Source organism: Pseudomonas sp. S3_A09, from assembly GCF_054668065.1.
In genome coordinates this window covers 5417672-5648357 of record NZ_CP162752.1, presented here as the reverse complement: position 1 = coordinate 5648357, position 230686 = coordinate 5417672, and the positions used below count along the sequence as shown (strand labels likewise).

Annotated in this window: 183 protein-coding genes, 1 tRNA gene and 10 pseudogenes (2 of these 194 cut by a window edge); 93 read left to right on the top strand and 101 right to left on the bottom strand. The window is 58.5% G+C overall.

The genetic code is table 11. The features are described from left to right. The 4 genes and pseudogenes from AB4N92_RS26210 to AB4N92_RS26195 all read right to left on the bottom strand — a co-directional run. A protein-coding gene (locus tag AB4N92_RS26210) for a transporter substrate-binding domain-containing protein (RefSeq protein WP_101220338.1) crosses the window boundary here: on the bottom strand, positions 1-356 show its 5' portion. It extends 427 nt beyond the left edge of the window; the window shows 356 of its 783 coding nt (coding positions 1-356); the start codon lies at positions 354-356; its stop codon lies beyond the left edge, outside the window. Between the two features lie 543 nt (positions 357-899). Next, positions 900-1831: pseudogene (locus tag AB4N92_RS26205) on the bottom strand (AEC family transporter). Next, positions 1828-2994 carry a pyridoxal phosphate-dependent aminotransferase gene (locus AB4N92_RS26200; protein ID WP_137211962.1) on the bottom strand — a complete coding sequence of 389 codons (1167 nt, stop codon included), beginning with the start codon at positions 2992-2994 and terminating at the stop codon, positions 1828-1830. The pseudogene AB4N92_RS26205 and the gene AB4N92_RS26200 overlap by 4 nt, the downstream one beginning before the upstream one ends. Positions 2995-3088: 94 nt before the next feature. Then, complete coding sequence (locus tag AB4N92_RS26195; protein ID WP_122461172.1) at positions 3089-3973, bottom strand: LysR family transcriptional regulator; 885 nt, start codon at positions 3971-3973, stop codon at positions 3089-3091. Positions 3974-4149: 176 nt separating this feature from the next. Between AB4N92_RS26195 and AB4N92_RS26190 the strand changes: the two genes are divergently transcribed. From AB4N92_RS26190 to AB4N92_RS26180, 3 genes are all read left to right on the top strand, one after another. Continuing rightward, on the top strand, positions 4150-4539 hold the full coding sequence (locus AB4N92_RS26190) for a DUF2946 domain-containing protein (RefSeq protein WP_122461174.1): 390 nt from the start codon (positions 4150-4152) through the stop codon (positions 4537-4539). A gap of 109 nt (positions 4540-4648) precedes the next feature. Continuing rightward, a complete protein-coding gene (locus AB4N92_RS26185; RefSeq protein ID WP_122461176.1) occupies positions 4649-6730 on the top strand; it encodes a TonB-dependent receptor in 2082 nt (693 codons plus the stop codon). Between the two features lie 665 nt (positions 6731-7395). Next, entirely contained in the window at positions 7396-8334 is a 939-nt protein-coding gene (locus tag AB4N92_RS26180) for a GlxA family transcriptional regulator (RefSeq protein ID WP_224265958.1), read from the top strand. Between the two features lie 93 nt (positions 8335-8427). On the opposite strand, the gene AB4N92_RS26175 is transcribed toward AB4N92_RS26180, so the two are convergent. Beyond that, positions 8428-9411, bottom strand: coding sequence for a GlxA family transcriptional regulator (locus AB4N92_RS26175; protein WP_137211961.1), 984 nt, complete (start codon positions 9409-9411; stop codon positions 8428-8430). A gap of 132 nt (positions 9412-9543) precedes the next feature. Here AB4N92_RS26175 and AB4N92_RS26170 point away from each other — a divergent pair, with 132 nt between their 5' ends. Both AB4N92_RS26170 and AB4N92_RS26165 read left to right on the top strand, forming a co-directional pair. Further along, positions 9544-10434, top strand: coding sequence for an MBL fold metallo-hydrolase (locus tag AB4N92_RS26170; protein WP_012723712.1), 891 nt, complete (start codon positions 9544-9546; stop codon positions 10432-10434). A gap of 100 nt (positions 10435-10534) precedes the next feature. Further along, positions 10535-11077, top strand: a complete 543-nt coding sequence (locus tag AB4N92_RS26165; RefSeq protein ID WP_043205215.1) for a cysteine hydrolase family protein — start codon at positions 10535-10537, stop codon at positions 11075-11077. A 150-nt stretch (positions 11078-11227) separates the two neighbouring features. On the opposite strand, the gene AB4N92_RS26160 is transcribed toward AB4N92_RS26165, so the two are convergent. Beyond that, a complete protein-coding gene (locus AB4N92_RS26160; RefSeq protein ID WP_052308660.1) occupies positions 11228-11464 on the bottom strand; it encodes an IclR family transcriptional regulator domain-containing protein in 237 nt (78 codons plus the stop codon). A gap of 55 nt (positions 11465-11519) precedes the next feature. After that, a complete protein-coding gene (locus AB4N92_RS26155) occupies positions 11520-11846 on the bottom strand; it encodes an IclR family transcriptional regulator domain-containing protein (RefSeq protein WP_370636183.1) in 327 nt (108 codons plus the stop codon). Between the two features lie 182 nt (positions 11847-12028). Between AB4N92_RS26155 and AB4N92_RS26150 the strand changes: the two genes are divergently transcribed. Together AB4N92_RS26150 and AB4N92_RS26145 are read left to right on the top strand one after the other, a co-directional pair. Next, entirely contained in the window at positions 12029-12574 is a 546-nt protein-coding gene (locus tag AB4N92_RS26150; protein WP_460128665.1) for an FUSC family protein, read from the top strand. Positions 12575-12595: 21 nt separating this feature from the next. Next, positions 12596-12937 (top strand): carboxymuconolactone decarboxylase family protein, encoded by a 342-nt coding sequence (locus AB4N92_RS26145; protein WP_043205211.1) that lies wholly within the window; start codon positions 12596-12598, stop codon positions 12935-12937. Positions 12938-13336: 399 nt separating this feature from the next. On the opposite strand, the gene AB4N92_RS26140 is transcribed toward AB4N92_RS26145, so the two are convergent. Beyond that, positions 13337-13609, bottom strand: a complete 273-nt coding sequence (locus tag AB4N92_RS26140; RefSeq protein WP_460128662.1) for a DUF1652 domain-containing protein — start codon at positions 13607-13609, stop codon at positions 13337-13339. Positions 13610-13662: 53 nt separating this feature from the next. Then, entirely contained in the window at positions 13663-14976 is a 1314-nt protein-coding gene (locus tag AB4N92_RS26135; protein ID WP_012723707.1) for a methyl-accepting chemotaxis protein, read from the bottom strand. Positions 14977-15288: 312 nt separating this feature from the next. Between AB4N92_RS26135 and AB4N92_RS26130 the strand changes: the two genes are divergently transcribed. Next, the gene (locus tag AB4N92_RS26130; protein ID WP_460128659.1) at positions 15289-16263 is read left to right on the top strand and encodes a helix-turn-helix domain-containing protein; all 975 of its coding nucleotides are present in this window, start codon (positions 15289-15291) and stop codon (positions 16261-16263) included. Between the two features lie 173 nt (positions 16264-16436). On the opposite strand, the pseudogene AB4N92_RS26125 reads toward AB4N92_RS26130, so the two are convergent. From AB4N92_RS26125 to AB4N92_RS26115, 3 genes and pseudogenes are all read right to left on the bottom strand, one after another. After that, a pseudogene (locus AB4N92_RS26125) lies at positions 16437-17033 on the bottom strand (methyl-accepting chemotaxis protein); the annotation flags it as partial. Between the two features lie 306 nt (positions 17034-17339). Further along, positions 17340-18065 (bottom strand): annotated as a pseudogene (locus AB4N92_RS26120) (MCP four helix bundle domain-containing protein); the annotation flags it as partial. Positions 18066-18209: 144 nt separating this feature from the next. Beyond that, positions 18210-18668 carry a hypothetical protein gene (locus tag AB4N92_RS26115; protein ID WP_137201177.1) on the bottom strand — a complete coding sequence of 153 codons (459 nt, stop codon included), beginning with the start codon at positions 18666-18668 and terminating at the stop codon, positions 18210-18212. Positions 18669-18997: 329 nt separating this feature from the next. Between AB4N92_RS26115 and AB4N92_RS26110 the strand changes: the two genes are divergently transcribed. After that, on the top strand, positions 18998-19960 hold the full coding sequence (locus tag AB4N92_RS26110) for a GlxA family transcriptional regulator (RefSeq protein WP_012723703.1): 963 nt from the start codon (positions 18998-19000) through the stop codon (positions 19958-19960). 116 nt (positions 19961-20076) lie between these two features. Here the strand turns inward: AB4N92_RS26110 and AB4N92_RS26105 are convergent, their stop codons facing one another. Both AB4N92_RS26105 and AB4N92_RS26100 read right to left on the bottom strand, forming a co-directional pair. Beyond that, positions 20077-20442 carry a histone-like nucleoid-structuring protein, MvaT/MvaU family gene (locus tag AB4N92_RS26105; RefSeq protein WP_012723702.1) on the bottom strand — a complete coding sequence of 122 codons (366 nt, stop codon included), beginning with the start codon at positions 20440-20442 and terminating at the stop codon, positions 20077-20079. 171 nt (positions 20443-20613) lie between these two features. Next, positions 20614-21039, bottom strand: a pseudogene (locus tag AB4N92_RS26100) (methyl-accepting chemotaxis protein); the annotation flags it as partial. Position 21040: 1 nt separating this feature from the next. Here AB4N92_RS26100 and AB4N92_RS26095 point away from each other — a divergent pair. From AB4N92_RS26095 to AB4N92_RS26075, 5 genes and pseudogenes are all read left to right on the top strand, one after another. Next, positions 21041-21186, top strand: a pseudogene (locus AB4N92_RS26095) (potassium transporter TrkH); the annotation flags it as partial. Between the two features lie 136 nt (positions 21187-21322). Continuing rightward, positions 21323-22645: a chloride channel protein gene (locus tag AB4N92_RS26090; RefSeq protein WP_003191437.1), complete on the top strand. Its 1323-nt coding sequence runs from the start codon at positions 21323-21325 to the stop codon at positions 22643-22645. Between the two features lie 408 nt (positions 22646-23053). Continuing rightward, positions 23054-23890 carry an isocitrate lyase/PEP mutase family protein gene (locus AB4N92_RS26085; RefSeq protein ID WP_003191438.1) on the top strand — a complete coding sequence of 279 codons (837 nt, stop codon included), beginning with the start codon at positions 23054-23056 and terminating at the stop codon, positions 23888-23890. 84 nt (positions 23891-23974) lie between these two features. Beyond that, complete coding sequence (locus AB4N92_RS26080; RefSeq protein WP_012723700.1) at positions 23975-25066, top strand: bifunctional transcriptional activator/DNA repair enzyme AdaA; 1092 nt, start codon at positions 23975-23977, stop codon at positions 25064-25066. Between the two features lie 253 nt (positions 25067-25319). Beyond that, positions 25320-26459: a hypothetical protein gene (locus AB4N92_RS26075; protein ID WP_460128654.1), complete on the top strand. Its 1140-nt coding sequence runs from the start codon at positions 25320-25322 to the stop codon at positions 26457-26459. Positions 26460-26827: 368 nt separating this feature from the next. Here the strand turns inward: AB4N92_RS26075 and AB4N92_RS26070 are convergent, their stop codons facing one another. From AB4N92_RS26070 to AB4N92_RS26015, 12 genes and pseudogenes are all read right to left on the bottom strand, one after another. Further along, positions 26828-28744, bottom strand: a complete 1917-nt coding sequence (locus AB4N92_RS26070) for a methyl-accepting chemotaxis protein (protein WP_056859360.1) — start codon at positions 28742-28744, stop codon at positions 26828-26830. Between the two features lie 337 nt (positions 28745-29081). Next, a pseudogene (locus AB4N92_RS26065) lies at positions 29082-29455 on the bottom strand (histone-like nucleoid-structuring protein, MvaT/MvaU family). 225 nt (positions 29456-29680) lie between these two features. Next, entirely contained in the window at positions 29681-30898 is a 1218-nt protein-coding gene (locus AB4N92_RS26060; protein WP_056859365.1) for a DUF1444 family protein, read from the bottom strand. 745 nt (positions 30899-31643) lie between these two features. Then, a complete protein-coding gene (locus AB4N92_RS26055; RefSeq protein WP_065945812.1) occupies positions 31644-31943 on the bottom strand; it encodes a hypothetical protein in 300 nt (99 codons plus the stop codon). A 323-nt stretch (positions 31944-32266) separates the two neighbouring features. Beyond that, complete coding sequence (locus AB4N92_RS26050; protein ID WP_060549405.1) at positions 32267-32635, bottom strand: hypothetical protein; 369 nt, start codon at positions 32633-32635, stop codon at positions 32267-32269. A gap of 198 nt (positions 32636-32833) precedes the next feature. Beyond that, positions 32834-33220, bottom strand: coding sequence for a hypothetical protein (locus AB4N92_RS26045; protein ID WP_060549406.1), 387 nt, complete (start codon positions 33218-33220; stop codon positions 32834-32836). A gap of 304 nt (positions 33221-33524) precedes the next feature. Continuing rightward, the gene (locus AB4N92_RS26040; RefSeq protein ID WP_083207112.1) at positions 33525-33908 is read right to left on the bottom strand and encodes a hypothetical protein; all 384 of its coding nucleotides are present in this window, start codon (positions 33906-33908) and stop codon (positions 33525-33527) included. Between the two features lie 966 nt (positions 33909-34874). Further along, positions 34875-35246 carry a DUF1203 domain-containing protein gene (locus AB4N92_RS26035; RefSeq protein ID WP_225927072.1) on the bottom strand — a complete coding sequence of 124 codons (372 nt, stop codon included), beginning with the start codon at positions 35244-35246 and terminating at the stop codon, positions 34875-34877. Between the two features lie 494 nt (positions 35247-35740). Next, positions 35741-36361 (bottom strand): hypothetical protein, encoded by a 621-nt coding sequence (locus AB4N92_RS26030; RefSeq protein ID WP_048402005.1) that lies wholly within the window; start codon positions 36359-36361, stop codon positions 35741-35743. A gap of 201 nt (positions 36362-36562) precedes the next feature. After that, a complete protein-coding gene (locus tag AB4N92_RS26025) occupies positions 36563-36943 on the bottom strand; it encodes a hypothetical protein (protein ID WP_060550533.1) in 381 nt (126 codons plus the stop codon). A 110-nt stretch (positions 36944-37053) separates the two neighbouring features. Beyond that, complete coding sequence (locus tag AB4N92_RS26020) at positions 37054-37470, bottom strand: hypothetical protein (RefSeq protein ID WP_060550532.1); 417 nt, start codon at positions 37468-37470, stop codon at positions 37054-37056. Between the two features lie 831 nt (positions 37471-38301). Next, positions 38302-38673, bottom strand: a complete 372-nt coding sequence (locus AB4N92_RS26015) for a nuclear transport factor 2 family protein (RefSeq protein ID WP_060549421.1) — start codon at positions 38671-38673, stop codon at positions 38302-38304. Between the two features lie 194 nt (positions 38674-38867). Here AB4N92_RS26015 and AB4N92_RS26010 point away from each other — a divergent pair, with 194 nt between their 5' ends. Both AB4N92_RS26010 and AB4N92_RS26005 read left to right on the top strand, forming a co-directional pair. Continuing rightward, positions 38868-39212: a hypothetical protein gene (locus AB4N92_RS26010; RefSeq protein ID WP_060549422.1), complete on the top strand. Its 345-nt coding sequence runs from the start codon at positions 38868-38870 to the stop codon at positions 39210-39212. Positions 39213-39360: 148 nt separating this feature from the next. Further along, complete coding sequence (locus tag AB4N92_RS26005) at positions 39361-39711, top strand: DUF7079 family protein (protein WP_073637113.1); 351 nt, start codon at positions 39361-39363, stop codon at positions 39709-39711. 61 nt (positions 39712-39772) lie between these two features. Here the strand turns inward: AB4N92_RS26005 and AB4N92_RS26000 are convergent, their stop codons facing one another. Then, entirely contained in the window at positions 39773-40216 is a 444-nt protein-coding gene (locus AB4N92_RS26000; protein ID WP_060549423.1) for a GNAT family N-acetyltransferase, read from the bottom strand. Between the two features lie 545 nt (positions 40217-40761). Between AB4N92_RS26000 and AB4N92_RS25995 the strand changes: the two genes are divergently transcribed. After that, complete coding sequence (locus tag AB4N92_RS25995; protein ID WP_060549424.1) at positions 40762-41097, top strand: hypothetical protein; 336 nt, start codon at positions 40762-40764, stop codon at positions 41095-41097. Between the two features lie 98 nt (positions 41098-41195). On the opposite strand, the gene AB4N92_RS25990 is transcribed toward AB4N92_RS25995, so the two are convergent. Together AB4N92_RS25990 and AB4N92_RS25985 are read right to left on the bottom strand one after the other, a co-directional pair. Continuing rightward, complete coding sequence (locus AB4N92_RS25990) at positions 41196-41855, bottom strand: hypothetical protein (RefSeq protein ID WP_460128645.1); 660 nt, start codon at positions 41853-41855, stop codon at positions 41196-41198. A 256-nt stretch (positions 41856-42111) separates the two neighbouring features. Next, positions 42112-42822, bottom strand: coding sequence for an SOS response-associated peptidase family protein (locus AB4N92_RS25985; RefSeq protein ID WP_137211955.1), 711 nt, complete (start codon positions 42820-42822; stop codon positions 42112-42114). Positions 42823-42921: 99 nt separating this feature from the next. Between AB4N92_RS25985 and AB4N92_RS25980 the strand changes: the two genes are divergently transcribed. From AB4N92_RS25980 to AB4N92_RS25960, 5 genes are all read left to right on the top strand, one after another. After that, positions 42922-43353 carry a LexA family protein gene (locus tag AB4N92_RS25980; RefSeq protein WP_137201163.1) on the top strand — a complete coding sequence of 144 codons (432 nt, stop codon included), beginning with the start codon at positions 42922-42924 and terminating at the stop codon, positions 43351-43353. Continuing rightward, positions 43340-44620, top strand: coding sequence for a translesion error-prone DNA polymerase V subunit UmuC (gene umuC / locus AB4N92_RS25975; protein ID WP_137211954.1), 1281 nt, complete (start codon positions 43340-43342; stop codon positions 44618-44620). Before AB4N92_RS25980 ends, umuC begins: the two co-directional genes overlap by 14 nt. Before the next feature lie 364 nt (positions 44621-44984). Next, the gene (locus AB4N92_RS25970) at positions 44985-47423 is read left to right on the top strand and encodes a tellurite resistance TerB family protein (RefSeq protein WP_460128640.1); all 2439 of its coding nucleotides are present in this window, start codon (positions 44985-44987) and stop codon (positions 47421-47423) included. Beyond that, positions 47420-48715 (top strand): ATP-binding protein, encoded by a 1296-nt coding sequence (locus AB4N92_RS25965; RefSeq protein ID WP_137201156.1) that lies wholly within the window; start codon positions 47420-47422, stop codon positions 48713-48715. Before AB4N92_RS25970 ends, AB4N92_RS25965 begins: the two co-directional genes overlap by 4 nt. Beyond that, positions 48690-50978: a DEAD/DEAH box helicase gene (locus tag AB4N92_RS25960; RefSeq protein WP_137201154.1), complete on the top strand. Its 2289-nt coding sequence runs from the start codon at positions 48690-48692 to the stop codon at positions 50976-50978. Before AB4N92_RS25965 ends, AB4N92_RS25960 begins: the two co-directional genes overlap by 26 nt. A gap of 1115 nt (positions 50979-52093) precedes the next feature. Here AB4N92_RS25960 and AB4N92_RS25955 read toward each other — a convergent pair. Both AB4N92_RS25955 and AB4N92_RS25950 read right to left on the bottom strand, forming a co-directional pair. Further along, a complete protein-coding gene (locus AB4N92_RS25955; protein ID WP_137201150.1) occupies positions 52094-52489 on the bottom strand; it encodes a DUF6957 family protein in 396 nt (131 codons plus the stop codon). A gap of 21 nt (positions 52490-52510) precedes the next feature. Continuing rightward, positions 52511-53113, bottom strand: a complete 603-nt coding sequence (locus AB4N92_RS25950) for a hypothetical protein (protein WP_242001061.1) — start codon at positions 53111-53113, stop codon at positions 52511-52513. Positions 53114-53144: 31 nt separating this feature from the next. Between AB4N92_RS25950 and AB4N92_RS25945 the strand changes: the two genes are divergently transcribed. Further along, positions 53145-53624: an XRE family transcriptional regulator gene (locus AB4N92_RS25945; RefSeq protein ID WP_137211952.1), complete on the top strand. Its 480-nt coding sequence runs from the start codon at positions 53145-53147 to the stop codon at positions 53622-53624. A 1033-nt stretch (positions 53625-54657) separates the two neighbouring features. Here AB4N92_RS25945 and AB4N92_RS25940 read toward each other — a convergent pair. The 6 genes from AB4N92_RS25940 to AB4N92_RS25915 all read right to left on the bottom strand — a co-directional run bounded on the left by AB4N92_RS25940 (position 54658) and on the right by AB4N92_RS25915 (position 62759). Continuing rightward, on the bottom strand, positions 54658-55680 hold the full coding sequence (locus AB4N92_RS25940) for a hypothetical protein (protein ID WP_137211951.1): 1023 nt from the start codon (positions 55678-55680) through the stop codon (positions 54658-54660). 87 nt (positions 55681-55767) lie between these two features. Further along, positions 55768-56640: a hypothetical protein gene (locus AB4N92_RS25935; RefSeq protein ID WP_137211950.1), complete on the bottom strand. Its 873-nt coding sequence runs from the start codon at positions 56638-56640 to the stop codon at positions 55768-55770. Beyond that, the gene (locus AB4N92_RS25930) at positions 56624-57400 is read right to left on the bottom strand and encodes a TniB family NTP-binding protein (RefSeq protein ID WP_241866075.1); all 777 of its coding nucleotides are present in this window, start codon (positions 57398-57400) and stop codon (positions 56624-56626) included. The genes AB4N92_RS25935 and AB4N92_RS25930 overlap by 17 nt, the downstream gene beginning before the upstream one ends. Positions 57401-57637: 237 nt before the next feature. Next, positions 57638-59413 (bottom strand): Mu transposase C-terminal domain-containing protein, encoded by a 1776-nt coding sequence (locus AB4N92_RS25925; protein WP_137211949.1) that lies wholly within the window; start codon positions 59411-59413, stop codon positions 57638-57640. Between the two features lie 927 nt (positions 59414-60340). Further along, positions 60341-62629, bottom strand: a complete 2289-nt coding sequence (locus AB4N92_RS25920) for a hypothetical protein (protein WP_236298096.1) — start codon at positions 62627-62629, stop codon at positions 60341-60343. 55 nt (positions 62630-62684) lie between these two features. After that, positions 62685-62759 (bottom strand) — tRNA-Lys (locus AB4N92_RS25915). Between the two features lie 245 nt (positions 62760-63004). Between AB4N92_RS25915 and AB4N92_RS25910 the strand changes: the two genes are divergently transcribed. After that, positions 63005-63874, top strand: coding sequence for an isocitrate lyase/PEP mutase family protein (locus AB4N92_RS25910; RefSeq protein ID WP_010210455.1), 870 nt, complete (start codon positions 63005-63007; stop codon positions 63872-63874). Positions 63875-64231: 357 nt separating this feature from the next. Further along, on the top strand, positions 64232-65554 hold the full coding sequence (locus AB4N92_RS25905) for an OprD family porin (RefSeq protein WP_236267139.1): 1323 nt from the start codon (positions 64232-64234) through the stop codon (positions 65552-65554). Between the two features lie 109 nt (positions 65555-65663). Here AB4N92_RS25905 and AB4N92_RS25900 read toward each other — a convergent pair. From AB4N92_RS25900 to AB4N92_RS25890, 3 genes and pseudogenes are all read right to left on the bottom strand, one after another. Then, a pseudogene (locus AB4N92_RS25900) lies at positions 65664-66140 on the bottom strand (methyl-accepting chemotaxis protein); the annotation flags it as partial. A 159-nt stretch (positions 66141-66299) separates the two neighbouring features. Further along, positions 66300-66929, bottom strand: a pseudogene (locus AB4N92_RS25895) (PAS domain-containing protein); the annotation flags it as partial. Between the two features lie 204 nt (positions 66930-67133). Continuing rightward, complete coding sequence (locus AB4N92_RS25890; RefSeq protein WP_010210461.1) at positions 67134-67622, bottom strand: winged helix-turn-helix transcriptional regulator; 489 nt, start codon at positions 67620-67622, stop codon at positions 67134-67136. 108 nt (positions 67623-67730) lie between these two features. Here AB4N92_RS25890 and fabF point away from each other — a divergent pair, with 108 nt between their 5' ends. The 3 genes from fabF (at position 67731) to AB4N92_RS25875 (ending at position 71495) form a co-directional block, all read left to right on the top strand. After that, positions 67731-68999: a beta-ketoacyl-ACP synthase II gene (fabF, locus tag AB4N92_RS25885; protein WP_042572409.1), complete on the top strand. Its 1269-nt coding sequence runs from the start codon at positions 67731-67733 to the stop codon at positions 68997-68999. A 65-nt stretch (positions 69000-69064) separates the two neighbouring features. Then, positions 69065-69445, top strand: a complete 381-nt coding sequence (locus tag AB4N92_RS25880) for a RidA family protein (protein ID WP_045792111.1) — start codon at positions 69065-69067, stop codon at positions 69443-69445. Positions 69446-69515: 70 nt separating this feature from the next. Further along, entirely contained in the window at positions 69516-71495 is a 1980-nt protein-coding gene (locus AB4N92_RS25875) for a peptidase U32 family protein (RefSeq protein ID WP_021493154.1), read from the top strand. On the opposite strand, the gene AB4N92_RS25870 is transcribed toward AB4N92_RS25875, so the two are convergent. Beyond that, positions 71473-72375, bottom strand: coding sequence for a DMT family transporter (locus AB4N92_RS25870; protein WP_010210466.1), 903 nt, complete (start codon positions 72373-72375; stop codon positions 71473-71475). The genes AB4N92_RS25875 and AB4N92_RS25870 overlap by 23 nt on opposite strands. A 109-nt stretch (positions 72376-72484) precedes the next feature. Between AB4N92_RS25870 and AB4N92_RS25865 the strand changes: the two genes are divergently transcribed. Next, on the top strand, positions 72485-72928 hold the full coding sequence (locus tag AB4N92_RS25865) for an Lrp/AsnC family transcriptional regulator (protein WP_010210467.1): 444 nt from the start codon (positions 72485-72487) through the stop codon (positions 72926-72928). A 10-nt stretch (positions 72929-72938) separates the two neighbouring features. Here AB4N92_RS25865 and xylB read toward each other — a convergent pair whose 3' ends face one another. From xylB to AB4N92_RS25835, 6 genes are all read right to left on the bottom strand, one after another. Next, on the bottom strand, positions 72939-74429 hold the full coding sequence (gene xylB, locus AB4N92_RS25860; RefSeq protein ID WP_236267137.1) for a xylulokinase: 1491 nt from the start codon (positions 74427-74429) through the stop codon (positions 72939-72941). Between the two features lie 7 nt (positions 74430-74436). After that, positions 74437-75438: a LacI family DNA-binding transcriptional regulator gene (locus AB4N92_RS25855; RefSeq protein ID WP_021493156.1), complete on the bottom strand. Its 1002-nt coding sequence runs from the start codon at positions 75436-75438 to the stop codon at positions 74437-74439. 22 nt (positions 75439-75460) lie between these two features. Next, positions 75461-76393: an ABC transporter substrate-binding protein gene (locus AB4N92_RS25850; RefSeq protein ID WP_010210471.1), complete on the bottom strand. Its 933-nt coding sequence runs from the start codon at positions 76391-76393 to the stop codon at positions 75461-75463. A gap of 30 nt (positions 76394-76423) precedes the next feature. After that, positions 76424-77401 (bottom strand): ABC transporter permease subunit, encoded by a 978-nt coding sequence (locus AB4N92_RS25845; RefSeq protein WP_154846800.1) that lies wholly within the window; start codon positions 77399-77401, stop codon positions 76424-76426. Then, entirely contained in the window at positions 77394-78926 is a 1533-nt protein-coding gene (locus tag AB4N92_RS25840; RefSeq protein WP_010210473.1) for a sugar ABC transporter ATP-binding protein, read from the bottom strand. The genes AB4N92_RS25845 and AB4N92_RS25840 overlap by 8 nt, the downstream gene beginning before the upstream one ends. Before the next feature lie 164 nt (positions 78927-79090). Continuing rightward, positions 79091-79633, bottom strand: a complete 543-nt coding sequence (locus AB4N92_RS25835; RefSeq protein ID WP_021493159.1) for a cytochrome b — start codon at positions 79631-79633, stop codon at positions 79091-79093. A gap of 181 nt (positions 79634-79814) precedes the next feature. Here AB4N92_RS25835 and AB4N92_RS25830 point away from each other — a divergent pair, with 181 nt between their 5' ends. From AB4N92_RS25830 to AB4N92_RS25800, 7 genes are read left to right on the top strand one after another with little or no spacing between them, the layout of a single operon-like run. Then, positions 79815-80489 carry a thermostable hemolysin gene (locus AB4N92_RS25830; protein WP_021493160.1) on the top strand — a complete coding sequence of 225 codons (675 nt, stop codon included), beginning with the start codon at positions 79815-79817 and terminating at the stop codon, positions 80487-80489. Next, on the top strand, positions 80479-81957 hold the full coding sequence (locus tag AB4N92_RS25825) for an AMP-binding protein (RefSeq protein ID WP_183701574.1): 1479 nt from the start codon (positions 80479-80481) through the stop codon (positions 81955-81957). Before AB4N92_RS25830 ends, AB4N92_RS25825 begins: the two co-directional genes overlap by 11 nt. Beyond that, positions 81954-82628, top strand: a complete 675-nt coding sequence (locus tag AB4N92_RS25820) for a TenA family transcriptional regulator (protein ID WP_069673063.1) — start codon at positions 81954-81956, stop codon at positions 82626-82628. The genes AB4N92_RS25825 and AB4N92_RS25820 overlap by 4 nt, the downstream gene beginning before the upstream one ends. Beyond that, positions 82615-83424 carry an SDR family oxidoreductase gene (locus AB4N92_RS25815; RefSeq protein ID WP_021493163.1) on the top strand — a complete coding sequence of 270 codons (810 nt, stop codon included), beginning with the start codon at positions 82615-82617 and terminating at the stop codon, positions 83422-83424. Before AB4N92_RS25820 ends, AB4N92_RS25815 begins: the two co-directional genes overlap by 14 nt. After that, positions 83421-84065 carry a tetratricopeptide repeat protein gene (locus AB4N92_RS25810; RefSeq protein WP_236267136.1) on the top strand — a complete coding sequence of 215 codons (645 nt, stop codon included), beginning with the start codon at positions 83421-83423 and terminating at the stop codon, positions 84063-84065. Before AB4N92_RS25815 ends, AB4N92_RS25810 begins: the two co-directional genes overlap by 4 nt. 12 nt (positions 84066-84077) lie before the next feature. After that, on the top strand, positions 84078-84740 hold the full coding sequence (locus tag AB4N92_RS25805; RefSeq protein ID WP_010210483.1) for a response regulator: 663 nt from the start codon (positions 84078-84080) through the stop codon (positions 84738-84740). Beyond that, on the top strand, positions 84737-86101 hold the full coding sequence (locus AB4N92_RS25800; protein WP_236267135.1) for a sensor histidine kinase: 1365 nt from the start codon (positions 84737-84739) through the stop codon (positions 86099-86101). The genes AB4N92_RS25805 and AB4N92_RS25800 overlap by 4 nt, the downstream gene beginning before the upstream one ends. A 200-nt stretch (positions 86102-86301) precedes the next feature. On the opposite strand, the gene AB4N92_RS25795 is transcribed toward AB4N92_RS25800, so the two are convergent. Next, complete coding sequence (locus AB4N92_RS25795; RefSeq protein WP_010210486.1) at positions 86302-87102, bottom strand: alpha/beta fold hydrolase; 801 nt, start codon at positions 87100-87102, stop codon at positions 86302-86304. 143 nt (positions 87103-87245) lie between these two features. On the opposite strand from AB4N92_RS25795, the gene AB4N92_RS25790 reads away from it, so the two are divergent. Further along, complete coding sequence (locus AB4N92_RS25790) at positions 87246-88103, top strand: AraC family transcriptional regulator (RefSeq protein WP_010210488.1); 858 nt, start codon at positions 87246-87248, stop codon at positions 88101-88103. Here AB4N92_RS25790 and AB4N92_RS25785 read toward each other — a convergent pair. Next, positions 88065-89063 (bottom strand): M14 family metallopeptidase, encoded by a 999-nt coding sequence (locus AB4N92_RS25785; RefSeq protein WP_460128625.1) that lies wholly within the window; start codon positions 89061-89063, stop codon positions 88065-88067. The two genes, AB4N92_RS25790 and AB4N92_RS25785, sit on opposite strands and share 39 nt — an antisense overlap. A gap of 90 nt (positions 89064-89153) precedes the next feature. On the opposite strand from AB4N92_RS25785, the pseudogene AB4N92_RS25780 reads away from it, so the two are divergent. Then, a pseudogene (locus AB4N92_RS25780) lies at positions 89154-89693 on the top strand (TetR/AcrR family transcriptional regulator); the annotation flags it as partial. On the opposite strand, the gene AB4N92_RS25775 reads toward AB4N92_RS25780, so the two are convergent. From AB4N92_RS25775 to AB4N92_RS25755, 5 genes are read right to left on the bottom strand one after another with little or no spacing between them, the layout of a single operon-like run. After that, the gene (locus AB4N92_RS25775; RefSeq protein ID WP_106119234.1) at positions 89649-90647 is read right to left on the bottom strand and encodes a DMT family transporter; all 999 of its coding nucleotides are present in this window, start codon (positions 90645-90647) and stop codon (positions 89649-89651) included. The pseudogene AB4N92_RS25780 and the gene AB4N92_RS25775 overlap by 45 nt on opposite strands. Continuing rightward, positions 90644-91342: an ABC transporter permease gene (locus tag AB4N92_RS25770; protein ID WP_010210492.1), complete on the bottom strand. Its 699-nt coding sequence runs from the start codon at positions 91340-91342 to the stop codon at positions 90644-90646. Before AB4N92_RS25770 ends, AB4N92_RS25775 begins: the two co-directional genes overlap by 4 nt. Positions 91343-91349: 7 nt before the next feature. After that, positions 91350-92054 (bottom strand): ABC transporter permease, encoded by a 705-nt coding sequence (locus AB4N92_RS25765; protein ID WP_010210493.1) that lies wholly within the window; start codon positions 92052-92054, stop codon positions 91350-91352. Between the two features lie 2 nt (positions 92055-92056). Continuing rightward, entirely contained in the window at positions 92057-92911 is an 855-nt protein-coding gene (locus tag AB4N92_RS25760; protein WP_047542028.1) for a transporter substrate-binding domain-containing protein, read from the bottom strand. 25 nt (positions 92912-92936) lie between these two features. Next, complete coding sequence (locus AB4N92_RS25755) at positions 92937-94931, bottom strand: aminotransferase class I/II-fold pyridoxal phosphate-dependent enzyme (RefSeq protein WP_329605867.1); 1995 nt, start codon at positions 94929-94931, stop codon at positions 92937-92939. A 333-nt stretch (positions 94932-95264) separates the two neighbouring features. Here AB4N92_RS25755 and AB4N92_RS25750 point away from each other — a divergent pair, with 333 nt between their 5' ends. Next, entirely contained in the window at positions 95265-96617 is a 1353-nt protein-coding gene (locus AB4N92_RS25750) for a cation:proton antiporter (protein ID WP_045792119.1), read from the top strand. Here AB4N92_RS25750 and AB4N92_RS25745 read toward each other — a convergent pair. The 3 genes from AB4N92_RS25745 to AB4N92_RS25735 form a co-directional block, all read right to left on the bottom strand. Beyond that, positions 96608-96742 (bottom strand): hypothetical protein, encoded by a 135-nt coding sequence (locus AB4N92_RS25745; RefSeq protein ID WP_010210499.1) that lies wholly within the window; start codon positions 96740-96742, stop codon positions 96608-96610. The genes AB4N92_RS25750 and AB4N92_RS25745 overlap by 10 nt on opposite strands. A gap of 11 nt (positions 96743-96753) precedes the next feature. Further along, on the bottom strand, positions 96754-96915 hold the full coding sequence (locus AB4N92_RS25740) for a hypothetical protein (RefSeq protein ID WP_010210501.1): 162 nt from the start codon (positions 96913-96915) through the stop codon (positions 96754-96756). A 69-nt stretch (positions 96916-96984) separates the two neighbouring features. Further along, complete coding sequence (locus AB4N92_RS25735; RefSeq protein WP_010210502.1) at positions 96985-97530, bottom strand: hypothetical protein; 546 nt, start codon at positions 97528-97530, stop codon at positions 96985-96987. A gap of 351 nt (positions 97531-97881) precedes the next feature. Here AB4N92_RS25735 and AB4N92_RS25730 point away from each other — a divergent pair, with 351 nt between their 5' ends. From AB4N92_RS25730 to AB4N92_RS25720, 3 genes are all read left to right on the top strand, one after another. Then, positions 97882-99291 (top strand): circularly permuted type 2 ATP-grasp protein, encoded by a 1410-nt coding sequence (locus AB4N92_RS25730; protein ID WP_010210503.1) that lies wholly within the window; start codon positions 97882-97884, stop codon positions 99289-99291. A 2-nt stretch (positions 99292-99293) separates the two neighbouring features. Further along, entirely contained in the window at positions 99294-100244 is a 951-nt protein-coding gene (locus AB4N92_RS25725) for an alpha-E domain-containing protein (RefSeq protein WP_010210504.1), read from the top strand. Positions 100245-100351: 107 nt separating this feature from the next. Beyond that, positions 100352-100780, top strand: coding sequence for a nuclear transport factor 2 family protein (locus AB4N92_RS25720; protein WP_021493172.1), 429 nt, complete (start codon positions 100352-100354; stop codon positions 100778-100780). A 118-nt stretch (positions 100781-100898) separates the two neighbouring features. On the opposite strand, the gene AB4N92_RS25715 is transcribed toward AB4N92_RS25720, so the two are convergent. From AB4N92_RS25715 to AB4N92_RS25705, 3 genes are all read right to left on the bottom strand, one after another. Continuing rightward, a complete protein-coding gene (locus tag AB4N92_RS25715; RefSeq protein ID WP_010210508.1) occupies positions 100899-101831 on the bottom strand; it encodes an alpha/beta fold hydrolase in 933 nt (310 codons plus the stop codon). A gap of 80 nt (positions 101832-101911) precedes the next feature. Continuing rightward, positions 101912-104167 (bottom strand): ATP-dependent DNA helicase, encoded by a 2256-nt coding sequence (locus tag AB4N92_RS25710; protein ID WP_010210510.1) that lies wholly within the window; start codon positions 104165-104167, stop codon positions 101912-101914. Then, entirely contained in the window at positions 104164-105810 is a 1647-nt protein-coding gene (locus AB4N92_RS25705) for a VRR-NUC domain-containing protein (RefSeq protein WP_236267134.1), read from the bottom strand. The genes AB4N92_RS25710 and AB4N92_RS25705 overlap by 4 nt, the downstream gene beginning before the upstream one ends. A 186-nt stretch (positions 105811-105996) precedes the next feature. On the opposite strand from AB4N92_RS25705, the gene AB4N92_RS25700 reads away from it, so the two are divergent. Beyond that, positions 105997-106221 carry a YgdI/YgdR family lipoprotein gene (locus AB4N92_RS25700; protein WP_010210513.1) on the top strand — a complete coding sequence of 75 codons (225 nt, stop codon included), beginning with the start codon at positions 105997-105999 and terminating at the stop codon, positions 106219-106221. Positions 106222-106261: 40 nt separating this feature from the next. On the opposite strand, the gene AB4N92_RS25695 is transcribed toward AB4N92_RS25700, so the two are convergent. The 10 genes from AB4N92_RS25695 to AB4N92_RS25650 form a co-directional block, all read right to left on the bottom strand. Beyond that, positions 106262-107674 carry a polyurethane esterase gene (locus AB4N92_RS25695; RefSeq protein ID WP_021493175.1) on the bottom strand — a complete coding sequence of 471 codons (1413 nt, stop codon included), beginning with the start codon at positions 107672-107674 and terminating at the stop codon, positions 106262-106264. Positions 107675-107723: 49 nt separating this feature from the next. Beyond that, positions 107724-110834, bottom strand: coding sequence for an autotransporter serine protease (locus AB4N92_RS25690; protein ID WP_236267133.1), 3111 nt, complete (start codon positions 110832-110834; stop codon positions 107724-107726). Between the two features lie 43 nt (positions 110835-110877). After that, positions 110878-113835 (bottom strand): autotransporter serine peptidase EprS, encoded by a 2958-nt coding sequence (gene eprS / locus AB4N92_RS25685; RefSeq protein ID WP_236267132.1) that lies wholly within the window; start codon positions 113833-113835, stop codon positions 110878-110880. 30 nt (positions 113836-113865) lie between these two features. Next, positions 113866-115200 (bottom strand): TolC family outer membrane protein, encoded by a 1335-nt coding sequence (locus AB4N92_RS25680; RefSeq protein ID WP_021493178.1) that lies wholly within the window; start codon positions 115198-115200, stop codon positions 113866-113868. 2 nt (positions 115201-115202) lie between these two features. After that, positions 115203-116504, bottom strand: coding sequence for an HlyD family type I secretion periplasmic adaptor subunit (locus AB4N92_RS25675; protein WP_236267131.1), 1302 nt, complete (start codon positions 116502-116504; stop codon positions 115203-115205). Next, on the bottom strand, positions 116501-118252 hold the full coding sequence (locus AB4N92_RS25670) for a type I secretion system permease/ATPase (protein ID WP_236267130.1): 1752 nt from the start codon (positions 118250-118252) through the stop codon (positions 116501-116503). Before AB4N92_RS25670 ends, AB4N92_RS25675 begins: the two co-directional genes overlap by 4 nt. 103 nt (positions 118253-118355) lie before the next feature. After that, positions 118356-118724, bottom strand: coding sequence for an AprI/Inh family metalloprotease inhibitor (locus AB4N92_RS25665; RefSeq protein ID WP_010210526.1), 369 nt, complete (start codon positions 118722-118724; stop codon positions 118356-118358). A 49-nt stretch (positions 118725-118773) separates the two neighbouring features. Further along, on the bottom strand, positions 118774-120207 hold the full coding sequence (locus AB4N92_RS25660) for a serralysin family metalloprotease (RefSeq protein ID WP_010210527.1): 1434 nt from the start codon (positions 120205-120207) through the stop codon (positions 118774-118776). Between the two features lie 366 nt (positions 120208-120573). Continuing rightward, positions 120574-121677: a DmpA family aminopeptidase gene (locus AB4N92_RS25655; RefSeq protein WP_042571158.1), complete on the bottom strand. Its 1104-nt coding sequence runs from the start codon at positions 121675-121677 to the stop codon at positions 120574-120576. Positions 121678-121686: 9 nt separating this feature from the next. Beyond that, positions 121687-123051 carry an APC family permease gene (locus AB4N92_RS25650; protein WP_038850497.1) on the bottom strand — a complete coding sequence of 455 codons (1365 nt, stop codon included), beginning with the start codon at positions 123049-123051 and terminating at the stop codon, positions 121687-121689. A gap of 200 nt (positions 123052-123251) precedes the next feature. Between AB4N92_RS25650 and AB4N92_RS25645 the strand changes: the two genes are divergently transcribed. After that, entirely contained in the window at positions 123252-124037 is a 786-nt protein-coding gene (locus tag AB4N92_RS25645) for a helix-turn-helix transcriptional regulator (RefSeq protein WP_010210532.1), read from the top strand. A gap of 131 nt (positions 124038-124168) precedes the next feature. On the opposite strand, the gene AB4N92_RS25640 is transcribed toward AB4N92_RS25645, so the two are convergent. The 4 genes from AB4N92_RS25640 to AB4N92_RS25625 are packed head-to-tail and all read right to left on the bottom strand — an operon-like array spanning position 124169 to position 127942. Continuing rightward, positions 124169-125248, bottom strand: a complete 1080-nt coding sequence (locus AB4N92_RS25640) for a polyamine ABC transporter substrate-binding protein (protein WP_010210533.1) — start codon at positions 125246-125248, stop codon at positions 124169-124171. A 60-nt stretch (positions 125249-125308) separates the two neighbouring features. After that, positions 125309-125650, bottom strand: coding sequence for a cupin domain-containing protein (locus tag AB4N92_RS25635; RefSeq protein ID WP_010210534.1), 342 nt, complete (start codon positions 125648-125650; stop codon positions 125309-125311). 26 nt (positions 125651-125676) lie between these two features. Beyond that, positions 125677-127083 carry an NAD(P)/FAD-dependent oxidoreductase gene (locus AB4N92_RS25630; RefSeq protein WP_044287171.1) on the bottom strand — a complete coding sequence of 469 codons (1407 nt, stop codon included), beginning with the start codon at positions 127081-127083 and terminating at the stop codon, positions 125677-125679. A 49-nt stretch (positions 127084-127132) separates the two neighbouring features. After that, the gene (locus tag AB4N92_RS25625) at positions 127133-127942 is read right to left on the bottom strand and encodes a helix-turn-helix transcriptional regulator (protein WP_010210536.1); all 810 of its coding nucleotides are present in this window, start codon (positions 127940-127942) and stop codon (positions 127133-127135) included. Between the two features lie 257 nt (positions 127943-128199). Here AB4N92_RS25625 and AB4N92_RS25620 point away from each other — a divergent pair, with 257 nt between their 5' ends. Further along, entirely contained in the window at positions 128200-128472 is a 273-nt protein-coding gene (locus tag AB4N92_RS25620; RefSeq protein WP_010210537.1) for a DUF1652 domain-containing protein, read from the top strand. A 37-nt stretch (positions 128473-128509) separates the two neighbouring features. On the opposite strand, the gene AB4N92_RS25615 is transcribed toward AB4N92_RS25620, so the two are convergent. After that, positions 128510-130957, bottom strand: coding sequence for a UvrD-helicase domain-containing protein (locus AB4N92_RS25615; RefSeq protein WP_460128604.1), 2448 nt, complete (start codon positions 130955-130957; stop codon positions 128510-128512). A gap of 218 nt (positions 130958-131175) precedes the next feature. On the opposite strand from AB4N92_RS25615, the gene AB4N92_RS25610 reads away from it, so the two are divergent. Then, the gene (locus AB4N92_RS25610; RefSeq protein ID WP_187516780.1) at positions 131176-131871 is read left to right on the top strand and encodes a pirin family protein; all 696 of its coding nucleotides are present in this window, start codon (positions 131176-131178) and stop codon (positions 131869-131871) included. A gap of 64 nt (positions 131872-131935) precedes the next feature. Here AB4N92_RS25610 and pgm read toward each other — a convergent pair whose 3' ends face one another. From pgm to AB4N92_RS25590, 4 genes are all read right to left on the bottom strand, one after another. After that, the gene (gene pgm / locus AB4N92_RS25605; protein WP_042571162.1) at positions 131936-133579 is read right to left on the bottom strand and encodes a phosphoglucomutase (alpha-D-glucose-1,6-bisphosphate-dependent); all 1644 of its coding nucleotides are present in this window, start codon (positions 133577-133579) and stop codon (positions 131936-131938) included. Positions 133580-133686: 107 nt separating this feature from the next. Then, on the bottom strand, positions 133687-135093 hold the full coding sequence (locus tag AB4N92_RS25600; protein ID WP_010210543.1) for an aminotransferase-like domain-containing protein: 1407 nt from the start codon (positions 135091-135093) through the stop codon (positions 133687-133689). After that, positions 135090-136499 (bottom strand): hypothetical protein, encoded by a 1410-nt coding sequence (locus AB4N92_RS25595; RefSeq protein ID WP_236267127.1) that lies wholly within the window; start codon positions 136497-136499, stop codon positions 135090-135092. The genes AB4N92_RS25600 and AB4N92_RS25595 overlap by 4 nt, the downstream gene beginning before the upstream one ends. 707 nt (positions 136500-137206) lie before the next feature. After that, positions 137207-138229 carry a zinc-dependent alcohol dehydrogenase family protein gene (locus AB4N92_RS25590; RefSeq protein WP_010210545.1) on the bottom strand — a complete coding sequence of 341 codons (1023 nt, stop codon included), beginning with the start codon at positions 138227-138229 and terminating at the stop codon, positions 137207-137209. Positions 138230-138476: 247 nt separating this feature from the next. On the opposite strand from AB4N92_RS25590, the gene AB4N92_RS25585 reads away from it, so the two are divergent. After that, on the top strand, positions 138477-139391 hold the full coding sequence (locus AB4N92_RS25585) for a LysR family transcriptional regulator (RefSeq protein WP_010210548.1): 915 nt from the start codon (positions 138477-138479) through the stop codon (positions 139389-139391). 831 nt (positions 139392-140222) lie between these two features. Here the strand turns inward: AB4N92_RS25585 and AB4N92_RS25580 are convergent. From AB4N92_RS25580 to galB, 3 genes are read right to left on the bottom strand one after another with little or no spacing between them, the layout of a single operon-like run. After that, entirely contained in the window at positions 140223-141311 is a 1089-nt protein-coding gene (locus tag AB4N92_RS25580) for a 4-oxalomesaconate tautomerase (protein ID WP_176332034.1), read from the bottom strand. 2 nt (positions 141312-141313) lie between these two features. Beyond that, positions 141314-142030 (bottom strand): 4-carboxy-4-hydroxy-2-oxoadipate aldolase/oxaloacetate decarboxylase, encoded by a 717-nt coding sequence (locus AB4N92_RS25575; protein ID WP_041064221.1) that lies wholly within the window; start codon positions 142028-142030, stop codon positions 141314-141316. Then, complete coding sequence (gene galB / locus AB4N92_RS25570) at positions 142027-142761, bottom strand: 4-oxalmesaconate hydratase (protein WP_041064224.1); 735 nt, start codon at positions 142759-142761, stop codon at positions 142027-142029. The genes AB4N92_RS25575 and galB overlap by 4 nt, the downstream gene beginning before the upstream one ends. Positions 142762-142916: 155 nt before the next feature. Between galB and AB4N92_RS25565 the strand changes: the two genes are divergently transcribed. Then, the gene (locus AB4N92_RS25565; protein WP_041064227.1) at positions 142917-144152 is read left to right on the top strand and encodes a LysR family transcriptional regulator; all 1236 of its coding nucleotides are present in this window, start codon (positions 142917-142919) and stop codon (positions 144150-144152) included. Here the strand turns inward: AB4N92_RS25565 and AB4N92_RS25560 are convergent. From AB4N92_RS25560 to AB4N92_RS25535, 6 genes are all read right to left on the bottom strand, one after another. Then, positions 144127-145374, bottom strand: coding sequence for an OprD family porin (locus tag AB4N92_RS25560; RefSeq protein ID WP_236267126.1), 1248 nt, complete (start codon positions 145372-145374; stop codon positions 144127-144129). The genes AB4N92_RS25565 and AB4N92_RS25560 overlap by 26 nt on opposite strands. 123 nt (positions 145375-145497) lie before the next feature. Next, positions 145498-146760 (bottom strand): gallate dioxygenase, encoded by a 1263-nt coding sequence (locus AB4N92_RS25555; RefSeq protein WP_101270051.1) that lies wholly within the window; start codon positions 146758-146760, stop codon positions 145498-145500. Positions 146761-146783: 23 nt separating this feature from the next. Further along, positions 146784-148121 (bottom strand): MFS transporter, encoded by a 1338-nt coding sequence (locus AB4N92_RS25550; protein WP_101270049.1) that lies wholly within the window; start codon positions 148119-148121, stop codon positions 146784-146786. Positions 148122-148401: 280 nt separating this feature from the next. Beyond that, positions 148402-149682, bottom strand: a complete 1281-nt coding sequence (locus AB4N92_RS25545; RefSeq protein WP_041064242.1) for an ABC transporter substrate-binding protein — start codon at positions 149680-149682, stop codon at positions 148402-148404. 58 nt (positions 149683-149740) lie between these two features. Next, positions 149741-151009, bottom strand: a complete 1269-nt coding sequence (locus AB4N92_RS25540; protein ID WP_098479582.1) for a DUF1479 domain-containing protein — start codon at positions 151007-151009, stop codon at positions 149741-149743. A 148-nt stretch (positions 151010-151157) separates the two neighbouring features. Beyond that, complete coding sequence (locus AB4N92_RS25535) at positions 151158-152030, bottom strand: helix-turn-helix domain-containing protein (RefSeq protein WP_176332036.1); 873 nt, start codon at positions 152028-152030, stop codon at positions 151158-151160. A gap of 1131 nt (positions 152031-153161) precedes the next feature. Between AB4N92_RS25535 and AB4N92_RS25530 the strand changes: the two genes are divergently transcribed. The 8 genes from AB4N92_RS25530 (at position 153162) to AB4N92_RS25495 (ending at position 160429) form a co-directional block, all read left to right on the top strand. After that, complete coding sequence (locus tag AB4N92_RS25530) at positions 153162-154151, top strand: aldo/keto reductase (protein WP_101270036.1); 990 nt, start codon at positions 153162-153164, stop codon at positions 154149-154151. After that, positions 154148-154738 carry a flavodoxin gene (locus tag AB4N92_RS25525; protein WP_101270033.1) on the top strand — a complete coding sequence of 197 codons (591 nt, stop codon included), beginning with the start codon at positions 154148-154150 and terminating at the stop codon, positions 154736-154738. Before AB4N92_RS25530 ends, AB4N92_RS25525 begins: the two co-directional genes overlap by 4 nt. A 24-nt stretch (positions 154739-154762) precedes the next feature. Continuing rightward, the gene (locus AB4N92_RS25520; protein WP_101270030.1) at positions 154763-155755 is read left to right on the top strand and encodes an aldo/keto reductase; all 993 of its coding nucleotides are present in this window, start codon (positions 154763-154765) and stop codon (positions 155753-155755) included. Positions 155756-155815: 60 nt separating this feature from the next. Next, positions 155816-156283: a (R)-mandelonitrile lyase gene (locus tag AB4N92_RS25515; protein ID WP_101270027.1), complete on the top strand. Its 468-nt coding sequence runs from the start codon at positions 155816-155818 to the stop codon at positions 156281-156283. 231 nt (positions 156284-156514) lie between these two features. Continuing rightward, the gene (locus AB4N92_RS25510; protein WP_413469069.1) at positions 156515-157288 is read left to right on the top strand and encodes a carboxymuconolactone decarboxylase family protein; all 774 of its coding nucleotides are present in this window, start codon (positions 156515-156517) and stop codon (positions 157286-157288) included. A 121-nt stretch (positions 157289-157409) separates the two neighbouring features. After that, the gene (locus tag AB4N92_RS25505; protein WP_176332055.1) at positions 157410-158354 is read left to right on the top strand and encodes an alpha/beta hydrolase; all 945 of its coding nucleotides are present in this window, start codon (positions 157410-157412) and stop codon (positions 158352-158354) included. A gap of 47 nt (positions 158355-158401) precedes the next feature. Then, positions 158402-159454 (top strand): alpha/beta hydrolase, encoded by a 1053-nt coding sequence (locus AB4N92_RS25500; protein WP_236267666.1) that lies wholly within the window; start codon positions 158402-158404, stop codon positions 159452-159454. Positions 159455-159535: 81 nt separating this feature from the next. Further along, positions 159536-160429, top strand: a complete 894-nt coding sequence (locus tag AB4N92_RS25495; protein WP_236267665.1) for a LysR family transcriptional regulator — start codon at positions 159536-159538, stop codon at positions 160427-160429. A 293-nt stretch (positions 160430-160722) separates the two neighbouring features. Here AB4N92_RS25495 and AB4N92_RS25490 read toward each other — a convergent pair whose 3' ends face one another. Next, positions 160723-161178, bottom strand: coding sequence for an Lrp/AsnC family transcriptional regulator (locus tag AB4N92_RS25490; protein ID WP_176332040.1), 456 nt, complete (start codon positions 161176-161178; stop codon positions 160723-160725). Between the two features lie 133 nt (positions 161179-161311). On the opposite strand from AB4N92_RS25490, the gene AB4N92_RS25485 reads away from it, so the two are divergent. From AB4N92_RS25485 to AB4N92_RS25475, 3 genes are read left to right on the top strand one after another with little or no spacing between them, the layout of a single operon-like run. Further along, positions 161312-161932, top strand: coding sequence for a LysE family translocator (locus tag AB4N92_RS25485; protein ID WP_268934644.1), 621 nt, complete (start codon positions 161312-161314; stop codon positions 161930-161932). Between the two features lie 14 nt (positions 161933-161946). Beyond that, on the top strand, positions 161947-162780 hold the full coding sequence (panB, locus tag AB4N92_RS25480; RefSeq protein WP_098479585.1) for a 3-methyl-2-oxobutanoate hydroxymethyltransferase: 834 nt from the start codon (positions 161947-161949) through the stop codon (positions 162778-162780). 16 nt (positions 162781-162796) lie between these two features. After that, positions 162797-163252: a MaoC family dehydratase gene (locus tag AB4N92_RS25475; RefSeq protein WP_041064257.1), complete on the top strand. Its 456-nt coding sequence runs from the start codon at positions 162797-162799 to the stop codon at positions 163250-163252. A gap of 1028 nt (positions 163253-164280) precedes the next feature. Here AB4N92_RS25475 and AB4N92_RS25470 read toward each other — a convergent pair. Then, positions 164281-164565, bottom strand: a complete 285-nt coding sequence (locus AB4N92_RS25470; RefSeq protein WP_146136242.1) for a hypothetical protein — start codon at positions 164563-164565, stop codon at positions 164281-164283. Between the two features lie 60 nt (positions 164566-164625). Between AB4N92_RS25470 and AB4N92_RS25465 the strand changes: the two genes are divergently transcribed. From AB4N92_RS25465 to AB4N92_RS25455, 3 genes are all read left to right on the top strand, one after another. Then, positions 164626-165459 carry an oxidoreductase gene (locus AB4N92_RS25465; protein ID WP_021492022.1) on the top strand — a complete coding sequence of 278 codons (834 nt, stop codon included), beginning with the start codon at positions 164626-164628 and terminating at the stop codon, positions 165457-165459. 26 nt (positions 165460-165485) lie between these two features. Next, on the top strand, positions 165486-166427 hold the full coding sequence (locus AB4N92_RS25460) for an AraC family transcriptional regulator (RefSeq protein ID WP_047543811.1): 942 nt from the start codon (positions 165486-165488) through the stop codon (positions 166425-166427). A gap of 409 nt (positions 166428-166836) precedes the next feature. Next, entirely contained in the window at positions 166837-167319 is a 483-nt protein-coding gene (locus AB4N92_RS25455) for a GNAT family N-acetyltransferase (RefSeq protein WP_021492020.1), read from the top strand. A gap of 280 nt (positions 167320-167599) precedes the next feature. Here AB4N92_RS25455 and AB4N92_RS25450 read toward each other — a convergent pair whose 3' ends face one another. The 5 genes from AB4N92_RS25450 to AB4N92_RS25430 form a co-directional block, all read right to left on the bottom strand. Then, positions 167600-167983 carry a tautomerase family protein gene (locus AB4N92_RS25450; RefSeq protein WP_010210555.1) on the bottom strand — a complete coding sequence of 128 codons (384 nt, stop codon included), beginning with the start codon at positions 167981-167983 and terminating at the stop codon, positions 167600-167602. A 61-nt stretch (positions 167984-168044) separates the two neighbouring features. Continuing rightward, positions 168045-168875: a phytanoyl-CoA dioxygenase family protein gene (locus tag AB4N92_RS25445; RefSeq protein WP_021492017.1), complete on the bottom strand. Its 831-nt coding sequence runs from the start codon at positions 168873-168875 to the stop codon at positions 168045-168047. A gap of 39 nt (positions 168876-168914) precedes the next feature. Next, positions 168915-170294 carry an MFS transporter gene (locus tag AB4N92_RS25440; protein WP_021492016.1) on the bottom strand — a complete coding sequence of 460 codons (1380 nt, stop codon included), beginning with the start codon at positions 170292-170294 and terminating at the stop codon, positions 168915-168917. Positions 170295-170304: 10 nt separating this feature from the next. Then, entirely contained in the window at positions 170305-171462 is a 1158-nt protein-coding gene (locus tag AB4N92_RS25435; RefSeq protein ID WP_236267301.1) for a hypothetical protein, read from the bottom strand. A gap of 20 nt (positions 171463-171482) precedes the next feature. Further along, positions 171483-172469 (bottom strand): aldo/keto reductase, encoded by a 987-nt coding sequence (locus AB4N92_RS25430; RefSeq protein WP_010210562.1) that lies wholly within the window; start codon positions 172467-172469, stop codon positions 171483-171485. Positions 172470-172783: 314 nt separating this feature from the next. On the opposite strand from AB4N92_RS25430, the gene AB4N92_RS25425 reads away from it, so the two are divergent. The 8 genes from AB4N92_RS25425 to AB4N92_RS25390 all read left to right on the top strand — a co-directional run bounded on the left by AB4N92_RS25425 (position 172784) and on the right by AB4N92_RS25390 (position 180804). Further along, on the top strand, positions 172784-174439 hold the full coding sequence (locus AB4N92_RS25425) for a GH3 family acyl-acid amido synthetase (protein WP_021492014.1): 1656 nt from the start codon (positions 172784-172786) through the stop codon (positions 174437-174439). A 15-nt stretch (positions 174440-174454) separates the two neighbouring features. After that, positions 174455-175333, top strand: a complete 879-nt coding sequence (locus tag AB4N92_RS25420) for an alpha/beta hydrolase (protein ID WP_021492013.1) — start codon at positions 174455-174457, stop codon at positions 175331-175333. Continuing rightward, positions 175320-176513 (top strand): enolase C-terminal domain-like protein, encoded by a 1194-nt coding sequence (locus AB4N92_RS25415; protein WP_044287164.1) that lies wholly within the window; start codon positions 175320-175322, stop codon positions 176511-176513. Before AB4N92_RS25420 ends, AB4N92_RS25415 begins: the two co-directional genes overlap by 14 nt. Next, positions 176510-178231 carry a thiamine pyrophosphate-binding protein gene (locus AB4N92_RS25410; RefSeq protein WP_460128582.1) on the top strand — a complete coding sequence of 574 codons (1722 nt, stop codon included), beginning with the start codon at positions 176510-176512 and terminating at the stop codon, positions 178229-178231. Before AB4N92_RS25415 ends, AB4N92_RS25410 begins: the two co-directional genes overlap by 4 nt. Positions 178232-178240: 9 nt before the next feature. Further along, positions 178241-179113, top strand: a complete 873-nt coding sequence (locus tag AB4N92_RS25405; RefSeq protein WP_042571169.1) for a sugar transporter — start codon at positions 178241-178243, stop codon at positions 179111-179113. Beyond that, positions 179106-179426, top strand: a complete 321-nt coding sequence (locus AB4N92_RS25400) for a Dabb family protein (protein WP_010210569.1) — start codon at positions 179106-179108, stop codon at positions 179424-179426. Before AB4N92_RS25405 ends, AB4N92_RS25400 begins: the two co-directional genes overlap by 8 nt. Then, the gene (locus tag AB4N92_RS25395) at positions 179413-180123 is read left to right on the top strand and encodes an SDR family oxidoreductase (RefSeq protein WP_021492009.1); all 711 of its coding nucleotides are present in this window, start codon (positions 179413-179415) and stop codon (positions 180121-180123) included. Before AB4N92_RS25400 ends, AB4N92_RS25395 begins: the two co-directional genes overlap by 14 nt. 108 nt (positions 180124-180231) lie before the next feature. Continuing rightward, a complete protein-coding gene (locus tag AB4N92_RS25390) occupies positions 180232-180804 on the top strand; it encodes a TetR/AcrR family transcriptional regulator (RefSeq protein WP_010210571.1) in 573 nt (190 codons plus the stop codon). Between the two features lie 127 nt (positions 180805-180931). On the opposite strand, the gene AB4N92_RS25385 is transcribed toward AB4N92_RS25390, so the two are convergent. Further along, on the bottom strand, positions 180932-181822 hold the full coding sequence (locus AB4N92_RS25385; RefSeq protein WP_010210572.1) for a helix-turn-helix domain-containing protein: 891 nt from the start codon (positions 181820-181822) through the stop codon (positions 180932-180934). Between the two features lie 330 nt (positions 181823-182152). Between AB4N92_RS25385 and AB4N92_RS25380 the strand changes: the two genes are divergently transcribed. Beyond that, the gene (locus AB4N92_RS25380; protein ID WP_010210573.1) at positions 182153-184207 is read left to right on the top strand and encodes a TonB-dependent receptor; all 2055 of its coding nucleotides are present in this window, start codon (positions 182153-182155) and stop codon (positions 184205-184207) included. A gap of 124 nt (positions 184208-184331) precedes the next feature. Here AB4N92_RS25380 and AB4N92_RS25375 read toward each other — a convergent pair whose 3' ends face one another. The 3 genes from AB4N92_RS25375 to AB4N92_RS25365 are packed head-to-tail and all read right to left on the bottom strand — an operon-like array spanning position 184332 to position 190447. Continuing rightward, positions 184332-186479 (bottom strand): TonB-dependent receptor, encoded by a 2148-nt coding sequence (locus AB4N92_RS25375; protein WP_236267305.1) that lies wholly within the window; start codon positions 186477-186479, stop codon positions 184332-184334. A 33-nt stretch (positions 186480-186512) separates the two neighbouring features. Further along, positions 186513-189566 carry a hypothetical protein gene (locus tag AB4N92_RS25370; RefSeq protein ID WP_236267308.1) on the bottom strand — a complete coding sequence of 1018 codons (3054 nt, stop codon included), beginning with the start codon at positions 189564-189566 and terminating at the stop codon, positions 186513-186515. Then, a complete protein-coding gene (locus AB4N92_RS25365; RefSeq protein ID WP_198832047.1) occupies positions 189563-190447 on the bottom strand; it encodes an ABC transporter ATP-binding protein in 885 nt (294 codons plus the stop codon). The genes AB4N92_RS25370 and AB4N92_RS25365 overlap by 4 nt, the downstream gene beginning before the upstream one ends. Positions 190448-190742: 295 nt before the next feature. On the opposite strand from AB4N92_RS25365, the gene AB4N92_RS25360 reads away from it, so the two are divergent. From AB4N92_RS25360 to AB4N92_RS25275, 18 genes and pseudogenes are all read left to right on the top strand, one after another. Then, the gene (locus AB4N92_RS25360; RefSeq protein WP_236267310.1) at positions 190743-197162 is read left to right on the top strand and encodes a non-ribosomal peptide synthetase; all 6420 of its coding nucleotides are present in this window, start codon (positions 190743-190745) and stop codon (positions 197160-197162) included. 38 nt (positions 197163-197200) lie between these two features. Then, positions 197201-202656 (top strand): annotated as a pseudogene (locus AB4N92_RS25355) (non-ribosomal peptide synthetase). After that, positions 202653-204386, top strand: coding sequence for an ABC transporter ATP-binding protein (locus AB4N92_RS25350; RefSeq protein WP_010210581.1), 1734 nt, complete (start codon positions 202653-202655; stop codon positions 204384-204386). Before AB4N92_RS25355 ends, AB4N92_RS25350 begins: the two are co-directional and overlap by 4 nt. After that, entirely contained in the window at positions 204383-206128 is a 1746-nt protein-coding gene (locus AB4N92_RS25345; RefSeq protein ID WP_021492003.1) for an ABC transporter ATP-binding protein, read from the top strand. Before AB4N92_RS25350 ends, AB4N92_RS25345 begins: the two co-directional genes overlap by 4 nt. Continuing rightward, a complete protein-coding gene (locus AB4N92_RS25340) occupies positions 206122-207225 on the top strand; it encodes a saccharopine dehydrogenase NADP-binding domain-containing protein (protein ID WP_010210583.1) in 1104 nt (367 codons plus the stop codon). The genes AB4N92_RS25345 and AB4N92_RS25340 overlap by 7 nt, the downstream gene beginning before the upstream one ends. Continuing rightward, entirely contained in the window at positions 207222-208256 is a 1035-nt protein-coding gene (locus tag AB4N92_RS25335; protein WP_010210584.1) for a class I SAM-dependent methyltransferase, read from the top strand. The genes AB4N92_RS25340 and AB4N92_RS25335 overlap by 4 nt, the downstream gene beginning before the upstream one ends. Beyond that, complete coding sequence (locus tag AB4N92_RS25330; RefSeq protein WP_044287151.1) at positions 208253-209923, top strand: class I SAM-dependent methyltransferase; 1671 nt, start codon at positions 208253-208255, stop codon at positions 209921-209923. Before AB4N92_RS25335 ends, AB4N92_RS25330 begins: the two co-directional genes overlap by 4 nt. Continuing rightward, the gene (locus tag AB4N92_RS25325; protein WP_236267313.1) at positions 209920-211098 is read left to right on the top strand and encodes a cytochrome P450; all 1179 of its coding nucleotides are present in this window, start codon (positions 209920-209922) and stop codon (positions 211096-211098) included. Before AB4N92_RS25330 ends, AB4N92_RS25325 begins: the two co-directional genes overlap by 4 nt. Continuing rightward, positions 211095-212240: a Gfo/Idh/MocA family oxidoreductase gene (locus tag AB4N92_RS25320; protein WP_010210589.1), complete on the top strand. Its 1146-nt coding sequence runs from the start codon at positions 211095-211097 to the stop codon at positions 212238-212240. The genes AB4N92_RS25325 and AB4N92_RS25320 overlap by 4 nt, the downstream gene beginning before the upstream one ends. Then, complete coding sequence (locus tag AB4N92_RS25315) at positions 212237-212956, top strand: VOC family protein (protein WP_031290816.1); 720 nt, start codon at positions 212237-212239, stop codon at positions 212954-212956. Before AB4N92_RS25320 ends, AB4N92_RS25315 begins: the two co-directional genes overlap by 4 nt. Continuing rightward, entirely contained in the window at positions 212949-214547 is a 1599-nt protein-coding gene (locus AB4N92_RS25310; protein ID WP_044287149.1) for a (2,3-dihydroxybenzoyl)adenylate synthase, read from the top strand. The genes AB4N92_RS25315 and AB4N92_RS25310 overlap by 8 nt, the downstream gene beginning before the upstream one ends. Beyond that, positions 214544-215302, top strand: coding sequence for a thioesterase II family protein (locus AB4N92_RS25305; RefSeq protein ID WP_010210593.1), 759 nt, complete (start codon positions 214544-214546; stop codon positions 215300-215302). The genes AB4N92_RS25310 and AB4N92_RS25305 overlap by 4 nt, the downstream gene beginning before the upstream one ends. Beyond that, positions 215299-215607: an isochorismate lyase gene (locus AB4N92_RS25300; protein WP_010210594.1), complete on the top strand. Its 309-nt coding sequence runs from the start codon at positions 215299-215301 to the stop codon at positions 215605-215607. The genes AB4N92_RS25305 and AB4N92_RS25300 overlap by 4 nt, the downstream gene beginning before the upstream one ends. Beyond that, positions 215604-216971 carry an isochorismate synthase gene (locus AB4N92_RS25295; protein WP_010210595.1) on the top strand — a complete coding sequence of 456 codons (1368 nt, stop codon included), beginning with the start codon at positions 215604-215606 and terminating at the stop codon, positions 216969-216971. Before AB4N92_RS25300 ends, AB4N92_RS25295 begins: the two co-directional genes overlap by 4 nt. Positions 216972-217421: 450 nt before the next feature. Further along, positions 217422-218663: a multidrug efflux RND transporter periplasmic adaptor subunit MexE gene (mexE, locus tag AB4N92_RS25290; RefSeq protein WP_045792196.1), complete on the top strand. Its 1242-nt coding sequence runs from the start codon at positions 217422-217424 to the stop codon at positions 218661-218663. A 15-nt stretch (positions 218664-218678) separates the two neighbouring features. Next, positions 218679-221858, top strand: coding sequence for an efflux RND transporter permease subunit (locus tag AB4N92_RS25285; RefSeq protein ID WP_010210597.1), 3180 nt, complete (start codon positions 218679-218681; stop codon positions 221856-221858). Beyond that, positions 221855-223270, top strand: a complete 1416-nt coding sequence (locus tag AB4N92_RS25280; protein ID WP_038453228.1) for an efflux transporter outer membrane subunit — start codon at positions 221855-221857, stop codon at positions 223268-223270. The genes AB4N92_RS25285 and AB4N92_RS25280 overlap by 4 nt, the downstream gene beginning before the upstream one ends. A 196-nt stretch (positions 223271-223466) precedes the next feature. Next, a complete protein-coding gene (locus AB4N92_RS25275) occupies positions 223467-224690 on the top strand; it encodes a hypothetical protein (RefSeq protein WP_021491993.1) in 1224 nt (407 codons plus the stop codon). A gap of 5 nt (positions 224691-224695) precedes the next feature. Here AB4N92_RS25275 and AB4N92_RS25270 read toward each other — a convergent pair whose 3' ends face one another. After that, complete coding sequence (locus AB4N92_RS25270) at positions 224696-225742, bottom strand: AraC family transcriptional regulator (protein WP_045792197.1); 1047 nt, start codon at positions 225740-225742, stop codon at positions 224696-224698. Between the two features lie 167 nt (positions 225743-225909). Here AB4N92_RS25270 and efeU point away from each other — a divergent pair, with 167 nt between their 5' ends. Genes efeU through efeO (AB4N92_RS25250) form a run of 4 tightly spaced genes read left to right on the top strand, consistent with a single transcriptional unit; the run spans position 225910 to position 230121 of the window. Beyond that, the gene (gene efeU, locus AB4N92_RS25265; RefSeq protein WP_010210603.1) at positions 225910-226743 is read left to right on the top strand and encodes an iron uptake transporter permease EfeU; all 834 of its coding nucleotides are present in this window, start codon (positions 225910-225912) and stop codon (positions 226741-226743) included. Positions 226744-226753: 10 nt separating this feature from the next. Further along, positions 226754-227956 carry an iron uptake system protein EfeO gene (efeO, locus tag AB4N92_RS25260; RefSeq protein WP_044287144.1) on the top strand — a complete coding sequence of 401 codons (1203 nt, stop codon included), beginning with the start codon at positions 226754-226756 and terminating at the stop codon, positions 227954-227956. Between the two features lie 14 nt (positions 227957-227970). Continuing rightward, entirely contained in the window at positions 227971-229275 is a 1305-nt protein-coding gene (gene efeB / locus AB4N92_RS25255) for an iron uptake transporter deferrochelatase/peroxidase subunit (protein ID WP_236267297.1), read from the top strand. Between the two features lie 27 nt (positions 229276-229302). Beyond that, positions 229303-230121 carry an iron uptake system protein EfeO gene (efeO, locus tag AB4N92_RS25250; protein ID WP_010210607.1) on the top strand — a complete coding sequence of 273 codons (819 nt, stop codon included), beginning with the start codon at positions 229303-229305 and terminating at the stop codon, positions 230119-230121. A 62-nt stretch (positions 230122-230183) separates the two neighbouring features. On the opposite strand, the gene pssA is transcribed toward efeO (AB4N92_RS25250), so the two are convergent. Further along, positions 230184-230686, bottom strand: the end of a protein-coding gene (gene pssA, locus AB4N92_RS25245; RefSeq protein WP_021491988.1) for a CDP-diacylglycerol--serine O-phosphatidyltransferase. It continues 841 nt past the right edge of the window; the window shows 503 of its 1344 coding nt (coding positions 842-1344); its start codon lies off the right edge, out of view; it ends in the stop codon at positions 230184-230186.

Sequence of the window (230686 nt, the reverse complement as noted above, 5' to 3'; positions counted from 1 at the left end):
TTAAAGACGAAGGATGTTGGCACCGAGAACAATTCGTTGGAGAAATCGATGACTTTTTCCCGCGAAGAAGTCACGGTCATGGCAGAAATCACGCCGTCGAATTTATTGGCCCTGAGGCCAGGAATCATCCCGTCGAAATCACTTTCTACCCATTTGCACTTGACCTTCAGTTCAGCGCAAATCGCGTTACCCAGATCAATATCAAAGCCCACAAGGCTGCCGTCGGCGGCCTTGGATTCGAAGGGTGCATAGGATGGGTCGACTCCAAAGCGCAACTCCTTGTACTCCTTGGCAACGGCAATACCAGCCGCCGCGCACAGAGCCAATACTGATAAGGTCAAAATAGATTTTTTCATTGTTTTTATTCCTAATAACCAACAGAAGCGCTTGGGGCGCACGAGTACAGTTATGGAGCGCGTGTGGCATTACGCTGAACACACAGCCCCCAGGTTGCGGACAAACGTGTCGAGACACATGGTCGACTCTAGCGCGCAAATACATACTTGTACAGACAGGCCTAGGCAATCAGTCATCCTTTGATCTGATCGATTCCTTTCTGGGGATTTAGAAGACGCTAGAATTGCCTGTAAATAGGGGTTATCGGAGGTTTTTTCTCTAGAGGTCAGGAGGACAGTCAACCTCTTTAATCTCGATATGCGCCATGTGGCTGAGTTCGGGAGATGGCGTAGGCGGTTGGAGGCGGATCAGCATCGACCTATCGCGGACATGATCCTGAAGCCCCCTCGGCGACCCGGATGACTCCAAGCTCGAGATAGAATCTGAATTCGTACTACTGCCACAATCTCGGCGTAATAGAAGAAAAAAACGGATACGGCTCAAAAGTGGTGCGCGAAACATCCCGCATCAGGACGGCATCGTTGAACGCTTTTCGTAAATGCCTAGAAGTCAATCCATTGGGTCATTACCACTATGACAATGGGAAGAGCGACGCCTGCGAGAAGGGTTTGGCAAGCAATGATCCCAGCCATAAGCGGCGCATCTCCACCCAACTGTCGCGCCATGATGTATGAGGATGAGGCAGTGGGCAGTGCTTGGAACAGGAGTGCTGCAACGGCAGCCTTTCCTTCAAGCCCGAACAGATGACAAGCCCAAAGCGTAACCAGTGGCATGATTAAAAACTTGACCAGCGACGAGTAGCCCACCGGGCGAAGCCATTGCCTCATGCTCCCGAATTCAAGCGCGGCACCCACGCAGAGCAGACCGAGCGGTAGTGACGCTTGCCCCAAGGCCTTAAGCATCGGCTCAATACCAACTGGTAGTCCCAAGCCCAAACCCTGTAACAATCCGCCTGCGCAGCAAGCTAATACAAGGGGGTTCAGTGCCAATTGCTTGAGGACTTTGCTCAAAGGCATCCTGCCGCCTGATCCGTACTTCGCGAATACCAGCACGCACAGGATGTTCACTGTTGGCACTATCGCCGCGTTCGCGACGGCGGCCAGGGCTATGCCTTGCACTCCAAACAATCCCGCCGCTGCAGAAACGCCGACGTAATTGTTGAAGCGTATGCCACCCTGAAAAACAGAAGTAAATGCGGCATTGTCCTGAGTGATTAGTGCTCTTGCGCCCAACAGCATCAGCGATACCACAACAGTCGACAACACGAGCACCGAGACCATGCTTTGAAAGGGCACCCCATCAAGCTTGGCGGTCGCGAGTCCGTGAAAAAAAGAGAAGGAAGCAGTACGTAATATGCCAAGCGCTCTGCCTGCGCCCAAAAGTCATCCGCCAGAAATTGATGACGTTTGAGCCATACGCCCAGCACGATCAATAATGCGATGGGCAACAAGGCCGTCAACAAAGAGAGGGTCATACACTTGCCTTAATTTTCTGCACTAACCGTTCACATCCTGCAATCAGGATTGACTCATCAGTGGCGAATGAAAGCCTGAGATGCCCAGGCATCCCGAAAGCGCTACCGGGAACGGTGGCTACTCCTTCTTCGAGCATGGTGAGCGCGAAAGCCTGATCATCCTTGATCGTTTTGATACGAGGCAGCAGGTAAAACGCACCCTCCGGACAAGCGATATCAATCGCTTCGCAGGCCCTCAACACGTGTAGAGCAGCATCACGCCGCTGTCGATAAATTGCATTTCGCTCGCCCACCAACGCTTGAGGCCCAGTCAATGCGGAAACCGCCGCCAACTGGCTCAGGGTGCTGGTCTGAGTACAGTTCTGTGATTGAACCGAGCTGATCGTCGTGATCAATGACGTTGGCCCACACCCCCACCCCACTCGCCAGCCGGTCATTGCGTAAACTTTAGATACGCCATCCACGATCAGGATACGGTCTCTCAAATCAGGCGCCACCGCCGCCAACGTTTGGTAGGGATCATCCGTGTAACGAATTTCTGAATAAATGTCATCTGATAGCACCATCACCCCTGGATATCGACGCAGCACTTCGGCGATGGCCAACAGTTGCTCACGTGAGTAGAGCGCTCCTGACGGGTTGCCCGGCGCATTCAAGACGAGCCACTTGGGCGACGTTGCCCGGCTAAGCGCTGCATCCAAATGCTCTGCAGTGAGGCGAAAACCTTGTTCTCTTGTAGTCGAAACAATCAGCGGTCGCGCGCCGCACATCTTGATCATGGCGGGATAACTCGCCCAATAGGGCGCGGGCACGATCACCTCGTCGCCACTTTTGAGGGTCGCTTGAAAAGCGTTGTAGATGATTTGTTTGGCGCCACAGCCGACGGCCACTTGATCATCGGCGTAATCGAGGTTTCGAATTTCTTTCATGCGCATTCGGATCGCGCGACGAAGTGGTTCAATACCGTTAGACGGTGAGTAGGTCAGGCGACCGCTGAGCGCAGCGTGCGCAGCTTCAAGAACGTGTGGCGGCGCGTTGAAGTCTGGCTCGCCCAATGTCAGGTCGATGACATCCCTGCCCTGCGCTCGCATCAACGCCGCTCGCTTTGCCATGATCAGGATAGGAGACTGCAGGATATTGTCTGCGGTAGGTGGAGTGCTCATGTCGCCCTCAAGAATGCGTCTGGATGGGCACCACGATAAGAAGTCGGACTCTAAAATAAAAACGATTTAAAATTCAGCAAACAACAAGTATCACTCATGGGTCGGTGTGCGGAGAATAAGCTTTCACGGCGTTCGCCAGGGCTGAAGCCAATCGCCTAAGCGGACGCTCTTCGCGCTCCAGTAATACAACGCGCCTGGTTTTTTGAGGCGTGCCGAACGGCTCAAAGGCGAGTGTGGTCAGGCTTTCGACTTGTTGCTGAGCGAGAGGAATGATGGATACTCCAAGTCCGCTTGAAACCATCTGGATAATCGCATCTTGGCTATCAAGCTCCATGCTGGTCTGCACCCGCATCCGCATAGTGCGAAGCTCCCGCTCAATGGTTCGACCCGCCCAGGCACGACGATCAAAGCGAATAAACGGCTGACTTTTGAGAAGAAGCTGCAAGTCCTCATGCGCGAGTGACACAGGCGCGATGATCCAGAAACCTTCCTCGTAAAGCACCGTGCTCACCAGGCCATAAGGGTGTGGTTTCACCGGCTCTGTGGTGATCGCAACATCTAGTTCGCCCGCTTCTACGCGCGTGGCCAACTCAGCAGACATGCCCGACGCAACAGTGATGCGCAGGTGCGGATGCAGGGCGCGCAATGCAGACAGTGCGAGGGGCAAAACGCCTGCCAGTGCTGTTTGGATGGCGCCGATTCTAAGCCTGCCCCGTAACTCGCTGTCGCCGCCAAGCTCAGAGGAGATGCCGTCATACAAGGCTAGAATTTCTCTCGCGCGCTCCACGGCGATATGGCCCGCATCCGTCAGTACCGGCAACCGTCGTGAACGGTCAAACAGGAGCGCGTTGAAATCCTCCTCCAACGACCGAACATGAAGGCTGACCGCTGACTGGGTGAGATGAACGGCGTCCGCTGCTCTGACGAAAGAACCGTGTTGGGCAATAGCAAGCAGTGTTCGAAGTGCGCGTAGAGACATAGCCATCATCCAACAAGTTGATGAGCGAGCTTACCAGTTGGTGCAGGCGTCTTGTTTGGACGCAGAGATCTTCCCTGCGATCCAATATGACCTGTGGCGAAATAGCGCACCCAGGAAAAATTTACTTCACTCTTTAAAGCGGGCTAAATAGTTGCCCCTTCGCGGCGATTTCATTTATGAGCTCGTTGAAACGTATCCGTCCCTGGATTGCCTGTCTGGCTGTCCTGCTCAATCTGTTCGCTATGCCGATGAGTCGTGCGATACAGGCACCAGACGTGCGCCTGATGCTTTGGGGTGGTTTTTGTTCAGGTGGGAACTTGAGCGCCCTTCCTGCAGACCTCGGCAAAGTAATTGATGCCCTGCAGCTGCCGCAATCGAAACCTGTCATGCAGCACGGCGACTGCTGTTGTGGTCATGCGGGACTTGCAGCGTTACCGTCCAACTACTACCGGCACTACCTACCGCCGTACACCCCCAATACCGCCCTCGAAAATCCTGAGTTGCCCACGCTACATCCGAGAGTTCGTTGGCCAAGCCTAAGTCCACGCGCATCCCCTTTCGCCTGATCACAACACCGCTGACCTCATGCGGTGCTGCTCTCTTTAAATCCTTCTAGCGGCCTGCGATGGACGCTGAACGCCCTTAAAGTTTCTTGATCATCAGGAAGTGCGTGCTATGCCTGCTTCAACCACTTTGCGCCCTGCAAAGGCATTGTCTGTGTCCCGCCCCCTTTGGCCCCTGCTTTCAATAGGCGTGCTCGCGTTGAGCCCGCTGTCAGTGGCATTAGCTGAAGCCAGCAGAATCGAAAATTCAACCCTGACCCTAGGTGCGGTCAGCATTCAGGGCTCGGCAAGCGGCCCTTTGAGTACCAGCAACGTTCTCAGCTCGGTGGATATTCTCGGAGGAGACATCCTCGAAAAAATGCCAGTAAATTACAGCTGGGAACTGTTCAGTCGCGCACCGGGTGTCATGCTCACTGAATTCAACCAAGGCACGACCTCAGGGAAAATTTCCTTCCGTGGCTTTAACGGTGAAGGCGAAGTGAATGCCGTAAAGCTTTTGATCGACGGCATTCCGAGCAACAGCAACGACGGCAATATGCCGTTCATGGACATGATTTTCCCCATGGAGCTGGACAGCATTGAGGTGGTGCGTGGCACCAGCGATGCGCGTTATGGTCTGAACAACATTGCCGGCAACGTCAACATGCTCACCCGCACAGGTGGCGACTACAACAAGGCGCGGCTGCGTTATGGAAGCTTCAATACCCAAGAAGCACAGCTGGCCAAGGGAATTGAGAGCAGCAACTGGACTCAGAATTACTTTTTCGCCTATCAAAAATCTGATGGCTACCGGGATCATGCCGAAGCCGACAAGTTTTCAATGTCTGGCAAATGGTTCTACACGCCGGACGATGACAGCTACCGTATCGGCCTTATTGCTCGTCACTACGAAACTGAAGCTCAGGAGCCAGGTTATCTAAGAGAAGACGATGCACGTCATCACCCGGAAATGACCAACAGCTTCAACGCTACTGACAAGGGTACGCGTCGCATGAACCAAGTCAGTCTGCATTTTGATACAGACCTGGCTGATAACCTCGCTTGGTCAGCGAAGACCTACGTCAACACCTTCGATGACAGGCGTTGGACGCAATACTGGAGCACCAGCGCTCAACAGGAACGCGACGCTTACGAGACGCAATATGGCGCGCTAACCTCCGTGACCTGGCGACCGCAAGTCAGCTGGCTTTACGACTTCGCCTTGGAAGGAGGCGCAGACGTACAGCAGCAGCAAAATAAAAGTGAGCGCTATCGCACTAGAGACCGCACACGTCTAGCTACCACCCGCGACCAACAGTTCGACTTCGACACCTACGGCGCTTATGTCCAGGCAGAGATCAAACCTTTCGAGTCTCTGAAGATCGTACCCGCCTACAGGGTCGACAAGATCCAGGGCGACTTCACTAATGAAATGACCGGCACAGATTACGACATCAACGACTACGGGCTGATCAAGCAGCCGAAGATCAGCGTTGTCTATTCTCCCTGGGACGTTGCCAGCTTCTATGCGAACTGGGGACGTACCTTTCAAGTGGGCACCGGGGCGGCGGCTTACAAGATACCTCCCCGGGATACCGATCTGGCACCCTCGATCAACGAGGGCTGGGAAACCGGAATCAAGTTCACGCCGGATGACTGGGTAGACGGGCGCGTTGCTTATTGGCAGCAAGAGGCCTCGGGGGAAGTTAGTCGAAGGCTGAACGACCCAAGCGGCGAATCCGATAATGTTGGTGAAACACGGCGCTGGGGTTACGACTTGCAGATGAACCTGTATCCGAACGAACGCACCAATATCTGGATGGCCTACTCTTGGCAATATTCGAAAATACTCCAGCCGAGTGCCACGTTGCCTAACAGCAAAGGTCAGGAAATCGACCACATCCCGCATCACCTCTACAACGCGGGAATCAGCTACGACGCGACACCAGCATTACATCTGACGGCCTGGATGAACGGCCAGACCAATTACTACCTAGAACGGGAGAATAAAAAAGGGACGTATGGCGGTTACGTGCTGATGAACCTCGGCGCAACATACAAAGTGACACGATCAGTTAGTGTCGACTTACAGCTGAAAAACCTTACAAATCGTTATTATGAATATGCTTGGTATGACCCGGACGGTGCCCAGGCATCCCTACATTCCCCGGGTGATGGCCGTGCGCTTTACACCGGAGTGACTTTGGACTTCTGAGGAGGAATTCTGTTGAGGCCTATTAGGCCTCATCAGCTCCAAGGAATGCGCGTCTTCCTCACCGCAATCCGATTAACTAAGAGAAAGCTGGTTGGTAACTAATCGCCTGAGAAATCTATATGTATTAGGCTCATTCACTGTCGCATTCGAATACAATCTTACGCGATCTAGAAGCCAACAGCTTAATCAGTTCTTGCAGTTGACATGATCGAAAATGAGCATGCATAGATTGTTCGTCGCGCCAAAAAAATTCGATTATCCAACTATTCGATTCGGCGACCTTCCTCAACTCACATCCTGCAACACCTGAAGAACCAATCTCCAACAGCCCAAGAATATTACAAATCTTATCTGCAAATTCATCATCCATGTTCACTTCGAACCCCATAGCGCTCTTCATAAGCCCCGACATAAAACCAATCTCCAAATCGAAAAAATAATTAGGCCGTGCGAATTACCAATACATCGCACAAGGATGTTCAAGTTACTAAATTTATCCCTAGGTGAGATTGGGCTATGCTGCAGCGTTCTAGGTTAAAGTTACGATAGACGAAAATAAGTTAAAAACATGACAAAAAATTGATGATTTCTGCCAAAATCACCAGAACCCACAAGGTGCTCTCCCGGAAGGTGTAACACAAATGCTTGTAAGATCTGTTCAGTTCATGACTTATCCCGAAGTTAGCCTTCTCGACTTAGCAGGCCCTTTGGATGTTTTTATTGCGGCTAACCACTTTGCAGACCCGGATCATCCCCCCTACTCCTTATCGATCCTTTCTTTAAGTGGAACCACTGAGATTTTCTCTAATTTCTCATTAAACGCTGCGGTTTTGGGAGCGGAAACACCGGGAGCGCACACGCTGATCGTCCCAGGCGGGCCTGGCATCCACAAATTTTGTGATCATCCAAAGTTTTTTACACATTTTGTAAGACATGCTGAAAATGCAAAGCGTCTAGTTTCCGTTTGCACGGGGGTATTTGCGCTAGCGAGAGCTGGAAAACTAAACGGGCGACACGTTACTACTCATTGGTCTGCCTATGACAAATTGGAAACAGACTTTCCATTTGTAAACGTAAGGCGCGGCCCTATATTTATTAATGACGGGGACTTATGGACTTCAGCGGGTGTTACTTCCGGGATCGATTTGGCGTTATCAATGGTTGAAGCCGACTTGGGGCATTCTGCTGCACTCGAAGTAGCACGACATCTGGTTGTTTTTTTAAAACGGCCAGGAGATCAAGATCAGTTCAGCTCATCTTTGACGTTACAGTCAAAAAGCAGTCAATTCTCAGATCTTCACGCTTGGCTAAATAGCAATCTTAATAGCGATTTATCGATATCTTCACTAGCAAATTTTATGAACATGAGTGAAAGAACTTTTGCACGTAAATATAGTGAAGTCACAGGTAGCACGCCGAGTAAAATGGTCGAGCAGATTCGCCTAGAAACGGCTTGCCACTTACTTGTGACGTCAAACTCGCCACTCAAAGCAATCGCCAATAAGTGTGGGCTAGGTGACGAGTCAACGTTTATTCGTAACTTTACAAAAAAATACTCCGTCACGCCCAAGGAATATCGAGAGCGGTTTAAGCCGCTTCTCTGAAAGGTTTTTCACATTAAGCGGCGGACTGAATACTATACTAACTTAGTATTTATATATTAAGCGTAATATCGAGCTTGATTCTTGGAAAAACATCTAGTTCGCTATTTTTTTCTTCCAATTTTTTTCACGGAAAAACATTCGCCGATACTCAGAAGGCGACGTGCCGAGGTGCACAGCGAATTGCTGCCTCAACGATAAAGGCGTTCCAAATCCTGCCTCACCGGCTACACATTCGATAGGCAGGTCAGTCGTTTCTAACAGCTCCTGCGCTCTGACAACGCGTTGAGCATTCAACCACTTTGAGACGGTACTGCCAGTCGATTCCCTGAATCGACGAGTGAAGGTGCGCCTACTCATTTTCGCCATGTCCGCCATTACGTCGAGCGACAGATCACTGGCCAAATTCATACGAGCCCATACCAGCACATCAGACAAGTGAGTCTCGCTGGATAGCTGCGGCACAGGATGCTCAACGTATTGAGCTTGGCCGCCCTGCCTGTGCGGCGGTGTCACCAGCATTTTTGCGGTTCGATTCGCTACATCGGCGCCGAGCCGCTGCCGTACCAAGTGAAGGCAACAATCTATTGCCGCAACGGTTCCTGCAGAGGTAATGATGTTGCCATCACTTACATAGAGCACTTCAGGCCTGAAACGAACTTCTGGGAACCGTCGCCCAAACTCGTCTCTGACTGCCCAGTGAGTGGTTGCTTCTTTGCCATCAAGAAGCCCGGCCTCGCCGAGCACGAATGCTCCCAGACATAACCCGACGATGAGCTTTTCCTGGAAATTTGCACGTTGTAAGGCTTGCACAAGCTTTGCAGACGCTGCGACCGAATGATCACCCCACGCCGGAATGACAATTACGTCGGATGCCTCCATCAGTTCCAGGCCATGATCGACCGCTAAGCCTATGCCTTGGTCGCTTATCACCATTCCCGGAGCCTCTGCACAGTAACTGACCTCGTAATGAGGTTCACCGGGTGCAGATTGAGCTGTTCCAAGCACCATTCCAGGGACGGAAAGATGAAACAGGCTGACTCCGTCAAAAGCCAGAACAGCAACGCGTGTGGATTGCATCAGTCAGCCTCACATTCGAGAACAGCGCAGGTTTATGGCCTGATTATATCGCAATCTGTCATTCAGGCCACTGTTGAGTCCCAGAGTATTGGGCAAGAATGGAGTCACTGATGCAATAACAGGATTAACGAGATGAACTTTAAAACACTTCCAATCGCCCTCGGCCTTACCTGCACTGCCGCAACCTCTTCGGCATTTGCGAGCTCCGACACTCCCAATTCCCCGGACGCGGCCCATAAAGTCGACTTACAGCAAGTTCGCAACGCAACGGTAAAAATCTCCTACGGCGGCACGACCTTTCTGATCGACCCGATGCTGTCCAAAAAGGGTACCTACCCAGGATTTGAAAATACCTACCGTAGTGACCTGCGCAATCCCTTGGTTGATCTGACTGAGTCGCCCGAAAAAGTGATCTCTGGTGTAGACGCCGTCATCGTCACTCATACGCATCTTGACCACTGGGACGATGCCGCACAGAAAGCGCTGCCTAAAGACATCCCGCTGTTTACGCAGCACGAGGAGGATGCGAAGTTGATCCGCTCCCAAGGCTTCAAAAATGTGCGCGTACTGACTGACGAAGCTGAATTCGGCGGCGTCAAAATCACCAAGACCGGTGGTCAGCATGGCACCGACGAAATGTATGCAGTACCCGCTTTAGCGAAGCCTCTTGGCGAAGCAATGGGCGTTGTTTTTCAAGCTCCAGGCTACAAGACCCTTTACCTGGCCGGTGACACTGTCTGGCGTAAAGAGGTCGACCAGACCATTGAGAAATATCATCCCGAAGTCATCGTACTGAATGCCGGGAAAGCAATGATGACCGGCTATAAGGGATCGATCATCATGGGCGAGGAAGACGTTCTACGCGCCTCAAAGGCTGCGAAGGACGCGAAAATCGTCGCAGTGCACCTGGACGCAATTAACCACATGTCTCTGACTCGTGACGAGCTACGCACATACGTCAAAAAGCAAGGTATCGAGAGCCGGGTCGATATTCCGGAAGATGGCGCTTCACTGGAGTTCTGACTCAAACCTTTTGGGTTCGGAATAAGGCAGGTGCTCTACCTGCCGATCTGAGCCTTCGTCACCCATTCCCTATGCTCGGATAATTGACCGGAGATCGTTCATGAAACGTGGCCTTGTAGTAGTTGATCTGCAAAACGAATACCTGCCCACTGGCAAGCTGCCTTTGACCGGCATCGACACCGCTGTCGAGAATGCTATCCGAGTGATCAGCCACTTCCGTGATAAGGGGTTTCCTGTTTTCCACATACGACATGAGTCCGCTGAAGGCGCTCCGATCTTTGCGAAGGGATCCAAGGGTGCGGAAATTCAACCAGATGTAGCTCCACAAGGTAATGAACCTGTAGTCGTAAAAAAACACATCAACGCCTTCAGAGAAACCGATCTGAAACAGCAGTTGGAAGCCGCTGATGTCCAGGAAGTCGTAGTCATAGGCGCGATGAGCCACATGTGCATCGACGCAGTAGTTCGTGCGGCGGTGGACATGGGCTATCCGGTTACTGTGCTGCACGATGCCTGCGCGACCTTGGATCTCAAATTTGGTGGTGTAAACGTTCCAGCCGCTCATGCACATGCAACGATGATGGCAGCCTTTGAGTTCGGCTACGCCACCGTCAAATCGGTGGACGAGTACCTGTCGGCCTAACCGCGCGACGACTTGACTTTGCGGGGCCCCATGGGGCCCTTGCTTTCATCATCAACGCACTAGCAATTTGATGGCGCCGGCAACGAGTTAAGCATTCATCGCCTTAGATTCAGACGGACTATACCTTGTCAGGATCGTCCCGCTTGTGCGCTAGCCGACTATACCGATCTCTTTGAACACTCCAGCCTTGCAAGGCAATAACTCCTCAATGTAGGTATCGCGAGCCCTTTCGAAACGAAATGTAGGGATTGGCATTGAGATTGCAAAACGGCCTAACACTGTATCCAGCGCGACAGCTGTCGTGGTGATGCCCTCGATGAGTTCACCGTGATCGCTTGAAATCCCGGTTTTGCGAATATTGTCCAACTGTTTCAGCAGCGTCAACAATACTGCCGTCTCCTGCTTCGTAGCGATTTCAGCTGCAAACAGAGCCTTAACGTCCTCATTTTTTGTCTAGAGCCAAGAGCGCCCGTCCAACAGATGTCCCATACAACGGGGTATCCAATTGGCCAAGACGTGGCACCACCTGTAACTCACGATCAGCAACAACACGGTCTCCAACGATCAGTTGGATGCCGGCAGGCCTCGAAAATACAACCGTCTCTTGAACCACCTCGCTCAGCTTATGCAGCCAAGGGCGAACGACAGTCATGCGGTCGACATGGGCATTCGCGACAAGCCTTAACAAACCCGCCCCGAGACTGATTCCTCCGGCTCCTTCACTCCGAATCATTCCCTGCTCTTCCAGCGCTCCTACGATGCGCTGCACCGTTGAGCGAGGCAGATCTACCGCCTGGGCTCACTTGTTTTCCTAAGCGCTATCGGGGTATGGACTCTGTCAGGAGAACAAGCCGCACTCATCATGATGATCGTGCTACCTGTCTTGCTCTCCCAGGCATTCTCCTCACACCCAGTGCCACGCGTGGCAACCGCCAAGTTACTGGGGGAGCCTTGATCGCCATCCCTGTCGCTATCCTGTTTGTACTCAGTTCGCTTGCGCAGGGTTCGGGCGATTTCGAGATGTTGATCCTGGTGCTTTCTGCGCCTCTTTTTCTGGGGCTGATGAGCATGTCGTCACCGACACTCGCCCCCTACGGGCTTGGTTTCTGCCTCACCTTGGCTGTGCTTGTTCAGCCGAGCAACTACATGACATTTGCAGTCGATCAATGCCTGTCCACGGGACTGGGAATCGCAGCGGGCCTCGGCTTGCTGTACGCAGGGTTTGATCTGTTAGGGCCGCCCAAGGCCACATGGCTGCAGCGACGAATTATCAGAGCACTTAATTCCGACTTGGAAAAAATGCGGAAAAAGCGATTGTCAGTCAACTGGCTTACACAACGTGCGGCTGAGCGTCTGGCCTTTCTCGCTGCATACGAGCCGCCATCGCCGGTCGGTAGGAAGCTGACACAGCGTGGGCTTAAAGTATTTGAGTCTGGCCACCGCATGACCGTGAACTCAATCAAGCAGCACCAAGCATCAAATTCCACGCTCCAATAATGAATTTAAAGGTATACAAAAATGCACAACCATCAGGCTGATGCTAACTTCGTGCGAGATCTCCAAGAGGCTGCCCCCGAAATGGTCGCGGCATTTTTCAACTTTGACAAAGCTGTATTCAACAAGGATGTCGGTAGCCTGAATTTAGCCACGCGGGAATTAATCGCTGTTGGCGTAGCAGTGACTACACAGTGTTCTTCTTGCATTACCGACCATGCGAAGCGAGCCATCAGCGCGGGGGCGTCGAAGCAAGATGTAGCCGAGGCGATCATGGTAGCGACAGCGCTTCGAGCGGGTGGAGGGATTACCCATGGATGGCAAGCGATGAAAGCTGCCCATCAAAGTGATGAGTCACGACGCTAAAGCAGTATTCGTCTGGGTACGTTTCAAAAAAACGCTATCGGATCGAAGCTGCGCATCGCGGCAATCCGATCTTTGCACAGAAATAAAACGTGATGTGGACTTGCTTGGCGTGCCCGACCCTTCGAGTCTGGAAAAACATATGTGAGGCATTCAATCAGTCCATTAATGCAAGTTAGAGCTTACCAAACGAGGTCATTCTCATCTAATCACTTCACTCGAAAGTAATGGGTGCCAAACACACGGTGGGCACGCATAAGTATAGCACGGGATGTCTCCCACCCGACTTTATCGCCTTTTACCAAACAATTTCGGTCGCTCCGGGTAAATCGGTATGAATATTTTACCGTGAGCAGAATGAAGGCACACGAGCGGAAAGAATGTCGGGGTATGGAAAAAGACTTATCTCCTACCGATCTGAGAGAACGAACGTCGGCAAGCGTCGATCTCAAAGCTCAGCTCTTCGATCAGCGACGAAAGTGCGGACCTGGACGCAAGGATATCACCACGGACAGCGGTAACAAGAAGATCCACACGACCAGAACAAGGTTCGTAAAGTTTGATAGTAAGGGTGCCATCTGCGCTCAATGTACAATCGCACGAAAGTGGTCGAAAAGCCGACTCAAGAGCCTTTCGCAACTGAAGCGCAGAAATTCCTGCTAGTATTTTTGACACCCGGAGACGCCCTATCAGAGGGTCTACTAAACTCAACCTATAATAGATTGCTTTCAGTCACATTTAGAAGCAAACATGCTCACCGCCTCAACCGCATCGCTTGTTCCCCTTTGGATTTGGGATATAACCTCTCCCGCTTGATCAGCCAGCATCACGCCGCGCTGTGCACGATCGCGCGTAGAAACCATGCTCGCCACCGCGTCGCGTGTCTCAGTAAGAATTCTACCGATCATTTCTGCAATTTCCGCTGTAGAGCGGCTTGTACGTCCCGCCAGCTGTCTGACTTCATCCGCCACTACCGCAAATCCACGACCTTGGTCACCGGCACGTGCTGCCTCGATTGCAGCATTCAGCGCAAGTAGGTTGGTCTGTTCAGCGATACCCCGTATAGTGTTGACGATAGCAGTTATTTGCTCCGATCTATCCCCCAACTCTCCAACCAATCGCGCAGATATTCCAATGCTCTCAGCTATTGAGCGCATCTCAATCGCTGTCTCGTGAATGACCTGCGCTCCTTGTTTTGCAACTCGCTCAGTTTCAGCGGAAATATGGTACGCACGTGATGCACCTTGGGCATCTTCGCCAATTTTCTCAATGCGAGCTGTAATGTCGCTAGCAAATTTTATAATCTTGATTAACTTCCCATCACGATCGTAAACAGGATTATAACTTGCCTCTAGCCAGACCGTTTTGCCGCTCTTGGCTATTCTTTTGAATTGGCCGCTAAAAAAATCGCCCGCATTCAGGCGTCGCCAAAAATCAATGTATCCTTCTGTGCGCGTCAACTCCGGCTCACAAAACAAACTATGATGCTTCCCTTTTAATCCGGACACATCATAACCCACAACATTTAAAAAGTTCTGATTTGCACATATTATATTTCCACATGTGTCAAATTCAATAATTGCCATCGCCCTGTCAATCGCATTCAATTTCGCGCGCAATTCTGAATCTCGAGCGACTTGCTCCGTTACATCAAAGGCGAATTTTATTATTTTTTCGACTTTCCCAGATGCGCCCAACAGTGGGCTATAAGTGGCTTCAATCCAAATAACTTCACCATTCTTCGTAATCCGAGGGAAGGTGCCAGACAATGACTCTCCTAACTGCAGCCTCTGCCAAAAAGAAGGATATTCAGGGCTTCGGCCAAAGCTCGCCAGGCAAAAGTCTTTGTGCGTTTTGCACAAAATCTCGTCAGCATGATAACCAAACAAGCGCAAAAAATTATTATTCGCACTTGCCACATTTCCCTCTGCATTAAACTCAATGATAGCCGTTGACCGATCAAGAGCCACAAACAATTCGTTAAGCTCGCTGCTTTTAGCTTCCAAATCGGATAGTTTTCTTTTCAGTGCTTTATTAAACATGATCAGCCCTTAGTAAATGATAACGAAATGAATAGTTATTGCGCAAAACCTAATGGATAACTCTCTACCCCTCAAGCTCAATCCACACCTAATTGTCAACTAGCCATTGGGCTAAAAATAGAGGGCTACCGTCAACTCGCGACCAGGATAAATATGACTTTTTATAAACACCAGCAACAAAAAAAAATAATTCTGCGCTTTTCTTTAGTATTGCGCTTTTCTTTGATTATCAATTCAAATGCAATAAAAACGGAATTGAATGCAGGGCGGGGCAAAAGCTATAATAGAATTTTCTGTGACCACGAATGAATGATGGATATCTACGGCGCTAACAAACTACATTTTCATGACATAGGGGATGCGTCAGAGCACTTCCAAAGCTACGATAATTTCATGTCGATAACTCCGGGTTTGAACGGGACGCTAGACTATGAAAAAAGGTTTTGTGTTATGGGCACGTCATTCGTAAGTCTTTCTTATAGCCAGTCTGGATGGGGATATAGAACGTCGAACGAACTGGATGGTTTCTCTATTACAGTTCCACATTCTGGCTTTATGCAATGGCGCAACCATAATGGAATACACAGGGTCGAGCGAGGAGCTCTCGTAATCGCTGACCAGAGAGAAATATTTCTCGCGAATTATGCCGAGGGAATAAACTACACAACGATATATATTTCCAACGCTGACATGGCAAAACAACTTACCTTGATCTTAGGCTACTCCCCTAAATCGAGAATTTTTTTCAACCAAAGAACAAGCGAACGATGGCAGATTAATTCTATCCAGAGACTCGTAGAAACCATTTTAGATTTTTCGGAAAAATCACCAATATTTGTAAAAAGAGTTGCTGACAGCCTAAAAGAAAGCTTGATAGGTTTTTTTCTCTGCAACTTTCGTAACAATTACACTTTGAGTATCCTGGGCCCCAAAAGATCCATCACGCTTACGCCTCACTTAATCAACATGGCTGCAGAATACATGGCATCCAGTGTAGACCCACACTTAACCGTGTGCGAAGTCGCCACCCATGCAGGCCTTAGCGTTCGCTCTCTGCAAATGGGGTTTAAGAAATTTAAGAACACTACGCCTATCGTCTTTTTGCGAGAGCAGAGACTGGAAAAAGCGAGGCGTATGTTAAACATGGAGGATAACTCCCTCACTCCAAAAGAAATTGCATACGCGTGTGGCTTCACCAATTATCAATCCTTTTGCAAATACTACAGTCTTAAATATTTCATTCATCCTTCGTTCATAGGACAGCCCTCTCTTCGTAAGAAATCGTGACACACACGGGTTTATTAGGTGCAAGTAAGTTGAGAGAGGTGATTGGTGGCGGCTGGAAGATCAGCGAGCACGCAGCGGCGGCTCCTGGGCTTTGCTGCGGGCTCACCTAGGGTACCGCGCCTGGTACGCATTCCAATAAAGCAGCTCTTAAAGTATTTTCAAATGCACCAATATCAAACTTTAAACTTTTGAACGAGATGGTTCAAGTTAACCGCTAGCCGACTGAGTTCATTGCTGGCCTTAATTGTTTGATTTGCACCCTCGCTGCTTTGGATCGCTAAAGATCTAATGCTCAACAAGCTCCTGTCAACGTCTCTAGCGACGTGTGCTTGTTGCTCCGATGCGACTGCGATCTGTAGGTTACGCTCGTTGATTTGAAGAACGGAATCCGTGATCTGCCGCAATGATTGACCCGCCCCCTCAGCTGTCCTTTTAGTATTATAAACTTCTTCAGTGCTTCGACGTATTGACTCGACTGTTGTTGAGGATCCACTCTGAATTGCTGTTATCATTTTCTCTATTTCCAAGGTGGAAATTTGAGTTCGATGCGCGAGCGCTCTCACTTCATCAGCAACAACAGCGAACCCCCTCCCTTGTTCGCCTGCGCGTGCGGCTTCAATTGCGGCGTTTAAAGCCAACAGGTTGGTTTGCTCCGCTATACTTCTGATTACGCCTACGACTTGGCTTATATCTTCCGCCTGTCCCGCCAATTCTGTCACCTGAGAGGCGGAGCTTTCCACGAGCTCTGTCAAAGTCTCTACGGCAGACAAAGTTTCGGAAACACGGAGATTACCGAGCTTAGCCGCCTCACTAGACTCCTGGGCTGCTTGGGAGGTAGAGGTTGCGTTACGAGCAACTTCTTCAACTGCGGAAGTCATTTCTGTTACAGCAGTGGCAGCTTGTTCAATTTCGCTATTCTGTTGCTGAAGATGCCGATCCGCAGCCTCAGTTATGGAGGTCATTTCGACTGCAGCTGAACTCAGCTGGATGGACGCTTCAGAAATTTCTAAAACTGTGTCCTGGAGATTCTTAGACATAAGATTGAGGGCAACCATTAGCCTAGAAACCTCATCTGTGCCCGTAATTTCAAGACGCCGCGTAAGATCCCCCGACGCAATTTCCTCAGCAAGCCTGAGCGAGTCCCCCACAGGCTTTACTATACTGCGCGTCAATGCTATAGCTAAAACAATAGTAAGCAAAAGAGAAACGACAACAATAGTAACAAGTACATTCACGCTTTCATTATAAACAACGTCCGCCTCGACCCCCAAAGCTTTTGCTTGTTCGGCATTTAACTGCCTAATAACATTAAGTTTTTCCTGAAATGAGCTGGCATTATCCGCTTGGGTAGAATTAGCAAATATCAAGGCCTGCTCATGCTCAGACAAGTCAAGCTTTGACAATTGCGCAAGCCCTGCAATATAAATCTTCATTGCTTGATCTGCAGCCTCGAATTGCTCCCGATCCTTCTCACCAGCGATGAGGTTCTTACGATAGTAATCGCTACGCTCTTCTAATATTTGCACCGAATGTTGGACTTTAGCTTCGGCGGCGCTTTTCCCCGCCACATTTGTTGAGTTAGCAAGCATCCTGATGCTTTCTAGCCGGGCGTTAAGCAAGGAGATTTGGATATCATCGATAGTCTGCGTACTCGGCAAAGCATTTTCTGCTAACTGTTGTCCGGCGGCCCTTAAGTGAGATAGCTGCACGTAAGCGAAAACACCTAAGAAAATGAGAATGGCAGTGATACTTCCGAAACATAAAGTAGCTTTAGTTGAAATACCTAAATTCTTGAAATTCATAGCGACTCCGACAGTCGTCTTTCATCACAAGCTAGCTAGCCTGGACAAGTATTTTAATAGAAATAATGCATATTATTGCGCTAGGCAATAACCTTAACTAATTTTACTGCGATACGGAAGTAGCTCGCATGCTAGTGCGCTTCGTCACGATTCGTCGACAAGACTAATTTCCGCATTAAATAATTCATCATCAAGCTTCTTCAAGGTTCGGACACTTTTAATCAACACTTTCTTATAGTCACGAAATGCCTCCCAAAGCGGATCATCCGGGTCATCCGGAATCTCCATTTCGAGATTGGCTGTAAGTGAATTGAGATAACTAAGGCTTTCGCCGATGTTACGCTTAATAGACGTTTTCAATGCTTCAAGTGAAAAATTCAGTTTCTTCAACTCTCTAGCAAGCATATAGGAAGGCAACGAGGTAGTTTTATTGGTATCACTTACGTCGAGTTGCGCAGCTTTTTCCACCTCAAGATTAGCGAGCAAAAAGGTATGCTCAAGCGCCCGCACTGAAAAAACAATCCCACCTACATCTTCTACCATCTGCATGGTAAGTTCTTCGCATTTTTGTGTTGCTTCTATATATTTTTTTAATTTAGGCATTATAGGAAACCAGCAGAGTTCGTTGACTATCATGAAATTATTATTTTCTTGTCTTCCATGACGACGAGCGCGCTGAAGCTGAACCAAAATTTTATGGCTAACTATCCCTCGCTTTGAAGATGTATTTACGCGCAATCCAGATCATATGCGTGTCTAAAACCGATAACACTGTTAAAAGAATCCGTTTTTGCAATCTAACGTTGGCTCAAGGAAGGTGGCGATGTGATCATAATACGCTATCATTTCGTCCGAAAAAAATGACAACAGGTTGACGATTCACGCCAAAAATGGATTCATGCGCACTACATAGGTGCGCAGGAATCCGCTGAATGCTAACTAAAACGATTCAGTTCATCGCTTTTGCCCAAGCTAATTTGATCGACCTGGCCGGCCCTCTAGAAGTATTTTCAACAGCCAACTATTTTTCAGATCCGAAAGCTCCGCCCTACCATCTATCGATGGTTTCGCTTGATAGCGTAGCCGCTTTGCTTCCTGATACCTATATCCACACCGCCCTTCTAGATGAGAGCTCACTAGCCCCACATACGCTAATCGTTCCTGGTGGGTTAGGCATATACGAATTCTGTAAACATCCCCAATTTAGCGCTGTATTTAAGGCTCACGTTGAGAAAGTGACGCGTCTGGTCTCCGTTTGTACAGGAGTGTTTGGACTAGGCGCAGCCGGAGCGCTCTCAGGCTGCAAAGTTACAACCCACTGGTCTGCGTATGATGAACTTGAGAAAACTCATCCAGATGTTTTACTTCGTCGTGGGCCTATATTTGTCAACGATGGACGCATTTGGACGTCAGCTGGTGTCACCTCAGGTATTGACTTAGCCTTAGCACTTGTTGAAGCTGATTTAGGGCACGCTTTAGCTTTGAAAGTCGCGAAGCACTTAGTCGTATTCTTAAAGAGGCCTGGTGACCAGAGTCAGTTTAGCTCTAGCTTAGATTTGCAAACCAGAAGTTGCACTTTTTCTGATCTGCATGCATGGGTAAATGAAAACCTTGTAGAAGACTTGTCTATCGCGGCGCTTGCCAAGCGAATGCATATGAGCGAGCGTACCTTCATAAGAAGGTACAGGACAACAACAGGGCAGACCCCGAGCAAGATGGTCGAAAAACTAAGAGTTGATGCCGTACGTCACTTGCTGGTGAGCACCGAGTGCCCTCTCAAGGAAATCGCACACTTGACGGGACTGGGACATGAGGCAAGTTTGATAAGGAAATTTTGGAAGTTTTTTGGCGTAACTCCAAGTGAGTATCGCCAAAGATTTAAGTCAACCATATGAATGTACGGTCTGACCATCAGACTGCTGATATTACTCGTCAACGAGCGTTATAGCTGATCCCGCACAGTAAAATTGTGAGCAAGAAGGCCCCATAAGGGCCTCCTTGCAGAAGGTGATTACTTGCTCAGCCAAGACTCAACTGTCGCGGCGCCGTGCTTGGATTTCCAATCTTTAAGCGTTTTGTGGTTACCACCCTTGGTTTCGACGACTTCACCAGTGTGAGGGTTTTTATAAACCTTCAACTGGCGAGGCTTGCGACTGCCCACTTTGGACTCGGCTACTGGAGCCCGTTGACCGGCTTGCGGATCAAGCAGGTTGATCACGTCCTTGAGGCTGTAGCCGTATTTTGCGAGCAAATCGCGCAGCTTCGTTTCGAATTCGATTTCTTTCTTGAGGCCTGCATCCCCCTTGAGGGCTTCGAGAGCTTGGAGCTGTTCGGCGAGGTGTTTTTCTAGCTGGCGGAATTCTGCGAGTTTGGACATGGGAGTTTCCTGAGTAATTAGTATTGTCACGTTACGAGAGAATAGACACTCGCAGGAAGGAGAAGACTCAACTCTTAGACCCCTATAAAATGCTGGGTGTTAACGCGCTATCGGTAGGAGCGTAAGCAAAAGCTGGAGGGAGGCAACAAGTTGAGCTCCCCTTCTGTCGCGTTACAGCTTGAAACGCGAAACGACAGTACGCAGTTGCCCAGCCAGCAGCGAGAGTTCTTCCGCAGTCACAGCGTTGTCCTCTATCCCCTCCATCAATGCAAGGCTACCGTTACGAATCTCGGTCACATTGCGATTTATATCCTCCGAGACGGCGTGCTGCTGAACCGCCGCGCTGGCTATCTGGGTGTTCATTCCTACGATTTGCTCAACGCCGTCATTGATTGCATCCAGGCTGGTAGAGGCCTGATCAGCGGATTCGATGCACTCCTGCGCGCGCAGTTTTCCCGTTTTCATTTGCTCGACGGCGTCGCCTGTTGCCAGTTGCAGCTCTTGGATAATCCGGCGGATCTCTTCAGTGGAGTTTTGTGTGCGCGAGGCCAGAGTTCTGACCTCGTCGGCGACCACCGCGAATCCTCGACCCTGCTCAGGCTTAGGCACAATCATCGGCCCCCTGGTAACTTCTCGTCATTACCTGACGCTGCAAAATGGTTGCTTACCATTGGCATGCTGCTGGGACGGCTGGAGATACTCACCGTCCTGGTACTCGTAAAACCGGTTTTTTGGAGGTATTAGTCCTATCAATGAATAGGTGAATACCCATGGGCGCGAAAAAAATCCTGTCGAGCGACTCCGCCAAAGCTGTTTGGAACGAGCTGCTTATTTGGTTAGTCTTGCGGTCAATACAGCGACTTCAAGAGGAGCTCCTCGGGTGATCAAGCCGATAATGCTGTTACGCCGAGGCTTCGCCTCCATACGCTGGCGCACCAGGGTATCGCTATGGATTGCAGCAACCATTGCTGGGCTGCTGGTGGTGGCTTTCGCTAGGCTGGCAGACATGGCCTTGGCGCAGTTTGCTCAACAGACCGCTGAGCGAGCGTGGCTTCCGCTTGTTTACACCCCAATGATCGGCATGCTCGTAGTCTGGCTGACAACGCGCTTTTTTGTGGGCGCCCAAGGTAGCGGAATTCCTCAGGTAATCGCAGCAACACGACTTGCGCGTCAAGGTAAGCCCATTAACAGACTGGTTTCATTGCGCATTGCTTTCGCCAAGATAAGCCTTGGAACTCTGGCGCTGACGGGCGGCTTTTCGGCGGGGCGTGAAGGCCCCTCAGTGCAAGTTGCCGCATCCATCATGCAATTCTTTCACCGCTTCCTGCCCAATGCGCGAATCGTGCGCAGCGAGGATCTCATTCTGGCGGGAGGTGCAGCGGGTATTGCGGCAGCATTCAACACGCCCTTGGCAGGGATCGCATTCGCGGTAGAAGAACTTGGACGCAAGCTGGAGACCCGTACCAGCGGGGTTCTTCTCAGCACCATTATCCTCTCTGGGATGGTTGCCATTGCCTTGCAGGGAAACTACAACTATTTCGGTCACTTCGGCATTCAGGACATAAACCTCGACATTGTCGTCCCGGCATTAGTCATAGGAATTGGATGCGGGCTATTGGGTGGTTTGTTTAGTCGAATGTTGTTATGGCCGCAGCGGCATCCACACTTCATCATCTGGCAATGGCGGCGCCTGCACCCGGTGTGGTTTGCCGGCATCTGTGGATTGGTCGTCGCCATCTTAGGTTGGTTGAGCGGCGGAATGTCGTTCGGTAGTGGGTACGGCATTACTTCTCAGGTCATCGCATCCGATGTAGTCCTGCCATGGCACGCCCCCATTACTCGCTTCTTAGCGACCGTAGTGACCTACTTCTCTGGTATTCCAGGAGGTATTTTCGCCCCCTCGCTCGCTGTAGGGGCCGCAGTCGGCGCCAATACCGCAGAGCTATTCCATCTGGCCGCGCAGCCCACTATTGCACTCTGCATGGTCGGATTTCTGGCTGCCGTTACTCAGTCGCCAATCACCTCCGCAATCATTGTGATGGAGATGATTAATAGCCACAGCATGGTGATCAGTCTCATGGCGGTAGCCCTGATCGCCAAGGCTGTCAGTTCAAGAATGGGCCCTGAGTTGTATCAGCAGTTGGCGCGAGGCTTTCTCGAGAGTGCAGAACCTGCCACTAAGCCAAAGATTCCTACTCGATAAGCCTACCGCGTGGTCGTTCTAGCCAGTGAGCTCAGTTTATCCTTCTCATGCTGCAGCGCTAACGTGTCCTCTGCACGAGTGATAAGAAGATCCACGTGCCTGCCGCATGCATCCTTAAAGATCGCTGGGTTTATTCCAGCGAGACTGATGCACCTGCATCGCTTTGCCTTTCAGTGCAGCGTTGGCGATGGAAGAAGATCGTAATCATCTATCCGATCCCTGCAATGACTGGATGTGTACGGCAACGTCTTTCAGCAGGCTTTTGAGTAGGTATTCACCCATTCCTAGCCCGCAGAAACTATATTCGCTAGCTCTTAAATCACTGTCGATTTCTCGGTGGAGACGTCTGTGTAGTCAGCTTACGATAGCGCGATCTGCATCAGTCTTCTCTCTCCGGGGCACCACTGAATGACGCCACTAAGTGCGGTTTTCCGCAACCTTCACCAAGATAATTTGTTGGTACTCGCCAACGTGAGCGATGCTGGCAGCGCACGTATTGTCGAGAGCGTAGGGAGTAAGGCAGTCGCGACCAGCAGCGCCGCCGTTGCTTGGGCGCATGGATACCAGGATGGCAATCAACTTCCCCTAAAACTGCTGACTACTACAGTTGAGTCAATGGTTCGAGTGCTTACAGTCCCCCTCACGGTCGATGTCGAAGGGGGCTATTCCGACGACCTTGAGTCGGTTGCTAAAGTTATTGACTGCGTAGTTAGGGCTGGAGCCGTTGGAATCAACATTGAGGACGGAACAGGCAGCACTGATCTGATTTTGCGAAAAATCGAAGTGGCAAAGAAGGTAGCAAACAAGCATGGAATAGACTTGTTCGTGAACGTACGAACTGACGTTTATCTGAGATGTTTGGTAGAGCCAGCGCGACAATTGCCAGAGACCCTCTTCCGTGCATCGCTGTTCGAGCAAGCAGGTGCAGACGGCATCTTTGCGGCTGGAATGGTTGAGGAAAACGACATTGCTACACTGTGCGAGGCAACGCGGCTACCCGTCAACCTGCTTGCCTGGAACGGCCAACCCGGCATGGATGAATTAACGAGTCTAGGCGTCAAACGGCTAAGCGCTGGTTCCAGCATTGCTGAATTCTTATGCGGCGCCAACAAGGCGTTCGCCAAGAGCTTCCTGCGAACGGGAAAGCTTTTCGAGTATCCATTGGACGCATATACCTACAGCGACCTGAATAACCTTATGGCAGCAAAAAAACACCTAAGCGAAAAGTTATCTTCGCCCTATTAATCTGTGATCCGCATGAAAATCGCCGCTGTTTTCCGCACCTCGAAAGCGATTTTCACACCCATTCGAAGACGAGGCTACGCTCTAATGAGATCTTACAATCACGCTCTTCCGCCCAGAAGCGAGATGGTAAATGCGATGCTATGCAGCGACACCGCCTATGAAGGCGTTTTTTTCACTGCTGTCAAAACTACAGGTATTTTTTGCCGCCCTACATGTGGTGCACGTAAGCCAAAGCCCGAGAATGTAGAGTTCTTTTCGCAGGCCAACGAAGCGATGGCTGCAGGTTATCGGCCTTGCTTACGATGCAAGCCATTAGATCTCGCGGCTTCCGCGCCAGATTGGGTCAAGGGGCTACTGGCCTCTGTATCTGCATCACCTGACGCTCGCTGGAGTGATGCTGAACTAACTACGCGTGGTATCGATCCGTTACGCTTACGCAGGTGGTTCAAACAAAATTTTGGCATGACTTTTCATGCATGGATGCGCTCTAGAAGGCTCGGTGTCGCCCTAGGCCGGATTTCTTCGGGCGAAACCCTGGATAACACAGCATTTGACTTAGGATACGAGTCATTGAGTGGCTTTAGGGATGCTTTCAAAAAAACATTTCAAATGCCCCCCGGTAAGGCAACTGAAACGTCCCTCCTGCTTTATCGCCATCTGACTACACCATTGGGCCCAATGATTGCCATGGCAGAGGAACGAGGTTTGGTACTCCTCGAATTTCTTGACCGTCCAGCGCTAACCGCTGAATTAAACGAACTGCGTGGGCGTCATGGGTATTCAATTGCGCCTGGCGAGCATCTCCACATCAAGCAAATCGAAGTGCAACTAAAACTTTATTTTGAGGGAAAGCTAAAGAAATTTTCAGTACCGCTCCATATGCCAGGCAGTTCTTTTGACAGGCTTGTGTGGGCAGAGCTTTTAAAAATCGACTATGGAACCATTTCAACCTACGGTGCCATCGCTGGGGCCATCGGTAAGCCAGGTGCAAGCCAAGCAGTGGGCAATGCAAATGGACACAATCGCTTATCCATTATCGTTCCCTGTCACCGTGTCATAGCGACGAATGGAGCACTCGCCGGATATGGCGGAGGACAGCCCCGAAAAGAATTTTTACTGCGTTTGGAGAAGACTGCTTTGCAGATAACTCAACAGGACGAATTCCTGTTGGATTAGCTGCTAATCGGAACATATGCAGACACAACTAAAGAGTTCCGGAAACAGCCCCTCCGAACTCCAGAACTAATGGCGTAAGTCCCCACGTGTCAGCAGGTTAATTCCACATCACCTATTTCCCAACGGTGCTGGATTGAGTGATACGCGATGAGACATCCCGGGCTAACCACAAGACGTGTTGGACAGAACCTTACGATCAGCTATTGTCGCACCAGTTTAAGCTTGGCTTCTAACGTATCAGCGAGCGTTCTAAATGCAATCAATACTACGCTTCAGGACTATCACGTTTGGTCTGATGCTTTTTGCAAGCCAACCCCGTGCAGACTCACTGGTAAGCGAAGAACAACTCTTACTGCCCATCCAGGTTGACTCACATATTGAGAAAATCGAAGCATTAATCGTTCGTCCCGTAAAGGAGGGTAAGTACCCCATTGCACTGATTGTTAACGGCTCGGCGGCAACATCTCCGTCCGCCGCACATGCCGATTGGCTTGCTCATATCGCTCACGACTTTGCGCACCGTGGCTGGCTTGCCGCATCTATTGTATGGCCCGGCTATGGTCGTTCGACCGGAAACTTCATGAATGAAGGGGGAACTTGCACCAATCCCAACGTGGCACGATTTCTCGATGCGCATGGCAGAGAGCTTGGCGCCGCATTGGCGGCTGTGCGTGAGCGTCCAGATGTAGATCCATCCTTGGCAGTAGGTGTTGGTATCTCTATCGGCGGAGCGTCAATGCTAGACCTCGCGGCTCAACCAAGTCACCCATTGACGGCGGTAGTTAACATCTCTGGCGGCGTTTACCACTACACAAATGTGGGCTCTGCGGACTCTAATTGCTCGTTATATCAAACTGATCTTGTGCGAAACCTCACGAAATTTGGCAAAGGCAACCCAACGCCAACGCTCTGGATTTACGCCGAGAATGATCCGTATTTCAGCCCAGATCTTGTAGGTCGGATGATCGCGGGCTACCGCTCGGCGGGAGGTAATGCTGAACTGGCGCTGCTACCCCCATTCGGTAGGGATGGGCACTCGCTCTACAAACAAGAGGCCAATACCCTTTTAAAGCCTCATATCGAAGATTTTCTCAGGAGCAACCGGCTTCCTGCCATGGACGACAGCGCATTAATGCTGCTGCTTTCGAAGCTGGCGCCCGAAGACCGTGCGAGCGCTGAGGCTTATCTTCAGAGCGTTACCGAGAAAGCCATGGCCATGTCCAAGGAAAGTAGCAGCATTTACTGGTACTACGGCGCGCGCTCACTCAAGACAGCACGAAAGCAGGCGCTTAGCAATTGTCGCAAGGCAACTGGCAAGCCCTGCCAGCTCGTTGCGCAAAATATGGAGTTGATTGATGGCTGGCAAGATGTGGTTTCCCCATCGGAGAAATGACGAGCTGCTTGGCGTATCGACCATATCGCACTGAGTAACCAACGCAAGCGGAGCGCGCAGGCTGGCACAGCCGAAGGCGTGAAGGATGGACGCCCGCAGGGCCGAGATACGGCGGGACGCGGGAGCTCGGTTCGTAAGCGTCTGCCAAAGTCACCTTGTATGACTCAGAACGGTATAAGCAGTCCTTCAGAAAGCCGTAGGACGGCTGATAATCCATGGCCTGACCTCATCCGGCGTCATGAAAAGCCTCGTTTATCGCGTTGAGCAAAGTAGCCCTTATAGGCGCGTCACCCTCTCACCTACCAATCCTCAAATACCCGAAAGTCATTCTCTCGGGCATTTGAGCATCCGGTAAAAAAACTTGTAACTCAGTTCACCTTGAACCGTTCCACCAGCCCCTGCTGTTGCTCGGCCAAGCGGGCTAACTCGCGGCTGGTGACGGCGGTTTGTTCAGCACCGGCGCTGACCTGGATAACCAGAGTGTTGATGTCGTTTACGTTGCGGTGGATCTCCTCGGCAACCTGACTCTGTTGTTCTGCCGCCGAGGCGACCTGTATGTTGCTGTCGCTGATGGTCGCGATGCCCTCGGCTATTTCTTCTAGCAACTCCCCTGCGCGCACTACGTTGCTCGCGCCTTCTTGAGCCTTCCCTAGAGTTTCCTGCATGGAAGTGGCGGCACGGTCGGAGCCGGATTGCAGATTGGCGATCATCTTCTGGATACTGACGGTGGAATCCTGAGTCTTTTTGGCCAGATTCCGCACCTCATCGGCGACCACGGCAAATCCACGACCCTGCTCACCGGCACGGGCAGCCTCAATGGCAGCGTTCAAAGCTAGCAGATTGGTTTGCTCTGCTACACCACGAATCACATCCAAAACCGAGGAGATGGAATAGCTTTCACCCTTGAGCTCCTCAATGATTCGGGATGTTTGTTCGGCCTGAACCTCAAGCCCTTTGATCAAGCTGATGGTGTTCTCGATTTCAGCCTTGCCCTGCATAGTGCTGGCATTAACGCGCTGCGACATCTCTGCGGCGTCGGTAGTGCTGCGCGCCACGTCTTTGACCGTGGCGCTCATCTCGCTGATGGCAGTGACCACCTGATCGGTGCCTTGACGCTGCTGGACGACGTTATTGCTAGTTTGCAGGGCCACAGCCGAAGACTGCTCGGCGGCGGTCGCGACCTGCGCCGTGGCACTCCCGATCTCACGGATCACTTCACCGATCTGTATGGCCATGTTATCCAGGTTACGCGAGATCTCGCCAAACTCGTCTCTGCCGGTGTAACGGGTTCTGGCAGTTAGGTCACGCGTGGATAGCGAAATAAGGGTGCGGTTCACGTCGACCACAGCGATTTTGATATTGCGAATAATCACCGAAGCGAGCCACAGCACCGCAATCAACATCAGAATGACGGTGGCTATTGCGACATACAGACTGCGCTGGGCATCGGTACGCGCGACATTGGCTAGGCTCACGACCGTCTGGCCCAGTTCAGCCTCGACCTGAGCCATCATGTCGATACGGCTGGTGGAAAGGTTGAACCAGTCTTCGGGTTTGATATTAAGCGGATCGCCTAGAGGCGTATCAAATCCGAGTTTTTGCAGGCGAGCTACATCGACGGATGCGGGCTGTTGTAGAACCGCATCCAGCTTATTTTTGAACACGGCAGGAGCCCAGCGTTGAAAGGCCTCGAAATAGCCGGAGAACTCGCCCATGTTGCGGCTGAAACGTGACAACAGCGGCGCATCAAAACGGTTTTGGTTGAATGCCAGGCCAAGCAGTACACGCTCTCGACCAGAGCGCTCTTTCATGTCTACGAACTGATTGAGTGAACTCAGCCCACGCAGGATTTCCGGATCCTCAATGCTGGTTTCCAGTGAGTAAGAGAAGCCGATCAAATTTTTGATAAGATCGGTGAATCGGGTGCCGGACTCGCCGTTATTGATTGCGAGCGTGTCCACCTGCTGACGCAGTCCGGCCAAACCATCAATTGCGCGCAGCATCTTGTCAGGCGCGATAAGACCCTCGGTCGATTGCGCATGCATCGCGCTCACCGCACGGTCGGTTTCTTGGCGTAAGACTTTCAACTTGTCCTGCATCGTCTTACCACCGCTGCCCAGAAACACGCCGCTTGCGCCGCGCTCACGCTGGATAGTGGTTACTACGTCACTGAGTTTCTGCGCGGTGCCGGTAGCGGTGACCGCTCGGTTCATCTCGCTCAGTGTCTCTCGTTTGTCAGCTACAAAAATCCCGGCGAAGACCAGAAAGCCCAACAGGGGAAACATCAAAATAAGCAGTAGCTTTGTACTCAAAGGAGCATTTCTAAGCATGGCAGGCCTCAGGGCTTGAAGATGTTGTTTAAAGCTATCCAAGGCGAACGTTCTATGAAGTCGACGTCTGATAGAGCCCAGGATGGTTCAGTAGTAGCCTGCCGTAGCCAGTTTTTTCTCCGTTCGGAATGTTTCGGCTGAAACCAGCAAAGCTTTACCTGTACCCGTGTATCGATAGGGGCCTAGGTACCGAGTAGGTGGGATCTTTAGCTAGTACGAAGCGTTGACATGGCAAAGCGGACTGCGAAAAAAAAGGCCCTCATTGAGGGCCTTTGCGTCTGCTAACTGTAATTCACTTCGAAAGCCAAGACTCTACGACATCCGAACCATGCTCATTTTTCCAGGCTTTAAGCAGCTTGTGATTACCACCTTTGGTCTCAACGATCTCGCCCGAATGCGGGTTTTTGTAAACTTTCAACGAACGTGCCTTCCGAGTACCCTTCTCTGCAGGCGCAGACAACGGAGCCGATTTGCCACGCTTAGCAGCCGTAGGATCAAGCAGATTGATTACGTCACGCAGGCTGTAGCCGTACTCAGCCAGCAGACCGCGTAGTTTGCTCTAAACTGCATCTCGGCCTGCAAGCCAGAATCGGATTTCATCGACTCAAGCGCAGCCAGTTGAGCAGCCAGATCTTGTTCGAGTTTGCGAAACTCGGTTCGCCACAGCCTGCCCGCGCACAGCGGCTCGCCAACTGAAGTAAGTCAGTCAGATCTTGCGGCCCGACTCAGTAGCGCTAGAGAAGCCACCAACCCCACATCGGTAAACTCCCAAATTTTCCCACCAGGATAAGCAATCAAAATGGGGAGTGTATCGTAATGATAAATTGCGACTGCTGCTTTGCCAGCTCAGCGATACCTCCATTGCAGTGCGCCAGAGTAGTAGAGCACTGATCACAAGGTAGTCAGGCGATTAAGCTGCTCAACCGAAGGAAATCCCAGTGTCCGATAGCGACGTGGATAGCCCGCTTCTGTAGCCAGCAGATCGCCAAGCTCGGATTCAAGTTCACTCCAGGAGACGGTTTTGACTGTCGCTTCCCCACCCTCAACAGGTTCAACCAACGCGACGCGATCTGTCTTGGGCAACAGCGTCAGCACACCTTTTGTCCAGGCGCTCATCGATACCGTCTGGTTTGGTTGGTCAGCCATTTGGAAGAGGTTGTAGGAGGCGACGAAGATGTCGATGCCCTTTTCCAGATTGAGCTTGTCGAGCAACTCTTTCTGATTGGCATAATTACTCTGCAGCAGCAAATGCTCCAGTGTAACCAACCGACTGCTGACCCCTTCATCATCACAGTTAAACGGTATGATATCGCGACCTTCGTAGGTGTAAATATCGGTAGAGACAGCACGCCCCCTTTCAAGAGCCTGGAAAGCAAGCTCTACCATCTGACGAATTCCCTGTTCGTCCTTGTCTCCAGTGACCATCAGGACGTCTCGACTGGGCACCATGAACACTGGCCGACCTTTAACTGGCACGCGCTGAAGGACATCTGGCAACAACACCCTGCTGGTGTCGTACCCATCCGCCCACTCCCCAGCGTATAGGCCTGGAATAATCTCCCCGAAGGCTTCGTTTGTCGTATCACGCAGGTTCTCGATGGAGATCTTTACCGCCTCTTCCATCGTCACACCCCAATGTGCTTCGGGGCCATTGGTAAGGGTGGCAGTGGACTCGGGCGAATCGACAGCAAGCAGAATAACGCAGTCTCGGCCCAAAGGCTGTGAAACATAATCGTACTGCTTGTCGCCATTTTTACGGGCGTGTTCCAGTCGAATTTCTTCAAGCATGGCAAGGTTGCGAATCACCGGACGCAGCTGTGCTTTGACATTATCAAACACAGTCTCGGTTTTTCTACCCGCCTCTAACAGCGTCGATACGTATCCGGTCAGAACGGCGGATTTCTGTGCTTTGTCTGCATTTTGATAGTCGCGAAAGGCATTATGGAGATTGAAGTACGATCCATCCCCATGGCGGATGCGGAACTCGTTCTTCTCAAAATTCAGATTCTCGCTGAATCCAGCTTTACGAGTCGAATCCATAAATTTTTTGGCAAATGCTTCATCAGTTAGCGGTCGATTGAAAAATTTGTCGAGCAGGGAAAAAAGCATGTACAGAATCCTTTTTGTCAGCAGGCAATTGTAAACAGCGGGAATTGGGCAGGCTTAAACTTGTTCAGCGCTTGGGACGGCTGCTCTCCATATCGACAGCTATCAGACGAAATTGACGTTACGTAGCGGAAAACGAGCAGCGCCAATCATGTGCCTGATTGTAGTGGATGCCCTCGCTCATCATTTCGTGTGTGAAGACGTGTTCGCCACGCCATAGGCATAGCTGGATATGCGTCCCGCCCAACCATATCTCATTGATTGATCTAAGGTCGGTGGTAGCCAGTTGATCGACGGTGATTGTCTTATCCATTGCGCTGCACCTTAACCATGAGTAGATACAGGTAGACTTACCGGCATAGCGGGTCGTTCCACGCGTTGGCAGTTCAACCGGGCTAATGGTGGTTAAGCACGTCCCGGTCAGAACTGGGACAATTGACGATTGAAGGCGGACAATACGAGCCGACAAGGGCAATCACATTGCCGATCCTGCTGTTTCACACGCAAATGGCCGCGCCTAGATCAACCTTGATCTCCCCTCCTCCGGCCGATACTGCCTGCTCAACAGACGGCGTGCAGACTACGGGACGACCCCCAGCTATCGTCCCATTGCAGCACATCGCGATCAGCGGCAGTTGGCAAGAACCGGCTGTTGACTGACTTTGCGACCCGACATCACGATGTCGAACGGTGAGGCTGAATAACACTATTTCTTTTTTCAAACGGCCGAGTTGCCCGCTTGAAGTAATCAGAGTTCTGGGCCGCTGAATTTTCCTGATGCAATACACTCTAGAAAAATTCTTTGTTCTGGTTTAAGAAGTTTGCGTGGCGTATAGCCGTGCTCATCAGGCTCCCATAGCCACCTCGTCAAAGCTCGGCTCGCAGACTCCTTGACAGCTTGACGCTCTGCGTCAGTGAAATTATGTTCCATCTCATGAGACATAGACTCAATTTCTTTTACTACCCAATCTTCGTCAAACCCTAAATCATCGCTTGAAAAATTCAGCGTCCAAAGATAGTTCAAAGCTATGTCCGCGAGATTATTCATAAACGTTCCTAATGGTCTATTCAGGGGACAGTTTTGGCCGACCTGGATGAGCTAATCGAATAATTTTAAGCCACTGTATAGGTAGCCTCGCTGACTCGAACAAATGCGCAAAAAAATTCGCAGCTACATTACTCGATTCGCACGAAACGTGTCGATGGGAGAGGGTTGAAGGCTCGTCTCCAACACTTTCGTCATACGGTAGACTCTATTTCATCGTTGCTGACCGGCAATTACTTTTGGCCGACCTCTGCCGGATGCGAAGCGCTGCAATGGGTCGAAAGTGGTCGTCGACAGCTTTTCGTTGCTCACACCGCACAACGCTTTCACAAGAAATCACTAACCTGGAACGGTTTATCAATCGCGAAAATCGATTCATAGACCGCGTCGTCAAGTTCATTACGGGCAAGGAACACGCTAGCACTATATGCGCGGGCCTTGCAAAACCAAGCAAAAGATCCGTCGTCGTCGCGCTCCAGCAGATAGAAGTATTGTTCCTCCATTTGAGCGCATATAGTCTCAAGTCGGGCCCGACCTCCACACGACAACAGTTCAGCGACCTCGTTAGAGTCACCCCCTACTTCATCAACCGCCCAGAGAACTATACAATTAGCCACCCGCGTTTTCTCGTCTGGTTCTAGAGCATCGAAAGCACGGTGTACGTCAGGATAGCTTGATACCAAGCGGTCAGTCATGGGGCTTAAATCCTCAGAGCGAGCTTGCCGATGACACCTGAATTGCCACCTAAAAGAACGCCGTAGTACGTCGGTGAAACTTCGTTGAAATCTCTTCAGGTCGAAAGCAACGTCTCGCTACTGGCTGCAATCGGCCAAAAGCGGAATTCGATCCACTACCGTCCAGCACAAAAGCGAAAACCTCTCGTTCTGTGAAAGCTAGCCTGCAAGGGTACGCATTATTTCCTCGACCACCGGCTTCGTGTATTTCTCACTGGTGTCAGTCTCCGGTGGGTCGTTACTGCGGAACCATTCACCTTGATCGAATGCTTGGTAAAGCGAGAAAGCGGGCTGAGGCATGTCGTTAGTCATGCCTAATTCAACCACGGCATTTATGATCCCGTTCATAACGCCGTCGCAATAGTCATAGAGCAGAGATCCTTGTAGATAGCCTTCCGCAACCGCGACGGACAGTTCGTTCAGCACATCATGCAGTGCAACGTCGAACCTTTCGCAAATGGGAACAAGATCACTCAGCGTCAAACCGTCTGATTCCGCTTTCACCGACAGTTCCTTGAGTTCGATCTTCGGCAAGACCATGATCATGAGCCTCTTCCCCGGTTAAGTGCGAAGGTAGCGCTTACAGATTGGCCGCACAGCGCTGCCACAGGTCAATTCCATGCTGCAATACGGGTTCATCGTCGGTCAACTTCAGCAACACGCAATGTCAGCTTTTGGCCGTTTTCTGCCTGAGGTGATTGGCTGAAACGGCCAGAGCCGGTCGACATGCGCTGGCTTTTTTGCCGCATTCTGGCTCTGGTGTAAGCCAGATTAGCGTAGCTATTGCCCTTACCTTTCACCTATCGAAGGCAAGAAATCTGGTCATTGCTATCTAAGTAATACATCCCTTCTAGGAACCAACCATCGGCGTGAGCCCGAGCAACGATTCAGACTTAAATGTGATGGGGAAAGAAATCCGTTTCGCTTCATCTGAGGCTTCATCCCAGGAGGGTTTAACAATTCCTCCCCAGAACGAGACAGCTGTGCCGTCATTGAGGAACAGCGTGGGTTGTCGATGGCCAATATGTTCAACCAGACTCCAGTGCACGTACCCCAGATAACGAGTGCCATCGGCATCGCAAAATTCGGCTCGCACGATCATCGCCAAGCCTACTTCCTCAACACAAGGTCGGACTGTGCATTCATCCTCAACGGACTCGTCCATCGGAAAGCACCATACCCCAACATCGTGCAGATCGTTTTCTGTCAGTTCCCAAATCTGCTTGTCGCGCACCTCACGCCTCCTTGTACGTTGATTAAGATCCTGCACAGAGCAGGGTGCCAGCTTTGTCCTTCAACAAGCTAAATAGGTCAGGGCTGTTGTTTTAGTCTAAGCGTTCGGCTTGAAGCGGGCGCTAGGGCTACAACTGATTGTGCCGTTTTGACCGTACGTACTTAGCCGAAAGGTTGCTGAACGTCCGCCATGGGTCGAAAGTCGTCAATCGCGAAGCGCAGCTATTGGCCGGGAGCTGCGGTACGCAACTGAAAGCTTCCGGCCCAAAAAAGCGGCTCCGAATCGCCGAATGAAGGCTAAGAAACCTGATCACCTATCACTATGATGGGTGCTCCGAAGGCTACATCAGATAGCCGAGTAGCCTCAGCTAATGCCCGTAAAGGGGCAGGCAAATCGAAAAGTGTCAGTGGATTCAGTGGGCGGCATTGCAGCTCATACCCCCTCAAGGCCTGGCGTGAATCGCGATGAACGTCTGACCAGTCGTACGCGAAGAACCCACGTTTGGCAAATTCAACGAAAGCGTTTACGCCAGCCCTGGCAGTGACCCGATCTACATCGGACACCTCCGGCAATGAAAGGACAAATTCTTCGGAGTTTTCGACGGAGGGCATTGCGGAATCAGGAACCGGCCCCGGCCCCCCCGTAGTGAAGAGCGCAACCTGCCCGACGGCGTCGGTGGCGACCCATCCAACATCAAAGCCCTGGAGAACGAAGGGAGCCACCATTTGCACCTACTTTATAAAAAGGGACGAGTTGATTTCCTAACTCTACTTGCCAGCCCAGAGTGTGTAAAAGCGCGTCGGCAAACTCTTAAAGCGGGAAGAAATTCGACGAGTTCATTGCCCCAGCTTTAAACATCCGGTTCTGGCCGATTACTGCCCGCTACGACAGGCAGAAATCGGCCAATAGCGGAAAGTTGGTGACCAGAAAAGTCGAAAGAGGAACGAGCCACCGAGACTGCGGCGACTACGCCCTATCTATTCGTCCGGAGTAGCAACCCTGCTTGGCATTGTGAACGTGAATGTAACTAACCCCTGGATCAGCAAACATCCGAGTAACAACAGGTTCTATCGCTATTCCATCTACGACGTCGGCATTGAGCATCATCCCATCATCAGTGAATGCACGAAGTGATAGCAGACGGATTCGCATAGACTCGGGTATCTGATCGACTGCGTCATAAGCTTGCGTAGCCCACTCCCTTATGAAGATCGCATGTGAGGCACGGTATGGCGTCTCGGCTGGCTGAGAGAGATGGTTGAGTAAAAGCACACTCTGACCTAGCTCTGCATCCTTTATTTCGATACGGTCAGGAAAGCCTGGGTTGCTGTCGACCATGTAACGCTTTATCCCGAGAGATGCTAGCTCTTGGTCGGGCAATCCAAACAGTGACTGGAATGGCTCGGGGGAAAGGCCAGTTATACGAAACGCCATGGTTAAACTCCTATTAGTTGGAGTCGTATCAGGCTGGAATTCGTCCAGCACTTACTATCCGTTTCTTGCTGCCTTATTCAAGCTGACCGAGACCGACTGCTTAGGGTCGAAAGCGCGCAGTCGTATGCAAACGCAGACATGCCCTTTCGAGCAGTCAAATTGAGTTGAACAGACCGAGATATGAAATGGTTGCGGTGCTCTCCGGTAAGCGCACCAGCGGCTCTACATCGGTAGTGGTCGAACGTCGGTCGCCCCAGATGGCATTCGAAACCAGCCTCTTCAAGGGCGGCTTTCGCGAGCCGAGCCGCCGGGGGGGCTCGGCCCTTCGGGCATTCATCCTTCACACCTACGGGCTTAGGCATGCGCGCACCGCTTGCGATGGAACGCGCCAGTCATCGTTAATCTGTAACCTGCGGGCAAGGGTTAAAAACCTCGGTTACGTCGAGTGTTGTATGCCACGGGATGGCAGTGCCTGACACCATTCCGCCTACGGTTTGCTTTCGACCCGACTTGCGCACATATCCGCCATCCGTCCCAGTGAAGACGTGCTGCCCTGGCTTCGTCAGATAATCAAAGAAACTGACTTTCACAGGCACGTTCATTTGCCCACCCGGCGTAATGACGGCGAGCATGATCGCTCGGTCTTTGGTGAATACAACGAACGGTTCGACTCCAGTGCGACCACCAACTGTCTTCACGCACTGCACTTGTTCTGGGAGGATGCGTGCGGTTTCAGTGTAGGTGTGGTTGTTGTAGAGGCTGAGGATCAGGCCTTTGCTGGTCAACACTCCCAGGCCCTGAGTGGCCCTGCAGCTGCCTTCGCTTCCATATGGGAACAAGCACCAGTTAGTTTCCGATACGGCTTGAATATCCGATGGTGCAATTTTCAGATCGCGCTGGATTTGGGCTTTTGATTCCGGCGTGTCGTAAGGGATCATGACGCATCCGCCGACTGTCACTGCTGCGATGAGGCCTATGGCCGCAGCTACGTTTTGAACTGATGATTTGAAGGTGTTCATTGTTCGCTCTCCTTGCTGTATTACCACCACTGGAAGGCTGTGGCGATTTTGGTAGCGAACCTTACGGCATGGGCGGCAAGCAGTCATCCTCGTGCTGATAGCTGGATCGGTAGATGACTTGACTGGACGCTTACCTATTTCTGACCGATTGCTGCACCCTGGCAGAATCGTACGCAATACCTTGCTTAAACAGCCAGCAACTCAACGCTCGAGCCTGTCGTCACTCTCCTCCGACATTTTGGTATTCGCTTTCATAGCAGATAGCGTCGGCTTGGCAGCAGCGATGACAAGGCGCCATTGAGGGAGCGCAATTGCCGCATCGTCGTGCTCTATCGGGTTAGGTGTCGCTTCGCAAAAATCCTCAATGGCGGCACTCACGTTTAGCAAAAATTCGCTCTCGGCTGGGGTGAAACCTTGAGTGGTGAAATACCCCTTGGAAGACAAAGGTGGCACCCAGTCCTCCCATGAATTGATTAGCTCATTCATACCGAACCGAGGTGGCTCGTTTTCGCATTCAATCAGCCACTCTAGTAGCTCGACAATTCGATTTCGTATTCGTGGGTAGACGAGCTGTCTGGTCATAATTTCACGCCTAGTTGAATCGTCACTTTGCCCAAAATGAGGACAAATTTTAGCCTTACTGCAGTGCCCGCCCCTGGTCGAAAACATGCCTAACCTATGAGGCCGTCAGCTCAGTTGAACAAGCCGAGATATGTGATGGTTGCAGTGCTCTCCGGCAAGCGCACCAGCGTTTCTACTTGGGTAGAAGTCGAACGACGGTCACCCCAGATGGCATTCGACCCCACCAGAATAAAATGGGTAAATTCTGTTGCCTTGGAGCTGAACAGCGCTCTCTCAGAGGGGCTGCGGATTTGCGCTATGACGTCTTCTGTGGTGCCGATAAGCTCAACGAAGTCTGAATCCATATAGAACCCAAGTTCTTCCGCTAGTCGCCAGGTTGGATTGCGCTCTTCCCATGAAACGTACTCGGCTTCGCTCGCGCTTTCAGGGGGCTCCGGCTCCCACTGTTCACACACGAATTTCTTCGCCTCAGCTTCAGTGGCGAAGTTGGCGCCAAAAAGATGAAAGGGCCAGCAGCCATCACGCATGACACGATCTCAGTTGTTGATGAGTCCTCAGGATCGTACCTGATTAAAGGTGTAGGAGCAGCTTGTCAGGGACAACTGACGGGGACATACGCGCACAATTCCACCTCATTGCTGTGACAAGCTCAAAGCTGCCAGTCCGTCCAAGCTGGATGTACGCCGTCCTTCAAGCGTCCAGGATTAGTGAGCCGACGCGTAGGGTGATACCGCTGTAAATGTCCGGCTAACACCTTGCGTAGTCGAACGGAGGCAAGCTCGGCATCCTTCATCCCAATAACGACTACCGTCTCTGAGAGGACATTTTGGCAATATCAATCTATTACGCTGCTCGGCTGAAAGCTCCGCTCAGCTCGAACGAGATCGCAGCTATTCAGAAGGTTGTTCGACGGTACTGTGTAAACGATCAAATAGAACGATTCCTCTCCCTTGGCGTGGGCCTTAATTGGGAGTCATTTGACTATTCAACAAATCTGGAACCGAGTCGTTTTCTAAAGAAGGGTCTAGTGCTCTCGGGCTCCACTAAGCTCCTTGATAACCAACAAAATGCATCATGGGTTGGCGTACAACATTGGTGTCAGTGCTTATCGGAGATTCGTATCTCGGTGCCTGGTTGCGAATGGAATGTTGCAGTCGAAGATCATGAAATGCAGTGGGATGCAGCGCTCAACTTGTATGACCCCACCCTGTAAAGCGGGGGCTCAAGCACACGTCCTAATCACCGTTGGAAGGTCAGGGGCCGGCGAACATACCTTCCGAGTCTGGTCGATGCGGATATTTGTGTCCGCGTTGACGGTCATTATCGCTGTGTGACGCACCGCCTCATGCTCATCGGCGCTAGTACCAACATCTAGTCGGAGACCTCGTACCTTGGTGAAACACCATGTGCCAACCATTTTCGTAGGTTTTCCAAATGGAGCTACGCAGTGATAAAGATTCGTCGCCATTAGCTTTTTGGTGACGGCATAGGTACGTTGCTAACACGACACCATCTGCAAGCACACGCAGACTGAAATCCACGATTGTTCTTTTAACAAAAATCTGTGATGTGAGTGCAGCGATGACCTCCGCTTTCGTCCAGCTTTTGCCGACAGCTCCAAACTCAACGAAGTCGTCGGAAAGCAGCTGTTTAAGCAGCCCGTCATTCTTTCTCGTTTCTGGCTCTAGCAACAGCCGCTCAAGCGCTAAAATTTCTAGACGGATACCCATTTCCCTCACCTACCAGTGTCGTTTACACGCGTTTCACAGCGGAACAATAGATCGCATAAGCTAGATCTGTAACCATTGATTCGGCAGCAACTGCCTGATGTCCTTCGCCTGTACCAACGAGAATTACCAAAGGGCACCCTCATTAGCTATATTGCGGCATCAGATTGAGAGCTTAAAAAGGAAAAATTTTGGATATGCCTAAGGTCAAGGCTGAACTGGAGGCGGTGCTTCAGGACTTCGGGGCTCGTCCCTATGGTTTTTTTTCCATTCTGGGCGATTCAGACAACCCGAACCTCAATCTGCGCAAGCAGAACACTGGCTGGGAATTCATAAAATCCGAGCGCTGGCACAGCCTTGATCTGTCCAGCTACATACTATGGAGTATTTCTGACAACGGAGATCTGCTTTGGTGGAATGGTGAGCAGACAATCGCGATGAATCCGAGGGACGGTACTTACCTGTCCGAGCCTGTCAGCCCGCTGGGATTCATTCGGCTTGTGGGGCTGAACAAGGTCGGAAGATTGTTCCCGAACTTTTGAATGGTCACATCCTTGCCGAACGCGGTCGCCTGCGAGTAGGCGATTGCTTTGGGTCGAAAACGGCCTTTCTTGGCGGAGAATATCTGTCTGAACGCTTTATGCTACTATTTCCTCTGGCCGCTGGGTGCCGTCCAAGCTTCGGGTATGCATGGAAAACGTCGACGCAAACCGCCTGAAGATTTGGCAGGCACTTTCAGAGTTCTTTCTCGATACTGAGATCACTGACTCGACTTTTGACTATGTCGCTCGTGTAGTCCTAGAAACAGGTTATTCGCCCCGAGAAATTCACAGCATCCTTTGGGCTGAAGTTTTCCCTGTACTTGAGGGAAACCTTAAATCCATTGCAGGTGAATGGGCGGGATGGACAGATGAGTGGCTGTTAGAGCATCTTTCAGTAAGTGAGGTCTCTACGAACAAATTGGGTGACAGCGGCATTATTAAAGAGATCACAAGATGCTGGGGGCAAGTTGCAACCCGGCTTCCGCCTGTATATGCCTGAACTCAACACCATCATATGCCCCGGATGGCTACCGGCTTCTGGGGCGTCACTGACGTGACCATCAAGCGTGGCGCTCATACCTGAGGTATCCATGTGCCTCCGTCCCGGTGTGCAGAAAACCCGCTTTCTGGTACATAAATTTCGCAGGGTTTTCAGGCCGTACACTTAAACGCAATTGAGTGAATCCCTGTGCTGCCGCGTCCAGCGCATACGCCTCCAGAAGCGCCATTCCTACGCCGCTACGTCTATGCTCTGCCACTACGTGAATAGTGCTAAGTTCTGCGTGGTTTTGATACGGGGCCCACAGCGAGTATCCAGCGAAGTCATCGCCCATGAGAGCAATTGTAAGCCGTTCAAAATTTTCCACCCAGCGCGTCAGGTGTCGCTCCAATTGCAACCGCCAGGTAATTTCATGCTCTGGCTCCCAACACCGAATATAGCTTTCCTCTCCTCGGTAGATCGCTGGGATATCAGTCACGCATGCTTGCCTTAGTCGTATTGCCATTCCATTAGCCCCTGGTTGAACGAGACCGCATGATATGGCGCACTTGGCCTTTCGCAAAGCTCGCGAACCACTCCGCTGAGCGACTGCTGCCCATTACAATGAGGCGCGCAGGTTACATCCGCAGTGACGGCTTCGATCTCTGTGCACTGGACACTAGGCATGAACCGAAGGCATGTGCGTCGGCACGTCGAGGCCACAAAACATCGCCCGATAAGGAGGGATCGGCATTGGAATCCTTAATAGATCCTTGATGCGATAGAGATCACCTCGCCCACCTTCAAAGCCGTGTTGGACATAAATCCCCCGAGCGTCATAACTCTCGGCAGCCAGTATAGCCACGGTTCTACTGCAGTAGATGCAGCGAGCGATGGTACTGACCGCCTGATAACCTTAAAACTCGACAAAAGCTTGCACGCCCATCACCACGCTGAGACGTTGTAAGCACGTAACGCGAATTCACAGCAGTCAAACACGTTTCCGACACGCTGGAGCAGCCATGCTAGTAGAATTCGTCAAGCTGATTACCGTCCCCTTTGAGATGTTCTATGAACTCTGATTTAACTGAAGAAGAAATGCGTCGTGCCCTTTTCGGTACGCCTCAGCCCGAAGAGCAGATATCTGCTCCTCTAGTAAATGAGCGTGTGGAAGAAGTTGTGCTCGCGAAACCCGTTGTCGCTCCAACAGCCAAGAAGAAGGTCGCGAAAGCATTCACCCCCAGGCTGAGGGTCACGTTACGTGTCGGAAACGACTTTGAGGGGAAAATGATCGAGTTGATTCACGAGGCCGATACGTTGAGCTCTTTGCTTGCTGAGCAGGAGGCTGTGAAGGCTGCGAGGAAGAAGTACAAGTACGTGGAAGTGGTATCGGTTAAATCGATGTAGTAAAGGGTAGCTGGGCTGATGAGTTATCACGTCGTTCACTTAGGAAGATATTTATCTCTCACGAACAAGCCCCCTCTTCACTCCGCTCTCTATCTGTATCAACTCGACGGCGTTGTCGACGAACAGCCCGTCACTTGTGGGTAAGTCTGGCAAACCAGCATGATTTTGTTTTTGGGCTCAAAGCCATGATCAATCATGCAATGCTGCACTTCTGCAGTGCGCCCGATGCTTGCGACGTCCAGATTCGACCCAAGTGGCTTCGCATAGCCGCACGCATACATCACCGGCAAGGCTTCACTATCATTTGCTACCTGGACTGAGAAATGGAGTGATGCTCCCGCTTTACGCCATGAGACCTGCATACGTTCATCCCGGCCTGAATTTGGTTTTATTGGGTGGAAGGCCTCGTCCTCTACAAACGGCAACGCTTCGAGCTGCGACAAACTGAGCGGACGGCCCTGCCTTTCCTCGACGCAGGCAGGCATGTTCTTCATTATTTCACAGTATTCAAAGCCGTCTTTACGGGTAAAACCGAGACGTTGCATGCACTGAAAGTGAATTATCTCTTCGTTTATTGGGAAACGGTTTAGTGGCCCTGCCACAGGGTCACCACATTCTGCCATTGCGGCTTTAACGCCCTCGACGGAGGTAGAAGCGCGTTTCCATTGGGTGAAAGACGCTGGTGGCGGGCAGCCGGTGAGTAAAAATACCGATGAGATCATGACTGGGATGGTAATGATCTGAGATTTGCTGAACATATTTTGTCCTTAATTTATGTCAGGCCACCCGAATGGTGTCCAACTCTTCGGGGCGAATAATTCCACCATATGACTCCCACGGTACGAGCCGCTACCTGGGCGGTCGCAGGTATGCCGGGTGTAAAAACTGGTGGTTGATCTAAGCGATGTCCGTTCTTGATTAAAGCTGACAAGAACTACCCATGGGCAGGCAGGACAACGCTCCAGTTGCCGTCCATCAACATCTACAGCCAATGGGATGTACGACTCAGGTTGATCATTCATCGACGTCTGACGCCCCTGCGAGCGGCTCGACTAATTCTGGGCCCTGATTACGAACACTACCCACAGCCTTGCTCACCTTATACCAATGAAAATCGGTAGCAGGCCGGCAGTGTTCCATCGCGATTTCCCGCGCGCGTTCAGGGGAAGTATCTGAGGCGATCCATTCGCGGGCGTGCTCAGGAGCCAAAACCAGCGGTTTCCGATCATGGATATCTACCATCCCTTGATCACTGGAGGCGGTGATGATGACGAAGCCGTCGCAAGGATCTGGCTCCAGGCCCTGGTGAACCTCAGCTAAACCAGCTAAGAACATCGGAGCCTGCTCTTTCAGGGTTATGAAGTAAGGCTGCTTCTTCTTTGGATCAGCCGGATCTTTGACCCACTCAAACCACCCGTTTGCCGGTGCAAGGACGCGACCGTTTGGCCAGAGATGACTGAAGAATTTCCCGCTCATGACTGTTTCAACCCTGGCGTTTATCGGATCAGGGCGCTTTCCTTTCGCCCAAAATGGCGACCATCCCCATTTCACCTTATCAATGCTCAGCTTTTCATCTACGGGCCGAATAATTTCCACGCGGGTTGAGGGTGCGACGTTGTATCGCTCCACTGGCCAAAGATCGTAGCCGTTGATCACAAGCTGCTCTGGCGCGAGCTCCTTCAGATAATGATCCATCGATTCGTAGATCGAGTAGCGTCCGCACATGCTGTCACCCGTCGAATAGTGATGCTTATGAGATTGACCGCAAGCGAAGCAAATCGTTAACTGTATATACGTACAGTCTAAAACTTTAAGGCTTGCATCATGAGCATCACCATCCTCGGCCCACTCGCTACTGGCGGTAAGAAGCTGCCCCTTTATTCATCCAAGGTGCCAGCGGGCTTCCCCTCCCCTGCGGCTGATCACATCGAAAAGCACATCTCCCTTGATGAGCTGTTCGATATTCGAGCCCCGCACGTGTACCTGGTGAGAATCGATGGGGATAGCATGCAGGGCGCAGGAATCTATTCAGGGGATCTGGTGGTCGTTGATCGGAGCATCGATGCGGTCAGCGGCGACATAGTCATCGCAGCGCTGAACTCGGAGCCATTCTGCAAGCGCCTGCTTCTGCGTGAGAACGCCGTGATGCTTGTATCGGAGAATCCAAAATATCCGGCAAGGCATGTCATGGAGGGCGATGAGCTGGTGATCTGGGGTGTGGTGAAATACAGCGTGCGCGATCATGACAACACGTGAACCTGTATTTGCCCTGATTGACTGCAACTCGTTCTATGCGAGCTGCGAGCGAGTGTTCAGACCCGACCTAGCCAAGACACCCATCGTGGTGCTGTCCAACAACGACGGCTGTGTGATTGCGCGCAGCTACGACGCCAAACCTTTTGCGAAAATGGGCCAGCCATACTTCCAGATCAAAGACCATCTACGCCGGCATGGAATCGTGGCCTTCAGCAGTAATTACGCGCTCTATGGCGACATGAGTGAGCGCGTCATGACGATCATCGAATCGATGGTGCCAGCGTTAGAGGTTTACAGCATTGATGAGGCGTTCGCCGATCTCACGGGCCTCCCAGGTGATGTGTCTGCTTTTGGACGGCACGTGCGCACCACCCTGCTCAAGCGCACGGGAATTCCAGTCGGGGTGGGTATTGCCCGCACCAAGACCCTAGCGAAGCTCGCAAATCATACCGCCAAGCGCCTGTTAGATATCACCGGTGGTGTGGTCGATCTCTGCGATCCGTTCAAACGCGACTGGACGCTGCGCAACACCGATGTCGGCGAAGTCTGGGGCATTGGCAAGCGCATGAAGGCCCACCTGGAAACGATGGGCATCAAGACCGCAATGGACTTGGCGAAGGCCGACCCGTCGATGCTTCGCCAGAAATTCAGCCTCGTGATCGAAAAGACGGCACGGGAGCTCGCTGGCACCCCATGTCTGGAACTGGGCGAAGCTGACCCACCCAAGCAAGAGATTTGCTGTAGCAGGATGTTCGGCAGCAGGCTGATGCAGATCGAGCCGATCAAGGAGGCCGTCGCCACCTACACGCAACGCGCGGCGGAAAAGCTCAGAGCGCAAAACTCGCTGTGCAAGAAGATCCGCGTGAGTATCAGGACGGGCATGTTCAATCCCGAAGAAGCGAAGTACGCGAACGGCGCACTCGTCGAACTCCCTTACCCGACAAACGACGTTCGACTCATGACCAAGGCTGCGACCGAAGCCGTCAATCGCCTCTTCCAACCGGGCTTTAAATACAGCAAGGCAGAGGTTTTGCTGATGGATTTGCGACAGCCTGGCGAATTCACTGATGACCTGTTTGCGCAGTCCCAGCCCGTGATGGCGGACAAGGTCATGAGCGTCCTGGATGAGATCAATGGCCGGTGGGGAAAGGGAGTCGTCCGGTTGGCTAGCGTGCCTGCGGCGCCTGAATGGGCGATGCGTCGAGACCTAATGAGCCAAAGCTACACGACGAAGGTAGATCAGTTGTGGACGGTCAAGGCTAGGTAGCAGGCTGGCAAAAGCTTACGCTCATATGCACAGCGGGATATCGTGACCGCTGCTTACAGTTATGAGCAGCCGTTGCGGGCAGCCCCAAGAACGGAAACAGTCAGCCGCAAATTGAAAGCATCGCTCGTTGGAGAAGCTAGTCGGAATATCAGCACGGAGAGCTTCTAGCTAAACCCAATGAGATGAAAAGGTCTTGGTGGATCTCGGACTGGCAGTCTTTGCCCCATCATGAGAGGCAGAAAACGCCCGTAGCCCGAGGAATTCAACCTCCGTCGGCGCGATCTGACAGCGTATGCCACGCTTGGCGCCAATCGAAAAAATGCAGATACTGCCAATAAGCCAGCCGAACCTCATGGAGCACTTGATGGCACGGAAGCAAAAAAGCAGCCTTGGCATTTCGACCGTCGTGACCTTGATACTGATATTGGTCGTGGCCATCGCAGCTGCTCCATCTAATCTGCGGTTCACGGTTGCTTTTTTGGTCGGGATCGCTGGCATCATCTGGCTGATCAAGAAGTCTTCCGTAGAGTCACTGAAGCGCCCTACTCGCTTGAAAACGAATATCCTTGCCGACTCAATAGGTCAGACCGCCTCCTTGTCAAATCACGAGCAAAAATCTGAAATCAGCCTTGATGTGATCAGCGGACACTGCTCTGACTCAGATTTCCATACGATCAGGGCTGGCTCGCCTGAGCAGCAATTCACGATCCCCAAGCCTAAAAATCTATCCTCGAAAGCGCGATGGATTGGAAATGACGAAACCATCAATGTCGGTGGTAAGGCTCTGACGGTTCGCATGGTCTATTTTGCTGAGAAAACAGATCGCACATTCAACCATGAGCCCTCGCTGATTGACGGGCAACTGCCCGTGCAAATTACGCACGTGGATCTTACTGAAAAGCTCACCGGCTACTGGCCGAGTTACAGCGGAATTTCTCCTGCAGCACGACGTGGGTACCTGCAATGGCTGTCCGAGGGCCTCTGTGCCCCCAGTGTGGATATAGGGTATGTCTTCATCTTCTTTTACGGCCTCGAGCGTCGGGTAATCGTTGATTCAATTACAGATGAGGCCGCGCGCTCGGAACTGCCGACCATCGCTGATGAGATTGGGCGTCTCAAAAACCTCTACGGGGACAACTCATCGTTTCGAAACTACGCGTCGAATCTGCTCAACCACATACAGCTCATGGATGTGGAACCGCAGATGTACTTGAATGCACCGCCTCGATTTGAGTCGAATGGCTTTGAACTGCCGATTGCGCTACGACTGGCATTAGGCCAAATGGCTCTGGACAAACATCCCTTGAACGCGGCGTGGGCAATGGCATGGGTACATTCAGACCCTAACATCAGCCGCCGCACTGCCGTGAGCAGATGCGCGGATCAGTTTGCTTCACTGTTCGCGGCCCAATATTCCGCCCGCTATCCGAACGGCCTTGTGCTTACCCAAAATAAGACTCTACTAAAGATCGCCTATCGTTCCGCCTCTTCCCGCTTAAGCGCTCCCGAAATTGCGTTGGGTGATATACCGGATGTTTCCGCTACGTCAGCAACGCGCAACAAGCTGCAAGCTATAGTGGATGAATGCACGATAGTGCTCGACCCATACAGCAGATACCTGGGTCGAAACCCTGAGGGAGCCTCAAATCTGGAGGGTATTCTGCAACTGCCGGTTGCCCTATGGCCGGCAGCGGCGAAGGATGTAATCGCTGAATTGCAACTCCAAGTCGGTGATGAGCAGTTGGTCATGACTTTCGGGGATCTGGCAGGGCGCTTTGGATCTTCAGGAGCTTTGCCTCGCGGAACAACCGTAGCCTTGGCAAGAGCCCTCGAATCTTTGAATATCGGCTTTGAGCCAGATGTACTATCCGGTAGCCGTACTCCCAAAAATTCGGACACGATCGTTTTGTTCGCGACGGGTGACGATGATGGAAGCCTGCGGACAACTTCGGACTATCACGCTGCTGTGGTAACACTGGATTTGGCAAGCGCTGTTGCGGCCATAGATGGTGAAAGCTCAAGCGATGAGATGACCCAGCTAGGGCGGCATATCGATTCCTGGAGTCATCTTTGCGTATCTCATCGGAAACGGCTCAAAGCCCACCTGCAAATCCAAACTCTGCAGCCGCCTACTCTGGCGAGTCTAAAGAAAAAGTTAAGCCCTCTGAATGCCGATGCCAAACGCACCATAGCTGGATTCCTCGTTCATCTCGCTCAAGCTGACGGACACGTTTCGCCTCAGGAAGTCAGGCTGCTGGAACGTGTATATAAAACACTTGAGCTGGATCCACAGATGCTTTACGGGGACTTACACGGCGCGGCCATCAACCCTCCTAGGGACTTGTCCTCTACGCCCGCACTTGGTGCCGAATCTAGTCCTAACCAGGCCGGTGGTACGCCAAGCATTAATGACGCTTCCCGAGGCTTCAATTTGGACATGGACAAAATTGCGCAGCTTCAACGCGAAACGGCAGCGGTGTCAGCACTGCTGGCAGAGGTGTTCAATGATGAGTCTCCTGAACCACCTATCGTAAAAGTGAGTATCCGGGATCAGCCAACTGATCATGCGGCTACGGTACATGGGCTCGACACAGAACACTCAGCGTTTCTACGAATGATCGTGTCACGCCGACAATGGAGCCGCCAAGAGCTGGAAGATGTTGCCACAGATATGGAGCTCATGCTCGACGGCGCGCTTGAGCACATCAACGACATGGCGTTTGAGCGGTTCGACATGCCCGTCTCTGAGGGGGATGACCCCATCGAGATCAACCCGGATATCCTGGAAGAGTTAGCCCTATGAGCGCGATACGCCCAAAGGATCGCGATGCGGTCATTCAGTCGTTGCGAGCCGGTGTAGTCCCTCGTGCGGGCCAGCATCTTATCCAGGTGGGTCGAGCGGGTGAGCTCGACGCCCTTCTCAAAGATATAGATCGACTCGCTGACGGCGGCTCCGCCTTCAGGATCGTTGTAGGCGAATATGGGGCTGGGAAAACCTTTTTCCTCAACCTTGTGCGGGGCATTGCGATGGAGCGAAAGCTGGTCACGATGCACGCCGATTTAAACCCAGACCGCCGGCTGCATGCCTCAGGCGGACAAGCACGCTCCCTCTATGCAGAGCTTGCTAAAAACACGTCCACCCGGACGAAACCGGATGGTGGCGCGCTGCAGGGTATCGTTGAAAAATTCATTTCTCAGGCAAAATCGGAAGCGAAAACTCGGGCCGTCGAGAGTGAAGTCGTCATTCAGGAATTCTTGGCCGATCTCACTGAGATGGTGAACGGCTACGACTTTGCTGACGTCATTGCCAAGTATTGCCAAGGGTTTGAACAAGGCAACGAGCAGCTCAAGGCGGACGCCATCCGATGGCTTCGAGGCGAGTTCACTACCAGGACAGATGCACGTGCGGCGCTCGGTGTCCGAACCATCATTGATGACGCATCGGTCTACGATCAGTTGAAGTTGCTGTCGCGGTTTGTACGCCTGGCGGGGTTTAGCGGCCTCATGATTTGCCTGGACGAGCTCGTGAATCTATACAAGCTCGCTAACACTCAAGCACGCAACGCCAACTACGAGCAGATCTTGCGGATTCTGAATGACTCCTTGCAAGGCTCGACCGAGGGCCTTGGTTTTGTCCTAGGCGGTACGCCTGAGTTTCTGATGGACACCCGGCGCGGACTGTACAGCTACCCCGCGTTGCAATCTCGGCTTGCCGAAAACACATTTGCCAAATCTGGATTGATCGACCTGTCGGGGCCGGTCATCCGCTTAAGCAGCCTGACTCCAGAAGACTTCTACGTACTGCTTCAAAAGCTGCGTAACGTTTATGCCTACGGTGACCCGGGCAAATACCTGATGCCTGATGAGGCAATCCCTGCGTTCATGGCGCACTGTAACCAACGGTTGGGTGAAGCCTACTTCCGCACTCCACGCACAACCATCACGGCCTTCATCAATCTGCTCGCAGTGCTGGAGCAGAACCCTGGAGCGGACTGGCGTGCATTGGTAGGCGCCGTTCAGGTTGCCCAGGATGATGGTGGCAAGCATGATTTAAGCATCGAGGCGGACGATGAGCTCACAAGTTTCAAACTCTGAATCCTCGTCTTTCGAGCGCCTGCACCCCGACGTTCAGCAGTGGGTCTGGGCCCAGGGATGGACAGCATTGAGGGACGCTCAGGAATGGGCAATTTCCGCGCTGGTCGATGCTGATCGGGATGTGATTATCGCCGCCTCAACAGCTGCCGGGAAAACTGAGGCCGCATTCCTGCCTATCCTCACTAACCTGATGGAGCACCAAGACCCAGCTGGGGCCGTCCTCTATATCAGCCCACTAAAGGCACTCATCAACGATCAATGGGATAGGCTTGGCCAACTCTGCGAGCAACTGGATCTTCCCGTCGTCGCCTGGCACGGGGATGTGTCTGCCAGCAAAAAACACAAGTTTCTCAAGTCTCCTAAGGGTGTGTTGCTGATCACCCCAGAGTCGCTAGAGGCGCTGTTCGTCAACAGAGGTTCAAGCCTGATGGGGCTGTTCCAGTACCTGCGTTACATCGTCATCGACGAGCTGCATGCCTTCATTGGCAGCGAGCGTGGCAAGCAGCTCCAGTCATTAATGCAGCGAGTCGAGCTTGTAGCCGGAAAAACCCTGCCGAGAGTCGGCTTGTCCGCCACGCTGGGAGACATGTCGCTGGCGAGCGAGTTTCTCAGGCCCGGGCATCCAGAACGGGTGCAGGTGATTGAGTCGAAATCATCTGGCCAGAATCTTCAGGTGCAAGTGCGCGGCTATATGATGCCGCCGATGCAAAAGTTGCGTGCTGTCGAAGTACCAAATCACGACCCTGACCAGAACCCTGACGAAGAAGAGAAAGAAGACGAGTCCGGCTCCAGGCATGCCATCGCCGCACACATGTACAAGGTGCTGCGCGGCAGTAACAACTTGGTTTTCCCAAACAGTCGGCAGGAGGTGGAGTGGTACGCAGACCGCCTGCGTCGCCTGTGTGAAGTCAGCGGTATGCCCAACGAATTCCTGCCTCATCACGGCAGCCTTTCGAAAGACCTTCGAGAAGACACGGAGCGTGCGCTCAAAGCAGGCACACCGCCAGCAACCGCCGTGTGCACCACCACCCTGGAGCTTGGCATAGACATCGGCAACATCAAGACAGTTGTCCAGATAGGTTCGCCTCCATCGGTTGCAAGCCTGCGCCAACGCCTGGGAAGGTCAGGCCGCCGCAACGACGAACCTGCCACGCTCCGAGCCTACTGTCAGGAACGAGAGCTAACTGACCAATCGCTGTTGTCAGACCTGCTACGCCAGAACCTCGTCCAAACCATCGCGATGATCAGGTTGCTGATTGGCAACTGGTTCGAGCCACCTAGGGCTGAGGGTTTACACGCTTCAACTCTGGTGCAACAGATTCTGTCAGTGATTGCACAGCAAGGAGGCGCCAGCGCTGCTCAACTGTGGGGTGGTCTTGTTGGAAGCGGGACATTCAAAAGTATTTCCAAGACTGATTTCTTCTCCCTACTGAAAGGTCTCGGCGAGAAGAAATTGATTGTGCAAGACAGCTCAGGTTTGTTGCTTCCAGGGGAACTCGGGGAACGGCTGATCAACCACTACGAGTTCTACAGTGCTTTCACCAGCGACGAAGAGTTCAGACTGGTACGAGAAGGTAAGCCGCTTGGATCAATACCGGTAAGCCGACCTTTGATGAAGGGCCAGCGGATTATCTTTGGTGGTCGCCGCTGGCGGGTACTGGATGTTGATATCGAAAAAAAGGTGATTGTGGTCACTGCCGCGAAGGGTGGCCAGCCACCCCAGTTCGACGGAATGGGCGCTATGGTGCACGACCAGGTCAGAGGGGAAATGCGCGCGGTGCTAACCGAAACAGCCCCCTGCCCGTTCATTGATAGCAAAGCGCAGGAATTGCTCAGAGAAGCCCGAAAGTCATTCTCATCACTCGGACTGGCAGACAACTTCACCTATGGGTCTGACTCGAAAACTCATCTAGTGACTTGGCGTGGTGACCAAACCAATGACGCTCTGGTACTCATGTTCAATCATGTAGGAATGAGTTGTGAGAGCTCAGGCCTTGCGTTGTCCATCGGAGGGTCACAAAAAAATGTCGCTGACGCCCTCGCTAAGATCGCTGAGCTAGACCCTGACGACATCGAAGCCTTACTAGAAGGAGTCGAGAATCTCATCAGGGAAAAATGGGATTGGACGCTCCCCCGCTCACTACTCATGAAATCCTATGCGTCATCTCAGTTGAATTTCAAAGGAGCGGTGGAGTTTGCAAAGTTCTTCACTACTCGGTGGCTACCCAGTGGAGGCGCCTTTGAAAGCACTACCGTCCATTGACACTGAGTTCACGTAGCCGAGTTCGTGTCCGCGCGTGAATTCAGAATACTGTCGTCAGCAAGGGCGAAACCTGTCGATCAGGCCAATGAGGTTCAGCCGTCTGATCAAAATGCACTCCGCGTCATGGAGCATTGACCGGAGCGTGGCTCATCTACCCGCAAGCGGAGCGCGTAGGCCTTCGGCCGAAGACGTGAGGATGGAAGCCCGGCAGGGCCGAGACGCGTAGTGGCTCGGTTTACAACAGCCGTCCGCGAAAGCGGCACGCCACGCCAGTTATATCAGTCGGATCCTTCGGCTTTATTCAGTACTGCTACCGTCGTGGGTCGAACACAGCGTGCTAACCCACTGCCCTCCGACAAGGCTGCCAGGAGCACCGCACCTCTCACAAGTTTTCAGCAAAAGCCCCGCTGCCAAATCAACTGCTCCACGGCAGTACGCATCACCACCAGCAAAAAGAAATGAAGCTCGCCAAATTTAGATTTGATTTGGGCGACAGTCACCGGCGTGACGTCAGGATGCCGCGTTAGATGCGACTACAAGGTAACGCAAAAAACCAAGAGAAGACCGCCCCAACCTGGATCACAGTAGATCTCATCGACTCTAGGATCCGAGAAAAGCTGCGGATAACGCGCTCTGAACTCTTCAATCTTGATTTCGGGTAGAGCCTTTTCGTTTGGAGGAATATCGCTCATGTCGGACTCAGCAAGGTAGCTATGATAGCGGTTCTGCCGTTTGCAAATAACTGAGCAGACTCTCGCTCCCACCATCTCGGCGGAATGTGACAAGCACATACCTGCTGCCCGCCTCATCTGATAAGACCCAATAACCCCCTTCCTTCTGAGCCATCACCACAACACCGGTTTGGATAACCCGGCCGTCTTCTAACCTTCCGTGAGGGTCGTCCCCTTGATGTCCGAATACGACTCCAACACATGTCCGAGACTTGATGAACGCTTCAGTGAGGTATGCAGTAACCGGTTCAGCGAAGCCTTGGGAAATGGCTCCGGCTATGCACTGGAGATCAAAGTCAGAATGCTGTTTGCTGTGAAAATCTACATCGATGGAGCCGGGCATTAAGTGTCCTTACCAGATGGACTGACCACTGCTATACGCGATCAGAAAAAAGAGAAAATCGTTTTGAGGCTCGCCGTTTGGCGTCGACCGGGGCCGACCAACACATACACGGTGCTCTTCGTCTCAGCCAGGATGCTGCCGTCGAACGATGTGCACATACTCGACCGCACCCAATCACCAGGCTGAAAGCGACCACGGCTATCTTCTATGACTCGATGGGCAAAGACCACCAATGGAAGATGCCCGGCGGTCTGAATCTTGGCCAGATCATCAGCGGATACGTCTGCTTGGAAAAGAGTCCATTGCTCGACCACGCAATAAGCTTTCATGGGAAAGCGCTCGGACACAAGTGCACAAGCCTCGTTCAGGCTCAGCGATACACCGTCTATAAAAGTATGGTCATCATTCAACAACTCGTTACCATCCGCGGTAGCCATTTCCGCTGCTCCTTTGACCAGTCAGTGCACGCCTTGCCCAGCGCTGCGATCGTAAAGGATTCGCATATTGGTCAATGTCGCCACATCCAGGCCGGAACGATACGAGTCGTGGTAAATCGAGCCACCCTCAACCGTCACTACACAGACGGCGTCACCATCTGAATCTTGCCCCAGGGCCAAGCTCTCTACCTTCTCCATCCGCCAAGCGTCGCCACCATTCATGTTGGCTGGGGTGACAATCTGAATCTCTTTGACGAAGACTTCATCGTCTTGTGACTGGAGCACTTGCAGAAGCTTGGGCTCGTCATTCACCATCAACTCAAACTCTTGTGCCCTGCCCTTCACGATCATTTTTACAGTGAGGTGGAACCAGTGCTTCCTGAGCATCCTGGAAACTGCATGCCAGTGCGCAAGGCCCTCCCCGAAAACTCCTGGGACGCCTGCCAAATCATTATCGTCTGTTCTAAACATCGGGTTCTCGTTGAATCCATCGCGACGGCGATGCTTTGAGGTTTGAGGGCAAGGGTCAGTGCGCCACGGCTCAATATCGCGGGATAGCTGGCGCTGAAGCTGGTCGTAATTGGCGAATAATACACTAAATTGACGTTTATTCGCACTGGTCAATTGTGGCTATATCCTGACTTTTGGGCAAGTCATGGAATTGAGAACCGCATTTGCAGGAGTGCTTCGTGCGCTCCGCGTAATACGACGTGCAAAGTACGCCGACGTCTCGGATGCCACCCACCGGCGAAAGGTAAGTGCGCTAGAAAATGCCCAGACGAGCATCACCCTTGAGCAATTTGCAGATCTGGCGGAGTCGCTTGGGATCAGTCCGGTGGCGATGCTTAGCTTGTGCATTGCTCACCAAGAGGGAAAGCAGCCTCTTGAAGTAATGCGTGAAGCTGAGGTCGAGGTATCAGATTTTCACGCTGGTGGAGGAATGGAAGCGCTCAGCGAGCAATTTGATGGGAATGGCTCGCTTATAAAGCGGGGTCGGGGTAAGCCGTTGAATGCTGAGAATGAGAGAGCCGTGCTAGATCTTAAGGCGGTCGGCGCGACTCAGCAGCAGGCAGCAGCACAGTTGGGATTAGCATTGTCGTCTGTACGAGAGTACTGGAAAAAAAACAGGGAATGATCCAGTTTGCACTGGAACCGATCAAATGCGTCTACGCATAAATATGCCTAATTTTTTCTTTGCTACGAGCGACTTTTTTGTAAACGCTCGGTGAACCCAAACCAAGGCACTCACCTGAACCATGAGCCTGTGCTCCCCATTCTATTTCTGAAGTCAGATCTGATTATGCGACTAGACGCGAGAGTCGAGAAAGGTGTGGCCCTGCCAACAGCATCGGCAAATCAGAAACCCGTCGCCGGCCTCGCCTCACTGGTCGAGTTCAATGTGTGCATGGCACCGCCACGCGTCGGACAGGAACACAGTGTCAACACTCCCAGACTAAATTCCTGAGCGAGCCGTCCATTTTCGCAAGGTGGATTACGGGGCTATTCCGATGCAACGAATCAGTGCGCAGCAGGTTTAATGCTCCAACGTCCGAGCCGTCCGCTGTGCCTAAGTCGCGGCCTTGATTCATGATGCCGGCGGTTTGCGCGCGAAAACTCATATTTGATTTGACGTCGTAGATATTGAACGAAGACTTTTTATTGTCGATGAGCAACAGATAAATCAGCCCTGGGTGGTGCAAAATCCATTAGCGTATTCAACCGAGCGGTTGATTCTTTGGAGTAGAAGATTGTTGGAAGTCCGTATGGGACTATAGAGATGACCGAGGTGACTGGCATTTAAATCGTAGAAACTTTTCATGAGGCGATTGACTAAGAGGCCCAATTTAGCGGATGGAAATTTCCGGATGACGCGAAGAGGGCCAAAACTGTCGAAATCCCCCCTGGCAAGTCTTGGTGACGCCAAAACCGACGCCGTGTGCCTATTCAAATCACATTGATCTGCTTGCCACAACCAGAAACCGTAAGGATTCAATGTATTGATCAAGGATGGCTTAGATATATCATCACACCCTTCCTTGAATTGGAGAGAGTAAGTTAGGATCTCCAAGGTAATCAAGTCCACATGTAAGACAACAACAAAGTGATGATACGAAAAGGTACCAGGGCGATGCACTAGACATCCCGGCACCCAAGTGAGTGTACTGATCTTACGCATCGTAACGAATCCGAATCAATTTAGGGATCTCCATCGATCTTAAGTTTAGGTATGACGTTTCATAAAGCTTAAGTTCAGAAAAAAGCAAGCTCAGAACTCCTGATGTCTTGTCGAGTATTAACCATATCGCGTCAGTGCTCCAAGGCGAAAAATAACCTTCATGAAGAGTCTTCCGCGCTTGTTCACTGGTAATCCAGCCCAAAATAATAGCGCTAAAATAAAGAGCGTACAGCCGAGCCAAGGAAGTGCTTCGATAGATTTCCTGGTAGAAATCGCCGTGAACCCCCAGGCCCGCATACGGGTCGCTGCCACCCCAATGATGAAATGCGATTTTGGGATAGCCGTGATGGAGCGCAGGACTCATCATGGCCCTCATTAATGTCACCATGAACATCTGAACATTGAAACTCTGTCCAGATTTGGACGCGAGTCTAGTCAGTTTGTGCAAGCGCTGTTGTGCTTTTAGCGCCAGACTATTCCTCATCCTCCAGACGTCACAGATGGCATCGCAGTTTTCCTTAAACTTAGGGTCATCCCAGTAGGACACAAATGCCTGAATTGTGTAATCGTCATGATTTATAAAAAAAATCGAAGAGTCGTGCAGTGGAATATGATGTAAATCACAGAATGGCTTGGTTAGGTAGCACCACTGAACCTTACTGATCGGAGTGCCTACCTGTTCGAAGGACGCCATAAAGCATTGCGAACAAAACGCCCTTCTGAACTGGGCCGGTATGGTCGGTCGACTGAATTCAGGAAATCGCTTACTTAACCAATCCTGAGAGATATTGAATGTTTTTTTGAATAACTCAACATAAACATTTTCATTCAATAGATCACGATCTTCAAACCGTTCAGCCCAGAGTTCCATTGAGTCGCGATTTTTGATCTCGCCTTCCGGCGAACTGAATCGCACATGGGAGATAATAGGTATTTGAGAGTTCACTCTCCACATCCATGAAGATAGCGTTTCGTCTGCTAGGGGTTCCGGCACTACGGGCTTTGTCGATTTCACTGGTGCTATTCCTTTGTTGGAAGGTAAATATTTGGCGACGCTGTCATTTGCATAGCGTAATTTGGCGAACTCTGTGCTCGAGGTATGTCAGCCGAACGCTTCATATTCAACGGCATGACGAAGGTCTGACACATGATAAAGCGACCCAGAAGTGGTTGGTTTTTTTGTAAAATCAGACATCTTCTCGTTGAAACTGCTGGACGCCTTCAAAAGTTCTGAGCAATAAATGGTTTCACACGCATAAATAATGCGGTCGATAGGCATATCTTGCTCACGTTTGAAGAGTTGAGACATGCAGGGAAATTGAACGCAAGTATCGAATTGCCCATTGCACCAGTCGTAAAATCTTTGAACAACGTCTTTTACATCGGCTGCCGATATTATTCCAGACACTGGAACAACCATGCTTTTGACGCGCCTTACCCGGCAGTAATCACCGAGCAGCCTCTTGTTCCTCGTAGACATAATAATCTTGAATTCACTTGGACACCGTGCAAGCTGTTGGAGCTGGTCAAAGAGAACCTCATGCGTATCGTTTTGGTTAGAAATGATATCCAAATCGTCGAAAATAATAATTTTTCGCGCGGCCCGACGGAATTGCATCAAGCTGTTCGGTACGTATGTGTGGCTCCGGAAATTGCTATATGGAAAAAGAGCGTGAAGTACTTGGCCAATCATGTTTAGCCGTTTTGAATAAAGACGCGGCGTCACAAAAATAACCTGGCTACGGTATTTCGAAGCGAACTCTTCAAGTATTGAGCTGATTCCTACCCCTGCCGCCCCCCGCAACATCAGAAAAATGGCTTCATCGGAATTGGCTACTCTGTCCAAAGCCTCGATAACCTCTCTGCGTTCAGGCCAGAGATACTGGAAGCCGTGGAGGCCTTCCAGTACTGCGCGGGCGATCTGGCGTTTTTTTAAAAGTGACAGATCATGCTTCATCTTATGCAGACTGCTCATCTTCTTCCGGGGGCATCTCTGCGCCACGAAGTGCATAGTTAAAATTCGCCATGATCTCATCGATGTTATCAAGGTGAAGGTGGTTGATGTGTTCGGTACCATCAATGATGCTGGCCATCGCCGATGCCTGCAGAATTTTCACGACGTTGTCGGTGATACCCTGCCCTTTTTTCATGATTTTCAGGAAGAGCACTTGATCTTGGAAGTTGGTTTTTTTCTTCAGTGGCAAATGGTGGATATAGCTGGACACAAAGTTGCGAAACTCTGGGCCATTTTCCCACCCATTGAGGGCCACCACGGGATATCGACGTTCAAGCTGAGGATCCTGCCGAAGTACACGCGCTGCATCTGGAACCCCGAACGCAAACACTGAGAGGCCGTAGGTGGAGCCAGACAAATTCTTCAGAAGCGAAAGATTGATGCGCTGCTGAAGCTCGGTTAATGTTAGTGCATCATGAATTTCATCAATAACGATAGCGCGAATATTTTCAGTCCTGATGATGTATTGAAGTTCAGGAGTAATGTTATGGCCTTGCCGCGCCCTTCGCCCTACCCCCAAACCAAGTTCGCCCAGGATAAGATCCTTTAGTGAGTAGCCATTAGGGCTTTGGTGCATGGTCACGAAGATCATTTTGTTTTCGTTCGTCGCATTCCGGGCCTTCATCTCACCAATCAAGGCAGTTTTGCCTCCTCCTCCAGGAGATGTAACGAGCATACTGGGTGCGTTGATCTTGTTCCGCATCTTCATTGCCATTTCCATCCTTAGTATGATTTTCTGAGCGTTAGGATGGTGCACCCAGAAATCGTTGGAACAGGTGATAAGACGAACATCGTCTGACTCATTGAAGTGAATTTGAGACGCAGGGTGTACGTGCGAGTAATCTGTCATGGGAGTTCACAAAAGTGTGAGCGCATGAATGCCTTCAGGCTGATGTCTAAATAAGAGACAACAAAGACAAGCCCATGCGCTCAGGTTAAGTACAATATAGGCGTTTAATTAGTTGCTATCGTAAAAAGTCGGAGGCTGGTTGTAGTCAACATCTTCGGTCTTTTTGAAGAAACCGCCAATATCAAAAATATTCGACTTCTTAGATGACTTGCCGGTTTGATTTGCCTTGCCGGTAGTGCTGGGTGTGTTCGGCGCAACACGGCTCAGTGTGCTGTCACCTTCTGATTTTTTGCCGTGTAAACCTGCTTGTTTTTTATAGTCAGTTTTTCCTTTTACCGTTTTCCTCCTGCGCTTTTCCTGAGTAGTTAATTTTACTTCCTTATTTTTTTGCTTGGTAATTTCACCATAAGACTGCGCTCCTTCCTTCGTCATGGTGCCATCTCGATCTCCCTTTTGCTGGCGCTGCCAACGGTATGTCTCATAGTCCGAACTCCTACAGAAACTATTGCGCACACAAGGAATCCTCTCGAAAATCTCGCCAAGTTTTACGTAAATGAAACTCAAATCGTGTGGATCATACTTAACTGTCACCTCGTCGCGAACCATGTCCTTAAGTAAGCGACCGTAATAAAATCTGCGAAAAATCTCAATACCTCCCGGCACGACTTTCTTATTAGAGACTTCTGGGTAAAACCGGTATTTGAAGTCTTCATACTGGGACGTTTCCAAAACCCGACTGTTCGGTTTTTTAGAAAAGTGACCCTCCCATGCTTGCGCGGGAGTCTTATTTAGCTCCGAGTGTTTCGTCTGATGGTAGGCGTGTAGGGCATAGGCCAGCATACGGCGCAGCCCAGTTAGCCCTATTGCAGACTTCTTGTTACTTTTCAGATGCTTACCCTGCTGAGCATTGGAGCCTGTGGTGCCTGGCAGCGGATGGATCGTGTGGATCATCAACTTTCCAATCAGACTTTCAATATGGCCACCTTGGTGTTTTTCGGGAATATCTCGATGCTCAACGTCAATGCCAAAGTCCTTGGCGTTTAGGACGAATACGTCAGATATGAACTCCTTTGCATTATCAGTGTGGATGACTTCCGCCAATCCGTAGTAGGGAAGCAAGTGTTCTGGGAGTCCTAGGCTTTTCAGAAACTCCGCTTTGGGCAAGGCGCAGTTTTCCATAAGCATTGCAACAGATACAGCGCTTGGCGGAAGTAATGAGACGTAAAAACCAAGTATCACACGTGTATGCAAATCAACCGCTATACTTATGTAAGGACGTCCCAAGACGACATTTCTGTCTTCCTCATCCACTACCATAAGATCGACAACAGTGTGGTCGATCTGAACCCACTCCAACGGTCTCTTAGTAGCTTTATAACCGGGCTTTGCCCCATACCTTTGCTTGTTTTGGTCTCCTGTGTGAGTCATCTCGTAAAGAAGCGACTCTGTTTTGGCCTTTATCCAAGTCGAGACGGTATGGTAACTCGGCCTAAGCGTCCGCCGATTATCGGCTTGGGTTTGACAATGTTTCCATACCGCAGCGATGGTCTTGTGGCTAGGGTAATGTTCCTCGAACATCTCCTCTATTAACTTCAGTGTCTCAGGATCTGTCACTGTCAGGCCTGGCTTTCTCCCTGTCACATTCGATACCAGTGCCCTGTAACTTTTAGCTCCCGTCATGTATTTAAGTAGCTTGTAAAAGCGAGACTTCTTGATGCAAAGAATCTCCATAGCTACATCAGCACTAATTGTTCCTGTCAAATAGTCCTTGAGAATTTCGTATCGCCTAACCGCCTCCTCATGCCGTCTTATTTCGGCGATAGTACTGGTTGAATCTAGCTTCAGATTATAAGTTCCCAAAATATGTCCAGGAAGATCTGTCAATTACCATTCCTCTAATATGTGGTCAGATCTATGGTTTCTATTTTTTTTACGAGATATTCGCCAAACCTTAGATCGACCACTTTCGATTTTTTAAAGAGCGGGTTGTAACCGTCCAACTATTGGATGGCGAGCAGTAAACCCAAATCCATTTTGAAGGTCAAGAGCGCCTCTTGGCACTGTCAATACATGTAAACTAAATTTTTTCCCAAGCTTCACTTGGCACACTAAATCGCTGGAAGCCCCAAGTACCGGGCGCTCTAGAATTTTCGAATATTTTTTATTCCTAAAAAACACCCATAACTTTATGGTTATATTGGCAGCCGATTAGGACTTCCAGTTAGTCATTTGAACTCAATGATGTTATTTAACGTCAAGACCTATCGAAAATTCAGATGCAAAAAACTTTGAAATGCTAAAAAAAGCTAACTGCTAAATATTTATAGATATATTGCCACTTTCCCCTTGTTTCTTTTGGAGAACGGGGACGGATAATATATGAGTATTGACAGAAATCTTGGCAACCAAGTGCTCTGAGTGGCGCATGCGGAGACACAGGAGAGGTGGAGGCAGGGGTTAGCTAGATTTTTTGCAGGACGCTTAGAGTGGTTTGAATTAATGAGTGGCAACTCACGAATTGGGCCTAAATAAACAAGCGGAAAATCATGATTTATTTTGTTTCTTGAATGGAAAAACCGTGATGGATTCCACTCATTTCTTTAAGAGGAGGGTTTGGAGTAGGAATTGCTGCGTTTTAAGGGTTTTCCACTCAAATCACGATTGGCGCAGCTCTTCTCGTTGGACGTCCTTCCTGACTTCGGTCCTGATGTATGCATGAAAGTTTTGCCCCGTCTGTACAAGAACTCCAGCCAGATATACAGATATCGCTTTTGAGGCGTTCAAGCACGCCTCATCGATACAGCCGAGCGGTTAACTGATGTCATTCGTTTGCGATGGTAACAACCAATGTCGTTCGGTGGTCCATCCGAGAAAAACCTGAGCACCCTCACTTTTCCGGCGGTTCAGGGTCAACGGGAGCCTGGAAGCTGCTACACGCAACCCCATAATTGCCGGTAGAAATCTCTCTCGGAATGCAATGGGTTGAGCCGTGAAATGAGCTTCGATGCTATCGATTGCGCAACGCCTCTCGGCGTCATCCTGCATGGATAAATAAAACACCATCTGGCGCCAGGCATAAGCGGTATTTTTGAGCATCACCAAGCTAGAGTGATAGAACTTGATTTTCATCTGCTGCCGCATGCATATCCATTGGAAGCACTCCTGAGCAAGTGAGCCCAAGCGATGATGTAGCAGCGCTTTCAAACCGAGATCACCAAACAGAAGCGAAAGGTTTTGCGTTGTCAAAATCTGTTGTTGCTCGATGATCCTGCCGTTGGTTGCTGAATGCCATCCACCCGAGGGTGCATTAGCCCGCTGTGCGCACAGCTTCGCCAATGCATCACTGGTATCCAAGTCACGCTGGAAATAGTTTCTGCTCTTTGATTTCGGCTTATCGGGAAGGATCGCCAGTTGGTTCGTGTCGATGTCGTAATAATGGGCGTAAAGGGTGCCATCTATCAACGAGGCCGCTCGCCTGGCTGCTTCCACGAATTTATTCGAAAAGGTTCCCATGAAAATGTCTGCCGCGACCTCCTCCACAAAAGGAAGATCCAGCTTCGCCGTGACAGCAAGCGAACCAAACTCCTGAAGTAGCTTGTTCGGAAGGATTGCCTGAGGGAAAGCAGCGAGAGTTGTTGCCGAGGATTCGATCAAGGCTTGTCTGGCTCCCTCAACGGCGACAGTGTGTGCCTCTCGTTCACCTTCAACGGCCGCCACCCAAGGCAACTCACTGATTTTGACTTGGCTCTGTAGGTTGAGCAGTAGCAATGAACGGCGTCGCCGAAAAGCACGAGACGTTGCGATAGACAACGTGCGCAGTGTCGTATCGCGAAATCCAGCACTGCAGATTTCGGCCGTCATCGCTGGCAGTACTCGCGCCACGGTATCCCCAGATGTGATCAATCCCTTGTCAATCAACTGACTGATGGTTCCCTTTCGACAGCGCTCGAGGCGTCGGCGAACTGCTGGTGGAATGGCGACACCGGTTTTCAGCGAATATGCCTTCGCCTCCTCATTGGTAATCGGTTCCAACAGGGACGAAAAATCAGAGATGCCTTCCGAGCTCGTATAGCTGGTCAGACGCTCAGAAACCGCCTTCGCGATCAGATGATGCTCGGGCGCGGCCACCTGATGGCGCTGTATGGCTCGGCTCTGTAGATGATTTTCGGATTCGGGATGACCATGTTTGCACACGAAATCATTGACGATCCGCCGAATACGTCCGACTTGACGCCCTGTCAGCGAGATTGGGTCACGGGAGCAGAGCCTTAGCAACGCGTACAACTCCCCTACCCGGCCCCTGAAAGGTTCAACGTTGAGGATGTCATTGCTACCGGATGCATCGAACTGACTACTTAGCGCATTCGCCTGCTCAAGCCAGCCTTCAGGATATTGCCGACAAGGCCAATCATCCTGGTACGTTAAGAGGAAGAGCGAGATAGCTGCATCGTAGAAAGGCAACCGAGTCACGACCACATGTTTTTGCACCGCCAGACGCTGCTGCGCAGGGAGTTTTGAAAGCAGCTTTTTGATATCGCCGACATCGAAGATCTGCACTTCCACCGCCGCGAGCGGTAGCCCGTCAGAAGCCATTGGAAAGAAACGCAGTTGCTCAAAAAAAGATGCGATCGACTCAATCAGTCTGCGTGCCTCCTCCGTGCGCTGCTGTCCCAACAGCCAAGCCACGTACAGTAGCGCTGCCTCTTCTGGTACATCGATCCGATAGTCGCTGTTCACCAGTTGCTTTTGCAGGGCTTCGATTCCCTCATCCGTAAGGTGCCAGGTGTTGAGATCAAGTCGTTCAAAACCAGGGCGGATGCCTGGGATTGAGGCGGCCAGCCGCCGTTCGTACTCGGTCAGTGCACCACCGGCCAGATACTGTCCAGTGGCAAGACCACCCGTGACTACCTCCAGTGTGACCCATTCAGGCACATCCACGAGTGGTATACGCGAGCCATACAGCGCGGTGCCCTGCACCATGTGTTCGACCACCTGCTGCCAGCGCTCAATCCGTTCACGCGCTTTCTCAGTGTCTAGACCCGATGAGGTCAATGCTCGAGATAACTGAAAGACCGCATAACCGGCGTTTATGCCGGCCATTGCATCCGATTCCCTATCGTGCCTGGACATATGTCCTTCTGACCCTGCGATGTAGTGGGTCCGGGGGCTGGATTCGAACCAGCGCCCACCCGGTTAAGAGCCGAGTGTTCTACCGCTGAACTACCCCGGAACAGAGCGCACATTGTCTACTCGCAACGAAACGAATGTGAAGACTGAAAACGTTGCCGCTCGTGACGCATACAAAGATTACTCCCGTTCGAAAATATTGGTGTAACTTCTCCCCAACCGTAAACCCGCACTCCATACCCTCCAATGCTGAAACGTCATCATCCCGCGCGCTCCTGCATGTTAATCTCGCACCACCACGAATAGACATTGATCGTCACAAGACGATGACCAGAACCAGGAAAGCCCATGCCAAAGATTTCTCACTCAGCCCTGCGCCGCAAATTCCGTGAATTGCTTGCCACCCCAACCTGCGTTGAAACCGCTTCCGTCTTTGACCCGATGTCGGCGCGGATCGCCGCGGACCTGGGTTTTGAAGTCGGCATCCTCGGTGGCTCCGTTGCGTCGTTGCAGGTATTGGCCGCGCCCGATTTTGCGCTGATCACCCTGAGTGAGTTCGTTGAGCAAGCCACCCGTATCGGCCGTGTCGCCCAACTGCCTTTCATTGCCGATGCCGACCACGGTTACGGTAACGCGCTGAACGTGATGCGCACCGTCGAAGAACTTGAGCGTGCCGGTGTGGCCGCGTTGACGATTGAAGACACGTTGCTGCCTGCGCAATTCGGCCGCAAGTCGACTGACCTGATCTCTATTGAAGAAGGCATCGGCAAGGTCCGCGCCGCGCTGGAAGCCCGTGTTGATCCGCAGTTGTCGATCATTGCCCGGACCAATGCCGGCGTGTTGCCGACCGAAGCTGTGATCGAGCGCACCCTGGCGTATCAGCAAGCCGGCGCCGATGGAATTTGCATGGTCGGTGTGGCGGATTTCGAGCATTTGGAGAAGATCGCGGAGAACCTGACGGTGCCGCTGATGCTGGTGACTTATGGCAATCCCAAGCTCAATGATGCCAAGCGCCTGGCGAGCCTCGGCGTACGCGTGGTGGTTGCCGGTCACGGTGCTTACTTTGCGGCGATCAAGGCGACTTACGACAGCCTGCGAGCCCAGCGCCAGTTGACCCACAGCACCGATAACCTCAGTGCCACCGAGCTGACGCACACCTATACCTTGCCGGAAAGCTACGTGGCATGGGCTGAAGAATTCATGGATGTAAAAGAGTAAAGCGCCCCGCTCCGCTTTCCTTATACAAACCAGTTCCAATCAGCCGCCCACGCAAAAAAATCCGCCGCAGACTCTGCGGCGGCAACCAAAGGATTTTGTCGAAGCAGAGCGGCTAAGACAGCCCCCACGCTACACCCGCAGGCGATTAAAAAGAGTGAAGTTTAATTAATCGAGTTTCATCCGGTCCCCCGCTGCAGGCCGCGCAGACTGTGCTTAGAATCAAGCTCGGCAGCCACGCCGAACACAATAAAAAACCCTAACAGCTCACCTGCAAACATCTGCCCATACACCTTTATGCGCCAGCCAATAAGTGCAGTGTTTCTGCGCGTGCGCTCATTATTCCGGGGAAGTCACAACATGATTAAACAGTCGAGCCTGTTAGCACTGGCGGTGTGTGCCGGTATCAGTCAGATGGCGTTTGCCGAATCGGTCACCGACCAGGCGGACTCCAAGGGGTTTATCGAGGGCAGCAGCGTCACCGGGTTGTTGCGCAACTACTACATGAATCGCAATCGCGAAGGCGGACGGGCCGATAACATCGACTGGACCCAGGGCGCGATGCTCAACTACGCCTCGGGTTTCACCCAGGGCACCATCGGCTTCAGCGTTGACGCCTACGCCTATGGCGGGTTGAAACTTGACGCCACCCACGCGGACGCCGGCACCGGCAACCTGCCGACCGACCGGCATGGCGACCCCGAAGACGCCTACGGCTCCGTGGGCGCGGCGGTGAAGATCAAAGTCTCCAAGACCCAGCTCAAATTCGGCGACATGCAGCCCACCGCCCCGGTCTTCGCCACCGGCGGCACGCGCCTGTTGCCGCAGACCGCTACCGGTTTCGACCTGACCAGCAGCGAAATCGCCGGGCTGGACCTGGAAGCCGGGCACTTCACCAGCACCAACAGTGGCATGACCAGCAACCATGATCACGATATCTACGCGACCTACGCCAATATCGCGGCCAACAGTGCAAGTTTCGTCGGGGGCAAGTACACCTTCAGCCCATCCCTCAGCGCAACGGTGTATGCCGGTGAGTTGGAAGACATCTGGCGCCAGTACTATACCAACCTCAACTACGTGATCCCGTTGGCCCATGACCAGTCACTCGCGCTGGACGGCAACCTCTACCGCACCCTCGACACCGGCAGCGCCAAGGCCGGGGCGATCAACAACACCACCTACTCGTTGGCGGCGGCGTACTCGTTCCTGCAGGCGCATACGCTGACGCTGTCGTTCCAGAAAGTGCATGGCGACACACCGTTTGACTACATCGGCACCGGCAACAACGGCGCGGGCGAAGGCGGCGACTCGGTCTACCTGGCCAACTCGGTGCAATGGGGGGACTTCAACGGGCCGGGCGAACAGTCCTGGGGGATCCGTTATGACCTGAACATGGCCAGTTATGGCGTGCCGGGACTGAGTTTCATGGGGCGCTATATCAACGGTTCGGATATCAATGGCACCCACACGCCGGATCACAGCGCCTATGCGGGCGACTACGGTGACGACGGCGCGCACCACGAAACGGATCTTGAGGCCAAGTACGTGATCCAGAGTGGTCCGGCGAAAAACCTGTCGTTGCGCGTGCGTGATGCGATCGTGGCAGCAAACGCCGACCAGCGCGATGGCGACCTGAACGAGCTGCGGCTGATCGTCGACTATCCGTTTACCCTGCTATAGGTAGGCACGCGCTTGCTCGCGAATAACCTCAAGGATAACGCGTACATCCTGAATCTACGCGTTGCCCGGGCGTTTTTCGCGAGCATGCTCGCGCCTCCCATTGGGGGCGTTAACCTACCCAACCCACTGCGGTCTTGGGAATGACTTCCGACTCATCCAGCTTCGACGCGAACATGCTCACCGCCTCCACGGCGTCACTGGTGCTGGTGCGAATCTGCAGGATCACCGAACCCGCCTGATCAGCCAGGCTGACGCCGCGTTGCGCGCCTTCCTGGGTGGCGTTCATGCTGGTCACTGCGTCACGGGTTTCCGAGAGGATCATGCCGATCATTTCGGCAATTTCCGCCGTCGAGCGGCTGGTCCGCCCGGCCAGTTGCCGGACTTCATCGGCCACCACCGCAAAGCCTCGCCCCTGATCCCCCGCGCGCGCCGCCTCGATCGCCGCATTGAGGGCCAACAAGTTGGTCTGGTCGGCGATCCCGCGAATGGTGTTGACGATGGCAGTGATCTGTTCGGAACGATCGCCCAGTTGCCCCACCAGCCGCGCAGACGCGCCGATGTTGTCGGCGATGCGGCGCATTTCGCTGGCAGTCTCCTGGATCACCTGGGTGCCATGTTCGGCAAAGCGCTCGGTCTCGGAGGAGATATGGTAAGCCCGCGACGCACCTCGGGAGTCTTCTTCGAACTTTTCCACGCGCTCGGTGATGTCGCTGGCGAACTTGACGATCTTGGTCAGCTTGCCGTCGCCGTCATATACCGGGTTGTAGCTGGCTTCCAGCCATACCACACGCCCCTGCTTGCCCAGGCGTTTGAATTGACCAGCGAAGAATTCGCCGCTGTTCAAGCGACGCCAGAAGTCAGTGTATTCATGGCTATTGATCAGCGCCTGTTCGCAAAACAGCCGGTGATGTTTGCCTTTGATTTCCGCCAAGGTGTAACCCATCACATTGAGGAAATTCACGTTGGCGTCCAGCACTTGGCCATTCAAATCGAATTCAATCACCGCCATTGCCCGGTCCAGCGCCGTGAGTTTGCTGCGGGTGGCCGCTTCTTGCTCGACCTTGCTGGTCACGTCCAGCGCGTACTTGACCACTTTTAACACCTGGCCGCGCTCATCCAGCACCGGGTTGTAACTGGCTTCCAACCAGATGGTGTTGCCGTTGCTATCCACACGTTTGAAGGTACCCGAGACAAACTTGCCCGCCTTCAAATCACTCCAGAACTGGCTGTAGGCCGGGCTGCTGGTCAGTGCTGGCGGGCAAAAGTCACGGTGGGATTTACCCGTCAACTGACTGGCGTTGTAGCCCAGGGTCTTGAGGAAGTTGTCGTTGGCCCGCAGCACCCTGCCGTTCAGGTCGAATTCGACCACGGCCATGGAGCGTTCCAGTGCGGCGATCAGTCCTTTGAACTCGGTGACTTCGGCCGTCCTGGCCGACAGTGCTGTCTTGAGTGCTGTGTTGAACATGGACTTACCCTCAACCGTGCGGAGAACCCTGTGTCTCTACTTGCTATCGGCTCGGAAATCCGCGACTTTACGCGCGCTGGAGGGATTATTTTCTGGCGTCAACTACTCGTTTGATCAGCGCTTTGCATCAAGCAAGGCCAGGCGTTCGCGCATGCCCGAACTCGCCGCCGGGCCGGCCTGCAACATGCACTGGTCAAGTGGTACCTGCTGCCCATCCGCACGGGCCAACATTGGCTGTACTGGCGTGCCCGTCGCACGCTCCACCAACTCCACGCTGGTGCCCTCCTCGGCGTAATGCCGGTTACCCCAGGCTACCAGCGACATCAGCACCATGCGGAAATCCTCGCCCTTGGCCGTCGGCACATATTCATAGCGCGGCGGCCGCTCACTGTAGGCCTGGCGCTCCAGCATGCCGGCCTCCACCAGGGCGTTCAGGCGGCGCGTAAGCATATTGGGCGCGATGCCCAGGCTGCGGGAAAACTCATCGAAACGGCGCAGGCCCTGCAGTGCGTCGCGCATGATCAGGATGCTCCACCACTCCCCTACCCGCTCAAGGCTGCGGGCGATGGGACATTCGTCGCGGGTAAGGGACTTGCGTTGCATGGGGGGATTCCTTTGAGCGGTGCCTATTTGCGTGACGCCATGTTACTTTCATGATGATAGTGACGTCCATAGGGTCTGTTCCCTCAACGCAACCGGAGTCGATTGATCATGAATAAACGCATCGTTGTGACAGGCATGGGCGCGCTGACGCCGCTCGGTGCTGACGTGGAGTCAACCTGGCAACGCCTGCTGGCCGGGCAGTCGGGCATTCGCCGGCTACCGGAAGAACTGATCGGAGACCTGGCCGTGAGCATCGGTGGCCAGGTACAAAGCGTGCAGCAGGATCCAGAAGCCGGCTTCGACCCCGATCGACTGCTGGCGCCCAAGGAACAGCGCAAGATGGACCGCTTTATCCTGTTCGCCCTGGCGGCGGCGGATGAAGCCTTGAAGCAGGCCGGATGGGCGCCAGTGACGCCCGAAGCGCAGGAACGTACTGCCACCATCATCGCTTCGGGTGTCGGCGGCTTCCCGGCAATTGCCGATGCGGTACGCACCACCGATAGCAAAGGCCCACGGCGGTTGTCGCCGTTCACCATCCCCTCCTTCCTGAGCAACATGGCCGCCGGGCATGTGTCGATCAACTATGGGTTGAAAGGCCCGCTGGGCGCACCGGTGACCGCCTGTGCGGCAGGTGTGCAGGCGATTGGCGACGCGGCACGGATGATTCGTGCCGGTGAAGTCGATGTGGCGGTATGTGGCGGCGCCGAAGCGGCCATTCATCGGGTCAGCCTGGCTGGCTTTGCGGCGGCACGGGCATTGTCCAGCGACTTCAATGAAACACCCGAGCTGGCTTCGCGGCCATTCGACCAGGCACGTGACGGTTTTGTCATGGGCGAAGGCGCCGGCATCCTCGTCATTGAGGAACTCGAACACGCCCTGGCACGTGGCGCACAGCCGATTGCGGAATTGGTGGGCTACGGCACCAGTGCCGACGCCTATCACATGACGGCCGGCCCGGAAGATGGCGACGGTGCGCGACGCGCCATGCTGCAGGCCTTGCGCCAGGCTGGAATCGATGCGACCCAGGTGCAGTACTTGAATGCTCACGCCACCTCCACTCCGGTGGGCGACAAAGGCGAACTGGCGGCGATCAACACGGTGTTCGGCGCCAAAGGCAGTCCGGCCATCAGCTCGACCAAATCCGCCACCGGTCACCTGTTGGGGGCTGCGGGCGGAATTGAAGCCATTTTCACCGTGCTCGCCCTGCGCGACCAGGTTGCCCCGGTCACCCTCAACCTGCAAAACCCCGACCCACTTGCGGATGGCCTGGATATGGTGCGCGGTGCAGCCCGCCCCATGCCGATCGAATACGCGCTGTCCAACGGCTTCGGCTTCGGCGGCGTGAATGCCAGCGTGTTGTTCCGCCGCTGGGCGTAGTTTGCCCCTGTCGTCAATTTCGGGGACCATGGGCGCCTTTCTGAACCTGCCAACCAGAGGCGCCCATGGCCAACCACGACCTGCACTACACCCCGGACCCCGATGCCGACTCGATTTCCTCCGACGTGATCGGCTTCAATGGCATCCTGGTGTCCACCCAGATCCCGACCCATGCCGATGGCAGCCTGGAGCTGGGCGATATCACCCAGCAAAGCGAATGCACCCTGCAAGCCTTGAAAGTCGCCCTGGAAAAGGCCGGCAGCTCGATGGACCGGGTGATGCACCTGACCATTTATCTGACGGATATGGCCGATCGCGCGGCCTTCAACGAGGTCTACAAACGCTTCTTTGCCAAGCCCTGGCCCGTGCGCGCGGCCGTTGGCGTTGCCGCTTTGGCCGTAGACGGCATGCGCGTGGAAGTGACTGCGATGGCCGCTCAGGCCTGAGTGGGTGCCGGTCAGGCATTTCACAGCTACAATGCCCGCCTCAACCGTGACAAGCCTGACTAAAAAAACTATGTCCTTGCCCAAGCATCACCTGGAATTGCTCAGCCCTGCCCGCGATGTCGCCATCGCGCGCGAGGCGATCCTGCATGGCGCCGACGCCGTGTACATTGGCGGCCCGAGCTTCGGCGCGCGCCATAACGCCTGTAACGACGTGAGCGATATCGCGTCCCTGGTAGAATTCGCGCGCCGGTACCACGCACGCGTGTTCACCACGATCAACACCATCTTGCATGACAACGAACTGGAACCGGCGCGCAAGCTGATCCATCAGCTCTACGACGCCGGCGTCGATGCGTTGATCGTGCAAGACCTTGGCGTGATGGAGCTGGATATTCCGCCCATCGAGCTGCACGCCAGTACCCAGACCGACATTCGCACCCTGGGCCGCGCCAAGTTTCTCGACCAGGCCGGTTTCTCGCAGTTGGTCTTGGCCCGTGAGCTGAACCTGCAGGAAATCCGCGCCATCGCCGACGAAACCGATGCCGCCATCGAGTTTTTCATCCACGGCGCCTTGTGCGTGGCGTTCTCCGGTCAGTGCAACATCTCCCACGCGCAGAATGGCCGTAGTGCCAACCGTGGGGATTGCTCCCAGGCTTGCCGTTTGCCGTATACCTTGAAAGATGATCAGGGCCGTGTCGTGGCCTTTGAAAAGCACCTGCTGTCGATGAAAGACAACAACCAGAGCGCCAACCTGCGCGCCTTGGTCGAAGCCGGCGTGCGCTCGTTCAAGATCGAAGGTCGCTATAAAGACATGGGCTATGTGAAGAACATCACCGCCTACTACCGCCAGCGCCTCGACGAGATCCTTGAAGACCGCCCGGACCTGGCTCGCGCTTCCAGCGGCCGTACCGCGCACTTCTTCCTGCCCGATCCGGAAAAGACCTTTCACCGTGGCAGCACCGACTATTTCGTCACTGACCGCAAGATCGACATCGGCGCCTTCGACACCCCGACGTTCACCGGCCTGCCGGTGGGTGTGGTGGAAAAAGCCGGCAAGCGTGACCTGCAAGTGGTCACCCATGAGCCGCTGTCCAATGGCGACGGCCTCAACGTGCTGGTCAAGCGTGAAGTGGTGGGTTTCCGCGCCAACATCGCCGAGCCTAAGGGCGAGTTCGAGGAAGACGGCGAGAAACGCTATCGCTACCGCGTCGAACCGAATGAAATGCCGGCCGGCCTGCATCAACTGCGCCCGAATCATCCGCTGAACCGCAACCTCGACCACAACTGGCAACAGGCGCTGTTGAAGACCTCGTCCGAACGCCGCATCGGCCTGACGTGGGTGGCTCGCCTGCGTGAAGAGCAGCTGGACGTGACTGCCACCAGTGAAGAAGGCATCAGCGCCAGCGTCACCCTGCCCGGCCCGTTCGGCGTGGCCAACAAGCCGGAGCAGGCGCTGGATACCTTGCGCGACCTGCTCGGCCAACTGGGCACCACCGAATACCACGCGACCGATATCCAGCTGGATGCGCCGCAAGCGTTCTTCATCCCCAACTCACAGCTCAAAGCCTTGCGCCGCGAAGTGATCGAAGCGCTGACCGCTGCCCGTGTGGCCGCACATCCACGCGGTGGACGCAAAGCCGAAACCACCCCGCCGCCGGTCTACCCGGATGCGCACCTGTCGTTCCTGGCCAACGTCTACAACCAGAAAGCCCGCGACTTCTACCACCGTCACGGGGTGAAGCTGATCGACGCCGCGTTCGAAGCCCATGAGGAAACCGGCGAAGTACCGGTGATGATCACCAAGCACTGCCTGCGCTTCTCGTTCAACCTGTGCCCTAAACAGGCGAAGGGTGTCACGGGCGTGAAGACCAAGGTCGCGCCGATGCAGTTGATCCACGGCGATGAAGTGCTGACCCTGAAGTTCGACTGCAAACCGTGCGAGATGCACGTGGTGGGCAAGATCAAGGGGCATATCCTGGGCTTGCCGCAACCGGGCAGCGCGGTGGAGCACTTCAACCCGGAAAACATCATTTTCCAGGGTACGCACTGACCGTCTGCGAGCGGGGCCACCACCAGCCCCGCTGCAACCCCGCAGCCGCCAGCAGAATCGCCGCCACACCCAACCATTGCAGCCAGCCCAGGCGATGCCCGAAGGCGATCCAATCGACGAAGATCGCCGCAATCGGGTAGATGAACGACAGCGCACCGGTAATTGCCGTGGGCAGTTTCTGGATCGCGCCGTACAGCAGCACGTACATCAAACCGGTGTGCACCACGCCGAGTGTCACCAATGCCGCCCAGGCGTTGGTAGTGGCTGGCAAACTGTTCCAAGGCACCATTGGCGCGAGCAGCAGCGCGCCGGTGGTCACCTGGATCAACGCCATCAAATGCGGTGGCACTTCTTTCAAACGCTTGATGATCAGCGCCGCAATGGCATAGAGAAACGCCGCACCCAGCGCCAAGGCGATGCCGGCCAGGTAATCGTCGCCGGTCTGTTGGTCGCCATGGGCGGTGACAATCGCCAGCATCCCCAAAAACGCAATACTCAGCCACGCCAGTTTCTGCACGGTGATCTTTTCTCCGAGGAACACTGCCGCCAGCATCACCAACATGAACGGCTGGACGTTGTACACCGCTGTGCTGATGGCAATGGAGGCACGGGAATAGGATTCGAACAGCAGCAACCAATTGCCAACAATCGCCACGCCACTGAGCATCGCCAGGCCGAGCTTGGCCCCGTTCAGCAGGTCCAGGCGCAAATAACCCAGCAGCGCGCACACCAGCAAGAGCGTCAGCCCACCGATCACGCAGCGCCAGAACACCACTTCGATCACCGACACGCCAGAGACCAGTACAAACCAGCCAATGGTGCCCGAGATGAGCATGGCGGCGATCATTTCCCACGAACCACGACGGATGGATGTGTCCATGATTGAAGCTCCTCAAGTGAGGCTCAATTATGGCAATCTGTTCGGGAGCGGCTCCAGCGCCTAAAAAAGGCCAAACCACTGGATTGCCTTTACTTATTAGGTGGAAACCATGATTGACACCATCGACCAGCAACTCATCGCCGCTTTGATGGACGACTCACGCCTGTCCCTCAAGACCCTGGCCGGCATTACCGGGCTGTCCTCGCCGAGTGTCAGCGAACGCCTGCGCCGTCTTGAAGAGCGCGGCGTGCTGACCCACTACACCGTCGACATCGACCCCAAGCACTTCGGCTACCTGCTGCAAGCCATCGTGCGCATCCGCCCCCTGCCCGGCAAACTGCATGAGGTGGAACGGCAGATCCAGGCGATCCCCGAATTCACCGAGTGCGACAAAGTGACCGGCGATGATTGCTTCATCGCACGGCTGCATGTGCGCACCATGGATCATCTGGACAACCTGCTCGACAAGCTGAATGCCTATGCCGAAACCAACACCGCGATCGTCAAGAAAACCCCGGTGAAACGGCGTTTGCCGCCGCTGTCGGATGAGTGATCGTGAGTCATCAGCGCGATGCCTGACACGGCTGCGTGGCCTGTTCGTGCAGTGCTTTTGCCGCTCCCAGTAAACCCTGAAACAGGCGATAACGCGCTGCCAGTACTGCCTGCTGTGCGGGATCCGGCCTATACCGGGCCTTCACCGGCATTCCCGCTTGCAACAACGCGTCCCCTTCCCCGATCGACAGGAAGCCCAGTTTCGCCGCCCCGATGCAGGCGCTCAATTCACTGCCGTGCAACGTGTATATCTCCCGCTGGAGGATGTTGGCCAGCAACTGCGCCCAGTATTCGCTTCGCGCCCCGCCGCCCACCAAGGCGCAGGCATCAACGTTGGCACCGGCCGATTGCACGGCGCGCAGCGCATCCAGCAAACCGAAACCCACCCCTTCCATCACCGCATAACCGAGCATAGCGGGTGTGCAGTCATGGCCCAGGCCCATGAATCCGCCGCGCAGCAGCGGATCGTTGTGCGGCGTGCGTTCGCCGGCGAGGTACGGCAGAAACAACGGGGTACTGAGGGGCACTGCCTGCTTAATCGGCAATTGCGCCTGCACCTGGTCCAACAAGGTCTGTTCATCCGGCATCCCCGTCAGCCGCGTGACCCAACGCAGGCAACTGGCCCCGGCCAGCATGGCGCCCATGGTGTACCAGCGGTTCGGCAGTGCATGGCAGAAGCTGTGTACCGCGCTGGCCGGGTTGCCGGCAGCGTGGTCGGTGATGGCGACGATGGCCGCGCTGGTGCCGAGGGTGATAAAGGCGTCCCCTGCCTTGATCGCACCGATACCGACAGCCGCGACCGGGTTGTCACCGCCGCCGCCGGCAATCACGACGGAGGAAGACAAACCCAGCCCGTCCACCGTCAACACCGCGCTCGCGGCACCGCCCTCGACCAACCTGGGCATCTGCGCAGGCGACAGCCCCGTCGCGCGCAACATCGGGACGAACCACTCACGCCGTGCCACATCCAGCCACAATGTGCCGGCGGCATCCGACATCTCGCTGATGCGCTCGCCACTCAAACGCAAGCGCAGGTAATCCTTGGGTGACAGCACACAATCGATCGCCTTGAACACCTGCGGCTCATGCTGTTTCAGCCACAACAGTTTCGGCGCTGTCAGCCCCGCCATGGGCAGGCTGCCGGTGACGTCGGCAAACGCCGTTCCCAACCGTTCAGCCTCGGCGACCGCACGCGAGTCATCCCACAGGATCGCCGGATACAACACGCGATTATCCGCCCCCAGCAACACCGCGCCATGCATCTGCCCAGACAGGCCGATACAGGCCACACGTGCAAATGCCTCATGCGTGCGCAACTGGGCCAGCGCCTGCAAACAGGCCTGCCACCAATCCTGCGGGTCTTGCTCGGACCAGCCGCTATGACGCCGCGACACGCTCAGGCGCACGCCGGCATGGGCCAGGACTGCACCGTCGAGGTCCATGAGGATCGCTTTGAGTTCCGAGGTGCCGAGGTCGATGCCGAGGGAAACAGGGTTGCTCATACGGAGGTCATTCCAATCCAATACAGCCACATGAATTACGCACTTGCAGGGTCGGCGTGAGGCGCACGCTGTGGGGCGGCGCGTCAGGCGAGGCCATGCGTTGCAACAACAGGTGCACGGCCTGGGCGCCGAGTGCCTGGACCGGCTGCGCAATCAGGGTCAGGCGTGGCTCGAAAAAGTCCGCCCAGTCAAAATCATCGAAACCGACCAGGGCCATCTGCCCCGGCACGGTAATCTGCGCGTCACGCAGGGCCTGCATGGCGCCGAGGGTCATCAGGTTATTACCGGCCATAATCGCCGTAGGTGGTGCTGCCAGCCCCAGCAACTGCACCGTTGCCTTGCGCGCCGGTTCAGTGTTGGAGCCGCCGTTGACCAGCAGTTGCGGATCAAACGCCAGCCCCGCCGCGAGCAATGCCGCGCGATAACCCGCGACGCGCTCGTCCGTGGTACTGAACCCCTCCCGCCCGGCGATAAAACCAATCCGCCGGTGCCCATGGGCGATCAGGTGCTGGATAAGGGCCTGGGTCGGCTGGGCGTTGTCCACCCCGATCTGGTCAAATTGATCGCTCATCATGCGGTCAACCAGCACTGCTGGAATCTCGTTGGCCCGCAGGTACTCCAGCGCCTTGGAGCCATTGGAGGGCGCCAGCACAATCCCATCCACCCGCCGATGATGCAGCGCCGTGACCACCCGCAATTCCTGCTCCGGATCATCATGGGTGTCGACAAACAACATCATGTAGCCGTGCTTGGCGCACTCGGTTTCAATCGCGTGCACCGTTTCGCTGAAGTAGTGGTTGGACAACGCCGAGATCGCCACACCCATGGTATTGGTGCTTGACCGGGCCAGCGAGCGCGCCAGCGTGTTGGGGATGTAGCCCAACGCCTGGATCGCCTGCTGCACCGCCAGCACGGTGGCCGGGCTGACCTTGCGGGTGCCGTTCAACACGTGCGACACCGTCGATGTCGACACCCCGGCCCGGCTTGCCACGTCATCCATGGTGACCACGGCGTTGTTCCTTCTCAATGGATCAATGTTTACTCGACCAACCGCTGTACGTACCGATGTTGTCGCGGGTGATCAGTTTGGGCGTGAGCAGGGTAACCGCTTCGGCCGGGGCTTTGTCGTTGAGAATGTCATTGCCCACGTTTACCGCGGTCTGCGCCATGGCCCATGGGTCCTGGCTGGAAGACGCCTGTATCTGGGAGTCGGTCTTCAGCGCATTCTCGATATCCGGCGCGCCATCCACCGAGGTGATGATGAGGCCGCTGCGCTTGAGCTGCTTGGCCGCCAGGTCGCTGCCGACGGCTTGCGGGTCGTTGATCGCGAACAAGCCGTCGATTTTCGGGAAGCGCGTGAGATAACCCTGCATCACGTTCAAGCCACCTTCGCGGGAGCCTTTGCCGTCCTGATCATCGGACAGCACCTTGATGTCGGGCGCAGCAGCGAGTGCGGCCTTGCAACCTTTGACGCGGTCGGTCACGGCGGTCACTTGCGGGCCGTTCTGGATGATCACGTTGCCCTTGCCGGAGAGCTTGTCCACCAGGTACTGGCAGGCCAGCTTGCCGGCTTCGACGTTGTCGGTCTGCACGGTGGCGTTGACGCCCTTGGCGTCCACATCCACAGCGACCACGACGATCCCGGCATCGCGGGCTTTCTTGATCGCCGAGGCCATGGCAGACGGGTCGACGGCGTTGATCAGGATCAGGTCGACCTTGGACGAAATGAAGTTATCGATCTGCGAAAACTGCTTGCTCAGGTCATAGTCAGCCGACACCGAGGTGACCTTGACATTGGGGTTCAGCTCCTTGGCCCGCGCCGTGGCGCCATCGGCCAGGGTCACGAAGTACGGGTTGCCCAGGGAACCCATGCTGATGCCGAGGGCTTTCAACTCACGGGCTTCGACGGCTTGGGACATCAGGGCAGCCAAGGCAATGACGGGAAACATGCGTTTAAGGTTCATGCGGGTCTCTCTTGTGATTGTTGTATGAAATCAGGTCCGCGCACCGGACTGGCGATAACGATCCAGCGCCACCGCGCCGATGATCACAATGCCCTTGATGATGTATTGCCAGATATCCGACACGCCCAGCAGCACCAGCCCATTGGTGAGCACGGCAATGATCAGCGCACCGATCAGTGTGCCGCCGATGGTGCCGACGCCGCCGGTGAAGCTGGTGCCACCGAGGATCACCGCCGCAATCGCATCCAGCTCGTAGGATTGCCCCAGTTGCAGGCCATTGGCAGCGAATAGACGCGAAGCGCTCATCACCGCGCCCAGCCCGGCCAGTGCGCCGGACATGGCGTAGACGAACAGCAGCACCTTCCACACCTTGATCCCCGACAACCGCGCCGCTTCCGGGTTGCCGCCGACCGAGTAGATCTGCACGCCCATCACGGTGCGGCGCAGGATGAACCACGACAGCGCCACCACGGCCACGGCGATGATCACCAACCAGGGCACGCCGAGTAACGAGTCATTACCGATGAAGGCAAATGGCAGGTCCGGGTTGAACACGGTTTTGTCGTCCGCCAAAAGCCGCGCCAGCCCGCGCATGGCCGTCAGTGCGCCAAGGGTGACGATAAACGGCGGCAGGCGCATAAAAGCGATCAACCCGCCATTGACCAGCCCGAGCAACAGCCCGAAGCCGATACCCGCGGCAATCCCGAACATGCCGAACTGCGGCGACATCGACGCCTGCAAAGCCACCACCGCCGAGGCCGCCAGGATCGCGCCCACTGACAAGTCGATACCGGCGGTGAGGATCACAAACGTCATGCCCGCCGCCAGCACCACGTTCACCGACGCCTGTTGGGAGATGATCGACAGGTTCTGCATCGTCAGGAAGTTCTCGCTGGCCAGGGCAAAGCCCACCAACAGCAAGATCAGCACGGGCAACATGCCTACCGTGCGCATCAGCTCGCGTGCGCGTTCCGCTGTGTTTGTCGTTGCGATATTCAACTCAGCCATGGGCAACCACCTGATCGCCACCGGTGGCGAGGTCAATAATGCGTTCTTGGGAAATAGCCTGGCCGGAGGCACCGCCGACTTCAGCGACGAGCTGGCCTTCGCGCATGATCAACACGCGGTCGCAGGTGCCGATGATTTCCGGCAACTCGCTGGAAATCACCACGATGCCGATGCCGGCCTGGGCCAATTGATTGATGATGCGGTAGATCTCGGACTTGGAGCCGATGTCGACGCCGCGTGTGGGCTCGTCGAGGATCAGCACGTGGGGTTTGACCTCCAGCAGCCGTGCCAGAAGCACCTTCTGCTGATTGCCGCCGGACAAGGCGCCAGCATTGACCTTGCCTGACGCCACGCGAATCGACAGCGACTTGATCGCATCATTGGATCGCTGCAACGCATGGTCGCGGTCCAGCACTCCGCCGGCATGGGCATCCGGCACACAGGCGCAGACGTTGATGTTGTCCGCCACGCTCATGTCGAGGAACAGGCCCTGAGCCTTGCGGTCTTCGGTGAGGTAGACGACGCCTGCGCGAATCGCATCCGCCGGGGTGCGCAGTGGGGTAACGGCCTTGCCGACCACTTCCAGGGTGCCCGAGGTGCGTGGGTCGGCCGCAAAGATCAGCCGCGCCAGCTCGGTGCGCCCTGCCCCGACCAGCCCGGCAATGCCCAGTACTTCACCGGCATGCAGGTCGAAACTGCAGTGGCGCACGCGCTTGCCGTCGGCCATGTCGCGCACCCGCATCACCACGTTGCCGGGGTTATATGCGGCGTGTTCCTTCTTGTAAAACCCTGACAGGTCGCGGCCCACCATCATTTTCACCAACGCTTCGGCGGACAGTGCATCGCGGGTCAACTCGCCGATGTAGTGGCCGTCACGCAGCACCGAGACGCGGTCCGATAACGCGTAGATTTCGGCCATGCGGTGGCTGATGTAGATGATCGCCAAGCCCTGGCTGCGCAGTTGCTTGATCAGCGCGAACAAGCGGTCGGTCTCGCGGGATGACAAGGGCGTGGTGGGTTCGTCCATCACCAGGATCTTGGCGTGGGCATGCAGGGCGCGGGCGATTTCCACCAACTGACGCTCGGCGATCGACAGGCTGCTGACTCGCGTGGCCGGGGTGAACTCGGCGCCCAGGCGCTGCAGCACTTCGATGCAACCGGCCTCCATGCCCTTACGATCGATGGTCCAGCCGCGCCGCAATTCGCGGCCCAGGTAAATGTTCTCGGCCACGCTCAGGTTGGGGCACAGGCTCAATTCCTGATAGATCACGGCGATGCCAAGGGCTTTGGCGGTGGCGGGGTCGAAGGTGGGGATGAGCTGACCGGCAATGCGGATTTCACCGCCTGGGTCGGCTTGGTAGGCACCGGAGAGAATCTTCATCAGCGTCGACTTGCCGGCGCCGTTCTCCCCCATCAACGCGTGGATTTCGCCGGGGTAGACCTTCAGGCCGACCGTCTTGAGCACGCGCAAACCATTGAAGGTTTTGCTGATGCCCTGCATCTCAAGCAAGGGTTCAAGGCTCATGGATGAGCTCCTGGATTTTTTTATTTTTGTATTCGAGCCCCTTGGATCAGAGCCGATTGCCACCGACTCTAATCAGATACATTTACTTACGCAAGCGCTTGCGTGAGCCGTTTATCGCAAGATGAAACGTTTCATCAGGCACGTTATTCGCGATTTGTGTGGTTCTAGCGTTTTGGCAACATGCGCATCAGGGTGTTGTCTCGCACCCAGTAATGATGGAAAAGCCCAGCCACCGCATGCAGGCCGATCAACCAATAACCGGCACTGCCCAGCCATTCGTGCCAATGCTTGAATTGCTTGGCCAGGACCGGGTCTGGCGCTACCAGCGAGGGCAAGGCAAATTCAAAATACGGCACGGGCTTGCCGCCGGCGTTGAGCATCAACCAGGCCAATATCGGCGTGATGATCATCAGGCCGTACAACGCCAGGTGCATAAGGTGCGACACGCCGGTCTGCCAGGCCGGCGGGCGCGGCACGATCGGTGGCCGAGGTGCCAGGCGCCCGAGCAAGCGCAACCACACCAGCAGGAAAATCCCGCTGCCGAACAGTGCGTGGCCACCAAGGAGCAGGCTTTTGAGCGCATGGCCGCGGGGCAACAGGCCTTTGAGTTCGATGCAGCCATAGACGCCAACAAACAGCGCCAGCATCAGCCAATGCAGGGTCATCGATAACCGTGTATAGCGCTGTGTGGTCTGGGTTTCGCTCATGAAAAAGACACCTTGTGGGGAAGGGATGGCCGAACGTGGCTTGGAAGAGTCGACGCCACCCTCCCCGAGGAGTCTTAAGGCAGTCTGAAGATCGCCAAATCGATCATTTTCGCCACCTTCAGACTTCGTTAAGAAATGCCTTCGATACTGCCCCCAACTTCACTTGGGAGGCGTACCGCCAATGCCCGATATCGATTGGAACATTCCCTTGCCCCTGCTATTCGGCCAGGCAAACAGTGCACCGCTGCGCCTCTGCCGCGCCCTGCCCCAAGACCCTCAGCGACCTGCCTTCGAGGCATTTATCCAACAGCGTTTCCGCGTCGCACACGGCGCTGACATTCGCCACTTCATGCCGCAGTTGTTTGGCGTGAGCCACGCCAACGATGAGCTCTGCGCGGTCGCCGGCGTCCGCCTGGCGAGCGCCGAGCCGTTGTTCCTGGAACGCTACCTCGACCATCCGATCGACCCGCTGATCAGTGCCGCCGCCGAACAACCGGTGGAGCGCAGCGTCATCGCCGAAGTCGGCAACCTTGCGGCCAGCGACACCGGCAGTGCGCGCTTGAGCATCATCGCCATTACCTGGCTGCTGGCCATGGGAGGGCTGGAGTGGGTGGCGTTCACCGGCAACATCGGTCTGGTCAACAGCTTCCACCGCCTCGGCTTGAAGCCCGTCACTCTCTGCGCGGCCGACCCGCAGCGCCTGGGCGATGAGCGCCAGCACTGGGGCAGCTACTACGAGAGCCAGCCTTGGGTGCATGTCGGCAATATCCGCGCCGGGTTCATTCATTTGCGCAACATGGGCCTGTTCTCACGCCTGGGGTTGCCTACGAACGAGGACGCCAGCAATGTCGCCTGAAACCCGTCGTTTCCACGCCATGCTGCGCGGCCATGCCGAACGCAACGATGGTGCTATCGCCCTGTGGGGTGACAGTTGGAAAATGGACTACACCTCCCTGTTCGCCGAAGTCGCTTATCGCCAGGAGCGCCTGCGCGACGAAGGCGTCAAGGTGGTGGCCCTGGCCCTGGACAATGGCGTCGACGCGATGCTGTGGGACCTGGCAGTGCTGTTCGAAGGCTTGACCTGCCTGACACTGCCTCCGTTCTTCAGCCCGGCCCAGCGCGCCCATTGCCTGGAACAGAGTCACGCCGAACGGGTGATCGCCGAGCCTCACCTGGCGGCAGAACTGCAGGCTGGCGGTTACCGCCAAGCCGGCGAGTTCTGGTGCCGCACCTTTGAAGGCCGGCCAGCGATGCCGTCAAATACCGCCAAGCTGACGTTCACGTCCGGCACCACCGGGGCCCCCAAAGGTGTCTGCCTGAGCGCCGACAGCTTGCTGCGGGTTACCCGCGAGTTACATCAGGCCAGCCATTCCAGGGACCCGCGGCACCACCTGGCGTTGTTGCCCATCGCGATATTGCTGGAAAACCTCGGCTGCTACGCCGCCTTGTATGCCGGCGCCACTTTGAGCTTGCCCAGCCAGAAAAGCCTGGGCATCCAGGGCGCCAGCGCAGTGGACGCCGCCCAATTGCTCGGTTGCCTGGCAACGCGCCAGCCCCACAGCCTGATCCTGGTGCCGCAATTGTTGTTGATGCTGGTAATCGCCGCCGAGCAAAAGGCGTTCAACCCCCAGAGCCTGCGATTTGCTGCCGTCGGCGGCGCGCGCGTATCCAAGGCCTTGCTGCAACGTGCACAGCAATTGGGCATGACGGTTTACGAGGGTTACGGGCTGTCGGAGTGCGCGTCTGTGGTGTGCCTCAATCATCCTGAGGCACACCGTCCGGGCAGTGTCGGTCGACCGCTGCCCCACGTTGAAATCCGCCTGGCCGAAGACGGCGAAGTGCTGGTCAAGGGACCGATGCTGCTCGGTTACCTGGACCAGCCCGACCTGCACGCGCCATGGTGGCCCACCGGCGACCTGGGTGACGTTGATGAAGACGGTTTTCTCTACCTCAAGGGCCGCAAGAAGCATCAGTTCGTCACCAGTTACGGGCGCAATGTCAACCCCGACTGGGTCGAGGCCGAGTTGACCCAGGGCGGCATCATCGCCCAGGCATTCGTCTATGGCGAAGCCCTGCCGGAGAACCACGCCCTGCTCTGGCCCCTGCGTGCCGACTGCAGCGACGCCCAACTGGCCGCCGCCGTGGCCGAGGCCAACACCGGCCTGCCCGACTACGCCCAGGTGCATCGCTGGACGCGCCTGGCAGAACCGTTTACCACCGCCAACGGCCTGCTTACGGCCAATGGTCGACCAAAGCGCGACGCCATCGTCGCCCGTTATCAATCCGATCTCACCCCCGAACTGAATGAGGAATCCTCATCGTGAATTTTTTCGACACCCTGCAAGACGCCACCCAACACGAACGCCAGGCCCTGTTCAATTTGCCGATCATCCGGGACGCCCTGGAAGGCAAGGTCAGCCTGGAAAGCTATCGTGCGTTCCTGGCCCAGGCCTACTATCACGTCCGCCACACGGTGCCATTGATGATGGCCTGCGGTGCGCGCCTGCCGTCACGCCTGGAATGGCTGCGCAAGGCCGTCTGCGAGTACATCGAGGACGAATATGGCCACGAACACTGGGTGCTCAATGACATCGCCGCCTGCGGTGGAGACAAAGACGCGGTGCGCGATGGACGCCCAGGTTTGCCTATCGAGCTGATGGTCAGCTACCTCTATGACCTGATCGCCCGTGACAACCCGGTCGGCCTGTTTGGCATGGTCAATGTGCTGGAAGGCACCAGCATCGCCCTGGCTACCCATGCGGCCGGTAGCATCCGTGAGCGCCTGCAGCTGCCGGCCACCGCGTTCAGCTACCTGAGCTCTCACGGTTCCCTGGACATCGGTCACATGGAAACCTACCGCCGCTTGATGAACAACCTGGAAGACCCCGACGACCAGGCCGCGGTGATCCGTGCATCAAAGGTGGTGTACGCCCTTTACACCGACATGTTCCGCACCCTGCCGCGTATCGGGGAGACTCCCCATGCGCCTGTCTGATGCTCGCGTGGTGCTGACCGGCGCCAGCGGTGGCATCGGCCTGGCCATCGCCTCTGCCCTGTGCGCCAGTGGTGCGCAGGTGCTCGCCGTAGCCCGCCACCGCATGCCGCTGGAGGGCTTGCTTGAGCGCTATCCGCAGCAACTGTGCTGGGTCAGTGCCGACCTGACCTTCCTCACCGACCGCCGTAAAGTACTGGCCGCCGCCGAGGCCATCGGTGGCGTCAACCTGTTGATCAACGCAGCCGGCATCAACCACTTTGCCATGTTGGAACAGTTAGACGACAACGAGATCAACAGCATGCTGGCGCTCAACATCACCGCGCCAATCTGCCTGACCAAGCTGCTGCTGCCGCTGCTCAAGCAGGCACCGACCGCCATGGTGGTGAATGTCGGCTCAACGTATGGCTCTATCGGTTACCCCGGCTATGCGACCTACTGCGCCACCAAGTTTGCCTTGCGCGGGTTTTCCGAAGCCCTGCGCCGGGAACTGGCCGACACGCGTGTCGGCGTACTGTACGTAGCGCCGCGCGCGACCCGGACCCAGATGAACAGCCCGGCGGCGCAGGCCTTGAACGATGCACTCAAGTCTAACGTCGACGACCCGAACACCGTGGCGTCCGCGGTGATCCAGGCGATCGCCAACGAACGCCGCGACCTTTACCTGGGCTGGCCAGAACGCTTCTTCGTGCGCCTCAACAGCCTGTTGCCGAACCTGGTCGACCGCGGCTTGCGCAAACAACTGCCGCTGGTCCGCCGCTTGAGCGTTAAACCCGTGAATAAGGATCTGAACCCATGAAACAATTGTTCGCCGCGCTGTTGCTCAGCGCCTTGAGCCCCTTCACCTGGGCGTTGGACTCCATCGACCAGCAGCGCCTGAATGACATCCAGACGCGCTGGGCCCATATCCAATACAACCTGCCGGAGGAGCAGCGTACCCAAGCGTTCGAACGACTGGCCGCCCAGGCGACAGCGTTCACACAGGATCGCCCTCAGGTCGCCGAAGCGTGGATCTGGTCGGGGATTGTCACCAGCAGTTGGGCCGGCGCTCAGGGCGGGCTCGGCGCGTTGAGCAAGGTCAAAGTGGCCAAGGCCGACCTGGAAACCGCCCTCACCCTTGACCCCAAGGCCCTGCAAGGTTCGGCTTACACCAGCCTGGCGGCACTGTACGACCGGGTACCTGGCTGGCCGATCGGTTTCGGCGATGCCGACAAAGCTGAGCAGTTGCTCAAACAGGCCTTGCAACTTAACCCGGCGGGCATTGATAGTCTTTACTTCTGGGGTGACCACCTCTACCGGCAAAAACGTTATGGCGAAGCCCGTGATGCCTTGCAAAAAGCCCTGCTGGCCGCGCCACGGCCCGGTCGGGAAACCGCCGATGCCGGGCGGCGCAAGGAAATCGAAAGCCTGCTGGCCGACACCCATAAAAAACTCAACTGACAAGGGGTCTGCGTGCGTCTATTACTGATCGAGGATGACGTGGCGCTGGGGGAAGGTATTCACCAGGCGCTGGCTCGCGAAGGGTACACCGTCGATTGGCTGCAAGACGGCAGCAGTGCCCTGCACGCGCTGCTCAGCGAAACCTTTGACGCCGTGGTGCTGGACCTTGGCCTGCCACGCATGGACGGGCTGGAAGTGCTGCGTCGCCTGCGCGACAGTGGCGCCACGGTGCCCGTGTTGATCCTCACGGCACGCGATGCCACCGAGGACCGCATCGCCGGGCTCGATGCCGGCGCCGATGACTACCTGATCAAACCCTTCGACCTGGCCGAACTCAAGGCGCGCTTGCGCGCCTTGCTGCGCCGCAGCGCCGGCCGTGCACGGGTGGTGATCGAACACGCAGGCATCTGCCTTGACCCGAGCACGCAGCACGTCAGTTACCATGGCCAACCCGTGCTGCTGACTCCCAAGGAATATCAACTACTGCACGAATTGCTGTCACCGCCCGGCCGCGTCATGACCCGTGACCAATTGATGCAGTTGCTCTACGGCTGGAACGAAGAAGCCGAAAGCAACACGCTGGAAGTGCATATCCATCACCTGCGCAAGAAGTTCACCAGCGATCTGATCCGTACCATTCGAGGCGTTGGCTACCTGGTGGAGGAGCGCCGATGACCTCGATCCGGCGGCGCACCCTGACGCTGATCATCGGCCTGTTGCTCACCGGTTTGCTGGTGATCAGCGTGCTGAACCTGCATGACAGTAATCACGAAATTGCCGAAGTCTACGATGCACAACTGGCGCAGAATGCGCGCCTGCTCCAAGGTGTCATGAGCCTGCCACTGGCAAGCAAAGACCAGGCCGACCTGTATCGCGCCTTTAACAAAGCCTTGGGCGAGGCCATTCCCAAGGTGGATGGGCACCCTTACGAAAGCAAGATCGCCTTCCAGGTGTGGAGCCCAAAAGGCGAACTGCTGGTATTTACCGCCAGCGCGCCATCATTCGCCGTGCCCCCGGCGCAACCGGGGTACAGCAATATCGACGACCTGAACGGCCGGGAATGGCGCGGTTTCGTGCTCAAGGACAAGGACAATGGCCTGCGCATCTGGGTGGGTGAGCGTGACGACGTGCGCTCCGACCTGGTGCAACGCATCGTGCGGCATACTTTATGGCCCAATGTGTTGGGTAGCCTGATCCTGGCAGCAATGGTCTGGCTGGCCATCGGCTGGGGTCTCAAGCCGCTGGCCGATATGGCCGCCACGTTGCGGGCGCGGCACTCAGGCTCACTGGAACCGATGCAATTGACGCCCTTGCCCACCGAGCTGGAGCCGATGCAGGCGGCATTGAACCGGATGCTCGCGCAGATCCAGGAGATGCTCGGCCGTGAGCGGCGCTTTATCGCCGACGCTGCCCACGAGATGCGCACGCCCCTGGCGGTATTGCGCGTGCACGCGCAAAACCTGCTGGAGGCCGGCACCGAAGCCGAACGACGCGAATCACTGGCCTTTCTGATCACAGGCGTCGACCGCACCAGCCGCCTGGTCAGCCAATTGCTGACCATGGCGCGCCTGGAACCCAGCGCCGGGCAACTAACACTTCAGACGATCGACCTCGCGACAACCGTGCGTGAAACGCTGATCCAGCTGACACCCTGGCTGCTGAGCAAAGGCCTGGAACTGGTGTTCAATGCCGACGATGCCCCGTACCGTGTGACGACCGATCCTGGCGCGATCAACATTGCCCTGACCAACCTGGTGACCAACGCGGCGAATTTCTCTCCAGAACATGGGGTCATCACCGTGAAGCTGAGCCAGGACGCCAAACGCTTCGTACTGACCGTGGACGACCAGGGGCCGGGCATCGACGAGAGTCAGCGCGAACGTCTCTTCGAGCTGTTCTACAGCCGGGGCAATCCCGAAGGCGCTGGCTTGGGCCTGACGATTGTGCACACCATCGCTCAGCACTTGAGCGGCCGGGTACACCTGGAAAACCTGGCGTCCGGTGGCCTGAGAGCGACACTGGAGATACCTAGGTGAAGTCTGCGCCGGCGGGCACTTTGGAGCGCCTGTTGCTGGAGCGCTTAGAGAACCCTTGAGGTCTCCTGCAATCGGAAAGCCGATCTCGATCAAATGTGGGAACTGGCTTGCCTGCGATGGCATCACCTGGCTATGCCTGATGTGCCGAGTACCTGCATCGCCGGCGAGCCAGCTCCTATCGTCGAGTGGTATCAGCGCTGTTATTGCGCGTTAGCCTTCGCCGCATCGTTGATGATCGCCACCACCCGCGCCGGGTTCGACACCATCACCACGTGAGAAGCCCCCTTCACATCCACGGTTTCCTTCGAACCGGCACGGTCGGCCATGAATTTAAGCGCGGCCTCGGGAATATTTTTGTCAGCTGAGCCGTATATGAAATAGGACGGCACGCTTTTCCAGGCTGGATCACCCGACGGCTCCTTCAGCGCGGCTTCGGTGATCGGACGTTGCCCGGCTGCCATCAACTGGGCTTCCTTGGGTGCCACGTCGGCGGCGAACTGGCTGTTGAACTTGTCCTGCTGGATATACAGGTCGGTCACGCCGTCCTTGGAGACCACCGGTTTGTCGAGGGTCGGACCCAGGGTGCCGCCAGGGTAGCGGCCGGACAGTTCGAACGCGGTCTCGCCTTTTTCCGGGGCGAAAGCGGCCACATACACCAGCGCCTTGACCTTGTCGCTGCCATGCACGGCGTTGGTAATGACCGAGCCACCGTAGGAGTGGCCGACCAGGATCACCGGCCCCGGGGTATGTGCGACGATGTCGGCGACGTAGTCCGAGTCGGTCTTGACGCTGCGCAGCGGGTTGGCCACGGCGACCACCGGGTAGCCTTCGGCCTTGAGTCCGGCGATCACGCCGTTCCAGCTGGAGGCGTCGGCGAACGCGCCATGCACCAATACCACGGTGGCTTTCTGTGGTGCGGCAAAGCTGGCGGTGGCGGCACCGAAGGCCAATGCACCAGTGATCAGGGCGGCGGCGACGCGGGAGAACTTGAAGGTTTTCATAGACGTTTGCTCCGTTAGGGTAGGCGCTCAAGGCGTTGAACGTGAGGCCATGATGCCGAAGCGCTTTTTACAAATGGAGGCTAATAGTCGACGATATAGCGCAGATCGTCTAAAACTATTATTTATTTGCTATCAGGTGAGTCATGGATCGCTTGTCCACACTGCTGGTGCACTTCGGCATCGGTGCCGATACCTTTCACAGCGGGCCCCTGCACGGCGCCCTCGACACCCGCGATCTGCAGCAGCGCGGCCGGGTTTACTTGCTCAAGGAAGGCCAGGCCAGCCTGGAAATGCCCGACGGCACCCTGCGTATTCCCGAGCCCAGCCTGGTGCTGGTGCCGCGCCCCCTGCCCCATCGGTTGGTCGCGGCAAAAGCCGAGCGCGCCCAGGTGGTGGCGGCTTCGCTGCGCTTTGATGGGGGGATCGATAACCCATTGTCCGTGGCGCTGACCGACACCATCGTGATGCCGCTGCAGCAGATCCCAATGATCGCCGGCACGCTGGACTGGCTGTTCGACGAAGCTTTTGCCGAACATTGCGGTCGCGAGGCGGTGATGAACCGGCTGTTTGAGCTGATGGTGATTCAGTTCCTGCGCCACATGATGGCCTATCACAGCATGACCACCGGCATGATGTCTGGCTTGGCTGACTTGCGCCTGGCGCGGGCCATGACCTTATTGCACAACAACCCCGAACGCCCATGGACCGTGCAGGAAATGGCCGTTGAGTCGAACATGTCCCGTGCCAGTTTCGCCGCGCATTTCCATAAAGTGGTCGGCCAGACTCCAGCCGACTATGTGCTGAGCTGGCGCGTGAGCCTGGCACAGAAACGCCTGCGTGAAGGTCGCCCCATCGCCCTGATCGCCGATGAAGTCGGTTATGAAAGCCCCTCGGCGCTGGCCCGTGCGTTTCGCCGCAAGATCGGCACCAGCCCGCGGGAGTGGCTGCAGTTGCAGGCGCCGCTACGGGTCGAGCACGCCGCCGCTGTAGCTGGCGGATAACCGTGTGCCAGTGAACTTGGCGACCACCGCGCCCTGGGCCACCAAGCGCTCGCGGTGCGCGGTGACCATGCGTCCGGCCTGGGCAGCGTGCAAGATCACTTCGGAGGTCGGATCACCGGGGCGGCCGATGATGCGCGCGAAACGCTGGCCTTCGTCCACGTAGTCGCCCAGGCTTTTCTCGAACACCAATACTCCGGCGCAGGGGGCGAGGATGGTTTCCATACAGCCCATGTCGACCACGTCGCCTGGCCATTCGGCGATGCTCGCCACCTCGTCGATCACGCCGTGGACGCACAACCACGCCCACAAGCCATCGGCATCCTGTTGCGCCAGGGCGTCGCTGACGTCTGCCTGCCCGCGCAGCTCAATGGTGGCGGCCAGTTGCGGCGATGCGTGATTGATGATGGTTTCTTCAAAGGAGCCATCGCCGCCTTCATCCCAGACAATCACCAGCTCCACCTGCAACGCTGCTGCCAGCGCCAGGCCTTGGTCGGGCCAGAAACGGCGATGGATGTAGAGGTATGGCAACGCCTCGTCATCGGTGTGCAGGTCCAGCACCAGGTCAGCCTCGGCAGCCAACTGCACCAGGCGTTTCTGCCATTGCGCCAGGTTGCTTGCCGGGCGCTCCATGGCCAGGGAATGGTCGAAGGCACGGTTGAAATTCTGCCCGGTGGCTTCGTGGAAACGTCCGAGCAAGCGACCCTGGCGAAACTGGCCGATGCCGAAGGGATTGGCTTGGGCCACCACGGTAACAGTCCCCTTGAGTCGCCCCTGATCGGCACATGCCTGCAAGCGCGGCAGCAATTGATGCAATACCAGCATCCCGGCGATTTCGTCGGCATGCACGCCCGCCTGCAGGTGCACCTTCGGCCCACTGCCGTCGCCGTCAAAACGCCAGGCCCCGATATTCAGCACATTGCCGGCGTCGCCGGTTTCCTGCCACGAAAGGTCTTTCGCCATGCCTTGCCTTCCTCTAATCAATTAATCGGTAGAGATTGAACACACGTTCAACTAATCTGAGCGCTGTGCTGTTTCATCCAAGGCCTGCCCATGACCTCCGACCTGCCCAAACTGCGCCGCGCCGACCCCGACGAACGCCGGGACCTGCTGATTGCCGCCACCCTTACCTGCCTGGCCCGTGATGGGCATGCCGGGATTTCCGTGCGCCGAATCGCCTCCGAGGCCGGGGTGTCAGTGGGGTTGCTCAACCACCATTTCGGCAGCATTGACGCGCTGATCGCCGAGACCTACCACAAGCTGGCCAACGAGCTGACCAGCGCCCTCTGGGCACACGTGGAACAGGCCGAAGGCGCTGCGGCACGCCTGGACGCGTTTCTCAGTGCCTCATTCTCGCCCAGGGTCATGGACCCCGATCTGCTCGGCGTGTGGGTGGTGTTCTGGAGCCTGATCCGCCACTCGCCCCACGTGAACCAGTCCCACGAAAACAGCTATCACGCCTACCTGGCATTGATCCGACAACTGCTGGACGACTTGGCCAACAGCGAAAACCTGGTAATCCACGACAGTCACCTGGCCGCCATCGGCTTATCGGCGATGCTCGACGGACTCTGGCTCGAGGGGTGCCTCAACCCCGGCACCTTCAGCCCCGCCAACGGGCTGCACATCTGCCGCTGCTGGGTACAGGGGTTGCGTCACGGCGCATTCGGCGCCGACCACGTCCTGTGACACCGGGTGCCGAGCGCTGAGCATGGCCAGGGTGCCGCTGATGGCAATCAACACCGCGCCGATGATCAGCGAGCCATCCATCAGCGTGCCCCACACCAGGCTCGAGAGAATGAACGCCCAGATCAGCCCGGTGTACTCGAACGGCGCGAGTAACGTCGCCGTGGCGCGGCGGAAGCTGGCAAACAGCAGGAACTGTCCGATACCGCCCACCAAACCCGCCGCCAACATGCCCAGCCAGGCCGGTGCAGGGGCCGGTGTGTGGGTCCACGGCAAGGTCACGCCCATGCACACGACAAACACCACGTTGGTGATCAACATCTGCTCCAGCACCGTGCTGCTCGGGTCGACCTGGCGCAACTGGATATAGGTAAACGCCCAGCACAACGCCGCCCCCAAGGTCAGGGCGATGGGCCACGGGTCGAGCATATGGGTGGGACGGCACGCGATGATCACCCCGACAAACCCGATGATCAACGCGATCCACTGTCCACGGCTGGCGCGCTCCTTGAGGATCAGCGCTGCCAGCAGCGTGACCATGATCGGCGCGGAGAAATACAGGGTGGTCATTTCCGCCAGGCTCAGGTCCTTGGCGGCGGTGTAGTAGAGCAACCACGCCAGCAACGACAACAGACCGCGAATGATCAGCAAGCGGCGGCTGACCGATGCCCAGGCCCGCCGCAACAAGCCCATGCGCCCAGCCACCAGACACACGATCACCACCACCAGGCTGCGCCAGAACAGAATGGTGAACACCGAATAATCCGCCACCAGCCACTTGACCACCGCGTCCTGCAACGCCAGGAACAAGTAGGCCAGCGAACACAGGGCAATCCCTTGCAACCCGCGGTCCTGTGTCATCCGGCCGACCTGCGCAGCGGCGTGCCGCGCCGTTCGGCAATGGCGTAGACGCCTTCGATGAGGAAGGTCAGACACAGGTAGACCGCCGCCACCAGCAACAGCGGCTGATAGATCTGCAAGGTCTGTGCGCGTACCACGTTGGCCGCACCCAACAGGTCGACCACGGCAATGGTCGAGGCCAGCGCGGTGGATTTGAGCAACATCACCGTCTCCCCCGCCAGCGTCGGCAACAACAGGCGCATCGCCCGTGGCAGCCGCACCCGCAACAAGGCTTGGCGCGGCGTCATGCCGAATGCTGACGCGGCTTCCATTTCGCCCTTGGGCACTGCCAACAGGCCACCGCGAATCACTTCGCCGACATAGGCGCCGACTGACAACACCAGCGCAAACACGATGTACCAGTAACCGTCACGCAGGTAGGGCCAGAGAAAACTGCCACGAATCATCGGAAACTGCGCGAACAGGCTGCCCAGCCCGTAGTAGAAAATGTAGATCTGAATCAGCAGCGGCGTGCCACGCAACACGCTGGTGTAGGCCTGCGCGCCACGGGCCAGCCATTTGCGTCGCGACAACCGCGCCAACGCCACCAGCACCGCCAGGGCAAAACCCAGCAGCGCCGAAATCACCAGCAGCGACAAGGTGGTCTGCAAGCCTTTGGCGATCAGCCCCGCGTAGTAACTTATCCAATCAGGCATGGGCCGCTCACTCGACAACCGGCATCCAGCGACGGATTCGTCGCTCCAGGCGCCCGGACAGGTAGTTGGAAGCCAGCGTCACCAGGTAATACAAGGCGGCGGCCGTGAGGTAGAACAGCAGGTATTGACGGGTCGAGCCCGCCGCCTGCTTGGCGGTGTACAGCAACTCGTTGGTGCCGACCACGCTGATCAAGGCGCTGTCCTTGATCAGGTTGATCCACAGGTTGGACATGCCGGCCAGGGCGAACGGCGCCATGATCGGCAAGGTCACCCGGCGGAACAGGCCAAACCCGCTCAAGCCAAACGCCCGTGCCGCTTCGATCTGGCCGTGGGGAATCGCCAGGATTGCCGCGCGGAAGATCTCCGAAGCATAGGCGCCTTGCACCAGGCCCAACACCAGAATCGCCACCAGCGGTCCGCTGATGTTCATCTGCGCGAAGCCCATCCACAGCATCAGGGCGTTGAGGCCCATGGAGCCGGCGTAATACAGCAACAGGATCAACAGCAGCTCCGGCACTGCGCGAAACACCGTGGTGTAGCCGCGCATCAACAGCGCGATGGGCCGCGGCGCACTGAGCTTGAGGCAAGCCACCACCAGGCCGATCAACACGCCCACCGCAAACGAGCCGGCGGAGATCTGCAGGGTCATCCATAACCCTTTGAGCAACGCATTGCCCCACCCTTGTTCGTCGAAGCTGAGAAGGTCGAACATGGTTATTCGGTCTTCTGGGCGATTTGCGGGTAGGGGCTGTCACAGGTCTTGCTCACAAACGCCGGGGTATCGGTGCGCTTGCACGGGCTGACCGACAGGCCGAAATAGTGCTGCGACAGGTCGTCGTAGTCCTTGCTCACCAGCAACTCGCCGATGGCCTTGTCCAGCCGGGCCTTGAGCGCGGTGTCTTCCTTGCGCAGGCCGGCGCCGACCCCACGGCCGATGATCGGGTCGTAGGGCACGCTGGCGATATGGGCCAGGCCACTGGCTTCCGGGGTCTTGACCATCATCGCGATGGCGGTGTCGTCGGCCATCATGTAGTCGATACGCCCGGCGATCAGGTCGGCGTTGGCCGATTCCTGGGTGTCGTAGTACTTCAGGTCAGCGATGTTTTCGTAGTACTTCTTCAGGTAGTTGGCGCTGACGGTGGAGATCTGCACGCCGATCAACTTGCCCTTGAGGCCCGCCGGGGAGATCTCGACTTCGCTGCCTTTTGGCCCGGCCACGCCTAACAGGGAATCGTAGTAAGCACGGCTGAAAGCAATCTGTTTTTCACGCTCATCGGTCACCGACATCGACGAGAAAATCACGTCGATCTTCTTCGCCAGCAACGAGGGAATGATGCCGTCCCACGCCACTTCCTTGATCTGGCATTCGGCTTTCATGCCTTCGCAGAGCTTGTGGATCAGGTCCACCTCAAAGCCGGACCACTGGCCATTGCCGCCTTTCACAGTAAACGGCGGATAAGGTTCTGCGGCAACCGCGAACACGATGGGTGTCTCCGCCGCCCAGCTGAAACCGGCGGCCAACATCAACACTGCACTGCCCAACCACGTTGCCATTCGCTTGGATTTCATGATGTTGCCCCGTCTTGTTATGGAGTTAGCGAGTTTGATGCGCGTTGACGAACTGTCGGCAACGTTCACTGCGTGGATCGATAAACACCGCATCCGGCGAGCCGGTTTCTTCGATCATGCCTTGGTGCAGAAACGCCACTTTTGACGACACATCCCGGGCGAAGGCCATTTCATGGGTGACCAGGATCATGGTGCGGCCTTCCTCGGCCAGGGAGCGGATCACCCGCAGCACTTCGCCCACCAATTCCGGGTCGAGGGCCGAGGTGGGTTCGTCAAACAGCATGACTTTGGGGCGCATGGCCAACGCGCGGGCAATCGCCACCCGCTGCTGCTGGCCGCCGGACAGGAACGCCGGGTATTCGTTGCGTTTGGCCGCGAGGCCGACACGTTCGAGCAAGGCTTCGGCGCGTTCGATGGCCTCGGCGCGGCTTTCGCGCAGGACCTGGGTGGGAGCTTCGATGAGGTTTTCCAGCACGGTGCGGTGCGGCCACAGGTTGAAGTTCTGGAACACCATGCCCAGGGTCGAGCGGATACGCACCAGTTGCCTGGCATCCGCGACCAGGGGCGCGCCGGGACGGCCGTAGTTGAGCTTGATGCTTTCGCCGTCCACATGGATGCTGCCCTGGTCCGGCACTTCGAGCATGTTGATGCAGCGCAGCAGGGTGCTTTTGCCGGAGCCGCTGGCGCCGATCAGCGAGATCACGTCGCCTTCGTGGGCCGTCAGGGAAATACCCTTGAGCACTTCGATATTGCCGAAGCGCTTGTGCAGGTCGATGACCTCGATCATCTTTTTGGCTTCGGCCGCTGGCACCCCTTCGATCCTGGGCACTGCCGCAATACGCGGTTCACCGGCGAGCTTGGCGACAAAGTGCGCGATGCGTTGGCAGGCTTCAGACAGGCGCTCCTCGCCCAAGGTGAAAGACAAGCGAACGAAACCCTGGGCCGGCGCCCCAAACGCGGCGGCGTCGAGTACCGAAACGCCGGCTTCACGAAACAGGCGCCAGGCAAAGTCAAGGGAGCCCAGGCCGGTGCCGCGCACATCCACCAGCACAAACATCCCGGCTTGCGGCGCCTGTACCTTGATGCCAGGGCATGCACTGAGCCCCGCCATCACCAAGTCGCGACGGCGCCGATAAATCTCGCGCATGCCCTGAGTCACGTCGTCATGGGCCAGCACCGCGGCGGTGGCGGCTTCCATCACGAAACCCGGCAGTCCGTAGAGCATGCTGAGCACCAAGGTTTCGGCGTGTGCGACCATCTGCGGCGTGGCGATGATCCAGCCGATACGCCAGCCGGTCATGGCATGGGACTTGGACAAACTGCCAATCACCACGCAACGCTCGGCCATGCCCGGCAGCGCAGCGAGGCTGTGGTACTCACCGTCGAACACCAGGCTTTCATAGACCTCATCCACCACCACCCACAGGTCGCGGGCAATCGCCAGGTCGGCAATGGCTTGCAGCTCTTGCAGGTTGAGCACCACGCCGGTCGGGTTGTTCGGGTTGGAGAAGAAAATCGCCCGCGTACGCGGTGTGATGGCTGCGCCGAGCAACTGGGCATCGAGGCGAAAACCGGATTCCGGGGAACAGGGCACGCGCACCAACGTCGCGCCGCTGGCCTTCAGCGTGGCCTCGTAGGTGACGTACATCGGGTCGAGCACCAGCACTTCATCACCGGCCTGCAACAGACACAGAGAGGTCACGAACAAGGCGTTCTGCGCACCCGCCACGGTGATCACGTTCTCGGCGCTCAACGCACGTGCCAGCGTTTTACTGTAGCGCGCGGCAATGGCCTCGCGCAGTGCCGGGCGACCGGGGATTTCGGTGTAATGGGTGTCACCGTCGCGCAAGGCACTCACGGCGGCGTCGGTGATGAACGATGGCGTGGCGAAATCCGGGTCGCCGACGCTGAGGATGATGATGTCTTCCCCCTGGCTGGCCGCCTGGAACGCGGCGTGGTGGATGTCCCAGGCGGCTACGCCCTGCCCTGCAATTCGTTCGACGAAGGGGGAAAACCGCATGCCAGAGCCTCTTGTTCAAGAAGAAACAGCGCGAACCCGTCCGGTGACAAACGGGTGGATGCGGTCAACATAGTTCAAACTGAACAGTCGTTCAATGGGTAAGTTTGCGACCGTGTCGTTTATGGTCCAAAGAGGTCGTTGTGGTGATTTTTATCGATTGGCAGCGGTGACAGTCCTGCAATTCGCCGGCTGAGCCGAAGTTCAGCTCGCTCAACGTGACGTGGGTGGAGAGCAGCATGAATTCCCATCGGTTCGCAATTGACCCAATCACATTGAACCGGTGACCCGCCACAGTCCTCCAAGCTGAATAGACCACGGCCCGGTACACCTTCGATGACTTTTATTCTATGGATGGCCGTACTGGGCGCCGTATTGCTCACCCTCGCCCTCACCTCTTCCTATCTGCGCTGGATGCCGGTCACCACCTCGGCAGTGTGTCTGCTGCTGGGTGTGGGGATTGGCCCCCTGGGTGTTGACCTGCTGCACCTGGATATCAAGCACTCGGCACGCTGGATGGAGCACCTCACGGAAGTCGCGGTGCTGTTTTCGCTGTTTGTCAGCGGCCTGAAACTGCGCCTGCCGCTCAAGCACCGTACCTGGCGCATCGCGTTTGGCATGGCCGGGCCGGTGATGTTGCTGACCATCCTGGGGATCAGCCTCGCGCTGCACTACCTGTTTACGCTGTCGTGGGGCGTGTCGCTGCTGGTGGGCGCGATACTGGCGCCAACGGATCCGGTGCTGGCAGGCCTGGTGCAGGTCAATAACGCTCAGGATTACGACGCGCTGCGCTTCGGACTGTCCGGCGAAGCGGGCTTGAACGATGGCACCGCCTTCCCCTTTGTGATTTTTGCCCTGCTGTTCATGCAACACGGCGGGTTTGACGGCGATTGGCTGGGCGGTTGGGTGTTGAAGAATTTGCTGTGGGCAGTGCCGGCCGGTTTGTTGATCGGCTACTGGATGGGCCGGGGCATTGGCCGCGTGACGTTGTGGCTGCGCATCACCAACAGTGACAGCACGCTCTCGCCCAATGATTACCTGACCCTCGCTCTGATTGCGCTGGCCTATGTGGTCGCCGAGGCGGTGGGCGGTTATGGCTTTCTGTCCGTGTTTGCGGCGGGCCTTGGTTTGCGCCAGGCGGAATTCCGCTCCACCGGAAACTCACAAACGCCTTCGGAGCATCTGGCATTGCCAGTGGTGGGCCATTTGGAAGTCGAGCCAGACCGGGCGTTGCAAGGGGATGTGAGCGAACTGAAGGACACCCAGATCGCCGCCGGCGTCATGATGGGCGACATGCTCTCATTCGGCAGCCTGGTGGAACGCTCGATGGAGGTGTTCCTGGTGACCGTGTTGGGGATTGTGCTGATAAGCCATTGGGATTGGCGGGCATTACCGATGGCGGCGCTGTTGTTTTGCGTGATTCGGCCGATCAGTGTGCTGGCGATGCCTTGGGGGCGTCTGATTGATCGTCAACAACGCGGCCTGATGGGCTGGTTCGGTATTCGCGGAATCGGCAGCATTTACTACCTGTTTTACGCGCTCAATCATGGCCTGATCGGCACCAGCAGCGCGGTGGCGGTGAACCTCACCTTATCGGTGATCGCCCTGAGCATCGTCGTTCATGGCCTCAGTACCCAACCGATGCTGGTGTGGTATGAACGACGTGCCCGGGTGAATACTCAGTCCTGACGCTCGGTATTACCCACATCCGCCGCGTCATCCAGATCGTTGAGCGGCACCTCTGCATCATCCATCAACGAACCCGGGTCTTCATTGCCGGGGTCGTTGAGTTCATCGTCGAGTTCTTTGGACATGACCGTCTCCTCTAACCACCTTGGGTGTCGATATCGGCATCGGTTTCAGGCTTGGGCTCAGGCTTGGGCTTGAAGTCTGGACTGTAGTCGTTTTCCTTGGCCTTGGGGTCTTTCGCCGGAACCGGGTCTTTGGGCGCATCCGCACCGGTGGCGGGTTGTTTGTCTGTGCTCATGGTTACCTCTCGGAAAATATCGCCTGGGTAGAGTTAAGGTCATGCCCGGTGCGATGAAGTTCCATCGGCTTACGACCCTGGATTGTCGACCTGGATGTAAAACGCGTAAGCGGCGAGCATTACCCAGAACACCATGAACAACCAAGGTGCGCGCATGGAGAACAGCAGCGACTTGCGATACCCCTTGTGGGACGACTCCATCTCGGAAAACAGCGGCGACTCGTCATACGCCATGCCCATCACCGGCTCGCTGCGCAACAGCTCGCTTTGCTTGAAGTGCCAGTGATCGATGATGTCATACGCCGCACGGATCCCAGGCCATGCGTTGAGGGAACTGAGGATGCCCAACACTGCGAGAAAGATCGGCACCACCAAGGTGAACAGCTTGCCCCATTCGGGGTTGAGGTTCCCCATGCCCGACACAAAGGCAATCACCAGGAACGACTGCGCGGTGAGATAAGCGTCAGTACGGTTGGCGAGGATGGAGGTTTCGTATTGGATTTCGCGCCGATAGAAGTCGAGGCGGTCCTTGGGCGAGCCGAAAATCTTGGCGTTGTGTTCACTGTGATCGATCAGGCTCGATTCCGGAGTGTCCGGTGAGATGATTCTGGGCACATCGATGCTCCATGCGGGTTCGTGCCCTGTTAGAAGAATCAGGTACGGATGAAGTTCAAGTTTGTTCACGCACCAAATCGGAACAGAGCGTGCACCATGAATGGGAGCACTGGCCTGTGGGAATCGCCCCATACCCAACAAATCGAGGGTTTCCGGCATTCCGGCACAGGCATTGCTTTATCCATTCATCTGCCCGGATACAGGAGCATTGGTTACCCCCCGACCCAGAGCCGACCCCATAAGAAAGTAAGGACCAGGCCCATTGGCACCCATCGCCACGGGCTCATAAAAAATGCGTTTTTTGAAACGGCAGTGCCCCCCCTGCTTCCTCGGCACTGACAAGGTACTGGAATGGCTCGATCTTTCTTTGATGAAATGAATGACGCAAACGGCGTGTGCCGTGCGCATTACCAGGATTTCTCCCGCTGGCTGGCGAACACGCCGCCGGAGCTGCTGGCCCAGCGTCGCCGTGAAGCCGACTTGCTGTTCCACCGCGCCGGTATCACCTTCACCTTGTATGGCGACGAGCAAGACACCGAGCGCCTGATTCCCTTCGACATCATCCCCCGCAGCATCCCCGCCAGTGAGTGGAGCGTGATCGAACGCGGCTGTATCCAGCGCGTCAATGCACTGAACATGTTTCTTGCCGACATCTACCATGACCAGCGCATCATCAAAGCCGGGATCATTCCGGCGGACCAGGTGCTGGGCAACGAGGGTTACCAGAAGGCCATGGTCGGCCTGGACCTGCACCGAGACATCTATTCGCACATTTCCGGCGTGGACCTGGTGCGCGATGGCGACGGCACCTATTACGTGCTTGAAGACAACCTGCGCACCCCCAGCGGCGTGAGCTACATGCTCGAAGACCGCAAGATGATGATGCGCCTGTTCCCCGAAGTGTTCGCCAAGCAGCGCATCGCGCCGGTGGACCACTACCCCAACCTGCTGCTCAAGACCCTGAAGAGCTCAAGCCGCCTGGACAACCCCAACGTGGTGGTGCTGACGCCGGGTCGCTTCAACAGTGCGTTTTTCGAGCATGCGTTCCTGGCCCGTGAAATGGGCGTTGAGCTGGTAGAGGGCGCGGACCTGTTTGTGCAGGACCTCAAGGTGTTTATGCGCACCACCGACGGCCCCAAACCGGTGGATGTGATTTACCGGCGTATCGACGACGCCTTCCTCGACCCCAAGGCGTTCAACCCCGAGTCGATGCTTGGCGTGCCCGGCCTGGTCGCCGCTTATTGCGCCGGCAACGTGGTGCTGGCCAACGCCATCGGCACCGGCGTGGCCGACGACAAATCAATCTACCCCTACGTGCCGGAAATGATCCGTTTCTACCTGGATGAAGAGCCGGTGTTACAGAACGTACCGACCTTCCAGTGCCGCAAGCCCGACGAACTGTCCCACGTCCTGGCCAACCTGCCGCAACTGGTGGTCAAGGAAACCCAGGGCTCCGGCGGCTACGGCATGCTGGTAGGGCCGGCGTCCAGCGCGGCCGAGATCGAGGATTTTCGCCAACGCATCAAGGCCAGGCCCCATGCCTACATCGCCCAGCCGACCCTGAGCCTGTCCACCTGCCCCACGTTTGTCGAAAACGGCATCGCCCCACGGCATATCGACCTGCGGCCCTTTGTGCTCTCGGGCAAGGAAACCCGCCTGGTGCCGGGCGGCCTCACCCGCGTGGCGCTGAAGGAAGGCTCATTGATCGTCAACTCGTCGCAAGGCGGCGGAACCAAGGACACCTGGGTGGTGGAGGGCTGAGTATGTTGAGTAGAACCGCCGCAGATCTGTACTGGATGTCCCGCTACCTGGAACGTGCCGAGAACCTGGCACGCATGCTGGAAGTCAGTTATTCGCTGTCATTGATGCCCCAGGCCGGGCGCAGTGACGGACTGGATGAATTGGCCATGTCGTTGCTCAGCAGCGGCACCCTGGACAGTTACCTGGAACGCCATAAACAGCTGGACGCCGAGCGTATGCTGCACTTTTTCGCCCTCGACGAAGAAAACCCCGCCAGCATCTACAACTGCCTACGTGCCGCCCGTGGCAATGCCCACGCGGTACGCGGGCGCATCACTGCCGATATGTGGGAAAACCTCAACGCCACCTGGCTGGAAATGCGCAGCATCGCCGCCGGCGGCCTGGCGCGACATGGCATCAGCCACTTCTGTGATTGGGTCAAGCAGCGCTCGCACCTGTTCCGGGGGGCTACCTCCGGGACGATCATGCGCAACGACGCCTATCGGTTTATCCGCCTGGGCACCTTTGTCGAGCGCGCCGATAACACCCTGCGCCTGCTGGATGCGCGCTACGAGATGTTTGGCGAGGAGTCGGAAGAAGTCAGCGACTTGTCGGCACGCGGTTACTACCAGTGGAGTGCCCTGCTCCGCGCGTTGTCGTCGTTCGAGGCCTACACCGAGCTGTACCCGAACGCACTGAATGCCCGTTCCGTGTCCGAGTTGCTGCTGTTGCGCAGTGATGTGCCGCGTTCGTTGCATGCCTGCATCGAGGAACTGAGCCATATTCTGGCAGACCTGCCCGGCAGTTATGGGCGCACGGCGCAGCGGCTGGCGGCGGAGTTCGAGGCGCGGCTGAGGTATACCGGGATTGATGAGATTCTTGAAGAGGGATTGCACAGCCGTCTGACGGACTTTATCGACACCGTGCGCGAGTTGGCGCGGGCGATTCAAAGTTCCTATCTGGAAATGGTCTGAGTGCATTTCGGGCACTTAACTGTCAGTTAGGGTGATTGACCCTGCTTGGATACCGCTCTTATGTTGGGCAGGTGAACGCCTTCCCATCATAAGAACAGGTACAGCGCATGTCCGAACTCAACCTCACCCCTACCGCCGCCAAAACCCTGCAACGCTGGCACGCCATGTTGGCCAATCGTGACCTCAAGGCCCTGCCCGACCTGCTGGCGCCCGACGCTGTTTTCCGCTCGCCCATGGCCCATACGCCGTACCCTGGCGCGCCGGTCGTCTCGATGATCCTCAATACGGTGATCAACGTGTTCGAGGACTTCACCTATCACCGCGAACTCGCCACCGGCGATGGCTTGAGTGTCGTGCTGGAATTCAGCGCGCGCGTGGGCGACAAGCAACTCAAGGGCATCGACCTGATCCGTTTCAACGAACAAGGGCAGATCATCGAGTTTGAAGTGATGATCCGCCCGTTGAGCGGGCTGCAAGCCCTGGGTGAGGAAATGGGCCGGCGCCTGGCGCCTTACCTGGCCAAGGCCAAGGGCTGATTAGCGACGTCGGTGCCAACGGTGCTGGCGGACGTGAGCCTGCGCCTCGTGCACCGCACCCTGCAATTGCATGGGCGCAGCATCCGCTTGGTGGATCAACCGGGTCGAGGCGCGACCTTTAGATTTTCCCTAGAAACCCGAGCATTAGCGCGTTGACCTGTCGGGCTTGTTCGTTCTGGATCCAGTGACCACAGTTCGCCAGTACGTGCTGCTCAAGCTGTGGCACTGAATCCGGCATGCGCTTGAGCGTGTGGGCTTCGAAGACCCCCACCGGATCGCGGTCGCCGATCAGAAACAGCGTGGGTTGCAGTACTTGCTGTCCCGCCAGGAACTCAGTGCGTTGCCAGTTGCGTTCGAAATTGCGATACCAATTCAGCGGGCCGCGGAAACCGTGGTCTGCGAAGGTGCTCACATAAACGTCCAGATCCGCCTGGGAGCACCAGTGTGGTAATGGACCGGGCGCCGGAACGCCTTCAAGCAAGGTGGCGCTGGCCGGTTTCTGTTGCAAAAACACATCCTGGTCCTGCATGAACAGGCGCAGTGTGCGTTCGATATCGGCGTCCAACTCCTGCTCGGCAACGCCCGGTGTCTGGAAATACAGGATGTAGTTGAAACGGTCGGCGTACAACTCGCGCATGATCTCGATCACTGGCCGCCGTGCACGTCCGGCGAATGGCACGGACAGCGTGATCAAGCGTGTGACACGCTCAGGCTCAAGCAGCGCCAGGTGCCAGGCCACCACGGCGCCCCAGTCATGGCCGACCATCACCACCTGGGTATGGCCGAAGTGGTCCATGGCCTGCTGGATATCGCCGCATAGCGTCAACAGGTCATAGTCGGTTATTTCAGGCGGTGAACAGGTGCGGCCATAACCGCGCATTTCCGGGGCAAACACCCGATAACCCGCCGCTGCCAGTACGGGAATCTGTTCGCGCCAGGAGTGCCAGCACTCCGGGAAACCGTGAAGCAGCCAGACCGGTACGCCCTGTTCGGGCCCCGCAATATGAACACTTAACTCAATACCGTTGACGCTGATGAGGTGCTGGCTCATGGGCATGACCTGTTTGACGGTTTTGCCCAGCGTGGACCCTTGCTGTTCAAGCCGCCAGCATCATTGACGCCAGGAATGAGTCAAGCCACCGTCCACCAGCGCGGCAACAATTGACGTACCCGTGCCTCGCCAAACCGGTCATCGATCAGCATCACCACGCCCTGATCCTGTTGGCTGCGAATCACCCGGCCTGCGGCCTGCACGACTTTCTGGATACCAGGGTACAGGTAGGTGTAGTCGTAACCCGCGCCGAAGATCGCGCCCATGCGCAGCTTCATCTGTTCGTTGACCGGGTTTAGCTGGGGTAAGCCGAGGGTGGCAATGAATGCGCCGATCAGGCGGGCACCGGGTAGGTCGATGCCTTCGCCGAATGCACCGCCCAATACCGCGAAACCGATGCCCTGACTGTGCTCGGTGAATTGGTCGAGAAAGGCCTGGCGCTCGGCTTCGGCCATGCCGCGAGACTGTTGCCACAGCGTGATCGTTGGGTGCTTCTCGGCCAGTAACTGCGCCACTTGTTGCAGATAATCGAAACTGCTGAAGAATGCCAGGTAATTGCCAGGTTGCTGGGTGTACTGGCGAGCGATCAGCTCGACGATAGGTTCCAACGAGGCGTGGCGATGGACGAAACGGGTGGATATTTCATCAACGATGCGCACGTGTAATTGCTCGGCCTTGAACGGCGATTCCACATCGATCCATGCCGTATCCGCCGGCAAGCCGAGCAAGTCCGCGTAGTAATGTCGGGGGCTCAGGGTCGCGGAAAACAGCACGCTGCTGCGGGCTGCCGTCAACCGTGGGCGGATGAACTCGGCGGGCACCACGTTGCGCAGGCACAGGGTCGAGCTGCTGCGCTTGCCGTTGAGCTGGCGCTTGCTGATGTCGAAAATGAAGTGTTCGTTGAACAGCTCGGCGACCTTGCCGAACTGCAGCACCTCGAAATAGAAGCGTTGCAGGTCGCCGCTGAGGGATTCGGGGTGATCGTTGAAGTATTCACCCATGGCGCTGGCGCACAGGCTCAGGGCCTGCAACAGCTTCTCGGGGCGGGCGGTGTAGGCCTGGTACGGCGCGAGTTGGTCCTTGTGCAATGCGTTCCACGCGCGGTTAAGCCGCTGCAAGGGTTGCTTCAAGGGCTCGGGGGCGGTCTCGCGCAGTGTCTTGAGGTGGTACTGGTCGAGACTGGCGCTGTACATCGAGCGAGCCCGCTCGACCAGATTGTGCGCCTCGTCCACCAGCACGGCTGCGCGCCATTGGTTGAGCTGGGCCAGGCCGAACAGCATGGCGCCAAAATCGAAGTAGTAGTTGTAGTCGGCGACCACCAGGTCGGCCCAGCGTGCCATTTCCTGGCTCAGGTAATACGGGCAGACATCATGGGCCAACGCCACGTCGCGCAGGTTGCGCTGGTCCAGCAGGCGCACCTTGGCGGCGGCGATGCGCGCGGCGGGCAGACGGTCGTAGAAGCCCTTGGCCAGCGGGCAGGCGTCACCGTGACACGCTTTGTCCAGGTGCTCGCAGGCTTTGTCCCGCGCCACCAGTTCCAGCACTCGCAGTGGCTGGTCAGGACTGCTGGCATGCAGCACCTGGGCGGCATCCAGGGCGAGCTTGCGGCCGGGGGTCTTGGCGGTGAGGAAGAACAGCTTGTCCAGTCGCTGAGGCGCCAACGCCTTGAGCAAGGGGAAAATCGTACCGATGGTCTTGCCAATGCCGGTCGGTGCCTGGGCCATCAGACAACGGCCGGTACTGACCGCCTTGTACACCGACTCGGCAAGCGAACGCTGCCCAGGACGGAAACCGGCATGGGGAAACGCCAGGGTTTGCGCGGCGCTGTTGCGCGCTTCGCGGTGTGCCATTTCCTGCTGGGCCCAACCGAGGAACAGCGCGCATTGCTGGTTGAAGAAGGGTTCCAGCTCGGCGGCTTGAAAGCGTTGGTTGAGCACCGTCTCGCCTTCACCGACGATGTCGAAGTACACCAGCGCCAGGTTGATGTGCGAGAGGTTGAGTTTCTGGCACATCAACCAGCCATACACTTTGACCTGAGCCCAGTGTAATTGACGATGGTTGGCGGGCTGGGCATCGAGGTCACCGCGATAGGTCTTCACTTCTTCCAGACGGTTGGCGTCCGGGTCGTAGCCGTCCGCCCTGCCCCGCACCTTGAGTTGTTGGTACTCGCCTTCTAGCGCCACTTCATTCTGGTAGTGCGCGCTGCGCCGCGAAGCGACGGTGCGGTGGCCGATGATGCCTTCCTGAGCACTGGGCGACGGTGTGAAGCGCAGGTCGAGGTCACCGACCTTGGCCGTGAACTCGCACAGTGCGCGCACGGCAACGCTGTAGCTCAAGCCGACTCTGCCCAGCGCACATAGCAGACCGTTACCGGCATCTGGTATTCGCTGCAGAACTCCAGCCAGCGCAACTGGTTATCCTGCAGGCGATCGCCAGGTCCCTTGACCTCGATCATGCGGTAGGTTTTTTGCGTCGGCCAGAACTGGATCAGGTCCGGCATGCCGGCGCGGTTGGCGCGAATGTCCAGTAACAGCCGTTCGAACCAGTAGCGCAGGTGTTCGGCGGGCAGGCAGGCTAGGGCCTGTTCCAGCAGGTCTTCGCTCAGCAGGTTCCAGAACACGAAGGGCGACTGGATCCCCCATTTGTCGCTGTAACGCTGGCGAATCGTGGTTTTGTAGCGTTCGTCCTGCAACTGCTCGAAACACGCAGCGAACAGCGGTGCACGGCGCGGGCGGAAGTCCTCGCTGTGCAGGTCCGCCGGGCCACGTTGAAACGGATGGAAGAATGAGCCCGGCAGCGGCGCAAAGATTACGTCCCAGCACAGCAGGCCGAACAGTGAATTGATCAGCCCGTTTTCAACGTAGTGCACCGGCCCATCAGGCTCGCTGAGGTGCGCCTGCACGCAGTACTCCACCGACATCAGCGGCTCGGGTAGCGCAAGGGCCAGGTCCAGGCGCGTGACCGCACGAGGCTGCGCTTTGGGCAAGGCCGGCTTACCCAGTTTGCGGCGCAGCCGTGGCACCACACGCAATAAGTGCTGCTGCTCGGCGGCGCTTTCCGGAGCCTGTTGAGCGGCGTTCGCCAAGGACATGGCTTGGCCGTAGTCCTCCTGGCGCTCCAGCACCCGTATCAACCTGGAGCGGGCACCGGGATAGGCGCACGTGCGATAGATCTGTTCCGCCAATGCCAGTTCAGCAATGCGCTCGCACTGTTGACCGATCTGGAACAACAATTTGGCCCGCCGCTTTTCCAGCCAAGGATTGTCGGTACTCAAGGTTGCGATCTGCGCCAGTACCTGCTCCAGCGTTTCACCGGCCTCAAAAGCCTGCTGGCATTGGTGCAGGAACAGAAAACCATGCACATCGTCACGGCTGCGCAGGCCGCGGGATTCTGCGCAGAATTCGACTTTTTCGTAGGTGTAGATGCCCAGGTCTGCCAGCACGAATTCCGACCAGTCCTGATGCAGGTTGCCGAAGAACATCAGGCGCAGGCGGTCGCACAGCTCCATGATCGAGAGGCTGTACAGCGTGTCGGCAAGCTCCGGACACCAGCCAGCAAAACTGCGGCGGTCGGTAAAGTGTGCCGACAGCCCTTGCAGCCAATCGGACTTCCTGCCTTTGGGCTGGTCGATCCAGGGCTTGAACGCGCCGAGGATTTCGCCCTTTTGCAGCAAGGCAAACAGCTCTTCAAAGGCCAGTAAGAACTGAGTGTCGACCCAGCCCAATTCAAGCAACGGCGCAGCAGCGGTGTGGGTGCAGCCGATCTCCACGTAGTTGAGTTTGCCCGCCCGGAAATGCACGCCCTTGCGCATCACCATGCGCACCAAAAGCGCCTGGGATGGCTGCGGCAACCTGTCAAATTGCTGAATGAAATGCTGTTCGTCCGCATCGAGCAGATCCGCATAACGTAGCCCCAGCCAATGCAGGACCTGGCGGAAGTTATGCAGGTAATAGAGCGGGTCTTCGAGGGGATTGGCCATGGTACGCAGCGATCAAATACTGGTTATGCATACAGAGTGCCGTCGCAAAGACCAGGTTGCAATCGCTAATAGATAAATGGCGGCTGCAACTTTTTGCATAAAAGTGATCAGATGGTGAAGTCGATGGCGTAACATTTGTTGCCCGCGGCCTCTGGCGCGGGACTTTTAAGGGTTAAGGTAAGGGTTATGAACATGAAGAATTTGGGTCTGCCGCTGGTTGCACTCACTTTTCTGGTATTGGCCGGTTGCGCGACGCAAACCGTAGTGACGCTGCAAAATGGCACGCAGTATTTGACCAAGGACACCCCGAAAACCCAGACCGCCGATGGCTTCTACGAGTTCACCGACATCGCCGGCAAGCGTGTACGGGTCAAGGCTGCCGATGTGGCCACCGTGCGTAAGGAAGGCTGATCGAATAGGTCAGTGGGGGCCGGGCCCCCACTGACCCTCTTCAACCGATGGCAACGCCCTCCCCCGACCACCCGTTGACCCCCACCAATGTCACCGAATCTGCGCCGAAGCTGATCACTGTGTCCCCTCCCTGCTCACGGTATTGAGCACTCCCCTCTACCTCCTTGAATACCAGTTGATCGCTTGGCTGATAGCCGATGATCCGGTCCTGGCCAAACTGACCGCTGAACAAAAAGGTGTTGTGCCCGCTGTTGTCACGAATCGTGTCATTGCCTTTGCCGCCTTCGATAAAGTCCGCACCCTTGCCGCCCTGGATCAGGTCGTGGCCGTCGCTGCCGATGATGAAGGTATTGCCCTTATGCGGCTCGGCATTGCGGTTGAGGTCCTGCACCCAGGTAGTGGCCCGTGCCGGGTCGGACAGGTTGGCGACGATCACGGTGGAGTCGCGGGTCATTTGCTCATAGAACCCGGAGTCAAGCACGCGACTCAGGCCATCGCCGTACCCGGTAGGCAGGTGCGAAACCCAAGTCGGCAAATTGACAATGGAAAACGGCAGCACATTCCACAGCGTCGAGGCGTAGTGGTCGTTGAAACTGACAATATTGTCGGTGGTGGAGTCATGGGGGGTGTCGTGCACACCCAGGGAAGACAGGGTGAAGGATGAGCCATCCAGCGCACGGAACACCGGGTCATTCTCGTAGCCGATGTTGAGCACCTTGTCGCTGGCACTCTGGGTCGGCGAGGCGTAGGCCACGTAGTTCGCGTCCTTGTAGAACCCCGACCACTTGCTGTTGCTCAGGTCGGCCATGCTGTTGACTGCCAGCCCGCCCAGGCTGTGGCCGCTGACCACCACATCGTGACCGCTCAAGCCATGGGCGCTGGCGTAGTCGGCCACATTCTTGAGCAAACCGCCGAAGGCTTCCCCGGCGTAATTCTTCGCGTAATCCTTGGGGCCCAGGGCGGCCAGCAGGTCGCTGACCAGGTCACCGATGGAATCGCTGATCAAGGTTTCCCGAGGCCCCGAAGTGCCGCGAAAACCAATGCCGATTTCCAGCAGTTTTCCGGCGTCATCGTACTTGCCCAGCACCTCGACCTGGGCCGTGGTGTAGCCCGTCTTCTCGCCAAAGAAGGTGCCTCGCGCATCGACGTTGCCACTGTAACCCAGGGTGCTGGCGCTGATGGGCGTCCAACCGGCCTTGTGTACCGCGTCCAGCGCGGCTTTTTCGGAGTCCGGGTTCCAGGGGATGCCGGGGATTACGCCCTGGGAGTCCGTGCTGCCCAACAGCGCCCCGACCAACGTAGCTGGCAAGCCCAGCCCCAGGCCGTTGTGCTGGTACCCCACGGCAAAGCCGTTATCCAGGTTGTGATAGGAATACAACGTGATCGCCATGGCATCGGCGAACAATGCTTTTGAGCCCTCGGTCCCGAGGTTTTTATAATCAAAGATACCCATGGTGCCGCCTCTCTTGTTGTTGAATGTCGAGAAAGCCAAGTAGCAATCATCAGAACGCCCAATCGAGGCTCAAGCCCACCCCATGGACTTTGTCCTTGCTGGACAGCAGGCCGTTGTAGTCGAAGTTCACCCGCGCTTCCTTGCTTAACGCCAGACTCACCCGTGCACCGACCAACGCGGCATCACGCGCCATCGGCGCACTTTCGACGGCAAACGAAGGTCCGCCCGAGGCGAAGGCCAGGTGCTGCTCCGAGTCAGTGCTGCTCAGGGTGTGCTGCCAGCCCAAGGTGCCGGACACCTCCAACTGCTGGTGGTCATTCACATTGAAGGTTTTCAGGGCGCGCATACCCAGGGTGCTCAGCACCAGGTCGCGGGTATCGTCGCGACTTTCAAGCGCCGCAGCGTCACCTTTTTCGGTGAAACCATCGCTGTCCAAGTGCACATAGGCCAGGTTGGCGAATGGCTCCAGCGCTAACGGTTGCACGTTGATGCGATAGGCCGCCTCGGTGAACACCTGGGTGCTGCGTGCATCAACCTTGGCTTTCTGCTTGCCGGAGACGTCGCCGTATTGCAGGTCGCGCTTCACGTCTGCGCGGTGCCAGCTGTAGGTGGCACCCCCGCTCAAGCGCCAGGCGCCGATCTCATGCCCGGCATAGGCGCCGAAGTGGTAGCTGTCGACCGACGCACGTGAATGCGTGCCGCTGCCCATGTTCAGTGAGGTATCGCTGTAGCCCGCGACCAGGCCGATGCGCGTGGACTCGTCGAGTGCACCGTCCACCCCGGCGAGCATGCCGCCGATGGAGGTCGTATAGCCGGCAGTGTCGCTGCGGCTGTCGGTCTTGCCCCAGGCGCCCAAGGCCTTCACCCACACGTTGCCACGGGTGTCGACGGTCTCGCTGGTCGCACCCATCTCTCCATTGCGCAGGCGCTCGCCGACGGCTTCGCGTACATAGCGGCTGTCATTGACCAGGGCGGTTTCCAGTGCCGGGTAGATCTCCCCCGACAGTTGCTGGAAAGCACCTTGCGCCGAAGCAGCATCCGGCGCCAGCAGCAGGCTCTCATACACGGCATTGCCCGCGCCCAACTGCTCGGCGGAGGCGGCCACGGCTCGCTGGTTGTCCGTGGCCCCCACGCTGGCAAAACTGTTGGCGTTACGCGCCACGTCCAGTTGCACGCCGTTGGCCGCATAGTTCAGATTGCCGCCAAGGAACAGGTAGTTGGGCAGCACCGCGCCAAAGCTGCCGCTAACTCCGCCGGCGGCTTGCAGGATGTTGTACTGGCGCCCGATCAGGCTTTGCGCCTGTGCGCCACTGAGCAGCGTCGGGCTGTTTTCCAGCGCGAGCGTCACCGTGCCGCCGTTCAACGTGGCGGTGCCTCCCGCCACAATACGATCGCTGTTGGTGGGCGACAGCTCCACGGCGTAGGTCGACCCGGCCTCAAACGTCACATCCCCCGCCACGTTCAAGGTGCCGATGGAGTTGCCCGGCGCTACCGTGCCGCCGGCTTTCGCCAGCAGTGAACCGATGCGCCCTGAGCCTGCGACCACGCCACTTTGGCTCACGGTCACCGGCGAGGTGACCGAACCATTGATCGCCAGCAGGCCCTGGTTGACCAACGTCGGGCCGCTGTAGGTATTGGTGCCGGTGAGTATCAGCGTGCCAATGCCCTGTTTGGTCAGGCCGCCGTGCCCGGCGATGTCATTGCTCCACAGGTCCAGCCCGCAATGCACATCGTTGCAGGTGCGCTGAGTCGGCTTGCTGGCATCGACAATCGCGCCTACGCCCGGCAAATCCGCGACAAACTGCCCGCTGCCATAGGCGCCGTCGATGCGGAACTCGGCCGGGATGTCCTCGGCCGTGACAAACATCCCCGGGCCATTGATCGCCTTGCCCAGGTTGATCATGCCCCAGCCGTACAGCGAGTCGATGCCCGGTGCGCCGAGATCGGTGGCGGTAGTCTTGAGCAGCGTCGAAATCTGGTCGCCGCTCATGTACGGGAAACGCTCCATCAGCACGGCCGCGCTGCCGGCTACATGGGGCGCCGCCATGGACGTGCCGTTGAAGTTGGCGTAATCGGTGGTGAGATTGTCCAGGTTGGTGCCGTTGATGACGGAACTGTAGATCTTGGTACCGGGGGCCGACACGCAAAAGCTCGCCGCATAACCGCAACGTGAAGAGAACGTACTGATCACATACGGATCGGCGCTCGCGGTGTCCGGGTTCTGTTGCAAGGCCGCGACGGACAGCCAGTTGGGTGCAATCTCCGGCACAAAGTACGCCAGCCCCGAAATCGCGTCCGGGTTATTGCGGTTGTAGTCGTTACCGGCGGCGAAGATCGTCAGCACGCCGCTGCGGGCCGCGTCGATCGCGCCCTGGTAGGCGCCACCGGCGATCGTTCCGAGGATCGGCCGGATGTTATTGAACTGCGCCTGCGCTTCATTGACCGTGAAATTCGGGAAAGCCGGGTCGCGCCCGCCCTTGGCGTACTGGTCACCGATGCCGATGCCCCAGCTGTTGTTGATGATCCGCGCGCCGCTGGCGACCAAGGCGTCCCAGCCGGCCTTGTACACCGCGCCATCGTTGCCGAGGATGATGCCGTCTTCCGGACCTGGGTCACCGTTCTCGGCGCTGATGATTTGCGCATCAAAGGCCACGCCGTGCATCGGCCCGCCATCGCGGTTACCCGCGGCGATTCCGCCGACGTGGGTTCCGTGGTTGCCGAGCTTGCCATTGGAACCGAGGGACGGTGTGCCGTCATAACGAAACGCATCGCCGGCCTTCACCGGAATGTACGGGTCGGTGTATTGGCGAATTCCCTCGGTGACAATCGTCACCACCTTGCCGGGGCTGGCGAACTCCGGATGCTGGGCATACACCGGCTGATCGAAGATCCCCAGCTTGACGCCTTTGCCGGTGTAGCCGGCGGCATACGCGGTATCCGCATGCACAGCGCCCAGGCCCCAGTCGGCCTTGAACTCATTGCTGCGCCAGCTGGCGGCATCGCCCAGCTTGCCGGTTTCCACATAGGGTGCGGCCTGGGCGGTACCCAGGCTTGCCAGGCAACACAGTAACGCACCGTATGGCACGCTGCGGTTGGCCTTGAGCGGATAGCCCAGGGCGGTGCGGATGGCGGTAGTTAACCCTGACTTGCGTGTATTCACGGTGACCTTCCTTAGTTTTCTTATTGCACGTGTGTAAATCGCTTCAGAATTGCCAGTTGAGGCTCAGCCCCACACCCTGGGTTTTCTCCCGGCCACCCAATTGGCCGTTGTAATCGAGGTTGACCCGCGTGACCGGGCTCAGCGCCAAGCTGGCCTGCACGCCCACCAGCGCGGCGTCGCGCAGCAAGGGCGAACTGCGCACGGCGAATGAAGGCCCGCCGGCAACAAACGCCAGGTGTTCTTCGGATTCAATGGCGGTGAGGCTGTGCTGCCACCCCAGCGAGCCAGAAAGCTGCAGCTGTTGGTGATCATTGAGGGCAACGGTTTTCAGTGCGCGCATGCCAAGCGTGCTGAGCACGGCGTCCCGGCGATCGCTGCCACGCTCCAGCGCCGCAGCAGCGCCTTTTTCATGGAACGCCTCACTGTCCAGGTGCACATATGCCAGGTTGGCGAACGGCTCCAGTGCCAAGGGTTGCAGGTGTATCCGGTAGGCCGCTTCGGTAAAGAGTTGCGCCGTGTGCGCATCCAGCTTGGCGTTCTGTTTACCGCTGACAGCGCCGTAGTGCAGATCACGCTTTACGTCACCGCGATGCCAGCTGTAGGCGCCACCGGCACTGACGCGCCAATCGCCCAGCTCGCGCCCGGCATACGCGCCGAGGTGATAACTGTCGATGGACGCCGAGGAGTGTGTACCGCTGCCCATGTTCAATGAGCTATCGCTGTAACCGGCGACCAGCCCCACGCGAGTCTGCTCGTCCAGCGCACCCTCCACGCCGCCCAGCAAACCACCGAGGGACGTGGTTGAACCCGCCGTCTCACTGCGGCTGTCGGCCTTGCCCCAGGCGCCAAGTGCCTTGAGCCACAGGTTGCTTTCAGCGTTGACCGGCACATGGCGCAAACGCTCGCCCACGGCGTCACGTAGCGACTGGCTGTCGTTGATCAGCATGGCGCCAATCGCCGGGTAGATCTCCCCGGACAGTTGCTGCAAGCCTTGTTGCGCGACCGCAATGGAATCCGACTGCAGCACGCTTTCATATACGGGGTTGCCCGCGCCCAATTGCTCGGCGGCAGCGGCTACGTTGCGTTGGTTGCGGGTCGCCGCCACGCTGGCGAAGGTGGCGTCATTGCGGACCACGTCCAACTGCACGCCGTCGGTGGCGTAAGCGAGGGTGCCCCCGAGGAACAGATAGTCGGGCAACACCTGGCCAAATTGGCCCTGGATACCCCCCACCGCCTGCAGGATGGTGTACTGGCGGCCGATCAGGCTTTGCGCCTGCGCGCCGCTAAGCAGGGTCGGGCTATTTTCCAAAGCCAGGGTGACGTTGCCGCCGCCCAGGATTGCCCTGCCGCCGGCGACGATACGGTCGCTGTCGGTGGGCGTGAGTTCCACCGCATAGGTCGAACCTGCCCCCAGGTTCACGTCACCCGCCACCTGCAAGGTGCCCACGGAGTTGCCCGGTGCTACGCGGCCACCCGGGTGAACCGACAGCGCGGCAATCCGCCCGGAGCCGCCCAGTGTGCCGCTGTCGTTGACCGTCACCGCAGAGGTCAGCGAGCCGTTGACTGCCAGCAACCCGCCGTTGACGGTGGTCGCCCCGCGATAGGTGCTGTCGCCGCTGAGTACCAGCGTACCCGCGCCGGACTTGATCAGGCTGCCTTCATAGATGCGCGTCGCGGCCGCTTGATCGCGTGCCGTGCCGACAGCGTAGTCCGTTTGGTCCTGCTGGCTGGCATTGGCGCCCACGCCGTTTTGCCAGCCCTTGTCGATCAGGGTCTGCTGCCAAGCGCTGTGCTCGGTGGCGTCCTCGGCCTGGCGCCGCAGCAAGGCCTGGTCGGAGATGCCGTTGCTCCATACATCGCCCTGCCCGGCCGCGAGGCTCACGTTCATAGGCCCGAGTAACTGCCCCGGGCCGTGCATCGCCCGTCCCAGGTCCGGCACACCCCAACCTACGGTGGTCGTGGGCGCCTGGGTGAGGGAACCATCGAGCTGCGTGGCGGTGGTCAACAACACCTGCAACGCCTGCTCGTTGGTCATATAGGGGTAGCGCTCCATCACCAGCGCCAACGCGCCGGTAGCATGGGGCGCCGACATCGAAGTGCCGGATTTGACGCCATAACCGCCGTCGGGGATGGTGCTGTTGATCAACGCACCGGGGGTGGAAATGCACCAGTATTTGGCAATGCCACACTGGTTGTATTTCTGGTTGTTGGCCTTGTCCAGGCCCGACACCGCCAGCCAGTGTCCTTCCAATTCCGGCTGGAAATACGGAAACGCCGAGCGCACGCTGGCGTTCGCGTAACCACTGTTGCCGGCGCTGAAGACGTTGATGACACCGGCTTTGGCCACGTCCGCCGCCGCATCCAGCCAGGTGCCCTGGTTGTAGTGCTGGGCGTAGGCCGCATGCAGGTCAGCGAGGGTGCGGTAACTGACATCCTTGGGTTGGCTGCCCCAGCTGTTGTTGATTGCCCGCACACCGGAATCCACCAGGGCGCTGTACACCGCCTTGAAGTATTTGGGATCGGGCGTCGGGCCAAACAGGAAGCTGTCGTTGGCGTTGGTATTGCCCACGTAGAGTTGTGCGTTGTACGCCACGCCGTGCATGCCCACGCCGTCGCGGGCTGCGCCCATCGTGCCGGTGACATGGGTACCGTGAAAATCATTGTTAGGGTTAAGCGCACCGGTGGTGCTGAAGGCGCTGCCATCGACGTAACTGCCGCTGGCGCTGACGGCGTGATAACGATCCCTGGAGGCCTCCGGATGGTTGGGATCGAAGCCTGAGTCCAGTGCGCCGATCTTTACCCCGCTGCCGGTAATGCCGGCAGCGTAGGCTTCATCCGCCTTCATGCGTCCCAACCCCCAGTCGCTCTGGAACTCGCTGGAACGCCAACTGGCGGCGTTCCCTGGCTGGCCGTTCTCGGTGTAGGCCGCTTGCGCCGCAACGGACAACAGCAGCAAGGAGGTGGCGGTAAACGGTTTGAAACGCGGCGAATCGGTGATCATAGAAACCATCCTTATTGTTGTTATAGAGGCCTACTTCATGGGGCCGAAGGCCTCATCGACTTTTGCCAGGTCGGTGTCCCGCAGGTTGCCGGCGTAGTAATGCAATTTGGTCCAGGCCATCAGGTAGTCATACCGTGCCTGTGCCAGGTCGCGGCGGGTGCTGTAGAGCTGCTGCTCGGCGTTCAACGCATCCAGGTTGACCCGCTCGCCGCCGAGGATGCTTTGCTGGGTCGACACCACCAGCGCTTCGGCGGACACCAATGCCTTCTGATACGCACGCAACTTGCTCACCCCCGACAGGCAGGCGCTGAACTGCCGACGCAGTTCGATCAGGGTTTCGCGGGTCTTGCCCTCCAGTTCGTACTCGGCCTGCTCCATGGCGCGGCTGGCCTGGCGCGTGGACGCGGAGATACCGCCACCGGCATACAGCGGCAAGCTGACTTCGACGCCGATGGTGTTGGTGTCATAGCGCTGGTTGTAGGTGTTGCCGCTGTCGGACTCCTGTTGTCGCGAGCTGGCATAGGCCGTGACCTTGGGCAAATGCCCGGCGCGATTGCGCTCCACTTCATAACGCGCCACTTCCAGAGCCTGGCGCTGGGAGGCCAGCGTGGGGTTGTTGCTGATCGCCAGCTCATGCCAGGTGTCATAGTTGGCCGGCGTCAGGGTGAACGCGGCAAACCCCTGGTTCAGCGGGGCCAGGTCATGGATGTTGACGCTCTGCACGCCGATCAAGGCGCCCAGTTCCCGCAGGGACGCATCCTGTTCGTCCAAGGCTTGGATCTCTTCGGCGGTGGCCAATTCGTAGCGTGATTCGGCTTCCAGAATGTCCGTGCGAGTCCCCTCGCCTTGCTGGAACAAATGCTGGTTCTGCTGGAATTGCTGTTCGAACGCCTTCTTCTTGGCACGCGCGATGTCGATCTGGTCCTGGGCGAACAACGCCTGGGTGTAATACGTCAGCACCCGCACCAACAGCGCCTGGCTCTTGTCGCGAAAGCTTTCATCGGCGAACAATGCCTGGGCCACGCCCTTGCGGTAATTGGCGTAGGCCTCGTAGTCGAACAGCGGCTGTTGCAGGCTGAAGGTAGAGCCGTAGCTGTTGTAGTTGCGGTCGTCGTGGTAATTGCCACCTCGCCCGTCCGGCAAGGTCGCTTGGGAATTGTTGCGGCCCTTGTTGTAGTTGTACGAGAGCCTCGGCAATAGCCCGGCGCGGCCGATGGCGCGGTTTTCCAGACCGGCGTCGCGCTCCTTGATGGCGCCAAGGAACACGGGATCGTTACGCAAGGCCTGCTCATAGACATCGAACGGGCCCATGGCGGCCTGGGCACTCGCGCTGGTCAACAGCAAGGCGATAAACATGTGCTTCATGTCTACTCCTCGGTCAACGCGGAGCCGGCACGGTCGAGCAGCGGCTTGAACAGGTAATTGAGCAACGAGCGCTCGCCGGTGCGCACGAACATCTCGGCGGGCATGCCCGGCTTGATCACCAGACCGTGGAGTTTTTCCAAGGCTGCTTCGCTGACCGTGGTGCGCAGCACGTAATAGGGCGCACCGGTTTTTTCGTCGAGCATCTGGTCAGCGGAAATCAGGCTGACCTCCCCCGGCACACGCGGTGTGCGGCTCTGGTTGAAGGCGGTGAACAGGATGTCGACCGGCAGGTGGGTGCCAACCTTGTCGACCAAATGCACCGGCAAGTGCCCTTCCACCTCCAGGCGCGTGTCCTGGGGCACGATTTCCAGCAGGGTTTCACCGGCACGCACCACGGCGCCTTCGGTGTGCACGCTGAGATTGACCGCGATGCCATCTGCCGGCGCGTTGATTTCGCTGTGCTGCAGGTCGAACCCCGCCGAGGTAAGTTGCTGCTCCAGGGTCAGGCTACGCAGTTGCGAATCGGCCAACTGGCTGCGCACCTCCTTTTGGTATTCCTCACTGTGCTGCTGCAGTTTCAACCGCGATTCGAGAATGCCCTGCTCTACCCGGCCACTTTCGCCGGTGTTCTGCGCCAGGTCCTGTTGCACCTGAGACAACTGCCGCTGGTAGTCCATCAGCCGATTGCGCGGGATGTAGCCATTGTCGGCCAAGGGTTGCAGATTGCTCAGTTGATCGCGCAGGGATTGGGCCTGGGCGGTCAGGTCGCTGCGGGCACGGCGCATGCCGTTCAACTGCGCGGTGGCGCCGTCGATATTGGCGCGGATACCGGCCTGCTCCCGGGCAAAGGCTTCGCGACGGCTGCTGAACAATTGGCGCTGACCTTCCAGCACCAGCGACAGGGCGGGGTCGGGATTGGCGCTCAGTTCAGGCGGAAAGAGGATGCTGGCCCGGTTGTCGCGCTCGCTCTGCCAGCGTGCCACGCTGGCCCAGGCCATGCGGTACTGGGCTTGCAGGGACTGCACGTCGGCCTGGTGCTGAGTCTGGTCGAGACGAAACAGCGGCTGGCCTTGCTTCACCCGTTCGCCCTCCTTCACCAAAATCCGGCTGACCACGCCGGGGCTCAGGGTTTGCACCGCCTTGCGCTTGCCCGATACCACTACGGTGCCCTGCACCGGAATCCCCTGGTCCAACGGCGCCAGGCTGGCCCACAGGAAAAAACCGCCAGCCCCGACCACCGTCAGCAGCCAGCCCATACGCGCGAAGAAGTTCGCGTCGCGTTGTTCAAAAGTGATGCTGCTCATGCGCCTGGATTCCTTCCGGCCTGGTACTGACGACTGAAACTCACGCCCGGTTTCTCTCTAGGCGGCTCCTGCTGGCCGGACAGCGCCCGCAGCACTTCCTGACTCGGCCCGAATGCCTGCAAATGCCCCTCGCTGAGCACCAGCAGCTTGTCGGCCTGGGCCAGCGCGGACGAGCGATGGGTGACCAGCACCACGCTGCTGCCCTGGGCTTTCATCTGCACAATGGCGCTGGCCAGGGCCGCTTCGCCGACGGTATCGAGGTTGGAGTTGGGCTCGTCCAGCACGATCAGCCGCGGCCCGCCGTACAGGGCGCGCGCTAACGCCACCCGTTGTTTCTGACCGCCCGACAGGCCGCCGCCGTTGTCGCCCAGCACCGTGTCGTAGCCTTGAGGTAAACGCAGGATCAGTTCATGCACGCCGGCCTGCTGCGCGGCACGTACCACGGATTCAGGATCAGCCTGGCGAAAACGCGCGATGTTGTCGGCAATGCTGCCGCTGAACAGTTCGATGTCCTGGGGCAGGTAGCCGATGTGGGGGCCCAGGTCGTCGCGGTCCCAGCGGTGAATGTCCGCACCATCCAGGCGCACGGTGCCCGCCAGGGTCGGCCATACCCCCACCAGCACACGGGCCAGGGTCGACTTGCCGGAGCCCGATGCCCCCAGAACGCCGAGCACTTCACCGGCGACCAGGTTGAAACTGACTTGATGCAAGGTCGCCACACGCCGCCCGGGTGGGCCCGCGCTGACCTGTTCGAAACTGACCTGGCCTTTGGGCGCAGGCAGCTTCATCTGCTCCACTTCCGGCGGAAATTCGCGCAACAAATCATCCAGCCGCTGGTAGGCCAGCTTGGCCGAACTCCATTGCTTCCACACCGCAATCAACTGGTCGATGGGGCTGAGCACTCGCCCCATCAGAATGGAACCGGCGATCATCATCCCGGCGGTCATATCGCCCCTGATCACCAGCAACGCCCCCAAGCCCAGCACCAGCGATTGCAGGCACAGGCGCAGGGATTTGCTCAGCGAGGTCACGACTGAGCCGGTATCACTGGCTTGGTTCTGCAAGCCGAGAAACTGCGAATGCACTGCAAACCAACGTTGGCGCAGCGCACCGAGCATGCCCATGGCCTGGATGGTTTCGGCATTGTGCAAGTGGCTGGTGGCCAATTGCGTGGATTGCTGGGAATAACCACTGGCCTCGCCCAACGGCTTTTGGGTCAGGTATTCATTCAGGCACGCCAGGCCGATCAACAGCACTGCGCCCGCGGTGGCCAGCACGCCCAGCCATACGTTGAACAGGAAGATCACCAACAGGTAGAGGGGAAACCACGGCGCATCGAAAAACGCGAACAGCGCCGGTCCCGTGATGAATTGGCGGATATGGGTCAAATCGCCAAGGGATTGCCCGGCATGTCCCTGCCCACGTTGCAGGTTGCGCTCAAACGCGGCCTTGTACACACGCAGGTTGAAACGCCGCTCCAACTGGCTGCCGATACGGATCACGATAAAACTGCGGATCGCCTCAAGCGTGCCAATAAACGCAAAGAACCCCACGACCATCAGTGTCAACATCACCAGGGTGGTTTCATTCTGGGAGGACAGCACGCGGTCATACACTTGCAGCATATAAATCGACGGCACCAGCATCAGCAGGTTAATCAATGCCGTGAAACAGCCAACACTGATCAAAATACGTTTGTATTCACCCAGCGCCTTGAATAACGGCGCGACGGCATGGGACTTCGCCATGTTTTCTGATCTTCCCTGAAACAAATTGCGCGCAATAGTTGCCCCAACCCCAACTAACGGAGCGGCCAACTAATATATTCAAGTTATAAGCTTATAACGGCAACTAAGGTGCGCGTTGCAATACAACTTCAAGACCGGTGGGTGTGCGACCGGTATATTCACCCTCTTTCTGCCGATTGAGGTGAGTAATGCCGCTGCCTTCGGCGTTCATCAGCCAGATGCCATCCGGCGTCGGCGACCAGGTCAAGGGTTTATCACCGAGCCACTGCGCCACACAGGCCACATCGCCAGCCAAGGCATTCGCTTGCTCCAGCAGGTCCAGCGCACACACCTGATCGTGTTGATGCAATTGCCAGTGGCCCGCCAATTGGGCGGTGGTGGGTAATACAAGACTGCTCGCCATTGCGTGGGCTCCTGCCGACACGAACATCACCTGCAATACGCCGGTGATCATTTTGAAAAAACGCTGCATGTTCACGCTCCATCGGTAAAGCGCGGCGCCGAAGCGCCGCGCCCGTGCATCACGCCACGATGTCGCTGACCGCAGCCTGGCCGACGGTGGTGACGAGGAAGTCCGCCACGCCGTGACCGGAGAAGTCCACTGCCAAGGTGCCCAGGTTGGTGCCTGCGGCGTAGGTCAGCACAGCGTCGCCGGCATGCCCGGTGAAGGCATTGACGAAGGTCAGGCCTGCGCCCTTGGTGATGCCGGACAGGTCGATCTTGTCGGAACCGGAGGCAAAGTCAAAGATCTTGTCCGCCGCCCCAGGCTTGGAGTCGGAACTGGCACCGAACACAAAGGTGTCACTGCCCGCGCCGCCCCACAGCTGGTCCGCTCCGCCGCCGCCGTAGATGAGGTCGTTGCCGGCCCCGCCTTTGATCACGTTGGCCGCGTTGTTACCAATGATCAAGTCATTGCCGGCGCCGCCGAAAGCGTTCTCGATGGTCACGCCCTTGGCGATGGACACGTTGCCCACCAGGCCGCCCACGTCGGAGAACGACGCTTCATTGAGGTTGATCTTCTGGTTCTGGGTGAAGCCGGAGAAGTCCAGGGTGTCGTTGCCGCCACCGTCCCACACCGAGAACACCAGCTTGTCGGCGTTTGACGTTGCGCTAAGGAAATCACGCCCGGTGTTGGAGTTGAACCCGTAGGTGGTGTCGCTGGCACGGGTGCTGTAGTTGGCGCCGTAGAGCTTCTGGATCGCCGCAATGTCGTCGATCAGCGGGCCGGAAGCGTAAGCTTCGACGCCGCCTTTGCTGAAGTTCTGATTGGTATTGCTCTCGCTCCAGTAGCTCATCAGGCTGTAGCCACGCGTGTCCTGTCCATAGGTCGCGTCGTTGTAGGTCGGGTTGCCATTCCCGGCGTTGTAGTCGCCAGGGTGAGCCAGGCCCAGGGTGTGGCCGATTTCGTGGGTGAGGGTCTGCCGGCCGTAGTTGTTCAGGTCCGGGGTCTTGTTCGGCGTGTAGCTGTTGTTGGTCAGGTACCACGACGTGCCATCGTAGCCTGCGCCGGTGCCGGGCAGGTAGGCGAAGGCCGCTGCGCCGTCCTGGCCGCTGCTGTAGTTGCCGAAGGTCATGTGCCCGTCACCGCCGGTGGCTTTCTCGGTGAAGGTGACCTTGGCTACGTCCGCCCAGGATTGCATGGCCAGTACGGCCTGTGCTTTCTGCTGTGCGTTGAACTGGCTGAAGCCCGAGATGCCATGTTTGTTCATGGTGCTCGAAGAGGCCGAGGTCAGGAAGGTGTAGGTCAGGTCGATCTTGCCGTTGCCGTCAAAGTCCCGGTACGCGGCGCCGTCGCGCAGCAGCTGGGTGGCTGCCTGATCAACGGTGTAGGAGGGTTTGCCATTGACCGTGAGGTTGCCGCCACGGTCGTACAGATGGCTGAAGCTATCGATTTGCGAGTAAGCGGTGCTGGCTTGCGCCGCCGATACGATAGCCTTGTCTTTTACTTTTGACATAAACGTACTTCCTTGTGTGCAAGTGCATCAGTCTTTTTTCGATAGGAACCTCGCGGGCGAGATCGTCCTATCACTCGCCTCTTTTGAAGGCGTAAGAAAACTGACACAACTTGAAATCTTTCGTCTACATCTTTTCCAGCGGCAAAACCTGACTCATCATCAACCCAAATAAAGTTCCGCGCCGTGTTTGCTGGGTTAACTTGGTTTTGCCCGCCGAAAACCCACCTCCACTTATTTAAATATTAAATAGCACTAACGCCGCTCAACTAGAGCGGCGCTGTTAATTGTGGATCCAATATATTGGCAGGGTGTCATTGGCAACATTAAACAGCCACTACTTGAATTAATAACTTAAGGTGCCCCCGATTACCGGGACACACTCCACCCCGTCTTGTGCAAGGCCTCCAACAGCGTTTCACCCTCCAGTCCGGGCACCAGGACACCTTGATCGGTGAGCATGTCCTCTCCGGCCAAGATCGCATTGATGATGGCCTCTTCCACCGCCTCCGCCGCAGCGCTGAACAGCGGCGAAATATGGTCGTTATTGACCATCTGCAACGCGCTGCTGAAAGGCAGGCCCTTGCGCCCGTAATCCGCCGCCGGCAAATCGCGGTTACCGGTGGCAAAGGCCAGGAACAGATCGCCGCTGGAATCCTCGGTACCGCCGCCGGTACGTGCAATGCCGATGGACGCGCGTTGCGCCAGGCGCTGGCATTGGTGCGGCAACAACGGCGCGTCGGTAGCAAGGATCACCACGATCGAGCCCATGCCTGGCGTACCCCGTTCGGCAAAGGGCGACGCAATCTCCATCAACCGGCGCCCCACCGGGTAGCCATCCACCCGCAGTTCCTGGCGCTTGCCATGGTTGGCCTGCACCAGCACGCCGACGGTCCAACCGCCCTGCTCTGCCGGCAAGCATCGCGAAGCCGTGCCAATGCCGCCTTTGAACTCATGGCAGATCATGCCGGTTCCGCCGCCGACTGCGCCTTCCTGCACCGGACCGGTTTCGGCGTTGTCCACGGCTTCACGCACATGCTCGGGGCCGACGTGCTGACCCCAGATATCATTGAGCAGACCGTCATAGGTTTCCATCACCACCGGCATGCACCAGTACACCGCCGGGTCCGCCACGCGTTCGCGCTCCAGGGCGATCAGGCTGTCACGCACAACGCCAATGCTGTGGGTGTTGGTGATGGCCAGCGGCGTGGTCAACAGCCCTGCTTCGTTGATCCACTCAAGGCCGGTGGCATCACCATTGCCATTGAGCACGTGATAGCCGGCAAAGCACGGTTGCTGGCGCGCCTCGCCAGCGCGCGGTTGGATCACACTGACGCCGGTACGCACGTGCTTGCCGTCGACAAGCGTCTTGATCGTGCTGTGGCCGACCCGGATTCCCGGCACATCGGTGATGGCGTTCCACTCACCGGGCGTACCCAGTCCCAACGTGATGCCCAATTGACGTGCGCGCATAACCACTCCTTACAATTTCTGGAAGACCGGACTCAACCGGCCACTGATGCAATACAGAATCACCGACAGGGCCAGCAAGCCGATAATGATCATGATGTCGCGGATCGAGGCCGCCGCCACCAAGGTGACCAATAGATAGCCCGCGCCCAGTACCGCGACCAACGCCGGCAGGGGCCACAGCGGCATGCGATAGGGATGCTCGCGATCACGCAGCAGCACCCGGCTCATCAACGCACTCAACGCCACCACCAGGTACACCAGCATGATCAGCAAGACGCTGAACGAGGTCAGGTCGGCCAGGTTGGAGCTGAAACTGAGCAGCGCCGAAGGAATCGCCAGGAACAGCGTAGCCAACCACGGCGAATCCCAGCGCGGGTGAATGCGCGTGAACAGTTTGTTGATGCTCGGCGTCCACAGCGCATCGCGGCCGCTGCTGAACACTACGCGGCCGATCTGGATCACGATGGCGACGATGGCATTGAACACCGACAGGAAGATCCCGGCGCTGACCAACCGCGAGAGGGTTTCATTGCCGTGGCTGGTCAACAGATAGCCGATAGGGTCCGGGCTGCTGATCATTTCACTGAGCGACGGCGCGCCGATCAACAACGCGGTGATGGGCACCAGTTCGATGATCACCACCAGCCCCAGGGACCACAGCACCGCCTTGTGCACGCCTTTGCCGCCGCACTTCATGTCCTCGGCAAGCAACACCGCCGGACCATAGCCATTGTAGGAAAACAGACCGATGCCCACCGCGCCGATCACCAGGGCCCAGGGCGCCAGGTGCAGCACGCCGTTTTCGACGATCTGCGGCTGGAACAGCACGCTGGCCGGTTGCACCGGGTTGCCGAAACCGATCACCACGATCACCAGCAGCGCCGCCACTTCAAGCAGCAGGCAGGTGCCGGTGATCCAGGCATTCAGCTTGATATTGAGGATGCCCAGGGCGTAGCTGCACACCACGATCACCAGCGCCACGGTTTGCGAGTCAAACTTCGTGCCCAGCGCGTTGTTCAGGTAAGTCGCGGCTCCCGTGGCGAGTACCGGCGGGATAAACAGCAACATCACCAGCACGGTCAGGAACGTCGCATAACCCGCCATGCCACCAAACACGCGCTTGGCGTACACATACTCGCCCCCGGCGCTGTTGTGTGCACGGCCCAGCTCGGCGTAGCAAAAGGCAAACATCAAGGCAAGCAGACCGGCCATCACGAACGCCAGGAACACCCCGCTACCCGCCTGCTGGATGGCAAAGGGCGCAATCACAAACACGGAACTGGCCGGCGTCACCGCCGATACGGTAATGGCGACTACATCGAAGACACTCAAGGTGGGTTTCAGCACGCCATCGGGCGTGGGGGAAGTGCTCATATCGTTATCCTCTGTCGTTGTTCTTGGTGTGAGGCAGAAACGAAAAGTCTGATGAGTCACGGGCTATGTTTCCCGCTGAATGATGGCGACGATAAACGCGACGTTCATATCAGCCAATTCCCCTATTGGCGTACTCCCCTTGACGACACCCGGCAAAAGCCGAACCCTTGGCCGATCTTTTGTGGGTGGGAGCCTGTCACATGAGCCTGTTTCGCGAAGTCGGCATGCACGCCGGCCTGGGCCGCACCGTCGCGCACATCGGCACCGAGCGCTTCTGGAAACAGCTGGTGTTGTTGCTGCACCAGTGCCTGCCCTTCGATAACGCCCTGGCGATCTTCTACCCATTGGAGGGGCCGCCCCAGGCCCTCGAAGAATACGACGCCCAGCCCAGCAGCAAACCAGCGTCGATGCTGGTGTACCTCAATGGCTTGTATTTGCTCGACCCCTTTTTCCAGGCCTGCCGTGAAGGGTATGCCAGCGGTGTGTATCGCCTGGAGGAAGTGGCGCCGGACCATTTCCGCCAGAGTGAATACTTCCTCAATTACTTCCACGACAACGTGCTGGAAGACGAGGTGCAGTTCATTCTGCAATTGCCGGGTGCGGGGACCTTATCGCTGTCGCTGGGCATGCAGCGACGCTTCAGCCTTGAAGAGACCGGGCTGATGACCACCGTGGCGGCCTGGGTACTGCCGTTGATGCAGCAGCACTGGCAGCAAAGCACCCAGCGAGCGCCGGCGATGGACAGCCAGATCAGGGATGCATTGAGTCAGTTTGGCTGCGGCGTGCTATCGGAGCGCGAATTGGAAATCGCCCGCCTGGTGCTGCGCGGGTTCTCGTCCAAGGCCATGGCTGAGCGCCTGAACATCTCGCCGGATACGGTGAAGGTGCACCGTCGGCATTTGTACGCGAAGCTGGATATCTCATCACAGCCGGAGCTGTTTTCGTTGTTTATCCAGTCGTTGGGGCATGACCTGGAAAACCCCTGAGCCCGAGGTTGTACTCGGTTTAAATGTGGAAGCGGGCTTGCCCGCGAATGCAGTACACCAGTCGCCAGATCTATTGACTGACATTCCGTATTCGCGGGCAAGCCCGCTCCCACAGGGGGCGTGCGTCGCACTTACTTACCGGTGCGAATGGTGTTCCATACCCGCGTGCGTACCCGGTCGATATTCAGCGGCATGGCTTCCAGCGCGAACAGCTTGCCCATCATCTCGGGGCTCGGGTAGATCTTGGTGTCGGCCTTGATCGCCGGGTCCACCAGGCTGTCGGCGGCCTGGTTGCCGTTGGCGTAATGCACGTAGTTGGTGATGCTGGCCATCACTTGCGGGCGCAACAGGTAGTTCATGAACGCATAGCCGGCTGCCTCGTTGGGCGCATCGGCGGGCATGGCGACCATGTCGAACCAGATCGCGGCGCCTTCCTTGGGAATGTTGTAGCCGATGTTCACGCCGTTCTTGGCTTCTTTGGCACGGCTTTCAGCCTGCAGGATGTCGCCGGAGAACCCAACCGCCACGCAGATATCGCCGTTTGCCAGGTCCGCGGTGTATTTCGAGGAATGGAAGTACGCCACATAAGGCCTGACTTTCATCAGTAGGTCTTCCGCTTTCTTGTAGTCCTCGGGCTTCTTGCTGTGGTGCGGCAAGCCCAGGTAGTTGAGCGCGGCCGGCAGCAGCTCCGGGCCGTTATCCAGAATCGCAACCCCGCATTTCTGCAGCTTGGCCATGTTCTCCGGCTTGAAGATCAAGTCCCAGGAATCGACCGGCGCGTTGTCACCCAAGACCGCCTTGACCTTATCGATGTTGTAGCCGATGCCGGTGCTGCCCCATAGGTACGGGAAGCCGTGGGCATTGCCTGGATCGTTGTTTTCCAGGGCCTTGAGCAGCACCGGGTTGAGGTTCTTCCAGTTGGGCAACTGGCTCTTGTCGAGCTTCTTCAACGCGCCGCCCTGGATCTGCCGGGCCATGAAATGGTTGGACGGGAACACCACGTCGTAGCCGGATTTACCGGTCATCAACTTGCCGTCCAGGGTTTCATTGCTGTCGTACACATCGTAGGTGAAACCGATGCCGGTTTCTTTCTGGAAGTTCTTGGTGGTGTCCGGCGCAATGTAGTCCGACCAGTTGTAGATTTTCACCGTCTCGGCGGCCTGGCCGATAGAGGCCACCAACATCAAGGGCAACAGGGCAATGGCTTTCATGGTTCGATTTCCTGGCGGTTTTAGGGCTGTTTTTATGGCAGGCGATCAAGGATCAAAGCGTTACAGAATCAACACGTAGGTCTTGCGCACGGTCTCCTGGATATCCCAGATACCGGTGCTGTTGGCCGGCAACATCAGTGCATCACCGGCTTCTATGTGGACGACTTCACCGTTGTCAGGGGTAAAGGTGCAGCGGCCCTGGATAAAGTGACAAAACTCCTGGGATTTGATCTGTCGACGCCAGACGCCTGGGGTGCATTCCCAGATGCCGGTCTCGACACCGTCGTTGCGCTCGACGCTCAGGGTCGAGGCCACGGCGATGGGCTCACCCAGGGGCACGGCGACGGGCGACGAGTCCGGCAGGTGGGCGTTCAGCGTGTCTTTGAATTGAGTGATGCTCATGGGTTTTCCCGTGTAAGTGAAACGACTTAGTGCATGAAACCTTCCATGAACCCGGCCACGCCGGTCGCCAGCTTGCGGCGCCAAGGGGCGGTATTGGGGTTGGCCAACACCTGGTCTTCATGGACGAAACTGCGAATGATCGCGTTGTAGCCCAACCAGCGGCAGGGTTCGGGTTCCCAGGGCTTGAGTGCGTCCAGGCCACGTTCGCGGATCACCCAGGGTTGATGGATCAGCGCAGTGTCGCGGCCCAGGATCAGGTCGGCCAGGGTGCGGCCACCCAGGTTGGTGGCGCCGACGCCCTCGCCGCCATACCCGCCCGAGAGCGCGATGCCGGTTTTGTGGTCGCACAGCATGTGCGGTCGGAAATTGCGCGACATGCCCAGGTTGCCGCCCCAGGAATGGGTAATGTTCACGTGCTTGAGCTGTGGGAAAAGCTCACCGAACAGGTAGCGACGCAACTCGACCTCGCTGTCAGTCAGATCGAAGTCGTGGCGCAGCTTCCCGGCAAACTGGTAACCGCCACGGGCGCCGAACACCAGGCGGTTGTCCGCCGTACGCTGGCCATAGGTAACCTGGCGGCTGCTTTCGCCAAAGGCTTGGCCATGGCTCAGGCCGATTGCCTCCCAGGTACTGGCCGGCAACGGCTCGGTGGCGACGATCAAGCTTTGCACCGGCAGTTGGTAACGGCCCAAAAGCGGCAAGGTGTTGGCATAGCCCTCCACTGCCGGCACCACCCAGGCAGCACGAACACTGGCCTTGGCCGTGCGCACACTGCCCGACTGCCAGTGCGTGGCCGGGCTGTTTTCGTAGATCGTCACGCCCATGCGCTCGACCACCCGCGCCAGCCCGCGCACCAGCTTGGCGGGGTTGATAGTCGCTACGTGCGGCGCATAGATACCGCCATAAGGCTTGGCGATGCGAATCTGTTCGGCCAGTTGTGGCGGACTGAGCCAGCGATAGTCGGCTTCGGTCAGGCCCTGGGCGTAGAGCTTGTCCAAGTAGCGACGCAGGCTGACTTCCTGCTCAGGGTAACGCGCGGCGCAGTAAAGGGCGCCGCCCTTGCGGTAGTCGCAGTCGATGCCTTCACGCGCCAGCACCTGGGCCACTTCATCGGGGATGGCATGCAGCAGGTCAAACGAGGCGCGGCGTTGTTCTGGCCTCAGGCCGGCCAACAGGCGGTCTTCACCCAGCACGTTACCCATCAACCAGCCACCGTTACGTCCGGAGGCACCAAAGCCTGCGGTCTGGGCTTCGATTATCGCGATGTTCAGTTCGGGCGCCTGGCGTTTCAGGTAGTACGCGGTCCACAGCCCGGTATAGCCGGCGCCGATAATGGCCACGTTGACGTCCAGGTCATGTTCCAGCGACGGCCGCGCGTGCAGCGGCTCGTCCAACTGGTCCATCCATAAGCTGATGTTGCGCCATGCCGGCATGCCGGGATCCCCTACCTCGTTTCGATAGGTTGGATCCTAGAGCGCGGTGTCAGGGGCTGTCTTGCGCGCGTGCACGCAGGGAAATTTGTTTGACGTAGGCCTTGGGCGACTGGCCAGTGTGCTGGCGGAACGCGCTGTAGAACGCCGACAGCGAGTTGAAACCCGCGGCGAATGCCAGGTCGTCGACCTTTATCGGCGGGACGGCCTTGTCCAGCGCCGCCAGCAAGTGCTGGAGCCTAGCCTGGTTGACGTAGCGATAGAAGCTTTGCCCCAGCACCTGGTTCAGCAGGTAGGAAATCTGATTGCGGCTGTAGCCACATTCCTTTGAAACCCGCTGCAGGTCCAGTTCCGGGTCCAGGTAGGGTTGTTTGTGCTGGAAGTACTGCTGCAGGTCATTGGCCATGTGCCCCAACTGCTGGGGCGACAAGCCCAGGCGGCTGACCGAAGGCCGCGCGGCCTGGGCGGGCTGCTCATGCACCAGGGACGCGTATTCATTGACCCGCCAGATCAGCCCGTCACGTACCGTGATGGCTTCGCTGGTGCGGAATGACACCAGCCCGTGGCCGCCACGCAAGGTGATGCGGTACTGGATGAACGCGGTGTCGCCATCGGCGCGGATGCGATCACTGTGCTCGATCGCTTCGTCGGCCTCGCGCGGCATGCTGGCTTGCAGGTATTCACGCAACTCGGCGTAACCGACGACACGGTTCTGGAAAAAGTCGTGGTACTGGATGTCCGGATGGTAGTAGGACATTACGCCCTCCAGGTCCCGATGGCGCCAACACAGGTGGTGGCGTAGCACCAGCTCGCGTGTGGCGTGGGATTGCTGGGAATCATCGTCTGGAGCGATGTCAGGCATGGAGGGCTCTGCGGCGGGTAAACCGTGAAGATTGCCGAATTTTGCCGGAGTCTTCAATGGCCAGTGGGCTCTTCTGACTAATGGCCTATTGCCCAACCTCAAGCAGGACATGACCTGTATCAACCTAACGCAAAACAACCGCCAGACGGGGCCGAAAAAGTCACCTTGCGATTGCGAGCGGATGCTATTTTGAATGCTTGAACGCCATGACCAGTGAAGGTCATGGCCCCCCTGCCACGAGCTAAAGGAAGCGCTCTATGAACAAGGTGGGCAACATGAACAAAGTGACGTTCCCCAACGCCTGCCAGTTGATGCGCTGGCATTTCCATCCAATGGGCTTTGAGGGCAGCATGGACGCGCCCGGCAGCATGATCGTTCGATTGTTCAACCGCGCCAGCGGCGAGACGCTGATCGCCATCGCCGGCATCCCCTGCGCCACAGTAATGAATGCCGCCGATGTGGAACGCATCATCGAAGCGGTGGAGGATGAGCTGGAGTCGTTTGTGCCGCCGCAATCCCTGCGGGCCTGATTCGCAAGCCCGCTCACAGGCTAGCTGCGGTGCACCCTCAGTTGCGTTGATCATCGAAGAAGGCTTTTTTGCCATCCACCCGCTCCGACGCCTTGGGCACATTCACTGCCTGGCCTTCGGGCTTTTCCACGTACCAATAGCAATGGCTCACGGCGCGGGTGATGCCCACATAGGCCAGGCGCAGCACTTCGTCCTTTTGCGCATTGTCAAAGGGCTCGCTGTCGCCAGCATTGCCCAGGCCCGCCATCCGGTATACCTGGTTTTTATACGGCGAGCTGGTGACATGCTGGCAATCCCCAAGCATAAACACCGCGTCCGCCTGCAGGCCCTTCGCACTGTGATAGGTCAATTGCTTCAGCCTGCGTGCCTGGGGCGGCAAGCTAGAATCCACATTAACTACAGAGCTAATATGCTCTTGAATCAATGACTTATCGCTACTTTTTCGATAAAGCATCAAGATCGAATCGCCCTTCTGGTAATGCTCCGACAGCTGCCGACCCAATGCCGCGTCGTCCCGTTCCAGCACCTTGACCGGTACCAAGGCCTGGGGCGCGCCACTGGCCTTGGCTTTCTTGCCAGGAATCGCCGGTGCGGCGCGCACGATGTGCTCGGCCGCATCAATGATGTGTTGGTGACTGCGGTAGTTCTCGCCCAGCATCACGCGGGTAGTAGACGGCGATGGGAACTCCTTGTCGAAGGCCATGAAGTACTTGGGCGAACTGCCCCGCCAGCCATAGATCGACTGCCAGTCATCCCCTACACACAGCAACGATGAGCGCTGGGCGCCGCGCCCGATATGCATCGCAGGGCCACGGCTGCGGATCTCGCGCAGGCTGGCGCGGATCCACGAGACAATCTGCGGCGAAACGTCCTGGAACTCGTCGATCATCAGGTGCGACAGCGGCCGCAGCAGCGGATCACTGAGCAGCTTGAGGTTTTCCGGGGTGTTTTCGCCGAACAGCGAGAACATCCGGTTATAGGTCATGATCGGTGGCGATTGGTCCAGCAGGTGATCTTCCAAGGCCTTCCAGAAGATGCTCAAGGCTTCAAAGAAGAAGCGGTCCGGGTCATCCTTGGCAAAGCTCATCTGCCCGACAGCAGTGGGTACGTCCAGGCCGAGGTTCTCGATAAATCCGGCGGCCGCGACGAAACTGTCCAGCAGCGGCGCTGACGCCAACTCGCCTTTGACCTTGTAATCAAAGCCGGGGCCGGCCGTGGCGTCACCGGCCACACTGCTCAGCAGACGCTTTGATGATTCATAACTATCCAGCCATATCAATGGCTTATGACAGAAAGCTTGAAACAACGTGCGCTTTACCGCCCACTCTGCACGCACCGAAAGCTTTGAGTGAGGTCGGCTGGTCTGCGGGTTTTCCCGTGAATCGAAGCCCAGCACCACCCAGGCATCCAGCTCAGGGATATAGCCATGGCAGTGGAATTGCGCGCCGTTGATTTCTATGGTCTGGCGGTTGGGTTCAATGCCCTTGATCGGCCACGCACCTGCACGGAACCACAGGTCCTCAATCACATCGCAGAGTTCTTCATCGCGCTTGGCGGCCAGCTCAGTGACAGCCACGCGTTTTTGCACATCCGGGTGATCGCGCTCCAACGCCTTTAGCTGCAGGCCGTGGCGCGCCAGCGGCGCAATCAGCTCACGGAACCGTGGGTGTTCCCTGTGCAGCCGGTGATAGCAGGCATTCATCTGCTGGCGTTGGGCTTCGTTGATACGCAGGTCGAAGGGGTTGCTGTCGGCGTCTTCAAAACCCGAGTTCAGGTTTTCGAAGGCTTGCAGGCGCTCAAAGCCCGGGAGACTGCGCACCATGGGCAGAATGCGCGAGTGAAAGGTACGCACCACGGCTTGGGCTTCTTTCACACCCAGGGGTTGGCCCCACAGGTTGAGAATTTCCATGAGTTTGTTGATGAAGTCCTTGCGCGATTCACGGGTGAAGGTCACCACCGTCATCGAGCTCAGCTCAAAGCCCAGGTAATGGGTGAGCAGCAAAATGCGCAACACCAGCGACGTGGATTTGCCGGCACCGGCCCCGGCGATCACTGAGGTTGAAGGCGTTTCGCTGAAAATCATCTTCCATTGCGCCGCGCTGGGCTGGGCATGAGCCGGCAGCAATCGCGCAACGTCGGCCTTCATGCGTTTCTTCAGCTCGGCGGTAAGCGGCAGGCGCCAATCATCGAACAGACTGTCATCCACGCCCGGCGCTCGGTGTTCATCCGGGCGGAAGTCACGAATCAATAGCACCTGACGACCTTCCTCGATGCCCTCGGCCTTACCTTCGCGGTAGCCATACTCCACGCCCGCCTCATGCCCGCTGCGAAAACCGTCGGCCTGCCCGTGCAGCCAGGAGAACCGGTGCTGGGCGCGCAGACGCGTCAGACCATGGCCAAACAGGCGTGCAGCCAAGCGTTTGAATAGCGGCATTTCAGCCAAAGGGCGCAGTTCGGGAGGAAGATCAGGCTTTTGTTGCGACACGCGGACTCCTGCGATGAGCTGGGTTCAGACAAATGCGCCATGGTCGCCGGAATCGACGCCGAGTTCCAGCCAATTGCTTTGCAGTCATGCAGTTAGGCGATGAACTGAAAGTCAAAACCCCAGCGACCAATCTAATTAGCCGATAGGAATAAGGCAGTTTTTACGCTTTTTATCGATTATGAGCTGCAGGATCATAGGGCCATTCACAGGAGATGATCATGCTTGAACTTCGACCTTTCAAATCCCTGGGCGGCGCCCACCACGGATGGCTTGACGCTCATCACCACTTCTCGTTTGCCGAGTACCACGACCCCGAGCGCATGCACTGGGGCAACCTGCGGGTATGGAACGATGACATTATCGCGCCGGGCACTGGCTTCGCGCAGCATCCGCACCGCGACATGGAAATCATCACCTACGTGCGTGAAGGCGCGATCAGCCATGCCGACAACCTCGGCAACAAGGGTCGCACCGAAGCCGGTGATGTACAGGTGATGAGCGCAGGCACCGGGATCGCCCACAGCGAGTACAACCTGGAAGACACGCCGACCCAGATTTTCCAGATCTGGATCATTCCGAACGAGGCCGGCTTACCGCCGTCTTGGGGTGCCAAGCCGTTTCCCAAGGGTGAACGCGAGGGCTTTGTGACGCTGGCCAGTGGCAAGGCCGGGGACAGCGAGAGCTTGCGCATTCGTGCGGATGCACGGCTGGTGGCGGCGAACCTGAGGGCTGGAGAAACTGTCGAATACCGGCTGGACAACGGGCGTCGGGCGTATCTGGTGCCGGCGACCGGACTCATTGAAGTCAATGGCTTGCGTGCACAAGCTCGAGATGGTGTGGCGGTTGAAGACGAGCAGGTGTTGCGAGTGACAGCGGTTGAAGACAGCGAAATTGTCTTGGTCGACCTCGCCTGACCCTGTTGGAGCTGGGGAACGTCGAGTGCTTGCCGACGTCCCCCAAGTTCCTACACAGGATCAGTTATTGGCTGATAGCACCGTCTACCAACACCTGCGCCTCTTCCACCAATTGCTTGAGGTGATCCTCACCGATAAAGCTCTCGGCGTAGATCTTGTAGATATCCTCGGTGCCGGATGGGCGCGCGGCGAACCAGCCGTTTTCGGTCATCACCTTCAACCCGCCGATCGCTTGGTCATTGCCCGGCGCATGGCTGAGGATCTGCTGGATGCTCTCCCCGGCCAATTCGGTAGACGTGACCTGGTCCGGCGACAACTTGCCCAGCAGGGCTTTCTGCGCGGGAGTAGCCTTGGCATCCACACGAATCGCGAACGGTTCGCCCAGGGCGTCCGTCAGGCCGCGGTAGATCTGGCTCGGGTCCTGGCCTTTGCGCGAGGTCATTTCCGCGGCCAACAGCGCCGGGATCAAGCCGTCTTTGTCCGTGCTCCAGACCGTGCCGTCCTTGCGCAGGAACGAAGCACCGGCGCTTTCTTCGCCACCAAAGCCCAACGAACCGTCGAACAGGCCATCGGCAAACCACTTGAAGCCTACTGGCACTTCGTACAAACGACGGCCAATGCGGGCGGCAACGCGATCGATCAAGCCGCTGCTGACGACAGTCTTGCCCACGGCGGCGTCCGCGCGCCAGTCAGGACGGTTCTGGAACAGATAGTCGATGGACACCGCCAGGTAATTGTTCGGCGCCAACAGGCCGCCGGACGGGGTGACGATGCCGTGGCGATCGTGGTCCGGGTCGCAGGCGAAGGCAACGTCGAAACGCTCCTTGAGACCAATCAGGCCTTGCATGGCGTAGCTGGAGGACGGGTCCATGCGGATCTGGCCGTCCCAGTCAACACACATGAACCGGAAAGTCGCGTCGACCTCGGTATTCACCACCTCCAGGTTCAGCCGGTAGTGTTCGGCAATCGCCGACCAGTAGCGCACCCCTGCTCCGCCCAGCGGATCCACGCCCAGGCGCAGGTCGGCGCTACGAATGGCGTCCATGTCGATCACATTGACCAGATCAGCCACATAGGTGTTGAGGTAGTCATGACGATGGGTGGTGTCAGCCTTGAGGGCCTGGGCGTGGGTGATGCGTTTGACCCCGGCCAGTTTGTTGGCCAGCAACTCATTGGCCTTGGCTTCGATCCACTTGGTGACGTGGGTGTCGGCCGGGCCACCATTGGGCGGGTTGTACTTGTATCCGCCACTCTGCGGCGGGTTGTGCGACGGCGTGATGACGATGCCGTCGGCCAGGCCGCTGGTGCGGCCACGGTTGTAGCAGATGATCGCGTGGGAAATCGCCGGCGTCGGCGTGTACTCATCGCCCTCAGCCAGCATCACGTGCACGCCATTGGCGGCCAGCACTTCCAGCGCGCTGGCACCGGCAGGTGTCGACAGTGCGTGGGTGTCCAGCCCCACAAACAGCGGGCCGTTGATGCCTTGGGCTTCGCGGTACAGGCAGATAGCCTGGCTGATGGCGAGTACATGCCATTCGTTGAAGCTCAGTTCAAACGAGTTGCCACGGTGGCCGGAGGTACCGAACGCCACGCGTTGGGTGGAGATTGCTGCATCAGGCTGGCCAGTGTAGTAGGCCGTGACCAGTCGCGGGATATCCACCAGCAACTGGGCTGGCGCCGGCTTGCCCGCAAAAGGACTGATTGTCATGCATAAACCTCGGAAAGAAGGATTCGGGAAAAAAACGGCAGTTTACTGAGTGTTGGACTGCTTCGCGACGTTATCGATCCTACAACAGTCAAAGAAACTTCACGCAATCATCCCATCTGTGCCTGACGCAATGCTTCGCTTAGCGCCGCCAGGACGACATTCAGGTCCGGTTGCCCCTGAAAGGTGTGGCTCAGGCGCAAATGCTGCTGATGCAGGCCATTGACACTGAACAGTTCGCCGGGGGCAATCACCACTTGCTGGGAAAGCAGGCGCTGGAATACCTGGCGCATATCGACGGTTCTTATGGAGCGCAACCAGAACGCTGCGCCGGCAGCTGGCGCACGGTAGGTCATTTGGTCGCTCAGGTCCCGGTCCAGGCGCTCGCACATTTCGTCCGCCTGCAGGCGTAACTGCAGGCGCAGCCCACGCAGGTGCTGGTCGATCCGCCCGCTGTGATAAAGGCGCGCAATGGCGCGCTGACGGATCGGTGATAAACGAAAGGAGCGCAGCAGGAAATGGCGCTGCAATTCGTTGTTCATACGCCGAGACAGCAGATAGCCATAGGGCGCTTCCGAACCCAACACTTTCTCGAAGGAGGAAAACACCATCAATCGTTCAGGGTTCACCAGCTCGCGTAGTGCAGCCTGCGGCTCGTCGAAACCCAACTCGCCAAAGGTGTCGTTTTCCAGCAGCCAGCAACCGTATTGATCGAGCAATTGTGCAAGGGCCAGGCGATCTTGGGGTGGCATGGAAACCCCGGCCGGCAAGCTGACTCTTGATGACAGCAACACCAGACGCACCGACTCAGCGCTTAACAAGTGATCAAGGTTCACCAGATCCAGTCGCCCGTCCGGTGTCCAGGGCAGCTCGATAACACGCACCCCGGCATCCTGGAGCAGGCGCAGGACCAACCAATCGCAAGGCGATTCCACAATCACCGGCGCCCCCCTCAGGCCCAATACTTCGATGAGGATGTCCAATACACCGCGCAGGTCGGGACCGATGTAGACATCATCGGCCTGCCAGCAGCGGGTGGGCGACGACGTATAGCGCGCCGCCAACGCTGCGCGCAGCTCCCAGACACCGCAAGGCTGGGACCAGGGTTGCAAATACCGCGGATATTGGCGGACGAGTTCGCGCTCCAGACGCAACAGCGTGCCATCCAGCGAGGCCAGCAGCGCGGGTTCATCTCCGCTGAGCACCACCATGCCAGGGCGCCGCGCCGCTGCGTAGAGCCGATCAAGCGGATCACCGCTGGTGCCCGCCAGCGGATTTGCCGAGAGTGGCCAGGCGTAATAACCCGATTTAGCCACCGAATAAACCCTGCCCTCTTTTTCAAGCAACGAGTAGGCATACTGGACCGTCGAGATCGACACGTTCAAGCGTCCCGCCAATTGCCGCAGGGATGGCAGTTTTACTCGTGTATCGGTACTGACTTCGTTGATCAGGTTGATCATGTAGCGATAGACCGCCTGATACGCGAAATCCGCCTGTCGTTCGCCGCGCAGCGTCATCGCCCGGACGATTGACAGGCCTGCGCGCTGCCCTCTGCCATGGTGTCAGCACTGCGCAGTTTGCCACTTGAGTAGCCCAGCGCACGCTTGCGATAGAGGTGTTGCAACAAAGGCATCGGTAAACCGCTGGTATCGGTGACCCACTGTTGCAGCATGTCGGCAGACGGTTTGCCCTGCAGGGCTTTGTGCAGTTCAGGCAAGGCCACCAGCATGCCCGGATGGCATTGTCGCAAATAGCCTTCCAGCCGTTCACCATGATGGACAAAAGGTGAAAACAACAGGCAAATCAATTGCGTCTCGTCCAAGCCAAAGAACTGTTGAGCGTAGGTGCTCGACAGGCTGCGCCCTTCACTGCTCCTCACCTGCGCGAGCAACGCCTCGGGCATATGGCGTGCGGCCTGCCGGATAAACTCTTGCACGCCCTCTTGATAATCCAGGTCCCGTAGACATTGGGCCTGCAACCCACGCAGGTGCGCCATCAGCAGGGGATTGGAATAGGAAGGATGGCTGAAGTGAAAACCCTGCGGGTCAGGCGTGAAGGCCATGAACTCGTTGAGCATGGGCGAAGATGGCAGGTCGACGTCGTCCAGCAAATCGGCAACACCAATGTAAGCCAAGTGACGATGGCCGTTCTTGCTGGGGTCGTCACTCACCCCATAGTGCTCTCCGTAGACGTCACCGTAATAAGCGGTACTCCATTCGTCCATGCGCGCGAACAGCCCGGTGAGCGACGACGGCCAAGTGTCCGAGATCGCGATACCCGCGCCGCGTGCTGTGTTCTTGAGCCAGGCAAGAAGCTGGCTTTGTTTACGCGGGGAATCGCCACTGACCAGTGCATGGACCCCGCCATCCCAGGCAGTGACGCGTTGGTAGAAATCCCCAAGCGCCAAGTAGGTATCACTGCTTAATGTGGCACGGCAGTCACCGGCGCTCAGGTGGCCGATCATCAACATGTTGCGCTGGCTGATTTCTCGCCCAATCGTAGACGCAGGTCGCAAATGGTTGAAGGGTGTCACTTCCTGGTTGTCTACCATCAGCAGCTCAACCCTTGGATCATCATGCAGAAACAGGCGCCCATAGCCCTGATTGAGGTCGTCGAGCATGCCCTGGGTCATTCCCGCATGCCGCAATGTCGCGACCCGCAAGCGAAAGGTTCGCGGGGCTCGGCCGGCGATGGTCAATTGGGCAGCTCGCAGCAAGGCCAATGTGTAGCTACTCACTTTGCCGCCGCCATGGACCACCAGCACTTTGTAACCCCCCACTTGCTCCATGCCGCCTGCCGCCACCACGATTCGCTGGACCAATAACTGGAGTGCCGTTCGCTCTGCACGAGAAAAGTGCCCGATCAAGCGTTGTAGAACTTGCTGATAAACATACGTCATAGCTTGTTCGTGAATAGTGCTCATCATTCTATTACCTGAGTTTGGATATCAGTTTCAAGCAACTGCTGACAGTATTTGCTCGACCTATTACGCGTGTAAGAAATTCGCGCGCAGCCCTGTGCGCTAATGACTAGACACTAGCACCACGCAACAAAATGACATCAGCTCCATCGTAATTAGGATCGCCCCCTGGAAAGGCTTAAAAGCCCCGTACTTACTGACTCTCGGCAAACTGGATCGCGACCCTAGGATGTTTCCGACAAACTCTTACACATATCTGAGCAACCAGTTAAGGAAGCGTCTTACAAATAACTGCGACCAACTTTCCAACTTATTGTATTGAGGTTTTACATGGGAAAATGTATTCCCCTGGCGTCCTGCGCTTGCCGCGAGATCAGTTTCAACTACTCGCAATAGCGGTATCGGATATTCAATCATTGCTCAGTCCTTGAGATGAAAGTGAAGGCGCAATTATCAGTGCTGGAATAATGATTAATAGATACAGAACCCTGCCGAAAAGCAGTGCAGATGAATAACTACCGGCCTACAAATCACGCGCACACAAAGACGCCGCACTGGATTTCAGGGCGGCGTGAGTGAAAAGGTCAGATTTCAGGGGTTAAAGTACCCGTCTTGCAGCTGAAGGGTAACACCGCTGCAGCCCTGTCAAATGGCGCTTTTGCCCCATGCGACAGGTGTAAGAAATACTGTTTTGAGAATCTTCCTACAGGCTAAACAGCCTCAACCTGCAACGCAACGCGCTCGCGGCACGGGCACTCGTCCATGTAGCGATGCGCTTCCACGAACTGATTGAACGGAAACACGGTGGTTTTCAACGGTACCAGCACACGGTCGGCAGTCAGTTGGTTGATGTCCCTCAGCGCTCGCTGCAAGGCGACCTGGTCCTGGATGATGCCCAGTTCAGGCTTGCCGGTGAAATTGCCGATACAGTGCACAAAGAACTGAATGTTCTTCTGGAACGCTGCACAGGCCGGGAACGGTGTCTGGTTGCCGCCCTGCAAGCCATACAGCACCAGACTGCCACGCGGTGCGAGCACATCGCCCAGCAACGACATCTGCGGGCCGCCCAAACCGTCAAACACCACGTCAACACCACGGTTGTCGGTGAACTTGTTGATCTGCATCAGCAAGTCCTGCTCTTCGGTGACGATGACTTTCTCCGCACCGAGGGACAGCAGGTATTCACGCTCATCACTGTCTTTGGTGGCGGCAATCACCCGTATGCCCAGCGCTTTGCCCAGTTGCACAAAGGACGGCCCGGCGCAGTGACTGGCGTCCGTCACCAGGGCAAATTGCCCAGGCTTGACCCGCGCCAGATCCACGTACGCGAAGTAGGCAATCAATAGCGGCGTGTAGTGCACGCTCGCCTCGATAGGGCTCAAGACATCCGGATACCGGGTCAAGGCCGAACGGGGCAGGACGATCTGCTCGCCATACACCGGGTAATCATTGGGGCTCTCGGCCGGAAAACTGGCCACCTTATCGCCCACAGCCAAATCATCCACGCCATCGCCTACAGCGACCACGACACCGGCCATCTCATGACCAAGGCCGGACGGCAGGCGTGCATGGGAAGACGCCAGGTTCTGGCGCCACAGGATGTCATACCAGCTGATGCCAATCGCTTCGACACGCACCTGCACTTCGCCCGGTGCGGGCTGCGCGGCTGCATGCTCTTCGCATTTGAGCACCTCGGCCGGACCAAACTTGTGAAAACGGATCGTGCGGGACATCGCAAACCTCGTCAAAGTAACCTCTAATGCCATGAACTCTATCTGGGCTTTCCGGGTAAGGCCACCGGTCGCCATTAATAGTCGACATGTCTGTCATTGATTCCGCATGTGAGGGATAGACCTCAGCTATCGTAGGAAAACTCAATTATCCTGTGCAGAGTACCAGCCTTTCCCCGTAAGATTCATGCCGGCCATTGTTTACATATGGCCGCTCTCGTCAAGTTTGCTGACTCTTCCAGGACACAAGATGAACCGTAACGACCTGCGTCGTGTCGACCTTAACCTCTTGATCGTATTCGAAACCTTGATGCATGAGCGCAGTGTGACCCGCGCTGCCGAGAAATTGTTCCTCGGCCAGCCGGCCATCAGCGCGGCCTTGTCACGCCTGCGCGGGCTGTTTGATGACCCTTTGTTCGTGCGCACCGGCCGCAGCATGGAGCCATCGGCGCGGGCAGTGGAAATCTTCGCCCTGCTCTCCCCGGCGCTGGACTCTATTTCCACCGCCGTCAGCCGCGCCGCCGAGTTCGACCCGGCCACCAGCACTGCGGTGTTCCGCATCGGCCTTTCCGATGACGTTGAATTCGCGCTGCTGCCCCAACTGCTCAAACGCCTGCGCGCCGAAGCCCCCGGCATTGTGCTGGTAGTACGCCGCGTCAACTACATCCTGATGCCCGGCCTGCTGGCGTCCGGCGAAATCTCCATCGGCGTCAGCTACACCGCCGACCTGCCGGCCAACGCCAAACGCAAAGTGTTGCGCCGCAGCCTGCCCAAACTGCTGCGCGCCGACAGCGTACCGGGCTCCCTGAGCCTGGACGACTTCTGCGCCCGCCCCCATGCGCTGGTGTCGTTTGCCGGTGACTTGAGCGGGTTTATCGATGAAGAACTGGAGAAACTCGACCGCAAACGCCATGTAGTACTGGCCGTGCCGCAGTTCAACGGCCTGGGTACTTTGCTGGCAGGCACGGATATTCTGGCAACCGTGCCGGATTATGCGGCCGAGGCGCTGACCTCGGCGGGAGGCCTGCGGGCGGAGGACCCGCCGTTGCCGGTGCGCAGCTTTGAGCTGCATATGGCGTGGCGTGGGTCGCAGGATAACGATCCGGGTGAGCGGTGGTTGCGGTCACGGATTCAGATGTTTTTTGGCGACCCTGAAAGTCTTTAGGTGTCGTCGGGCAGGCTGTTCGGCTGATCATTTCTGCCTTTCCACAAACCATGGAGCTCCATTCACTTCCAGTGGATTGCTACATTGGGGGCACATCTGAGGGCATGCTTTGGATGGTTTGAAAAGGATGCCCCCAACCTAAGGTTCGACAGCCCCTTCTCGGAAAAGTCATACGCTACTGCTCGCAACCACCATCGCACGAACTGTTTTGATCAGTAGCAATAGAGCGTAGGCTCTACTCTACTAGTCTCGATGTCTGTTCTAAATCGATTGTCGTAAGCAGTGATGGCAGCTTTGGGTCGACATGAGTCAGTCGCCGTAGATGGCAGTCTAGCGATGCCGTTCAGTCGGCACAGGCAATGAGCGCGGAAATAATCCAGAGCTAAGTTAGAGCTGCTTCCAGAGCATACTGATCCACGATGTCGCCAGACTCGAAAATTCCTGTCTCTACGATTTTTTCTAGAGCATTTTCGATGTCCTGAAAACCCAATCTGACATTTTTACACACTCTGGCCCGTTAGCGACCGTACCGAGTGACATTTGCACACGATCAAAGCGGAATACTTTGGGCAATAACCCATTGAAACTACTTGTTATAGTCATGGAATTGAAACAGTCAACTGTAACAAGTCCATGAGTTCGAATCCCACCGCCTCATCCGTATTTGATACGACAAAGCCATGATTATTCAGGGCTTTGTCGTTTGTGAGGTACGCGATTGTAATCGCGGATTTCGTAAATCCTTTCCGCATGATTTGTTCGGTTTCCGCAACCAAAACTAACAACCGTGTCTACAGGATCGCTCGGTTGATCTTAATTGGAGGGTCGAATTTAACCGATTGGCCTATCACGCCATAGACCTGACGGAACGAATACGATGCCGCTGATTAAAAGTCTGGCGGTGCGCATCAACCCGCAGCCCGCTATTTTCCCATCCTTTAACCGTACTTCAACAGTAAACTCGCCCGTCGGGTGTTCGATCGACAAGCGCTTCATATCACCTTCCTCCACAACTGCCATGCCCTCCGCAACACTGCCTTCAATTAGGCTGGCAGCAGCTACACTGACGGCGCCAAACACACCAATGCTGGTGTGGCATCGATGGGGAATGAAACTGCGTGTGCTGATGGCCCCACCTATTTGCGGTGGTGCAATCAAGCACATCTTCGGCACGTTGCGCTGGCTCACATCTCCCAGGTTCATACGTCCCCCCGCTTGCAGTCGAATGGACTCCAGACGCTGTTTCAGTGAAGCATTGACGTCGAGTTGCGCAGGACTCTCATAGCCACTGCAACCAAGCTCTTGCGCGTTGATCAGCACTACGGGCATGCCGTTATCGATGCAGGTCACTTCAACGCCGTCGATCACGTCCCGGGCGCTGCCGGTCGGCAACAGGGCGCCGCAACTGGCGCCAGCGATATCCTTGAATTCGACAATCAATGGTGCGGCCTGTCCTGGCACGCCGTCGATACGCGCGTCGCCGTCATAGCGCACCTCACCATCAGAGGTTGGTACATGGGCGATGGCGATCTGTCCGGTGTTTTCCATGTAGATCCGCACTGGGGTGACGTCGGCTATCGCCGCCACCAACCCGCGCTCGATGGCGAACGGGCCGACACCGGCGAGGATGTTTCCGCAGTTCTGACCGTAATCGATGCGCGGCTCATCCACCAGCACCTGGGCGAAAAGGTAATCGACATCTGCACCCGCGCGGCTTGACGGTCTGATGATCGCCACTTTGCTGGTCAGTGAATCACCACCGCCAATGCCGTCGATCTGCCGCGCATCCGGCGAGCCCATCACCGCCAGCAACACGCGGTCTCGCAGCGCAGGCTCTTGCGGTAAATCGTCGGCCAGAAAGTAAGCGCCTTTCGACGTACCGCCGCGCATCAACAGACAGGGAATGCGGGTCTGCGCCATGCTCAGTCTCCCAGCTCTTCAAGATTGTCGACGTAACGCAAACCCTTTTCCGCCAAGCGCGCGCGCATGTTGTAGATGTCCAGACCCAGTTCGCCCTTGGCCAAGCGCAAGGCCTTCTGTTCCTCCAGGTCGGCCCGGGCGCGACTGGCTTCGACGACTTGCTGCACCTCGGTACGTCGCACGATCACAACACCATCGTCATCCGCAACCACCACATCACCCGGGTGCACCAGTTGCCCGCCGCACACCAGCGGCAGGTTGACCGAGCCCAGGGTTTCTTTGATTGTGCCTTGGGGGCTGATGGCGCGGGACCAGACCGGGAAGCCCATTTCGCGCAGGGTGTGGGTGTCGCGCACGCCCGCATCAATTACCAGCGCCCGAACGCCGTGAGCCTTGAGCGAGGTGGCCAAAAGGTCGCCGAAGTAGCCGTCTGTGCAAGGTGAACTCGGCGCAACCACCAGAATATCACCGGGCCGGCATTGTTCGACGGCCACATGGAACATCCAGTTGTCGCCCGGAGCGACGAGTACCGTGATGGCTGAACCACTGATTACCGAGCCTTGTTGAATTGGTCTGATCGAAGCCGCGAACAGTCCTTTGCGGCCTTGTGCTTCATGAATAGTCGCCACCCCGAAGCGATTCAACTCATCGACCAGCGCCGCTTCGGCCCGCTGAATATTGCGCACGACAACGCCAGTCTTGCCGATATGTTCGCTCATCCCAGATTCTCCGTGACACGCGGGAAAATACTCTGATAACCCTCGCCATAGACGATGTTGCGGGTTGAGGTGATCCCGACATTACGTTTGGCTTGCACACCGCGCTGCAGGGCAACGCGCGTGTAGTACTCCCACAAATGTTCCTGACCGGCCATGCACTGGATGGCCGCGTACTTCTTGTCCCAGACCTCCGTGATGTCGAGCAATACATCGGGGCGCCATTCGCATTGCTCGGGCTGGTGCGGCTCGAAACTGTAGACCGGCGGTGCGCCGACGATTTTCTCACCCGGTTTATAGCCTTCGGCCTGGGCGATGATGCGCGCCTCCTGCGTCAGGTTCATGGCCAGCGGGTGATCGTAGTTGTACGGGTCCTTGAGCGAGTGACTGAGGACGAACTCCGGTTGCACCCGGCGGAACACATCGGCAAGGCGGAACAAGGTTTCCTTGTCGGCGCGCATCGGGTAATCGCCGATATCGAAGAACTCGACACTGGCCCCGAGAATATCGGCGGCGGCCTGAGCCTCTTCGCGACGTGCGGCTTTGACCTTGTCTTCGCTCATCTCGCCCTTGCGCCACAGCTTGGCGGATTCGCCGCGCTCACCGAACGACAGGCAGACAATGTGAACGTGGTAACCCTGCTGGGCATGCAGAGCGATGGCGCCACCGGCACGCCAGACAAAATCGGCTGAGTGGGCGCTGACGACCAGCGCGTTTTTGGTTGAATCGATCATTGCGGATTCTCCTTTAGCGTTGCGAAAGAGCATCGCATCGCACCCCGCCGACGGAGTAATGCGTTCGAGTGTTCGAGGTATGCGTTTTTTTTATTGCCACTCGAAAACATCGGCGGCATAGTCGTCGAATTCGCCGACCCGCAGAGCCCTTGTCCATGGAAAACCTTGAACTGCCGAGCCTGATGCACGTGCGCGCCTTCGTCCGCGTGGCTGATCACGGCAGCGTCTCCAAGGCTTCAGTCGCGCTGTACCGGGCGCAATCGGTGGTCACCCGCTCCATTTCCGAATTCGAAGAACGGCTGGGCGTAATGCTGTTCGAGCGCCATGCCAACGGTATGCGTCTGACCAATTTCGGAGAGCGTTTGCTGCCCCGAGCGCGACGGGTGCTGGCGGAGCTTGGGAGCGTGCCTACATTGCTCGGCCTAGGCGAAAAAGCCGCGATTGAACCGCTTTATCTGTTCCAGGCGCGACGCCTGCAAGTGTTCATCAAACTCTGTGAAACCCACCATATGCAGACCGTGGCCAGTCTGCTGGGCCTGAGCCAACCGGCCGTCAGTTCGACGCTGAAAGTGCTGGAAAACGGCTGCGGCCAATCGCTGTTCGAACGCACGCCACGCGGCTTGCAGCCGACCCGCGCCAGTCATGACATCCTGTTTGCAATCCGCCGTGCGCTGAACGAGTTGCGCCATATCGACACCGACATCACCGCCCTTCGCGGCGCCTTGCACGGTGTTGTGCACGTCGGTGCCCTGCCCCTCGGCCGCACGCGCATTCTGCCCGAGGCCATCGTGCGCCTGATGGCAGAGCATCCCGGCATTCAAGTGATCACCAATGAAAGTCCCTTCGACCTGCTGGCGACCGAGTTGCGTGCCGGCGATGTGGATTTCATTTTGGGTGCGCTGCGTTCATCGACCTATGCCAGCGACCTGGTCGGCGAGTCACTGCTGACGGAAGAAATGGTCGTGCTTGCGCGGCGTGATCATCCGCTCTGCGGCAACGGCGATTTGCAGAATCATCTGGGCAACGCGCGCTGGGTATTGCCTCGTGCTGGCTCACCGGCGCGGACGATGCTCGAGGAATGCTTCGCCGGTTTCGGCATTCCGGCGCCTTCCCCGGTGGTGGAAAGCGCCGACATGGCGATCATTCGCGGTCTGTTGTTACGCTCGGACATGCTCGCGGCCGTTTCAGCGCATCAACTGGAACAGGAAATCACTAGCGGCGAGTTGTGCATTTTGCCGCTGGAGTTGAAACAGACCGCCAGAGCCATTGGTCTGACCTACCGCAGCGGCTGCCTGCACTCACCGGTGGCGCAGGCGTTGATGGAAATGATCCGCCAGGTGATCCAGGCACAGGCCGCTGAGGCGCTTAAAGCAGGTTCAACGGATAGCTGATGATCAAGCGATTCTCGTCGAACTCATTGCTGCTGTAATCGCGGCGAATGCTCGAGTTGCGCCAGCTCAGGTTGAGGTTCTTCAACGCACCGCTTTGCAGTGTGTAGCCCAACTCGGATTCGCGCCCCCATTCCTTACCGTCGGTGACGGCCCCGCTGTGCACGTCGTCGCCGCTGATGTAACGGTTCATCAGGGTCAGACCGGGCACGCCGAGTACGGCGAAATTGTAGTCATGGCGTAGTTGCCAGGATTTCTCCCGCGCATTGTCGTAGCTGTTGTTGTAGCTGTCGTTGGCCAAGGTTCCGCCGCTGGTGCCGTTGACTCTCATCCAGGCATCATCGCCGCTGAGCTTTTGCAAACCGACGTAAAACGTGTTGCCGCCGTAGCGTGCCGACAGCAATGCCGAGAACGTGCGGTTGTCCAGATCGCCTGCGCGGGCACTGCCATCCTCGCGACCCCAGAAGTAGCCAAGATTGGCGCCCAGCGTCCAGTCACCCAGTGGTTGGCTATGAACCAGTTGCAGATACTGTTGCTGATAGATGTCCTTTAGCTGAGCATTCCACACGCCGATCATCGTGCGCTTTTCGTTGAACGCGTATTCGCCGCCGACGAAGTTGAAACGGTCAGAGGCAAACGCGGTTTTGCCCTGCATGAACATGTTTTCCATGCTTGAATCGTTGCGCGGACTGTTCTGCCGGAACTGACCGCCATACAAGGTCAACCCGGCGATATCCTGTGAAGTGACCTGACCGCCACGAAAGGTTTGTGGCAATGAGCGACCGTCGTCGGAACGCAATATCGGCAACACTGGCATCCACTCGCCGAGCTTGATTTCGGTCTTGCCGATTTTCATTTTCCCGGCGACAGCCAGGCGCCCAAATTGATCGGCAGGTCGGCCATCACTGTCCAGCGGCAGCAATTGCGTGCCTCCCGTGCCTTGCCCGCCGTCAAGCTTCAGCGAATACAGGCCCAGCACATCCACACCAAATCCGACTGCACCTTGGGTGAATCCAGAGCGGAAATCGAGAATGAAATTCTGCGTCCATTCCTCGGCTTTGCCCTGCGCATTGGCCGGGTTGGTGAAGTTGCGATTGATGTAGAAGTTGCGCAGGTTGAGATTGGCCCTGGCGTCTTCCACAAAGCCTGCAGCGCTCGCCTCGACAGGCAGAGCACAAACGGCGGACAGCGTGAAGACTACGCGTGTATTGGCGGTGATTTTCATTGTTATTGTTATCCATTTTTTTGGGATGAAGCAGTCCGCTACGCCCGCATGAGCCGGGCGCAGTGAAGTCATTCAAGGGTGTTGCGAAGCGGCCCGGAGCGAGCCGCCGATGACGCCGTGTCGTTAGCGTGGGGCCTTGCCCGCTACCGAATAGAGCACCTGCTGATTACGGGTTTTCATGAATTCCTCGAGGCTTTGTCCGCGCATTGCCGCGTATATCTGCAGATTCGGCACCCCGACCACGGCAGCGAGTTTTTCCAGCACGAAAAAAATCGCCCCGTAGTAAATCAATCCGCGCCAGTCGCGGCGTCGCAGCAGATCCCGTTCTTCATCGCTCAGCCCTGCTTGATCGAACAGCGCTTCGGGTTGGTCGAGGAAACGCTGACGCCAGTGCGGCTCGATCATGCGATGCAAAAACTTGTTCAACCGATAGCCCTTGGCGCTGCGTTCCAGGGTGAACGGATAGGTGCCTGCGAGCCTCTCGATACCCGCCAACTGATGCTGCATGTGCAGCAAGTGCCGCGCGTTGACGTCGACGGGAACGGGCCGATCCTGATTTTCCAGCAGCAGTGTGGCAATGCCGGTCATCGACGGCAGGTAGTAATCCTGGTGCAGGTTTTTCACCGTGGCCGACAGCGCGCCGCGCATGATCAGCCAGGTGATCACTTCCGAACCTTCCATGCCCCCCAGCGCGGCGTACTCGGCGTGGGTCATTTCGGTCAGCCGCTCGGGATCATTGACCAACAGATCAATGAACTGCTGGTCCCACTCCGGGTTGTTGAAACCACAGCGCTCGCCGTGCACCTGGTGGGAAACACCGCCGGTCGCGACGATGGCCACTTTCAGATCCTCGGGGTAGCTTTCAATCGCCCGGCGCAGCGCCTGGCCCAACTTGTAGCAACGCCGCGCACTCGGCACCGGGAACTGCAACACGCCAACCTGCAGCGGCACGATCTCCACCGGCCAGTCCGGCTCGCACGGCAACAGCGCCGACATCGGCGAGAAGAAGCCATGGTCGAGCGGTTTGTCGCGGAAGAAACTCATGTCGAATTCATCCGCCACCAGGCTCTCGCCGATGTGCCGCGACAGCGCCGCATGACCAGCGATCCCCGGTAACTCACGTGGATTGCCGCCCTCATCGGCGACTTCGTAGCGATCATCGACACCGAGGGAAAAGGCACCATAGTGATCAAAGAAAAACGACGTCACGTGGTCATTGAAGATATAGAAAAGCACATCCGGTTGCTGCTCCTTCAGCCACACCTTGATCGGCTCAAAGCCACGGAAGATCGGCGCCCAGGCGGCCTCATGCTGCTTATCGTGATCGACTGCAAAGCCGATGGTCGGGGTGTGAGATACAGCGAGGCCACCAATGATGCGTGCCATAACGAGTTCCTTTATTGAAAAGATTAATGCGCCAGCAAGGCCCGACTGACTCGGCGCCGTGCATGACCGTTGGCCAGGATCGCAAGTGCAGCGATAAAGGCAGGCACGCTCAACAGGGCAAACAGCAGCGGCAACCCCAACCCGAGGCTGAGCACCGCGCCACCGATGAGCGAACCAAAGATAGCCCCGAAGCGGCCGATACCCAGCATCCAGCTGACGCCCGTGGCGCGGCAGTCCGTCGAGTAGTAACCGGGTGCGAAAGCATTGAGGCCGGTTTGCGCGCCGCTCATACAGAAACCTGCCGCCACCACGCCGAATGCCAGCAGGCCCGATTCAAGGCTGAAGGCGCCCAGCAGCAGAATGAAAGCGCCACCCAGAGCGTAAGACGTGGCAATCACCGCGTTCGGATTTCGCCGGTCCATCGCCCACCCAACCACGATGGCGCCGACAGTGCCGCCAATCTGGAACAGTCCGGTGATGGTCGCGGCCCGTTCGATGGACAGCCCACCTTCACGCAGCAGGGTCGGCATCCAGCCCATGGTTAGGTAGATCACCAGCAACCCCATGAAGTAAGTTGCCCACAAGGCGAGAGTGCCGAAACGATAGTGATCGGTGAAGAGCAAGCGCAGCGGTGCTTTTTGCTGAGTTTGCGGTTCGGCAATGACGAATTTCGTCGCTGCGCTGAACGTGCCCCCCAGCTTGTTCAGCACCTTGGCAATCTGGCTGGCGGGCGCGTTGCGTGCGGCGAGAAAACGCGCCGACTCAGGCAGCAACAGCCACATCAAGGGCAGCAGCAACATCGGCAGAATCCCGCCGGCGAGCAACACCGACTGCCAGCCGTGATGGGGAATCAACCACGCAGCGAGAAATCCGCCCAACCCCGACCCCATATTGAATCCGGTGAACATGATCGTGATGAACAGTGACCGATTGCGTTCCGGCAAATACTCGGAAAGCAGTGTGGTGGTGTTTGGCAATGCTGCGCCCAGCGCCACACCGGTCAGCAGACGCAAGGCAGCCAGCTCGTAGGGATTACGTGCAAAGGCGCATGCAAGGCTTAGCACGCTGAAGCCAGTCACCGCCGTCAGTAGTACTTTTTTGCGGCCGATTCGGTCGGCGTAAGGGCCAGCGGTCAGCGCACCGATCGCCAGCCCAATCATGCCCGCGCTCATCACCGGGCCAAACGCCGCTTTCGAAAGCCCCCACTCTTGAATCAGCGAGGGGGCAATAAACCCCATCACCGCGACGTCGAAGCCATCGAAAAGCACTATGAAAAAACATAAACCCATAATCAGCCACTGGTACGGCACCAGTTTTCGGTTGTCAATCCACGCTTTGATATCCACCGTTTCACTACTCATGCTCTCACCTTCTTATTTTTGTAGAAGTCCCGACGGACGAGGCCTGTAATTGGACCGTCCACGCTAAACGATGGAGGTGACTGTAAAGCCGCAGGTATACCGCCCGCCTCTGGGAAATTATTAACCGGGTATCGATTTTTCTTATCGGGGAATCAACAGAGATAGACAGAGCGTGGTAGAGCGGGGGTGATGATTGCGGCACGAGCAGCCGCTAGTAGGAGATGCATCGTCAATAGCTGCTCCGTATTCGGTATACGGAGCAGCTCAAAACTAAAGCAATTTATTGTGCGGCCTTGATCGCCGCCAGCAACTGCCTGCCAGCCTTACCAGCATCGGCGGACTTGTCATTCATGAAGTGGGTCACGACATCGAACACAGCGCCCTGCACCGCCTGAGAAGTCGACATGTTGAATGCCATGCTCGGAGCGAGTGAACCAGTCTTCTCGGCAGCAGCGAAATCCTTTGCAGAGGCTTGTGCACAGCTATCGAATCGACTCATGTCCAAACCCTTGATGACGGGTATTGACCCCTTGTTTTGATTGAAAACATATTGAAACGACGGCTCCAGCGCTACTTTGGCCAGGTCGTTGCGGGCTGCAATATTGCCAGGGGTGTCATTCTTCGAGGCAAGTTTGAACATCGCCAGTGAATCAATGGTATAGCTGTAAGCACCCTGCGAGCCGGGAAATGGCACACAAATGTAATCTGTATCGGCAAACTTGCCCGCCGCGCTCCACTCACTTTTCGCCCAGTCCCCCATGATTTGCATGCCTGCTTTGCCATTGATGACCTTGGCTGTTTCCAGATTCCAGTCTTGACCGTTGCCATCGGGATCCAGATAACTCTGTATTCTTCGCAGCGCATTGAATACTTCAATCATTTTCGGCCCGGTGAAAACACTGTCGTCGACATCAATAAAGGCCTTCTTGAAACCATCAACGCCCATCACGCTCAAAACGAGGTTTTCGAAGATTGTCGTGTCCTGCCAGGCCTGACCGCCATGTGCGATAGCTATGAACCCTGCCGCCTTGAGCTTATCCCCAGCAGCATAAAGTTCATCAAGAGTGGTCGGCACATCGGAGATGCCCGCCTGCTTCAGAACGACAGGGTTAAGCCAAAGCCAATTGATGCGATGAATATTCACCGGTACCGCAACGTAATGCCCCTCGTACTTCATTATTTGGGCGACGGACTCGGGAAGCAGGCTGTCCCAGTTATTCGCCTTGGCGACGTCGTCAATGCTGGCAAGAAGATCGAGGCGACCCCATTCCTGAATATCTGGCGCTTTTATCTGCGCGGCGGTGGGAGGATTGCCCGATACAGCACGGGTTTTCAGCACAGTCATGGCCGCACTGCCTCCGCCGCCAGCGACTGCACTGTCCTGCCAAGTGAATCCATCTTTCTCGATGATTTTCTTCAAAACTTCCACCGATTTGGCCTCGCCCCCGGAGGTCCAATAGTGAACGACTTCAACGTTTCCCTTGGTTTCAGCGGCCTGAATCACAAGAGGAAATAAAGCGGCAAGAGAAACCATGGCTGCAAGGCGGTTCATTGAGTTCATGTCAGTACCTTATTGTTTTTTTATCGAGGTAGTGGGCTATTCGCTCAGTCTCACGCAATCATTCGAGCCCCAGACCGGCACGTCCGAGCGCGTTCAGACGCTCCAAGGTGAAACGACCTTCCCAAGTTGTTTCATAGTCTTCCCGAGGAAAATCGTCGGGTGATGCACCCTGCGCGAATGCCCTGAACACATCCTTGGCGTAACGCAGGTTTTTTTGACACATAGGTGCAGCCGGAACGTACATAACATTGCCCCAGCCTTGTTGATTTGCCACGGGTGCGACACTGTGAATTACATCGCAATGCCACCACACCGAATCGCCCGCACGGACATCCGGAATCGGACTCAGCCCTTCGAACAGCAGTGGATGCCACTGTCGGGACACCGGAAGTACCTTGCCCGGCGCAACCCCGCACAGCTCATCCTCAGGTACATCGTCCAGCAGTGGCCGCAGCAGCATGTAAGCCATCGCCTTGGGGATCGGCAAGGTATGCAGTACCCCCTGATCGGCGTTCATATCCGATAACGCGGTCCAGCCTTGAAACGTGCGGAACGCAGAGCACTTGACCGTATCTTTGTAGGCGTACTCATCGACTTCAGTACGGAAGGCTGCGTCCCAAGGGTCGTAGGCGCTGAAATCGTTGCTGTAAATTTTGTCGAATACCTTCAGGTAGGCTGGATGCAGCCATCGCTCCAAGGCGCCCGAGTCGGTGTGTGGCCCGAGACCTTTTGAATGTGTTCCCGGAGGTCGACGCCGTACTCGATCCGGGTATAGGGCATTGATATCAGGGTTGAACCATTGCCGCCCTTGAGAATGGATCTTCCAAAGACGATTCAGAAAAGATTGTGCGGCCCCCATGCGCTCATCCTGACGCAACTGCATCTGCGACTCCGACCAATAGATCGGAAAAATTTCTGGACGCGATGCCTCCAGGCTTCCGAAAAACTGGTCCGCTGGACCACGATAAATTGCATCGAAGTGATTGCGGTCAAGGTAATCCAAAAGCCTCTCGTCCCACCCCAAAACCTGCTCTCGAGGAAAATGGTTTCTGAGCACGACGCAACCACGCCGCTTGATTAGCGCCAACTGGTCCGCACTCACTTTCCCGACCGCGATATCCTCGAACTCAAGGATCGGCCAAGCCGAACCGGTGAGCGCCTCCTGCGCCTTGATTGAGTCGATTTCAGCAACGATGAATTCGCTAACTTGTTCAAACAAAGATTCAACGTCGCCGATCTGCGCGCGCAAGGCGCGCTTCATTTTGACGATGCTGTCTCGATAATCTTGCGGAAGCGTTTCGCTTTCGAAGGCACGGTATTTACTCATGGGAACTACCTGCTGTTTTTGTTATTCATGCAGGTATGGAACCACTTTTAAATAAGCACACGGCAGCCTCATTTGAAGCGTCGACTAGTACGATAATGGCGTTTTGAGCCAATACGATCGGAGTATCAACCCACTAGATTTCTGACCTTCACTGAAAATGATGGCTGTGCGTTTGACGAAACGCGGAAGGTGTCAGCCCTTTCAACGCCTTGAACTGGCGGTTGAATAATGCCAGCGACGAGTAGCCTACCTGCCCCGCTATTATCGATACCGGCGAGTTGCCCTGCATCAGCAACGCACAGGCATGGCCGATGCGCAGTCGAACGATATAGTCCAAGGCGGTACAGCGTGTATGCCGGCGAAACATTCGATGGAAAGCAGACAGACTGACGCAGGCCAGCTCTGCTAACTCGGCAACATTGATTGCCCGGGCGTAGTTACCATGTAGGTAATGCAGAACTCGATGAATACGCGCGTCTTCGACAATCTGATCACCCGCCAGACCGCCTAGCGTCGGCAGGATCCGAGTAGCATCAGCGTCTCTTGCCAGCCTGTCGAGCACCGTTAGCAATGCGATCAAGCGCTGGGGCGGCGTCTGATTGACCATTGCCTCGATGGAGGAGCGTACATCACTGGAGGCCCTACCACTGAAACTCACCGCGTGTTGAGCTGCCGCCAGCAATGGGCGAAACGCAGCCATTTCCGGAAACAATGTCACAAGCGAGTCGGCCCAAGCAGCGGAAAACCAGATAACCAAGGCAACATGCGGCTGATCCTCATCAATACGCTCCGCTGAAGACCAGCTATGAGGAATATTCGGCCCTACAAGAATCAGGTCTCCATCGTCATAGCGCGCTACGTCATTACTGATGTAGCGATGGCCGCGACTATTGAGCGTGAGTGTCAACTCATATTCGGGATGATGATGCCACTCGAATGGAATCGCATCCGGCAAACGCCTGTTCAATAGCGTCCAAGAGGTTGCAGCCTCTGTGGGTACTTTCTCGAAGCTGGGTTTCATGACATCGACTCGGCCTAGCAAGGGACTTGTATCGCCATCATCGTAACACCCACTACTTCTGCAGTGAGCTGACGAGATCTCAACGCGTAAAATCGTCGGCCGCCTGATCATGACATTGACCTGCACGAGGGTTCCATTGAAAACCGGAGCGCGCCAGCACGCTTGGATTTTATCGCTGGTCGCTACCGTAATCCTCGCGTGGATGAAAGAATAGCGTTTGCGTCGCTTGAGGTACACGCAACCTGGTTTGGTAAGCAGCCAGGTATTCGTTGCGCACCTCGAGTGAAAAGCTGCCAGGCATCCATGCGACGAAAGGATGCTGCGTAATCGAACAAACGATGAAATTCGGGTCAGCCTCCCCCGCGCTGGCCAATTCATGGTTCTCCAGGCGCATACCAGCGGTTACTCGTGATGATCCGCAACTCAAATTGCATTTGAATGCGAGCACAGACCTCCTAGACGGCGATCAGGATACTTGATATTGCGGTGCGTCATTGCTATGGCCATGCCCTAGGGCTCACTGCCGAATTAATGCTGCCCGGAGAAGTCAGGGTGTATTGCAGCACACTGCGGCTATTTGAAGTTTCGGACTTGGTGAAGGCAACGCTGTTGTATACAACTTCACATGCGAACTGGCCCAAATGGTTTGCCCACGCCGGTTGACCGCAGACAGATTTGAAGATCGGAATGCGCTTTGATCAATCGGAACTCGCCATTGACGCGGCGCGGCGCAGTCAAAGCGTGGTGCTAACAAGTCCCTGGCTTGTCGAAGATGCCTTGGAGCAAAACCAACTTGCGCAGCTATTCGATACTTCCTTATCAGAGGGCGAAGACTATTACCTCGTTCATAGCGGGAATGCTCCGCATGGGTCCGCAGACTGACTGAGGCAATGGCTTCTGAAAGCCTCAAAGCTGTAGCAAGCGCATTACCGGCAACCGATGTGAGATCTCACACCTGAAGCAATTAAAGCGATGCGGAGATGGATGATACTCGCTGCGTACGACATGACAGCGCCATTCTCTTGTTTTGGGATTGATGAGCAAATTTCATGAACCCTTGCCGATTTAAGCGTCTAGTACCTATTCGGTAGCTCGCTTACTGTTCCCCAACGCCTTATTCGGGAGAACGAAATGCACAACCGCACACTCGGCAACAGCTCACTTGAAGTATCGGCACTCGGCTTTGGCTGCATGGGCCTGAGCCATGGCTACGGTCCAGCGACAGAAACGCAGCAGGCGATCTCGCTGATTCGCACGGCAGTTGATCGAGGCGTCACGTTCTTCGATACCGCCGAGTTCTACGGCCCCTATCTCAATGAGCAAGTAGTTGGCGAGGCGCTGTTCCCGGTTCGCGAACAGGTCGTGATCGCCACCAAATTCGGCTTCGCCGTCGGTGCCGACAACACAAAGCAGACTCTGGACAGCCGGCCCGAACGTATTCGGGTCGCCGTCGAAGGTTCGCTGCGCCGACTGAAAACCGATTACATCGATTTGCTTTACCAGCACCGCGTCGATCCGGACGTGCCGATCGAAGACGTCGCCGGGACGGTGAAAGACCTCATCGGCGAAGGCAAGGTCAAGCATTTCGGCCTGTCGGAGGCCGGAGCACAGACCATTCGCCGTGCGCACGCGGTGCAACCGGTCACGGCGCTACAGAGCGAATACTCGCTGTGGTGGCGCGAGCCCGAGCAGGAAATCCTGCCGACGCTGTGGGAACTGGGCATCGGCTTCGTGCCGTTCAGCCCTTTGGGCAAGGGTTTTCTCACCGGCACGGTGTCGGCGGAGGCCACTTACGGCAGCGACGATTTTCGTAGCATCGTGCCGCGCTTCAGCCAGTCGGCGCTGCAAGCCAATCAGGGGCTGGTGATATTGATTCGTCAGATCGCCGCGCAGAAACAAGCCACGCCGGCGCAGATCGCTTTGGCCTGGCTGCTGGCGCAGGCACCGTGGATCGTACCGATTCCGGGCACGACCAAGCTGCATCGCCTGGAAGAAAACCTCGGTGGCGCGGACATCACGCTCGATGCAGCGGAGCTGAAGGCGATTGATGCTGCGCTGGCGCAGATCCGCATCGAAGGCGAGCGCTATCCCGAGGCCCTCAAGGCACGCGTCGGCCGATGAGCAAAGATCACGATCCGCTGCGGCGCACGGTCATCGCTGCACTGGCCAGCGCCCCGCTGCTGTCACTCGCCGACACGCAAAGCCCCCATGAAACCCCGCGTTCCGGTTCGCGGATTCTGGTCGCGTACTTCTCGCGCTCGGGCAATACCCGCGTAGTTGCCGGGCTGATCCAGCGTGGACTGGGTGCCGATCTGTTCGAGATTCGCCCGGCCCACGCCTACCCCGAGGACTATCTGGAAACCGTGGAACAGGCGCGTCAGGAGCGTGACAGCGGCTTCGAACCCGAGCTGCAAAACAAGGTTCACGCCCTCAGCGACTACGACACGATCTATCTGGGCTTTCCGATCTGGGGTGAAACCGCGCCGCCGATCGTGCGCGCCTTCCTCAGCGCCCACGACCTGACCGGCAAGACCCTCATCCCCTTCAACACCCACGGCGGTTATGGCTTGGGCAACAGTCGCAGCGTGCTCGTCAAGCACACGCCGAAGACTAAGGTTCTGGAAGGTTTTGTGATGAAGGGTGAGCAAGAGCGCAAGACCATGGAGCGCGTGAATGGCTGGCTGAGCGATCACCCCCTCACGCGTTAATCGAATTCTGTACGGAGTGACATCATGAAAATCCGCACGTTGGGCAATAGCCTGAAAGTGTCCGCACTGGGCCTTGGTTGCATGAGCATGACGTCGGCCTACGGGCCGGCTGCCGACCAAACCAGCATGATCAAGCTGATTCGTTCGGCCCACGAGCAAGGCGTCACCTTGTTCGACACCGCTGAAGCATATGGCCCGTTCGCCAATGAAGAACTGCTGGGCGAGGCCTTGCAGCCGATCCGCGAGCAAGTCGTTATCGCTACCAAATTCGGCTTCGATATCGACTTGGTCACCGGCGCACGCGGCGGCGGAACCAACAGCCGCCCGGCGCATATCCGCGCCGTGGCCGAGGCGTCGTTGAAGCGTCTGCGCACCGATTGCATCGACCTGTTTTATCAGCACCGCGTTGATCCGCAGGTACCCATCGAAGACGTCGCCGGCACGGTCAAGGAGCTGATCGCCGAGGGCAAGGTCAAGCATTTTGGCCTGTCTGAGGCGGGTGTGGAGACCATACGCCGGGCTCACGCGGTGCAACCGGTCACGGCGGTACAGAGCGAATATTCGCTGTTCTGGCGCGGCCCGGAGCTGGAACTGCTGTCGGTGTTGGAAGAACTGGGGATCGGTTTCGTTCCGTTCAGCCCGCTGGGTGCCGGTTTCCTCACCGGTCAGATCGACGAGCACACGCAGTTCGACGCGAGCGATTTCCGCAATTTCGTCCCGCGCTTTTCCCCTGAAGCGCGCAGGGCCAATCTGGCGTTGGTCGATGTGGTGAAAGCCGTCGCGCAACGCAAACACGCCACGCCGGCGCAAGTGGCCCTAGCCTGGTTGCTCGCACAGAAACCGTGGATCGTGCCGATCCCGGGTACGACGAAACCGCATCGTCTGGAAGAAAATCTGGGCGCGGTCGAGCTGCAATTGACCGGAGACGATCTGCGCGTGATCAACGAGCGGATGGCGCAAATTCAGGTGCACGGTGAACGCCTGCCGGAATCGGCACTGAAAATGACCGGACTTTGAGTCTACCCAACGCGGCGCTGCGTGGGGCGCCGCTTTCATTGCCTGACCGGAGTTGATCCGATGAACCGATTGATCGCGCCACTCGTGGCTTTCTCACTCATGACCGCAGAAGCCCAGGCTGCTAATGAAATCCGCATTACCCCGAACGGTACCCAGCCCTCGATCAAGGGCGCGGCGCAAAACTTTACCGGCGCGGTGCGCGTCGATGGATTATTCAAAGGTGACGCTCCCGCGCGCATCGGCGGCGGCACGGTGACCTTCGAACCTGGCGCACGCACGGCGTGGCACACCCATCCACTGGGGCAAACGCTGATCGTCACCGCTGGCGTTGGCTATGTGCAGCAAGAGGGCGGCCCGCGTCAGGAAATCCGTCCGGGCGACACTGTCTGGATTCCGCCGAACACCCGGCACTGGCACGGCGCCACGGCCAACAGTGGCATGACCCACATCGCCATCGCCGAAGCCGAGGACGGCCAGACAGTCACTTGGGCGGAGCAGGTCTCGGAGGCGCAATACGCCGGCCAATGAAGTTACGGAATGTGTCGAAGCTGTTCGCTCGACACTCTTGCGGCGAACCGTCATCTGACCTCCAGGCCCCGTAACAGCGGGTTCGCGCGAGGTTTTCAGCAGTTTTGGCAACGTCGACTCATGAGTTTTACTCAGGAGTCCATGCGCCTTTTCGGGGTTAATCGCCACAAACATCCTCCGTACGATCCAGCCACACCTCGCAGTGACCTGCAATGGACGGAGCCTTTCATGATGACCACTGAAGTACGCAACCGCACCGCCCTCCCCGCATTTATCGCGCTTTGTCTGGGCGTTGCGGCGATCTTCAGCGTTCCCATTCAAGCAGCCGAGGCATCGCAGACCATGACCAACACACTTGCCAGCGCAGCCAGCTTGTCGAGCCAGCAACAAGCCATTCCACTGATCGCGGCGTTCATGGCGACCAGCGACATGCCCAACCTCAACACGGCGCTCAACCAAGGGCTTGATGCCGGCCTGACCATTAGCGAAACCCGTGAAGTTCTCGTGCAGCTTTACGCCTACGTCGGCTTCCCGCGCAGCCTCAACGCCTTGAATGAATTGATGACCGTGGTGCAGGCGCGCAAACAACGCGGCATCGAAGATGCGCCGGGGCGTGAGCCGAGCTGGGCGATTCCGGTCGGGGATGAGCTGCTGGCCGCGGGCACGGCGAATCAAACCAAGATTTCCGGCGCCCCGGTCAAAGGCCCGGTGTTCGAGTTCGCTCCGGTGATCAACCGCTTCCTGCAAACCCACCTGTTCGGCGACATCTTCGAGCGCGACAACCTCGACTGGCAAAGCCGTGAACTGGCCACTGTCGGGGCCCTGGCAGCAACGCCGGGGGTCGAGCCGCAGTTGCGCTCGCACATGGCAGCGAGCCTGCGCGTCGGGCTCAGTGCGGCACAGTTGCACCAAGTCACCGAGCTGCTGAAAAAGCATGGCGATGCACAGACCGCCGAGCGGGCCAACGCAGCGCTGGTCCAAGCCCTCACGGCTTCGAGGAAATGACATGAGAACTGCAAAACATTTGCTGAGCGTCACGCTGTTGAGCCTGTTGGCGGCCTGCGCGAACCACCCCGAAGGCCCGCTGCTGATCCAGAAACAAGGCAGCTTCGCCGCAGGCGGAACGATGACCACGGCACCGGGCACCTTCAACCCGCGCCAACCGATGACGCCCAACGGCCAGACCTACCACGGTGACCACGCCTACGCCTTCTATCAAATCCCGGTGGACGCGCGAAAACTGCCCATCGTCATGTGGCACGGCGCGGGTCAGTTTTCCAAAACCTGGGAAACCACCGCCGATGGTCGTGAGGGTTTTCAGAACATCTTTCTGCGCCGCCACTACGGCGTCTATGTGATCGATCAGCCCCGGCGTGGTGATGCCGGGCGCAGCATGGTCGAGACCACCATCAAGCCTGTGCCGGACGAACAACTGTGGTTCAACCAGTTCCGCATCGGCCTTTGGCCCCGCTACTTCAACGGCGTGCAAGTGGCACAGGATGCCCAGACCCGCGAGCAGTTTTTCAGGGCAATGACGCCGAACACCGGGCCGTTTGACATGGGCGTGGTCTCCGATGGTGTGTCGGCGCTGTTCGACAAAATCGGCCCCGGCATCCTGTTTACGCATTCTCAGGGTGGCGGGCCGGGCTGGTTGACGGCTATCAAGAACGACAAGGTCAAAGCCATCGTGGCGTTCGAACCGGGCAGCAGTTTCGTGTTTGCTGACGGTGAGGTGCCGGCGCCGATCCCCAGTGCGTTCGACACGGTGCAAGGCGCAGAGGTGCCGATGGAGCAATTCATGGCACTGACGCGTATTCCGATTCTGATCCTGTACGGCGACAACATCCCGGAACAGGCAGTCGATCTGCCCGCTCAGGACAGTTGGCGCGCACGCCTGAAAATGGCCCGGCTCTGGCGTGACGCGGTCAATCGCCATGGCGGTGATGTGCGACTGATACACCTGCCGGAGATTGGCATTCACGGCAACACCCATTTCCCTATGTCGGATCTGAACAACGTGCAGATCGCTGACCTGGTCGCGCAGTTCCTCAAAGAAAAACAGCTGGACTGACCCAAATACTTTTGCAACTGCCGCCTTTTTTTGCTCAGGAGCTTCACGTGAAGAACACTCTCAAAGCCACGTTCATGTCGGCATTGGTCGGCCTCTCGGCAGGCGAAGCCTTGGCCGCCGACTACAAGAAGAACCCGTTCACCCTCGCCTACGACGGCGCGATCACCCGCAACGAACCGGGCAAGGTCAACATTCACCCGGTCAGCTATAAGCTCAACGGTCTGGACATCGCCGCCAACGTCTACACTCCTGCCAACTACGACGCGAACAAGATCTACCCGACCGTGGTGGTTGCGCATCCGAATGGCGGCGTAAAAGAGCAAGTCGCCGGTCTGTATGCCCAGCGCCTCGCCGAACAGGGCTACATCACCATCACGGCCGATGCGGCCTATCAAGGCGCCAGCGGTGGTCAGCCGCGCAGCATCGATAAACCGGCGTATCGCATCGAAGACATCCACGGTATGGCCGATTTCATCAGCCAGTTCGCTGGCGTGGATGACAATCGTCTGGGCCTGCTCGGCATTTGTGGCGGCGGTGGTTATTCGTTGGCGGCGGCGCAAACCGACAAACGCTTCAAATCCCTGGCGACGGTGAGCATGTTCAACTCGGGTCGAGTACGGCGCAACGGCTACAACGACTCGCAAATGGACAGCATCCAGCAACGTTTGCAACAGGCATCAGCAGCCCGCGCGCAAGAAGCAGCGGGGGGCGCGGTGCTGTATTCGGGGGATGCCAACCTCACCGATGAGCAGATTGCCAAACTGCCTTTCGAACTGTATCGCCAAGGTTATGAGTACTACTGGAAAACCCACGCGCACCCGAACTCGACCTTCAAATACACCACCAGCAGCCTTATTGACCTTATGCGTTTCGACGCCACCGACCATATCGAGTTGATCAATCAACCCTTGCTGATGATCGCCGGCAGCAAGGCCGACAGCCTGTACATGACCCAGGATGCGTTCCCGAAAGCCATCGGCACCACTGACAAGGAAGTGTTCATCCTCGATGGCGCCACACACATCGAAACCTACTGGGTGCCGCGTTATGTCGATGCGGCGATCGGCAAACTGACGGATTTTTACGCACGCACCTTGTGATCAGCGCGCCAAGGGTCGCGCATCCGTGCGCGACCTGCTTTCATGGAATAATCACGCGCTCCTCATGAGAGGTTCTCATCAATGTCCCGCTCCAATCTCAACGACCTGCAAGCCTTCGTGGTCATCACCCGCGAAGGCAGTTTTACCCGTGCTGCCGCGCAACTGGGCGTTTCGCAGTCGGCGCTGAGTCACACCATGCGCGCCCTAGAAACTCGGCTGGGCGTGCGCCTGTTGACGCGAACCACACGCAGCGTTTCGCCGACCGAGGCCGGCCAGCGCTTGTATCAGTCGATGGCGCCGCGCTTCGATGAGATCGAACTGGAACTGGCTGCTGTCAGTGAGTTTCGCGACACGCCGGCCGGCAACGTGCGGATCTCGGCGTCCGAACATGCAGCCAACAATATCCTCTGGCCGAAGCTGCTGAAGGTGTTGCCCGACTACCCGGACATCAAGGTCGAAATCACCGTCGACTACGCCCTCTCCGACATCGTCGCGCAGCGTTATGACGCAGGTGTGCGCCTGGGTGAACAGGTGGCCAAGGACATGATCGCCGTGCCGATCGGTCCATCCTTGCGTATTGCAGTTGTCGGCTCGCCTCAGTATTTCCGGCATCGGCCTTACCCGATGGAACCGGGAGATCTGGCGGCACACAACTGCATCAACCTGCGCCTGCCGACTCACGGCAGCCTGATGCAATGGGATTTCGAAAAGGATGGCCACGAACTCAAAGCTCGCGTCGAAGGCCAATGGACATTCAACAGCAGCGTGCCAATTCTGCGTGCGGCCGTGGCGGGATGTGGCTTGGCTTTCCTGCCAGAGGACATGGTGGCGAAGGAGCTTGGCGACGGTAGCCTTGTGCGGGTGTTGGAAGATTGGTGCCAACCCTTTGCCGGCTACCATCTCTACTACCCCAATCGCCGTGAACATTCGTCAGCGTTTGGCGTTGTAGTTGAGGCGTTACTCTACAAGCACTGAGTCATCGACCTTCAAGGCGCATGAGCTTCATCCGCCCCACAAACCCGTGAATGAGCAAATGCTTTTGATCGGTTGCAGCCGGAAGCGACCGGCTGCAATGGGGCGATTACAGCTGACTTTGAGTGGTAGCTATTGGCTGTGGGTTCAACCAGTCGTTCAAAAGCAGCAGCTATCAGCCATAGACGACCCTATGCAACAGTCTTTGTTCGCGCCAAAGCAGTCGTATCTCAACATCGGGGGATTCGACAAAGGTATGACTGCTTCCCCCTGACTCTCTCGTAATGCTTGAGCTCTTATTCTAAAGGCAGAGGACGATCTGTGATGACGTGCTTCATCACTAACGTCGATGTGAGACGCTGTACGTTAGGTAACCTAGACAGTTCTTCATCGTAAAGCTTCTGAAAGGCTGGAAGATCTGCTGTAACCACCATTAGCAGATAATCAGGATCGCCAAAAAGTCTTTGTGCTTGGACTATATAGGTAACTCGCGGTAGAGCATTTTCGAAATCCGCTACCGCTTTTTGGTGCCCCTCTCGAAGGGTTACGAATACAAGGGACGAGAAATTCAGACCTATCTCGGTCGCCGATAGCTGAGCACGGTACCCTTTGATAACGCCTGCATCCTCCATCGCCCGAACGCGTCGATGGCATGGAGACAAACTGAGACCCACACGGTCGGCCAATTCTGTCAGCGACTGGCGACCATCCTGCTGTAGCTGCGCAAGAATCTTCTTATCAATTCGATCCATTCAGAAAAACCTTCTAATGCAGTCCGCCTTGGCGGGTTTATTCGAAAGATAATACCACTTGGCTTTCTTTATCCTTCCACCACAGTGTTTCAGGGCGGTAAACGGCGCACTGAACTGATGAAAAAAGAAGGATTTGATCGTGACAGTGTCTTTGATGATGGCCTTCTGGGCCGTATCATTTTTGTTTGTTATCACGCCTGGAGTCGACTGGGCCTACTCGATATCGGCAGGTTTGCGAGGTCGTGTTCTACCCGCCGTAGTCGGCATGCTTTCCGGTCACCTTTTGGCCACGTTGATCGTCGCTGCAGGCGTGGGCGGGGTGTTGGTCAAAATACCCCATGCGTTGCTGACATTAACGCTAATGGGGGCGGCCTATCTCCTATGGCTCGGCTTCAACATGTTGCTAAAGCCTTCGTTGCCTGCTCAAGGAGCATCCCGCGGTGACAGTAGCTGGATGGCCTGGGCGATAAAAGGACTGTGCGTCAGCGGTCTCAACCCGAAAGTTCTTTTGTTGTTCCTGGCACTGCTACCTCAGTTCACTGATGCGTCAGCGGGGTGGCCAGTAGGGGCTCAGATTATCGCGTTAGGTTTGATCCACGGTTTCAGTTGCGGCGTCGTCTATCTTGCGGTTGGCTACGGCGCCGGAGCGGTGCTTGCTTCACGTCCAGCAGCGGCTACCTATGTGAGCCGGATATCGGGAGCCGCGATGATCGTCATTGCTGTGGTTCTTGCTGCCGAACGGCTGACCATTTGAATTAAGGAAGCAAAATGTCTGATCAAATCACCGCCCCCTATAACAGCCCTCGTCTCGGCAGGGTAAGAATTCCACATTTACAAGACATGAAGGCACGGGGTCAAAAATGGGCCATGTTGACTGCTTATGACATGTACGCCGCGTCGGTGTTTGAGGCAGCAGGAATTCCGGTACTGCTCGTAGGCGATTCCGCCGCCAACAACGTTTATGGGCACGACTCGACGTTGCCGGTAACAGTTGACGAGATGCTGCCTCTGGTCAGGGCGGTTTCGCGCGCTACTGAGCGGGCGTTGGTCATTGCGGATTTGCCTTTTGGCTCTTATCAGGGATCGCCTGAACAATGTTTCCATACCGCAGCCCGTTTCATGAAGGAAGGCGGCGCTCATGCCGTAAAGCTCGAAGGTGGGATCGAAATGCTTGCGCAGGTTGAGAAGTTGGTAGGCGCAGGCATTCCAGTTATGGCTCATATCGGTTTTACCCCGCAGGCAGAACACCAGCTGGGCGGATACCGCATTCAAGGCAAGGGCGAGGACGCTCAGAGTTTGATTAACTTGAGCGTTGCCTTCGAGCGTGCAGGGGCGTTTGGCCTGCTTATTGAAATGGTGCCAGGAGACGTGGCTACGAGGATCACCGAGACAGTCTCCATCCCTACCGTCGGAATCGGTGCAGGTGTTGGCTGCGATGCCCAGGTACTCGTCTGGCAGGACATGGTAGGGCTTCGTGATGGTCAATTGCCGCGATTCGTCAAACAGTATGCGGATATGAGAAAGGTGATGGGTGACGCTGCAAAAGCCTTTGCTAAAGACGTCGAGTCGGGCTCATTCCCAGGGATTGACCATACGTTTTAAATCGTCGGAGATGCCAATGAACGCAATGCGCCAGAAAGCAATTGAAGGACTTAAGGAAGGCGATACTTTCGAAATCAAACGCACTTTTTCGCACGCAGATATCGTTCAGTTTGAGGTGCTATCGCGCGACCACAACCCGGTGCATTCCAACGCTATGTACGCGGAAGCAAAAGGCTTTGATGGTGTCATCGCTCATGGCTTGCTGACTGCGACGCTGATTACGGAAATCGGAGGGCAATTGGGTTGGCTGGCCACCTCTATGAATTTTCGCTTCAAGCGCCCCGTTTACATTGGTGATGAGCTGACTTGCGTGTGGAAAATCATGGGGATTGATGACGGAAATCGAGCGCGAGCCGAGGTAACCGTGAACAACATTAACGGCCAGGCTGTCTTGCTCGCAGACACAACAGGGCTGATCCCCACTGACACCGAGAGGAATCTACTCGCATCAATAAAAATTGATGAAACTTAGATTTATAGCGGTGGCCAAGACATGCCAAAAACACCTCTTATATAGGAACCACGCATGCAAGACTTAGTAACATTTATTGTTAGACCAGGAAGGGGAATTGAAGACGCCTACTTTCTCCTGCTAGCTGCTTTCGTTGGTGGCGCTGCGGGAGTATTACTGGCCTACAAGGTATCGCTATGGGTGGGATTGCCCTTTGCACTAGTCGCGACCCTGATGCTTTATTTCACGTGGCGAACCCCAAGCTTGGTGCCTCTACCCTCTGAGAGACCAACGCCTAATGAGCCGTAGCATGAGGGGATAGAGGCGATCAAACTGGAATAATCACCTAAAGCCTGCGAAAGGCTTGCTGCTTAACTCGCACTTTATAAAACGCAGATTACCGCTTTTGGCTGATAGCAGAGGACGCTTTAACCATCATGCCGGCCGAATGACATCGATATACTTTTAGCGTTCGTCTAATACAAATCCAAAATCGTCGCTGGACACTTGAGCCGCTTCGCTGAGCCGTTGACGTAGTGCAACGGTCAGCTGTCGTTCCACCTCCTGAATCGCCACTGGTTCCGTAGAAACCTCCAAGCCCAGCAAACCAATTACGCGGATACAAATATTCGGTCGAACACAGCCGATCGGAGTTGCTGTTGTCGACCTAGAGCGGACTAGCTGGTCCTTCCTGAGCCCTGCCCTCTCCCACCCAGATTCGATGAGGAGCAACACTGAAAGCCATCGACGACCACCCTGGCACGCCTCAGAGATCGCCAATCTCGATCGCCCGTATATCCCGCGCCAGTGGGGGCAAAACTGGGGGCACACTTGAATTTTCTCCGTCTGAAAACAGCTTCCTAGAGCCAAGTCAAAATGTTTTTCGGAGACCCTGAGAGTCTTTAGGTTTCCTCGGGCAGGCTGTTTAGCTGAGCATTTCTGGCTTTTCATGGGCATGGAGACCCTTTCATTTCCAAGCCCGCCAGTCCCGTTGCCTTACCGAAATCGCCATCAACTTATTCTGGCCCAGCAAATACAACCGGGCCCCGTCAATAAATGGTTCCGACGCCTGATGTTCGATCTGTTCGGCGATTAACTGCGCGCACAGCCTTTACTGCCAATGCGAACACCTTGGAGCGCAGGTGCGACACCTGCGGCCAGACCCCATGCACATCAGCGTTACCGAAAAACCACTCGCGACACGAAGCAGACATTGGAGCAGGTAAATAAGCCCGTCGTTTTTCTTCCTTTGGCCTCGTTTTTTGCCACCCGTTTTCAGGTTGATCGCCAATCACTCCGATAGGATCAGGCAATACTAAAATCGAATCAGGCATAGTTCCCAACCACTCCCCGCCCTAGCATAGCCTGACCTTATATATTCAGGAGTGCGCCCCATGCGTGCAGACAAAACCATTTTTATCACGGGCGTTAGTAGCGGCTTTGGCCAGGCCCTGGCGAAGGAAGCTCTCGCTCAGGGCCATCGAGTGATCGGCACTGTTCGCAGCGAATCCTCTCTGGCAACGTTCCAGGCGCTCTTGCCTGAGAGAGCCCATGGCGTGGTGCTGGACGTTACCCACTTTAATGCCATCGACGCCGTCGTCGCCGCTGTTGAGGATCAGTATGGCCCGGTGGACGTGCTGGTTAACAACGCGGGTTATGGCCACGAAGGGGTTTTCGAGGAGTCGTCGCTGGAGGAAATGCGCCGTCAGTTCGACGTCAACGTATTCGGCGCGGTGGCGATGACCAAGGCGTTTGTGCCCTTTTTTCGCCAGCGGCGGGCGGGACGTATCCTCAATATCACGTCCATGGGTGGCTATATCACCATGCCAGGTATTGCTTACTACTGCGGCAGCAAATTTGCCCTGGAGGGCATCTCTGATACGTTGAACAAAGAGCTTGCGCCCTTCAATATTTTTGTAACGGCCGTGGCGCCGGGGTCTTTCCGAACGGACTGGGCAGGTCGTTCGATGCAGCGTACGCCGCGCAGCATCAGTGACTACGATGCGACTTTCGACCCGGTGCGAAAAGCCCGTGAGGAAAAAAGCGGCCTTCAACTGGGCGACCCGCAGAAAGCCGCACGCGCCATGATGACTATTATCACCAGCCCCAATCCGCCGGCTCAACTGCTGCTGGGCAGCGACGCCCTGGCTCTGGTGCGTGACAAGCTGCAGCGGACGGCGGAGAGTATTGAGCAATGGGAAGCGCTGAGCTGTTCCACGGACGGCTGAGCATAAAAGTGGAGAACGTACAATCGATGCCGAAATCCAAGGACCCGAGCACTGCGCGTATGGTGCAGTTGATGGGCCAGCTTGCACCGCTGGAGGGTTACAACCTGAGTCCGCTGGATGATGTGCGTTTTCTGCGTTCCAACCGGCCGCTGAAGCGCACCCCGGTTCTATATGAGCCGGGCATCGTCATCCTCTGTCAGGGGCAGAAACGCGGCTATCTGGGTGATGACATTTACATCTATGACGCCCAGCATTATCTGGTGGTGTCAGTGCCCGTGCCTTTTACAATGGAGACCGACGCTAGCGAGGCGGAGCCAATGCTGGCGGTGTACATACGTCTGGATTTCAATCTGGCCGGCGAGCTGATTCAGCAGGTAGATGAGGTATGGAACATCCGCGCGGCTCAGCCTATGGGTATGTACGCCTCGCCCATGGACGAACCGCTGCGCCAGTCGACCCTGCGTTTTCTGGAAGTCATGGGCGACTGCACCGACGCGCTAATCCTCGGACCAGCGATGTTGCGCGAACTTTACTACCGCATCCTCACTGGCGAACAAGGCGGCACCCTACGCGCGGCTATCGCCCAGCAGGGTCAGTTCGGCAAGGTGACGCGCGCCATTCACAAAATCCACCGCTGTTACCACGAGCGTCTGGATGTAGAAATCCTCGCCCAGGAAGCGCAGATGAGCGTGCCTAACTTTCATCTACATTTTCGCAAGGTGACCGATTCCTCGCCTATGCAGTACCTCAAGTCGACGCGGTTGCATCAAGCGCGACTACTGATGCTGCGTAACGACCTGACAGCGGCCAAGTCGGCATTTCTGGTGGGTTATGAAAGTGCTTCGCAATTTAGCCGCGATTTCAAACGCCTCTTCGGACGCACGCCAATAGCGGAGGTGGCATGGATGAAGCAGGCTTATGCGTTGCCGGCACCGCCAACCCCTTCGCCCTTCGTGTCATCACACTGAGTTTCAAACAATCCTGTCTTGGCCGTCGCCAGTAGGCTTGGGATCGTGCGGATGGCGTGCCTGCCGATACGGCGGGCGAGTGAAGTTTCACATCTGCGGCCGCATGGAGGAACAGTAAGCGTCTGGTGAAGACGTCTGGACAAAGTAAATGGTCTGAACACGATCAGATTTCCCGAAAGAGCCACTCGCCAGTTCGCATTTTCGTTTCTTGACACAGTGCTCGAATTTCCAGATTATCGATCAATGACGCCTACAAATCTCGTTAGCATGATGCGCCCCTTGATGACTGCCTTTGGCGGGCCATAGGGCGATGTGCGCTTAGAACAGAAGCATTGACTAGAAGCCCCGCCAGAAATGGATGGGGCTTTTTCATTCCCCTTCCAACTCATTGATGACAAGGAGAGTGAAGATGCTGTTGATCCGCCCAGCCAAACGTACTGACGCCGAGGCCGCGTTTGATATACGCCTCCAGGCGATCCGGCATCAATGCATTACCGTCTATACCGCTGAGCAAGTAATGGCGTGGACTGATGTGCCGCTCACAGACCGATATCGGGCTTGGGTGGAAAAGGAGTACCACGTTGCCTGGTTGGGCGAGATACCGGTCGCAACAGGTCTGATTGATTTCCAGTCTGGAGAGATAGGCGCTATTTTCGTATTGCCTGCATTCATGGGACAGGGGATTGGCAAGACAATGCTCCTATACCTTGAGCGACTGGCCTTTAACGCTGGGATCCTCGACATCCATTTAGATGCTACCCCTAACGCAGCCGCGTTCTACCGTCGGTGTGGCTATCACGGAGATATTCAAGCTATCTATACCTCGCCCTCCGGTCTTGAGCTGGCTTGTACACCGATGCGGAAACAGTTGGCCAGTGGAGAGCTCCTGTAACGCGGGTGACGAGCAGGCTGCCGAACTCAAGTTGAGTAAGTCAGTCCGGCATGCAGTCGTGGAGGAAGCTTAACCCTGGAGATCCGGCGTTGAAGTGAAGCGTCAGGTCATAAGCCCCCATTCGCGATCGCCCGCGCGCCCGATGTAAAGGGGGGCAAAACTGGGCGCGCATTCATTTTCATCGCCGCGATGCTGATAGCGAACCTGTCGCGATATGAATACATCAACGGTCCCGGCGAGGCCGAAGACGGGCATCTTGATGCATTCCATCATCCAACCATCATGGTTCCAAAAACGTTGATCGTATGCGCACGTAGCCACTTGCGGGCACTTCAGTGATCTGTACGGATATATCCACCTTCTGCTGGCGCAGCACCGGCTCGAAAATGTCAGCGAGCACCTCCAGCAGGAGACGGCTGATGGTGTGGCGTTTTTCATCATCGCCAGCCTTACCGGAAACAGTCGACACGTTCAGATGGATGAACTCCTGAGGCTCAACGCAATCACCTACGAAATAGTTGTCGTATCGAATGAGCCGCGTCTTAACCAAGTCCAGCCGCAGTCCGGAAACCTCAACAAGGGTGTTATGAAGGCGCTGGCTAGCCTCCTTGAAATTAACGTCACTCCCTACCCCTGCGGTGTACTCAAGGTATACATGTGGCATGTTCAACTCCTTGGGCGTAATCAAACACCGACCGGCAGGCGCCGGCCGGGTAACCTGCCTGTCAGCGCGTTGGGATAATGGGGAACTTCGGGTGCTCCATCGGCATATCCAGCGTCAACCCGAGGGGGTCGGTACGGTGGTTGGAAGCCCCGGTGTAGCGTGCCGAAACGGGCAACCACAGGGTTGAATACACCCATCGTGGCGTATTAGAGCTGTTAGCGGGAGCCGCGTGGATCACGTTCATGTCATGCACGGTGGCATCGCCGGCTTTGAGCGAAATAGGCGGTGACATTTCGAACTCATCCAGCACCCAAGGATGTTCGTCGAGCAACGTTACGTTATCGCGGCGATTGAAGTAGCGCCCCAGCATGCCCGCTCGGTGGCTGCGGCTGAGAAACTGCATGGTCCCCATCTCCGGCGTGAGATCGACCAGCGCGATCCAGATATTCAGCGCTCCTTGCCGGTCCAGTGGATGATGTGGAAAGTCCTGGTGCCAGGGAGTGTCACCGCCGGCTTCGGACTCGGGGTTCTTGGCGAACACATGGTCCGAATAGAACCGCACCTCCTCGCCCGCCAGTTGCGACGCAATGCTGGCCAGCTGCGGCGAGTGGCTGAGTGCCTTGATCTGCGGACAGGTGGCGGAGACTTCATCCCAGCGCGCATACCAGCGGTAGGCATTTTCGATCTGCTTGCCGGGATCGTTGCGATCGACGGTGCGCGCGACTTCGCCCATCCGGGTCTTGGCCTCGTTGAGCAGCATCTGCACGGTTTGGGCGTTGATCACATTTTCCAGTTTCATCCAGCCGTTGGCCCGATAATCCAGGATTTGCTGGGCGTCCAGAGAGTGCGGCGCGTAGCCGTCGTTTGCCTCGGTCTTCATGACTGCTTGCATGTTCAATCTCCAATGTTTCCAGGTTTATTGAGCACTGCTTCAGGCGGCCGATTGCGCGGCCATGGGTTGCTTGCGCAGCAACACGAGCGTCAACGCCCAGCCCGCAGCCAACAGCAGCGAGGACAAGACGATAACTTGGGTGAAGCCATGGCCGAACTGGGCGGCGTCGGCAACGTTGATCAACAGACTGAAGATCGCCACGCCAATCAGACCGCCCACCTGGCGCGACGCATTGACGATGGCCGACGCCACGCCGGACTTGTCACTGCTGACATGGTTAACGGCGGTGGCAGTCAAGGTGGGCACCGTCAGTGAGATACCGAAGCCGATGACAAACATCTGCACGGCAATGTGGGCGTAAGGCGCCCCACCCACGAACGGCGTGAGCGCAACCACGCCGAGCAGCGCGATGGCCAGCCCCAACGACAGCAGGCGCCGCTCACCCAACTTGGGCAACCAACGGGCCGCCAACTGATTGCCGAAGAACAGCACGCCAGTCATGGGAATAAAGGCCAGTCCGGTATTGATCACCGAATAGTGATTGACCTGCTGCAAAAAAATGCTAAACACGAAAATCAGCCCGTAGAACACAAAGTTCACGATCACTCCCAATATCGAGGCCAGGCTAAAGGCCGCATTGTTGAAGACAGCGAGCGGCACCATCGGTCGTGCGGTACGTGATTCGACCCACAAAAATCCGAGCAGGCCGCCAAGAAAGCACAGCGCATGTACCAGAACGCGTTGGTCCAGACCTTTCTGGCGGCCCAGCTCGATGACGGTGTAGGTCAGGTTGGCCAGGGTAAACAACGCCAGCAGTTGCCCCCACAGGTCAAAACCGCCTTTGTGATTGGCCGGAATTCGCGGTGCGTTGATCAGGCACAACACAATGCCGATCAGGCCAATCGGCAAGTTGATGAAAAAAATGCTGCGCCACCCGAACACACCGATCAGTAACCCGCCCACGACCGGACCGGCCGCCAGCGCAATGCCCGCTACGCCCGCCCACAAGGCAATCGCCTTGCTGCGTTCGGCAGGCACTTCAAAGGTGATACGCACCAGGGCCAGGGACGTCGGCACCAGCAGTGCAGCACCGATGCCTTGCAGCGCTCGAAAGCCAATCAGCGACGGCAACGTCTGGGCCAGGCCACAGCCCAGCGAGGCCAGGGTAAAGACCACGTACCCCCATAAAAACACTTTCTTGTGCCCGAACCGGTCACCCAGCGCGCCTCCGGTGAGCAGGAAGGAGGCAAACAAAAGCGTGTAAGCGTTGACGATCCATTGCAGTTGCAGCACATCGGTGGCGAACTCGGCCTTGAAACTTTCGAGCGCGACGTTGACCACGCTGACATCAAGCAACACCACCACGAACCCCAGGCAGGTGGCGAGCAACGTTAATTTCTTCTTGCTGGAAGTATCCATTATCAATTCCTCACGGGATGTTGAACGCAGCAGGCAGTGCCTCAAGCACGGCCTCGATCTGCGCCTTGAACGCCAGCGCCGTTGAGCGCTCTACTTTCAGCGAACTGAAGGCCAACGCTGCATGCCAGGTGCCATTGAACCGGGCCAAGTGCAGGACGAAGTCGTAGTTGCCACCGGTGCGGTTGACCAACGTTGAGAAACCGATCACAGAAGCCGCGGGATGCGTCAGGAACCGCTCCAGCGACCCGGTGTTGGTAAACGCCAGGGCGGGCCTCGGGGTGTGGTCGAACACCGTCTCTTCGTGTGTTCCCAATAGCGCCCTGGCCTCGGCCACCGCCTGCGCATACCGCTCGATACACCCATACAGATCCGGGCTCTGGCTATCGAGCGTGGTTTTGCGCACGTCAATCAAGCAGGCCTTGGTCAGCGGAGCCCCAGCAGCGCCAGGCTCACGTCGCGAATACGCGGTGAATAAATCGAATGCGGGGACGCCGAAATGCCTGAGATAGCTATGAGCAAAAACCCCGCCCCAAATGGCGTTAGTGCTGAAACCCGACGCCGTGCGCAGTTGATCGATGCGTTTTTCGGCCTCGCTACTGACCTGCAACCGGACAAAATCGGCGTAACTGGCTTTGCCTGTCTCGATGGGTGAACCGCGCCAATGCGCCAGGCGTATGCGGAACGCATGCGCCGCTCGATCATCGAGGCTGGCGGGCATCTCACCCAGGTAGCCGGCGAGGCTATTGACCAATCTGGCGGTGCTGTAACCGTCGGAGATCGCATGGTTGCGCGTGAGCAGGATATGGGTCTGATCGATCTCGGGGTCGGTCACCACCAGCGCCCTCCAGCCTTCCTGGTCGGCCAGCAAACGGTTGAGCTCAAGCTTGAGCAAAACGTCGGGAAGCAACGATGTCGGGGGTGTGCAAGGTAGTGCCTGCACCTCGTCTTCGACTGCCACGAACCCATGCCTGTCGTTGCCGACAGGCACTATCTTCTGGCGCAGAAACGCATAGTCGGCGACCAATTGCCCAAATGCCTTGCACGCCCGCAGCGGGCTGACGCACCCCGGCACCGTGAGCAATGTGGTCACTTGGGTATTGCCGTTGCGGTTAAGGAAATTCTGGTGAAACCGCTGTTCGGTTTCGTCCAGCAAGCGGTGCGGCTGCATACCGGCCTCCGTGGCAGTGCCTATCGGTCGATGAATTGCATCATTCGCTGTTCGTAGCGTTCACCCGCCACCGCCCACTGCCCAAGCAACGCCTGGATCGCGTGCGATTGTTCGTCGTTTAACACGCAGGCATCGGCAGCCACGTTCTCTTCCAGGTAGGCGACCCGCTTGGTTCCGGGGATCACTGCCAGGTGCGGGCTGCGCGTGAGCAACCAGGCCAGCGCCAACTGCGCAGGCGTCATCGACCACGAATCGGCCAGCGCAAGAATCGACTCGGTCAGAAAGGTGTTGGCGGCAAAGTTTTCTTCGCGAAAGCGCGGGTCTTGCTGGCGGAAGTCATTGGCGTCGTAGTGAGTAGCGCTGGCCGCCTTGCCGGTCAGGAACCCGCGGCCCAATGGGCAGAAAGCGACGTAGCCGATGCCGAGGTTGTGCAACAGCGGCAGGATCTCTTGCTCGACATTGCGCTCCCACAACGAGTACTCACCCTGTATCACTGAAATCGGGTGAGTGGCATGGGCGCGCTCGATGGTGCGCGTGCCCACCTCGCAAAGGCCCAGGTACTTGACCTTGCCCTGCTCGACCAGACGCCCCATCGCCCCAACAACTTCTTCGATGGGAACCGTAGGATCCAACCGGTGCTGATACAGCACGTCGATGTAATCGGTCCCCAAGCGTTTGAGCGAGGCCTCGACGACTCTTTGCAGATTGCTTTCAGAGCTGTCCACGCCAACGATCTGGCCGTCGACGATGCGGAAACCGAACTTGGTGGCGATGACCACCTCCCCGCGGCGCCCGGCAAAAGCGCGCTGCAACAGCCGCTCATTGGTAAACGGCCCGTAAGCCTCGGCCGAATCGAAGAAGTTCACGCCCAGCTCCAACGCTCGATGCAAGGTGCGTAGCGATTCGTTGTCATCCGTGGCGCCATACCACTGGCTCATCCCCATGCAGCCCAGCCCTATGCGGCCAACCTGCAGACCCTGTGTGCCCAACGTGATCGTCGAAACCATGGAATCGCCCTCCTTGTGATACTGATCGTTCTACATCTTTTTCAAATTATCGCCTCCCCGTCAATACAATGTTTCTAAATATTTTGTTTTATTTCGGGTTCGAATGCCCTTAGCAAGAGCCATAAACATGACAAATAACTATATAAATCAATTTATTAATGCCTCATAACCGATCTTAAAATTTTATTCCGCCAAAACCAAATCATTGGATCCAATAGCCAGAAACATATTGACACATATATTTTGAGCGTCTAAACACTCTCAACAGAGACATCACGGTCTCTTTTTCTTTCCACAAGATCGAGGACGAACGCATGGGCAAGATGGACTCTTGGATCGGCCATTGGCAGCGCGGGGTGCCGACCTTCAAAGCGGAATGCGCCCAAGCGCAAGCGAACTATTTGGAAAGGCTCGACAAGCCCCTAAAGACCCAGGAACACGTGCTCGAAGACATCATTCACGTGTGCCAGAAGTCGTTGTTTTGGAAAGAAAACGGTTTTCAGGTCAGCCACTGCAACGGCAGGATCACCCGCACCAATATCCCGGTCATGACCTATGAAGGGTTCCGCGACATCCTGGTGCGTGAAGGCCAGCAAAAAGGCGGAATACTCAGTTGCAGCCCGGTGGTGCGCTGGCTCAAAACCAGCGGTACCACGGGGCAATCCAAGCGCATTCCCTACACGCTGCACTGGATTCGCCAGTACCGGGTGCCGGCCATCAAGGCCATGTGGGGGTTCTTTGCCCATGACTACCCGGCCCTGCACGCAAATCCGTGGGCCACACTGGACACGCAAACCGTTCGCGACCCAAGCAACGAGTACGTTGAAGGTTTGCCCTACCAGGCGATCAGCAACCGCCACCCGCAGATCGGCAGCGGCGACTGGAACCCGCCCTGGTATGAAGCGCCCTGGTTTACGCCGACGCCGGATGCCAGCCATGAGCAGAAGATGTATGCACGGCTGCTGTGGACACTGGGTGAGGACGTCAGATTACTCACGGCCATCAACCCCAGCACTCTGCTCTCCCTGCACCATTGCCTGCTGGAAAACCGTGAACGCCTGCTGCGCGACCTGCACGACGGCGCCCATGCCGGCAGCCTCATGCGGGCAGGCGACCCTGCGGCTGCGCACCGGCTGGAGAGTGTGTTGGCCCGCGACGGGGTGTCACTGCCGGATGTATGGCCAGGGCTGGAGCGCTTCAGTTGCTGGACTGCAGCGTCGGCCAAGCTCTACAAGCCCCAATTGGAGCGAATCATGGGGCAGGCCAAGGTGCTGCCATTCATGTCATGCGGCACCGAAGGCGTGGTGACCCTGCCCGTGGATGACGATCAGGACAGCCAGCCGTTGGCGGTTGATCAGGCGTTTTTCGAGTTCATTCCCGTATCAGTGGATATGGATGCGCTGATACGTGATCAGGTGCAGCCGCAGACCGTGTCTCTGGATCAGCTCAAGGAAGGCGACGAATACCACCTGGTCATGTGGCAGGGCAACGGGATGGTGCGCATGTACACCGGCGATATCTATCGCGTGCACGGCTATTACCGAGGCGTGCCGCGTATCAGTTTCAGCCGGCGTAATGGGGTGATGCATTCTTTCACCGGCGAAAAGATCACCGAGACCCAACTGCACGAAGCGGTGCAGATGTGTGGCATCCCCAATGCCGGGCTTTACCTGTGCGCCCCGGTCTGGAACGAAACGCCCTATTACGCCGTGGCCATCGAGGCGGCAGGCGCGCCTTGCGGTGAGTCGGAGCGCCTCAGCCAGTTACTCGACGGTCATCTGCAGGCGATCAATATCGAGTACGAGTCCAAGCGTTCCAGCAAGCGCCTGGGACAAATCAAGGTCATCACTGTGCCTGGCAACGCGATCTCCATGGCGATCGAACAGGAAAAAGCCGCCAGGAAAACCCTGCAGATCAAGTACAAGCCCTTCCAACCCGACCTGTCCCTGCTGGGCATCCAGCAACTCTGATCTTGAGAGGCACTCATGAACATGCACTTGTTTCAGCACAACATTGCGCGTGAAGTCCACTACCTGGCTCAGGCAGACCGGCGGATGGCCCTGCATGCCTGGCGCCCGCAGCAGCCGCAAGGCGCCATCCTGTATTTTCATGGGCTGCAAAGCCACGCCGGTTGGTTGTGGTCGGTAGGTAATGCATTCGCCAACCTGGGCATCGCGTTCTACGCCCTGGACCGCGAAGGGTGCGGTATCAGCAGCGGTCAGAAACATGGGTTCCCGGACGTGCGTACGTTGCACACGGATGCCTCGGCCGCCATCGAACACATTCGTCGCGAAGTGCCCGACGATGTGCCGCTTTGCCTGTTCGGGCACTGCCTGGGCGGATCGGTGCTGGCCGCCATCGCAAGCAGCCCCCGCGCCGAGCTGCCCTATGACAATCTCGTCATCTGCTCGGCCTGGCTGGGCAAAATGCATGACCGGCTCAGTGAACAGGAGCGCGCCGACATCGATCTGGACGACAGGCAGACGCTGTGGGATGCGGGGCTCAACCCGGACGACTTCACCGCCAACCCGAATCTGGCCGAATTCATCCGCAACGACACGCTGGCCACCACTCATTTGCAACATCGAGAGCGGAAAAAATTGCTGGCGCTGGAAAAGGTCTACCTGGCGGCCGATGCCCGACCCATCGACGCCCCCAGCCTGTTTATCTGCGCCAACAAAGACCCGCTGGTGGATGTGAACGCCACCGTTGGTCACTTCCAGCGCCTGTGCCGCAACGGCTCTACCCTGCTGGTCAATCAGGACAAGCACTACCTGTTTTTCACCCCCGCGATGGGCCAGGTGGTGCAGTTCACCGCAGATTTCGTCAAGGCCAACGGACGCTACGCCTATGACGCCGCCTGAGGTCTACCTGGTACGCCAGCCCATGGCCAACCCGTTCGTGCATGGCGCCCACCAACGCCACACTTCAGACAGTGTGGTGCTCAGCTGGACGCTCGGCGCCTTTACAGGGATCGGTGAATGCGCGCCGCGCCGCTACGTGACAGGCGAAGACTGCGAGTCGGTGCTGACCCAACTGCGCAGCCTTGACTTCGCGCACTTGGCAAAAGCATTGGCCAGCGGCGACCCGGTCGACCGGGGGCGCGCACTATATGAACATGGCCTGCCATTCGAGGCCAGTGAGAACCTGGGTAACAACACGCGGTGCGTGGTGGAAATGGCGGTACTCGACTCGCTGGCCCAACAGGCCGGCCTGCCATTGTCCACCTACCTGCTGCGCATCACCGAGGCCGTCGCGACGGCACGCCGCACCGTGCCCGCGCACATCAACATCACCCAGGTACTCGACCTGTCGCAACCGGTTCAGGCGTTCCTTGAACAGCGCAAACCGTTGCGCTCGCTCAAGCTCAAACTGGCCGGTGATCCGCACGCCAACCAACAACGCCTGGAAACCATCCGGGCACTGGCGCCGACCCTGGCGTTGTACGTCGACCCGAACATGAGTTGGTCGGCCGAACAACTCCACGGCAGCGCGCGACAGTTTCATGCACTGGGTGTCGCGCTGTTCGAGGAACCCTTGCCGCCCGGCAGCCTGGAGGATTACCGCCAGGCGAGGCTCAAGCATGGCGTGGCAATCATGCTCGACGAGTCGGTCACCTCAGCGTCCAGCCTGGCGCGGGCGTGGCAACACCAGGCGCTGGATGCGGTGAACCTTCGGATCGCCAAATGCGGTGGGCTGTTGGCCAGTGCGCGAATGATCGAGCAGTGCCACGCGTGGGGGCTGCCCGTTTACCTTGGCGTGCAAGTTGCCGAAGTCGGACCGCTGATCGCCGCGCACCGTGCGCTGCTCACGGCCTACGAGGGTTTTATCGGCGTGGAAGCCGGGCAACACGATCGTTTTTTCCACACCGACCTGCTCGAACCGATGCCAGCCATTGATAGAGAACACAACGCCATTCACTTGCCCGTTCCGACGCGAACAGGCCTTGGCTGCCGCCTGACGTCCCATGTGCAGCCCTACCACTGTGCAACCGGTGTCGACAGACACCCCAACGAATCTCTTCACATGGAGCGTGCACGATGAAGTATTTCTCCGATCTGCTTGTCGATCTTCTGATCAACCAGGGCATTGAGTACGTCTGCTTCAACCCCGGCGCGTCATTTCGCGGCATTCATGACTCGCTGGTGCATCACCCCGACCCGGCCGTACCGGCCATCCTGATGTGCTGCCACGAGGAAATTTCGGTGGCAATGGCCCACGGTTATTACAAGGCCAGCGGCAAGCATATGGCGGTGCTGGTACATGCCAATATCGGCTTGCAGCACGCGAGCATGGCCATCTTCAACGCCTGGTGCGATCGGGTCCCGCTGTTGGTGCTCGGCGGCAACGGGCCGATCGACGCCGCACTGCGTCGCCCCTGGATCGACTGGATCCACACGTCCCAGGGCATCGACAAGTTGCTCTCGGGTTACACCAAATGGACCGATATGCCGGTCTCCCAAGCCGCCACGCTGGAATCGGTGCAACGGGCGCTCAAGCTGTGCGCGGCCGAACCTCACGCCCCTTGTTATGTCGCCATCGACAGTGCAGTTCAAGAAGAGTCACTGGCGCCGGGACTCTTGCTGCCATCCGGCGCGGTACGCCCGGAACGCCTGCCGGCACTGGACGATGAGCAACTGAACGAACTGGTGGACCGCATGCTGGCGGCACAACACCCCGTGATCGCGATTGATTACGCCGCACTGGACGATGAGCAGGCCGAGCAAACGCTGAGGCTCGCCACCCTCACAGGCGCGGCGGTGATTTCACGTAACGGCCGCTACAACGTGCCCAATACCCATCCGCTGGTGTTCCAGGACCACGATGCGCAACTGATGAGCGAGTGCGACTTTCTGCTGGCCTTGGAAGTCCAGGATCTTTATGGGCTGCTCGCCAACTCCGGACAGCAACCCCACGCTGGTCTTTACATCGCGACCCTGGGCACCCACTCGTTGTTGATCAGCAGTTGGGTGGCCGACAGCCAGAAGCTGGTGTGCGCCGACCTGGCGCTGCACGCCAATGTGGCGGCCTCCATCACGCGTATCGCACAGGCGGCGCAGGCGTTGGCGGCGTCTCGCACTCACACGGCACAGACGTTGGTCGATGAGCGCACCCAGCGCATTGCGGCCCACAAGCAGGCGCGTCGCCAGGCGCTGCTGGCGCAAGTCACCCAACCCGCCGACGGCTTGACCATCGCCCAGGCGCTGATCGCTATCCACGAAGCCATCAGCCATGAACGTTGGGTACTCACCAACACTGGCAGCGTGACAATCGACACCCTGGTGCGCGGGCTCTGGCCCATCGAGCGCAGTGAAGCGTATATCGGCATGAGCGGCGGCGCCGGGCTGGGTTATGGCCTGGGCGCAGCCATCGGTGCGGCCGTCGCCCACAAAGGCAGCGGCCGGCTGTGCGTCAATCTGCAATCGGATGGCGACCTGCTCTATACCCCAAGCGCCTTGTGGACCTTGTCCGCCTACGACACTCCCCTGCTGGTGCTGGTGATCAACAACCGTCTCTACCTCAATTCCAAGCAGCACGCCGAACGGATTGCCGACCTGCGTCAACGGCCCAGCGACCTGTCCAATCTGGCGACCAGCTTTCATGAGAACGAGGTGGACTTCGTCGCCCTGGCGAAAACCTTTGACCTCTATAGCCCTGGCAGTGCCGAGACACCGGCGCAGATCGGGGAAAAGATCGCCGACTGCCTGTCCTACATGCGCACCTACGGCAAGCCTGCCCTGCTCGAAATCAAGACCCTCTAGGAGCTTCCCATGTCGATCATTTTCGAATGCGCGCGGGATGGCCAGCGCTACGTCACCCGCCCCAGCTCCACCGGGCCCTACACCCTTTATCCGGTGAGCGACCTGTACACGCTGCTGCGCGACACACCGGCGGGCGAATACCCCGGCGGGCCGCTGGAATACCTGCGCGAGCACAGCCCTGCGCCGTTGACCGTTGCGGACCTTGCCGGCTTCGAGCTGCTGCCCTGCCTGCAACCGCCCGACCCACGCCAAGGCATGGTGTGCGGCTTTGGCCTGACCCATCAGAGCAAAGTCGCGGAACCACCGCAACACGGCGAGCGCCCGGCCTTCTTTATCAAGGGCTTTGCCGACTCCCTCAAGCGCAGCGGCGACGTACTGCGCATGAACCGCGGCGCACTCTCGGCATGCGAAGAAGCTGAAGTGGTAGCGCTGTTTCTGGTGGCCGATAACAGTCGCCCGACCTATATCGGCTACACCTTCGGCAACGACCTGACCGATATCGCCCTGGCCAAATCCAAGCGCAACTACCTGGCCTACGCCAAGTTACAACCCAGCGCCATCTCCCACCTGCTCTACCGCCAGCCCCTGCCCGAACTGATACAGGGCAAGACATCCATCTACCGCGCGGGCGACCTGCACTGGGAGCAAGGCTTCAGCACCGGCCTGTCGTGCCTGTGCTATGACGCCGACGACCTGTTCGAAACCCTTTGGCAGCACCCGTCGCTGCGCCTGCCCGGCACGCTGATCTACCTGTACCTGGGCGCCGATCGCAACAGCGCCGATGCCGGTATCCACCTTAGCCACGGCGATACCGTGGTGTGCGATTTCGACAACGGCCCGCGCCTGAGCAACTTGATCGAATGGGAGAACGTTCATGTTTAAACGCATTGTTTTGCTCAAAAGCCCTGACGCGGCCGCCGTATCCACGCTGCTGCAGGAACTGCACGCATTTCCCGGCCAGGTGCCAGGCTTGGTAGCGGTGGAGGTGATCGCAGACAGCGGCGAGCGGTCACTGGGCTTCGACCAGGGTTTTATCCTCACGTTTACCGACGAGTCGGTACTCCCCGGCTGGCGGGAACATCCGCTGCATGCGGGTTTCCGCCCCAGGTTGCGCGCGTTGTGCCAGATGTTGATTTTCGATTACCCGCACCCTGCGCCCGCACACCAGAAGGAAGACCACTATGCCTACGTTTGAACCCACTACTGAGGTGTTGGTCATCGGCGGCTCTGCCGGGATCGGTTTTGCAATCGCCAAACTGTTCCACCAGCAAGGAGCGAGAGTCACCTTGGCCGGGCGCAGTACGACGCGGTTGCATCGCGCTGCGCACGACATCGGCCCGAACGTGGCAACCGAGGCACTGGACGTTACGCAACCGGCGCAGCTGGAGGATTTTTTCTCCCGGCCGACGCGCTGGAAGCACATTGTCGTCACCGCCGCCTCGCTGACCTTCGGCCCACTGCGTAGCGTTTCTCTGGAGGATGCCCAGCGCATCTTCGACAGCAAGTTCTGGGCGGCTTATCACATTGCCCGGCTCGCCACCTTTGACGAGCACAGCTCGCTCACGCTGGTCTCCGGGCGCTTTGCCCAGCGCGCCGGTGCGCAAACTGCGCTGATCAGCGCAGTCAATGCCGGCATCGAGGGGCTGGCACGTGGGCTGGCCAGCGAACTCTCACCGGTGCGGGTCAACGTGCTCTCACCGGGCTTTGTCGACACTGGCATGCATCCCGAAGCCCTGGTAGAAAAAATGCGCCAGCGCAGCCAAGCACTGCCGGTCAAGCGCATCGCGCTTCCTGAGGATATCGCCTCGGCCGCCCTGTTGCTGGCGACCAACTCAATGATCAGCGGCACCGTACTGGCCGTGGATGGCGGCGATACGGTGACATTGACCTGAGGTTTGCGACGCATGGGCGAAATACTGAATCAAGACTGAGATAGACTGGTCTATATCAGAATGTTACGGTTTTCGCCCATTTCTACTGCCCGAGCCTGGAGTTCCGAGTTGTCTGTATCGAAAAAGCAGCATGTCGTCGACACTGCTACCAGCCTGTTTTCCCAATACGGTTTTCACCCCGTGGGCGTCGACTGGATCATTGAAGCCTCTGGCGTCGCCAGGATGACGATGTACCGTAATTTCGCGGGTAAAGAAGACTTAGTCAAAACCGTGCTGTTACAGCGCTCGGATCATCTGCTCAAGCAATTGAAGATGCGCATGGACGAAAAGCCCAGTCTGGAAGAGAAGATCATCTCGATCTTTGATTGGCGAGGTCAGTGGTTCTGCTCGACCAGCTTCGCAGGCTGTTTGTTCGGCCGAGCGGTGGCCGAATTCCCGGACCGCTCGGATATCCGAGAGATCGCCCTCGATTACAAGCGCAAGCTGCATGGACTTGTAGAAGACGAAATAACCCGCCACTACCCCCAAGAGACCGCCACGACACTCGCGACCTACATCATTATGCTGCTGGACGGGGCGACGGTGAGTGCCCATGCGTTCAGTGGAAGTCACTATGCGAGTGATGCATGCGATGCGGCGCTAATGTTGCTTCGATTTAACGTAGGCAAGCAAATTCGCTGAACGGCTCGTTGCCGCTAGGGCGGCACCAATCCATTGCGCTCAATAAGCGGGGGCCGTCAAATTCCCCCGGTACTTCGGGGCTGGCGCAGGCTATTAGACCTATCGCGATAGCCGCTATTGAAACGGTCTATGAAGCATTAATCCCAAATGATTTGCTTCTGCCGCCGTTCTTGAAAGTCGATGGGTTGATTCCAAACTGCTTGCGAAACGCCGTCGCAAAATGACTCGCGTTGGCGTACCCCAGGTCCGAGGCAATGCGCATCACGGATTCATCACCGCTCATCAAGCGGCTGCGTGCCTGAATCATTCGTGCTTGCTGGAACACGCCGTAGACACTGTTGAAAAACAGTTGGCGAAACCCGCGTGTCAGCTTGGGTTGGCTCAACCCGGACTCACGCGCCAACTCCGACAGGCTCGGCGCCTTGCCCAGGTCTTCGAGCAGACGCTCACGGGCACGCACCAACCTTTGGCGGTCGGTGTTACTGACGCGACAGGTGCATTCAGCGTCCTGGCGCACCTCAAGGAACAAACTCACCAGCGTAACGCTCTGCCCGTAGAGCCATAGACTGCTGCGCGGCTGGGCGGGTGACAGTCCGGCCCCCTGATCCATAGCGCTGCCGAGCAGGTGCGCAGTCGCGCTCATTTCGCCACTGCGGTGTCCATCGAGGAAGCATTGGTCACAGGCCAGCGCTTTGTTCAACAGTGGATCGAGTTTCAACTCCCATTGCTCAAGCACTTCAGGACGAATCATCACGGTGATGTTATCGATCTCGCCGTGCTGGTGATACAGGCCATGGCGGCAACGCCCGAAGCTGATGCTGCCGGCGCCCTCGTCAATTGCATAGCGCCGTTGCCGACGCCCCTCCTGAAAGCTGCACGAGGCTTTACCCTTGAGCAGGTTGGTGAAACTGAAATGGATGCAATCACTGTCGTCTTGCAAGGGCAATTCGATCGGCTGTTCGAACGTGCTTTGCCAACGCACGATGTCCAGCCCGTCCTGCAGCGACACGCGGGTCACGCGACAGTGCGCCCCTGGTCCGAGGTCGCTTCCATATCCTCCCGTAATGATTCGCGAGACCGGCATCGGCTCCCCTGCGCCTCCTTGAACGGCTGACATCGTAAATCTCCTGGCTGACCGGATACGGCTCGAATCAGATCACATCGGGGTGGAATTACGCAATTGATAATTATTAGCATCTGGCGCGCTGCACAGGCTCCGCCAAATCGCCGCTGCCCCCCGCAACGCGCGCCGATCAGAATCTTCAGTCAAGGTCCCATCATGTCTGCACGATGCAACACGACGGCTACCCGCCAATTTTGCTACAAACGTAATACTATAACAATAGCCATGAGTTTGACATTGGCCAATTCGGCACTCGCCACCACCATCAGCGAGCCCGTGCAACTGCCGGCCTCGACGGTGACTGCGCGCATGGAGCAGGAAGACCCGAAGGAAGTGCCCATCAGCCTCAGCGTGATCAGCGGCGAGCAACTGCGCACCCAACGCCTCGACACCCTGGAGAGTGCCCTGCGCAACACTTCCGGAGTGAGCGTCAACTCCTCAGGAGGGCCGAATGACTTCAACGTACTGATCCGCGGCGTCGGTTCGCTGTACCAGATGTCGATGGATGACAGCTCGGTGGCATTCAATATCGACGGTGTGCCGGTGTCGTCGCGCAGCCTCGGTTTCGGCACCCTGGACGTCGATCGCATCGAAGTACTCAAGGGGCCCCAGGGCACGCTGTCCGGTGCGATTGGCCAGGCGGGCGCGGTCAATATCACCACGCATCAACCGACCCGCGAACTTGAAGGTTATGTGCGCGGCGAAGTCGGCCAGGAAGGCCAGTTCCTCACCGAAGGTGCCATCGGCGGGCCGATCAGCGACAGCCTCAGCGGTCGCCTGGCAGTGCGTCGTGCCGGCTATGACAGCTGGATCGACAACGACCAGACCAACCACCCCATCACCAAGCCGCGTAACGAAGCCTACCGAGGCAGCCTGCTCTGGGACCTCAACGATGACACCCATGTGCTGGTCAGCGCCGAACGCCAGAACACCGAGCGCGCCACCAACTCCCTGGTGTTGCGTCCCTACGGCAGCGACCCCAGCCTGAACCTGACCCCCGGCCTGTTCGACGACAACTACAAGACCACCGAGCGCTACACCATCAAGGTCGATCATGATTTCGCCAACAGCCGCCTGACCTCCACCACCGCCACCGGCACCGCCGACTTCGAAGGCCTGATCGCCTACGACAGCAAACTCATGGGCGCCCTGTACGGCACCCCCAGCGAGTTTTGGGTGGTGGACAAATCCTTCGAGCGCAGTTGGAGCCAGGACCTGCACTTGAGTTCGCTGCCCGACTCCGAGGTGTTCTGGGTTGCGGGCCTCGCCGCCAGCCGCAACGAGCGCAGCTACGACACGCCGCGCAACACCTACGGCACCTCCGGCGCCAAGTACCGCGATTTCACCACCACCACCTACGCCGGATATGGCGAAATGACCTTCCCCCTCACCGAGCGCTTGAAACTCACCACCGGCTACCGCCACTCCTGGGACCGCAAGACCTACGACGGCCAATACTTCTCCGGCAGCAGTGCAGTGCAGGACTCACGCAAGCTGACCGACGACTACGGCACCGGCCGCGTTGCCCTGAGCTACGCCCTCACGCCGCAAACCAACGTCTACGTGCAACTGGCGCGGGGCTATAAATCCGGTGGTTTCAATGACTACGCCTCGCAGGTCACCGACAGCGAACCCTACAAGGCCGCCGTCAGCAAAGCCGCGGAACTGGGCTTCAAGAGTGAAACTGAAGACCGTCGCGGCAGCCTTAACGGTGCGCTGTTCTTCACCCGCGTGCACGACGACCACCTGCTCGGCTACGACGCGGCGACCTTCGCCACCAATGCCTTCAACGCCGACACCCGCACCCGCGGCGCCGAATTGGAGGGCAGCTGGCGCTTCGACTACGGCCTGACCCTGGCCGCCAGCGCCACCTACCTCGATGCCAAGATCACCAGCGGCGTGCAAGGCATCCAGGCTGGTGACGTCGCGGCCGGCAACCGCACTCCGGATGTCCCGCGCTGGAGCGGCAACTTCAACGCCAGCTGGAAACACCCACTGGGCACCTTCGCCAGCCTCGGCGAAACCACCCTCAACACCAGCCTCAACTACCACTTGATGGGCGAACGCGCGGCCGACCCGCAAAACCACTTCAACCTGGACAACTACGAGAAACTCGACCTGCGCGCCGGCCTGGAAGGCAAGTTCGGCGAAGTCTATGCCTTCGCCGACAACCTGCTGAACCAGACCTACGACACCTACGGTTTCTACAGTGACCCGGTGGCCTACGGTGCACCGGCACGCCGCCGAACCTTGGGCGTCGGCTACACCTACACGTTCTGACCCTCCCCCCTGTCGGCGCGAGCTTGCCCGCGAAAAACGTCAACGCTAACCGAGCAACCTGATTTAACGCGGCACCGGGACGTTCTTTCGCGAGAAAGCTCGCTCTTACAGGGGCAGATGTGGGTCAGAACTGGTAGCTATACCCCACGCCCGCCGAACGCCCACGCCCTGGCATGCCCGTTAGTACCTGGTCAGTGGAGTACGAGCCGTACAGGTCGTAGCGCGCATCCAGGAGGTTGTCGGCCCACAGGTAGACCTCCGAACCGCCACTCTCCAGGCCCAGATGCAGGTCCAGCTTGGCGTAGCCCTTGAGGTCGTAGTGGTTCTGCGGGTCGGCCGGGCGGTTTTTCTGTACGCGGTAATTGAGCAAGGTGTTCAGGCGTGGCGCCGGTAACCCGAGCAACGCCCCCAGGTTCTTCTGCCAGGCGACGCTGAAATTACCGCTCCACAGCGGCACATCCGGCACGCGACTGCCCGCCGCCACGTCACCGCCGGAAACACCCGGCGCATCCGACGTCACCACCGCATTGGTGTAGCTCACGGCACTGCCCAAGGTCAGCTCATCGGTGACGTGCCAGGTAGTCGACAACTCGGCGCCCTTGCTGCGGGTGTCGGCATTCACCGCGCTGACCGCCAGGGTGTTGAAATCGTAGCCCAGCAGGTGGTCGTCCTGTACGCGGGTGATGAACAACGCCCCTTCCAGGCTCAGGTCGCCCCCGGCACTTTCATGCTTGAAGCCCAACTCGGCGGAATTTACCTTGGCCGCCTTGTAAGGTTCGCTGTCCTTGACCGACGTGGCGTAATCGTTGAACCCCGCCGACTTGTAGCCCCGCGACAGCACCGCATACACATTGGTCTGCGGCGTCAGCGCGTAGCTCAACGCCACGCGCCCGGTGCTGTAATTGTCCTGCAAACGCCGGTTGTCGCTGACCAGCGCGCCGCCAGTGGAGTAATCGCCACCATAGGTCTTGCGGTCCCAGGTATGACGCAGGCCGGTGGTGAGTTTCCAGTCTTCGGCAATTGGGTACGTCACCTCACCATAGGCCGCGTAACTGTTGGTGCTGAAGTCGCGCAACTGCTGCGCGCCGTTGGTGAGATTGTTGGAGTCGAAACTGCGCTCGGAGCGCGACAAGTTGAGCCCCGTCACCCAAAACACATCGGCATCCGCCAGCGACCCCAGGCGCAGGTCCTGGCTCCATACCCGCTCATGGGCCGAGTCTTCGATCAGGTATTCGAACGCAGAACCGTACAACGCCCGCGTGATGTTGCGATCGTAGCCCTTGACCGCATTGAAATCGGTGCTGGTGTAGGCACTGATCGAGGTGATGCGCGACTGCGCCAGGTCGTGGTTGAGTTCGAAGGAGTAACGCTCATTGGTCTTCTGGTTGCCATCGAATGTGCCGGGCGTGTAGTCCAGGCTCGGGCGATTGCCAAACGGGCGTAGCAGCTCCAGGCCCGCATAGTGCTCGGCGCGCTGGCGCTCGGCGGTCAGCAAGCCGGTGGTACCCTGGTCGTTATCCCACAGCAGGCTGCCGCGCAGCGCCAGGTCTCGGGGTTTGGTCAGCGGGTCGCCGTTCTGTTGATCATCGACCCAGTTATCAAAGCCGCTGCGACGCAAGGCGATACGCCCCGCCAGCGAGTCGGTCAACGGCCCGCCCACGGCGCCTTCGGTCATGAACTGGCCTTGGTTACCCACTTCGCCACGCACATACCCCTCCAGCTCGCGCGTCGGCTTACGGGTGGTCACGTTGATCGCGCCCGCCTCGCTGTTGCGCCCCAGTAACGTGCCCTGGGGGCCTTTGAGCACCTCCACCTGCTGCACGTCGAGGGTGGCCAGCGCCGCATTGCGCACTGACATCGGCACGCCGTCCACATTCAACACCACCGAGCCGTCATCCATGCTCATCTGGTTCAGTGACCCGACGCCACGGATACGCACATTGGCGTCATTCGCGCCGCCCCAGGAGTTCACCTCCACCCCCGGCGTGGTCCGCAGCGCGTCTTCCAGGGTACGCAGGCGCCGGGTCTCCAGGGTCTTCCCATCGATCACCGAGAGACCAAAGGGAATATCCTTGGCACTCTCCTGGCTCAACCGCGCGCTGACCGTCAGCGGAGCCAGTTCAATGGACTCCGCGGGGGCCTCCGGCTGATAGTCAGCGGCATAGGCCGTGCACATCTGGCTGGACAAACCCAGCGCCATGGCCTGGGTCAAGACGTTGGCCCGCCAGCCGAGGGGACGGCGCAGCGGCTGGATAAACAGAGCAGATGACATGGAAAAACTCCAAAAGGCAGGGATGATTCAAATTCATTGAGCAGGCCCCCAGCGCGTGAGCGCGGCGGCGATCGCTTGCGGATCAGGCGCACCCAGCAGAGGCTGGATCGCGGCCGGCCATCCCTGGCCGTTTCGGATAGCGGCAGTCATTGCCTTCAGTTGTTCGGGGCTTTGCGCAGCGGTCCATCCCAGGCTCGCCAGCACTGCATAAGTGGCGGCCCAGCCGTGTTCGCGGGCATCGGCCAGGGTGCCGACGGGTTCGCCGTCATTGCCCAGCGCGCGGGTCAGGTCATCGTCCATGAGCTTCACCAGAACCGCGCGAGCCTCAGGGCCGTCCACATCCGCCACACACAGCAAAGCGATCGCACCTGCTACGCCCTGGCTCAACCACAAGTAACCCGGCACCTGGCGCAGGTCGCTGGCATCAACCAGCATCCGTCGGGCGAGCAGTTCGGCGATATGCGCACGGCGTGCCGAGCGCCCGACGCCGGCAGCAGCCGCGTCCCAATCTGGCGATTGGGCGAGCAACAGGTGACCGTGGCTCAAGCGACTGGCGCCCATGCCGGTCGGCCACAGGCTCACGTCATCCACCGCCGGGCGACTGCCCAGGCGTCGCGCCACACAAGCGCTCATCAGGTCCAGGTCTTCACGCACTTCAACGGCAGTTTGCTGGCGACTGGCATCCGCCCGTGCCTGCAGGCTGTAGGCAAAATCCATGGGCGCTGAGCTGTGACCGCTAAAGGCCTGCCCGTCGATCTCAACATGCCATTGCCAGTCGCCCGCCGGTGCAACGGCCTCCACGGCGACGGCGGAATTCGTCACCAAGGTAGGCACTTCGGGCGTCAAATCGGCCTCGCTGCGCTGCACCGGCGCACGCAACAGCCGCTCGCTGTCCAGACCCAGGCGCGGCATCACGCGGCGTGCTTCCAGCCACACGCCGTGCGGCCCCAGCCAGTAGGCTTCGCCTTCCGACGGCCAGCCGTTGGCGCTGACAATCCAGTTCAGCTCCACACTGCAAGCGTTCGTCGTGCACTGTGCCAGGGGCACGCGCAGGTGTTCGGTGGCCTGCTCGAACGTGACCGGTTGCCCCATCACGCTGACCGCCGTCACCCGCAGGCCTGGGGGCAACTCGGCATCCAGTTGGCGGGCGACCATGGCGTCCAGCGTCCACTGGCCCTCGACTTGACGCGCGGTTGAATCGACGCGCAACTGCACACGCCCGCCCGCCACCTGCCAGGCAGCCGCGCCGGCCAGCCAGCGCTGTTCCCAGGCGGCGCGCTCGGCACGTTCCTCGGCCACCGATTGGTAGTCGCCCTGCTCCACCAGGTAACGCTGCAAAGCCACGCCACTGCCCAGCAAACCCAAGGCGCCCAGAGCCAACATGGCAAGCGGCAACGGCTGGCGCAAGTCAGCGATACGGCGTCGCTCGGGACCACGTGGTAACACCAGCGCCGCCACGCCGACCATCACCACGCAACCCGCAAGTTTCCAGCCCGCCAAGGTGCCGAGATAGGGCAACCAGGGTGCCCAGCCGGTGAGCTGTGACAACGCCACATGGGCCGGTATCCCCATCGCATAGGCGGGATAGCTGACCAGCCCCAGTTCGTGGTTGAGCACCAGGAAAAACGTCAGCAGCATCGACATGGCGTAAGCCAGCCCCGAGCGACGTATCAACGCATGCACCAGCACCGTCAGCGTGGCCAGTTCCAGCAGCGGCGGCGCGAACACCAGCGCCTGGTAAATCAGCACAAAGCCCGGTGCCAGGCTGTCGGGCGCAGCGATGGCGCTGATCAGCAGGCTGGCAATGCCCGGCACCAGCGCCAGGGTCACGGTGGCCAACAACACACAGGCCGTGCGGCCGAACAACCGCAGCCAGGTTGGCGCGGGCGTGGCCTGCAACATGGCACCCAGGCCTTCGACGTCATCACGACGGCACACCAGGCCTACCAGCGCCGCGACGATAAACGCGATCACCAGGAACAACGCGCTCGACAACAGCGGCAGGGTCAGATCCGCCCGTGGCACCATCGGCCCGCGCGCGTGCCATACGCCGTGGACAAAGCCGCTGAGCACGCCCATCACCAATAGCAAGCCGAGCGCCACCCACCAGATCCGCCGAGCAAACAACTGGCGTACCTGCCAGCGCGCTTCATGCCACACGGCGTGCGCCCAACAACTGGCCGCCAATGGACCCGGCAACTGCACGTCACTGCTGCGCAGCATCGGTGGTTCCGCCAGCACCGCGCCGCTGCGGCGCCCCATCAGGCCCTGGCGAGTGGTGCGCGCCAATACCACGGCCAGTACCAGCAGCGGCAACACACACCACAGCGCACGGTTGAGCCAAAACCCCGGCGTCAACGCCAGCAGCGCCTGGGACTTCTGCGCGGCGCTCCAGGTTTCGATCTGGGCCTGAGCAAAGGTAAACAGCGACGGGTCCAGGCTGGCCGCCAACAGCGGGTTGATATGCCCGCCTTTGAGCACCACCACCGCAAACATCCACAACAGCATCAATACCGTCGCCAGGCCAAATGGCGCGGCCAGGCCACGGCTGCGCAACGCCAGCAGGTAATACAATGCGCCGATCCCGGTGCTTACCGGCAACAGCAAGGCAATCCAGGCAAACCCCAGCGCCGACCACACCGGCGCACCGATACTCGCCGCCGGCACCCAGCCGAGCCAGCCCAATACCGGGCTGACCAGGAAGCCGACAATCAACGAGCTGGCGAGCAACCCGCCCACCAGCGCCGCGCCGATAAAACGCCCCCATAGCAAGGCCGGCAACGACAGCGGCAAGGCCAGCAGTACCTCTTCCAACTGTGCCTTGCGGTCGCGCAGGGCCGGCTGTGCAAACACCCAGGCCCAGGCAAAAAACAGGAAGAACATGCAGCCGCATGACATCAGGTAAATCAAGCTCGGCGCATTGCGGGCAATGTCGCTGGCGCCCATTTTCTGCACGTAGTCGGCATTTGTCAGGGACATCAGCAGGTAGCCGGTGAGGCCAAGAAACACCAGCAAGGGAATGCCGCTGCGCAGCCCGGCGCGGGCTTCCACCCAGGTTTCACGCAGCAGCAACGCGAAGGTATTCATGCGTCCACCGCCTCACCGGCCTGGGCCAGCGCCAGGTAATAGATATCTTCCAGGCGTGGCACGTGGGGGGTGAAGCGCGAGTCTGCCGGCCGCTCGCCATGCACGATCACGCGACTGCCTTCGGGGCTGGCGGCCACATGCAGGGCTGCGGGCAACGTTTCGCCGCGGCTGAATGGCGCTTCCCACAGTCGGCCCTGCTCGGCAGCGAGCAAATCGGCCGGTCGACCTTCGACAATAATCTGCCCGCCGGCCAACACTGCCAGGCGGCTGCACAGGTTCTCGACGTCTTCGACGATATGGGTCGAGAGCAGCACGATGGACTCGGCGGCGACATCCGCCAGCACCCGATGAAAACGGTTACGTTCGGCCGGGTCGAGGCCGGCCGTGGGTTCGTCGACGATCAGCAAGCGCGGCGAACCCACCAGCGCCATGGCGATACCGAACCGGCGCAACATGCCCCCCGAATAGGTCGCCAGCGCACGGTGAGCGGCCTGCTGCAGGTTGACTTTATGCAGCAGAGCCTCGATTTCCTCGCGGCGCTGGCGATTGTCGGTACGGCCCTTGAGCCAGGCGAAACGGTCGAGCAAATCCCAGGCACTCACGCCAGGGTACGCGCCCAATTGCTGCGGCAGGTAACCCAGACGGCGGCGTAGATGGTCGGGGCCGCGCAATACGTCCACGCCGTCCAGGTGAATGCTGCCGGCGTCCGGCTGCTGCAGGGTCGCCAGGGTGCGCATCAGGCTGCTCTTGCCCGCGCCGTTGGGACCGAGCAAACCATACATGCCGGGGCCAACACTCAGGTCCACGCCACGTAGCGCTTCGACGCCATTGTTGTAGCGCTTGCGCAGGCCGCGCACCTGTAAACCTGAATCGACTGACATCCGCAACTCCATGAAGAGGCCCTGCAAAAGGGCGGCGAGCGACGGTAGTCAAGGGCGTGGGCCGAGCTCTACCCGATTCAAGTCATTTTCCAACCGCATCGCGCGACGTATTGGCGGCATGCCCCGCCGCTGCGCCCGCGCAATCCGCACTGGGCAAACGGATACGGGGCGAAAACGATTCGATCCGGGTAGTCGCCAAAATGAGAATGACTAGCATCTTCCCCCATGCATTTGCCTGCCCCCAGCGCCTGGGCCAACCCCGGTCCGGGCCCTAGCGATGAGAAGACGTTGAGCCATGGCCACTCCCAGCACCTCAACCGCAATACTGCTGCGCCAATCCCTGTCCGACGCCCTTGGACTGCCCGCCGACCAGGTGCCCCTGGAGGCCAACCTGATCGAATGGGGGCTGGATTCCGTCACCCTGATCCGCCTCGCCGGCCAATGGCGCCGCCAAGGCCTGGCCGCACGTTTCGCCGACCTGGTAGCGGACCCGCGCCTGTGTGCCTGGCTGGCCCTGCTTGACACAGCGCCCACAGCCACCGCGCCGATCAGCACCTCTATCGACGACAGCTTACCGTTCGAACTCGCGCCGATGCAGCACGCCTACTGGATCGGCCGCGCCCCCGGCCAACAGTTGGGTGGCGTGGCCGCGCACTTCTATAACGAGTTCGATGGCCAGGACGTTGACCCGATACGGTTGGAAGCGGCCGTGCGTGCCCTGCTCGCGCGGCACCCGATGTTGCGGGCGCAGTTTCTCGATGACGGCCGCCAGCAGATCCTCGCGCACAGCCCGTGGCCAGGATTGACGGTGCATGACCTGCGCCAGGCCAGCGCCGAGCAGGTGCAGCAACGGTTGGCGGCCTTGCGCGCCGAGCTGTCCCACCGTCAGCTGGCCGTTGAACAAGGCCAGGTGCTGGATATCCAGCTATCGCTGTTGCCCAACGGCACCCGTCTGCACCTGAACCTCGACATGCTCGCCGCCGATGCCCTGAGCCTGCGCACTCTGCTCGGCGACCTGGTGCAGTTGTACCGCCAACACCCCCTGCCCGCGCTGGACTACAACTTTGCCCGCTACCTGGCCGACCTGCGCCAGGAACAGAACAGCGCCGAGCAGCGTGATCGCCACCAACAAGCGCGCGACTACTGGTTACAGCGCCTCGATCAATTGCCCGGTGCTCCGAGCCTACCGATCAAGCCCCAGGGCGATGACCGCCAGGTCTGCCGTCGTCACCATTGGCTGCCGCCGTCAGAACGCCAGGCATTCGAACGCCAGGCGCGGGAACACGGGCTCACGCCGGCCATGGCGCTGGCGGCGGTGTTCTGTGAGGCCCTTGGCGCCTGGTGCGATACACCCGAGTTATTGCTCAACCTGCCGCTGTTCAACCGCACACCGCTGCATGCCGACGTCGATCGTCTGGTCGGGGACTTCACTTCGTCGATCCTGCTGGCCTGGGACGGCCGGGGCGCCGGCACGTTTGCCGCACGCGCCACAGCCCTGCAACGGCGATTCCACAGCGACGTCGCACACAGTGCGTTTTCCGGCCTGGAGGTGTTGCGCGAACTGTCCCGCCAACGCGGTGAGCAAGTGCTGGCACCCGTGGTGTACACCAGCGCGCTGGGCTTGGGCGAGCTGTTCGCCGAGGGCGTACAAGCCAGTTTTGGCCAGCCGGCATGGATCATTTCCCAAGGCCCGCAGGTATGGCTCGATGCGCAAGTCACCGAGCTGGACGGCGGTATCCTGGTCAACCTCGATGCGCGTGAAGGGTTGTTCGCCGGCGGCGTGCTCGATGGCATGTTCAAGGCCTATACCGACCTGCTGCAACGCCTGTGTTTTGACCCCGCCAGCTGGCATCAGGCACCGCCAGCGCTGGTCCCCGCCGCGCAACTGGCAGTGCGCCAAGCCGTGCAAGGCCAACGTGTCGCCCTGCCCGTCAAGCGCCTGCATGAAGCGTTTTTTGCCCAGGCACGCCTGACGCCCACATTGCCCGCATTGCTGCAAGGCACCCCTCCCGTCATCAGCTATGGCGAGCTGGCAGAGCGTGCCCTGCAACTGGCGGCGTACCTGGAAGACCAAGGTATCCGGCGCGGCGATGTGGTGGCGCTGCAACTGCCCAAGGGGCCCGAACAGGTCATCGCGGTGCTGGGCATCCTCGCCTGCAGTGCCACGTACCTGCCGATCGGCATCGACCAGCCCGAGGCGCGTTGCCAGAAAATCTGTGACGGGTCGGGCGCGCGGTTACTGCTCAAGGCCCTGCCATCCGAGGGCCCCGCGCTGGAAGCCCCCCGGCCCGGCGCGATCAGCGACCTGGCCTATATCCTCTATACCTCCGGTTCCACCGGCGACCCCAAGGGCGTGGAAATCAGCCACCTGGCCGCAGCCAACACCCTGGACGACCTGCAACGGCGCCTGCAGTTGACCGCCGACGATCGCATTCTCGCGCTCTCTGCGCTGGAGTTCGACCTGTCGGTGTTCGACCTGTTTGCCGCTCTGTCCACCGGCGCGGCGGTGATTGGCATCGAGCCCGAAGCGCAGCGCGATGCCCTGCGCTGGCGTGAACTGGCCTTGCTGCACCACGCCAGCGTGCTCAACTGCGTGCCGGCGCTGCTGGACATGTTGCTCGGTTGCGCGGCGGTCGACGCCCGCCTGCCGCTGCGTGCGGTGTTGCTGGGCGGTGACAAAGTCGCCCCGGACCTGGCGCCAAGATTGTGGGCTCAGGCGCCAGGCTGTCGCTTCATGGCCTTGGGCGGCGCCACCGAAGCGGCGATCCACTCGACGCTGTTCGAAGCGTTCCCCGGCCAACCGCTGCAATGGCATTGCCTGCCCTACGGCAAACCGCTGGACAACGTCAGCCTGCGCATTGTCGACCACCAGGGTCATGACTGCCCGGACTGGGTGGCCGGGGAACTGTGGATCGGCGGCGCCGGGGTTGCCGAAGGGTATCGCGGCGACCGCGTGCGCAGCGCCGAGCGTTTTGTCGACTATCAAGGCCAGCGCTGGTACCGCACTGGCGACCGTGCACGCTACCACCCCGACGGCAATGTCGAATTCCTCGGGCGTACAGACTTCCAGCTCAAGCTGCACGGCTATCGCATCGAAGCTGGCGAAGTCGAACAGGCACTGCTGGCCTGCCCAGGCGTGGAGCACGCCGTCGTGCTGCTGGCCGGCCAGCAATTGGCGGCGGTTGTACGCCAGGCGCACGGCCCCGCGCAGCCTGCGCCCATTGACCTGCAGGGCCTGGCCGAGCGCCTGCCGGCGTATATGATTCCCACGTTCATCCTCGGCTGCGCGCAGTTGCCCTTGACCGGCAATGGTAAGGTCGACCGCAAGGCCCTACACGCCTGGCTCGCCCAGCACAGCCCGGCGCAGCAGGCCAACCTGACACCGCCCTGCGGCGTCATCGAACAACAGGTGGCCCGCGCTTGGCAGCAGCTGCTCGGCTGTAGCGAGGTGTGCCGCGAGCACAATTTCTTTGCCTTGGGCGGCGACTCCCTGAGCGCTACCCGCCTGGTGCGCCTGCTCGCCGAACACGGGTTGGGCGGTGCACGCATCGCCCAGGTGTTTGCCAAGCCGGTGTTGGCGCAGTTTTGTACCACTCTGCATCAACAGGTCCGGGCCGAATCCGCGCGCACCATTGTTGCAGACCTGGCTCAACGCCATGCGTCGTTCCCGATGACCGAGGTGCAACAGGCGTACTGGCTGGGCCGCGATCCCAGCCTGGTGTTGGGGGGCGTGAGTTGCCACTTCTACCGTGAATACGACGTCGAGGACCTCGACTTGCCGCGCCTGCAACGCGCCCTGCAGCGTCTGATCGAGCGCCACGAAATGTTGCGTGCCGTGTTCGATCACAGCGGCCAGGCGCGCATCCTGCAACAGGTGCCGCCCTTCCTGATCGGCCAGGGCCACGCCAGCCTCGACGACCTGCGCGAGCACTGTGCCCATCGCGTGTTCGACCCCCACCAATGGCCGCTATTCGACGTGCAAGCGGTTACCCATGGCCGGCATACACGCTTGGCGATCAGCCTGGACAACCTGATCCTCGATGCCCTGAGCATCCTGCGTTTCTACGCCGAACTCGATGCCTTGTACCGTGAGCCCGACATGGCGCTCGCCCCATTGGCTCTGTCGTTCCGCGATTACCAATTGCAGTGCGCCGCGGCGCCTGCCGAACTGCAAGCCGCGCAGCGCTTCTGGCAGGAACGTCTGCCGCAATTGCCCCCCCACCCGCAATTGCCGCTGGCCGCCGACCCCGCCAGCCTCGGCCGGCCACGCTTTGAACGCCTGCAGGGGCAGATCGATGCCAGCGCCTGGCAAGCGATCCTGGCCAAGGCCCAGCAACAAGGGCTGACCGCCTCAGCGGTGCTGCTCTGTGCCTTTGCCGAAACCCTCGGCCGCTGGAGCGCACGCCCGGACCTAAGCCTGAACCTCACGCTGTTCGATCGCCGCCCCCTGCACCCACAGGTCGACCAAATAATGGGCGACTTTACCTCGCTGACCCTGCTCGGTTATGTGCCGGTGGCGGGTGAGCGTTGGGTCGACCGCGCACGGCGTACCCAGCAATCCCTGGGCGAGGCGCTGGAGCATCGCTGCGTGGGGTCGGTCAGCCTGCTGCGCCAACTGGCCCGTGGCAATGGCGAGCAACAGGTGAGCATGCCAGTGGTGTTCACCAGTGCCCTGGGCGTGCCGAATGGCACGGCGGCACCGGTGGATGGCCCGTTTGCCCGCCAGGTGTTCGGCCTGACACAAACCCCGCAAGTGTGGCTCGACCACCAGGTCGTCGAAGCGAACGGTGGTATCGCCCTGAACTGGGATCGTGTGGTCGGCCTGTTTCCCGAAGGCTTGGTCGAAACGATGTTCGCCGCTTACCTGCATAGCCTCAACTGGCTGGCCGAGCACGCCTGGGACAGCGCTCCACCTGACCTGCTGCCCCAGGCCCAGGCGCAACGGCGTGCGCAGCTCAACGCTCCGGGCGACCGCGTGCCGGGCGACCCGACGCTGCACCAGGGCTTCTTTGAACAGGCGCGCCAGACTCCGCAAAGCCCGGCACTGTTATGGGGTGAACACGGCACGCTGAAGTACGGCGAACTGGCTGACCGTGCGTTGCGTATCGCCCACAGCCTGATGGATGCAGGCGTCGCACCCGGCGACCTGGTGGCCGTGTCCCTGGCCAAAGGGCCGCAGCAGGTCGCCTGCGTACTGGGCATTCTGGCGGCCGGCGCCGCGTACCTGCCGGTGGGTGTCGACCAGCCGTTGCAGCGCTGCCAGCGAATACTGCAACAGGCTGGCGTGACCCTGATGCTCGCCGAGCACGACCCGCAGCTGCCCGGCGTCAAACACCTCAACCCATCCAGCGCGCTGAAAGCCGAACCGCTAGCGGCACCACGGCCTCTCGCGGCGGGTGAGCTGGCGTATGTGATCTACACCTCCGGCTCCACTGGCCAGCCCAAAGGTGTGGAAATCACACACCGTGCGGCGATGAATACCGTGGCCGACATCAACCGCCGTTATGACGTCCAGGCCACCGACCGGGGCCTCGCCCTGTCGGCGTTGGACTTCGATTTGTCGGTATACGACCTGTTCGGCCTGCTCTCGGTGGGCGGCGCCCTGGTGCTGATCGACGAAGACCAGCGCCGCGATGCACGGGCCTGGCTCAAGGCACTGCAACAGCACCGCGTGACCTTGTGGAACAGCGTGCCGGCGCTGCTCGACATGCTGCTGGAAGCCAACGCCAAAGACCGTCAGCGCCTGGATCTGAAGGTCGCGCTGCTGTCCGGCGACTGGATCGGCCTCGACCTGCCGCAACGCCTGCAAGACCAGGCCCCCAGTTGCCGTTTTATCGCCCTTGGCGGCGCGACCGAAGCGGCGATCTGGTCGAACCACTTCGAGGTGCAACCACCACTGCCGGGCTGGCGTTCGATCCCCTACGGCGTGCCGTTGACCAACCAGGCCTACCGGGTGGTCGATGCCCTGGGCCGTGACTGCCCGGACTGGGTCACGGGGGAATTGTGGATCGGCGGCGCCGGCGTCGCGCGCGGTTATCGCCACGCGCCGCAGTTGAATGCCGAACGTTTTGTGGACGGTTGGTACCGCACCGGTGACCTCGGCCGCTACCACCCTGATGGCCTGCTGGAGTTTCTCGGGCGGGCCGACAGTCAAGTGAAGATCGGTGGTCATCGCATCGAGCTGGGCGAGATCGAAGCCGCCTTGGCTCGCCATCCCTGTGTGAACAGCGCCGTGGCGCTGGTCGTCGACAACCGTCTGATGGCCGCTGTCACTGCCAGCACCTGCGCCGAGGTGCTGGCGCAACACCTGGAACAGTGCCTGCCGGCGTACATGCGCCCGGAACAGGTCCTGGTACTTGAACGCCTGCCATTGAACAGCAACGGCAAGGTCGATCGCCGTGCACTGCTCGCCCCCTTGACCGCCGCTGCCCAGTCACGCGTGGCGCTGGATGAGCAACCGCTGAGCGCCGGCGAACACGTGATCGCCGAGCTCTGGCAGCACTTGCTCAAGGTGCCGAACGTATCGCGCCACGACAACTTTTTCCGCCTGGGTGGCGACAGCCTGCTGGCCACGCGTTTTCTCGAAATGCTGCGCGGCCGCCTTGGCGTGGAACTGCCCATGGGCCAGTTGTTCGGCGCCGCCAGCCTGCTGGAAGTGGCGCAGACCCTCGAACGCCTGCCCACCCCGCACACCCTTGAAGAAGGCGTCATCTGATGCCCGCGCAACCTCCCTTTTTCCCAGGAGCTGTACCCATGCCCGCCGCCAAACTGCTAAGCGAACTCAAATCCCTGGGCGTCGAACTCTGGCCCCAGGACGGACAACTGAAATTCCGTGCACCCCAGGGCCTGCTCGACACCGAGCGCCTGGCGCAATTGCGCGAACACAAGCAACAGATCCTGCACTTGCTAGAGACACAGGAACGCCCGCTCGTGCTGGCTGATCCGGCGCAACGCCACACGCCCTTCCCTCTCACCGATGTGCAGAACGCCTACCTGCTGGGCCGCCAATCGTCCTTCGGCTACGGTAATGTGGCCTGCCATGGCTATCTGGAACTGAGCTGGCCAAGCCTGGACCCACAGCAGGTGGAGCTGGCCTGGAACCGCTTGATCGCTCGCCACGACATGCTGCGCGCGGTGATCGCCAGTGAAGGCTCGCAGCGGGTGCTGGCCGACGTCGCCCACTATTCGCTGACCATTGCCGACCTGCGTGGCGCCACCCGCGCGCAGCACCAGCATACGGTGCAACAGATTCGCCAGGCCATGGAGCAGAAGCTTTACCCCACCGAGGTCTGGCCGCTGTTTGAGCTGCGCCTGAGCCGCAGTGACAACGGCGACACACTGCACTTCTCCATGGACTCCCTGATCGCCGACTGGGCCAGCGCGCAGCTGCTGTTCAATGAGCTGGAACTGTTGCTGCAGAATCCCCAGGCAGCCTTGCCAGCCCTCGACATCACCTTTCGCGACTACCTGCTGGCCGAGCGCAGTTTGCTCGAAGGCAGCCGCCACCAACGCGACCGTGATTACTGGCTGACACGCATCGACGCATTGCCCGCCGCACCGCAACTGCCGACGCCCCTGAGCGGCGAAGACACCCGCGAGCCACGGTTCCAGCGACACTCGGCGTGGCTTGAGCCGCGGCCATGGGCTGCCCTGAAAAGCGCAGCCAGCGAACGTAGCCTCACCCCATCGATCGTAGTGCTGGCAGCCTATGCCGCGACCTTGCAACGCTGGAGCCAGCAACCCGCCTTCAGCCTCAACCTGACATTGCTCAACCGCCTGCCGCTGCATCCACAGGTGGATCGCCTGGTGGGCGACTTCACCTCGGTCAGCCTGTTGCAGGTCAACGATCCCGAGGGCCTGGACTTCACCGCCCAGGCACGCCAGTTGGGCAACCAATTGTTTACCGACCTGGAGCACCGGTTGTTCTCCGGCATCCAGGTCATGCGCGAAATCGGTCGCCGCCGCGGGCGTGAAGCGGCGGCCATGCCGGTGGTCTTCACCAGCGCCATCGGCCTGGGGATTGAGGCGCCGCCGGCCAGTCAACGCCGGGTTGGCCACGGCATCACCCAGACGCCGCAAGTCACCCTCGATTGCCAGGTGATGGATGACGCCAATGGCCTGCACATTCATTGGGACGTGCGCCAGGGCGTGTTTCCCGACGGCCTGGTGGACGACATGCAGCAGGCGTTCGTCGCCGAATTGCAGTTGCTGGCCCTGGACCCGGCAGCCTGGGAACATCCGGTGCAAGTGCCGCTGCCGGCCTGGCAGCAGCGTGAACGCTTGGCGGCGAATGCTACCGCCGCCCCGTTGCCCACCGGCCGTCTGCATGACGGCCTGCTGGCCATGGCCTGGGAACATCCCCACGCCCTGGCGGTGATCGATGCCAGTGGCAGCCTGACCTACGCCGCCCTTGCCGAACGCGCGCTGGCGGTGGCGTCAGCCCTGCGTGAGGCGGGATGCGACGCGCAGGAACCGGTGGCGATCCTGATGCCCAAGGGACTCGACCAGGTGGTGGCAGCCTACGGCGTGTTGCTCGCCGGCGCCGCCTACCTGCCCCTGGACAGCAACGCTCCGGCCGCACGCCGCGACCGCGTACTGCGCAGCGCCAAGGTGCGGCATGTGCTGGGGCATTCCCTGGCGCAGCCCCATACGCCGTTGCCCGAGACATCGCAGTGGCACAGCGTGGACCGGCTGCCCTCGGCAGGCGCGGATTTCGAGCTGCTCGAAGGCAGCCCCGATCACCTTGCCTACGTGATCTACACCTCCGGCTCCACCGGCGAGCCCAAAGGCGTGATGATCAGCCATCGTGCCGCACTCAATACCGTGCAAGACATCAACCGACGCTTCGAGGTCAACGCCGATGACCGCGTACTGGGCCTGGCGCAGTTGAGTTTCGACCTATCGGTGTATGACCTGTTCGGTCCCCTCGCCGTGGGCGGAACCCTGGTGCTGCCCGACCCCGCACGCGGCGCCGACCCATCGCATTGGGCCGAGCTGGTGCAGCGCCATCAGGTCACGCTGTGGAACTCGGTACCGGCACAGTTGCACATGCTCGCCGACTATCTGCACGCCGAACCCCGCCCACTGGACAGCCTGCGCCTGGCCTTGCTCTCCGGTGACTGGATCCCGCTGAATCTGCCCCCCAACTCAAGGCGCTGCTGCCCGAACTGAAACTGGTGGGCCTGGGCGGCGCCACTGAAGCCTCGATCTGGTCGAACCTGCACCCTATCGGCGCCATCGACCCAGCGTGGCGCAGCATTCCCTACGGCCTGCCGTTGGCCAACCAAGGCTTTCGGGTACTCGACCACCACTGGCGCGATGCACCGACCTGGGTGCCGGGCGACCTGTATATCACCGGTGTCGGCCTGGCCCAGGGCTACCTGGGCGATATGGATTTGAGTGACGCACGCTTTTTTCCTCATCCGCTCGACGGTCAGCGCCTGTACCGCACCGGTGACCGTGGCCGCTACCTGCCGGGGGGTGAACTGGAATTCCTGGGCCGTGAAGACGGCCAGGTGAAAATTCGCGGGCACCGGGTGGAGCTGGGTGAGGTTGAGGCTGCACTGCTCGCCACCCCCGGCGTGGACAGTGCGGTCAGCCTGGTCAGTGGCGACCTGTTGGCGTTCGTCACCGCCGCACGCGCCGAACCCGAGCCGCTTCCAGGCGCGTCGTTGCTTACGGCGGTCAAACGCTATGCCGACAGCCAGGTGGGTAGTTTCGACGCGCAACAGGTGCGCGAGTATCAGGCTGACCTGAGTGCCGCCGCATTGAGTTCAATGCTGGAGGTGTTGCTCAAAGCCGGCCTGTTCAGCGGCGAACGGGCCGAACCGGACGCTGGCACAATCCTGCACGCCTTGCACGCCGAGCCGCGTCACCATTGGCTGGTACGCCGCTGGTTGGGCGCGCTGTGCGAGGCTGGTTTGCTGCGCTACACCCACTCGCACTACCGCCTCGCGCAACCCGCGCCCAACCCGGCACTGGCGTGGGGCCGGGTGGAACAGGCGGTCGCCTCGGGGCTGTGCAGCCAGGCGCTGCTCGACTACCAGCTCAAGCATGTGGGGCAACTGCCGCAACTGCTCAAGGGCGAGGTCAACCCGTTCGACCTGCTGTTCCCCCAAGGCCAACTGGACTTGGCATTGCAGCTGTATGGCGGTGACGCGGTGTCGCGCTACAACAACCACTGCATTGCTGCGCTGATCAATCGCCTGGCCACCCACCATCAAGGCGATGGCCCGCTGCGCATCCTCGAAATTGGCGCCGGTACTGGCGCCACCAGCGCGCCGGTCATCGGCTTGCTCGATGGGCTGGAAGTCGACTACCTGTTTACCGACATGACCGCGTTTTTCCTGCCGGCGGCCAAGCAACGCTTTGCTGAACAGGCCTGGGTGCGCTATGGCGTGTTGGACATCGACCAGGACATCCGCCCTCAGGGTCTGGCCAGCAACAGCGTGGATATCGTGCTGTGTGCGGGCATGCTCAACAGCGTCAAAGACATCGATAACGCCCTCGGCCAGATCACCGAATTGCTCAGTCCCGGCGGTTGGCTGGTGTTCAGCGAACCCACCGGTGAGTGGCCGCCGATCCTGCTGACCCAGGGCTTCATGATGACGCCGGTCAATGGCGACCACGACCAGGGCCGAAGTGGTCTACGTGACGCCGATATCTGGCAGGCGCGGGTCAAGGCCTTCGGTGGCGAATGCCTGCCTGCCCTGCCCCAGGCCGACCACCCGCTGGCCGCCCTCGGCATGCAGGTATTCGCCGCGCGCTTCAAGGCCGGCGTGCAGCGTCTGAGTGTCGACAGCCTACGCCGCGCCCTGGCCCAGCGCCTGCCGGACTACATGCTGCCAGCGCACCTGCAGGTACTCGACCGTTTGCCGCTGACCGCCAACGGCAAGGTCGACCGCAAGACGTTGGCCGGCTGGCGCCCTGCCGCCGATGCCCAGGCCTCCAGCAGTCAAGAAGCGCCGAGCGATCCGCTCACCGCCGAGTTGTGTCGCGTATGGGCCGACGCCCTGGGGCTGGCGCAGATCGGCGTCGAGGACAGCTTCTATGAAAAAGGCGCCGACTCGCTGATCCTCGCCCGTGTCGCCGGCCAACTGCGTGAGCAACTGCCCCAAGCCCAAAGCCTGAGCTACGACACCTTGTTGCGGCAGATGCTCAATGAGCCGAATGTCGCCGCCCTCGCGCGCCTGCTCAATCAGGGCAAAACCACGCCGGCCCGAGTTGCCGCCAGCGGTGAAGCGCAACGCTCATCCCGCAGCAACGCGCTGGTGGTACCGTTTGGCGGGGGTGAGGCCGGCCCGGTGCGGGTGATGTTCCATGCGGCCCTCGGCACCCTGGATTATTTCCAGCACCTGGGCCGCGCCCTTGCCGACCAGCAGGCGGGTCCGGTGATTGGCTTTGCCGTGGCGGACACCGAACAGTACCTGGCGCTGGAGCCCAAACGCCTGATCGAGAGCGTGGCCGAGGACTACGCCGAGCGCTTGATTGCCGACGGCCATCAACGTTTCCAGCTGATCGGCTACTGCCTCGGCGGCCTGCTGGCCACTGAGGTTGCCCGACGCTTGCTCGAACGCGGCATGGAGGTGGTCGACTTGAGCCTGATCGACAGCATCCCGATGTTCATCGACACCGACGAAGAACTGGCCTACGAGGCGATCTTCGTGCCCAACCTGAACCTGGACCCGGTGAAAACCGTGTTCGGTGCGCACATCGAAGACTACGACGTGTACCGTGCCATCGACCTGTTGATGGCACGCGACAACCGCCGCGTGCCGGCCGGGGCCATGGCGGCGTTGAGCGGCGATCCGGGGCTGGACGCGCTGGCGCTGGCGGTACAACAGCAATCGGCGCGCAGCCAGGAGGAGCGCCTGGCCGAATACGCGCACCTGGCCTCAGGCCAGGCCGGCGTACCGATCGGCGCCGAACTGGTGCCGACGCTGTTCCGCGTGTGCCGCCACAGCATGCGTGCGGCGCGATTCGACCCGCCGCCGTTCCTCGGCAACATGACCTACCTGCGCTGCCTGGAGCAGCAATCGTTTGGTATCACCGGCGGCGTCGGTCATCTGGCCGCGCCGTTCTGGGAAGACGCCTGCCTGGGCCGCTTCGAGTTGATCGACGTGCCCGGCAACCATTTCAGCGTGATCGAACCGCCCCACGTCCACACCGTTACTGGGCACCTGCTTGAGGCCCTTCGGAAAAACTCATGACCACTGCCCTGGATACCCTGAAACGCCCGGTCAATCGCCTCATCCGCCTCGGTGTGGCGTTCGCCGCCCTCGGCGCATTGGTAAACCTGGTGCCCTTTATCGGCCTCACCGAACTGGGCCGCTTGCTGTTGGCCGGCAGCGCCGACAGCCAAACCCTGTGGCTGTGGGCCGCGCTGGTGGTGATCGCCCTGAGCGTAGGGTGGATGGCCAGCGGCGTGGCGCTGTGGTTGACCCATGTGGCTGACCACCGGCTGCAATCGAGTTTGCGCGAAGCCATGGTGCACAAGCTCGGGCGCGTGCCGTTGGGCTGGTACACCGACACCACCTCCGGCGCCGTGCGCAAGGTGGTGCAGGATGACCTCGAAGACCTGCACCACCTGGTCGCCCACCATGCGGTGGAACTCACCGCGGCCATCGTCACCCCGCTGGCGGGCTTGCTGTGGCTGGCCACGCTGAACTGGCGGCTGGCGCTGCTGGCGGTGCTGACGCTGCCCATCTACGCAGTGGCCTACACCCTGATGATGCGCGGCTTCGGCGCCAAGATGCAGTTGCTGGACAAGAGCATGACCCGGGTCAGCGCGGCAATTGTCGAGTTCGTGCACGGCATTGCCGTGGTCAAAGCGTTCGGCCAGGTCGGCCAGGCGCATCGCAGCTATCAGCAGGCGGTCAACCAGTTCAGCGAGCAGTACGCCGGCTGGGTCAGGCCGCTGCTGCGCCTGGAAGCCTTTTCTTCGATGGCCCTGAGTGTGCCGGTGATCCTGCTGGTAAGCCTGGGGGTCGGCAGCCTGTTGCTGGCGTACGGCTGGATCACGCCGCTGGAACTGTTCGCCGAAACCCTGGTAGCGGTGGTCATCCCGCAATCGCTGCTGGTGATCAACCAGAGCCTCACGGCCCAGCGCACGGCCCTGGCAGCAGCCGATCGCATCGAAGCACTGCTGGACGTCGAGGAACTGCCCACGCCCAAGGCCTGCGTCCAACCCCAAGGCAGCGACATCCGCTTTGAACAGGTGCAGTTCGGCTACGACGCCGAGCACCTGATCCTCAAGGGCGTCGACTTGCACTGTCCAGCCGGCAGCGTCACCGCATTGGTCGGTGCATCCGGTGCCGGCAAGTCGACTCTGGCCAAGCTGGTGCCGCGCTTTCATGACGTCAACGCCGGCCGCATCTGCGTGGGTGGCGCCGATGTGCGTGAGATCGACCCGCGCCAGTTGTATCGACACGTGGGCTTCGTGTTGCAGGACGCGCAGCTGGTGCACGGCACAGTCGCCGATAACCTGCGCCTCGGCCGCCCCGACGCCAGCGATGCGGAGGTCGTGGCGGCGGCGCGATCGGCGCAGATTCATGCGCGTATCCAGGCCCTGCCCCGGGGTTATCAATCGGTGATCGGCGACGATGCGGTCTTCTCCGGTGGCGAAGCGCAGCGCGTGTCCATCGCCCGCACCCTGCTGGCGGACACGCCGGTGTTGATCCTCGATGAAGCCACCTCCCACGCCGACCCCGAATCCGAAGCGCTGATCCAGGACGCCCTGTCGGCCCTGGCACGTGGTCGCACGGTGCTGGTGATTGCCCATCGCCTCGCAAGCATCAGCGGGGTCGACCAGATCGTCGTTCTCGACCAGGGCCGCGTGCTGGAAAGCGGCTGCCATGAACAACTGCTGAAAGCCAACGGCGCCTATGCCCGAATGTGGCGAGCAGGTGCCGAAACCCCTGCCTTGGAGATGTCTTTGTGATCCGTAGCCTTGTGACCTTACTGGGCCCGCCCCATGCCTCGCGTCTCTACCGTTACCTGGCGTGGCTGGTGACCAGTGCCGTGCTGCAAGGCCTGGCCGTGGCCCTGTTGGTGCCGATCCTGCACGCGCTGTTCGTCGGCGACTTGCCCAGCGCCATGACCTGGCTGGCGGGCCTGGCGGCGATGGTAGTGCTGACCTGCATCGCCCACTACCAGCAGGCCATGAAGGGTTTTGCCCTAGCTCTGCTGGTGCTGACGACGTTGCATGATCGTCTCGGCCAGCACTTGGTCAGCCTGCCCCTGGGCTGGTTCAACTCGGAAAAGGTTGGACGCCTGTCGCGCAGCGCCACCAGCGGCACGTTGATGGTCACCGGTTTGTTTGCCCATTACCTGGGGCCGGTGGTGTCCGGGGTAGTGGTGCCGGCCACCGTGGCACTGACCCTGTTCGTGTTCGACTGGCGCCTGGGCCTGACGGCCGTGCTGTGTGCGCCGTTGATCTACTTCGCCCATCACTGGTCGGCCGCCGCCATCGGCAGCAACGATGCGCGGGTGGAAGCCGCCGCGACCCTGGCCGGCAACCGGGTGGTGGAGTTCGCCCGCTACCAGCAAGTACTGCGCGCGTTTGGTCGCACCCAGGACGGCTACGCGCCGTTGCAGGCGGCCAATCAGGCGCAAAAGCAGGCCGGTGGTTCGATGCTGTCGCAGACCTTTCCCAAGCTGCTCGCTGGCGGTTTGACCGTGCAGCTGGCGTTCGCGCTGCTGGTAGGCGTGGGCATTACCCTGGCTGCCCATGGTGAAATCGATGCCATCCAGCTGGTTGCCCTGCTCGCCCTGGCAGCGCGGTTTGTGGGGCCATTGGCCGAAGCTGCTGCACGCAGCGGTCTATTGCGCATGGCCGGCAACGACCTGGATCAGTTGGTGGGCATCCTGCGTGAGCCGTCGCTGCCCGAGCCCGTCGTCAGCCAGCCCTTGTCCGCGCCGGGCAGCCTGGCCTTCGAACAGGTGAGCTTCGCCTACCCCAGTGGCCCGACGGTGCTGCAGGATCTGACCTTCAGCGCCCCGGCCCATTCAATGACCGCGATTGTCGGCGCCTCGGGTTCGGGCAAGACCACCGTCACTCGCCTGCTGATGCGCTTTTTCGATACCACCACGGGCAGCGTCAAGGTCGGCGGCGTGGACGTGCGTGAACAGTCCAGCGAGGCGCTGATGGCGCAACTGTCGCTGGTGATGCAGGACGTGTACCTGTTCGACGACAGCCTGGAAGCGAACATCCGCGTGGGCAGCCCGGACGCCAGTGCCCGCGACGTCGCCGAAGCGGCACGGCTGGCCGGTGTGGATGAAATCGTCGCACGCCTGCCCCAGGGCTGGAACACGCCGGTGGGCGAAGGCGGCGCATCGTTATCCGGGGGCGAACGCCAGCGCGTCTCACTGGCCAGGGCGTTGCTCAAGCGTGCGCCCATCGTGCTGCTGGACGAAGCCACCGCCGCGCTCGACCCGCACAACGAAGCCTTCGTACAAGCCGCGATTCAGCGCCTGATGCAAAACTCGACCGTGCTGGTGATCGCCCATCGCTTGCCGACCATCATGGCCGCCGACCAGATCCTGGTCCTGGACCAGGGGCGTCTGGTGGAATCGGGCACCCACGCGCAACTGCTCAGCCTCAACGGTCGTTATGCCGGGTTCTGGCATGACCGTCAGCGCGCCGGCGGCTGGCGCCTGAATGCGCAGGCCCAGCCATGCTGATCGGGGTGCTGGGTGCCAGTGGTGACGTCGGCCTGGCCAGCGCGCAGGCCTTGTTGAGCCTGGGCCTGCACAACCTGCGCCTGGGCGGGCGTGACGCGCACACCGGCGCGCGTTGCCTGGCGCGGCTGCATCAGCAATGGCCGGATGCTCGGTTGCAATGGACGGCCGTGGACTTCAACGACACGCCCGCACTGGCCAGGTTCGCCCGTGGCTGCGACGTGCTGCTCAATTGCGCCGGCCCCTCCTGGCGCGTGGCGGACCGTGCCGCACAGGCCGCCTTGAAAGCCGATGCACATTACGTCGACGCCGCCGGCGATATACACCTCGACCCGGCCCTATGGCGCGGGCGTAGCGCGGTGCTTGGCGCGGGCCTGCAACCGGGGCTCACCGGCCTGCTACCGCGCTGGCTGGCTGCGCAAGGGTTCACTCGGGTGCAGGGCCTGACCAGCTATTTCGGCCTGCGCGACCAATTCACGGCGGTGGCCGCGGACGACTTCCTGCAAGGTGCGGTTGACGGCTCCAGCGAGCCCTTGGCGGCCTGGCACAACGGCCGGTGCAGCCGCGCACTGAGGCGCCGTCGCGATGTGCTGCTGCCGTGTTTCCCCGGCCCGGTGCATGTGCTGCCCTACTTGAACGAGGAAGGCGAACGCCTGGCCAGGGACCTGCACCTGGAGACAGGCCAGTGGTTCAACGTGATAACCGACGGGCATGTGCTCAACGCCCTCGACCAGGCGCACAACCTGCCGCGTGCCGAAGCGGTGCAACGCTTATGCACGGCCAGCCAGTTGGACCTCAGTGGCCAGCCACCCTTTGTCACGTTGTTGCTGCAACTCGATGGTCTCTGCGACGGCCAAGCGTGCACTCGCAGTCTGGTACTCAGCGGCGCCGGCAATGCGGCACTGACCGGCGCCATGGCGGCGATCACCGTAGTGAGTGTGCTCGAAGGCGAAATCCGCCCCGGCTGCCATCACGCCGCCCACGCCTTGCCGCCCGCCGCCAGCCTTGAACGCCTGCAACGCACCTCGTCGATCCGCACGCTGAACCTGCTGGACCACCCGCTCGAACACCTGCAATACGCCGAAGAAGGTTGCCTATGAACACCGCCCTCAACGCACTGAAACAATTGAGCCTGGGCGTCATGGCTGACGTGCTCCTGCATACGCAGGCCTTGCCGATGCAGGTGTGGCGAACAGCCGAACACCTTAACCAGGCCCTCGGTACGGCACCGCGCCATGCCTGGATTGTGCGGCGCTGGCTGGCGGCGTTGTCGCGTGCCGGAGCCGTGCGTGAAGACAACGACCGGTTTGCCTGGCACGGCACGCCGCCACAAGCAGCCATCGGCGATCTACCAAAGTTGTATGCGGAACTGGGCTTCCCGCCGAGCATGGCGCAACTGCATGCCCAGGTCATCGAGCGCCTGCCCGAGTTGCTGCGCGACCAGATTGCCCTGGCGCCTTTGTTGGTGCTTGCCGGGGACCCGGTGGCGGTACTCGGTGCGTACCAGCACAACCACTTCACCGCCGCGATCAATCAGGCGCTGGCGGCCCGCGCGCGGGAGGCCGGCAAGGCCGACGAAGTGCTGCAAGTGCTGGAACTCGGCGCCGGCGCCGGCTGCACCACCCGCGCTGTACTCGCGGCCCTGGAAGACCGCGAAAAGGTCTATCGATTCACCGACCTCAGCGCCCTGTTTACCGGCGCGGCTCGTCGCCAGTTCCGCCTGGAGCCAGGCGTGCAATTCAACCTGCTCGACCTCGATCGCGACTTCAGCGAACAAGGCATCGAACCCCGCAGCCAGGACCTGGTAATTGCCGGCAACGTGCTGCACAACGCCTGCGACCTGCCGCGCAGCCTGGCGCGAATCCGCGATTGCCTGCGCGACGGCGGCACCCTGCTGTTCAGCGAATCCATCGCCGACAACCCGGCGATGCTGACCTTCATGCACCTGTTGCTATCCCCGCCAGCCGGCGCCCCGCCAAGGGCCACCGATGAGGTGTTCCTCTCACCCGACGCCTGGCGCCTGGCCCTGCACGCCGCGGGTTTTGAGTTGCTCGACCTATGGCCCGCCGCGACCGACCCGCTGGCCGTCGCCGGGCAACGTCTGTTCCATGCCACAGGAGTTTCCCGATGAACGTCGATACCCTGCTGATCGACCTGCCCACTGCGCCCTGGCAACTGCCTGCATTTACCGACTTGGGCGTTCATCAGTTGGCGCCCGCCCGGCTGCTGGCCTTGCTTGAGCGCCAACGCCCCGCGGTAGTGATGATGAGCGCCGAACAGCTGGAGTGCCTGCTGGATTTCCCCGCGCTGGCGCTGAGTGATCTCAGCCACCTGCAACAGTTGCTGTTCGTCAGCAACCGCTCCGGTGACTGGAAGCTCGCGGAGCGAGCGGCGGCGCACCTCGATTGCAGCGTCCAAGGCTTCACGGAGCAATGGCACGACTTGGCCAGCATCAAGCTCGCGCATCAACGCTGGCGTGAGCGCGCGATGGACCATCCCCAAGTCAATGCCGCGGCCCTGCACGGTCAGACGCTGTTCGTGGTCCCGCGTCCTTGCGCGAGCATGCCGGTAGACGATCACCTGGCCGCAACCGAGGCGGCGCTCGATCAACAATTTGAAGCCGCACAGCTGAGGGAGGCAGTGCGACTCAATGACCGATTGGGCCATGCCGCGTTGCTCTCCATGCTCAATGGGCTTGAGCAGTGCGGGCTGCTGCCTGCACCGCTCAATGACGTGGCACACAGCCTGGCGCTGGCCGGCATTGCCCCCGGTCACCGGCCTTTGATTGCACGCTGGCTCGATGTGCTGCAATCCCAGGGCCTATTGCAACGTGCCGCCGATAGGTTGCAGCCCACCCTCGACGCAGATGCCTGGAGCGATGCCGCCCTTGAACGTATTTGGGCGCAGTTGAGCGTGGACTGGGCGCGGAATACCGGCGGCAGCGGCACCCTCGACTATGCGCGGGAGAATGCGCGGCAGTTGCCGTCGTTGATGCGCGGTGAATGTGCGGCGGTGCATCTGCTGTTTCCCGAAGGCCGCACCGAACGCGCGACAGCGCTGTACCGCGAAAGCCTGGCGGCGCAATACCAGCACCGCGCCGTCGCCCACTGGATCGGCGCCTGGGCCGCACGCCAGCCGGCCGGTGTGCCGCTGCACGTGCTGGAAGTCGGCGCTGGCACCGGTTCCACCACCCAGGCGGTGTTGCCCACGTTGGCCAATGCCAATGTGGATTACCTGTGCACCGACGTATCGCGCTACTTCAGCGAGCAAGCCGCCGAGCGGCTCAAGGGCTGGTCGTGGGTGCGCCACGGCGTGTTCGATATCGACCGCCCAGCCCTGGCCCAGGGTTATCCAAGCCAGACCTGGGACCTGATCGTCGCCGGTGGCGTGCTGAATGCGGCCCGCGACACCGAACGTTCCCTGGCCACCCTGCTCGCTTTGCTCAAACCGGGCGGCTGGCTGGTGTTCAGCGAACCGACCCAGGAAGCATTCTGGGTGATGGCCTCCCAGGCTTTCATGCTCAACCAGGCCAGCGACGAGCGCCAACTCAGCAGCGCCACATTTCTGGACCTAATGCAATGGCAAAGCGCACTGGCGCGGGCCGGCTTCCACGGCAACCGCAGCCTGCCCGCCGCCGCACACCCGCTGGCGAGCCTGGGCCATCGCGTATTCGTAGCTCAGGTCCCGGCCCAACGCCTGAGCCGCGCCGCACTGAAGGCCCATCTGGAAGACCCCGCGCTGCAGCTGGAACTGCTCGACCATTTGCCCGACTTCAGCACCGCCAAGGACTTGCCATGACCCCACTGGACTACCCTTTCAACTGCTTCACCGACCTGAAGCTGGCCGAGCCCTATCGCCATGCCCAGCAGGCACCGGGGCTGTTGCGCATCCAGATGCCCATCGGCGCCCCCGCCTGGCTCGCCACCCGCTACGACGATGTTCGCCTGGTGTTGGGCGACCGGCGCTTCAGCCGCAGCGAGGCGTTTCGCCGCGACGACAGCCCCCGCGCGTTTCCGCGCATCGCCGGTGGCATCGTGATGATGGACCCGCCGCAACTCACGCGAATTCGCTCGCGCGCCGCCCAGGCCTTCACCCGTCGCCGCGTCGAAGCCCTGCGCCCCCACGCCCGCGATTACGCTCACCAGTTGATCGACCGTATGCTCGCCGCCGGCCCGCCTGCCGACCTGGTCAACGACTACGCCCTGCCGCTGCCCCTGGCACTGATCTGCGAGCTGCTCGGTGTACCGGTTCAGGACCGTGATCGCTTCAAGGTGTGGAACAATTCACTGCTGTCAACCCGCACCGAGGACGCAGCCCAAACCCAACGTCACTTGGGTGAACTGGCCGCGTACATCAAAGGCCTGGTGGCCGAGCGTCGACGCGAACCGCGGGATGACTTCATGACCGCCTTGACCCAGACCGACGACAAAGGCGAGTCCCTCAACGAGGAGCAATTGCTGCTGTTGTGCATTGCGATCCTGGTCGCCGGTTACGAAGGCAGTGCCGCGCAGATCCCCAATTTCATCCAGGTGCTGCTGGACAACCCCACCCAGTGGCAACAGCTCAAGGCCGATCCCGAGCAGATACCGCAGGCGGTCGAAGAGCTGCTGCGCTACATCCCGCTGGCCTCGGCGGCGATGTTTGTGCACTACGCGCTGGAAGACATTCAGGTCGGTGAAACCCTGGTGCGCCAGGGCGACGCGGTGTTCGCCTCCATCGGCGCCGCCAACCATGACCCCGCACGCTTTGAAAACCCGCAGGCGCTGGACCTGCATCGGGATGCCAACGGCCATTTCGGCTTCGGCCATGGCCTGCATCACTGCATCGGCTCGGCCCTGGCACGGGTCGAATTGCAGGAGGCGCTGCACGCCCTGGTGGTGCGCCTGCCCGACCTGCAACGCTGCGGCGAAGTGCAATGGAAAACCGCGACGTTTTTTCGCGGCGCCCACTGCCTGCCGGTGACCTGGTCATGAGCCGCCCGCCTGTACGCAAACGCGTGGTCATTGCTGGCACCGCGTTCGGCCGTATTTACCTGCAAGCCCTGGCGCGCGCTCAAGCCGACTACGAACTGGTGGGCATCCTGTCACGCGGCAATGCCTACTCCCGCGCCTGCGCCGCGCACTATGGCGTGCCGCTGTACGAGGCTGTGGAGCAAGTGCCGGATGACGTCGATATCGCCTGCGTGGTGGTGCGCTCAGGCGCCACCGGCGGCGCCGGCAGCGAGCTGGCCCAGCACCTGCTGCGGCGGGGCATCCATGTGCTCCAGGAACACCCGGTGCACCACCGCGAAATCGCTGCGTGCATGCAGGCCGCGCGCCAGGGCCGCGCGGCTTATGCGGTGAACACGCTGTACCCGAATATCCTCGCGATCCGGCGTTTTCTCACCGTGGCCGAGTACCTGCGCGAACAGCAGGGGCTGGCGTATATCGACGCAGCTTGCAACAGTCAGGTCGCCTACCCGCTGCTGGACATTCTCGGGCGTCTCGCCGGGGGTATGCGGCCCTGGGTGTTCGCAGCGCCGGGTGCCGGAGTCGGGACGCAACCCTTCACGCGGCTCAACGCGCGTTTCAACGGTGTACCGATCAGCCTGCGCATTCAGAACCAGGTGCACCCCCAGGACCCGGACAACCATTCCTTCCTGTTGCATCGCCTCGAAGTGGGCTGCGAAGCCGGCGTGCTGAGCCTGGGTGACACCCATGGCCCGGTGCTCTGGAACCCGCGCCTGCACGCCCCACGGGACAACACCGACCGCTTGATCATGGCCGGCCCCGGCAGCGAACGCCTGGCCGGTCCGACCATGGTGGTGCTCGACCCGCAGACCCCGGCGAGCTACCACCAGGTGTTCAACCAGGTCTGGCCCGATGCAGTCACTGTCGCCCTCGGCGAGCTGTGTCGCGACATCGATGAACCCGCACGCCGCCTGCGCAGCGGTGTGTGGGCCACCGAGGTGTCCATGGCCTGGCGCGAAATGAACAGCCTGATCGGCATGCCTGAACTGATCGAACCACCGGTGCCGCGTGCACTGCCACTGGCCGAACTCCAGGCCCGTGCCGACGCCGTACACCCCCCTTGCGGTGACGACACCGCCCAACTGCTGGGAGCCCTGCCGTTTTGAACACTGCCCAACCCTCTTCCGCATGCAGCCATGTGCTGCTGTGGGTGCGCGATCTGCACCAGGCCGTAGCGAATTTCCGCGCTGCCGGCTTCGAGGTCACTTACGCCACTGCCGAGGCCAGCGCGCAACACGCGCACATCTGGTTCAGCCAGGGGCCGATCATCGAACTGCTGACCACGCCTCGGCATGCCTGGCTGTTCAAGTGGCCCATCGACTGCCTCGCCGGCCGGGGGGCCGGACGGCGCATGTTGCGTTGGGCCGCCCAGGGCGAAGGCTTCTGCGACCTCGCCCTGCTGTGCGAAGACCCGGCCCTGGCGCCGCGCCTCAAGAGCCTCGCGGCCTGCGGCGTGCACATGGGGCGCACGGTGAACTGGCGACGCACCTGCGCCGATGGCAGTCAAACACGCTTTCGCTTCGTGTACCCGCGCCATGACCGCCTGCCATTCCTGGTCACGCCCTACTCACCTTCCCAGCACCCGGCGCGCAGGGTGCACCCCAATGGCGCCACCGGGTTGGCCGCGATTCTTCTGGGCGTACACCCCGACGATCACCCCGCCCTCAACTTACTGGCCGGCGATGACCCGCTGCTGCGCCTGCAACCGGCCACGCACACCGGCGTACAAGCGGTGCATATCACCGGCCTTGCGCACCCGTTGAATTTGCACGGCGCCCAGTTGTTGAGCTGCCCGACTGCCCAAGGAGATTGCCATGCTTGATGGATGTACTGACTGGCCCGACGACTTTATCCACCGCTACCGCGAGCAAGGCTACTGGCGCGGCGCGCCCCTGGGCGAACTGCTGCGCGAGCAGGCCCGGCGTACGCCGCACAAAGAAGCGTTGGTAGACGGCACTCGGCGCTGGACCTACGCCGACCTCAACCATCAGGCCGACTGTCTGGCCGCCGGTCTCGCTGAGCGCGGGCTGGTGGCTGGCCAGCGGGTGCTGGTGCAGTTACCGAATGTCGCCGAATTCTTCAGCCTGACCTTCGCCCTGCTGCGCCTGGGCGTCATTCCGGTGTTTGCGTTGCCGGCCCATCGTGAACATGAACTGGCGCACCTGGCGCACCTCAGCCAGGCGGTGGCCTATGTGATTGTCGATCAGCATCTGGGCTTCGACTATCGCCCGTTGGCGCGCACGCTGCGTGCGCAAGTGCCGAGCCTGCAACAGGTGTGGGTGGTCGGCGCCGCCGAGGAGTTTGTGCCCCTGGCGCAGTGTGTCGCCAGCCCGCGCGAATGGTCGCAGCCAGATTCGCGAGGGGTGGCAGTGTTGCTGCTGTCCGGCGGCACTACCGGCCTGCCCAAGCTGATCCCGCGCACCCATGATGACTACGCGTGCAATGCGCGCCTGGCGGCCCAGGCGTGTGGGTTCGATGCCGATACGCGTTACCTCGCCGCATTGCCGGTGGCGCACAACTTCCCCCTCGCCTCCCCCGGTGCGCTGGGCGTGTTCAGCGTCGGTGCCACCCTGGTGCTGGCGCCGGAACCGAGCCCGGACACCGCCTTCGAACTGATCGAACGCGAACGCATCACCCACACCGCCCTGATCCCGCCACTGGTACTGCTGTGGCTGGAAGTCGCGCAATGGTCCGATAACGACCTGAGCAGCCTGCAATGGCTGCAGGTCGGCGGTGCCCGGCTCAAGGCCGAGATTGCCGCACGCATCCGCCCGGCCCTGGGCTGCGGCCTGCAACAGGTGTACGGCATGGCCGAGGGTTTACTGTGTTTCACGCCGCTGGATGATCCGCAGGCGTTGGTGTTTGACACCCAGGGACTACCGCTGACCGCCGACGATGAGATCCGCATCGTCGACGCCGACGACCAGCCGGTAGCACCTGGTGCCATTGGTGAATTGCTGGTGCGTGGTCCCTACACCATTCGCGGCTATTACAACGCCGCCGAGCAGAACCAGCGCGCCTTTACCGCCGACGGTTTTTACCGCAGCGGCGACCTGGTGCGGCGCCTACCCGAAGGGCATTTGATCGTCGAGGGACGCAGCAAGGACGTGATCAATCGCGGTGGCGAGAAAATCCCCGTGGAAGAGATCGAGAACCTGCTGCTCGGCCACCCACTGATTCGCGATGTAGCGCTGGTGGCCCTGGCCGACGAGCTGTTGGGGGAACGCAGCTGCGCCTGTGTGCTGGCCCACGGCGAGCAGGTCGACCTGGCCTCGATCAACGCCTGGCTGCGTGAACGTGGGCTGGCCGCCTACAAATTGCCGGATCGCTTGCAGGTGCTGCGCGAGTTCCCGCTGACGCGCCTGGGCAAGGTCAACCGCAAGGCCCTGGCAGAGCAGGTGCTGGCGCTATGAACGGCGCTGCATCGCCGTGGCTGCGCGTGCTGCGAGAAAGCGAACTGGCGCGGGCGCGCTTGGTGTGCCTGGCGCATGCCGGGGGCAGCGCGAGTTTTTTTCGTCCGTGGCTGGCGCACCTGCCGGGGGATATCGACCTGTTGGCCGTGCAGTATCCAGGGCGTGAAGAGCGTTTCAACGAAACGCATATCCCGTGCTTGGAGAGCCTGGCCATGCACATTGCCGCAGCGCTGCAAACGCTGCCCGCCCGGCCCTTGCTGCTATTCGGCCACAGCATGGGCGCCGCCCTCGCCTACGCCGTGGGGGTGCGCCTGCAGGCGGCAGGTTGTGGAGCCACCCATGTGTTCGTCTCGGGCCACGCGCCTGCGCACCGGCAACCGCCCAGTGACCTGCACCGCCAGGACGACGCCACGCTGATCGCCGATATCCTGCGCCAGGACGCCGACGCCGCCGGCCTGTGGGCCAACCCGCAACTGCGTGCGCTGTTCCTGCCGACCCTGCGCAGCGACTACCAGGCCATCGAAACCTGGCGGCCCAAGCAGCTTGCCCGCTTGACGGCGCCACTCGATGTGCTGCTGGCCCGTGATGACGCGGAAGTCAGCCTTGAGCAGGCCCGCGACTGGGCCGATCTCAGCCATCACACCCCGGATATTCGCCTGTTCGAGGGCGACCACTTTTACCTCAAGCACCAACCACGACCGGTGATCCATCACCTGTTGCAACGCACTGCCTACCTTCAGGGAGACTCGGTATGAAAACCCCGGAACACTGCACCGGCCTTTCGGACATTCGTCAGGCCATCGACAGCCTCGACCAGCAGATCATCGACGCCCTCGGCCTGCGCATGCAGTACGTCAAGGCCGCCTCCGCGTTCAAACCTGACCAGGCCAGCATCGCCGCGCCGGAGCGCGTCGCAGCGATGTTGCCGCAGCGCCGTCAATGGGCGCAGGCGGTCGGGCTGGACGGTGAGTTTATCGAGGGGCTGTTCAACCAGATCATCCACTGGTACATCGCCGAGCAGACCGCCTTCTGGCTGCAGAAAAAGAGCAAGGTGGTATGAACGAGAACGCGTTGCTCAAGGTGTTCCAGACCGCGCACCAGCGTGCGGTGGCGTATCAAAGGCCAGTCATGGCTGTTTCTTCATACGCCGCGCCGACGCTGGAAGCCCTGGCCCTTTATGAAGCCCACAGGCAGGGGTTCTTCTGGTGCACGCACTCGCCGGACCTGGCGCTGTTCGGCCTGGGTTGCGCCTGGCAGATCGAGGCCAGCGGCCCCCGGCGCATGCTCGACGTGGACCGCCAATGGTTCGCCCTGTGCGCCGACGCGGTAATCGTTGGGTCCAAGGCACCGTTGCTGCTGGGTGGCATGCGCTTCGATGAACAGCGGCCGTGCGCCCCCCATTGGGCCGCCTTCGCTGACGCCAGTTTTCATCTGGCCCATTGGCTGCTCAGCGAAGACGCCCACGGCCGCTGGCTGCGCTGCCAGCGGGTAGTCGGACCCGACAGCGACCCGCAGGCATTGGCTCGCGACAGCCTGGCGGCCTATGCACAATTGCTCAACCCTCCCGCCGCGACGGCCACTGCGCCCGACGTCATCGAACGCATTGCACTGCCTTCCCGGCAATGGCAGGGTAAGGTCGATAGGGCATTGCAGGCCATTTCAGCTGGCGATTTGAACAAAGTGGTGTTGGCGCGGCATATCGAGTACCAACTGGACGCGTCCCTCGACAGTGGAGCAGTGATGCAGCGTCTGCACGCACGCAGCAACGCGTCCCACCTGTTCGCGCTGCACCGTGGCGAGCATTGCTTCATGGGTGCCACGCCCGAACGGTTGCTCAGTTGTCAGGAGGGTCGTCTGACCACCCATGCCCTGGCAGGCAGCGCGCGACGTGGCATGACGGCCAACGAGGATCACGCTATCGGTGAACGGCTCCTGGCCGATCCCAAGGAGCAACATGAACACCGACTGGTGGTGCAGACCATTACCCAAGCCCTGGACGGCAAGGTCAGCGACCTCCAGGCCGCGTCATCCCCCCACCTGCTGAAGCTGGCCAACGTGCAGCACCTGAGCACGCCGATCATGGCGCAACTCAACTCGGACAAGCGTTTGCTGGACGGTATCCACGCGCTGCATCCAACGCCGGCGGTGGGTGGATTGCCAACTGCGACCGCCATGGACTTCATCCGTCGCCACGAAGGCTTCGACCGGGGCTGGTATGCGGCGCCTGTGGGTTGGCTGGATTCACAGGGTAACGGTGACTTCCTGGTGGCTCTGCGCTCGGCGCTGATCGCCCCTCGGCACTGTCATTTGTTCGCGGGGTGCGGGATTGTTGAGGGCTCTCAGCCTGCCGAGGAGTATGAGGAGACCCAAATCAAGCTTGCCAGCATGGAGCAGGCACTCTTGCTCGTCCCCCCCCGGCCCTAATCAGACGCCTCTTTGAGCACCTCATAAATGAGGTCGGAGGCTATGGCGACGAGGATCAAATCAGTGCCCGCCTCCAAGAGAACAACGGGCGGACCGTCTGGCTGACCTGCGCAGATTCCGGCAGCGCGCGGGCAATCGAGACGGCCACATCGTCCCCTTCCCCTGACGGATTTTGGCTGGGACGCTCCATGCCGACGTGCGGATAACGCTCGCAGTATCGTGCGACGCATCCGCCAGCCTCTATGCCACGATTCAGGTTCCTTACCCGCACGGCAAAAGACTTTTGCCATTAATCTCATTGATAGCTCCCTAACGAAACCCCCATACTAGAGGGCTAATCTCGCGCTTATATCATTCCGAATGATAGTTACCTTTGCTTCATTCGATTCGTGACATAGCACAGCGCCGCGCATGATCCGCCCATCTCAAATACATTGGCGGATGCACCTCATGGAACAGTCACTCAAACATTTGCGCTTCCCCCTGGCGGTTTTGGCCGTGGTGGTGATGAGCGCGTGCGGCAAGACCCCGGAACAAGCGGCCGCCATGCCTGCTGCCAAAGTCAGCGTGGCCAAGGTGCTGGAACAACCGGTCAACGAGTGGGACGAATTTACCGGTCGCCTGGAAGCCCCGGAAACCGTTCAGGTCCGTCCGCGCGTGTCCGGCCAGATCGATCAGGTGGCCTTCACCGAAGGCGCCCTGGTAAAGAAAGGCGACCTGCTGTTCCAGATCGACCCGCGTCCGTTCCAGGCTGAAGTCCGCCGCCTTGAAGCCCAGTTGCAACAAACCCGCGCCGCCGCCACCCGCAGCGATAACGAAGCCCAACGCGGCGAGCGCCTGCGCCAGAGCAATGCGATTTCCGCCGAACTGGCCGACTCGCGCACCACCGCTGCCCAGGAAGCCCGCGCTGCCGTCGCCGGGATCCAGGCGCAGTTGGACCTGGCCAAGTTGAACCTGAGCTTTACCCGTGTGACCTCGCCGATCAGCGGGCGTGTCAGCCGTGCCGAAATCACCGCCGGCAACCTGGTGACCGCCGACGTCACCGCGCTGACCAGCGTGGTCTCCACCGACAAGGTCTACGCCTACTTCGACGCTGATGAGCGTGTGTTCCTCAAGTACACCGAACTGGCTCGCCAAGGCCGTCGCGGTGCGACCACTCCGGTTTATCTGGGCCTATCCAACGAGACCGGCAACCCGCACCAGGGCCAGATGAACTTCGTCGACAACCAGGTCAACCCGGCCACCGGTACCATCCGTGGTCGCGCCGTGTTCGACAACAGCAAAGGCGAATTCACCCCTGGCCTGTATGCCCGCTTGAAGCTGGTTGGCAGCGGCACCTACTCCGCCGTGTTGATCAACGACGAAGCCGTCGGCACCGACCTCGGCAAGAAGTTCGTGCTGGTGATGGAAGGCGACAAGCCGGCTTATCGCTCAGTGGAACTGGGGCCGAAGATCGAGGGTTTGCGCATCGTGCGCAGTGGCCTCAACAAAGAAGACACCATCGTCGTCAAGGGCCTGCAGCGCGTGCGCCCAGGGTCGCCGGTCGCCCCGGAAACCATTCCGATGGCCAGCAAGGAAACCCTCGCCGCCTTGGCCCAACAACGACAAGCGCTTGAAGCCAGCAATCTGGAACAAGTGGCGCCGGATAAAGCCGCGCCGAAACTTGCCAGCGCTGCGACCCCACGCGGTTAAGGGATACGACTCAAGATGAATTTTTCCAAGTTCTTCATTTCGCGGCCGATCTTCGCAGCAGTGCTCTCGCTGCTGATCCTGATCGCCGGTGCGATCTCGCTGTTCCAACTGCCGATCAGCGAATACCCGGAAGTGGTGCCGCCGACCGTCGTGGTACGCGCCAACTTCCCGGGCGCCAACCCCAAAGTCATTGGTGAAACCGTGGCCGCTCCGTTGGAGCAAGCCATCACCGGCGTCGAGAACATGCTGTACATGTCCTCGCAGTCGACCGCCGACGGCAAGCTGACCCTGACCATCACCTTCGCCCTGGGCACCGACCTGGACAACGCGCAGGTGCAAGTGCAAAACCGCGTGACCCGGACTCAGCCGAAACTGCCTGAGGAAGTGACGCGCATCGGTATCACCGTGGACAAGGCCTCCCCCGACCTGACCATGGTGGTGCACTTGACCTCTCCGGATCAGCGCTACGACATGCTGTACCTGTCCAACTACGCCCTGCTCAACGTGAAGGATGAGTTGGCGCGTCTGGGCGGTGTGGGTGACGTGCAATTGTTCGGCATGGGCGACTATTCGCTGCGGGTGTGGCTGGACCCGAACAAGACCGCTTCGCGCAACCTGACGGCCACCGATGTGGTGACCGCGATCCGTGAGCAGAACCGTCAAGTGGCCGCCGGCGCCCTGGGTGCGCAACCTGCCCCGACCGCCACCGCGTTCCAGTTGTCGGTGAACACCCAAGGTCGCCTGGTGACCGAGGAAGAGTTCGAGAACATCATTATCCGTTCCGGCGATAACGGTGAAATCACTCGTTTGAAAGACATCGCACGGGTAGAGCTGGGTTCCAGCCAATACGCGCTGCGTTCGTTGCTGAACAACCAGCCGGCCGTGGCGATCCCGATCTTCCAGCGCCCTGGCTCCAACGCCATCGAGATCTCCAACGAAGTGCGCGGCAAGATGGAAGAGCTGAAAAAGAGCTTCCCGCAAGGAATGGACTACAGCATCGTCTATGACCCGACCATCTTCGTGCGCGGCTCCATCGAAGCGGTGGTGCACACCCTGTTCGAAGCGTTGATCCTGGTTGTGTTGGTGGTGATCCTGTTCCTGCAGACCTGGCGCGCCTCGATCATTCCGTTGGTGGCCGTGCCGGTATCCTTGATTGGTACGTTTGCGGTGATGCACCTGTTTGGCTTCTCGCTCAACGCGCTGTCCTTGTTCGGGTTGGTACTGGCCATCGGTATTGTGGTGGACGACGCCATCGTGGTGGTGGAGAACGTCGAACGGAACATCGAACTGGGCCTGGACCCGTTCCCGGCCACTGAAAAAGCCATGAGCGAAGTGACCGGCCCGATCATCGCCACGGCGCTGGTGCTGTGTGCGGTGTTCATTCCAGCTGCCTTTATCAGCGGCTTGACCGGGCAGTTCTACAAGCAATTCGCCTTGACCATTGCGATCTCGACGGTGATCTCGGCGTTCAACTCGCTGACCTTGTCCCCTGCCCTGGCCGCGGTGTTGCTGCGCAGCCATGACGCGCCGAAGGATCGTTTCTCCAAGATTCTCGACAAGATTTTCGGCGGCTGGTTGTTCCGTCCGTTCAACCGCTTCTTCGAAAAAGCCAGCCACGGTTATGTCGGCACCGTACGCCGTGTGATTCGCGGCAGCGGCATCGCCCTGTTCCTGTACGCCGGTTTGATGGTGCTGACCTGGTTCGGTTTTGCCCACACCCCGACCGGTTTCGTACCGGCCCAGGACAAGCAATACCTGGTGGCCTTCGCCCAATTGCCGGACGCCGCGAGCCTGGACCGCACCGAAGACGTGATCAAGCGCATGTCTGACATCGCGCTGAAACAACCGGGTGTGGAAGCTGCCGTAGCCTTCCCGGGCTTGTCGATCAACGGTTTCACCAACAGCCCGAACAGCGGCATCGTGTTCGTGACCTTGAAACCGTTCGACGAACGTAAAGACCCGAGCATGTCAGCCGGTGCGATTGCCGGCGCGTTGAACGGTAAATACAGCGACATCCAGGAAGCCTACATGGCGATCTTCCCACCGCCGCCGGTACAGGGCCTGGGTACGATTGGTGGTTTCCGCCTGCAGATCGAAGACCGTGGCAACCTGGGTTACGACGAGCTGTACAAAGAAGTGCAGAACATCATCACCAAGAGCCGTACCACGCCGGAGCTGTTCGGCCTGTTCACCAGCTACACGGTCAACGTGCCCCAGGTCGATGCCGCCATCGACCGTGAAAAGGCCAAGACCCACGGCGTGGCGATCAGCGACATCTTCGATACCCTGCAGATCTACTTGGGTTCGTTGTATGCCAACGACTTCAACCGCTTCGGCCGGACCTACCAGGTCAACGTGCAGGCTGAGCAGCAGTTCCGCCTGGATGAAGACCAGATCGGCCAGCTGAAAGTGCGCAACAACAAAGGCGAGATGATCCCGTTGGCGACCTTCATCAAGGTCAGCGACACCTCGGGCCCGGACCGCGTGATGCACTACAACGGCTTCATCACCGCTGAAATCAACGGCAACGCTGCACCGGGCTACAGCTCGGGCCAGGCTGAAGCGGCGATCGAGAAACTGCTGAAAGAAGAACTGCCCAACGGCATGACCTACGAGTGGACTGACCTGACCTATCAGCAAATCCTCTCAGGTAACACTGCGCTGTTCGTGTTCCCGCTCTGCGTACTGCTGGCGTTCCTGGTACTGGCCGCCCAATACGAAAGCTGGAGCCTGCCATTGGCGGTGATCCTGATCGTACCGATGACACTGCTGTCGGCGATTACCGGGGTGATTATCTCGGGTGGCGACAACAACATCTTCACCCAGATCGGCTTGATCGTTCTGGTAGGCCTGGCCTGTAAGAACGCGATTCTGATTGTCGAGTTCGCCAAGGACAAACAGGCAGAAGGCCTCGATCCGCTCGCTGCGGTACTGGAAGCCTGCCGTCTGCGTCTGCGGCCGATCCTGATGACCTCGTTCGCCTTCATCATGGGTGTGGTGCCACTGGTGTTGTCCAGCGGTGCCGGTGCCGAGATGCGTCATGCCATGGGCGTGGCGGTGTTCTCCGGGATGATCGGTGTGACCTTCTTCGGTCTGTTGCTGACGCCAGTGTTCTACGTACTGATCCGTCGCTATGTAGAGCGCAGCGAAGCGCGCAAAGCGGCCAAGGCCTTGAAGCTGGAGACACAGCAATGAGTGTGAAAGTATTCCTGCCGAGCTTGTTGGTACTGGCGCTGAGCGCCTGTGCCGTGGGCCCGGACTACAAAACCCAGACACCGGAGGCGGCCAATATCACGGCCGCTGCCGATGCCAAGCAGTATGACCACGCCAAGTTCGAAGGCATCTGGTGGCAACAGTTCGAGGACCCGACCCTCAACCAACTGGTAACCCAGGCGCTTCAAGGTAACCGGGATCTGCGCGTCGCCTTTGCTCGCCTGCGGGCGGCACGGGCGATCCGCGATGACGCCAGCAATGACGCCATGCCGACCATCACCAGCCGTGCCAGCAGTGACCTGGCCAAGGGGCAAATCCCGGGCCAGACCACCAAGCGCGTTAACAGTGAGCGTTATGACCTCGGCCTGGACATGGCCTGGGAACTGGACCTGTTCGGTCGCATCCAGCGCAACCTGGAAGCCACCGACGCCGACCAGCAGGCCGCCGAGGCTGATTTGTACCAGCTGCAAGTCACCATGATTGCCGAACTGGTGGACGCCTACGGCCAACTGCGTGGCGCGCAACTGCGTGAACGCATTGCCCTGGACAACCTGAAGAACCAGCAGGAATCGCGCACCATCACCGTCAGCCTGCGGGATGCCGGTGTGGGCGACCAGCTCGACGTGGAGCGTGCCGACGCGCGTCTCGCGGCGGTTGAGGCCAGCGTGCCGCAACTGCAAGCCGAACAAGTGCGCGAGCGTAACCGCATCGCCACCCTCCTCGGCCAGCGTCCCGACAAGCTCAGCGTCGACCTGGGCCCGAAAAACCTGCCGGCAATTGCCAAGGCGTTGCCGATTGGCGATCCAGGGCAATTGCTGCAACGTCGCCCGGACATCCTCAGCGCCGAACGTAAACTGGCTGCTGCCACGGCGCGTATCGGCGTGGCCAAGGCCGACCTGTTCCCCCGGGTCAGCCTCAGCGGCTTCCTCGGCTTTACCGCCGGGCGAGGCTCGCAGATCGGCTCGTCCGCCGCGAATGCCTGGGCCCTGGGCCCAAGCATCACCTGGGCAGCATTTGACCTGGGCAGCGTGCGCGCCCGTTTGCGCGGCGCCGATGCCGAGGCGGACGGCGCCCTGGCGACCTACGAGCAGCAAGTCCTGTTGGCCTTGGAAGAATCCGAAAACGCCTTCAGCGACTACGGCAAACGTCAGCAACGCCTGGTTTCGTTGATCCGCCAAAGCGAATCCAGCCGCGCCGCCGCCGACCTGGCCGCGATCCGCTACCGCGAAGGCACCGTGGACTTCCTGGTGCTGCTGGACGCACAACGTGAGCGCCTGGCCGCCGAAGACTCCCAGGCCCAGGCCGAAGTGGATTTGTATCGCGGGATTGTCGCGATCTACAAAGCGCTGGGGGGCGGCTGGCAGCCGGATACGGTGGTCGCCAGCGCCAAGTGATGTAAAGAGCTCCTTTGGTTGGTCGCATCCAGCCAATTTTTTGCCCCGTGGTCCATTCGGTCACGGGGCTTTTTTTGACATAGCCACAGCGACATCACCATGGCATCAAGCTGCTCGCCTATGGCATCCTTTCGGCCATACTACAAAAAACTGATGCAATCTTTATCAAACGTTGGTGCTGAACTACGGAAGGTTTATGGCGATTTTTGCGAATGAAGCAGCCATGCAAATGTGGATGGCAGAGCAATTGGAGAATGTCGACGGCTTCGGGGAGCTGGTGGAATCGAGTGATGTACCAGAACCAAAGTCTATTGAGGAAGGGTACATAACTAAGAGCTATGAATTTTGCTTGGACGCCCTGAATTTCAACATTGTGATTTCTGCCAATGAAAACATATCGCTTGATCCAGGCGACATACTGAAACCCGATTTTCTCCTCTACTCTTCTGAAAGTGAAGCGGTAGTCGTGGTTGAGCTAAAAAATCAGTCTGGACCCACGCGACAAGCGGGCACAGAATTGGGCGCCTATACCGCTGAGATAAAACAGTACCTCCCTTTTATTGCAGGGTCCGATGTCATTAGCATTGTGGTCTCACCCGACTGGCCGGTATTGCTTAGGCACTATATCTTCAACGAAATCGTATGGGGCAACAAACGAGTTGTATGCCTAAGACCAATCCAAAGAGACGATCAGATTAAATTAGAACTGGTACCACCTGAAGAACTTATAGAGGGCAATCTGAGCGTCTTGTTGAGCGATGAGCACTTAGGTGGATTTCATATTTCTCTTTATGACATGGAGCTTTACCGAGGAGGGGCAAGAGAACGTATTTCAGCGTACGTTGAACAGATGCAGACAGCCACCAAGTATATCGCCGCCAAGGGACGAGCGCAGAGTAACAATGGCTTTGCGTTTTTGTGGAAAAATGAACGAACAGAAACGCTAGCGCCGTATTTCATCACCGTGGTCAACGTTGCGCCTTTTAAAATGCTCGAACGCTTTGTTCGCACGTTTGCTATCGAGGACGATTGCATGCTGGATAGGATCATTAAAAAAGTCGCGTTTGAGTACTCGCCAGAGGGGCACGGAGCATCCATTGGTGAACAATACAAAGATTCATTGAAGTTTCTTCGGACATTTTGCTCAGCGCAATCCGAAGGTTTCCTCAGTTGGCCAGCCCTAAAAGCGTTTATGATAGAGCACTCAACCTTGATCTCATTTGAAGCGTGGGGCATATTTGAAAAGTCCTTATTTGAGGAGCTTGAAAAAGCATATGCCAACAACAACACCACCTTAAAATCAAACGATCCCGAACTCGGAATGAGTGTTCTAAATACCGTTATCGATAGCAACTATCAATACATAGACCTTCGAGATTTTTACGCTCCCCCTGACGATCAGGATGAGGACGACTATTAAGTTACTCAACACTCAGGTACAGGACTTGAATCCCCAGCCACACCCAAGTTTAAAATCAGCCCACGATAATGCCCCGGATTCGACCCGCTCCATTTACGAAACGCCTTATAAAACGAACTCGTATCCGCAAACCCCAACCGCTCCGCGATCTCGGCAAAACTGATCTGTGGCTCCGCCAACCACACAATCGCCAATTCCTTGCGCACACTGTCCTTGAGGCCCTGGTAGGTCTGCCCTTCCTCCGCCAGGCGCCGCCGCAAGGTTGAGGCGGAGATGCACAGGCTGACGGCGAGACCTTCAGTCTCCGGCCAGGTTTGGGGGGGGAGCTGGCGCAGGTCGTGCTTGATGCGGGTGGCGAGGCTGTCGGGATCGCGGTATTTGACCAGGATATTGGCCGGTGCGTGAGCCAGGAAACGCTTGAGTTCTTCCGGGGTGCGCTTGATTGGCAGGTCCAGGCAGTCGGCAGAGAAGATCATCCGCGTACGGGGCCGATCGAAACGCAGGTTGTCGGAGAACATCACCTGGTAGTCAGCGCAAAAGTCCGGTTTTGCGCAGCGCAGCTCAATCGCCAGGATTGGAATACGTCGTCCTGCCAGCCAACAGGCCACGCCGTGCACAATCATCCAGTAGGTAAAGTAGGTGAAGGCGCGATTGGGTTCAGCCTCGGGCTCGACCAGCACGATCTCCGCCAGACTTTGTTGACGCACCAACTCAGCGGGCATCCGCTCCAGCATGAGTGACAGGAACCCCAGCGCGGTCTCCAGGCTGGTGGCGAGGGTTGGCTGCGCCATTGCAGCGCGGCAGAGAAACGCCAGGCTACCGGACTTGAGCTTGCGCGGGTCCATGCCAAAGAACTCATCATCGGTACGGCGTGCCAACAGGCGCCATAGGCGTGCGTAGGTAGTGGCCGAAACCCGCGCGGTAGGTTCGGCGAGCCACTGCGGGTCTATCCCGGCGTCGTGCAGCACTTCAGCACTGGCCGCCCCCGGCGCGCAGCTTTGCAATAAAGCTTCACGCACAAGATGAATGGAGATGGTGTCTTTTTCCGACATGGTGAACCGCGTATCCAGCTGCGCAAAGAATGGCACGCATCATAAGGGCGGACGCGCATTGCCACCACCGTTCAGCCCATGTTCAGCAAACGTCAAGGATTGTTGTTTAGCAATGAGTATCATTATGTTACAAATTAGCACCCTATCTAGTTGTGACGCGGTGCCGAATGCTCGTTCCTTTCCTCATCATGCTGCGCGAAGGCATTGAAGCCGCATTGATCGTTGGCATCATCGCCAGCTACCTGCAACAGACCGGCCGTGGCCAGTGGATGCCCGCCGTGTGGATCGGCGTGTTTCTCGCTGCTGCACTGGCCCTGCTGGTCGGAGGGGGCCTGGAACTGGTCAGCGCCGAGTTCCCGCAAAAACAGCAAGAATTGTTTGAAGGCGTGGTTGGCCTGGTCGCCGTGGGCATCCTTAGCTCCATGGTGTTCTGGATGCGCAAAGTGGCGCGGTCCATCAAGCATTCCTTGCACGAATCCCTAGACCACGCCCTGGCCGGTTCCAAACACCAGGTCACCGCGCTGATCCTCATGGTGTTTTTCGCCGTGGCCCGCGAAGGCCTGGAAACCGTGTTCTTCCTGCTGGCCGTGTTCCAACAGAGCGAAGGACCAGCCGCACCCATAGGCGCCCTGCTCGGCCTGATCCTCGCGATCATCGTCGGTTTCCTGATCTATACCGGCAGCATGCGCCTGAATCTGGGGGCGTTTTTCCGCTGGACCGGCCTGTTTATCCTGGTGGTGGCTGCCGGCATCCTCGCCAATTCGGTGCAGGCCCTGCATGAAGCAGGCGTGTGGAATCACCTGCAGACCGTGCTGTTCGACTTCAGTGCCGCGTTGCCCATGGACAGCCCGCTGGGCTCAGTACTGGCCGGGATGTTCGGCTATCAGGAAGCGCCGACCATCAGCACCCTCGGCGCCTACCTGATTTATCTGGTGGTGGCCTTGGTGATGTTCTTCCTGCCCACCGCACCGGCCACACCTTCTTCCGTTTCCAGCCAGTAAGGACCGCCTCTTGTCCAACCCTACTCCTCAGCCCTCCTCGCCACCCCGCGCCCTGCGCTGGGCCGTGGCGGGGTCGGTGGTCGTGATGATCGCTGCCGGTGGCCTGTTCTATTACGCTTCGCAACTGGCGGCCAGCAAGCGCCAGACCAACCACAATGAAATCGCGGTGACCCTCCATGGCCACGCCTGCGAGCCCAATGAACTGAGCGTGCCCGCTGGCCGCGCCAGCTTTCGCATCATCAACCGCTCCGACCGTGCAGTGGAATGGGAAATCCTCGACGGTGTGCTGGTGGTCGAAGAACGGGAAAACATCGCCCCAGGCCTGAGCCAGGTGATCAACGCCAACCTGCTGCCGGGCGACTACGCGATCACCTGCGGCTTGCTGAGCAATCCCCGCGGTACCTTGCACGTGACGCCGACCGCGGAATCCGACGCGCAAGCCAAGGCCAAGCCGTCGATGGTGGCGTTTATTGGGCCGCTGTCGGAGTTCCGTGTGTACCTGAGCGGCCAGGGCAGTGCATTGATCAAGGCCGTAACCGCGTTGCAACAAGCCATCGACGCTGGCGACCTGGCCCAGGCTCAAGCGCTCTACGTTCCGGCGCGCGAGGCTTACCAACGGCTGGCCCCGGCGTCGCAACGCCTGGCGGAGCTGGACAACGCGATCAACGCCCGCGCCGACTATTTTGAAAAGCGCGAGCAAGACCCGGCCTTCAGCGGTTTCCACCGGCTCGAATACAGCCTGTTCCAGCAACGCAGTCTCGACGGCTTGGCGCCGATTGCCCAGCGTCTGCTGACCGACGTCACCACCCTCAAGCAACAACTGCTCGCCCAGTCACTGCCGCCGGAGCAACTGGTCAGCATTGTGGTGCGCAACCTCAACAGCCTGGCCGATGTACGTGCCGTCAGTGGTGAAGAGGAACGCTACAGCCATGTCGACCTCAATGGTTTCGCCGCCAACCTGGAAGCTGCGCACAAAGTCGTCGACCTGATGCGCCCCTTGCTGACCAAGTCCGCCGCCGACCTGCTGCCTAACGTGGACAGCGCCCTTACGGCCTTCGACAGCCAACTCAACGAATTGAAAGTAGACGGCCAGTACCGCCACTACGACAGCGTCACCGCCGATCAGCGCCAGCAGATCGCCGACAAGGCCAAGGCTCTGGCCGCTGCACTCGATGGAATCGACCCCGCCCTTGGCCTTTCCGGCCTGAAGTGAAGACGACCGCACACATGAGTGATTCAGGACAATTTGACCACCAACGCCGCCGTGTCTTGCTGGGGATGGCCGCCACCGGCGCCGCCATTGCCGGCAGCGCCCTGACCTGCCCGGCCATGGCCGCCGCCGCGGAACAAGTCACCACCGCGCCGCGCAGCGACAAGACCCAGGATCACCACGACTTCTTCGGCATCCACCAGAGCGGTATCGTCACCCCGCGCCCGGCCTGCGGCATGCTTGTGGCATTCGATGTACTGGCCAGCGACCGCGAGGACCTGGAGCGCCTGTTCCGCACCTTGAACGCACGCATTGCCTTCCTGATGACCGGCGGCACCGTGCCGCAAGTCGACCCGAAACTGCCACCTACCGACTCCGGTATCCTCGGCCCGGTGGTCACGCCGGACAACCTGACCATTACCGTGTCCGTCGGCGAATCGCTGTTCGATGAGCGCTTCGGCCTTGGCGCGGTCAAGCCCAAACGCCTGAGCCGCATGGTTGGCTTCCCCAACGACGCCCTGGAACCGGCGCAGTGCCACGGTGACCTGAGCCTGCAGTTCAGCTCCAACACGCCGGACACCAATATCCACGCCCTGCGCGACATCGTGAAGAACCTGCCCGACCTGCTGCTGGTGCGCTGGAAACAGGAAGGCAGCGTGCCGCCCCAGGCACCGAGTAAACCCGGCGAACCCGCGCAGAGCGCACGCAACTTCCTCGGCTTCCGTGACGGTTCGGCCAACCCGAACTCCAACGACACCAAGGCCATGGATCAGATTGTGTGGGTGCAACCGGGCAGCGATGAACCGGCCTGGGCGGCCAATGGCAGCTATCAGGCCGTGCGCATCATCCGCAATTTCGTCGAGCGCTGGGACCGTACCCCGCTGCAAGAACAGGAAAGCATCATCGGCCGCATCAAGCCGACCGGCGCACCCATGGACGGCGACAAAGAAACCCAGGTGCCCGACTACAGCAAGGACCCGGAAAGCAAGGTGACCAAGCTCGATGCCCACATTCGCCTGGCCAACCCGCGCACCCCGCAGACTCAGGCCAACCTGATCCTGCGTCGACCGTTCAACTACTCCAACGGCGTCAACAAAAACGGTCAGCTGGACATGGGGCTGTTGTTCATCTGCTACCAGGCTGACCTGGAGAAAGGCTTTATCAGCGTGCAAACCCGGCTCAACGGCGAGCCCCTGGAGGAATACCTCAAGCCGGTCGGCGGCGGGTACTTCTTCACCTTGCCGGGGGTCACGGGACCGAAGGATTTCATCGGGCGCACGCTGCTGGCTGCAACGCACCCCCACACCACTGCCCAGACCTAAAACACACCCCAGAGCGGAAACCGTCCCATGAAAAAGTCGTCTATCGCGTTGTCGTTATTGCTGACCCTTTCGCCGTTGGCAGCCTTCGCCGCTACCGCGCCGCTGGACCTGGTCGGGCCGGTGTCGGACTACAAAATCTACGTCACCGAAGAAATCGGCGAGCTGGTAACCCAGACCCAAGCCTTTACCGACGCCATCAACAAGGGCGACCTGGCCACCGCCAAGAAACTCTACGCGCCGACCCGCGTGCACTATGAGTCCATCGAGCCGATCGCCGAGCTGTTCAGCGACCTCGACGCATCCATCGACTCCCGCGTCGACGATCATGAAAAGGGCGTGACCGCCGATGACTTCACCGGCTTCCACCGCATCGAGTATGTACTGTTCTCGCAGAACACTACCCAAGGCCTGGAAGAGCTGACTGCCAAGCTCAACACCGACGTCAACGACCTCAAGACGCGCGTCGATGGCCTGACTTTCCCACCGGAAAAAGTCGTAGGTGGTGCCGCAGCCCTGCTTGAAGAAGTCGCCGCCACCAAGATCTCCGGTGAAGAAGACCGCTACAGCCATACCGACCTGTATGACTTCCAGGGCAACATCGACGGCGCGAAGAAAATCGTCGACCTGTTCCGTGGCCAGATCGAGAAACAAGACAAAGCCTTCCTGGCCAAGGTCGACAAGAACTTCGCCACCGTGGACAAGATCCTGGCCAAGTACAAAACCAAGGACGGTGGTTTCGAGACCTACGACAAGGTCAAGGAAAACGACCGCAAGGCCCTGGTGGGCCCGGTCAACACCCTGGCGGAAGACCTGTCCACCTTGCGTGGCAAGCTGGGCTTGAACTAAGCGACAGACAAAAAAGACCCAGTCCCCGGTTGAAGGGGCTGGGTCTTTTTTTGCCTGCAGGTTTACAGGATGCGGTACAGCAATCGTTCGATACGAACGCGGCTGACCCGGCGCAGGAACTTGCCAACGGCCTCCGGGTAGTCCGGCAGTGTTTGCAGGTCCTGATAACGCTCGATACGCGTGGTGTGCTGGAAAATCTGCGCCAGTTCGGTGCGTCGCGGCACCAGCCACTCATGCTTGGGATCATCGATCAACAACGCGTTTTCCAGGTCGAGGCGGAACGCGCGCGGGTTGAGGTTGTTACCGGTGAGCAAGGTGTAGCGCTGGTCGATCCACATGCCTTTGAGGTGGTACGTGTTGTCACCGTCGCGCCACAGGTGCAGGTTCAACTGGCCGCTGTCGATCATCGGCTGATGGCGCTTGGCAAAGCGGCGCAAGCTGATTTCGTAGAGGTAGGGCAGCGCAGCAATGACCTTGAACGGCTCGCTGGGCGGGATGTAGAAATCGTTGGCGGTCTTGTCGCCGACAACGATGTCGATCTTCACCCCACGTGCCAGGGCGCGGT

Excerpts from the sequence above, each read along its gene's own strand:
- AB4N92_RS26200 (WP_137211962.1), bottom strand. The coding sequence starts at position 2,994 with ATGAGCACTCCACCTACCGCAGACAATATCCTGCAGTCTCCTATCCTG.
- AB4N92_RS26195 (WP_122461172.1), bottom strand. The coding sequence starts at position 3,973 with ATGTCTCTACGCGCACTTCGAACACTGCTTGCTATTGCCCAACACGGT.
- AB4N92_RS26190 (WP_122461174.1), top strand. The coding sequence starts at position 4,150 with ATGAGCTCGTTGAAACGTATCCGTCCCTGGATTGCCTGTCTGGCTGTC.
- AB4N92_RS26185 (WP_122461176.1), top strand. The coding sequence starts at position 4,649 with ATGCCTGCTTCAACCACTTTGCGCCCTGCAAAGGCATTGTCTGTGTCC.
- AB4N92_RS26180 (WP_224265958.1), top strand. The coding sequence starts at position 7,396 with ATGACTTATCCCGAAGTTAGCCTTCTCGACTTAGCAGGCCCTTTGGAT.
- AB4N92_RS26175 (WP_137211961.1), bottom strand. The coding sequence starts at position 9,411 with ATGCAATCCACACGCGTTGCTGTTCTGGCTTTTGACGGAGTCAGCCTG.
- AB4N92_RS26170 (WP_012723712.1), top strand. The coding sequence starts at position 9,544 with ATGAACTTTAAAACACTTCCAATCGCCCTCGGCCTTACCTGCACTGCC.
- AB4N92_RS26165 (WP_043205215.1), top strand. The coding sequence starts at position 10,535 with ATGAAACGTGGCCTTGTAGTAGTTGATCTGCAAAACGAATACCTGCCC.
- AB4N92_RS26145 (WP_043205211.1), top strand. The coding sequence starts at position 12,596 with ATGCACAACCATCAGGCTGATGCTAACTTCGTGCGAGATCTCCAAGAG.
- AB4N92_RS26135 (WP_012723707.1), bottom strand. The coding sequence starts at position 14,976 with ATGTTTAATAAAGCACTGAAAAGAAAACTATCCGATTTGGAAGCTAAA.
- AB4N92_RS26130 (WP_460128659.1), top strand. The coding sequence starts at position 15,289 with ATGGATATCTACGGCGCTAACAAACTACATTTTCATGACATAGGGGAT.
- AB4N92_RS26115 (WP_137201177.1), bottom strand. The coding sequence starts at position 18,668 with ATGCCTAAATTAAAAAAATATATAGAAGCAACACAAAAATGCGAAGAA.
- AB4N92_RS26110 (WP_012723703.1), top strand. The coding sequence starts at position 18,998 with ATGCTAACTAAAACGATTCAGTTCATCGCTTTTGCCCAAGCTAATTTG.
- AB4N92_RS26105 (WP_012723702.1), bottom strand. The coding sequence starts at position 20,442 with ATGTCCAAACTCGCAGAATTCCGCCAGCTAGAAAAACACCTCGCCGAA.
- AB4N92_RS26085 (WP_003191438.1), top strand. The coding sequence starts at position 23,054 with ATGACGCCACTAAGTGCGGTTTTCCGCAACCTTCACCAAGATAATTTG.
- AB4N92_RS26080 (WP_012723700.1), top strand. The coding sequence starts at position 23,975 with ATGAGATCTTACAATCACGCTCTTCCGCCCAGAAGCGAGATGGTAAAT.
- AB4N92_RS26075 (WP_460128654.1), top strand. The coding sequence starts at position 25,320 with ATGCAATCAATACTACGCTTCAGGACTATCACGTTTGGTCTGATGCTT.
- AB4N92_RS26070 (WP_056859360.1), bottom strand. The coding sequence starts at position 28,744 with ATGTTTCCCCTGTTGGGCTTTCTGGTCTTCGCCGGGATTTTTGTAGCT.
- AB4N92_RS26060 (WP_056859365.1), bottom strand. The coding sequence starts at position 30,898 with ATGCTTTTTTCCCTGCTCGACAAATTTTTCAATCGACCGCTAACTGAT.
- AB4N92_RS26055 (WP_065945812.1), bottom strand. The coding sequence starts at position 31,943 with ATGAATAATCTCGCGGACATAGCTTTGAACTATCTTTGGACGCTGAAT.
- AB4N92_RS26050 (WP_060549405.1), bottom strand. The coding sequence starts at position 32,635 with ATGACTGACCGCTTGGTATCAAGCTATCCTGACGTACACCGTGCTTTC.
- AB4N92_RS26045 (WP_060549406.1), bottom strand. The coding sequence starts at position 33,220 with ATGATCATGGTCTTGCCGAAGATCGAACTCAAGGAACTGTCGGTGAAA.
- AB4N92_RS26035 (WP_225927072.1), bottom strand. The coding sequence starts at position 35,246 with ATGGTCGACAGCAACCCAGGCTTTCCTGACCGTATCGAAATAAAGGAT.
- AB4N92_RS26030 (WP_048402005.1), bottom strand. The coding sequence starts at position 36,361 with ATGAACACCTTCAAATCATCAGTTCAAAACGTAGCTGCGGCCATAGGC.
- AB4N92_RS26025 (WP_060550533.1), bottom strand. The coding sequence starts at position 36,943 with ATGACCAGACAGCTCGTCTACCCACGAATACGAAATCGAATTGTCGAG.
- AB4N92_RS26020 (WP_060550532.1), bottom strand. The coding sequence starts at position 37,470 with ATGCGTGATGGCTGCTGGCCCTTTCATCTTTTTGGCGCCAACTTCGCC.
- AB4N92_RS26015 (WP_060549421.1), bottom strand. The coding sequence starts at position 38,673 with ATGGGTATCCGTCTAGAAATTTTAGCGCTTGAGCGGCTGTTGCTAGAG.
- AB4N92_RS26010 (WP_060549422.1), top strand. The coding sequence starts at position 38,868 with ATGCCTAAGGTCAAGGCTGAACTGGAGGCGGTGCTTCAGGACTTCGGG.
- AB4N92_RS26005 (WP_073637113.1), top strand. The coding sequence starts at position 39,361 with ATGGAAAACGTCGACGCAAACCGCCTGAAGATTTGGCAGGCACTTTCA.
- AB4N92_RS26000 (WP_060549423.1), bottom strand. The coding sequence starts at position 40,216 with ATGGCAATACGACTAAGGCAAGCATGCGTGACTGATATCCCAGCGATC.
- AB4N92_RS25995 (WP_060549424.1), top strand. The coding sequence starts at position 40,762 with ATGAACTCTGATTTAACTGAAGAAGAAATGCGTCGTGCCCTTTTCGGT.
- AB4N92_RS25990 (WP_460128645.1), bottom strand. The coding sequence starts at position 41,855 with ATGTTCAGCAAATCTCAGATCATTACCATCCCAGTCATGATCTCATCG.
- AB4N92_RS25985 (WP_137211955.1), bottom strand. The coding sequence starts at position 42,822 with ATGTGCGGACGCTACTCGATCTACGAATCGATGGATCATTATCTGAAG.
- AB4N92_RS25980 (WP_137201163.1), top strand. The coding sequence starts at position 42,922 with ATGAGCATCACCATCCTCGGCCCACTCGCTACTGGCGGTAAGAAGCTG.
- umuC (WP_137211954.1), top strand. The coding sequence starts at position 43,340 with ATGACAACACGTGAACCTGTATTTGCCCTGATTGACTGCAACTCGTTC.
- AB4N92_RS25970 (WP_460128640.1), top strand. The coding sequence starts at position 44,985 with ATGGCACGGAAGCAAAAAAGCAGCCTTGGCATTTCGACCGTCGTGACC.
- AB4N92_RS25965 (WP_137201156.1), top strand. The coding sequence starts at position 47,420 with ATGAGCGCGATACGCCCAAAGGATCGCGATGCGGTCATTCAGTCGTTG.
- AB4N92_RS25960 (WP_137201154.1), top strand. The coding sequence starts at position 48,690 with ATGAGCTCACAAGTTTCAAACTCTGAATCCTCGTCTTTCGAGCGCCTG.
- AB4N92_RS25955 (WP_137201150.1), bottom strand. The coding sequence starts at position 52,489 with ATGGCTACCGCGGATGGTAACGAGTTGTTGAATGATGACCATACTTTT.
- AB4N92_RS25945 (WP_137211952.1), top strand. The coding sequence starts at position 53,145 with ATGGAATTGAGAACCGCATTTGCAGGAGTGCTTCGTGCGCTCCGCGTA.
- AB4N92_RS25935 (WP_137211950.1), bottom strand. The coding sequence starts at position 56,640 with ATGAGCAGTCTGCATAAGATGAAGCATGATCTGTCACTTTTAAAAAAA.
- AB4N92_RS25930 (WP_241866075.1), bottom strand. The coding sequence starts at position 57,400 with ATGGAAATGGCAATGAAGATGCGGAACAAGATCAACGCACCCAGTATG.
- AB4N92_RS25920 (WP_236298096.1), bottom strand. The coding sequence starts at position 62,629 with ATGGCCGGCATAAACGCCGGTTATGCGGTCTTTCAGTTATCTCGAGCA.
- AB4N92_RS25910 (WP_010210455.1), top strand. The coding sequence starts at position 63,005 with ATGCCAAAGATTTCTCACTCAGCCCTGCGCCGCAAATTCCGTGAATTG.
- AB4N92_RS25905 (WP_236267139.1), top strand. The coding sequence starts at position 64,232 with ATGATTAAACAGTCGAGCCTGTTAGCACTGGCGGTGTGTGCCGGTATC.
- AB4N92_RS25890 (WP_010210461.1), bottom strand. The coding sequence starts at position 67,622 with ATGCAACGCAAGTCCCTTACCCGCGACGAATGTCCCATCGCCCGCAGC.
- fabF (WP_042572409.1), top strand. The coding sequence starts at position 67,731 with ATGAATAAACGCATCGTTGTGACAGGCATGGGCGCGCTGACGCCGCTC.
- AB4N92_RS25880 (WP_045792111.1), top strand. The coding sequence starts at position 69,065 with ATGGCCAACCACGACCTGCACTACACCCCGGACCCCGATGCCGACTCG.
- AB4N92_RS25875 (WP_021493154.1), top strand. The coding sequence starts at position 69,516 with ATGTCCTTGCCCAAGCATCACCTGGAATTGCTCAGCCCTGCCCGCGAT.
- AB4N92_RS25870 (WP_010210466.1), bottom strand. The coding sequence starts at position 72,375 with ATGGACACATCCATCCGTCGTGGTTCGTGGGAAATGATCGCCGCCATG.
- AB4N92_RS25865 (WP_010210467.1), top strand. The coding sequence starts at position 72,485 with ATGATTGACACCATCGACCAGCAACTCATCGCCGCTTTGATGGACGAC.
- xylB (WP_236267137.1), bottom strand. The coding sequence starts at position 74,429 with ATGAGCAACCCTGTTTCCCTCGGCATCGACCTCGGCACCTCGGAACTC.
- AB4N92_RS25850 (WP_010210471.1), bottom strand. The coding sequence starts at position 76,393 with ATGAACCTTAAACGCATGTTTCCCGTCATTGCCTTGGCTGCCCTGATG.
- AB4N92_RS25845 (WP_154846800.1), bottom strand. The coding sequence starts at position 77,401 with ATGGCTGAGTTGAATATCGCAACGACAAACACAGCGGAACGCGCACGC.
- AB4N92_RS25840 (WP_010210473.1), bottom strand. The coding sequence starts at position 78,926 with ATGAGCCTTGAACCCTTGCTTGAGATGCAGGGCATCAGCAAAACCTTC.
- AB4N92_RS25835 (WP_021493159.1), bottom strand. The coding sequence starts at position 79,633 with ATGAGCGAAACCCAGACCACACAGCGCTATACACGGTTATCGATGACC.
- AB4N92_RS25830 (WP_021493160.1), top strand. The coding sequence starts at position 79,815 with ATGCCCGATATCGATTGGAACATTCCCTTGCCCCTGCTATTCGGCCAG.
- AB4N92_RS25825 (WP_183701574.1), top strand. The coding sequence starts at position 80,479 with ATGTCGCCTGAAACCCGTCGTTTCCACGCCATGCTGCGCGGCCATGCC.
- AB4N92_RS25815 (WP_021493163.1), top strand. The coding sequence starts at position 82,615 with ATGCGCCTGTCTGATGCTCGCGTGGTGCTGACCGGCGCCAGCGGTGGC.
- AB4N92_RS25810 (WP_236267136.1), top strand. The coding sequence starts at position 83,421 with ATGAAACAATTGTTCGCCGCGCTGTTGCTCAGCGCCTTGAGCCCCTTC.
- AB4N92_RS25800 (WP_236267135.1), top strand. The coding sequence starts at position 84,737 with ATGACCTCGATCCGGCGGCGCACCCTGACGCTGATCATCGGCCTGTTG.
- AB4N92_RS25795 (WP_010210486.1), bottom strand. The coding sequence starts at position 87,102 with ATGAAAACCTTCAAGTTCTCCCGCGTCGCCGCCGCCCTGATCACTGGT.
- AB4N92_RS25790 (WP_010210488.1), top strand. The coding sequence starts at position 87,246 with ATGGATCGCTTGTCCACACTGCTGGTGCACTTCGGCATCGGTGCCGAT.
- AB4N92_RS25785 (WP_460128625.1), bottom strand. The coding sequence starts at position 89,063 with ATGGCGAAAGACCTTTCGTGGCAGGAAACCGGCGACGCCGGCAATGTG.
- AB4N92_RS25775 (WP_106119234.1), bottom strand. The coding sequence starts at position 90,647 with ATGACACAGGACCGCGGGTTGCAAGGGATTGCCCTGTGTTCGCTGGCC.
- AB4N92_RS25770 (WP_010210492.1), bottom strand. The coding sequence starts at position 91,342 with ATGCCTGATTGGATAAGTTACTACGCGGGGCTGATCGCCAAAGGCTTG.
- AB4N92_RS25765 (WP_010210493.1), bottom strand. The coding sequence starts at position 92,054 with ATGTTCGACCTTCTCAGCTTCGACGAACAAGGGTGGGGCAATGCGTTG.
- AB4N92_RS25760 (WP_047542028.1), bottom strand. The coding sequence starts at position 92,911 with ATGAAATCCAAGCGAATGGCAACGTGGTTGGGCAGTGCAGTGTTGATG.
- AB4N92_RS25755 (WP_329605867.1), bottom strand. The coding sequence starts at position 94,931 with ATGCGGTTTTCCCCCTTCGTCGAACGAATTGCAGGGCAGGGCGTAGCC.
- AB4N92_RS25750 (WP_045792119.1), top strand. The coding sequence starts at position 95,265 with ATGACTTTTATTCTATGGATGGCCGTACTGGGCGCCGTATTGCTCACC.
- AB4N92_RS25745 (WP_010210499.1), bottom strand. The coding sequence starts at position 96,742 with ATGTCCAAAGAACTCGACGATGAACTCAACGACCCCGGCAATGAAGAC.
- AB4N92_RS25740 (WP_010210501.1), bottom strand. The coding sequence starts at position 96,915 with ATGAGCACAGACAAACAACCCGCCACCGGTGCGGATGCGCCCAAAGAC.
- AB4N92_RS25730 (WP_010210503.1), top strand. The coding sequence starts at position 97,882 with ATGGCTCGATCTTTCTTTGATGAAATGAATGACGCAAACGGCGTGTGC.
- AB4N92_RS25725 (WP_010210504.1), top strand. The coding sequence starts at position 99,294 with ATGTTGAGTAGAACCGCCGCAGATCTGTACTGGATGTCCCGCTACCTG.
- AB4N92_RS25720 (WP_021493172.1), top strand. The coding sequence starts at position 100,352 with ATGTCCGAACTCAACCTCACCCCTACCGCCGCCAAAACCCTGCAACGC.
- AB4N92_RS25715 (WP_010210508.1), bottom strand. The coding sequence starts at position 101,831 with ATGAGCCAGCACCTCATCAGCGTCAACGGTATTGAGTTAAGTGTTCAT.
- AB4N92_RS25705 (WP_236267134.1), bottom strand. The coding sequence starts at position 105,810 with ATGGCCAATCCCCTCGAAGACCCGCTCTATTACCTGCATAACTTCCGC.
- AB4N92_RS25700 (WP_010210513.1), top strand. The coding sequence starts at position 105,997 with ATGAACATGAAGAATTTGGGTCTGCCGCTGGTTGCACTCACTTTTCTG.
- AB4N92_RS25695 (WP_021493175.1), bottom strand. The coding sequence starts at position 107,674 with ATGGGTATCTTTGATTATAAAAACCTCGGGACCGAGGGCTCAAAAGCA.
- eprS (WP_236267132.1), bottom strand. The coding sequence starts at position 113,835 with ATGATCACCGATTCGCCGCGTTTCAAACCGTTTACCGCCACCTCCTTG.
- AB4N92_RS25680 (WP_021493178.1), bottom strand. The coding sequence starts at position 115,200 with ATGAAGCACATGTTTATCGCCTTGCTGTTGACCAGCGCGAGTGCCCAG.
- AB4N92_RS25675 (WP_236267131.1), bottom strand. The coding sequence starts at position 116,504 with ATGAGCAGCATCACTTTTGAACAACGCGACGCGAACTTCTTCGCGCGT.
- AB4N92_RS25670 (WP_236267130.1), bottom strand. The coding sequence starts at position 118,252 with ATGGCGAAGTCCCATGCCGTCGCGCCGTTATTCAAGGCGCTGGGTGAA.
- AB4N92_RS25665 (WP_010210526.1), bottom strand. The coding sequence starts at position 118,724 with ATGCAGCGTTTTTTCAAAATGATCACCGGCGTATTGCAGGTGATGTTC.
- AB4N92_RS25660 (WP_010210527.1), bottom strand. The coding sequence starts at position 120,207 with ATGTCAAAAGTAAAAGACAAGGCTATCGTATCGGCGGCGCAAGCCAGC.
- AB4N92_RS25655 (WP_042571158.1), bottom strand. The coding sequence starts at position 121,677 with ATGCGCGCACGTCAATTGGGCATCACGTTGGGACTGGGTACGCCCGGT.
- AB4N92_RS25650 (WP_038850497.1), bottom strand. The coding sequence starts at position 123,051 with ATGAGCACTTCCCCCACGCCCGATGGCGTGCTGAAACCCACCTTGAGT.
- AB4N92_RS25645 (WP_010210532.1), top strand. The coding sequence starts at position 123,252 with ATGAGCCTGTTTCGCGAAGTCGGCATGCACGCCGGCCTGGGCCGCACC.
- AB4N92_RS25640 (WP_010210533.1), bottom strand. The coding sequence starts at position 125,248 with ATGAAAGCCATTGCCCTGTTGCCCTTGATGTTGGTGGCCTCTATCGGC.
- AB4N92_RS25635 (WP_010210534.1), bottom strand. The coding sequence starts at position 125,650 with ATGAGCATCACTCAATTCAAAGACACGCTGAACGCCCACCTGCCGGAC.
- AB4N92_RS25630 (WP_044287171.1), bottom strand. The coding sequence starts at position 127,083 with ATGCCGGCATGGCGCAACATCAGCTTATGGATGGACCAGTTGGACGAG.
- AB4N92_RS25625 (WP_010210536.1), bottom strand. The coding sequence starts at position 127,942 with ATGCCTGACATCGCTCCAGACGATGATTCCCAGCAATCCCACGCCACA.
- AB4N92_RS25620 (WP_010210537.1), top strand. The coding sequence starts at position 128,200 with ATGAACAAGGTGGGCAACATGAACAAAGTGACGTTCCCCAACGCCTGC.
- AB4N92_RS25610 (WP_187516780.1), top strand. The coding sequence starts at position 131,176 with ATGCTTGAACTTCGACCTTTCAAATCCCTGGGCGGCGCCCACCACGGA.
- pgm (WP_042571162.1), bottom strand. The coding sequence starts at position 133,579 with ATGACAATCAGTCCTTTTGCGGGCAAGCCGGCGCCAGCCCAGTTGCTG.
- AB4N92_RS25600 (WP_010210543.1), bottom strand. The coding sequence starts at position 135,093 with ATGACGCTGCGCGGCGAACGACAGGCGGATTTCGCGTATCAGGCGGTC.
- AB4N92_RS25595 (WP_236267127.1), bottom strand. The coding sequence starts at position 136,499 with ATGAGCACTATTCACGAACAAGCTATGACGTATGTTTATCAGCAAGTT.
- AB4N92_RS25590 (WP_010210545.1), bottom strand. The coding sequence starts at position 138,229 with ATGTCCCGCACGATCCGTTTTCACAAGTTTGGTCCGGCCGAGGTGCTC.
- AB4N92_RS25585 (WP_010210548.1), top strand. The coding sequence starts at position 138,477 with ATGAACCGTAACGACCTGCGTCGTGTCGACCTTAACCTCTTGATCGTA.
- AB4N92_RS25580 (WP_176332034.1), bottom strand. The coding sequence starts at position 141,311 with ATGGCGCAGACCCGCATTCCCTGTCTGTTGATGCGCGGCGGTACGTCG.
- AB4N92_RS25575 (WP_041064221.1), bottom strand. The coding sequence starts at position 142,030 with ATGAGCGAACATATCGGCAAGACTGGCGTTGTCGTGCGCAATATTCAG.
- galB (WP_041064224.1), bottom strand. The coding sequence starts at position 142,761 with ATGATCGATTCAACCAAAAACGCGCTGGTCGTCAGCGCCCACTCAGCC.
- AB4N92_RS25565 (WP_041064227.1), top strand. The coding sequence starts at position 142,917 with ATGGAAAACCTTGAACTGCCGAGCCTGATGCACGTGCGCGCCTTCGTC.
- AB4N92_RS25560 (WP_236267126.1), bottom strand. The coding sequence starts at position 145,374 with ATGAAAATCACCGCCAATACACGCGTAGTCTTCACGCTGTCCGCCGTT.
- AB4N92_RS25555 (WP_101270051.1), bottom strand. The coding sequence starts at position 146,760 with ATGGCACGCATCATTGGTGGCCTCGCTGTATCTCACACCCCGACCATC.
- AB4N92_RS25550 (WP_101270049.1), bottom strand. The coding sequence starts at position 148,121 with ATGAGTAGTGAAACGGTGGATATCAAAGCGTGGATTGACAACCGAAAA.
- AB4N92_RS25545 (WP_041064242.1), bottom strand. The coding sequence starts at position 149,682 with ATGAACTCAATGAACCGCCTTGCAGCCATGGTTTCTCTTGCCGCTTTA.
- AB4N92_RS25540 (WP_098479582.1), bottom strand. The coding sequence starts at position 151,009 with ATGAGTAAATACCGTGCCTTCGAAAGCGAAACGCTTCCGCAAGATTAT.
- AB4N92_RS25535 (WP_176332036.1), bottom strand. The coding sequence starts at position 152,030 with ATGAAACCCAGCTTCGAGAAAGTACCCACAGAGGCTGCAACCTCTTGG.
- AB4N92_RS25530 (WP_101270036.1), top strand. The coding sequence starts at position 153,162 with ATGCACAACCGCACACTCGGCAACAGCTCACTTGAAGTATCGGCACTC.
- AB4N92_RS25525 (WP_101270033.1), top strand. The coding sequence starts at position 154,148 with ATGAGCAAAGATCACGATCCGCTGCGGCGCACGGTCATCGCTGCACTG.
- AB4N92_RS25520 (WP_101270030.1), top strand. The coding sequence starts at position 154,763 with ATGAAAATCCGCACGTTGGGCAATAGCCTGAAAGTGTCCGCACTGGGC.
- AB4N92_RS25515 (WP_101270027.1), top strand. The coding sequence starts at position 155,816 with ATGAACCGATTGATCGCGCCACTCGTGGCTTTCTCACTCATGACCGCA.
- AB4N92_RS25510 (WP_413469069.1), top strand. The coding sequence starts at position 156,515 with ATGACCACTGAAGTACGCAACCGCACCGCCCTCCCCGCATTTATCGCG.
- AB4N92_RS25505 (WP_176332055.1), top strand. The coding sequence starts at position 157,410 with ATGACCACGGCACCGGGCACCTTCAACCCGCGCCAACCGATGACGCCC.
- AB4N92_RS25495 (WP_236267665.1), top strand. The coding sequence starts at position 159,536 with ATGTCCCGCTCCAATCTCAACGACCTGCAAGCCTTCGTGGTCATCACC.
- AB4N92_RS25490 (WP_176332040.1), bottom strand. The coding sequence starts at position 161,178 with ATGGATCGAATTGATAAGAAGATTCTTGCGCAGCTACAGCAGGATGGT.
- panB (WP_098479585.1), top strand. The coding sequence starts at position 161,947 with ATGTCTGATCAAATCACCGCCCCCTATAACAGCCCTCGTCTCGGCAGG.
- AB4N92_RS25475 (WP_041064257.1), top strand. The coding sequence starts at position 162,797 with ATGAACGCAATGCGCCAGAAAGCAATTGAAGGACTTAAGGAAGGCGAT.
- AB4N92_RS25470 (WP_146136242.1), bottom strand. The coding sequence starts at position 164,565 with ATGCCTGATTCGATTTTAGTATTGCCTGATCCTATCGGAGTGATTGGC.
- AB4N92_RS25465 (WP_021492022.1), top strand. The coding sequence starts at position 164,626 with ATGCGTGCAGACAAAACCATTTTTATCACGGGCGTTAGTAGCGGCTTT.
- AB4N92_RS25460 (WP_047543811.1), top strand. The coding sequence starts at position 165,486 with ATGCCGAAATCCAAGGACCCGAGCACTGCGCGTATGGTGCAGTTGATG.
- AB4N92_RS25455 (WP_021492020.1), top strand. The coding sequence starts at position 166,837 with ATGCTGTTGATCCGCCCAGCCAAACGTACTGACGCCGAGGCCGCGTTT.
- AB4N92_RS25450 (WP_010210555.1), bottom strand. The coding sequence starts at position 167,983 with ATGCCACATGTATACCTTGAGTACACCGCAGGGGTAGGGAGTGACGTT.
- AB4N92_RS25445 (WP_021492017.1), bottom strand. The coding sequence starts at position 168,875 with ATGCAAGCAGTCATGAAGACCGAGGCAAACGACGGCTACGCGCCGCAC.
- AB4N92_RS25440 (WP_021492016.1), bottom strand. The coding sequence starts at position 170,294 with ATGGATACTTCCAGCAAGAAGAAATTAACGTTGCTCGCCACCTGCCTG.
- AB4N92_RS25435 (WP_236267301.1), bottom strand. The coding sequence starts at position 171,462 with ATGCAGCCGCACCGCTTGCTGGACGAAACCGAACAGCGGTTTCACCAG.
- AB4N92_RS25430 (WP_010210562.1), bottom strand. The coding sequence starts at position 172,469 with ATGGTTTCGACGATCACGTTGGGCACACAGGGTCTGCAGGTTGGCCGC.
- AB4N92_RS25425 (WP_021492014.1), top strand. The coding sequence starts at position 172,784 with ATGGGCAAGATGGACTCTTGGATCGGCCATTGGCAGCGCGGGGTGCCG.
- AB4N92_RS25420 (WP_021492013.1), top strand. The coding sequence starts at position 174,455 with ATGAACATGCACTTGTTTCAGCACAACATTGCGCGTGAAGTCCACTAC.
- AB4N92_RS25415 (WP_044287164.1), top strand. The coding sequence starts at position 175,320 with ATGACGCCGCCTGAGGTCTACCTGGTACGCCAGCCCATGGCCAACCCG.
- AB4N92_RS25410 (WP_460128582.1), top strand. The coding sequence starts at position 176,510 with ATGAAGTATTTCTCCGATCTGCTTGTCGATCTTCTGATCAACCAGGGC.
- AB4N92_RS25405 (WP_042571169.1), top strand. The coding sequence starts at position 178,241 with ATGTCGATCATTTTCGAATGCGCGCGGGATGGCCAGCGCTACGTCACC.
- AB4N92_RS25400 (WP_010210569.1), top strand. The coding sequence starts at position 179,106 with ATGTTTAAACGCATTGTTTTGCTCAAAAGCCCTGACGCGGCCGCCGTA.
- AB4N92_RS25395 (WP_021492009.1), top strand. The coding sequence starts at position 179,413 with ATGCCTACGTTTGAACCCACTACTGAGGTGTTGGTCATCGGCGGCTCT.
- AB4N92_RS25380 (WP_010210573.1), top strand. The coding sequence starts at position 182,153 with ATGAGTTTGACATTGGCCAATTCGGCACTCGCCACCACCATCAGCGAG.
- AB4N92_RS25375 (WP_236267305.1), bottom strand. The coding sequence starts at position 186,479 with ATGTCATCTGCTCTGTTTATCCAGCCGCTGCGCCGTCCCCTCGGCTGG.
- AB4N92_RS25370 (WP_236267308.1), bottom strand. The coding sequence starts at position 189,566 with ATGAATACCTTCGCGTTGCTGCTGCGTGAAACCTGGGTGGAAGCCCGC.
- AB4N92_RS25365 (WP_198832047.1), bottom strand. The coding sequence starts at position 190,447 with ATGTCAGTCGATTCAGGTTTACAGGTGCGCGGCCTGCGCAAGCGCTAC.
- AB4N92_RS25360 (WP_236267310.1), top strand. The coding sequence starts at position 190,743 with ATGGCCACTCCCAGCACCTCAACCGCAATACTGCTGCGCCAATCCCTG.
- AB4N92_RS25350 (WP_010210581.1), top strand. The coding sequence starts at position 202,653 with ATGACCACTGCCCTGGATACCCTGAAACGCCCGGTCAATCGCCTCATC.
- AB4N92_RS25340 (WP_010210583.1), top strand. The coding sequence starts at position 206,122 with ATGCTGATCGGGGTGCTGGGTGCCAGTGGTGACGTCGGCCTGGCCAGC.
- AB4N92_RS25335 (WP_010210584.1), top strand. The coding sequence starts at position 207,222 with ATGAACACCGCCCTCAACGCACTGAAACAATTGAGCCTGGGCGTCATG.
- AB4N92_RS25330 (WP_044287151.1), top strand. The coding sequence starts at position 208,253 with ATGAACGTCGATACCCTGCTGATCGACCTGCCCACTGCGCCCTGGCAA.
- AB4N92_RS25325 (WP_236267313.1), top strand. The coding sequence starts at position 209,920 with ATGACCCCACTGGACTACCCTTTCAACTGCTTCACCGACCTGAAGCTG.
- AB4N92_RS25320 (WP_010210589.1), top strand. The coding sequence starts at position 211,095 with ATGAGCCGCCCGCCTGTACGCAAACGCGTGGTCATTGCTGGCACCGCG.
- AB4N92_RS25310 (WP_044287149.1), top strand. The coding sequence starts at position 212,949 with ATGCTTGATGGATGTACTGACTGGCCCGACGACTTTATCCACCGCTAC.
- AB4N92_RS25305 (WP_010210593.1), top strand. The coding sequence starts at position 214,544 with ATGAACGGCGCTGCATCGCCGTGGCTGCGCGTGCTGCGAGAAAGCGAA.
- AB4N92_RS25300 (WP_010210594.1), top strand. The coding sequence starts at position 215,299 with ATGAAAACCCCGGAACACTGCACCGGCCTTTCGGACATTCGTCAGGCC.
- AB4N92_RS25295 (WP_010210595.1), top strand. The coding sequence starts at position 215,604 with ATGAACGAGAACGCGTTGCTCAAGGTGTTCCAGACCGCGCACCAGCGT.
- mexE (WP_045792196.1), top strand. The coding sequence starts at position 217,422 with ATGGAACAGTCACTCAAACATTTGCGCTTCCCCCTGGCGGTTTTGGCC.
- AB4N92_RS25285 (WP_010210597.1), top strand. The coding sequence starts at position 218,679 with ATGAATTTTTCCAAGTTCTTCATTTCGCGGCCGATCTTCGCAGCAGTG.
- AB4N92_RS25280 (WP_038453228.1), top strand. The coding sequence starts at position 221,855 with ATGAGTGTGAAAGTATTCCTGCCGAGCTTGTTGGTACTGGCGCTGAGC.
- AB4N92_RS25275 (WP_021491993.1), top strand. The coding sequence starts at position 223,467 with ATGGCGATTTTTGCGAATGAAGCAGCCATGCAAATGTGGATGGCAGAG.
- AB4N92_RS25270 (WP_045792197.1), bottom strand. The coding sequence starts at position 225,742 with ATGTCGGAAAAAGACACCATCTCCATTCATCTTGTGCGTGAAGCTTTA.
- efeU (WP_010210603.1), top strand. The coding sequence starts at position 225,910 with ATGCTCGTTCCTTTCCTCATCATGCTGCGCGAAGGCATTGAAGCCGCA.
- efeB (WP_236267297.1), top strand. The coding sequence starts at position 227,971 with ATGAGTGATTCAGGACAATTTGACCACCAACGCCGCCGTGTCTTGCTG.
- efeO (WP_010210607.1), top strand. The coding sequence starts at position 229,303 with ATGAAAAAGTCGTCTATCGCGTTGTCGTTATTGCTGACCCTTTCGCCG.